This is a genomic window from Enterococcus sp. S22(2020) (genome assembly GCF_020295385.1).
In the GTDB taxonomy this organism is placed as follows: domain Bacteria; phylum Bacillota; class Bacilli; order Lactobacillales; family Enterococcaceae; genus Enterococcus_L; species Enterococcus_L dunnyi.
Genome location: NZ_JACFUD010000007.1, coordinates 1 through 169,192 on the forward strand (window position 1 = coordinate 1; position 169,192 = coordinate 169,192).

The following is a 169,192-nucleotide window of genomic DNA, read 5'->3' on the forward strand; positions in this document are numbered from 1 at the left end:
ATCTTGAGTAAACTGACTAACAGCCGCTTGTAATGCCTGAAATCCGGCCTGATAGCTTTGGCTTAACGCGCTGGCACTACTTCCTTGTGCTTTAGAAGAACCTAAGTACATATCAATACTCATCGCTGTCCTCCTTGTCTGCCAAAACTCTCTTTTTTTCATAAAATAGCTCATCTTGACGATCTTCTATTTTTCTCTGTTCTTTATGTAATTGCTCTTTTTGATCCTCTAAATGATACAAGATCCCTTGTTGCTTCTGCTTACTTTGCCACTGTAGCTCTTCTATTTCATCCCTATCTTCTCCAACAAAATGACTCAAACGATCCATCAGCTGATTTCCTTGAAAGAAAAGTTCTTGGTAATTCTCTTCGATCCTTTGTGTATCCCGTTGGACTTGGATCATTTCATCTAGCTCATGTTCGATTTTCCGTTCCTCTACTAATAAATCATCCCATCTTGACTGGTGTTCATTCATGCATTCACCTCAACCCACGCATCATTTTACGAATCGTTGCATCCGCTTCATCAAATTCCGCTGCCACGCTCTTTATATTATTGGTATCTGTTGCAATGGCTGCGCTGATCATCTGTACCATAGACTGTAACTCTTTTATCGCATTTTTGGCTGCCGTATTTCCTGAAATCGTTGATTGCTCATCTGTAACGACGGATTGCTGGCTGTTCAGGTCGTCCATCGCAGAAAAAATCTCTCTTGCGAGTTCTCCAGCAACTGCACTATTGCTACTAATTGGTTCCATCAAATCAACCTTCTTTCTTGAAAAAACTTTCATTATGACATTTATAGATTACCATAAAAATTGTTTGGCTTTTTTCAGAAATTTCGTGATAAACAACTATTTTTGATAATTATTTCATTCTTAAAAATACTTTAGTCGCACTTAGTGATATTCATATTTTTAGTGTGGTTTCTGATCACTTTGATTCTCTTAGTCATATTATTGACAATCTGTGTATAAAATAGAAATAAAAAAAGCTGAGTGCGTCCTTATCCAGAACGTTACTCAACTTTAAGATCATTAACTATTCTTCAAATCCTTCTTCTTCATCTAATTCTGGTAGTTCAATCATTTCAACCGCTTGTTGCCCAATAGTTGTTAGATAAGTAGCTAATTCATCTACATTTTCCAATGAGGAAACGACCGCTTCAATCACCATTGCTAAATTAAGTCCAGATACAACTCGTAATTGAGGATAGGTTCCCATCGCCATCATAGCAACATTGCAGGGTGTTCCACCTTTTAAATCTGCTATAACAATCATAGGAACATCTCCATTTTTTTGTAAAATCGCTTGTAGTTTAGCTTGAGTACCGCTTAAACCATCTTCTGCTTCCATTGAGACGATTTCAGCATTCGCTAGATCGCCAACAATCATTTGAGTAGAAGCAAATGTTTCCTTAGCCATATTTCCATGACTCATTAAAATTAATTTTGGTTTCATAACTTCCTCTTTTCATCACATTTATGCTAAAACTTCTGAAATACGGCCGCCATGCTCTGCTAATAATTCTTTAGCTTTAGAGTAATCCACCTTTGCTTTTGCCATAACGATCGCTGGTGCCACTTCAAAGTGAGCATTCTCTAAATATTCTTTCGCTTGTCCTTCGTCAATTTCAGCCGCTTCTTTGATAATACTAGCTGCACGCTGCATCAATTTTTCATTGGTCGGCTGTACATTCACCATCAAATTTTGATAAATGTTGCCGACTTTGATCATAATGCCTGTTGAAAACATGTTTAAAACCATCTTTTGGGCAGAGCCTGCCTTCATTCTAGTTGAGCCTGTAACAACTTCTGGACCTACGATCGGCGCAATCCCGATCTCTGCTATTTGATTCATCGGACTTACATCATTACACGTCACAGAAATAGTCAATGCGCCAACTTCTTGCCCGTATTCAATGGCAGAAATAGCATATGGAGTTCGGCCGCTAGCAGCTATTGCAATCACCACATCCTGTGCTGTTAACTGATGATTTCTCAAATCTTCAATCGCCAACTCTTTTGAATCCTCTGCCCCTTCTACCGCTTGAAACATTGCTTTTTCCCCGCCAGCTAGAAGACCAAAGGCACGCTCAGGCGAAACACTGTATGTTGGTGTCAATTCAATTGCATCCAAAGCCCCTAAACGGCCGGAAGTTCCTGCGCCGCAATAGATCAAACGACCACCCTTTTTGAATCGCTCTGCAGCTTTATCGATCGCTTCGGCGATTTTTGGTAAAACTTTTTGAACCGCTTCAGCAACCTTTTGATCTTCTTGATTGATCAAGGTGACCATTTCTAACGTCGAGACTTGGTCTATTTTTTTTGTTGCTTCATTTCTAGCTTCTGTCGTCAATTCTTCTAATTTCATCCTGCACACCCCTACTTTTCTTTCAGGCGGCTGACAAGTTTGCTCGTTTCGATCATATTTCGTTCAATTTCGGTGTCTAAATCATCTTGGATCGATCCTAGATACAGGACATCGCCTACTGCCATAGACGAAGCAATCGAAGAGATCGCCCCCACTCGAATCAGATGTTCGTTATTTGGAACGAGCAAGACTTCATCACTTAATGATTGAACGCTATCACCATCATTACTGGTAATAAAAATGACTATTGCGCCTCTTTTTTTTGCGATTTCACACGCAAGTAAGGCTTCTTTTGTCAATCCGCTATATGAGACAGCGATCAAAATATCCCGGTCAGTCGCATAGTTTAAAAACTCTAACATCATATGACTATCATAATTAAAAATTGCTTGCCGGCCTGCTCGATTAAACTTGTGATAAAGATTATACGTCGTCAAGGATGACGCACCGATTCCTACCAAATGGATTTTTTCCGCTTTTTTCACATGAGCAATAGCCCGTTGCAAGGCTTGTTTATCTACGGTATAAAATAAATCTTCGATCGTTGCATTTAATAACGACTCTACCTTCATACAAATCGTATCTACCGAGTCATCTGCTGCGATGATCGGATCGATATCTTTTTTACCATTACCGACTGCCTGTTTTGCCGCAATGGATAATTTCAACTCTTCCCAACTATCAAAACCAAGCTGTTTCGAAAAACGTGTCACAGAAGCTGGGGAGGTTTCACTATTGCTGGCAATTTCGTTAGCCGTTAGCGAGAGAAGACGGGTCGGATCCTTCAATATATAATCTGCTATTCTTTTATTTACTTTGGAAAAATCCTTATACTTTTGTCTGATTAAACGGATCGGGTCCATCTTCTCATCTCCATTTCTATTTTATAAATGTTACAACCGATTCATTCGGCTCAGACGGGATCATCTGTGCGGTGATCGTTACGCCTTGACTAATCAATCGATGAATCGTTTGTATCTCTTCTTCTGTCAATGCAACAGATTTTTTAATGGCTTTACTACCCTCTTTTTGTGATATATTGCCGATATTAAAGGTATTCAATGGTACGCCGCCATCGATCAAAGCCGCCATATCAGCAATATCTTTCGTAATCAAGAATACTTTCTCATCTTCATAATTTCCTGCTAAAATTTTTTCAATCGCTTTACGTTTTGATAAAATAGATAGCTTGACCCCCGCTGGTTTAGCCATTTTTAAAGCACCAATCTGTAATTGATCTTTGACCGCTAAATCATTCACGACCATGATTCTTTGCGCCCCTACAGTGTTGGTCCAAACTGTAGCTACTTGTCCATGAATTAAACGCTCGTCCACTCTTGCATGTACAATTGTCATACTAAATCTCTCCTATTATATACTATTTTTTTAAAATAAACTGCCGATCCAAGCTAACATTGGTTGTAAATTACCTAAAATCATACCGATAAAAATCAAGACAAAAATCAAACGTGTAGAATTCATTTTCTTTTTCCCCAATAACCAATAGGATAAAAGAACGATCCCCAATGGAATCAATGCTGGTAACACTTTATCCAGCATCTCTTGAACAGACAAAGTAACGTCCCCCATTTTATAAGTCAAATCCAGCTTATAGGTAATAACTGATGGAATCAGCCCACCGACGACCGTTAACCCTAAAATAGCAGCTCCTTGGGTAAATAGTTTCATTTTGTCAGCAAATTCTGTCGCTATTTTCTTTCCTTGATGGTACCCGATCCAAGTAAATTTATAACGTACCCATAGCACTACAGCTCCTGCAATCAGTGGAATCAGCAAACCTACGATCTGGCCTCCTTGCGCCATATAAGCTGCAATCGAAAAGACGATCGCCCGATAAATCGCAATGAAAATCGTGTCTCCTACACCCGCAAAAGGACCCATCAGACCTGTTTTAAGCCCAGTGATTGCTGTTTCATCTTTCATTCCTATTTCTTCTTCCAATGCCAGGTCTGCTCCTACGATCAAATGAGACATCGCGGGTGTCGTATTCATAAACCCTAAATGTGTTTTCAATGCTTTTTTCATCGCTTCTGGATCTTCACTATACAAACGCTTCAAGGCAGGCATCATCACCCATGAATAACCTAATCCTTGCATTTTTTCATAGTTCCAGCCCCATTGATAGCCAAAAAGGTTGCGGACATATACTTTGTTGATATCATTCTTTGTTAATTTGCTAGTCATCGATTTCAACCTCCTCATCGTCCTCATAAATGACTGTTCCGCTCGTTGTAGCAGCACCGCCTTTATTTTGATTCATCACATAAATTGCTGCTAACGCTAATCCAACCAATGCAACACCTAACACAGAGAAGAATTGTGCGCCATAAGCTAGTAAGACAAAACCAATAATGAAGTACGGCCAATAGGTTTTTATCGGCAAGTAGCGCATCAAAATAGCGATCCCCATCGCTGGTAAAATAGCTCCAGCAGCTTTCAATCCACTCATCACCCACACTGGAATCCAATTGTTGATAGCATTTACAACGTGTTCTCCAAAAGCTAGCCCAATAAAAACTGGAATCACGCGAGAAAGCGTCCATGGAAAAATACCTAATACGTTACAACGTTCTACTCCTTTATAATTGCCCTCTTCAGCATAACGGTCTGCTTTATGCTGGAAGAAAGTATTAGCCATTCTTCCTACAATATCTAGTTGTGTCAATAATAATCCGATCGGTACAGCAACACCAATTCCGTATTCAGCACCTTTACCGGAAATAATTGCGTAAGCTGTTCCCATAATCGCTCCTGATAGAAAATCAGGCACAGTTGCTCCACCATAAGTTGCAACTCCTAAAGTCATTAATTGCAATGTCGCTCCTATCATCAATCCTGTTTGAACATCCCCTAAAACTAACCCTGTAAATGTTGCAGCGAATAATGGTGTATATGGACCAATTTGAATGGAAATTTGATCAAGAACACCGACAACTGTGTACAAGCATAAAATTAAAATAATACCGATCGATACTGTCATTGCTTTTTGCCCCTTTCTTGAATACGCTTTCTTTTGACATCTGTAGAATAACACAAAAGAAATTACATTTCAATATTAATTTATTTTATATTTTTAATGAAACTAAATTTCTTTAATGATACACTATAAGAAAATGATTTGGCGGTGGTTTTATGAAGATTTTACTGATTTATTTTGTGACTGTTTTTCTGTCTAACACAGTTGGCGCTTTATCTGGCATGGGCGGTGGCGTGATCATCAAACCCGCTTTGGATTTTCTCGGATATCATTCTTTAAATACCATTGCTTTTTATTCAAGCGTAGCCGTTTTTACAATGTCGATTTCGTCTACTTACAAACAGTATCAAAATGGGATCCATATTCAATGGAACAAAGCTGTAGGCGTTTCTATGGGGTCGTTGATTGGTGGAATGATCGGTGATTTGTTGCTTAATCGAGCGTTGATAGCAACTTCGAATCAAGAACAAGTTCAAATGATCCAGTATAGTATCATGTTGATTACTTTAATTCTCGTACTGTTATATAACCAGTTCTCTGATTGGCACTTTCAATTCAAACGAAGCAGCGTCTTTGTGTTTGTGGGGCTTTTTTTGGGTATATTATCTACTTTTTTAGGTATTGGCGGTGGACCGATCAATGTAGCCTGCTTGATTTTCTTTTTCGGTATGGAAATTAAATCTGCTACGGTTTATTCCATCATCACGATTTTCTTCTCACAGCTAGCAAAATTAGGAACGATTGCTTTTTCAACAGGATTTGCAGGATTTGATTTGACGATGTTGTGGGCAATAATCCCAGCGGCTCTATTAGGAGGATATGTTGGTGGAGTATTCAGTAAAAAAATGTCTGAACAACGTGTTGCACAGTTGTATAGTTTCGTTATTTTTTTAGTCATTCTTCTGAATTCCTATAATTTGTGGATGATCGTAAAAGGATACTTATGATAATGGAAAAGACATTATTTCCTCAAAAAACAAAAATAGCCTCTACTTGCAGAATAAAAAATATGTTCTACAAGTGAGGCATTCGTTATTTTCTCTTCAATTCTTCTACTTGCGCTTTGAGTGCGTTGATTTTTTGTTGTCTCTTTCTATAAATGTAACTAATGAAAAGAAGCAGTAACAGAGCAATCACTAGAAGAAGGTACCACCAATCATTTGTTTTATTTTTATGGATATATGCTTGATCATTCAATTGTTTTGCTTCTTCAGCCTTGATCTCAAAGTCTTTCTCAAAATCCCAGGTTCTGCCTTTAGATTCTGCGTGGATAGTTAAACTATATTTACCAGGCTTAAAGGCTGTTTCTTCTAAACTTATCGGATAATCAAACTGTGAATTTGGCGCCATCTGTACATCGTTTTGACTTGTTTCATAAAGAACCGTTTTCGTATGTTTCTTTTTGATTTTTGCGCTTAAGTTCAAACGATTCAAATAAGCAGCTTCAGGGTTTTCTAACTGAGCAAATACAACATTGCGATCATTGACTTGTCCTAAGCGAATATCTGCTAATTGTAGATCAGAAGGAACTTCCTTTTCACCGTGTAAAACCAACGCAATAACATAACCGAATCGATTGTTGATCGTCACATCTGCGTTCGAGTCTTTTGGATGTTCATTATCTTCACTTGTAAAAACCAAACCGCCGGATAATATACCAGAAAACGCTTGTTTTGGCATCGTGATCGTATAATCTACATTTTGTGTCTCATGTGGAGCTAAGGTGATTTTTTTAGTTGTTGTCTGAACAAGCTGGCTTAAATCATAAGGTAGTTTCACAGACTTATTTTGTTCACTATTGATATATTCTACAACCCCATTTGTATTCGTTGTTGCCGTTTTGACTGCTGTATCGATCATCAAAGCTTCATTTGACCGATTCGTCACTGCAACTTTGACTGTATGCTGTTCCTCTGGTTTCAAACGTAGATCAAAGTATGTTTTCGTTGTATCCACTTGTGCAGAAGAAGGTACAGCTTTGACTTCATATTCTGCTTCTTGCGCCCAGCCCGACATTGTTCCTGTAAAACTGATGCAAATAAATCCCATTACCAGCATCACCATACTAAGTACTTTTTTCAACATATCGATTCCTCCATTTTTTGTTCCTATGTATAAATTTATCTTCCATAAAAAAAGATAGCCGGGCATAACGCTCAGAGTTACAGCCCAGCCGATCTTACCTGAATAAACGATGATTAACTATTTTCTGGTTGATCTAAAAGTGTCCAAGTCAGCGTTGTTTCATATTGTTTCGCTACTTTTGTTGTTTTACCTGGAACCTCCAAAGTTACCGCATCTTTAGCAAAACTTTCGATCGTCACACCATTTCCCTGTTCCGCAGCTGCTGCTAAAATCGTCGTTCCTGAACCATCTGTATTCAATACAACATCTGTTTTGACAGTTGCTGAGCTTGATGAATCTGCTGAAATCGTCGGTGTTTTTAATGTCACTTGGGCATTCGTCAATTCCTTTTCATCCGCTTTAAACTGCCCGTTTTGTGCAACTTGGACAGTCCAGCCAGCTTCTGTTCCGCGAATATCTTGGACCGTAGTTATTGTTTCTGCTTTGTTTTTATAGACTTCGTCTTTTGCTGAAATAGGGTTAGAACCAAAGTCAAAATCCGCAACATTGACTAAAGTCAATGCGCCTTCTGTCGGTGTTGTGAAGCCTACATCGCTTTTTGAGTCTTTATTGTCAGCTTCTTCGGCATTAGCAAGTACACTAGTACTTAACACCATCATAACTGCTACTATTCCTACTAAAATTTTGTTTGCTTTCATCTAAATTCGCTCCTCGTATGTTAAATTTCTATATGCAAACATTCCAATTGTTACCATTAGAATGGATATGCCTGTTTTTACTGCCGATCCTGTCGATTGCTTTTCTCCTGTAAGAGGTAAGTTCTGACATTTTTGTTCTTCTTTTTCTACTTCATAAAAACCCACTGTTGCTTTTCCATTTGCAGCATATACATCAGCTGTAGTTACTGTTTGACTAAGACAAATACCAATTAGAAGCAAATAGCCAAATCCTTTTTTTCTACTGTTCACATCCGTACTCCTATCATTCATTTGCAACAACATCGTACAGTTCCCAACGAATTTCTCCTGAATAGCGATCAGCTCGTGCTTCACCTGACTTCACCTTGACCTTCAAGCCCTGTTCAGAAGTTTTCCATCCTTGACTGACATTACAATCATCATGCGTTGTTGTCACCGCTGAATGGATAACTGTGGATGTATTTGACTGCAATGTCTGAGTTTGGCTACCATTCGTGTAAACTAATGCATCTGGTAAAACGGCTTGAGTATGCTCACCTGTCAACGGTTTATTTAATGTCGCACGTAACTGCCAATTAGAACCCAGCGTTCGTGTATCCTTTACGACGATATCCTGATCCATCGATTCAACCGCGTATTCTTTATTTTCTACAGACAACTCATGAGTCCCAAAGCTAAGCTGTTCTGGAACAGACGAAAAGGCAAGATGTCCCTGGTAACAGTAAATAACTGTTTGGTCTGTACTAGAAATAGTTCCTTCAGCATTTTCCGGCTGCTTGATCAGTGTATAACCCGAGATGATCTCTGCCTTTGTCTGGTAGTTCATTCCGATTCGACCTGTTATATTTTTTAGGGGTGCTATCTCCTGCCCGTCCTCATTTACATATTTTACTGTCACCGGTTTTCCTTCAATAAAATCTGTCTCGAGCAACGCTTCGTTACTCGTTTTTTCCTCTTCATTTAAAGCTACAGCCGCCGTATTCGGAATCAGAAGCTTATCGATAGTAGCATCTGCTAAAATTTCTTGAGCAACTTGTATACTGCCAACTAGATCAATGGTATATGTCTTCCCGTAAAAACCACTATCTTCTAAGCTCTCAGCATTGGCCGAAATCCTCAGTTCATTCGTCTCATTTTTAGTTATCGTAAATCGATCGGTCACCTCAGTCCCCAGCTCGTCTTTTATCACAATATCTTGGGCAGACACTGCCAATTCGGGTGCTAGCTGATCTGTGATTTCTACACTATGGATCGGTTTTTGTTGAGAATAGGCAGGAAGTTTTTGCGAAATACGGTACAATAGCGTTTTCTCAGAGCCAATATAATCAAAACGACTACCTGTTTTGATCGGCGCTTCCAGCTCCTCTCCGCCAACAATATCTCCCAAATCTGGAAAGTCATTGTAATCAAACGTAGCATCACTTTCCTCCGCACTGATCGACATATTTGTATGAATATCATGTCCTGAAATCACACTCCCAAGCACTTTCCCTTGTGTATCGTCAAGAAAGACAGAAGCTTTTGGAGCGAAAACAGTGCCCATAAATAAAGAAGCGTTGCTTCTAAATTGAATTTCCTGCTCTTCATCATTGAAATTATGAATAAGATGCGTTGCTACTTTATACGTTCTTTCTTTTAACTCTGATGGAATCGTATGACTGTCTGATTTGACTAATGGTATTTCTTTATCTGCATATTTTCCTTCAAAAAAGACACCCTGGTTTCCTTCAAATTTATATTCTTCATCCCCAGGCAAGCTTGGGTATGCAGCCGCATGAAAAAAGGTACTGCCGCTAAAATTGAAGGTTGGAAAATGTTTATAATTAAGAATCAAGTATGGAGTAGGCATCGTTTCTGGATCATAATTCGTATAGTTGATCGAAATATCCTGTGCACGTTCAAAATGATCGATTTGACCATCTACATCTACAATGATCACTGCTTGATTTGTTGCCCCTTTTTTCAAAGCTACGTTGATTTGAATCGCAAACTGGCCGCCCCAATCATTTGGATTGACGACTTTTTGCTCTGTATTGATTTCTGCTGTCTGAACAGCTGAATTGAATATGATTTTTTGGTTCGAGTCTGTCAGTCCTGCGTAATAGTCACTGATCGATTGGATATTTTCTGTTATTTGAGAAAAGTTGGATATATTATTATCTGCAAAGGAAGGAAAAGATTGCACCGAATCTTGATAAAGTCGTTCAGAAAAATTTTGCTTCAGATCAGGATAATAGTTTAATGCTTCCGTCAATTCATTTTCTGTTGGCGCATTCTCTATGTAATAATGTAATTGCTCTTTATTGGTATACCGAAAGCTGCTGTCATTGGCATACCAACGAATCATATCCTCACCGCTGATTTTCTCAGAAACAACTGATGGATCCAATTGATCTAACGCCCAGTCATTTTGTGCGCTCTGATAGTTTTCAAAAGCACTCTTAGCTAGACCTGATGAACCTGTTGAAGTGATATTTCTAGCTAAAAACTGCCCCACTATCTGCTTGTCCTGAAGTTGATCCGTATTGAAATACAATGTTCCGCCAGCAGTTAAATTCGTCTTAGTCGAGATACCTAAAGGATAGCCCGCAGGCGGTGTCGCTGCTGTAGCGAAAACATGATCTGCCCAACTCAAATGACCTAGTATAAGGAAGGCCAAAAAGAAAATATGTACTCTAATTTTCCTCATCATACACCTCTACTATCTCTAATAATGTGCATAAAAACACAAGTGTTTATTCACATATGAAATAATACATTTTTTTTCAGAAAGTGGCTGTATATTTTTGAAACAGTTTGTTTCAATTTCAAAAAACATACTAGAACCATGATGAAAAAACAGTTTTATCTGCCTGATCATGTGATTCTAGTATGTTTTTTGTATATCATAGGCTTAGAAATAATTCCCTGTAAAAAATTTGGTTGATCATATCGATCATTTTTCCCCATTGCTCAGGGTTTAGCTGTTCGTCAAAGTAAAAGTGCTCCGTTTTTGGATCAATGTTTTCATAAGAATCTGAAATGACCAAATCTGCTGCCAGTACGTCGCTGGTAAATATGATCCGCTCATGATTATAAACATCTAAAATAATCTTCTTGATTCCTTCAGCCAAAATCAAATTATTATTAAAAATCACACAGATCAATAAACTGCCAGCCTTTTTGTTTAGGTAGATCCCTGAATAAAGCGTCAAGGTCAGAATAGACAATACACCACTGAGCGCTTGCTTTTTGATCTTTGGATAAAACTCTTGACGCTGAATGATCGTGGTGATTTTCTGAAATGTCTCCACATTTTTCTCATCATAGTCGATCATAGAATGAAAGGAAAGATCATTTCGATAATAACCAGAAATATCAATCGTGATATGCTTGATATAAATAAGCAATATAAGCAAATAAAAATAAAATATCGTATAGCCTTCCTCTGAATAGTTTAAGTCAAATTCTATTCTTATTTCCTCTATCAACTTTGTAGTATGTTTAGCAATTTCAAGTGATGAGTGTTGGTAGGCTTCCACGATTTTCTTTCTTGTCTCAGGCGAATCTAAATTGTAGATCAAGCCTCTAGTTGCAAACAGCAATAATGCCCGTTCTTTTTGGTATTGTTCTGTTGAGACATGCTGTTTCAATATGGGCAATATCACCAGTTCTTTATTATCAAAGTAAGCAATATCTGCTAAAAAATCTTCCGAAAGAGCGACATAATTCTTTTGCCAAAGTGCTCTTCTAAGGGTGATCAGTTGGATAAATCGTAATTTTGCCTGCTGAGAATCTGATAAAGAATCTGCATGGTCAAAATAGTGTTCAAAGTCTTTGATCTCCAACCACGCTTCAGGATAATTTTTATTATCAAACGATGTAGATTTAAAAACAGACCAATAGGAATAAAAACAAAATAGTCGCACACCGATTTCATTTCCTATTAACGGACTGGATATCTCTTCAAACGAAATTTTTCCGCCAAAGGGAATCAGCATTTCCTTTAACACCCGCAATTGTTTATACACTGATGAGCTGCTCATATGCATATCCAGTGCCATTGCATCGATCGATGGATAATTTTTTTTCAGTAAGGTATCCAACAAGAAAAATATTCCGCTTTTTTGAACGTAAAATAGATGGATATAATCGATCAAATAACCGATACTAAACGTTTTTTCAGTCTGAATCTGATAGGTACCCGTATGACTATTTTGGATCAAATGAACATTATCCTCAAAGGCATCCTCTACCTCTGCTGCTAGATCATGTATATATCGGCTGAGGGTACTCTTGGTCAGATGATAGGTGTCCAGTAATTCATTGAAGCTTAGCCCATTCTTTGCGAAAACAATTGCCTTGAATAACTCGAACTTCATCCGCTCTTTTTTTCCCATGAAAGAATTTCGCATCGTGGTCTCCTTATGATCAGCTATTTTTTTCCGTTCAAATATTTCTCTATTATTATAGAATACTTTGCGTTACTCTTGTGTAAAAATGCTCAAGGAAAAACAGACAAAAAAGAACGACTCTCCTCGTCACGTACAAGTAACAGCCGCTCAACTCCAACTTATTCAATTATTCTTCAAATGGACGATCTTCGCTGATTTGTATCGGCTCAATTTTTTTTGCTTGCCCTGTTTGATCATCAATATCAATGATACATGCTGATAAAATACTGCGTCCTTCTTCAACAACTTCAAATCGTTTTGGTAATGCTGTTAAGAATTTTTCAATGACCGGTCCACGCTTCATGCCTAAAATGCCATCATAGGGACCTGTCATACCAACATCACTTAAAAAAGCGGTTCCTGCCGGCAGAATACGTGCATCATTCGTTTGTACATGTGTATGTGTGCCTATAACAGCACTGACTTTTCCATCTAAAAACCAGCTCATAGCTTGTTTTTCACTGGTTGTTTCTCCATGAAAATCAACAAAGATCAACGGTGTTCTTTTGCGTGCTGCTGCGACTAATTCTTCTGCTTTACGGAACGGATCATCGATATCTGCCATAAACACTCGAGCCTGCATATTGATCACTGCTAACTCAAGCTGATTGACCTTCACGAAAACCATCCCTTGTCCTGGGGTACCTTCTGGAAAATTGGCTGGACGGATCATCTTTTTTGCCTCATCGATAAACTCGAAAATATCCTTATTATCCCACGTATGATTGCCTAAAGTCACCACATCTACACCATCTTGTAAAAATTTTTTATAGATTTTCCCAGTGATCCCTCGACCAGATGCAGCATTTTCTCCGTTCGCAATCGTTACTTGCGGACGGTATTTTTTCTTTAGTTTAGGTAAATAAGTACTGATCGTCTCACGCCCCATTGAACCAACAACGTCGCCTATAAATAATATACGCAAAAAATTTCCTCTTCTCTTTTGATTTCTATGTCTCATTATAGAGGTTTTTAAATTGGAATAAAAGGACTTATTCACTATTTTCTATCTAAGCAGTATCACAGACAACTTTCTTTATAAAAATTAGAATTCTTCAATGGAAGCTAGACACTAAAACTAAATCTAAACAAACTTTTTGTTTTTCTATAAAAACTATTGATAAACTATTTATAATATTTTGGATATTTGATATTATTACTAAAGGGAAGATATTTGGTATACTTTGATATGTATATGAAGAAACGATCATCTTTTGGAGCAAGGGATCACTTTGATCAAAATTCTTAATGTTATGTCTTCTTCTATTACGATCATAAGTAATGCATTTCTTATTTTATACTTTAAAAAGAGGGAGAGTCCATGAGAAAAAACAGTAAAAACCCAAACAAGCTACAAGAAGTCCGCAGTACCTGTGATATCACACAAGAAGAACTTGCAGATCAAGTCAATGTTTCGATCCAAACGATTCAAAGTATTGAAAAGGGCAGATATAAACCTTCTGACTCTTTAGCGTTTAGTATCGCCAGTTTTCTAAATAGAGAAGTCAGTGATATTTTTATGCAATCTCAAGGATAATAAAGATGATTTTTTCAGTTTACTGAATTTTATCCGATTATGACCCTGTTTTGCCAACTTTTTCTCTCTTTTTAGCCCTCTTCTTACAAAAAACAGATGTATAACAAAAAGTACTATCTATATACTGTTTTATGAAGGGAGGAGAGAGAATGGCATTACAGGGATTATTCGACTCGATTCGTGCAGTTGTTCAAAGTGCGATGTATGGAGATTGGATGCATTTGGGATTAAGTATTGTTGATATCGTTCAAAATGCACTTGGTATTACATTTGAATTAGCCTATACCTTGCTACGAATGTTAGGATTGGCTTAAGCATTTCATGTAAGATACTAAAAATAGAGGCGAAGTTATCTACCGATGCTTCGTCTCTATTTTTGTATACTGTCCAATCTAAGAACAAGGTTATGGTTCTTGGATAATTTCCCAGGTCACTTCACCTGTATATTCTTCAGCTAATGTTCCTTTCGCCGGAACCTCCAATTTAAATCCTTGATTCTTGTTTTCAGCTTTATCTAAGATAAAATTGAATTCTTTTTTCGCTTTATCGTTAGTGTCTTGCTTATTATTCACCAGTTCACCACCGGTACCGTTCAAGGTGATATTGTTTGTACCGTTTTGATAAATCAGTCGTGCATCTTTCAACACTTTATTTCCAGCTGTCGTAAATTCTTTTGATAAGAACGCGTTCAACCGAATATTCCCTCTAGTCTTAGCTGCACTGGTCGCCCCGCTACTTGTGATTTGGCGATTATCTCTTAACGCTACTTCAAAATCATCTGTACTATCATAGGCAAGTACCTGTTCAAACGGCGAAACGAATCCTGTTTCAAAGGTCAATAAATCTGGAACAGTCAAAGTCAGCAGTCCTTCATATTTATAGTAGACCTCTTCACTGTCATAAGGAAATACAGCTGCTTCTTCTGTTCCTGTGACTTTTCCTTGATCAAAATTCAAGAAACGATAATCTGCACTTTCTGTATTCATTTTTGCCAGCTGCTCTTTCACTTCTTTTTGTTCTTTTAGATTGATCGTTGAACCATTACCGCCTGTAATCGTTATCGGCGTGACCGTTTCGATATCCGTCCCATCCTGATACGTAAAATGAACCACGATTTTACCTTCTTTGACGTAGGAAATCGTCAATTTGTTTTCCTGTGTCGGTGACAGGACGATCTCTTTTCCAGGCTCGCTGTATTCTTCATTTGATAAATAACCGTCCGGTGCTTTGATTTCTTTCAATGTATAATTCGTTACGACATAGTCTTTTAAAACGATTTGACCATTAGCGTTCGTCGTAACCGTATCTACAAGCTTGCCATTCTTATCGATAACTTCATAAGTCGCACCTGCGACCGGTTTGTTCGTGACAGAATCAACTGTATTGATCGTCATATCCTTCAAAATCAGATTTCCACCGCCGCCAGCACCAGAGTTATCGATATCGAATTTTCCTGACCAGTAGTTTGACATATAATTTTGTGTCGTAACACGATTATCATAGTTAGTAAATGGATGCGTAGCCCCACCACCAGAATAGCTTTTGGTTCCGCTCGTATTAAAACTCCATGTCGTTTTTACGATCAAGCCATTTTTGAGTTGGTCGTCGTTGATGTTTACATACCAATTAGAATAACTGCTACCGATAGAAACTGCCGATGTCGGTAGAGGATTTCCATCTCCATCCGTGACCTCTCTTAGACTTGGCAATTCCCTCATTTCGTTTGCTGGTACCATCGAGGCGATCGTGACTTGTGTTCCTTTTATCAAAGCAAAGCCATTATTTTTTTTGATCGTCAATGTCGCCTCTGAAATATTTGCATAGGTTTGACTCGTAGCAAATGTGAAGCTAGCCGGCAGTCGGTTATTGAAATACAGCCGTGATGTTTGATTGACAGGATCCGTATTTTCATTCATTTGGGTAAGTTTTACATTGTCACTAGCAACATTATAATAGTTATTTTTGGCGAAAGTAAAACTAACAATGATCGGTTTCGTCAATTTCTTATTTTTTATAACCAGTTGACCGTTTTCTATTTTTAGCTCTGGGTACTCTTCATTGTCAGAAGTGATCTCGTCGCCCAACAACAAGTTGCTATAGTCAGTAGTAGAAAATTGCTTCACCGTATTGACCGAGAATTTCCCATCTAAAATACTTACATCTAAGCTTTTAAAATTGGCTACTATCTCATTGTTGGACATTGTAGCTCCACCAGGATTGATCAATAGTTTCACTTGATTGACTGGTTGTTCTTTCAAGAGTTCTGTCGTTGAATTTGAATTATTTTTACTAAGCAAAAATGGTGCATTTGTAATAAGATAGCTTGGTACATACGCATAACCTACTGTAGGAAATTCTTTTTCATCTGAAGAAGCAAATTTAAGCTTTGGAGTGATCGTATTCGTTGCACGTGAATACAATTTATCCACTGTCAGTAAATCGACTTCCGTACTGTAAGTAATCGTCAATTTCTCTTTGACCGTTTTCAAAAATTTGATCTCAAAAGAATCTGGTTTAGTTACTAACTCATAATCAGTTCCTTCGACTAGCTCTTTTTGTATCAGACTTTTTCCAAAGGGAACAGAGGTGATCTTCAGATTATTTAGTGTTCCAGCTTTAACACCATTTCCAAAAGTATCTGTGATTTTAGTGACTTCTTGATACAGAGAATTGACGGTTGCAGTCCAATTGATCACACTTTTATCTGTATTGAAGGTTCCTGTTTTTACATTATTGTCTTGGCCTTTAAATGCTGTTCCTCCACTAGTTTGATAACCATTTCCTGAAAGAACAAAGCGACTATTGTACGGCTTCGTTACTGTTTCGTCCATCCCCACATAAATATCTAATCCAAATGTGTCTGTTGTATCTTCGCCTAAATACGTCAATGTGATTTGTCCAAAGACATCACTAGTGACTTCCCAGTTACTGATCCCCTTCTTAGTCCCTTCAACGATCGACCCATTCGCATTGAATGTTACCTTATACTCTTGAGCTAACTTGGTGTCGATTGCTACTAACGCTGGATCACCTTCATTCGTCAAGGTAAAGCTGTCCCCTTTTTTCAACGATTGATTGGTTCCATTGATATAGATCGGTGTCTTAACGATTCGTTCGTTGTCTTTGACATTGGCGTCATAGATGATCGTTCCTAAGCCTAAATAGCCTAATTCGACGACTCTAAAATTCAAATAGAATCTACTGAGCGAAAGATAACTTTCTGTTGTTGCCCCTTGATAGACCCAAAAGGAGATCGCTGTTGAAATAGAGCCTGTTTTCCCGTTTGAGATCGGGTTGAAGCCAGTATAATCAAACGTTACTTCGCCTTCAGATACTTCTAATGCTTCATGGAAGCGTTCGTTGAACTTCAACTGAGCAGAACCAGCTGTTTTAGGAACAACAGTAAAGTCTTCACCGATCTTTAGTTCCTTTTTTTCTCCGATTCGATCCCCATTGATCGTTGTTTCATACGTATAAAATTTATATGAATTAAGATCATGCGTCGCGTTGACATAACCATCTGTCCAGTAACTTGGGAGTAATTTTTGACCCCAGTCTACCTGAAGCATGTTTTGAGATAGATCAACGTGCATATAATTGACATTCATTTCAGGAAATTTACCGCCCCAATCAGGCATCAGGCTGACCTCGTTGTCTTCTTTATCGAATGTCTTACCATATACGTAGTTGCTGGTATCTTTCACATAGAGATGAAAGATATAGTTGGTTGGTGTTTGTGTTTCAAATGGCATCTCTTGTTTTGAATTTAGCGAGGTATCAAAATTGATCCGTGTCACTAAATCTAAATTATATTCAGCTGACTGTACGTCTTTGACCATAGTCAATGTCAGTTTTCTGGTCGTTGGATCGATCTTGTATACCGCCGTATCACTTAATTCACCTTCAATTACCGCTGAATAAGTAAATCCTTGCGGTAATGTGGTTTCAAATGTATCACCGACTTTATAATCCTTATTGGTGAACTTGAAATTCATCGTTACTTTCACTTCTGAATTATTTTTCAGGTAGTCTTCTTGTTTCATCACTCGGTTTTTTTCTGCTGGAACGATGATTTTGACACTTTGAAAAATATTGTCTGTGATTGCTCTTGTTGCTTTTATTTCTTGTGCTTGAAGCTTATTTTTTGCACTTAAGGAGGTCATTAAAATAAAGCTCATTATTAAACTAACCCCTAAAACCATCAAAGAGAGAATATACTTTTTGTTTTTCATGTTAAGTATTGAAATAATAGCTATTTCAATGGTTCACTCCTCTCATTTCGTTCGATAAATAACAACAACCCTTGTTTATTTTCATTTTACATATGCAAATTCAATCCGTTCATTTGAAAAATAGCTACTGTTTAAAAATAGTTTTTCTTGTTTTTTATCCCAGTGAATATTTTCCAATGTCACATGCACAACTTTATTTAAATCAGGCTGTGATTGAATTTTTTGAATCCCCTTTTGTGTATATTGTAATGTGAGCTCTTTATCTGTTTGTTTAGAAACTATATATAGATCTGATTTTTTTTCCAGCTCATCAAGTTCCTCTTTAGAAAAATCAGCCTTGTTTATTTTCATCAATAATTTCACTTGGTCACCCTCATACGTGTTGATACCAGCAGCCTTCCAAGTACCTGCGTATAGCAAAGACAAGCCTTTGTTTTGCTGATAATTTGGAATCGTCAGCTCCCAGGACCGACCTGTACTTCTCAACTTCAGTGTTTCATCAGTTGATGCCCAATGGCCCTCGATCTTTGCAGTAAACGGGTAACAGAGATAGCCTGCGAAACCTCCAGCAATCACTACAAGAATAAGCAAACAAAGCGTCACATAAAAAGCCAATGGATAGTGCTTATTTTCGTTTAGCTCTTCCTGATTTTCCAGAAGCGGCTCCATTTGTTGGTCGTTGTTTTCGTTTGTCATGTTCTTTTCCTTTTTTACGCTTTTTTTGTCGTGCCCGTTTTGCTGCTGCCTTACGTTTTTTCTTTTTCTTAGATAAGATGACCAAGACAATGATCAAAATGATCACTAATAAAACAAATGCTGCAGCACCGATGATCACATATAGTAAATAGTCTTTTTCTAAATCAACTGCTTGCTCATTTAACTCTCTTGCTTCTTTAGAACTGATCACAAATTCTTGATCAAATGTCCACTCTTGTCCTGTATCTTCTGATTTCGCTTTTACCTTAGCGGTATATGTGCCAGCCGCAAACGGCTGATTTTCCCAACTTATCGGGATATTATAATTGGTGTTCGGCGCAACGCGATAGCCTTTCACTTTTGTTTCATGAAGTGGCGTGCTGTCGCCTTTTTTACTGACAGAGGCTTCATAAGATACGTTGTCGATGATCGTCGCTGTTGGATTTTGTAAATTGATTTTGACTGTATTACGTCCAGCAACTTGAGAGGCAAATACTTTCTTGATCTTCAGCTCTGATTTGGGCAGATCATCTGATTCCCTTAACTGAATTGCGACTGAATAGGCAAAATTATTCGAGATATTAAACCCCTGTTTTGACTCGCCCGTTTCCTGTTCCTTCGTATCTGCGCTGGTGACACGAATCGCTCCAAGAATCAACCCTTCAAAAGGCTCCTCAGGAATTTCCAGCTTCACTTTTGTCACAGTCGTGCCCTTTGCCGGAATACTGACCGTCTGCTCTGATGCAGCAATACTGGATAGAGGAAATTTTAGGGAAGAATCTTTGTTTGTATCATCCTCTGTATAAACAAATGAACCCCCATCTCCAGTGTAAGCAGGATTGATCTCTATGTTGACTGTTGCATCTTTTTCCCCTTGGTTATACAGTTGAAAAGAAAGTTCTTGCTTTTCTCCTGGTTTGACTTTCAAATCATAGTAACCTGCATCTTTGGCGATCTGGTTGTCCGGTAAAATCGCTTTAACGGAAATCGGCACTTCTGCTCCATATGCTGGAGAAAACGACACTAGAAAAGTCAAGCTTAAAAAAAACATGACTTGAAAAAACAAGTACGCTGATTGGTTTTTTACTCTCATAATTTTATCCTTTCTAACAAAATCGAGGTCGGTAAAATACGATTGTTTCTAAATGATTTTTCCTACCGTTTCATTTCGCTTCAATTCATTTAGACCCGATGGTAACTATCCGACCCCAATCACACACTACATTTATGGTTCTACTGTTAATGTCCAGTTTAGTTTAGCGCTGTAAGACTTCGCTTGTACCCCATCGCTTTGCGGAACATTCAGTTTGACATCCGCATTTTTATCCGTTAGCGCTGGCGAATCTGTCTTGCCGTAATTTGACTCGTCATACTCTTTTTGGAAAACAACAGAACTGATCGTTCCATTTGTTGTGGTTTGGTCAGTTTTACCAGCTTTTGATGTCAATACCGCGATTGCTCCAGTTGTATCTGACCCTTTTACAGGAATTTGAACTGCAGAATCACTTGGAATCGTCAACCCTGTCACAACATCCGCTACACTTGTTTGGACATTATTTGTCAATGTTTGGTTATAAACATTGATTCTAGAAGCTTTCAAGGAATGGCCTCCAGTTTCTTTAAACAATGAATCTTGTTCTACTGTGACTGTCCATGCTGTTCCTTGAACCCCTGAAACGTCACCGACTTGAACAAAATGCGGGATGGAATATTTAGTAGTATCTCCTGATTTTTGGTAATGCTCATAAATCGCATCATAATTTTTTGTATCGACACTTGTTTCATTGTTTCCAAAATCAAAATCTGGTACGTGCATTAGTTGAACATTCTCTACCGTTACACGTTCATTATTCCCATCGACCATATCGATTTTTTCGTCAGTTCCCGGTTTGATCGTATTGATATCTCCTGATTGGGGAACAAATGATGCTTTCCCATCTGTTTTTACGGCGCCAGTTTCTGCAGAAGCTGATACTGAAAAGCCCAACACTCCCACCGCAATTAAACTTAGACTTAAAATTTTAGTTGTTTTCATTTTTTCTGCTCCTTTTCTTCTGATGATAAGTGATCTTTGTTGCTTTTTTATGGTTCTACTGTCAATGTCCAGGTCAAGTTTGTTGAATAAGCTTTAGCCTGTGACTGATCACTCGCTGGTACATTTAGTTTGATCCCTTCATAACGTTCAGCAGAAGGTGTTTTTGCTGGATCGTAATTTTCTTCTGTGTAGCTGTCAGCAAATACAGAAGATGTATAGGAATTCAACGTAAATCCTTCTGTTTTATTTTCTAAAACAACCAATTCACCCTGAGTGTCACCTACAACAGGAATCGTTGAGAATGAACCAAATTCGTCTGTTGTATCCATTGCTACTCCTGCAACTTTATCTGTCAGATCACTTGCTGCATAAGCAGTACTTGTTAGTGTATTTCCATAGATACGAATGCGGGTATTCGTTAATTTTTGAGGTGTACTATCTTTTGTTTTGAATATGTCATCTTGGTGTACACTTAGCTTCCATTTTGTATCGCTATTTCCAGATAAGTCCGCAACTTGTACTGAGTGGGGCATATAAAAAGCTTCAGCGCCCTGATTTCTAGTACGTTTTTCAGTCAATGCTTCATATTCTGTTGTTTTTAAATTCGTTTTATTTGAACCAAATGAAATATCTGGTAAATGAGTCACATAAACATTGCTTACTTCAGGCAGTGGCTTAGGCTTTGATGGATCTTCCGGATCCGGATCTGGATCCAGCGGACTTGGGTCTTTAGGCCCTTCCTCTGGTTTTGATGGATCAGGACGATCTCCTGCAGTAAATTCTGTTTCAGCTTTTGTTTTTGCTGTGCTTTCTTCTGCATAAACGCCTGTGGCTGAGCAGCTCAAAACGAGCCCGCTCAATAATAAGCTTGCGATTACTTTGTTTTTCATTCTTGTTCCTTCTTTCGTGTGTTTTTCATTTTTAAGTAGATAATACAACTTAAAAGACAAATCCCAATGACTAATAAATATAAACTTAGTTGTTCTCCAGTGTGTGGCAGTATTCCTTTGTCATCCGAATTGATGATTTTATCAATGATCGGTTTTTTAGGCTGTTCTCCTTGTGTAAAAGTAACGTCAGCTTGTGTCTTTCCAGAGGCTTGCGCAATCGTTCCAAAAAATGGAATAAATAAGAACAGCATACACATACTAGACCAAATCAATTTTTTCATCGTTGCCTCCCCTCCACATTTCCTGAGCACACCTTCCATATATGAAGTGAGCATGCTCTACTTTTAACGACTGTTTTGACTGACATTCTTTTTCCATTCGACTGCTGTTTACTTTGAGTAGGAATTCATCTTTTATGATCGGTCCCCAAACTACATGTATCACCCCCTCTCCATGGTTGAACCCTTTTTCTTTATGCGGATAGAGTCAACATATACCCTCTTGATCGAATCGTTTTGATCAAATCCTGTTCTCCTCGATTCGTCTGAGCAATTTTTGCTCGGACTTTACACACGATATTGGCTATCCTGCTCTGCGCCAAATCAAAATCAGCAATCATTTCTTTGCCTAACAAAGCTTCCGCAAGCATTTTATATGTACAAACTTCTCCTTTGTTTTCATAAAGAACCTCTAATAAACAATATTCCAGTCTAGTTAAAGGGACGTTATTTTTCCCAATAGATAAGCTCAGTCTTAAAGGGTCTAATATAAAGGACTTTCCTGAGTATGTTTCATCTTGCGTATTTTTATTTTGCTTCATTGCCTGTAAACTATTACCGATCGACAGATCGATTTCTTCAACTGTATAATCTTTTTCAAATATGCCGCAGACACCTAGCTGTAAATAGATGCTTTTCTCCCCTAATTGTTTTTCGGTAGTCGCTACCCAAATAGGTACACTCTCATGTGTTTTGATTTTAATGACCCATTCACAGATTTCACGGATGCCAAACTGTTGATTTTTACAGATCAGTAATGCATCGATCCCTTTCAAATCTTTTTCCTCTACTATCTCTTTTCCTTCAAGGAGGTGTGTAGAGGTTGGACCAGTAATAAATTCTCTACTGATTATTTTTTCAGTATCCAATATTCCTACCTTCATCATTTCTTCTCCTATTTATATTTTTCTAGTGAAATTAAAAATATATCTGTTCATCTCTATTCGATTTCAAATAAAAATGATATTTATTTATCTTTCACTTTACTAATATTCTTTCAAATCCAAGTAAAAAACAATGACAGCTCATTCGCTTTTTTCCTCTTTTTTCCGAACTTTCCGCGATTTTTTTGAACTTTTGAAAAAATAAAGAAAAAAAGTAGGAATTCATCTAGATGCTTTTTATTAAAAAGTGTATTATATTAATGGATTTCTTTTATAAAAGATACTTCTATCAGTTTAAAAAGATATTTCAAACGAATATTTCTTTTCTAATGTTCGAAATTCTTTCAATTACATATTTTTTTATTTTTCATAACATATTATTTTATTATTTATATCGAGGTGCTTTACTATTGAATACTTTTAAACGTGCAATTTTGCCTTCAGCATTATGCTTAAGTCTCTACCTTTTAAACAATAGTGCTACTGAAGTCATTGCAGTTGATTCAGCTATTGAAAATAGAGAACAAGCAACTGATAACTCTCCTAAAGCAGATAGCTTATTACAAACGATCACTCAGTCTGCTCCTTTGACACAAGAGCTTATTCCAGATCCGACTTTAAAAGAATTCATTCTAGCCACGTTGGGCAAGTCTACTGGAAGTACGTTGACACAGCAGGAATTAGCGACTCTGGTCTCTTTATACATTCCTGCAGATATCTCAGCTCAAATCAATAGCTTGTCAGGGTTAGAGTATGCAGTGAATTTAGCAGACTTCTTCTTAGGATCAAGTAACGTCGTAGATTTTAGTCCGTTAGAGCAGCTATCTTCGCTTAAGTTCGTTGATTTAAGTGGTAAAAACCTGACTTCTGCTAATTTTCCAGACCTAAAAAAAAGCAGCGGCATCATTCGCATATCTGCAAGTTCTGCTCAACTGACCAATGATGTTTTCCCTAAGTTGACACAGTTCGCACAATTGGAACGCCTTTATCTAGATTCAAATATGGGGATCACGACGATCGAACCGTTAAAAGTCTTACCTAAATTACGATCGATCTCTATTCAATTTTGCGGTGTGACAGATTTTACCGTCATCAAGGATTTTCCTGCATTAAATGATTTGGCAGCCTTTGGTCAAAATATCGGAAGAATGGATCCCGTTATGACTCTTACACGTTCAGAACTGGTTTATACACCTGAAGAGGAAACTATTTTTATTCCCTTTTCTTTGATGCCAAGCCGCCTAAAAAATTTTGATGGGTATTTACCGCCATTTTCACTTTCAACTTCCGCTAGTGAAATGATCCTTGAATTGAACGATATCCAACTACCTTCAAATCGCCTACAGGTTACAGAAAATGGCATTACTGTTTTAAATGTTCAAAAAGATGAGTACAACAATCTAGCGACCATGTACTATAATGCACGGATCAACAATCCCGTTGGAAGCTATGCTACACCAGCGAACTTTAATTTTTATTCGATTTCTTCTGGGACCTATCTACAGACCTTTTCGATCATTGACGATCCAATTCTTAGAGGCTTGGTCACGATCAATTTTCATGACCAAAAAGGGGCGGAACTTGCTGAGCCGGTCGTTTTATCTGGAAACGTCGGTGAAACCTTCACTGCACAGCCTAAGGAATTGACTGACTGGATTTTATTTTCGAGCCCAGAAACAACAGAAGGAACATTTACCCAAGCCGCTCAGGAAATGACCTTTGTTTATGAAAAAGCATCTGGTGCAGACGTCACAGTTTTATACACAGATGAAGATGAACAACCCATTGCACCTTCTGAAACCTTAAGTGGAAAAATAGGCGCTTCCTATCAGACGCAGCCTAAGCAAATAGACCATTATCAATTGATACAACAAATTGGACCTACTGAAGGAACATTCACTAAACAAGCTCAAACGATCCGATATATCTATAAAAAAAATGAGTTGCCAAATCTGCCAGACAGCAATAACGCCGATGTACCTACTGCTGCAGCACCGACACAAACTTCTATAGCTAATGAACTGATCGATTTGATTACTTCTCCTGTTGTTGTTTCAGGGAGCACTTCTCCTCACATAGAAAATACAAATGAACGGACCGTGGATTCTCAGAATCTCTCTTCCCTACCAGACACTTTAGCAAGTTTTAGAGAGCCAAAATCGGTACCTTCTAAAAAAAGTGAACGTAAAACGAACAAGTCTAGAGACGGTGTAGGTTCTGTAACCGTCAAATTTGTCGATGAGAATGGCAATGAAATAGCTAAACCAAACACTCTGACTGGAAAAATCGGAGAAACCTATAAAGTCACTGCAAAAAAAATACACCATTCAAAATAGAATGGCCGTTAGCTGCACTAACAGAATAATCGTTATAATACGCTAGGAGAAAACATATGGAGTACTTAGACTTTTTAGAGGACGAAGACCATGACAGGCTCAAGGTTCTTATGACATTACAGTCTTACAATGACCAATACCTGACACAGAAACGACTGATAGAATTAACAGGATTATCCAAATTTTTATTGGAAAAATATTTGAAAGAATTGAATCAAGATTGTCCAGAATTAGGGCTTTCTGATGAGCTTTACGATGAATTGACTTATCATCCTATCTCAAATGATACGATTCAAAAAACACAACATATCTATGCCCAACGTTCACTGAAATTCCGTTTTTTTATTGAAGTATTGATCGAAGAAAAAACATTAAACAAGTTTCAGGAAGAACAGCATATTGCCAAAACAACGCTTTATCAAATACGAACCAAAGTATTGAATTGTTTAAAGCAAGAAAAAATAGTGATCAAAAAAAATAAAATGATCGGACCAGAGATGCATGTCCGATCGATCATTTTCGATATTATTTCTTATTTTTATTTTGGCGAAAGATACCCTTTTTCCACCGAAAGCAGAAGTGACGCAAAGCAATTACTGAATCTTTTAATTTCTTATTTCAGCTTAGACTTAACTTTCTTTCAAAAACAAAAGCTATCATTATTCATTCACATCATACAGCTTAGAATCAAAAATAGACATATCATAAATGAAAACCTTTGTGCAGTTAGCGAGACGACTCAACAAATGTATCATCGTCAACTGAGGACGATCGAGCAAGCTTTAGCACCTGCAGCCGATCTTGCAGCCGAAGTTTTCAAGGAAAGTCATTACTTGTTGACCTTCTTATTTGTTTCAGAAATGCTTGAGCTCGATCTACAATTCAATAAAGAACTGTTTAGTCAGACACAAAGCGCAGCTCAAGAGCTGTTGACTAGCCTAACGTTACACTTTCCAGTTAGAGAGCTTCAAAAAAAGGAATTGTATGATTCGTTCTTAAAAAAATTACTTTGTTTGTCTATTTTTAGACAAAGCTATACGACTTTTGTTGATACAGCAGCTTATCGCTATTTTGCTGAAGTATATTCTTCCTTACATAGATTGATTTTGCGATTTATTCGTAAAGAGCATTTTCTTTCATCTCTAGAACTATCTAAAAATGATCAAGCAAAGCTTTATTACGACATAATGTTTACTGTGCTTTCTGTACTAGAACCTGTTCAGCTTGGAAAACCGATCAATATTTATATTGATTTTTCTCACGGCGCAGCTTACACAGAATATATTTGTCAGAGCCTACAACGCTTTCGCGATTTAAATATTGCTGTGCAAACAAGGTTTAATAATGATACGCAGATCGTTTTATCCGACTACCGCCTAAGAAAAGCAACTTGTCAGCAAATCGTCTGGAAACAGCCGCCGACACCATCTGACTGGGCTAAATTTGCTGATATCGTCATTGAATTGAGGGAGAAAGAAAATGAAAAAAATACGCTCTTTTAGGATCTACTTTCTAATTATCTTATTGATTTCTCTATTGGTCATTCAGCCGACAACTATCGTCTATTATGCCAAGGGCGCAGATCGTCAACTTTGGGAACTAGTAACTCCTGCTCATTCACAGGAGGGTGAGTTTAAAGATGAACCGCAGGAAGTCGTATTCGTTTACCGAAAAAAGAAGAATGGCGTTCCCTCACAACTTATCAACGTACCGCCAAAATTGCCAAATATCTCGCCTGGGCATAAACAAGAATCGCACTACGGCGATCTTTTGCGAAGTTTTTCGGGTATTTTCCTGTTTGGTTCTGCTCAATCTCGATAAAAATGAAATAATGACTATTCTATATATTTGACTTATTCGACAAGGTAACACAAAATCGTTCCATTTCTTTGTTCAAAAAAGACTGAGATAAACGTGTTTCTTTCCGAAGGAGCTGTTTTTTCTCACCGTTTATTCGCCTTTAAAAAGCGGGACAAAACTCTGGGAGTCAAATCCCAGACACCTGGAATCCGGATAAACGGTGAGAGCAGAAGCAATCCCACTACGTTGCACTCCGATCTCATCAAATGCTAAGGGCTAAAGCCCTAAGCTTTGAAGGTCAGAAATAAGCTAGAATTCACAAAAATTTGGAAAACAATTTTCGTGAATTCTAGCTTATTTCTCGGGATTAGACACTTCTGTCTCAACCTCTCTCTTTATCATGATCAAGGGGCTGGAATTACCGTTGGAATAAATGTTACTTCATACGTAACATCAATTGTTGCTTGATCCGCTATTCCTGTGTAATTAGCAGGTATATATTCTGGTTTTTCTTGGAAATACAAGAAGTTCGAGTAACTATCGATAGCAACGGCCCAGCCTAAATCCTCAATAGGCTTAGGAAAATTAAGTGTGTTCATCGTTTCCCCAGTTGGTTTAGTTATCAAAAATCTGATTTCTTTCGGCAAAGTATAACTTGCCCCTACTTTGACTGTCAGCTGGTCTTCAGATGCTGTTTCTCCTTGTGCATATGTTTTGCCATTATATGAGTTAGTATAATAGTAACCATCGATATCAGAAATATCCGGTCTTAAATAATCTGCATAGGGTGTGATTGAATTCAGCGTCAACGGCTGCTTCGTCCATTTATCGATATAATGTATATTGACCGTTACTTCATCCGTATAATACAGTTGGATGTCCTTTTCAGTTTCTCCAAAGGTTCCTTCTAAATCACCCACAGCATGATCGAATAAAAATCCCGAAATCTCTTTCGTTTCTATCTGAAATGTCTGTCCTATTTCACCACTTAAATGCTCTTTCGGCTGAATCTCCTGACCATTCATGTCTAAGTAGTGAACTGTGACTCGACCTTTTTGAGCTAATTCCTTTTGATATTCATAAACGACTGTTTGTTCTTGCTCCTTGATAGTTCCAACTGCATTCGGCGGCAATTTCATTTGATTCAGTACATACCCAGGTATCGCTAATTTGTATTGTTCTGTTGAAACATCATAGCTTTCTCCTATTTTCCCAAAAAGCACTTGCGGTGAATGGATCTCTTGACTATTCTCATCCACATACAACACAGTTATTTTAGATTCCCCAGCTGGCAGAACCACTTTTTCTGATGGATAATAGCCGACATATGTATATCCTTCAATAGCCTTAGGCTCAATCATTTTAGCTTCTCCCTCAAACAATTCCAGCTTCTCAGATGGAATGAGCGAGGCTTCTGCAGCCAAAGCTTTCATAGGAGATGGACCAAATGCCATCGGAATGATAACAATCAATAATAACTTTGAATATTTTCTATGTTTATATAAAATAAAAAAGCTAATCAAAATGAAGCCCGTCCCAAATAGCACTAGTTGAAATTGTCTGTTTTCCCCAGCTTTAGGCAAATTCGCTTGCTTTGTTGTTTTAGTCGTCGTTCCTTGATCATTCGTTTTATTTGATGTACCTGTAGCATTGGAACTGACATTAGTCGTATCGACATTCTTTTCATAAATCAGATTGTATTGTCCGTATTCATCGCTTACAGTTGGCTTTTCCTTGATAATCTTTGCCTGTTCCTGCGCATTAAGCGTCACAATGTCATAAAAATTGAGTTGTGCAGCCTCACTGTGTGAAGGTAACAAAAAAATTGCTGAAATTAGAATAAATAAACTAAGCATTGTCTTTTTCATGATCGATCTCCCTATTATAAATTTCACTTTTTTCATAATAAGATAATTCAAACATAAAAATATTATTTTTTTATCTTTTTTATAAATATTTAATGAATATCATTCGTTTTTTAATTTTCTGACTCTAATACAATTATATCCGTTCACATGACTTCATTGATAGGCAGCAGCTAAAGTCCAGAACGCCAATTCTTAATAGGTGCTAGCCAAAAGTCAGATTTTTCGTCAATTTTACAACGAGGATGGAACAGAAGTGTCCAACTCCAAGAAATAAGAGGGAATTCACGAAAATTATTTTTCAAATTTTTGTGAATTTCAGCTTATTTCCGAAGGAGTTACTTCTGCTTCCACCGTTTATTCGTTTTAAAAAGGACTGGGGTGTGACTCGTAGAGTCATGTCCCAGTCCCATTACTCCAGTCACTCGAACTTAAGCGACTTTTGTTTTATTCTCTTGTCTCAAACATTCAATTCAAGTGATTACTCTTCAATATATGCCCATTTGAAATCATATTTTGCTCCAGTTGAATGGTACACAACATCTTTGATTTTTTCAGAACGTAAGCGTGCTTCTGCTTTTTGATACAATGGGATAACGCCCTTATCATCCATGATCGTTTTTTCAGCGTTTAACAGATCTTGCCAACGTGCTTCTGGATTGTTTGCATTTGTTGTCGCAGCGCTATTCACTAATTTATCATATTCAGGATTTGAATAATGTCCTCTATTATAGGCATTTCCTGTAACAAATAAATCTAAGAAGCTGCTTGGATCTGCATAATCCGCTCCCCATGCACTCACTGCAATTTCAAAGTCTCCTTTGTTTGAGCGATCTAATCGTACAGAAAATGGTACAGGGCTGACAGACACTTTTAGGCCATCTAAGGTTTCAGATAATGAACCTTGTAGATATTCAGCCATTTTCTTCGCATTATCAGTATCATCGATCAATAAATCAACAGATAACGTAGAAATACCTAATTCATCTTTGGCTTTTTTCCATGATTCTTTTGCTTTGTCAACATCGTAGACAATATCATTTCCAGATTCTTTGGCAAAGTCTTCATCTGTTTTTGGATCAGCAGCTAAGCCTGCAGGTACTAAACCTTCTGGGACAGTTGAACCGTTTGCTAAAATTTGATCCACTAATGCTTTACGATCGATTGCATAAGATAAAGCTTTACGCAGATTTGCATTGCGATATGGTGAATTTTCTTCAATTTGGTTCGGTTCAAGATAGAATGTCGATGCGGCTTTTAAGGTAATGAAGTTTGGATCACTCTTCATTTGTTGCGCTAATTCACCTGACAATGGTACATCATCTGCTTGACCGTCTTGGAATAAGTTCAATGATGTCGGTGCTTCTTTTACGACATCGATCGTTACTTTGTCTAACTTGACTGTGTCTTTATCCCAGTATTTGTCATTTTTTGTATAAGACCAATTTGTATCTGTTCCAGGTCCGTCAAAATCAGTCAAAGTAAATGGTCCGTTATACACTGCTTTATCGCTATCAGTTGTATAATCTTTACCATATTTTTCAACGATATCCTGTCTTTGCGGTAAAAATGATGGGAATGCTAATAGATAGTCAAAAAATGGAGTAGCTTGTTCTAATGTGATTTCCAGTTCATAATCACCAACTGCTTTGATTCCAAGTTCTTCTTTTTTCATTTCGCCTTTGGAGATTTTTTCAGCATTTTTTACAGAGTTAAACATGTAAGCATATTCTGAACCCGTTGCTGGATCAACCGTTCTTTGCCAACCATATACATAGTCTTCAGCTTTTACAGGTTTGTCATCTGTCCATTTCGCATCTTCTCTTAATTTGATCTTATATGTTAGTCCATCTTCACTAACTTCTGCTTTTTCAGCAGCCCCAGCTGGTTGTGGCTTGCTGTCTTTATCTAAGCGGTAAATCCCTTCATACACATTATTCAATGCGACAAAACTTACTTCGTCCGTTGCTAATGAAGGATCTGCACTAGGCATTTCTTGTCTCTCAACTAAGCGAAATACCTTTTCTTCTCCGCTTGCACCACCATCGGCATTTTTTGAGCCTCCGCCGCAAGCAGCTAATGTAATACTTGATAAAGCAACTAAACCTAGAAAAGCGCTTTTCTTTAATTGCATAGTAAAAAACCCCCAGTTTTAATAAAATTCTATAAAGAATATAGCAAAGTAATAGGCTTATAGCAATTAAAACACTGCGGCTAGTTTAGTAAAAATATCCTGAATTTTTTCTCATTTATTTTACAAAAACAGGGTGAAAATATAGCCAAAAAGCCATTTTATGTACTTGAAAAAAATTAGGGGAAGACACAAAAAGAAACAGCCTGCTTATCACCGCTGGCTGTTTCTTTTCTTTTTTTATTTTGCGTAATCTACTGCACGCGTTTCACGGATGACCGTCACTTTGATATGACCCGGATAATCTAGATCATCTTCGATTTTCTTACGAATATCCCGCACTAAGCGCACAGCTTCTAAATCATTGATTTCATCTGGTTTGACCATTACTCGCACTTCACGACCAGCTTGTACAGCAAAACTAGACTCAACACCTTCAAACCCGTTAGAAATATTTTCTAAGTTTTCTAAGCGTCGGATATAGTTCTCCATAGATTCACTACGAGCTCCTGGTCTAGCAGCTGACAATGCATCTGCAGCCGCTACTAAAACAGAAATGACTGACGTTGCTTCCACATCGCCATGATGAGATGCAATCGCATTGATAACCGTCGCATTTTCTTTATACTTAGCAGCTAACTCTGCACCGATCTCTACGTGAGATCCTTCGATTTCGTGATCCAACGCTTTACCGATATCATGCAGCAAACCTGCACGTTTCGCTAATTGGACATCTTCGCCGATCTCTGCCGCCAATACACCAGTTAATTTAGCCACTTCGATCGAGTGGTTCAATACGTTTTGTCCGTAACTTGTACGGAAACGTAAACGACCTAAAATTTTGATCAAGTCCGGATGAAGTGTATGCGCCCCAACTTCAAAGGCAGCCTGCTCTCCGTATTCACGAATTCGTTCATCCATTTCTTTACGTGACTTTTCAACCATTTCTTCAATACGAGCTGGGTGAATTCGTCCATCTTGAATCAATTTCTCCAAGGTCATCCGAGCAATCTCTCTTCTGATTGGATCAAACCCTGACAGCACCACTGCTTCTGGTGTATCATCGATAATCAAATCAATTCCTGTCAACGTTTCTAAGGTACGAATATTACGGCCTTCACGACCAATGATCCTACCTTTCATCTCATCATTTGGTAAACTAACCACAGAAACTGTAGTTTCAGAAACCGAGTCAGCTGCACAACGTTGAATCGCTAATGAAAGCAAGTTTTTAGCTTTACGATCAGACTCTTCTTTCGCACGTTGTTCTGATTCCTTAACCATAACAGTTAATTCATGACTTAGCTCTTCTTCGGTAGATTTCATGATGATATCTTTTGCTTCATCTTTCGATAGTGAAGCAATACGTTCTATTTCTTGGTGTTGCTTTTCAACTAGTTCTTCTACATCTTTTTCTCGCTCATCAATTAATTGCTGTCTAGCACCAAGTTTCTCTTCTTTTTCTTCCAGTGAGTTTTCACGTTTTTCAAGAGAGTCATCTTTTCTATCTAAATTTTGCTCTCTTTGTAATAAACGATTTTCTTGAGATTTCAGTTCTAATTTGCTTTCTTTCAACTCACTTTCAATTTCTGACCGATACTTCTGGTTTTCTTCCTTAGCTTCTAATAAAGCTTCCTTTTTCAGAGTTTCCGCTTCTTTATTGGCACTTTCAATAATGCCTGCAGCAGAAGACTTTGCACCATCTATAGCCTTTTCATGACGCGATTTTGCAACGACTAACCCTAAACCCAGACCGACAATTAAACCGACGATAGCGAGGAGAATTTGTAAACCCATTGTTTCCACCTCCGTACTATCTTCAAATTTTCAATATTCATGTAGTTTTCTGATAAACTATAATCAATTATCAATATGCCTACTTGCATACGTGTAGTTATACACAACTTTATTCTAATGTTTGTGCACCAGTGTGTCAACTTAAAAAAGCCCTTTCCTAATCGAAAGAGCTTTGTTCCAATCAAGAAATTAGCTAAGAGAAAAAAACAAACTGTAAAAAAGCAATCACAGCTCTTTTACAGTTTGTTTATTTCTAGCTTCTATTCTTCATCAAGCGGTAATTCTTCTTGACCTTCTTCTACTTCAACAACGGCTGTACCGTCGCCGATACCATAAGCATCACGTACACGCTTAGAGACTTCTTCAACCATTTCTGGATGCTCAAGCATATAGATTTTCACATTCTCACGGCCTTGCCCGATACGTTCTTCTTTGTAGCTGTACCATGCGCCGCTCTTGTCTATGATATCTTTTTCAACAGCCATATCAAGAAGTTCACCTTCTTGAGAAATCCCTTGACCATACATGATATCAACTTCAGCCACCTTGAATGGTGGTGCAACTTTATTCTTGACTACTTTTATTTTCGTACGGTTACCAACGATATCTGTTCCTTGCTTCAATTGTTCCGCACGTCTTACTTCCAGACGAACAGTCGCATAGAATTTCAACGCACGGCCCCCAGGAGTTGTTTCAGGATTACCAAACATCACTCCGACTTTTTCACGGATTTGGTTGATGAAAATAGCAATCGTCTTCGTCTTGTTGATAGAGCCTGAAAGCTTACGCAATGCTTGTGACATCAAACGTGCCTGCAAACCAACGTGACTTGCACCCATTTCCCCGTCGATTTCCGCACGAGGAACAAGAGCCGCTACTGAGTCGATAACAACAATATCGATCGCGCCACTGGAAACTAAAGCATCCGCGATTTCCAATCCTTGCTCTCCAGTATCTGGTTGTGAAAGTAATAATTCATCGATATTTACACCTAATTTTTGTGCATATTGCGGATCTAAAGCATGTTCAGCATCGATAAAAGCAGCTGTGCCGCCTTGTTTTTGTACTGAAGCAATCGCATGCAGTGCTACAGTCGTCTTACCTGAGCTCTCTGGTCCGTAGACTTCAACGATCCGTCCGCGAGGATAGCCACCGACACCTAATGCAACGTCTAACGCTAATGAACCGCTGGGAATCGTAGAAACCTGCTGGTCTACTTTTTCCCCTAATTTCATTACTGAACCTTTACCAAAGTTCTTTTCGATTTTTTTTAGTGCGGCATCTAAGGCCACTTTACGATCATCTGCCAATCGATAATCCTCCTTATATATAAACGATTTAAGTTCCTTTTCAATAAATATATCATAACTGGTTTATTTAGAAAAAGCAAGAGAAAAACGAACAAACGTTCACCTTTTTTGTTTTTACTTATCAACAGCCCTACGAATCATATCCAAACCTTTCATTACAGCACTTCGACGGATGTACCGTCTGTCTCTGGTAAAATGCTGAAGCTCTGCAATCGTTGGTTTGCCCTTTTCCGCCAATCCAATCCAAACGGTTCCGGCTGGATGTCCTTCCAATTCGTCAGGTCCTGCGACTCCAGTAAATGAAACAGCAAAGTCAGCTCCACTTAATATTCGTGCTTGCTCAGCCATCGCAATGGCACAGAATTCACTCACTACCCCTTCCTTCTCTAATAACATCGGATCGATCCCTAAGAAAGCCTCTTTCGTCTGCACAGAATAGGTCACAAATCCCCCTTTAAAAACTTCGGAGACTCCCGGAACATCTCCTAGCGTACTTTGAAAAAGTCCAGCCGTTAAACTTTCAGCTGCGGAGACAGTTTTCCCAGCTTTTTTTAGCTGTTCGACTGTTACTTCTACCAAGCTATTCTCATCCCCATAACCGTAAAAGTAGTCCCCTACTTGCGATAAAATCTTAGCTTCAAGCTGATTCAGCAGCAGTTCTCCTTCTCCATGATCCGCCACTTTTGCTGTCAAACGTAAAGTCACTTCATTCGGCTTAGCATATGGAGCAATCGTCGGGTTACTTTGATGATCGATCAACTCTTTCAATTCTGTGACTAGCTGAGATTCACCGATACCGTAGAATCTAAGAACCCTTGATAATAACTCTTCCTTCTGCGGAAAAAGTTCTTCTAATAGAGGACGGGCGTTTTTCTTAAACATCGGCTTCAATTCATTCGGAGGTCCCGGTAAAAGTAAATATGTCGTATCATTTTCTGTCACTAGCGTTCCTACAGCTAAGCCAGCTGGATTTTGAATCGCTCTGCCGCCTTCGATCATTAAGGTTTGCCGTAGATTATTCTCTGTCATCTTATTTTTTGAAAAACTAAAATAGTCGTTCAACTGCCTCAATGCTTGCTCGTCTTGAATCAACGAGTGGTGGATGTGAGCTGCAACAGTATCCTTCGTCAAGTCATCATCGGTCGGTCCTAATCCACCGCATAAAACAATTAAATCACTCCGATCTTGTGCCTGCGTCAACAACTCATCTAATCGTACCGGATTATCACCTACGACAGTATGATAATAAACTTCGATCCCTAAATCTGCTAATTCTTCTGATAAAAATGTTGCATTCGTATTCACGACTTGTCCCAGTAGTAGCTCTGTACCAACTGCAATGATCTCTGCTTTCATTTTTTTCCCCTTCTCTGTTAAAATACGCAATTCATTCTGTTTTCATTTTAGCATAAGATTTTTTTTTATTGCCGTTAAATGTCTTTGTTTTTTATTTATAGCGATATGATTCCTGTCTTATATTTTAAAATATGATACAATTTGTTTATACATAAAAAGGAGGAATAATGAAACTATGAGTGCAATTATTGTTTTAGTAGGTATTTTGGGGATTATTATAGGAAGCGTTTTATCGATCAAAGCAGTCATTCAGCGAAAACAAAAGCAAAAACCATTGATTTTAACTGGTATTAGTCTACTTTTATTTATTGTAGGAATCATTCTAACACCATCTTCACCTACTCTGGAATTTGACGAAGCATCACTTAAAACAAATGACAAAGGAATCGCTACAGTCACAGGGAAAACAAATAAAAACAGCGAGCTTAGTGTAGATGGAGAAGAAATTGCTACCAAAGACGGTTCTTTCAGTTACAAAGTCAACTTAACGAGCGATGAAGCTCAAAAGATCACCTTTACAGCCACGCTTGGAGATAAAGAAACAGAAGAAGCTGTCACTGTCACGCCGTCAAAAGAGTTCGTTGCATTTTTGAATAAAGAAAAAGAGGCACAGGATACGATAGAGCAAGCCGAAGCGGCTCTCGTTTTAGCAGAGAAAAATCCAACGCAAAAAAACTATGATGAAGCAGCAACATTAGTCACTTCTCTAACACGAGAGGATCTCACAAAACGCTTAGCGATCGTTAAAGAAAACGTCCCTATTTATGCAGCTGTTGAGCTTGCCGAAACCAAACAAACCAAAGAACAGCTTGATTCTGCCACTGCCTTAGTAGATAAAGCTACATTAAATAAAGATTCTTTATTAAAACGTTTAGAGACTGTTCAACAAAAAATCACTGAAAAAGAGCGCGCTGAAAGCTTAATTGCGGCAGCACGAACTGCTGTTGAAAAAGCTGAGCAAGAACCGACCGATGCACATTATGAGCAGGCTATCGCTAGGATCAACGAGTTGCCTAGCGGGAATAAGGATCTAAGTAATCGAGCTAGCGGAGTTAAACGAACACTGGATGCACAAAAAGAAGAAGCAAAAAAAGTTGCTGAAGCGCAGAAAAAAGCAGAGGAGCAAGCCGCTGCTGAAGCACAACAAGCAGCTGCAGCAGCGCAAACACCAGAAGCACCTGCACCAGACACTCAAGGTGTTCAACAAATGGTTTTAGTTACACCAACTGGAGAAAAATACCATGCACGAAAATGCGGGAATGGCACATACACTCCTGATACATTAGAAAATGCCACAGCACGTGGTTTAACCCCTTGCTCTAAATGTTATTAAAAAGAGAGGTCGAAACAGAAGTGTTCAACTCTGAGAAAATAAGAAGGGATTACTTCTGTTTTCACCATTTATTCGTTTTTTAAAGGGACTGGGTCGTAACTCGCAGAGTTATGTCCCAGTCCCTTTAGTTCTTAATAAACGGCGATAAAAAGTCAGGTGCTTTGGAATTAAGCACTTTTGTCTCATCCTCGTTCGATCTATTTTATTGATGCACGCTAAATCGTTGTTCGGGATGTGCATTATTTTGAATTTCATCGACCATCGCAATCGCATAATCTGCATAAGAAATATAGCTCTTACCAGCGGCATCTGTTTCTAGTTCTTCACCTGCAGCGACATATTTTCCTGTTTTCGGTCCTTCTGCATCAAACTCAGCAGCTGGGCTGATATAAGTCCAATGAATATTTTTAGCTTCTTTTAACAAATCCAGTCCTTTGCCCATCGCTGTAGCTAATGGTTTAAATGCTTCTGGGAAGTCTGGTGTTTCGCTTAGACGCATCGTATGTGCTTGATCAACGTATAAGCTTCCAGCTCCGCCAACGACTAATAAACGAGTATTTAGACCGTTCAAAATGTCGATCAAGTGCTGTGTGGAGCCAGTAAATTCACTCACGTCACCCCAAAAGCCTAATGCACTGACTAATACATCAAACTCCTTGATGTCTGATGCTGTTAATTGATAAACATCTTTTTCGATCACAGGCGTTCCATCTGTGATTTTTTCTTTAGCACGAACAATTGCAGTTACTTCTATCCCTCTTTTTTTCGCTTCTGCTAAAATGGCTGAACCTGCTTTTCCGTTTGCTCCTAAAATTGCTACTTTCATGTTTGTTCTTCCTTTCTTTTAATGAAACTTTTTTTGTTACATTTAATAGTAAAAAGAGAAGAGACCCTTTTGTCTCTTACTGCTTTATTTGATGGATGACATCAGATAACGGAATCTCTTTTAATTCTTTTTCCATACGTTCTTGTACTTTACTGTATTGTTCTTCTAATGCTGCTTGAATATTCGCTCCTACCAGACAATTCGGGTTTGGATTTTGATGGATATTGAATACTTCATGTTCTAATTCCACCGCTTCATAAATGTCATAAAGAGAAATATCTTCCGGTTTCTTCAATAAATAGGTTTGTGTTGCGCCTCTGCTTGTGTGGATCAGCCCAGCTTTTTTCAGCTTGCTCATCAAGCGTCTGACAACTACCGGATTCGTATTTACGCTTGATGCGATCAGTTCAGAGTTCACTTGATCTGGTGGTCCAATTTCGATCAGGCTTAGAATATGGATCGCAACACTTAATTTTGTCGACATGGCCATGTCTATCACTCCAATTTAAAAGTAACTATTTATGTTACATTTAAATTTTACTGCGTTTATTATTGAAAGTCAATAATAAAATTCGATTTTTTATTTGGTATATGTCATCAGTGAATGAACAACAGCATCATAGCCTATTTGTTTCATATACGCCAGCATAGTTGGAAGTGGATCTTTTGGTGATAGTTGCTTCTTTTGCTGGATGATTTTCTCAATAAATAAATCACTAAGCAACTCTTGATACAATTTGTTTTGTTGACGGGCATATTGTTTGGCGTGATTGAAGTAGGTTTCTGCTTTTACTAATTGTTGTTGCTCGAGTAGTAATTGTCCCAGATTTAATGATAGATGGATCTTGATATTGTTTTCTTTGGGAAATCCTTCATACTTACCAAACTCAGTAATTGCTCGGTCATACAAGAAAATGGCTTCGTCTAGTTCAAAAAGCTGAATAAAATTGTTCAGTCGTCTAAAATCATAAAACAGCCAATTTTCTATTTCAAATAGCACCGGCCGCATATAGTTGGAAATATCTTCTTTTGTCAGGATTGCCGGTAGATCATTTTCGAGCAATGCGAACTGAGAGAGTAAAAACAATTCATAAAATTGGATGCTTTCTTCCTTGTATTCAGCGATTTGTTTCGCAACTTCGGTTAATTCTTCTTTCTGTCTATAATTTTCAGCTTGGATCAATTTTTTATAAAAATAGTCATATTTGCTAGGTAAAAATCCGCGATCAATATAGACAAACTCATCTAACGTCACGGTCAATCGCTCAAGCAATTGCAAGACCTTATCAAAGCTAGGGACATACAGCTGATTTTCAAACCTCGATAAATTTGAACGGCTCATGATCCCTTTACACAAAGCAGCCTGACTAAAACCGCGCGATTTTCTTATCATTTTGAGTGTTTTGCCATATTGAATCATCTTATTCTCCTTTTTGTGCGTATACGCAACAAAAAATCCGGTTCATTTTTTCTTATGATACCATACTTAAAAATCATACGGAGGTCTTTATGATCAAAAAAATGACGATTCAGGTGCGAACGATCCTTTTGGGAACACTATTCACTCGTATCACTTTTTTTATGAGCACCCCTTTTTTAGCAATCTATTTGTCTAATAGCTGTCAATTTTCAGCTGTTGAAATCGGCTATATCCTTAGCATTAGCCCCTTGATAAGTGTTTTGTGCAGCCCGATCGGAGGTTATTTATCGGATAAAGTCAAATTTCAGACACTCCTGATTTATACGGCGATTTTCTGGGGGACTATTTTTATTGGATTTTTCTTTGCTTCAACGGTTCCTCAATTTTTATTTCTCAATGCTTTAAATGGCTTTTGCTATGTTATTTTCGAACCAACAGCTAAGCGAACATTATCTCTTTTTTCCCTGCCTGAAGAGCGCTTATCTATCTACAATTTCAGATATGCTTCAATTAATATCGGTGCTTTTTTAGGTCCTTTATTGCATTCACTATTCACTGACGATTCTTCACTTTTTTCTTATTTGGTTCTTGGCGGAAGCTACATTGTTTATGGACTTCTTCTATTCATTACGATGCGAAAAGAACCGCCAGCTTTTAAACAGCAAATCAGCGATTGTAAAAGGACTCAAAAGAACGATCCCTTTTCTATTTATGCCTATATTTTCCTGTTGCTAGGAGTGACATTTTCTTATTTTGGCTATGCACAATTCAATTCGACTGTTCCTCAATTTTTCAATACGCGTTCTTTGTTTCCATCAGGAGCTTCTTTATATAGCGCTATGCTGATGATCAATGCCGCTTTGATCTTATTATTGCAAGTGCCGATCATTAGATGTACTAAACGTATTTCTTCTTTTGCTACAATAATCATTAGCAATATGATGTTTGCCTGCAGTCTTTTTTTACTCCCTAGGGCAACTGATCTTTTAGTATTTTTTATGGTAGCCTTATCCTATAGTTTAGGAGAATTATTTTTAGGTGTCAGATTTGATTATCTAGTTGATCAGCTTGCTCCAAAAGGAAAAAAGGGATTCTATTTTGGGTTAGCTGAAATACCGAAGCTTGGAAATACATTCGGTCCAATCATTGGCGCTTATTTGATACAATCTTTCTCTATGACTGAACCGCACAAGGTATTTTTTACTCTTGCATTGATTACTTTAGGTGGTAGTTTCTTTATTAAAATGAGTGCACGAAAGGCCAAATAAAGTGAAAACACTCTGTCCACTCTGCGTTTAAAGAGTTGAGACAGAACGCCCTCACTTATTTTCGATGATTTATTCAACCACGATTTGCTTGCTGCTGCCATCCATCTGTTCAAAGGTTACAGTAAAGGTATCTGTTGCTGCATCATAAATGATTCCTTCACTTTGACTTACGATTTTGCTGTAATTTTTAGGCAGTTTCAAGGTCATTGTTTTGGATGTTTGAGTCGGATCTGAGAATACATAGGTTTGTTGATTGCCAGACGTTTTTTTCAACAGTGAGACTGCTTTATCTGAAGTGATCCCGGCAATGCTGCTGCCTGTTTCTTTCCAGATATTGACACCCAAATAATTTTCCTGTGGTAATTCTACTGCTTGGACTTCTGCAGTATTTGCTAAAATATTTACTGGTTTTTCTGCTGCATAAGCTTTTAGACCTGCTTCGTCTATTCCCGGCAATGTCACGTAGGCATAGCTTTCATCTACGGGATTTTTCCCATGATCGATCACAAATTTACGATAATCCCCTGTGTACTGCTCGTTATTAGGAAATGCTTCATTGATTTGTGCATAACTACCTGTACGTGTTTCACTGATGACATTGACTGCTGTTTCTTTCGGGAAATAATAGCCTATGCTGGCGTTTTGATGGTCCGACTGTAGTAAGAGCCATTGTTTACTACTTACTTCGCTGGCTTGTTTGATTGCACTATTATTGGAAATTACTTTGTACGTGTAATTATCATTCAACAGACGATTATCTACGATCGTTTCAATAGATGCAGTCGTATCACCTTTGATTCCTGCACCTAACGCAACGATTTGTCCGTCAACGATAAACCAAGATTTTTTAGCTTGAAGGTTCATCGGTAGGAGGGTGCCATTATTTTTGGTACCAGTCTTGTTCAGTGCCATTCCGACTGTTGCTAGACCTTCAAAATCCACGCCGCCGACCCATTTTTCTTTCGATGTCACAGTTGTAAAAGCAGAGACTTCATCTGCCAGTGCTACTGTATCTACTGTTGTTCCCGGTAAACGATAAGGGTCGACTGTCGGCCAGTAGGCAGAATTAAATTGAACCTCATCATCGTTATATAAATACATCATCCCGTCAGCCGTATGCCAGCCGCGTCTATTTTCTTTATTTCCAGCTTCAAAAGAAGAGATTCGACTAGAGTATAATCCCAAGCCCATCATGTAGACGGGTGTTCTTTGAACAAAACGATCCATCGAAGCATACATTTTTGTTCCAATAAATGGTAATGTCTCTCCAATAATCCCAGAATTGTCCAACAATGTCATCGTCATTTGCAGGTCATTAAAATCTCTCGCATTTGTTAAATAATAATCTGGATTTTCCTTGATCCAGTATTTAGCCGCTTCCTGAAATTTCTTCTGATACTCTGTTGGGGCAAATTTAGAGACGATCAATAAATTGTAAATCGTAGTGGAGCCATAGCCGACTTTAGTTTTTGCTGGTGCTCTTGAGATTGAGCGGCCATTGACAGTTGGCAGCATCTCGCCTTTATAGATCAATGGAAGAAATGCTCTGTCGACGTTTTCAACAAACTCGTTTACGATTTCTGGTGCCATTTCAAAGCTGGATTCTTTTGTGATCGCTAAGATTTGTCCGACACCTTTTATCAAAACATTCCCATATGAGCCTGTATATGGAATATTACTATGCTGGATAAATGAGCCGTCCTTATAAAAGCCGTCCCCTTTTGTAACTAATTTAAAGACATCAATGATACTGCTGGAGGCTTGCGTGATCTTGCCTTCATTTTTTTGTAAGATCCCTAATCCTAAAACAGTTAGAGCCAGATCGGTCCGATTCGCTCCAGAAGTCACGAAGTTTGGAATAAAGGCCAGATCGACAAATGTTCCTTGTGTTTTAGTGTACAGCTGTTTGAACGGATCTGGTACATAACCGCTTATCGCAGCGGTATATTGCTGTAATTTTTCTTCTGGCACATTATCCCCTAAAATCATCAACGTACTGATAAACTTTTGCGGAATACCAACTTGCCAATCCCACCAATTGCCATGATATTTTTTCCCATCGTAGCCCTTTTTAGTGACCATAAAATCCAAGCCATCGATGATCGCGGCTTCAACTGTCTTATCTTGGTACATCGGACTGCCTTTTGTGCCATATGCCAGCGCTAGCTTTTGCAGTTTGATGAATTGTGTACTTAGATCTGCTGACGCTGTATTTCCTTGTTCCAACGGCCAAAGATACGTGCGGTCTGCTGATTTGTTCATCGTTTGATATAATTCAGCAGCCTCTTCAGACAATGTTTGAACGTACTTGACTAGCGTCGGATTGGTTTCATCATACTGGTCAGAGACAAGCTGATTTCTCCATTTTTCTTTCAGCTGCGCATATTCGGCAGAACGATCGACTACGGGAATACTACCTACTTTGCCGCTTCGCATAGATAGAACCGTCAATTTTGATAAATTCCCGAACATCCGAATCCCCGGATATCCTTCCCAGTCACCGTCAATAGCAGACCCATTTGGATAAACGACGTCATTATTCTCATAGAAGAGCTGATCATTTAAAAAAGCTTTTATACTTTTCCCTTCATAACGAAGCATCAGCTTATATTGTTGACCAGTACTCAGTTTAGGTCCGGGAATATTAGCGATCCATTTTCCGCCTGGTTGACCTAGCTGCCATTGTCCGTCACGATTATAGGCAAATGACTGCCATTTACTTGAATTCTGCGTATCTCCGCGAAATACGAGTCCGAAGTTCGCCTGCCCTTCATATAAAAAGGTATACTCAAGATCCCCAGACGTTTGCTTACCAGCACTCAAGTTTAGTGAAACGGACTCTAAGCTGGTGCCTTGCTTTGTATTTGAAATCATTAATCCACTACTGTTGTTACTTTTGTCCGCTTTACCTACCATATCCTGCCATGTTCCTAATTGATTAGGAAAATCTGATGTGTATGCCGGCGGTTCCGCCTGAATTACATTTGCTCCTTCCTCTGCCAAACCAATCTTAGAAAAACCATAGAGCCCACTAAAAATAGCAAATGAGCACCCAACTGCAAACAAAACTTTCTTACCTGTTTTCATTACTTTATACCCTCCTTAGCAAACATTACGTCTGCTTTATTATAACCAAACAACCCATTATTCCTTACAATAAAATAATTTATCGATAAAAAGCAAGCGTTTTCATTTTTTCCAGGAGAAAAAGAGTGAAGAACAAACTGTCTCTACACTCTAATACTCATTTTTATTTATGGCTGCTTTCCGATATAGGCTAAAATACCGCCATCCACGTATAAAATATGGCCATTTACAAAATCAGAAGCACTAGATGCTAGGAATACAGCTGGGCCAGCAAGGTCTTCCGGCGTACCCCAACGCGCTGCTGGAGTTCGGCCAACGATAAACTGATCAAAAGGATGACGTTCCCCATTTTCCTGTGTTTCTCTCAGTGGGGCCGTTTGCGGTGTTGCAATATAGCCTGGACCGATCCCGTTACACTGGATGTTGTATTGCCCGTATTCGGACGCAATATTTTTCGTCAGCATTTTCAATCCGCCCTTAGCCGCAGCATAGGCACTAACCGTTTCACGGCCAAGCTCACTCATCATTGAACAAATATTGATGATCTTACCCCCGCCTTTTTCGATCATATCAGGAATAACTGCTTTGGCCATAATAAACGGTGCATTCAAATCGACATCAACGACTTGTCTGAATTCTTCTGCAGACATATCGATCATCGGAATCCGTTTGATGATCCCGGCATTATTGACCAATATATCGATCGAACCAACTTCTTCTTTGATTTTCTGCACTGTTTTTTGAACAGCTGCTTCATCGGTCACATCACAAGCATACCCTTTCGCTTCGATCCCAGCTTCTTGATAAAGTTTCATCGCCTGATCCACAGACTCTTGCGATAAATTATTGAACACAATGGTTGCTCCGGCTGCAGCTAATGATTTAGCGATTTCAAAGCCGATGCCATGCACTGCACCTGTCACTAGAGCAACTTTTCCATTTAGTTGAAATTGTTCCATCGTGAATGTCATCTGATTGCCTCTTTTCTATTTTAATTGATCCATTGGAACCATGTCCATGTCTGTATAAGTAATATTCTCACCGCACATCGACCAAATAAATGTATAATCTCCTGTGCCGACGCCTGAATGGATCGACCAGCTTGGTGAAATGATCGCTTGTTCATTGTCTACGACTAAATGCTTGGTTTCATCTGGTTTGCCCATCATATGGAAGACGCGTGTATCTTCAGTTGCGTAGTCAAAATACAGATACGCTTCCATCCGGCGTTCATGGGTATGACAAGGCATCGTATTCCAAGAGCTGCCTGGTTCTAAGACCGTGTAGCCCATTTGTAGTTGACAGCTTTCACATACGTTTGGATGAATATATTGATAAATTCTGCGTTTATTCAACGACAGCGACTCACCTGTTTCCATCGGTTTGATTTGATCGATACTGATTTTTACATTTGGGTATTTATGATGCGCCGGAACACTATTTACGTAAAACTTCGCTGGATTTTTCGGATCATCTGATCGGAAAATAACTTCTTTCGTTTCTTTCCCAATATAATAACCATCTTGTTTTTTCATTGACTCTGTTTGTCCGTCGATCGTGATCGATCCAGGACCGCCGATATTGATCACACCTAACTCTCTACGTTCTAAGAAATAATCTACACCTAATTCTTTTGTCAAAACAATTTCCAAAGGCTCTTCTGTCGGTGTCACTCCGCCAAAGATCATGCGGTCATTGTGTGTATAAGTCAAGCTGATTTCTCCTGGCGCAAAGACCTTCTCTACTAAAAATTCTCTACGTAATTCTTCTGTTGAATAGTGACGGATATCCTCCGGACTATGTGTATATCTATTTTCCATTTGTTGCATGTCATGACTCCCTTTAACGATTTATTTTTCCTGAACCGGCAGCTAAAAACTGCTCGACTTCTGCTTGAGTAAATTGATTGCAGTCCCCATGAACCGTATGCTTTAAGGCAGCTGCCGCTGTGGCGAAATCAATGATCGCCTGTGGTTCCATCTTTTCCAGCAGGCCATGTAAGACACCGCCGGAAAAAGCATCGCCCCCGCCAACCCGATCGATGATCGGATCGAGTTCATGAAGCTCAGATTCATAATACTGACCATCTATCCATAAGGTCCCCGTCAGATCATTCACGCTTGCTGAATGTACTGTCCGTTTTGTAGAATAAAACACCTCGATGTTTGGAAATGCTTGTTTCATACATTGATAATAAAAGGCAGTACTGTTTTCATCCGCTGTTGGAGTTGCGGTGATTCCCAGTAAATGAACAGCATCTAAGATTCCAGCTGAACAATAATCGACATAAGGTAAAACCTGTCTCAGAAAATGCCCAGCCTGTGCTTGACTCCATAATTTCCCGCGATAGTTCACATCAAAACTGATTTTACACCCAGCTTTTCTTGCCTGCTTCACCAAATCCAACGTAAGTGTCTGCCATTTGGGAGACAATGCCGGAGTGATCCCTGAAAGATGGAAGAGATCTACCTCATGAAACAATTCAGACATGTCCCACTCAAGTGTGTCCATTTCAGCAAAGCTTGAACCAGCCCGATCATAAATGACCGCGGCTGCCCGCTCACCGATTCCCGTTTCCAGATAGTACGTACCAAGCCGATGACCGCCAGTCAATAAGAAATCTGTAGTTACTCGGTAACGTTGCAGGTGTTTGCGGACGGCCTCTCCTAAAACGTTGTCAGGTACTTTACTGGCAAATACGACCTCATGGCCCAAATTTGCCAAAGAGATCCCAACATTCGCTTCCGCTCCGCCATAGTGTGCCTGCAGCTGTTCACTTTGAGTCAAGCGGTGCCCTGATTGCGTCGAAAAACGCAGCATGATCTCTCCTAAGGTAACGACTTTTCCCATCTGATCATCCCTTAATTTCTTTTAATTTTGCAGCATATTGCTTCGCCATTGCTGTCACTTGGTCAAAATCACCTGAGCTTGCTGGTGCAAGCAAGTCGCCGCCCACACCAACTGTAACGGCTCCAGCTTTAAACCAATCAGCCATATTTGCCAAGCTCACACCGCCTGTCGGCATAAGACTGACTTGAGGCATCGGTGCTTTGAATGCAGAAATGATACTTGGACCATATGCACTTCCAGGAAATAATTTGACGATATCTGCGCCACTTTTCAATGCTTCCTGTACTTCTGTGATCGTCATGCATCCAGGTAAATAAGGAACTTGGTATAAATTACATAATTCTGCCGTTTCCCGATCGAAGCTTGGACTGACGATATACTCCGCTCCTGCCATGATCGCTAAACGGGCGGTAACTGCATCTAAGACGGTTCCTGCACCGATCACGATTTCAGAACGATTTTGATAATAGCTCGTTAATTCTTTGAGCGCTTCATCCGCCTGAGGAACTGTAAAAGTCAATTCAATACCGGTTAGACCACCTGCTACGATGGCATGACTTGCTTTGACGGCTTCTTCTTTTGTCGCTCCGCGGACCACTGCAACAACTCCTGTTTTTTCTAAACGTGATAGAATCTCTACGCGTTTCATTTTCTCACCTGTTTCAATCAATTTCTTAGCCTAAGATCCCTAGTGCGCTCAATGCGATCGATAAGATCAAAATGATCCAGATCACTCGAGTAGAATTTAATTTCTTTTGTCCTAACATCCAGTACGTCAAAAGTACTAGCAAAATCGGCACCAACGAAGGTAAAATCGCATCCAATGTATCTTGGATCACTAATTCTACGCCATCTTTTTTATAAACGAATGGAACGGTCGCTTTGATCACAGATGGGATCAAGGCACCAATCACCGTCACCCCTAAAACTGTTGCAGCATTGGTAAAAGCGGATAATTTATCTTTCAATGTTGTGACTAATTTGACCCCTTGTTTATAACCAAGCGGCAATAATGCCGCACGACCGAATAAAAGAGCAATGTTTGCGATGATCCAAATCACACAGCCGACCACCGAACCATTTTGAGCGAGTGTTCCTGCTACCGAACCAAAAATCGTTCCCCAAATAACATGGAATAATGAATCCCCCACGCCGGCAAGCGAGCCCATCAAGGCTGTTTTTAGCGCTACGATCGTTTCTTTGGCTTTATGTCCATCTTGTTCTTCGATCGCCACATCGATTCCCATGATCAAATTCCCAAAAATAGCATTCGTATTGAAAAATTGGTTGTGGGTGCGCATCATATCTTGTAATTGCGTTTCATCGTGTCCGTAGAATTTTTTCAATACAGGTAAGATCCCGTATAGGTACCCTGAGCTCATCATCCGCTCATAGTTCCAGTTTAATTGACTCGCTAAAATATAACGCCAGCTGATTGCATTCAATTCTTTTTTTGTCAGTTTTTGATTACTCATCGCCATCATATCCTCCTTCAAAATCACTCGTACCAGAAGCTACTGCTGTTCCTTTTTCACCATCGCGCTTAAAGACTAACATCGCAGCGACCATCCCTACGATAGATACACCTAACATTGGTACTTGCAGATATGCAGCTAAAAAGAAGCCTAGTAGTAAATAAGGAATATATTGCTTGGTTGGCAGATAACGCAGTAGGATACCGACACCGACGACTGGAAGAACACCTCCAGCTGTTTTCAAACCTGTCATCAACCATTCCGGCATATTTTCAGTGATCGTTGTCACAACTGCATCGCCGGCTAATAACATCAGTAAAATGGGAATCGCACGAGATAGTCCCCATAAAAATGAACCAGATAACACTAAACGCGGAATCCGTTTGACCTGCATATTGTCGATAGCTTTGTCCACTCGATGTAAAAGAAACACATTACAGAAACGAGCGACAACGTCTAATTGAAGCATCAATAGTGATACTGGCACCGCTAAACCTATACCATATTCAGCACCTTTACCGGAAATCACTGCAAAGGCTGTCCCTAACACGGCGCCTGTAAAATAATCCGGAACAGAAGCCCCGCCGAATGCGGCGATTCCTAAACGCATCAATTGAAGCGTTCCTCCGACCATCAAACCAGTTTTTAGATCGCCCATGATCATCCCGGAAATCATTCCGGCAATCGCCGGCTGTGTCAACGTATTTGAAATAAGTGAATCATTGATTGCAATAAAAGCATAAACGGTAATAAGAATAATTTGATACGCTGCTAAATGCATGAAAATTCCTCCTAATTTTAAAAGTGTAGCGAAACGATAAGTTCCTGAACAATTTAGGAAATCATCTTAAAGAAGCTTTTTGGCTCGCTCTATTTTTGTCTTTTCCCCGAAAAGCTAGCCTGTGCAGCTAGATAAATAAATGTTCAACATCAGTTCAATTCTTCCTTAAAATTTACCCTCGTAATTTCTTCATAAAATCGATCGATGGATCATTCGGCACGAGTTGAGCGGTTATATTTACTCCTTTTGAAGCAATAGTTTCAAAAATCGTTTCTTCTTCTGGTAAAACTTGAATGCTCTTCGTCACTTCACGTGCGCCTTCTTTATAACTCATGTTCCCAACATTGACAGTTTTGATCGGACCATCTGCTTCAATAAAGCGTAAAACATCTTTCGGATTTTTAAATAATAGGAATAGACGCTGCTTTCCATATTTCCCTGCACGAATATTTTCAGCTGCAGCTTTAACTGGAAGAACCGATAGACGCATCGATGTTGGTGCTGCCATTCTTAAAGAAGATTTTTGTAGTGGATCGGAAGCTGCTTCATCATTTGCGACAATGATACGTTGAGTGCTTAAGCTTGTTGACCAGATCCCTGCAACTTGACCATGGATCAATCGTTCATCGATACGTGTATTGACGATATTTTCCTTTCCAGCATATTGACTAAAGTTGCTCAATTCTTTTTCCTTACTATCTTCGGTGATTTCTTTTTCAGCCTGATTCATACCAGCTTTCACATCAACAATATTTTCTCTAGACAAACATACTAACTCTTTGATCGTTGCTTTTTGATTGACAGCTGCTTCGATCACGATTGAAAGAGTCATGCCAGCAATGATCTCAACACCTTCGACATTCAAATAATTTTTTACTGCAACATTACACGGTGTTCCCCCCAATAGGTCTGCAATGATCAACGTCGATCCGTTAAGGGCTTTCATTTTATCATTCAACTCTTTTTCAAATTGGAGATTATCCCCATCTGGTCTTAATGAAACGGTATGCACGTTCTCTTGCTTCCCGACGATCATTTCCAGACTGACTTTGACCCCTTCTGCCATGCCGCCATGACTGATCAATACAATATTTTCCACTCATTTCCCTCCTAAAATGCAGGTCGCCCTACTTAACATGTTATGTATCTTATAAACATACTATAACACATGGAAAGTCATCCGTAAACCTAATATCTTAATATATTGAATTTTATTTTTAAAGCAACTTATTGTTGTTTTTTATTAACATATGCATCTATGAAGCAATTGCTAAAAACGAATTAACATGTTATGCTTGATACATTAGACGATATAAACGGAGGTCAGCAAGCATGCTCCCAAAATATGAACAGATCAAGCAAGATCTTTTACATGAAATCAAAAATCATACATTTATCCCCGGTGATAAATTTTATTCTGAAGCGGATATCAAACGAATCTATTCTGTCAGCTCGATCACTGCGGTCAAAGCCCTGAATGAATTGACTAGTGCCGGCTATCTATACCGCATCCAAGGAAAAGGGACTTTCGTTTCAAAAGCTAAAGTCTCTCAGAATGTTAAATTTTCAGATATCGAACTACATTCTATAGATTCTGAAAAAGTCAACGTCATTTCAGTAGAAGAAGAAAATCAACCCGAAATCTTGAAAGAATTAGGTTTAGCAGCAAATGCTTCATACTATAAGATCAAGCGTGTACGCTATTTCGGTGATGATCCTTTTTTAGTACACATTACTCATTTACCTAAAAAATTAATGAAAGAACCGATCGCTAAAGATTTGAGTGCTTATGCCAGTGTCTATGAACGGGTGAGGAAGGACTTCGCTGTAGATCTATTTTCACTCGCTTCAGTCGAAACAAACGAAATCGTCTTTCCTGATGATGCGGAGCTGCTGAATTTATTGCATTTGAGTTTCCGTGAACCGGCTGTCAAACAGGTCAAACATTCTTACTTAGCAGATGGCAGTGTAGCCGAATATATCGTGAGTTACAAGCACTGGAAATATTTCAAAACAAAAATAGAAGTAGAGGCCGAATGATCTTCGGAACTCTACTTCTTTTTTAATCGGTCAATGCTTTTTCAGAAAACACCAACTCTTTGATTTCCCGACCTTCTGTTTCAAAGATCACAACTTCATTTTTCCCTTTTTTTAAGAAGGCTTTTGGACAATAAAGTGAACGAATCGGCCCGATAGACCAATAGCGACCTAAATTGACGCCATTCACCAGCACGACTCCTTTTCCATACTGACTGCAATCAATAAAGGTATCTGCTATATCAGCTAATTCAAACTCGACTTGATAAAATGAAGGCTGTGACGGATTTTTCTCAGCGTTATAATCGATCGCATGTAGCTGTTCTTCAGATAAAGCCAACGCATATTGCTTATATCCTTGATGAAAATGAATATCCTGCATGATACCGCCACGAATCCCTTTCGATTGTGTCGGTCCATTCAATTTGAAGCCATAATTCACTCGACCTAAGTTTTCTACTAAAACATCCAGCTCGATCGTCTCTTTATCAGAAGTGCCATTTACCACCAATTCTTCCCCGATATCTTCTTGATATTGTACCGCCTCAAGCTCTCCGTCTACATAAACTTGAACCCGATCACTTGCTTCGATGATCTTCAACTTGTTTTCGCGGTGGTAATTTTTCAGCTCCACGGAATAAAGAAGATACCCATAACCTTCTCCAGCTTCTTCCATACTTAGTGGATACACCGTTTCCTGTGGTTTCATGATTTGATCTTTTATCGAAAACAAAGATACACTATTCGTTACTGGATACTGTCCTAAGTCGATCATTTTTTTTGTGCGTGGTTCTGCTTGCCAAACATCTGGACAAACTTCTTTGATCGCTTTTTGAACATGATAATATTTTTCTGTAGGCTCTCCGGCCTCTGTCAGCAACGCATCATAATCATAGCTAGTGACTTGCGGCAGATCAAGCGTTCCACGGGCTGAACAGCCATTATAAAAACCAAAGTTGGTTCCGCCATGGAACATATATAAATTCAGTGATCCAACCTCAAGCATATCTTTGACTTCTTTGGCTAGATCCTGACCATCCCGCTTGATGATCGGCTCCCCCCAGCGGTTGAACCAGCCATCCCAATATTCCATACACATGATCGGCCATTTTTTTCCATGACGCGCCATAAACTTACGCATCACTTCTGCATTTTCTTTAGAATGGCTGCCAAAATTTCCAGCTACAAAAACATCCTCTTCAATCAATGTTCCCGCATCCAGCACCTCATCCCAGGCACCATCCGAAGTGAATAATGGAACATCTACACCAAACTTTTCCATCAGTTGTTTTGTTTGCCGCAAATACTCCTTTTCCATGCCGTAAGAGCCATATTCGTTTTCCACCTGCATCATGATCACTGGACCGCCATGAGTGATCTGCAACGGCACTAGTTTAGGAATCAATACACTAAAATAATTGTGGACTTTGTTCATAAAACGTGGATCTGTTGACCGTAAACGCAGTCCTTTTTCTTTTAACAGCCACGCAGGTAAACCGCCAAACTCCCATTCTGCACAGATATACGCTGAGGGACGCAAAATCACGAATAATCCGATTTTTTGCGCCAATGTTACAAAGCGCTCAATATTTTTCAGTCCTTCAAAATCATAGACCCCTTCTGTCGGCTCATGTAGATTCCAAGGGATATATGTCTCGACCGTATTGGCCCCTAAGGCTTTTAAATTATACAAACTATCTTCCCATTGCTCTGGTGTCATTCGAAAATAGTGGATCGCACCACTGATCAATTTGATCGGTTTTCCATCTAGTAAAAAATCTTCTTTTATTTCAAACGTCTGCATGTCCATTCCCCTTTACCAGTATCTTTGCCATTGCGGATTTGCTAATCGGATCAAGGCTTCCAAGTAAAAATAGTCTCCCCATAAATTGGGTTCGTCGATTCCTTTCCCTTCCGCATGTGCATATACACCATGTAATAACAGCCCTTCATTCTCAGGAAGATGTTTCGCTGAGTAATGTTCTCCTAACTGATAGACCATTCCTTTAGCGAGCATTTCAGCTTCTGGAAAAGCTGCCAATTTCTCTGCTTCCATAAGCCCGCAGGCTGCAATTGCCAGTGACGAGCTATCTTTATCAGATGGATGCTGATCGGTAAAATCAAAGTCCCAATAAGGAATTAAATCTTCTGGTAAATGGGCCAAAAATACATCAACGATTTGTGCATAGTTTTCTGGAAAAGGCACCGAATGAAGATAACTCTCATTCAAAGGAATCCCTAATACCGCCCAGCTCTGTCCACGCGCCCAAATCGAAGAATCGCTATGTCCCTGATGCGTCGCACCATGGCTTGGCTGTCCTGTTTCAGGATCAAAATAATACGTATGGAAGGTCGTTGCATCCGCTTTGATCACTGTTTTCATCAATGTCTGATAATGTTTTTCAGCCACCTCAGAATAATGTGTATCACCTGAAATTTCTGTCGCTTCAAATAAAAGAGGTAAGTTGATCAAAGAATCGATGATCAAGCGGTATTCTTTAGGATCACCATATTGTCCCCATGCCTGAATAAATTCACCCTGCTCTTGAAACCTTGCCAGCAGAACATCTGCCGCTTGCAACACTTCCTGTTTACACTGATCGTTTCCCGTGATCTTAAATCCTGCTCCGGCGGATAGACTATACAAAAAACCGATATCATGATGATCCAATACGAAATGATCATCCAAGCGCTTTTGAAAACTCTGGATATTTTCCATTGCCAACGCTAAAAATTTATCTTTCTTCGTCCATTCATATGCTAACCACAGCATGCCTGTCCAAAAGCCATTCGTCCAGTCGTCATTTGCTTTGATTCGATACTGACCATTTGTTGCACATGCTGATGGAAACTGTGTACCAAAGCGCTGCATGTTCTTTTCGATTTGCGAGACACACCAGTCGATTTGCTCGTTTAGCCACGTTTCTGTTACATTTCCCCCTAATTCGACCAGTCGTTTTTTATTTTCCTGAAGACTCATTATACAACTCTCCTTAACTTGTTAACATATTAACTAAAATCATTATAACGTAAAAGAAAATAAAATGCGACCTTTCTTCCTGAAATAATCGAAAAATAATGAGGTTGAGACAGAAGTGTCTAATCCCGAGAAATAAGAAAGAATTCACGAAAATTGTTTTCCAAATTTTTGTGAATTCTTTCTTATTTCCGACCTTCAAAGCTTAGGGCTTTAGCCCTTAGCATTTGATGAGATCGGAGTGCAACGTAGTGGGATTGCTTCTGCTCTCACCGTTTATCCGGATTCCAGGCGTCTAGGATTTGACTCACAGAGTTTTGTCCCAGACCCTAAACCTGAATAGGCAGCGAGAAAAAAGCAACTCCTTCTTATTTTTCTGAGCTGAACACTTTTATCCCTTATTTCTCCCGAAAACTTCGATTTGTGTCAACGCAGGAAATGGAGAAGCATCTTCTGCTTTTTTCAATTGTTTAAATATCAACTTGCTGGTTTCCTTCACTGGAAAATGAATCTCTTGAAATTCAACTGCATTCGTTGTTTTTACGATCCTCTCTTCACCATCAGAAAATGCTAGTGTGACTTCTTTCCAATAGCTATCGTGAGGGTAATCGGCCCGAAACAACAAACGAACCCAATCGATTTCTACCATTCGTCCAAAATCGATGGTCAGTGCAGCATCAGTCTGTTGATTGATGCCCCAAGAAGCAAACGGATATGAACCATGAGACAAGTTTCCAAATTTGCCATCGATCGCATTTTTAGCAAAAAATACGGCATCGTCTCTGGTTTCTACATTGGCATGTGCATGTGGATAAGCACCTGAAAATTCTTTTTGATCATGAGAATTGAACGTCAAATTTTGGTAGGCTTCTATCTCAAAGGCATGCGCTTGTCGTACCATGATATGATGACGTGTTGAACGAAAAGCAGTTTCTACAGATGCTTTCCTTGCAGATTCTTCTAGCGGAATGATATATTCCCACGTTTTTTGTGGTAAATAAAGGATCGAAGGTGCTAGTGTTTCATCTAATTGTGCTACAAAATAAGGATGATCACCGACCACTGTTACAGTGATTTTATCCCCAGCTTCATAAGAATAATTTTTGATAGCCAATACGGCAAGCTCTTTCCCTTCTGCAACGAATGGGTGCTCCTCCTTCTCATGATCGATACGACCAACGATCGTTTGATTCTGTTTATTTTTCAATTCAATTTTTATCATCTTTTTCTGTCCTTTCTTTCTCAGCAACGATCCCGCCAACTAAACAAATCAAACGATGATTGCCCACTGGCAGCTCTTTTAGTAAACATGGCAAACTAGTTCTCTGGAAAAACAATGAGGTATTGACTTCCGGCTGAATAATGGTCGCCTCATCATATCCTGAAATAGCGATCATCCGTGATGTCAACTCCCCTTCGGAAACACTGCACCACGTTGAACCAATCACCCCATTAGCATTACGTCCAGATAGAGGCACACTGAAGCCGCCTTCTCGAATTTCCAAAGGCATCGTTGTTTCTATGTCATGGACACGCAGATGCCATTGTCCGAATGGATAGATTTCTGTCTGAATGCGAACTTCTTCAAATGGCATCCACTTATAGGAAACGCAGTCTTCTGTCAGTTGGTACGCTGTAACCTTCCCTTTCGTTCGAAAATACAAACCATCACGCGAAAGAGCCAAGGTATTATCAAAGGCACCTTCCTCATAAGAAACGCCAGCTTTAGGTACACTAAAGCCGAATTTGGTTGAATAAACAAACTTACTATACTTTGCCTGTGCATGTGCCTGATTCTCGATCATCATCCCAGCAGGATAACCTAACAAATGATTTCCTGATGCCTCACGAACGAATAGCATATTGCCTTTTTCGATCACTCTTTTTTCTGTCCTCTGAATAGGCAGAGGAGCTGCCGACCAAAATGGATGCTCTTCTTTCACTGCCAATAACAAAAAGGTCTTGAGTGCCCAGTATGGAGAACCAGGTGCATTGTAGCCTTCTGCCATCACCAAATTTTCATAATGATAGCCGATCGACAATCGTCCATCAAAGGTAAATATGTCATGATTCATCCAGCGTTTTAAATGCGTAGACAACAGCGTTTTCACTTTTCCCCAAGCAATCGCCTCTACATCTGCGAAAACTAACGCAGAGAAAAAAGCACCTTGTGCGAAACGGTACGTCTGACTTCTGCCATAAGGTAATGCTTCTCCCTCTTCATCGAAATAATAAATAAAATCCTGTGCAAATAACATTGCTCGTTCAATAAAACGCTCTGACCACTTCGGATCTTCTGATTTCATAAACGTAGCATAAATCAAGCCATAATAATGAAAAGCAAATGCTACATAATAATCCCGCTGTGTTGCTTTTCCATCCACGTACCAGCCTTCACCAATGTACATAAAATCGATCAATTCCAGTTCTTGCTCTAACTGTTCTTTTTCTAGTGCTTCTCCACAATGATAAAGCGCAAGGCGGATCAATACCTTGAAAAAAGTCCAGTTGTTTTTCGGGATCTTACGTGTCAAAGCCTGTGACAGCCATTCCACCACAGATTGCTGATTTTGTTCAGGTAGTTGCTCCCAGAAATATTCTTTATGCAGTAATAACGTCAAAGCTAAGGCTGCTGCTTCAACGATGTATTGATCATAATCTTTTATGTCTCCCCAATAGTCTGCGTTCTTCGGATCGGTTCCTTTTATCAATTTAGCGACATAAGCGTCTCTTAGTTCATCATCCTGACAAGCAGTCCAGTACGGGGCGACTCCCCACAAAGGACGCACAAGCGCTTCCATTTCCGTTCGTTTTCGATCATAGACAGCACCACTGCTCCCTAAGTTCACTCCTGGCTGATCATTCTCTAGTATGATCGCTCTTAACGGCTGCATGATTTTTTCTAAAGCTTCCTGATAATCCTGCCGAGTCAAAAAAGGATTTTCACTCAAAATTCCCACGGTGGCTCCTCCTTCATCAATTTATTGAACAGGATAGCAAGCAAGTTCAGATTTTTCAAGCCTTATTTTCTTACTAGCAGACTCAAAAATGAGAAATTTATTTCACTAGTCTTTCACTTAACCTATTATGTTAAACCCTCAAGTTTACTAACCCTTTCAAACAGCTCTTTCATAAATTTAGTTACCCTCACATTCATGAGAAAAAAATGAGTTTTTCTAGCAAAAGCAGTATCCGATTTTCATAATTAAATTTTGGGATTTATTTTACCTTTAGAGTTTAAAATAACGTTTGTCTTCAAACGTTATAGACATTCACATGAAAGGAGTGAAAGACTTACAGCAATTTTCATGGTAAAATTTAGCTATCAAAAAACAAAGGAGCCTCCCATGGAAATCAAACTAGATGTGGCGATCACCCCAAAAAAGACAACGATAAAAATAAAGCCTACTCAAAGCACTATTACTATTTTACCTGTAACAAAAGCGAATATGAAACTCGCTCTATCAGAGCTTTATATGTTACTAAACGATCATACGATTATTTCGATCGGCCGATCCGAAGTTCCTGATACAATCGAAAAAACTGCATTTAATAAAATTATGCATTTCTCTGTCCCATGGGATGTTGAGCTAGATTACCTAGAACAATCACTCATCAATGAGGCAAAAAAATGTGGACATGACTTGATCCAAACTCAACAAACGGAAATTACGATTCCTAAGAATGCTCAAAAAACGACGACCGCATTCAAAGAAGAGCTCTTAGCTGTTTTAAAAACTTTTGGCTATTCTTTAAGCCTGGCTCCAGAAGCCAAAAATGACAAACCAAAACCTGCTAAGGCGCGTCATAAGTGGACGAAAGAAGTCAGCCAAATCGAATTTACTGTCGATACCCGAGAGAGCAAAGCGACCGTTTTCTGGCAAAAACGGAATGAAATGTTGCTAAAAGCTGGGGCTACACTGATGGCCACAGCCCCTTTAAACAAGGATGGTTCCCTAGGCTTTTCTGCAAAAATGGGGCAACGCATTCGTGAAGATCACGTTGATAAGATCAAAAATAATGTGACCACCGAAGATATCGTCTTAAAAAGCGTTAATGAAGTTGGCTTATTTCTTTATTTCGGCGGCACTAACAGCTGGCTGGAGTTGACTGATAGAGATGGAAAAACGATCAATGAATGGACTGTTATTGATTAAGTAAAAAAGCAGTAAAATAGAGGTAAAAAAAACTGAGCGCAAGAACGCTCAGCTTTTTGACCTCTATTTTTATGGTTCTTTTTCAACACGTACATCGTCGACTTGGAAGCCTCTTCTGCCAGTATCCTTTCCATAAAAACCAACCCGTAATTTGCTATCTGTCACTTTAACCGTGTAATTGATCTTTTCATATTTATTGGTAGCCGGAATCGTGATACTATTTTTTTGACTTGTTTCGACTTCCATCGTGCTCTTGGTCATCGCCTGAGACAATTTGACCATAGCCGTCACTGTATAGTAACCATTCTCCAAGCCGGTAATATCTTGATAAACACGACTTTCATATGCTGAGTTACTATAAAACCAAAGTTTTTTACCACTCAACGCATCATACGTATCCACACCAAAACTGTTTGGCGGTCCCTCTGTCTTCCAGTCCTGCAAATCTAACTCAAAAGAACTGTTTTTCAAATAATTTTTAGCTGGTAAAACGCCGCCCTTCGTTAATTCCACATCATCAACGACTAGCCCGCCGGCGCTTCGATCAGAAGATTGGTAGCGGAAAGCAATTCTCACTTGATGATTTTTCACTTCAATGACCTGCGTGATTTTTTCGTAATCTTGATTAACAGGAATTGATTTTATGACTGTCTCATCCGCTGTTACTTCCATTTGAGTAGTACCTACTGCTGTAGTTCTTTTCACCATTGCTTTAACAGTATATATCCCATTGTCTAAATCTTTTACATCTTGATAAACCGTGCGATCAAAGGTACCACTCTGATAGATCCATAGTTTTTGACCACTATATGCTTCATACGTATCAACACCATAATTTCCTGTACCCATTCCTTGCCAAGGGCTATCGTCTGCTTCAAAGCCGCCATCCTTTACATAATTTTTAGGAGGCAATGTGCCGCCTTTCAACAATTGGACGTTGTCGACAACTAAACCACCTGCCGCCTTTTCAGAAAGCTTGTAGCGGAAAGCAATTTTTAATTGACCATTTTTTACTTCAACCATTTGTGTTAATTCTTTATACTCTTGGCTTACACCAATCGGTTTCACGATTGTTTCTTCTCCAGAAGTTGTTGTTTCAAGTCTTGCTGTTCCTGCCGGTGTAGTTCTTTTAACCATCGCTTTGATCGTGTAGATGCCATCATCAAGACCTGTCAGATCTTGATAGACCGTTCGATCAAAGGCGTTATCACTGTATAGCCATAGTTTTTGACCACTATACGCTTCATACGTGTCAACACCGGAATTGCCACTTCCTGTTGCTTTCCACTTCGTTTCATCTGCTTCAAAATCACCATCTTCAAGATAATTTTCAGCAGGCTTTGTTCCACCTTGAACAAGTTCAACATTATCGATCACTAAGCCACTTTCACCGCTTAAAGATTTATAGCCGAAACTAATAGAAAGCTCACCATTTTTCACTTCAACTACTCGACTGATCTTTTTGTACTCATTACTAACTGCGATCGGTTCAACTACTGATTTTCCAGCTGTTGTCAGTACCATTCTTGCTGTTCCTGCTGGTGTAGTTCTTTTAGCCATTGCATTAATCGTATAAATTCCGTCTGCAAGACCTGTAACTTTTTGTGTTACGGTTCTTTCTAGCTTGTTGTTATTATATAACCAAAGTTTTCCTCTTCCAGCATATGGCTGATTGCCGTCTACACCATAATCTGTTGTATTATCACCGCTCCAATAATTCATTCCCTCTTCAAAATCACCATTTCTTAAGCCATTTTGAGCAGAGGTTTGAGCAGAAAAGTCGATGGTTTTCAATTTGAAAAGATAATCAAAACTATTTTTATTAGGATGGATCACTTTGATAAATACATCATGGACACCAGATGCAGCTTCATTGTATAGTTTACTGTCAGTCCATGAATTTTCTTTTCTGATCGCACCTTTACCGATGATTTTACCGTCTAATGCATCTAATCGAACCTCTACTTGAACATTTCCAGAAATATTCGGGTCATAGCTCTGTGTGTTGAAGTGGATCTCACCAAGATTTTGATCAAAGTCAACATTTTTGAATGATACCCAGTCTCCATTACTGATGCCGTCTAAGTAAAACTGACCGCTTCCAGCTTCTTTTTCATTGACGATTTTGTTTGATTCATCGAAGCTTTGAGCAGAAACAACTCCTGCCAAAATTTTTTGCTCTTCTCCGTGAATTCTCTTGTAGATATTATTTGTTGAAACCGACATTCCTTTTGCAGTTGGATGTAAACGATCATTTAAATAGTAGCCTGTGTCCGGCAATCCTTCAGAGATCGTATAGTTATCGATGATACTTACATCCAGATCCGCTTCTCTGGCTGCCCGAATAACATCCGGCAGCATATATTGAAAATTATTCTTTAAACCTGTTCCCATATACGATGGTAAACAAACATAGAGAACCGCATCTTGATTCAAGGCTTTATATTCTTTGATAAAAGAAACATACTCATCTTTAAACCGCGCGTGCATGCCTTGATTCCACCAATATTTATCCCAGCTGTCATTACTGCCGAGTTGAATCACTGCCACGTCAAATGCAGTTGCCCGACTATCTGTATACTCTTTTTTGTTTTTGTACGACATAACATCTCCGCTTGAAAGTGTCGCACCAGAATGTCCAAAATTAGACACCTCATACTGTTCTCCTAAACGGTTGTTTAGCTGCGCTGGATAGGCTTGTGCACGATTTAAGCCAGCACCTTCCGTTAAACTATCACCGATCGCTGAAATTTTTACCTTGCTGCTTTTACTATAAACATGGATGATTCCTTTGACTGGTTGATTTTCAGCCGTTCTTCCCGTTACTTCATACTTCCCTGCTGAGCTAAACAGCCCATTTGGAAGAGCGTCCCATGTAACAGCGATTTCGCCATAGTCTCTATCGTCATTACTAGAGAAAAACACTTCCTCAGGTAACGTGATCGGTATTCCTTCCACCGTAATTAAATTTGTCGTAGGAATATACTTACCTGAATCTGCATGTACGGCCGTTCCAGCAAAAAACACACTGACTAAACACAACAACACTCCCCAAATGACTCTCTTTACAGTCATTTTTACTTGTTTCTTCCCCATTTCTTCTTATCCCTCCTTGCTTTAGTTAAAAACTGACACATCGATCCTACTGCATTACTTTTTCGATACACACAGATACGAGCGATGAGTCCAGCTTTTTATTCAGTTTAACTTAGCAAAAACGAACAAAATGTTTTTTTACACAGACAATTTACCTGCAAACATGAATGCTTCACAAAAGAGGAAAATGTAACGCTTACGTTTTTTGAACGTCTCAAAACAAATGAAGAAAAAAGCAGACGATCACTCAAAGCTAAGTCAATATCATCTCATCTTCATTTTTTAGCTTACTTTTTTAGAGAAAGGAACGTACTAATTTTCTTTTACGGGAAGAAACAGGAAACTCCATTTGGTTGACCATTTGGACAAATGAACCATCCTTAGCTGTCACTGAGATTTTATCCGAGTTGATAATATACCCTCTATGACAACGAATAAAAGTTTTGGGAAGCTTCATTTCAAGCTCTGCCAGAGTTGTTTTTTGCAGCATTTTCATCTGTTTTTCAGTATACAAATAAATTTTATGCCCAGCCGCTTCAAATGCAATGATCTCTTCAAGAAAAAAGGTGCCTATACCGTATCCTAAATCAACTTCTAATGTCTCCTTGATCTTTATTGCATTGATTGTCGCTAAACGCTGCTCTACTGCTTTCAAGCTATCATTTATTTTAGTTTGAAGTTGATCGACACCACTTTTGATAATAAAATCGAACGCATTGACTTTATATTGAAACGTCAAAAAAGACATTTCTATATGTGATGTAATGTAAATTAGAAAACCTAACGGATCAATTTGCCTAATTTTTAACCCTAGGTCCAAGCCATTCATCTCACTAACTTTCGCAAAATTTAAATCGAGTAAATAGATATTGATTTCATCATCTATCTGGATTTTTTGAAATAGCTTTTCAGGAGAAGTACTTGTTGCACTAATATGCATATTCCATTTAGAAAATGAACAAAAATAATCAACGTAACGTGTGATTTGTTTCAATTGTCCCTCATGATCATCACAAATATAGACTCGTACCATTTCAATCTCTCCTATCTTGAATAACTGTCAATACTTGAGAAACACACGATCCCTCTTGTGAAAAATCAAAAGATAATCCTGCATCTTTTTCAACGATTTCCCGAACGATCTCTAATCCCAAGCCGCGCCCTTCTCCTTTAGAAGAAAAGCTTCGTTCCTTCATTTTGAGAACAAGATTTTCTCCGATGGTGTTGTTAGTCACATGAAAAACAACTGTTCCCTGTGTCATATTGATCAACGCGATCTGAACGTATGGCTCCTCACATTCAAACGCACCTTCTAGCGCATTATCGATCATGATGCCGAAGATTCTTGCTAAATCAAGCGTATTCACCTGATCAACTACAATCGTTTCTTTGATTTCAATACTGATTTTTATTTTTCTTTCATGCGCCCGCATCAACTTACTGATCAAAAGTCCAGCAATCTCAACATTTTTAATATTTTTCAGATTAGAAACTTGAATAAGACTTGGTGTTACGTTTTCAAATTCGCTCATCACTTTTTGATAATAGGATTTTAGTTCTTCAATTTTCATTGATTCATTGTAAATAAAACCACCAAACCCGAGCAAAATATTCGAATAATCATGCTGGATTTTCCGTAAGTCCATATTGAATGTTTCAACATAATCAATATAAAAATATAGATCTTTTCTAATAATCTCTTGTTCTAAAAGCTTCTTTTTTGATTTTTCTTCATTGATCAATAATCTAAGGAGAAATAACAATGGCAATAAAATAATAACGAGATAAACAATCGCTAAATAAGCGAATCCAAAAACATCCTCGTATATAAAGACTGCTTCCGGCATTATTTTTACCATTAAAGCTTTCATCGGGAAATGGTCATATAGAACAATTCGCAGTTGACCATCAATTAAACCGGAAATCATGATAAAGATTCCTATAGTAGCAGTAAATACTAAAAAATAAAGCGCCAACAGCAGTAGCACTTTTTTGATTAGAGGCTGCAGTTCCAGATCGACTTTTCTTCTGCTTAGGACAGTAGAAAAAAGTAGGGAACTTAGCAGTCCGATATCTAAAACAGCTACAAACTTTGAACCAAAATGTGCAATCACAACAAGGAACAGAAACTGTATCACGTATAGCCAAATGTGCAAAAACAATGTCAGAACGATTAAAAAAAACTGAACGTCCATATCTCTTTCTAGAACACTAAAATTATAAATAGAAAAAAATAGAAATAAGCATAAAAAAACGGCATATCCAATCACAATTTGACTGTTATAATACTGTTTTGTGAATAAAGAAAAAAGAAAAAAAAGGATCCCAACGGCTCCACTGATAAAAAATAAGGGCCTTGATGTCATTCTATCTTTCATAAATAGCTTCACTGGTATCAAGTAAATGAGCAACAATAAAATTATTTTTTCAATATAAAAAAGAAGTGATGTCCAACCAAATACATTTTCAATATGTGTATAAAACACGTACATATCCTCCAAAAACAAATTAATATGATTTTACCCTGATTCAATAAAGAAGACTTGCATTAATTATACACATAAAAGAAAATAAATGTACGGTTTTTTTTACTAAAAGATTTTTTATCTCTTTCCTTGACCGCGTGGTTACCACACGATATATAATGGAAACAACCGAGGAGGAGGCTAGCTATGAAGAAATTAACAACTGGAGAACTTGCCGAACTATTTACTATCTCGAAATATAAAATCAGACATTATATTGATGAGCAGTTACTGATACCTGAACGAAATCAAGAAAATGGCTATTATCTTTTTGACGAAGCCGATATTTACAAATTGTATCAAATCATCGTACTTAGAAATATTGGTTATTCACTATCTTCAATAAAACAAGTTTTCGCCGGTTCATCTATTTTGGATTCTCTCAAGAATGCTGAGTCACAGCTACAACAACAAATCGATGAGCTAACTGCTATCAAAAAAACCGTACAAGATATTATTCAAGCCCAGATCACTTATAAGTTAGATGAGCTTATCTTTCTGAAAAAAACAACACGTTACTTTAAGAAAGCGCCCGTTGAAATCCTGATTGGAAATGAAATCGACTTACTTAAAGCAACTAAGGCAGGCTTCACTTCATTGGATAATGTGTCTTATATTTCTTCCGGCCAATCCATGATTCCTAGTTTCGAAGGGACAAAAGCAGAACATGATTACTTATTTTCTAAGGGTACGTACGGATGTAAAAGTTTTATTGTCCATGATGAATCAACGCTTGAAAGAGAAATCGATCGCTTTTTAGCTGATCCACTTTTAAACATCACAGCTACCCCCTCTGAATTGCTGATTTACGAGAATGTCCTATGTGCCTTAGCTTATAATGATGTGACTGTTTATACTCTTGAGGTGAAATTATGAACATCGTGATAAAGAAAGCGAAAGACTATCCTTTAGAACGACTGATTGAAAAAGTCACTGAACTGATTTACCAAGGATTTGAAGCAAAATTTACTGCAACATTGTTCTCCAAAGAACAAGCAAAAAAAATTACCGCTCTCTTAAGTTACTTTCTTTGCACAACAAAAGAAAATAAGTTGCTGATCGCTGAATCAAATCAGGAAATATGCGGCTGTCTCTTTTTAACGGAACAAGAAGATACCTATTACTATTTAAAACACTTGATGAAGGGGAAATTTACTTTACTAGACCGTTTAAAAATTTCTTTACTACTTACACTTCTCTCCTATAAACCTAAAAAAGGAGAATTATATATCGATTTTATCTCTATTTTCCCCCGTTATAGAAATCAAAAAGTTGGTCACCTGCTACTCTCACATTGTCAAAAAATAGCTAAACATCAACAAAAGTATTTAAGTTTATACGTTGCAAAAAACAATACACCGGCCCTTGTGCTTTACCAAAACAAGGGGTTCTTTTCTATCAAAAAAAGAACTAGTATACTTAGTCAGCTCATTGTCAAAAATAAACAATGGTATTTTATGGAATGGAGGAATCATCATGAAAATCGTCACGACCGAAACAATTACTAATACAACTATCCTTGATGTAAAAGGAACAGTATTTAGCGAACAGGTTATCTCAGTCAATATTGTAAAAGATGCATTAAGCGGCATTAAAGGACTGTTCGGTGGAAAATCTTCAGCATATTCAAATGAATATGCTGAAGCTCGTAAGACTGCGCTAACAGAATTAATAAATAAAAGCTCATCATTGGATGCCAATGCAATTCTTTCTTTGAAGGTCAATTATGACCAATTTATCAACTCCGATATTTTATTGATCATTGTTACAGCTTACGGTACAGCTGTAACGATCGAGCCAATATACTAACCTTCTGATTTTTGTTGCAAAAGAAACAAAAAGCTCCTATACTAAAGAAAAAGTATAAAGGAGTTCGCATGGATAATAGACAACAATTGATGAGTGAACTGATGGATCTCTGTAATGAAATCATCTGGCTCAATAAGCCGGAATTAGAGTCTGCTTTAGCTGGCTATACCTTGAACGAAATCGAATTGATCGAACATATTGCTCTTATCCCTGAAGCAAATGTCACAAAACTTGCTGCGGCAAGCTACATGACTCGTGGTGCTATCAGTAAATTGACCAAAAAATTACTCGCTAAAAATATCATTCAACGCTATCAAAACGAAGATAATAAAAAAGAAATCTATTTTGAACTAACAAAAAAGGGGCAAGAGATCAATACGATTCATCAGCAATTGCATGAAGCATTTTTGATACGTGATCAGGATGTTTTCGCACATATGACGAAAGAAGAATTTGATACGATTTTCAGATTCATCGGTCGATATAGACATCACCTAAAAAATATCACTAAATAAGTGGTATTTTTTATTTTCGTTTTTGTTGACAAGGAAACAAAATGAGGTTAAAGTAATATTGTTTCCTAAGAAACAATATTGCTAAAGGAGAAATTTAATGAATCATTCTATCAATAAACATGCGTTGATTTTTGGCTTTACTACGGTCTTTTTGACTGGATTGGGTTTGACTATCGTTAGTCCAGTATTGCCATTTTTAGTTTCTGATTATACAAAAGATCCTAGCAAACAGGCAACGATCGTCACCTCACTAATGTCGATTTATGCTTTAGCCGTTTTTATCGCTGCACCTATTTTAGGCTCTTTAAGCGATCGCTACGGGCGTCGACCTGTACTGATCCTCAGTTTGTTAGGTTCAGCATTGGGTTACATTATTTTTGGCATTGGCGGAGCTCTTTGGGTCCTTTTCCTAGGCCGAATCATCGAAGGAGTGACTGGCGGAGAAATCTCTGCGATTTTTGCTTATTTTGCAGATATCACTCGTGAAAAGGAACGAACAAAATACTTTGGCTGGATCAGTGCGCTCGTCGGCGTCGGAACTACATTAGGTCCGATCATCGGCGGTACTCTGGCTACATTTGGTCATCGAGTTCCGATGTACGCTGGAGCTGTTATTACCTTATTAAACGCAGCTTACGGGTATTTTTTCATGCCGGAAAGTCTCGTACAAGCAAAACGTACACCTAAATTGAAGGTAAAACAGCTTCACCCATTTGGTCAATTGTCCAGTGCATTCTCTCTTCTGCCAGTCAAATGGTTATTGCTCACAGGCTTTCTTGTTTGGCTGCCAAACGGTTCACTACAAGCTATTTTTTCTCAATTTTCAATCGATACATTCACTTGGCAGCCTATTCTTATCGGACTAACTTTTTCGATCATCGGCATACTTGATATCTTTTCTCAGGCATTCATTATGCCGCGTCTATTGAACATCATGCCGGACAAATCTATTGCTTTAGTAGGAATGATCAGCGAACTCATTGGGTACTTTTTTATTCTCTTATCAGCGTTTACTACGTACTCTTGGTGCTTCATTTTAGGGATGATTTTCTTTGGTTTAGGTGATTCTGTTTTTGGCCCTTCTTTCAATGGAATGTTGTCAAAATCGGTCAGTGCAAGCGCGCAAGGTCAAATCCAAGGCAGCGCGCAAAGCATGCAGGCACTAGCTCGCGTGATTGGGCCATTGCTAGGCGGACAGTTGTATGCTGTATTCAGTCATGCAATGCCAGCCTTTATGGGTATTTTATTGATTGGAATCGCCGCTTTTGTTTTAAGAGCATCTGCAATCGAATGAAGCGCTTTCTGTGATATGAAAATAAATCCACTATAGAATTCCCATTATCTATCCGAATTTTTCGTTGATTTATCTCTTTTTTAATTGGATGATCGTTGTTGTTTTTCCTAAATCTGATTCATATTTTTTTTGAACGGAGTCCATGTATTTTAAGCGGGATGAGAAAATAATACGCTCCTTATTTGTAATTTCAATTTCCGATTTTCCACAAACACTGCTGATCACTTGGTCCATAGGCAATGTATGTGTTGGAACTTGCTGAAGCAAGTCAATAATAGCTGTTTCTTCCAAAATCGTTCTCCTTTCTCTTTGCATTAGAGATATTTAAATGTCAAAATGTCTCTAATGCTATTTTAAACAAAAATCTAAAAATATTTTAATCAGATTACTTAACGAGATATGTCCAATTTTGACTATATTTTTTAGAGAAAGATAGTTGTTTTAGCTATTTTAGCAAAAATGTTTCAACTGCTTTGATTCAAGGCAGTTGAAACATTCTCTCTTTTAAATTCATCTTTTTGATTGTATTCAATAGGACTCATTTTACTTGTTTTATCTTTTGGCTTAGCTGTTTATTCAATTGATGAATATCAAAATGATCATGGATAGATTTTACAGCATTTTTACTGATCTCAAGACGCTCCTTATAACTCATCTTCAAAATGTCTGCGATTTTTTCCGCTAATTGTTCTGGTGAATTTTCAGGGATCAGCCAACCGTTATAATCATCTTTGATCAGCTCTGGAATTCCACTATGATAAGTAGAAACGACTAATTTCCCAGTAGCTAATGCCTCCATCAATGAAACTGGAATGCCCTCCATATCTCCATTTTCAGCTTGTTTGCTTGGTAATAAAATGATATCTGCTTGTTCCATAAATGCTTTGACTGTGTCTTGATCTTGCCACCCCATTAGCTTTACGTGATCCACGATATCGAGTTCATTGATCAACTGCTTCAGCATTGTATGGAGTTCTCCATCGCCGATGATGTTCAATTGAATAGCGTGTCCGCTTTCTTTTAGTTGCTTGACAGCCAAGATTGCATCATCGATTCCCTTTTTTTCCGTTAAGCGTCCCACGATCAATAAGCGGATTGGCTGAGTAAAATCTGATAGTTCCACCTTAGCAAATTTTGTCCTATCGACACCCATATGGTGAACGTCGATTTTGTCTTTCGGAAATCCTAGTTCTAGCAGACGCTTTTTCCAATTCTCACTGATTGGTAAAAAGTGTTGATTTGCCTGATGTAAGGGTGCATAAATTTCTTCGCCAAATCGTTTAGTAAAACCTGTAATATCGTTTCCGTGAAAAAAGCTCAAAATGGGTGGGAAATCGATTTCAGGATTCGCTACCTTGATGATTTCAACCAGCAGTGCATTAGAACCATAATGACAAATAATTGCTTCCCAGTTCATGACATTTTTCGTTATATATGATTGAAAAAGTAACGGTCGGAAGCTATAAACAAATGTCCCGTACACTTTCTTATTCAATAGATCCGCAGTTTTTCTTACACCGATCCGCGCACTTTCTTTTGCAACTAAACGTAATTTTTTGATTTTGTTTGCCGGTACATCGATATAAGTCACCTTATCCATCAATTGATAGCGCTCAACATCTGGATGATACGGAGGGGTCACTTTTTTGGTAGATACTATTTCAACGTCATATCCCTCATCGATCAATCCAGTAATTTGATTCAATATAAATGTTTCAGACAATGCTGGAAACGAGGAAACCAAAAATAGAATCTTCATCTTTTTTCCTCCATTAAACTACTACCTTTTATTAATGTATCTTTCAAAACTTTCTCCAATTGCTTCGCCAACTCTTCTCGATCATACAGTGTTTCAGCCAAATATCTTGAACGCTTCCCCATCTGAAAAATTTCCTGATTTGATAGATCAGATAATTTTACTAATAGATCCGCTAGCTCTTGCGGCTTTTTAGGATCAACATAAAAACCATTTTGATTTTCTTCTACTAGCTGCTTCATCCAGCCTTTGCAATTGACAATAATAGGTCTGCCAGCAGCTAAGCTATCAAAAAATTTGTTTGGTGAAGCCATCTCCAAGACTGGATTATCTGCAACTGACATCATAGAGGCATTTGCACCGGAAAAATAGGCAGGCATTTCTTTTTTCGTTACCGTTCCAGTAAAAATTAGATTATTTAAGCCATATTTTCTGGCCCTTTCTTTTAATTCCTGCTCTTTTCCACCTTCACCAGTCAAAACGATTTTTATCTCTGAATAGTTATTTTCCTGCAAAATCCGTGCTGTCTCAACTAAATAATCTAACCCATTGATAACCCCCATAGAGCCCCCATGAATCAATACAAATTCGTTTGTAAGATTGTATTCTTCTCTAAAAGACGTCCCAGAAATAGTAGGTGAAAAAAGGGTCAAATCACAACTATTTGGAATGACGGAAATCTTTTCAGCTTTGATTCCGCTTGCTTTGATCCCTTCTTTCATCCCATCAGATAAGGCAATGAGTTGACCAGCTTCCTCATAGGTTTTTTTCTCTATTTTTTTTAATATCTTATAAAGAAGATCATTGTTCAAGTACCCAAGCTGACGAGGAGCTTCCGGCCATAGATCTCTGACTTCAAAGACAAACGGGGTTCTGCTTTTTTTTGATAATATAAGAGCAGGAATTGCGATCGTCAAAGGAGTCGAGGTCGCTAAAATAACATCGTACTCATCGTTCGTTACTTTCATAAGTGAGGAAAAAATCAAAAATGAAAGGAAGGAACCGATTCTCCTTAGCTTCCCGAAACGGTTGTCATAGCTATTTTTAATCGTCTTGACTTTGATTCCATCAATAATATGCGTTTGGCGACGTTTATGCGTGCCTTTCGTCACATGCTCAATTTTAGAATCCCCAGTCAAGACTGTTACCTCATGTCCCATTTCAGTTAAAAGACGAGAAAATTCATAGGATCGTGTCCCAGTTGCACTTTCTCTTGTCGCAAAGTATTGATGGATATATAAAATTTTCATGATTGCTACTCATCCTTTAAAAATTGCTGAATCGCTGCAATCACTCTGTCTTGTTCACAATCACTTAAACGACTTCCAGAAGGCAAACACAATCCTTTTGCAAATAATTGCTCAGAAACTGGTTTAGTCCTAGCCTCATTATAAAAAAAGTCGATCGCCAAATTTTTAAAAACAGGCTGTTCATGCATGGGGTTCCACGTCAATCGGCTTTCAATATTCTGAGCTTTAAGATGATCCATCAATGCTTTTGGTTCAACTTTTGATAATAAAACAACTGATAACCAACGATTCGAGCGAACATATTCAGGATCTTCCGGTATCATCTGAATATGTTTCATATCAGCAAAAGCTGTCTGATACTTTTCATATACTCTTCTTCTAGAAGTAATCTTATCTTCTAAACTCACTAACTGGGCTCTACCGACTCCAGCTAAAATGTTGCTCATACGGTAGTTATAGCCGATTTCTTCGTGGAGATAATAGGATTTATTGGATTTTGCTTGTGTAGATAAATAGTTGATTCGTTTTGCCATTACTTCATTATCTGTCACGACCATGCCGCCACCAGATGTTGTAATAATTTTATTTCCATTGAAGGAATAGACTCCTAGATCACCAATTGTTCCAGCATGGCCTAACTTCTCATGGACTGTCCCCATTGCTTCACAAGCATCTTCAATCACTAAGATATGATAGTTCTGACAGATGTCGATAATCTGCTCCATCTTTGCTAACTGTCCATAGATATGCGTGACCACAACTGCTTTAGGTCGGCGATTTTGAGCACTATATTTTTTTATCGTCTGTTCTAATTGTTCCGGATCCATATTCCACGTTTCTTGCTCAGAGTCTACTAAAACAGGGATTGCTTGCTGATATAAAATAGGATTCACAGATGCCGTAAATGTAAAATCAGAACACAAAACAATATCACCTGCTTGAACATTTGCAGCAATCAACGCAAGATGCAGTCCTGCTGTACCAGAAGTAACTGCAACGGCATAACGACTACTGACATAGTCAGCAACTTCCACTTCAAATCGATCAATATTTTCTCCAACTGGAGCAATAAAATTTTTTTCAAAGGCATCATTTATATACATTTGTTCTTTTCCAGTCATGTCAGGAGGCGATAATAAAATAGGTGTCTCTTTCATGTTTTATCCCCCTATCGTAAAAATCTTATCCTGTAATTCCCCTGCGTGCGCTTTCCATGAATAGCGCATATCCACGATCGTTTGGCTTTCTTCTAAAATTTTGTCGTAATCGAAGATATCATGTTTAGTTAGTACAACTACACAGTCATATTCTGAATAATCGATCATAGTATTCATCCTCACAGCTATTTGATTTCCCACTTTGTCTTTAAATGAAGTCACAAATGGATCTAGAACATCCAACTGACAATCTTTTTCATTCAAAATTTCATAGACATCTAATGCAGGTGATTCTCTTACATCATCAATATTACTTTTATATGCCATTCCTAAAAGGAGAATTTTAGAAGATTTTATTGACTTACCGATTGAATCCAATGCTTCTTGCACTTTTTCTACTACTTTATACGGCATGTTCATATTGATCATTTGAGAAAGTTCGATAAACTGGCTGAAAAATTTGTCTTGCTTTCCTTTCCAATGAAGATACATAGGGTCTAAGGGAATACAATGACCGCCTACACCAGGTCCTGGATAAAACGGCATATAACCAAACGGTTTCGTGCTAGCTGCATCGATCGATTCCCAAATATTAACACCCATTCGATCGCACATCAAAGCCATTTCATTCACAAAAGCAATATTGATGCTGCGGAATGTATTCTCAAGTAATTTACTCATTTCTGCAGTTTCAGGAGAAGATACTGGAACGATTTCATCTAAAACATCTTCATACAATTTTTGAGCGATTTCTGTGCTGGCTTCTGAAATTCCTCCGATGACTTTCGGTATTTGTTTTGTTTGGTACATTTCATTGCCTGGATCCACTCTTTCCGGTGAAAAACAGACAAAGTAATCTTGATCCACTTGGTACCCTGCTGCAGCAAATCGATCAGCAAGAAGCTCTCTCGTTGTTCCTGGATACGTCGTGCTCTCTAAAACCATCAACAATGGTTGACCGTAATTATCAAGTAGTTGGTCTATTGTCGTTTCAATGTAACTGATGTCAGGCTCTTGATTTTTGTTCAGAGGGGTCGGCACACAGATACTCACTGCATCTAACGTCTTGATTGCACTAAAATCTGTTGTTGCAGTGAAATTCCCTGAATCAATTGAATCGTTCACTACTGCATTAGAAATATCGATAATATGCGACTGTCCTTGATTTAGCGTTGCAACTTTTTGTTCATCAATATCGATCCCAACAACTGAATAGCCCTCTTGAGCAAATTCCATCGCTAAAGGAAGCCCCACATAGCCTAATCCAATGACTCCAATCTTCATTTCTTTGGTTTTTACTTTATCTAAAAATATATGTTTTGTTGCATGAATCACTTTATGCATAATGAATGTACTCCTTCTTATAGATGGTCATGTTTAGCAGCTTTTCTTTTATTTTTTCTGAATCTTCAATCAATAACTTTTGAATCATCCAATCTATCTCACTTCTTGAGTAGGGAACTTGCGATTGACCACAGTAAAACCGATCGTTTATTTCCTGCATCGCTTCTTGCTCTTCAAAAAGTTCTTCCTTAATTTTTTCACCATTCCTCAATCCAGTGAACGTAATCTCTATTTCTTGTAAACTCTTTCCTGATAATGTGATCATTTTATGTATGATATCAATAATTTTTTGAGGTTCTCCCATTTTTAAAATGAAGATTTCGTTTCCTTTAGCCAAAAATCCTGCTTCAATAACTAATTGACTCGCTTCAGGGATCGTCATAAAATAGCGTTCCATTTCTGGATGTGTAACTGTAATTGGCTTATTATTTTGAATTTGACCCCAAAAAAGTGGGATTGCACTACCACGGCTTCCTAAAACATTTCCAAAGCGTACAACGGAGAAAATTGTTTTTGAAGTTGTTTCATTTTCCAGTTGCACTAACCATTCAGCAATTTTTTTTGTTGCACCCATGACAGATGTTGGATGTACAGTTTTATCTGTAGAAATCATAATAAAACGTTCCACAGCATTTGCCGCTGCAGCCTCAACCATATTTTTAGTCCCTAACACATTATTTTTGATTGCTTCTTTGATATTCATTTCCATCATAGGGACATGTTTATGCGCTGCCGCATGATAAACGATATCAGGAGTATATGTCTTAAAAACTTCTTCTATTCTAGTTTGATCCTGAACATCAGCAATAACCGAGCATATATTGTTGATATTTTCTTCTTGTAATTCTTTAGCAATGACATATATACTATTTTCACCATGACCTAATAAAATAATTTTTTTGGGACCACATTTCGCTACCTGCTTGGCAATCTCCGAGCCAATCGAGCCTCCAGCACCACTAATCAAAACAACTTTTTCTTTAAATTGTTTCGACAATTTTTGATAATCCAATTCATTGACCTCACGGTTTAATAGATCAGAATATTCAATAGAACGTTCCACAATTGGATTAGCTCCATTTTGAACAATATCCGAAATTTCAGGCAATAATTGTGTTTTTATTTCTAATTCAGCACACTCGTTTAGCAATTCTTGCTTACGCTTTTGCTCTAACGTAGGGATTGCGACAATAATTCGGTCAACTTGATTTGTTCTACACACTTCTTGTATTTGGTCCAGTCCCCCTAGGATGAAGTTTTGTGTTAGTACATCTGAAACATCCTTAACTACGTCATCAAGCATTCCGACTAATTGAATGTTGTGCTCTTGATTGATTGAAAAATGAAAAGCAAGCAATTTCCCAGCTTCTCCAGCACCTAAAATCAACACTCTTTCTTTAGACATATTTTTTCACCCTTCCTTTTTCATCTTCTACACAAGTAAATTTATTTCATTCCTCTCTTCCTTTTTAGTAGCACTAGCATTACTTAAAATCGATCAATCACTATCTACTTATAACCATATCTCTTACGGTCTTTTTTGCTGAATTTTTTAAAGTTCAATACCATACCTAAAACAGAAGGGTTGATCAATTTAATACTTTCTAACGATTCTTCAATATCTGACTTTTTAGTCTGACCCTCTCTTACCACAAATAAAACATTTTTAAATATCGATAGAATAGTCTTTGTATCTGGAGATAATCTGACTGGAGGACTATCGATAATAATTAAGTCAAATCTCTCTAATGCCTGTCTGATTTCCTTGATCATAAGTGGTGAAGCCAAAACCTCAGAAGGATTCAATGATGACCGTCCACAAGGAATAAAAGACAGGAAATTGTTTATAAAAACTAGACAATCTAGATAAGAAACATGATCTTCATACATGTTGGAAACACCTGGTTTGCCCACCGATCCAAATTGCTTAGTGAGACGTGGTCTATGTAAATCCATGTCTATGAGCAGAACTCTTTTTTTTGATTCTGCAAATGCTAATGCAACATTCAATGCACAGTAACTTTTCCCTTCCCCCTGATTGGCTGAAGTCAAAACAAAAATTTTTTCATTTTTCGGTCCCATTTGATAATCGATATTTGTTTTAAGATCTCTAAAAGCATTCGCACTCAAATAGTCCATATTTTCAAACGTCTTTTTCAAACGGCTAGTTATCCTTTTTTCCACGTCGATTATTCCTTTCTTTTATCTATTTAGAATCAAAGGTGCCACCAAACTTGCCTCTTCCTGCCATTTTTATCTTGTGTATGTTCATCTTCTGGAATAATACCTATCGTTGGAAAACCAAAGCTGCTTAAATTTTCTGAATCTCGAACTACATTTTGGCTAAAGAGTTCAATCGTCACGACCAAAATACCTCCCCATATTCCCATAAAGAGTGCAATAAGATAGGCGCTTTTAGACTGAACTCTAGTTCCTTGCCCTGCTGGATTCAAGATGATCAATTGATTATCTGGGAATAAATCAGCTAAATAATCTTTGGTTGTTGTTGCAATCGTATTAGCTAATTCTTGTGATTTATATGGAGAATTTGCGGTCATCTTCAGATTGACAGTCAGTGAATTTGTATCACTCGATAAGAGTAGGTTTTTTCTCAATCTTCCAGCAGAATCTTCTATTTTCGTGTTTTTTCTCACTGCTTCTAAGACAGTAGTACTTTTCATCACGCTCATATAAGTGTTCATCAATTGGATATTTAAACGTATATTGGCATCATTTGTTGTCTCTTCACTATTTTTTTGTGGTAAGATCAATAATTCAGTAGAGGAGCGATAAGTTTTTTCTTCGAAAAATGTTTGCTTGATATAAACTAAAGAAACGAATACACCCGAAACTAACACAAGTACATACCACCTTTTCAATATCCGTGAAAAAAATTTTCTCAGATTGATTTCACTGTTCAATGACTTTGTCCTCCAATTCTCTATAAAACGATAGCAATTTTGTTTCTTCAACATGCCAATTATATTTTTCTCTAAACTGTTGTTGTGAATGCCGTCCATACTTTGTGCGAGTTTCTGGACTATTCGCTAATTGTTCAATTTTTTCTATAATTTCTTGAACATCTTGCGGATCACATGTCAAACCACATTGATTTTCGTTCACAAATTGCTGCCATAGTGGAAAATTAGAAATAATCATTGGTAAACCACTCGCCATGTATTCGAACATTTTTGTTGCTAACGATTCTTGGTAGTTTGGGACAGGATGTAATAAACACAAGCCAATATCACTTTCTCGGTAAACCGTCCATATTTCAGCATATTCTATATATGAATGAAGTGTCACTAACTGCGTCATATGTTGTTGAGCGATGTATTTCTCAATGTCTTTTTTTAACCCCTCATCTATTCCGCCCGCTAAAGTCAGGTGTACAGCTCTTGTTTCGCTTAACACTTTAACTGCTTGAAGCATTTCCCAGATTCCCCTGATTTCAGAAATTCGACCAATGTAGACTAGCTTCAATACATTCGAATGTGCAAACAAAACAGTAGGTAATTCTTTATCTTTCATTAAAGGATAATTATAGATATCTATAGACTTCCCTTCAGCAATAATGTCCGGGTAGTAGCTTTTATAGCTTTTTTCAGCAAAGATCACACCATTGACCTTTTTTAACAGCTGCCGTTCAACCACTTTTGCATACTTGGCCATGATTGGACGTAGCCATTTCGGCAGCCATTTTTTGGACTTTAAAGATTTCGGAAAATTTTCATGCATGTCATAAATCAAAATCGCTTGTTTTTTATTTCTTTTGATGAAAGGTGCTAACAATAACAGCTCCGGATCATGAAAATGATAAAAGACCGCATCACTTTTCAATACATTCTGATATAATTTACGCCATAGTCGGAAACGTCCACTTCTTCCAGCTAATTGATGCAAAAAGAGATGCAACCGATCAGCTGCATACTTTTGACTATCTTCTTGGGTACCCACTGCGTAAAAATCTACCTCATATTCTTTAGATAAACTTTGGGCTTCTTTAAAAAAAATCCTAGCGTCTTTCCATGGATGTATGGAACTATACATCATCACCTTTTTCATACAAACAACCATTTCCCTTCACTACTTTTTATCTAACGGGGAAAACTTTGTTTCCCATTTTAGTTGTTCAGTAGACTGGAATGGGTTATAAACGATCACGCCATAGTTCATATCATTTGGAATCGAATAATAGCCTTTTCCTTCGAGTGTTTTTTTTGCTGAGACTGCATCTCCAAAATTATTTTCATTCCCAGTAAAAGCGTATTCTTTCCCATCTTCTCCGACAATTACAAAATCACCTGTGCCGATGCTTTGGTCTTCATCCGTAATATTTTTAGCTCTCACATCTAGCTCTACCGTGCGCTTTCCTACATCCGTGTTCAATTCATTTTCAACGATTTTGGCAGAAATTATTGTCACCTCAAAGTTCTCTGTACTTTTAGTCTTCTTCAATTCTGAAACGATCGTTTTGCTTTCAGAAGACTCTGTAGTTTCTATTTTTGCATTTGAACAGCCTGTAACTATTCCTACTATCACGCTGCTTAATACGACTAATTTGATGATTCTCTTCATATTGTTTTCTTCCCCCAAAACCATTTTGATAGTACTACCTTTTATTCTTTTAATAATCAACGCCGTTAGTCAAAAAGACTACTCTTTTAACGAGAGATCCTCATTTAAGTTCAAATTCTGTAATAATTGATTTCTTTTAGTCTGTAATTCCTCTAATGCGATTTGCTGATACGCCAATCCGTCCCCTGTATCCAAGCCTGTCCCTTGAAGCTGTGTATTTTCAATGGTCATGAAGGCCGTTCGATATTCTAGTGCAATTGTTTGTAAATCCAACCAACTAAAATCAGATTTCATATTTTTTTCAAGCACATAGAGGATATCACGGTAGCGTACTATAACAGACGGCTGGATCAATTTACTTCCAATTCCCTGAACAACCAGACGCTGACGCTCCTGCCGACCATAGTCGCCTACAGGATCTTCTTTTCTCATTCGACAATAGATCAATGCTTCTTTCCCGTTGAGTGTTATTTTTCCTTTTTTGAATGTGACCGCTTTATCTGTAAATTCAAATTTATTCATCACCTCAATACCCTCTACGATATCTACCAAGTCTTCCAATCCTTGCATATTCAATGAAATATATCGATCAACAGGCAGCTGCAAAAATTTTTCTACTGTGTTGACCGTCATCTCAGTCCCCCCCTTCTCATAGGCCTGGTTTATCTTTTGGTTTATGTCCAATCCAACGATTTCTGTATATGTATCTCTAGGGATACTCATGATTTGAGTTTGCTTCTTTTTAGGATTTAAGGTGGCATACATTATAGTATCTGAGCGCCCTTGCTCCATACGTTCTTTGTATCCTGAGTCGATTCCTAATAATAAAACAGAGAATGGTGCTTTTTCTTGTAGATTAATATAATTCGGCCGATAATTACTTTTTCCTTCTGTTCGAACCGCCTCATAAGTTTTTTCAAAGCTGGATGAAATATCATGATAGAGGAACAGCAACGATCCGCCAGCAACGATCAGTACACCCAAAATTGAAAAGCAAACAATTTTTAGAATCTTTTTCAATGACTTATTCCTTTCTGGATTCAAAGCACGTGGCATCCGAGTCCTCTTTCTATCGCTAAACTAGAAAAAAACAAACTTACCTTGCCGGCACACCCATTACCGTCTGATTATTCGAGACATTTTTAACCACAACGCTGCCGCTTCCTACTAAAACATCCATTCCGATCGTTATCCCAGGGTTGACTACAGCCCCAGCTCCGATTAACGATCCACTGCCGACAGTTACATCTCCACATAATATTGCTCGGGGAGAAATGTTACAAAAAGCTGAGATAATGCAGTCATGTTCGATAACCGCTGCTGTATTTAAGATGCATCCTGAATGAATCACGGCAGCACTATTGATCACTACATTAGCTCCAATCAAGGTCCCTGGAAAAATAGCGGTCTGCTTAGAAACGATAGCCGAAGGGTCAATAAGTATCGCCCAGCGCAAGTTTTTATAACATTCCATGAGCTGTCTTCGGACAAAGATATCCCCAATAGCGCAAAAAAATTCTGTCTGATCTTTGTTATAAGTAAGCACCTGCTCAATGCTATTTTGCTCAATATCTCCAATTTTATTCTTTTCTGTATATTTTTCATCCAAAACCGCAATAAGTTCATAACAACCCATTCTTTGTGCGATTTCTCGGACAACTTTGGAATGACCTCCATCGCCGATAATGACAAGTGATTTCATCAATAGTCTCCCGTGAATTTTTTCATTGTACAGTTTGCCGTCTGATTGATGCCTTTTCTCTTTAGGACGTATAAAGTTGTTTTGAGCAAAATCTTCAAGTCAAAAGAGAAGCTTCTTTTATTGATATAATCAATGTCTAGCTGAAATTTCCTTTCCCATGGTAATTCATTGCGTCCATTAACCTGAGCCCAGCCAGTAATTCCAGGTTTCACATTGTGCCGTTTTTTTTGTTCCTCACTATATAACGATAAATATTCTGGCAATAGCGGACGCGGACCGACCAAGCTCATCTCACCTTTTATCACATTGATCAATTGAGGCAGTTCATCCAGACTTGTCTTCCGAATAAATTTACCTAACTTAGTCAACCGTTGCTCATCTGGAAGTAATGCTCCTGAGCTATCTTTCAAGTTGTTCATCGTTTTAAATTTATAAATCGTAAATACTTTTTCGTTAAGACCAACTCTTCGCTGTTTAAAAACGACGTTTTCATCTAATCTAATATAAATACATATACCCACCACAACCATGGGAAGCAAAAAAAGAACCAGTGCAGTAAATGCACATATAATATCCAACAGCCTCTTCAAAAATGTATACATCATCCTATCCCCTCAAAAGAATTCTCTTCAATTAATATAAACGATTATAAAAAGTCTCAATAATCATTTTCTATTAGATAGAAATTTGATTTTTGAATACCATTTAGTTATTAAAGAGACTGTAGCTTCTTATCCAAGCGTCTCATTGTTTCATGTGTTGGAATGTTTTCTATATTGATGATTTTTACACTTTTAAATTGTTCCTTGTGGTCAAGCTCTCTTAGTGGAATATTGGTCAACAACACATCTGCTTGACTAACATCTGATAGATCCTCTATGAAAAACAGTTCACAATTATATCTGATACCGAGCCAAGCATCTATTTCTTCAAGAACCATTTCTTTCATTATTTTTGGTGCATCTAGTTCAATGATGATTGTGTACTTTTTCTCGTAAAGGCTTATTCTGCCAACCAAAGCTGCAAGCCATTGATAACGAATAGATAAATACCCTTTTTCTTTGAATAGATCTAAATTGCTTCTTTCAATTAATCCATTAAGTGAGTAATCAATTCGCTTTTTCATTTCAGGATACTCTTCCGAATATGCATCTCCAACATACCCATTAAGATCTGCAGAAAACTTTTTAAAAATATCTACATATGTATGAAAAATAATACTGTAGTCCATAAATCTAGTGAGCTTCTCTTCTGGAATCTCAAAGATTTCTTGTGTAAATGCTTCTTTCAACAATAAACTGGCCTGATAGGCCCTAGTTTTCTTTTTTTTATGAAATTCTATTAGTTCAGGATAATTTAGAGAAAATATACGTGTAGAGAAAATCAAGTAATAGAATGGTATCTCATCATTCGATGTGTTCAATCCGCCATTTTGATCTTTCATAATTTTCGTAAACTTATTATATAAAGGACTATCCTCTATGTATTGCCACCATTCCTCTTTGATATTGACAAAATTTCCTCTCCTTGTCCGGATAATACTAACTGCCAAAAAGTACATGATCTGTCTATGTGTCACTGTGTTAAATTTGATATTCAAACGATCAGCGATATCTTGTACAATACTGTGAATGATTTCTTCATTCACGTTAGGAAAAGGCCAAGTTATTCCAATAAACAGTCGCCAATAGAACATATTCATAAGAGCTCGTATTTGACTCTCTTCTCCTTCAAGGGTTGCATCTTCTCGTTTGATAGAAATATCATATTTTGCCAAAACTGCTCGCAATTTTGTGATTTTTCGTCGAACTGTTGCTTCACTTAAAAAATGTTTCTGAGAATATTTTTTTACTGTTTCAAATTCGCCATGAAAAATACTCCGCATCAATCGAATAGTATAAGTATCTTCAAGCAGTGAAAGCTGAAATCCTTTAATACTAATATCAGCTGCTCGATTCAAACGCAGCCCTTTCCCTTTAGAGGCTGATAAAGTAATGCGTTCATCCCCATAAGCCTCGATATCTTCAGCCAATTTATTTGCTATTCTTAATATGGCATTCGAATTAGTCTTTAATGTTTTACTAATTTCTCCTGTAGAAAACCAACGATCTTGCGAGTGCAATAATCGAATCAATTCAAACTCCAACTGTACCGAAGAATCAAACAACCTATACCTTCTCACACTATCAAATAAGTCCATATACTTCTCCTTTTCTTACTTTTTATATTTCTTTATATGTGTTTCTAATATGAAATAGCAAAGACACTTTTTTTAAAGAAATAACTATTCTTCACTCTCCTTTCTAGCGAATTCACTTACAAAACTATTTTGGTACCGTTCACAATCGACTATTATGTCTAAAATTCTACAACACGCGTTCTTTTTCTCATGATCTATTTATAGTCATTTTTGACATTTTTTGAAAAAAAGATTTTTATCATTATTTGAATAAATCAATAAAAAAAGATATTGAAAATGAATGCTAACATCAAAAAGACAGAGGATTTCCTGCTCCCCTTCGGAAATATTCTCTATAAAAATGTAGGATACTCAACGCTAGAAGCAATTTTATTCGTCTCAACATTTAGTAAACAATAAAATTCATTCGTGATTTTTTTCATTTATTTCTATTTTTTTTACAACATAATAATAATTAAAATCCTTGAAAAAGAATGATTGATTTTTACAGAAGATACGCTTCATTCATAAAGTAATGAATGCTACTTCTCTATAATCCTAAAATGATTGTTATATGTAATATGTTCAATTTTCAAGAATAATCATAAGATTTTTAACTTTATGATCGTTATTCGCTTAAAAAAAATCAATTTCTATTTTTTCAAAAGAAAATTTGAAAAAGTAGAAATTGACACAGGAAAGAATAACTGGCACTAAGCATTCAATCCTATACATCTATTTTTCTGGATGATTTTATCATCCAAATTTATATCTTTAATCCCTTATTTATTTGTCACTTTTTTTTTATACTTAATAGCTCAAATATCGGATTAACACTTAAAATCGTTGTAAAACTAAGGTAAACAATCACTCCAATCACTACCTGTAATAATGTTGTAGTTAAAGTAGGTGTCATATCAGCCGTCACAATATAAATCGTAAGCCACATCAATAAGCCTCCTACTAAATAGATCGAAATTTTCTTCATGTCAAAAGAAAAATCAGATGTCCTGATCAAGTCAACAACTCGAATGACCGTCACTAGCAACTCTGCAATAAGTGTTGCTAAAACGGCGCCCCAGATTCCGACAACTGGGATAAGTATGACATTGATCATCACGCTGACAATCGCGGATCCGATGACAGATACATTGAATTTATGAATATGATTCATTGGAATCAAGTACTGACGTACGATCGATACACCCAAAGGCATAACAACAACTAATGGCGCCAAAACAGGAACAGTATAACGTATATACTGAAAGCTATCACCAAAAAACCAAGGAATCAATTTTTGATTTGTCGCAATGATCCCAAACATCAATGGAATCGAAAAATACAATTGTAGATGAAGAGTACGTTTCATTAAATGTACCATTTTTTCTTTACCATCATGTGTGTACAGGTTTGTCATATAAGGCAATAAAACCGTATCTAGCGTTCCTATCAACGCTACAAAAATGGTTGTTAACTGTAACGAATTAAAATACAGACCTACAGCAGCTGTTGAAGCTAGCATTCCTAATAATGTTTTATTCAAGGTCGTATATAGTGTAATAGCAATTTTCCCCAAGAAATAATGTAGCGCAGGGAAAAAATGTTTCATCGAATGTTTCAAGCTGACCTTTGTAAAGTCTACACGCTTAAAAATAAATAACCATAATACAACATTTGTTAATAAGACACTGCTGCTTTGAATAATGAAATATTTAACTAGATCATTTTGATCTTTAATAAGAATAACGATCGCTAAAAAGGAAACTATTTTGACTAAAAAACTCGCTGAAGTAATCGCTTTAAAATCTTCGATTCCTGAATAGAACCAGGTGATATCAAACAGCGTTGCCAACAATGAAATGCCTGATATCAAAAAGAACAGCTTGTTAGGCAGAAATGAGATGCACACCAAGTAGAGCATGATCATGATCAAGGCAATAAAAGCATTGAATAACTCTAACTCCCAAAACCTCTCCGAAAGCTTCTTTCGATCATCTCTCACAGATGCTATTTCTCTTATCCCGTAATTGGCAATGCCTAATCCAGCAACTAATACAAAATAATAAACGATAGAACCTATGTACTGATACAGACCTATTCCTTGCGCACCTAACGCATGCGAAACAATCGGGATCGTAATCATCGGTAATAACAAAGTCAACAGCTGATAGGATCCCTGATAGAAAAAATTTGATACTACTTTTTTATTCATGTTTCTTCTCTCAATCCTTTTTCATTTTATGGCCACTCAGGAAGCACCAATGCCTGTCCTAATTTTCTTTCGATTACATCATTGAACTTACGAAAACCGCTACCTGGTGTAAAGGTCAACTCACTCAAATACAGCTTTCCAGCATGATAGAAGAAGTCTACTCGCACCATAGGAAAATCTTCCGATAGAATTTTCCCGTATTCAATCATTTGGTCGAAATACGTTGGTAATTGAATGTTCTTTCCAATCTGATAAGCATCTGTAGGAAGGTCATATTTTGAATATACTTGCTCTATTTTACCAGCCATATCACACCACACCAGAATACTTTCTGGTTCAGATACTATTTCCGCCGCCTCTTCATCCGCCCATTGATTGACCTGAATCAGCTGAGGTTTTCCGTTCAAGAAAAAAAATTTCCAATCCTGCTCGATATTTTCCAAATATTCTTCAATAATGATTTGGGGAAGCATCTTTTTGTAATGCAACTCTGCTCCAATTTCACCAAACTCTTTTTGCATCCAATTATGTATATGGCTAAGACATTTTGTTTGATCAGCTGCCGCTTTATCTTTGACGATCAGATTCATACCTGAAGCATTTGATTTTTTTATAACAAATTGATTCGGCAGCTTTTCCCAATCAATCTCGTCAGCAGATCGATACACATCGATCAGCGGAACAGCTAGTTCACTTACGTTCTTTTGCTGTAAAAACTGCCTTAGGCCAAATTTATCTCCTGCCAGCCAAGCCAGTGGTTCTTCGGTATAGTAAAATTTTAACCACTGTAATTTTTCAGAGAACAATATGGGATTTTTCAAATCTAGTTTTCTGTCGAAAACCTTTTTATATAACTTCCTCACTGTATACTTTGGAAAGGATCTTCCTAATAATTCTCTATAAGACTCATAGGAACTGGCCAAAAAAAAACTACGATCTAATAGTACTTTCCACAAAACAATCTTCCTTTCTTTTTATCATTGTCTGATATATTTCCATCAATTTTTCAGCTTACTTTTATTTATCATCACTAGACCCAACGCCAGCATAAACCACAGAAACCGTTTTTCCAAAATCGTACTTAATGCAATCGTTGACCCCATAAAAGCAATCAAAACGAGTCCTGAACACAGTAATTCCAGCGTGATTTTATTCATGATATTCTTGATCAACTGGACACTATAAGAACCGATCACACCGCCAAATAAACCTAAAAAGCCAAAAATACCAACATTTGCTATGGTTTCCAATATAAAGTTATGCCCCGTAGTATAAGAAGCCTCACCTGTATTGAAATAACCTAGCATCAATGAATTCAACACATAAGGTGAATTTCCTGCACCTACTCCCATAAAGCGACTATCCTTACAGATTTGCCAAAGCAATAAATACATATTCTCTCTGGCAGACGTCGAGTTTTGTTTATCTGAAAATGAAGAGTAAGCAATGTCCCAAATATGAGTACCAATCCCCAAAGAATAAGCTCCTAACAAAATAGGCGGTAAAAATAAACAGATCGCAATAAACCCATTCTTCTTATAAATATAGCCATAAGTTGCAACAACACTGATCCCGATACTCAACATACCTATTCTTGAATACGTACTAACGATAATGTACAACGTCAATAACGTTACAACAGCATACAATATATCTCTTTTCAGCGGTTCAAATCTCCGTTGAATCACGACCACTACCAATGGATAAAGGCCCGCTAAAAACAAAGCAAAGTCATTTGGATTAAATAAGAACCCTGTTGGCTGATACTTGATCGTAGTCGTCACATACAAATTAGCGCCAGAAAGTTTAAGGTGATTTCCAGATAAAATTTCATATATTCCTACAGCAAGATTAATCAAGTAAACAATAAAAATAAGATCCATCACCTTATCGAATCGCTGTTTTGTTTTGATTTCTTTAAAACTCATAAAAAAAATAAAAAATATTTCCAACACAAAATAGGTATAACGAAAACCCAGATTTACTTTTGGTGCCCAAACTAAGGTGATCAAACTAACGCCAAAATAAATCATCAGACTGATCAATGGCACCTTGTATTGTTTGAACTGCTCGAAATCAAATGAATTACTTATAATTGCAAGAACACCATACACTGGTAATAGGAAACGGAATAAATAAAGATTTTCATATGACGGGACAGAAAGATACGCACCAAAGAAAATAGCTACGATCGTTAACCAGAAAACATAATCAAGCAACTGCTCAACAGTCGCCTCCCGAATCACTAAATAACCAAAAATCAGTGGTATGAGCAAATAAACTGGCGCAAAAAAAGAACCAAAAATCCCCAATGCAATAACTAATAATCTAGTCACTAAAAAATTAGCTGGTCGTTTTTTGAGCATATCAGCCCTCCTTAAGATTACTAAGACTTAGTTCTCAGCAGATAAACTTGTTTCCTTAAACGCACACTCATCATTCGACATTTAATAAAGCGGTACTTATCTTTCCAATCATCAAAGTAACTCATCTTTGCTACAGTCAAAAATTCTTGAATCTCATCTAATGAAAACAGATACACAAGATATTGTTTATTGGTATATTCTAACTTACACATATTTTTATATAGCTTACTTAAATGTAAAGAATAGGCAAACTTTGTAGGCAGATTCTCAGAGAAAGCAAATTGTTTGAACATCGAGCAGATTCTCATATCGTCTACCAACCGTATTTGGTCCATTTTTGACGTAGCTGAATTGGTACGAGCAAAAATATAATGATAGTAGACTTCTGGACTGATCGTTATACTGCTGACCTTTTTGAATACGTCAATATTAAAGAGCGAGTCTTGGCCTGTACGTTGATTTGAAAAAATGAGCTGATGCTGGTCAAGAAACGCTTTTCGATATACTTTATTCCATGGAACAAAAATATTTGTTTCCTTTATCAGATTGGGCAAGTCAGCGACCACTTCCTGATGTGTTTTAAGCATCCGTTGCTTATTACTTCGAGTCGTTGATAAATGCTGCCCTCGTTCATCTAATGTATGGAAACCAAAAATCACCATTTCAGCATTAGTTTCCTCCGCAAGCTTATAATTTTCCTCCAGCAGTTTAGGTTCAATAAAATCATCTGGATCCAAAAATAGAATATAGTTGCCCCGCGCCGCAAATAGTCCCTTATTTCTAGCCATCCCCACACCTTGATTTTTCTGAGAGATGACTTGAATAAAATCGTACTTCTCAGCGTTTTTCTTCAAAATTGCTAATCCATCATCTGTCGAGCCATCTTCTACAAAAATTGCTTCAAAATAGCGAAATGTTTGCTTTACCAAAGAATCAATAAATCTTTGGATATAGGCTTCCACATTGTAACAAGGCACAACCACTGACATCTCTATCAAAAATACTACGTCCTTTCTTATCGGTTAATCTCTTTCAAAAATATCTCTTGAGTAAACCTTTTCTGATACATCTTTTAATTCTGCTGCAAAGCGATTAGCGACGATCACATCGCTTTGTTCCTTAAATTGTTCAAGGTCATTAAGAACTGTATGTCCTTCAAAATCCTTTGTTTCCAATGTCGGTTCGTAAATCACGACCTTGATTCCGTGAGCACTGACCTGCTTAATGATCTCTTGTACAGAAGAATAACGAAAATTATCGGAATTCGACTTCATTGTTAGGCGATATATTCCAACTTTTTTAGGCTTTCGTTCGATTACTTTACTACTTATAAACGCTTTTCTTGTTTTATTCGACTGGATGATCGAAACAATCAATTCACTTGGTACATCATTGAAATTGGCTTTCAATTGCTTTGTATCTTTCGGTAAACAATAGCCGCCATAACCGAAAGATGGATTATTATAATGATCGCCGATCCGTGGATCTAAACTGACCCCTCGAATGATTTGCTCCGTATTTAAATTTCGCTGCTCAGCAAATGTATCTAGCTCATTGAAATAAGAGATTCGCATCGCCAAATATGTATTAGCAAAGAGCTTGATAGCTTCAGCTTCAGTAGAATCTGTCAGTACAATTTCGGCATTTTTTTCAATAGTATTCGTAAGAAAAAGAGTGCCTATTTCTTTCCCTTTTGCTGTTCTATCCCCAATCACGATCCTTGATGGGAACAAGTTATCATGTAATGCAAAGCCTTCTCTCAAAAATTCCGGTGAAAAGATGATATCTGGAAAAGCAAACTTTTTCTTTAAGCTTTCAGTGTATCCGATCGGAATCGTTGATTTAATCAAAAAAGTAACATTGCTATTGATCGTTAAGGTTTCTTCTATCACAGCTTCAATAGAAGCTGTATCGAAAAAATCTTGCTCCTCATCATAATCTGTCGGCGTAGAAATAATGACATACCCAGCCTGTTCGACTGCTTGTGTCAAATCTGCTGTAAAAACAATCTGATGATTTTGATTTCCTAAAAATGCTTCTATCTCTTTATCTATGATCGGCGATTGATTTCTTTTTAACAAAGCTATTTTTTCAGGATTTATGTCATATGCGTACACAGTTTGAGTCTGGGATAATAACAATGCATTGGCCAGCCCCACATATCCTAAACCGATAACAGCTATCTTTTTGTTATTCACTATATTCGTTTCCCCTTATTTCAACTATTTCATTTTTACTATAACTAGAATACTCTTTTTTATACTAAGCTTTTCTTATCCGCAAGATAATCAATTAACCACATTTAAAAACAAAAAAAAAGATTATATACTTTCTTTTTTTGATTCCTGATAAATGAAGACAAAAAAAGTCCGAAACAAAAACTAAAAAAACAGTTTTGTCTCGGACTCTACTTTTTAAGAAACGGTGCCCAAAAGTCAGCTTATTCAGCAACTTCATGAAAACGAATCCTACGCTTTTCGCATTGCTTATTTTCCACTCCATTTACTCACACCTAAGTGACTTCTGTACCAGCCTCTTTAACATTTTTAGCTAAAAGAACCGTTTTAACTTCTCAATCCCCGACCTTTATCGATCAAGTACCAACAAACCGAATACAGCACCACGATAAAGAGAATCAAAATCGCCAACGATACGGCAACTGGTACATCTTCTGTTCCCAAGAAACCGAAACGGAAGCCTGAAATCATGTAAACGATCGGATTGATTTTTGACACTGCTTGCCAAAATGGCGGCAGCATTGAAATTGCGTAAAAAACTCCGCCAAGATACGTCAATGGCTGCAAAACAAATGTCGGCACGATCGAAACATCATCAAATGATTGTGCGAAAATCCCATTTAATAAACCTGCCAAAGAAAATAAAGTTGCGGTCATCAGAAGTGTCACGATCACCATAAACCATGAATACACATGCAGCGGAACAAAAAATAACGAAATCATCGTAACCAGTGTTCCTACAAGAATACTTCTACCTAGTCCACCAAAAACAAACCCCCAGATGATCACATGCGTCGGTACTGGCGCTACTAATAATTCTTCAATATTTTTCTGGAATTTTTGCGAAAAGAAAGATGAAGATACATTTGAATAAGAGCTTGTGATCGCTGACATCATGATCAATCCAGGTACGATAAATTCCATATAAGAAAAACCGCCCATATCACCGATTCGTCCACCGATCATTTTCCCAAAAATAATAAAATACAAAGATGTCGTAATGACAGGTGGTACTAATGTTTGAACCCAGATCCGCATATAGCGATTCGTTTCTTTCACTGCTAAGCTTTTTAAAGCTGTAAAATAAAGATTAGACATTTTTTTCCTCCACATGATGTTCTTCTTCGGTGATTTTTAAAAATAGTTCTTCTAATCGATTCGATTTGTTTCGCATTGAAAGAACTTTGATTCCTTGATCACTCAATTGTTTGAATACTTCGTTGATCCCTTGATCACGTTCTACTTCCACCTCAAGCGTCTGTTCGTCCACAAGAGCACTCTTATAGCCGACAATTTCCGGTTTCTTATCAGACGGAGCTAAGTCAAAGATAAATGTTTCAAACTGTAATTTAGCCAATAGAGCTTTCATACTTGTGTTTTCGATCAATTCTCCGGACTGAATGATACCAATATTTCGACAAAGCATTTCAGCTTCTTCCAAATAATGCGTAGTCAAAATGATCGTTGTACCGCTCTCATTCAACTCTCTTAAAAAATCCCACATTTCACGGCGCAGTTCAATATCCACTCCGGCCGTTGGCTCATCTAAAATCAATAAACGCGGCTCATGCATCAGCGCACGAGCAATCATCAATCGACGCTTCATCCCGCCAGATAACATCCGAGCACGAACATTCCGTTTCTCCCATAAGTCAGACTGCTTTAGGTATTTTTCACTGCGTTCCAACGCTTCTTTACGCGATACTCCGTAGTAGCCCGCTTGATTGACCACGATTTGCTGTACTGTTTCAAACGGGTTAAAGTTAAATTCTTGTGGCACTAAACCAATTTGCTGCTTTGCACGAACTAAATCCGTATCAAGATCATAATCAAACACTTTCACTTTTCCTGATGTTTTGTTCACTAAGGAAGTGATGATACCGATCGTTGTTGATTTTCCAGCACCATTTGGCCCTAATAACGCATAAAAATCTCCTTCTTCTACCGCTAGGTCAATCCCACGCAGTGCTTCAACTCCTGTTGCATACACTTTTTTCAAGTCTTTTATCTCTAATGCGTAACTCATTTAGTAAAAATCTCCTTCTGTCATATACTTCTTGATTTATCTGATTTTTCACTGCTGATCGTTAGTAGAAAGTAATTCTGTCATAGAAAGCATAAACTCTTTGACAAATTCTTCTTTTAATGTGTAGTGATGCCACTGGCTTTGCTTACTAACAGAAACAATTCCAGCTTTCTCTAATACTTTCATATGATGGGAGAGCGTCGGCTGCGTGAAATCAAAATGCTCCAATACATCACATGCACACATCGTACCATTTGAAAGAAGATCGATGATTTTCAATCGTTTCGGATCAGCCATGGCTTTGAGTGCAGATGACGTTTTGTCATAGTTCATTTTCAGTCACTCCCTTACATAGATGGTTGTCTATGTTAAATATAAATTAATGTTCTTTTATTGTCAAGAAAGACTACTATAAGATAGCTGATTCGTACTAAAATCATGCTGCTTAAAGAAATAATCTACACAGAAAATGATTTCTGTTTTTTGCTTCTTTCTTTGATTCCTTGTATAATAAAACTGTTTTTCTAAATCATAATGAAGCAATAGAGCGGAGAATATAGATGACAACAGATTTTTGGTCGGAATTACCGAAACCTTTTTTTATTTTAGCACCCATGGAAGATGTGACGGATGTCGTTTTTCGTCATGTCGTTCAAAAAGCCGGCGCACCTGACGTCTTTTTTACTGAATTCACCAATTCAGACAGCTACTGTCATCCTGACGGCAAAGAAAGTGTGCAAGGACGCTTAGTTTTCACAGAAGATGAACAGCCGATGGTTGCACATATTTGGGGTGATAATCCAGCATTCTTTCGTGAAATGAGTATCGGTTTAGCTGAGATGGGCTTTAAAGGTATCGACATCAATATGGGCTGTCCTGTACCAAATGTCGCTGGACGCGGCAAAGGCAGCGGGTTGATTTTGCGCCCGGAAGTAGCCGCTGAATTGATCGAAGCAGCTAAAGCCGGCAATTTACCTGTGAGTGTCAAAACACGCATCGGCTATAAAAAAATCGACGAGATGGAGGATTGGATCACTCATTTACTGAAACAAGATATCGCAAACCTTTCTATCCATTTACGGACACGGGAAGAAATGAGTAAAGTCGATGCTCATTGGGAAATCATCCCGCAAATCATGGCAATTCGCGATCGTATCGCGCCGCAAACATTGATCACGATCAACGGGGATATCCCCGATCGTCAAAAAGGATTGGAACTTGCTGAACAATATGGTGTAGATGGTATTATGATCGGCCGCGGAATTTTCAAAAATCCTTACGCTTTTGAAAAAGAACCAAAGAAACATTCCACGCAAGAACTGCTGGGCTTATTGCAGCTGCAGCTTGATCTACAAGATCACTACGCCGAGCTAGCACCACGCTCGATCGTTGGATTGCACCGTTTCTTTAAAATCTATGTCAAAGGCTTTCCAGGCGCAAGCGACTTACGAGTTCAATTGATGAATACAAAATCAACCGATGAAGTGAGACAGATCTTAGCTTCATTTACTAAACAAGATACACCTGAAACTTAAGTACACCCATTTTTTGAACGTAAGACATCACTCTTTATAACGAATAAACGGCAGGAACAGAAGAAACCCTTTTGTTCCTGTCTCTTTTTTGTATACAACTACACTAAAAAAACAGTTATAATAAAGTCAGAAAAAAGAAAAGAGCATACTATGGAATTATTTAAAAACAACCAACAGCTGATCGATTATTTAAAGACAACAGATTCGATGCACAACATTACAGAACGAACGCTTGAAAAAGGGCATTCGATCGTAACAGAATTTGACAAATCCGACCATTTATTCTTTTTGGTAGACGGCATTCTTTCAGTAGAAGTCATAACTGAAGCAAACAGTTTTATTTCTTCGTTTATTTTTAGCAATGACTTTTTTGGTTTAGACACTTTTTCAAGCTATCAAACGAAGGGGCATGCGATCAGCGTTCTCAGCGCAAAAGCAACGGTGATCAAAATCAAAAAAGACTATTTACTTGCGACGCTTAATGTACATCCTGCCTACTACGAGCTTCTTCTGACAAATTTTGCTGATATTTTTCAAAGACATTATCGTTTTTTCGATTTGCTTTCTTTGTCGCCAAAAGACAGAGTTCAAACATTATTGAGCTATCTTGCCGATTTTGTTGGAGAATTGAACGACTTGGAACAACTCGAAATTCCGGCTGTTTTCACACAAGAGATTCTAGCTAAATTTTGTCGGACTTCTCAGTCACGTATTTCAGTTTGTCTTAAAGAACTGCATCGTGAAGGATTCTTGATTAGAAAGAAAAGCCCGTTTATACTAGCACAATAAAAAAATGTTAGACAAAACTGACGGACAGATTTGTCTAACATTTGCTTATTTATTGTCAATAAACGCGAGGATCTTCTCTTTAAACACTTTACTATTTTCGTTTTTAGAAGCACTTGCAAATACATCAACATCCTCAGGCTGATGAGACCACACACCTGAATCTGCAGTTAAAAATATACCCATTTTTTTATCGCCAAGATGTTCCTCGATCACAGCGCGGGAATTTCCAGGCGGCTCGCTTGATTGAACAGTCCCAAAAATCACTACTTTGTCCCACTGACTAAAATCTGAGTCCATTTCTTCTATCGGTTGTATTTCCATATAGATCTTTTGGGATTCTACTTCTTTTTTTACTTCGTTCACTATGTCATTTTTGAAGGCACGATCTTGAGTATACACAATGACCTTTGTCGCAGCTGTAGTATTTTTTAACTCTTTATTTATGATCTCTTCTTGCTTCGTTCCTTGAATTCTACTCAGCCGATAGTAGCCTAGAAATCCTCCTCCACCAATGATTGCTAGTACAATAATCAGCAAAACGATTCGAACGCTTTTTTTCTTCAACATATCAATTCCTCCTATACTGAAACTTTTTTATCAGTATAGAGAAAATTTGTTGTATCATTTATATCACAGGTATAAATGACATGGATTTTACTTCCATTATTGAAAATCTAGCACGACATTCCCTCTTTTACGCCCCGATTCTACAAGCTTATAAGCGTCAACGATTTGCTCCATAGAATAAATCTTGTCGATTACTGGCTTTAATTGTTTTTTCTGAGCCAATGATAGCAGCAAGTCTAAATTTGGGGCGTTTTCTTTCACAAATCCTTTTGCGATTGTATAAAAAGTGCCATTAGTATTTAAATGATTCTTCCACTGCTTCTTGTCAGTTTTACCAACCGCATCAAAGATATGATCAAAACAACCTAGTTCCTCTTTCCAATCTGCAGACGTATAATCTCTTACTATATCCGCACCTAAAGAACGAACTAAATCCATGTTTCTAGCACTACATACCGCTGTGACATGAAAGCCGTAAATTTTAGCTAATTGAACAGTAGACGAGCCCACTGCGCCAGATGCTCCATAGATCAGCAGCCTTTTTCCATTTCCTTTTTGCATTTTATTTAAATAATGAAGTCCAGCATTCCCGCCAAAAGGGAGAGTGACCGCATCCTTAAATGCTTGCTCTTCTGGTATTTTAGCAATAGCTACTGTTTGATCCAAAGCGATATATTCAGCGTGTCCGCCAAATTTCATACCTGTTGATGCAACTACTCGATCACCAACTTTGAATGTCGTAACTTTTCCCCCGACTGCTTCCACAATGCCAGCTAAATCCGTTCCTAGTATAGGATTTCGAGGCTTGCTTAGACCAAACACCAACTTTACAAAAGGATTGGATGCTCTTCGAACAACACTATCACCACTTGCGACGGTACTCGCCATTATTCGAATGAGCAGTTCATTTTCCTTAATAGATGGTTTCTTGACTTCCTCGATCCTTAGCCCATCAAAGGAATCATATCGTGTACACAAGATAGCTTTCACTTCATTATTCCTCCGTTCCCAAATAAAATAGTTCTTCTACTGCTACGCCAAAATAACGAGCCAACTTCAATGATAATTCAATACTTGGTAAAAATTTTTCTTTTTCTATCGCATTGATCGATTGTCTAGAAACACCGACTCGATCTGCCAGTTCTTGTTGTGTCAGCTTTTCTACTTCTGTTCGATAATACTTCAGCTTGATGATTACTTTCTCTTTTTTCATAGATCAGCCCTCATAATAGTATGCTTTTGTGATATTGTTCGTAGCGATCAGTACAAAAAAGCCCATATGAAACAGCAGGATGATTTGAGTAAAAGCCAGCTCTAACGCAAAGGCAGCCATAACTGCTACAAAGAAAATCGATAGTGCATACGCAAAATTCTGTAGGATATTTTTATTGATCATTTTCTCCCATTCACCGAAAAAGTGTTTCTCTTTTGGTGAAAAAAACGAAATAACAATATCAAGAACGATCGAACTAATAACTAATGTTCCCAACATAATTAAAAATGTATACCCGATCACCTTTAGTTCAGAACCAAAATGATCGCTAGCAACAGATGCATGATAAACCAATCCGACAAACCAGCTTAATACAAAGATTTTGATGACCTCTATGATTATATAAACTTTTTTCGACATATTCTTCTCTCCTTTTTTGTCAAGTGTTATTTACAAAATCATCATATCATAAGAAGAAGCAATGTCAAGTGTTATTGTCTTTTTTGATTTACCTTTCTCTAAACTAACATTTTATTCATTTGACTTTTTATTATTATGAAATGAAAAAATAAAAAATCTCTTTGGCATCCTAAAAACGAGAATAGCATAAAATTAAATAACAAAATTAAAGAAATATATCGAAGTTATATCAATTAAAATCTCTTTTATGCCTTAATAATATTTCATGTAAAAAAAGATGTTTATTAATAAAAAAGCTTATGATATAATGATCCACAAGATATAATCGATTGTATTCTTAAAAATGAGACCTCTATATAACAACAAAAGAACCTGTAAATTATATAACAAAAATTCGTTTACATTAAGAATTTAGTTATTAACAAAATAGATCAATATGATCCGTATTTTATTAGCGATAAAAAAGGACTATGATCTGGTCTCTGTTTCATTTACAAAAACGTTGGTCAACATGGTATAAAAGGAGTTTTACGTACAAAAAGGAGAATTAAGGAGTAAATATAATGAAGAAGAAAAGAAGATTAAATATATTTATTTTGCTAGGAGAATTATGCTTTGCAGCATTGATCATATTGATAATCTACAATGTTATTAAGTTGAAAACACTGGCTAATGGTGCCGAAGGAATGAGGTCGATTAGTCACACGCTATCATACGGAGTACCTAGCTTGATGATACCTGGTTCTATTTTATTGATATTTGGATCACTTTTTCCACTTTTTACTAACGCAAGAAAAAATTCTTCGTTAGTAAAAAATGGCAGCTTAACATTTGGAAAGCTTGTCGCAACACGCCCAACCGGCACTTCTATCAATAGTCAGCCGGAGCTCGTCATAACACTCACATTTGAGACATCTTCCGGACAAATGATCACAGCTGAATGCTTGAAGGTCATTCCAATAACTATGATGGCAAATTTCCAGCCCGGTGCTTTACTGCCGGTTCGATATGATATAAACAAACCAGAGAACATCGCGCTGGATTTCACTCAAGATCAAGCTTCTTTACAACAGGCACTCAACAACTACTTGATGGATAATGGTTTATTAACAAAAAAAATGATAGAAACAGCTAAACATGGGCATCAAGGGCAAGCGGTGATTTTATCTAAAATGCCTACAGGAAAAATTGTAAAAGGAAATCCAGAACTCACATTAACTTTACATGTAACAAAAGACGACGGCGAGCAATATGAAGCAGAAATCACAAAAGTTATGTTAGCAGAGAGAGCTGAAGCTCTAAACGTTGGCAAAATTGTCGACGTGATATATTTACCGCAAGAACCTCAAGCAATTGTTATCACCTCTCAAATAGATTTCCCTACCAGCAAGCCTAGCTCTTAAGGATTATTTTTCAATTCAAGAATCTTGCTACTTATATAGATTTGAGTTAGAGCACGCTAAAGAAATCTTGCAGCTGAACATTTAGTTCATTTAAATTATCCATTATTATTCTATACATTATTTTGACAAAAAACGGTATCGATCCTTCCATCATCGATACCGTTTTTAGCTTTGTATAGCTTATACTTTGCCCTACTAGGCCAAGCATCACTTGATGCCTTTTACATTTGAAATCTCAGTCAAAAAAAACTTTCTAAAGTTCTATATTTTTCCTTTTTTCAATTTTACCAAGCGTTTTGGTTCCTTCCACCTGTTTTTTTAGCACCTCTATCAATTGTTCTACAGTAACCTCATTATTAAAGCCAGACTTTATATCTTCATTAAATTCTTCTTCGATCATTGCTGCTTCCTTTACGACTGCCATGCCTTCTGAGGTGATGCAAATATTGACTATCCTGCTATCCTGTTTACTATTCTTTTTTTCTACTAAATTTTTTAAGACCAACCGATCGATCAATCTACTTGGATTCTCTGATCCACAAATGAGTAATTCACCAATTTCAGAGATAGATAGGCCATTTTTTAAAGATAATATTTTTAGTATTTCGTATTGACTGGGCGTGATATTTATCGCTTTTAATCTACGGGCGTAGTTTAGCTCACCTTCTCTATCAACGGCTTTAATGAGATACCGCAATTCTTCGATATAGTACAAAAAAATCACTCCATTTGTTTTTGCATTATATTATACACTACTTTTACCATTTTTTTTCTAGGCAGCAATCTTGGTAAAAAGGTGCTTGTAAAATAATTGTTGAACCCATCGATTTTTGATATCTTCCCTTTGTTCAACGCATCGATCGTTACTTGTACGACATGCTCCGGTGTGCGTAAGTTGCCGTATGACACGCCGCCGCCAGATGAAAAGAAGTTGGTGTCTGTCGCCCCAGGACTTATGGCAAAAATCTTTACATTTGTTTTAGAGCATTCGATCGCCAAGGCTTCAGTGAACGATAAGACAAAAGCTTTACTTGCAGCATATACTGCCATATTCGGTATAGGATGATACCCGGAAGTCGATGCGACATTGATGATGGTTCCTGTATTCCTTTTTAACATAGGCTCTAGAAAGAGTTTTGTTAGATCAAATAACGAAAGGACATTCAAATTTATTTGATTATGTTGATTCTCATAACTCAACTCGTTTACAGCACCACTTAACCCATATCCTGCACAATTTATCAACGTCTCAACAAATACATCCGGTTTTTGAACCAAATGATAAATCTCCTGTGGACTTTTTTGTTCAGATAAATCGAAAGAAAATGTATGTACCTTTACCTTAAACTGTTTTTCTAATTGTTGCTTCAAATCAGATAATTTTTCTTCTGACCTAGCGATCAAAATCAAATTCTTTTTCTCTTTTGCGTAATACTCCGCAAAAGCCTTTCCTATCCCTGAAGATGCACCTGTAACCAACGTGTATTTATCCATAATTTCTCTCCTTATTTCCCATGTTTAGACATATATGTCTAAACACATAATAGCATATCTTGAAAAAGAATCAAGTAGTTAAGAGGAAATAATCCTAAAACTACAATAAATGAATGAAAAAAAGGATCGGAACATAACTCTAAGAGTTACGATCCAATCCCTTTTAGAACGAATAAACGGCAGGCTCAGAAGTCTTAATCAATGAAAATCTCCTTTATACCTACTATTCTTTATACTTCATCTATCTTTTTATTACTCATCAATCGATTGATATGAACAGTTAAATAAGCTATCTCTTCTTTCGTGACCTTATCTGTGTTCAATATTTCTACATAATCTTTGACATTGAAAGCAACTGTCAACGCTTTTGGATATAGCTGTGCTATCTGCTCAAATAATCCAGAATCATCCTCTGTGATCATTTTCCCTTCAAAATAACGTTCAACAAAAAATTTCAAATGAGTAATGAAACGTTGATAATGAACATCTTCTCGATCAAAATCAATTTTCAACTCATACTTGACAATATCTGATATTCCACCGACCAGCTTTGCGTACTCCATCCCTTTACTTGTTGAAGAATCTACAGTTTGTGCATTGATGATATGAAAAGCGATATTCGCCGCTTCCTCTTGCGGTAGTATTTGACCTAATTCTTTTTTTAGTAGCTTTAGGGCATATTCTCCTATCGAAAATTCTGTCGGATAGTAGTTTTTGATTTCCCAATATACACGATTGAGGATATTCAATCCTTTTTTATGTCTTTCGATCGAAAAATTTAAGTGGTCGCTTAAGGTGAAGAAAATACTTGTATTTAATTTTGTACCTAGGAGTTCTTCTGCTCTCTTGATGATTTGTTGTGTAATATCAAAATAAACAGCTGGAATTGAATCGAATAAGCGTAAATATTCTTGGATTTGCTGGTTATCGACAGGTATGAATACTCGGTTTACATCCTCATCATCGACCGTTTGCCCGATTTTCCGACTATAGCCGATGCCTTTGCCAAAAAAAACATACTCCTGCTGTTCACTGTCCACCGCTAAGATCGTATTGGGATTTAGTATTTTTTTGATGATCATCCGACACTCTCCTAATCTAAGATACTGCCATTGCTTTCAATTACTTTTTTATACCAGAAAAACGAATCTTTCTTTATCCTTTCCAACGTTCCTTCTCCTAAGTCATCCTGATCAACATAGATATACCCATAACGCTTACTCATTTGAGAGGTTGAAACACTAATCAAATCGATCGGTGCCCAGCTAGTATAGCCAAACAGATCCACCCCAGCTTCCACTGCTTCAAGAATCTCTTTGATATGTTGTCTTAAGTAACTGATACGGTAGCTATCATGTATTTTCCCATCAGAAGTAACTTCATCTTTAGCTCCCATTCCATTTTCAACAATGATCAACGGTACATTATAACGATCCTGCAACTCAAGAAGCGATATTTTCAACCCGACTGGATCGATCTGCCATCCCCATTCCGTCGAAGGAAGATATGGATTTTTTACTCCCATGATCGTGTTTCCTGATGTTTGCTCCAAAGATGGATCAGATGATTCAGTTCGTGACATATAGTAGCTAAAAGCTAAGTAATCTGCAGTGTGTTCACTTAATAGTTTATCATCTTCCGCTGCTTTTGTAATGATGATTCCTTTGTTTTCCAGTTGCTTCTTGTACAATGTTGGATATTCACCAAAAATTTGAATATCTGCATGAGCATAATTGTTTAAGTTACTCTCTAAAGAAAGCAAGACATCTTCTGGTTTACACGTATTAGGATACGTCGTCAATTTCGTCAACATACATCCCATTTGGCTTCCAGGAATCAACTCGTGACATAATTTAGTGGCAATAGCTGCTGCAACATATTGGTGATGAAGCGCTTGATAGACTGCCTCTTCTAAAGAATATCCGATACACTTGTCTTCAACGATCCCAGCCGTTGTAAATGGGTGTCGTCCCACACTATCGATCTCGTTAAAAGTCAACCAATAGGTCACATATTCACCAAACGCTTTAAAACAAACTTCCGCATAATGAACAAAAAAATCGATCAACTTACGATCTACCCAACCGTTGTACTTTTCCGATAAAGCTAAGGGCATTTCGTAATGAGATAATGTAACGATCGGTTCAATTCCATGTTTCTTCAATTCCTTGAAAACATTCTTATAAAAGTCAATTCCAGCAACATTAGGCTCAGTTTCCTCCCCTGTAGGGAATAAACGAGTCCAGGCAATAGAGATTCTCAATGCTTTGAAGCCCATCTCTGCAAAAAGCTGAATATCTTCTTTATACCGATGATAAAAGTCGATACCTCTACGTTTAGGATACCACTCAACTTCTAAATCCTTTCGCGCTTGTTGGATCATATCACTCGTTACAGTATTGTGTGCTTTATAGTCTTTTACGTCAATAGTAGGTTTAAACGTTGCTACATCTGCTACAGACATCCCCTTTTGATCTACATTCCAAGCACCTTCCACTTGATTTGCGGCGATCGCACCGCCCCATAAAAAATCTTTACGCAATGGCATTTTCTTCTTTCCCTTCAATAACGAATATTTTTTCTTCTTTAGTCACTTGTTCCTCAGAAACTAGATTGAACTTGACATTCTTAGGCTCTGTAATCACGATAATGGTTGTTGGATCAAATCCTGCCTCTTTGATTTTTAAAAGATCAAATTTGATCAACACATCCCCTTGCGTAACCCTCTGACCTTCTGAAACAAAGCTTTCAAAATACTTTCCTCCCAGGTTCACTGTATCTATACCAATATGAAATAATATCTCAATACCCTCGTCTGTCTGCATACCTAGTGCATGTTTCGTGTTATAAATCATTTTGATCGTTCCATTAGCTGGTGCATATAATTCACCTTTCGTAGGTATGATCGCAACACCATCTCCTAACATTTTACTAGCAAAGACGTCATCCTTCACTTCTGATAGAGGGATCATTTGCCCTTCAACCGGCGCATTAAAGTCTATTTCATTTGTTTCATTTTCTTGTGCTCCAGCTGTAGCTGGTTCCTTCCATAAAACAAAAACTGCAGCAAATGAAGCTACGAAAGATACGACTAAACCAATCACTGCGTACATCAGATTGTTAGGCAGAGTTTCAGAAATGAACATTGATAAACTGGCAATCCCAGGCCCAACGGCAACATATGCTTCCACACTTAGAAGGCCTAATGTCGCTCCACCGATCAAACTACCAAACATCACACCGTACAATACTCTTTTATGCAAAATAGTCACACCATACAAAGCCGGTTCAGTGATTCCAAAAAGAGCAGAAATACCAGCAGAAACAGCGGTTGCTTTCAAACCTTTATCTTTCGAACGAATCGTTACCGCAAAACATGCTCCGGCTTCTGCGATATTATGGGCTAATGAGGCCGCATTATAAATCAGTTCTTTTCCTGTCTCACCTAAAGAGGTGATAACATATGGAATCATTGCTTTATGCATCCCTGTTACTACCATGAAAGGTAAGAAAGCTGCCAGCAAAGCTACTGCGATCCAGCCAAACCGAGCAAAAACTGTCATGATCACACTTGCAAACCCTTGACCGAACGTAAATCCAATAGGACCGAGCACCAATAATGTCAATGGCACGACAATCAATAATGACATCATCGGAACAAAGAAACTTCTAATCACCTTAGGGCTGATCTTGGTAAAGAATTTTTCCAAAAACGAATAACTGATCACGCAAAGAATTGCAGGAAAAACTTGATACGCATAATTGATGTTTTGAATTGGCAAACCAGCCAAAGTCGTTCCTTCAGTAATCAATGCAGTCAATCCGGGGATCAACAAACCACCTACAGCTGAGACAGCGACTAAACTATTTACCTTCAGCTTGTTCGCTGTTGTGATCGCTACCAATAAAGGCAGGAAGTATAAGGGTGCATCTCCTACAAATGTCAAAATCTGATAAGTCGATGTTGTTTTATCTAACACCCCAATTAGATTTAGTAGCATCAATAGTGATTTTAAAATACCTCCGCCAGCGATCGCTGGAATCAAGGGTTGAAAAATACTAATAACGAAGTCTAAAATGACATCTTGCCATTTTTGTTTTTTCTTAGACCCTTTTTCTGTATCTACCTGAACTCCTGAAAGGAGTTTTTCGACCTCGCGATAAACTTCCACCACTGCACCACCAATAATGACTTGTGTTTGAGCTGTTTGCGTAATTCCTAGCACACCAGAGATTTTTTTGATCGCTTCTGCGTCCACTTTACTATCATCAACTAACGTAAATCTCAATCTTGTAGAGCAATGTTCTAAATGTGAAACATTGTTCGCTCCCCCAACATTTTCCAAAATTTCTTTTGCTACATTTTTTTCATCCATTTTTTTCGCCTCCATTTTTTAACAAAAAAAACCGAACCGAATCAACCCAAAAAAGAGCTGATTCAATTCGGTTATGCCTACTATTACGTAGTAACACGCCTTGTATTAAGTTGGTTCGATTATATCTCACTTTAAAGAAAGCGTCAACATTTTTTTAGAAATTCATTTTGCTAAACAAGAAAACTTATGTTAGTGGTGACTTTTTTCATAGCAGCAGTTAAGTCGAAGCCTACGACCAGCTGCCATGATAGCAGCCAGATTCTTTAGTTTTTTATTTCTTGGATAATAGTTAAAGGATGTATCTGTAGATGTTATTTTCTGGTGATATTCGAAAATAGCTTTTATTTCACGTACGAAAAGGTATCAGTGATGAAAAAAATGATATCGTTGTAGCTCTTAGCAACTTGATTAGTTAGTTTTAGCATTATAATTCAAGACTTTACTCCCTAACACCAATCAGATAACAAATTGCCTTTTACTTTTTGATTATTCGTATTCAATATAGATTTTGCTCAAACGATTATTTTCCAAAAATGAAATAATTGTTTTAACTACCTCTTCCAAATCATCTTTCATTGAAGTCTGATGGATTTTGTTAATATCAAAACATTTTAATTGATTAATGATGAGAGAGTTATCCTTTATCAACCACGGTGAGTCATCATACCAGCCCTCATGATTAAAGTATTCTTTCACAACCCCCTCCTGTTTTACATCACAATCTAATAAGTTATCTAAAATAGTCTCAAAATAACCATTTTACAAATAGCTTTGCATTTTTTCTAGCCATTCTTTAATTAGTTAGTTTTCAATGTTAATTGCTTTTTTTATGATGTCAACATCGCTACAAAATTGAACGAGTTCATCTGATTTCAAATCATCAGTAACTTTCTCTAAATTTTTATTAGAAATTAGTTCAGCTAATTTATTTCTTAAAAAATCAAAATTTTGTTCTTTATCAATCAATAATGTACAAAATGCTACATATAGCGAAGTTTCTTCCGTTATATCATAATTTTCATTTAATTCATAATCATTTAGAAATGCATAGAAAGTATCTTTTAGAGAATATTTAGCATTCATATGTAAACTTTCATAAATATCAGCAGAATCTTCTTTTATTTCTTCATACTTCAATTCCATAAATTTTCGCTCCTTCTATTTAGTAAATACGTTTAATTCAATGTTAGGGAATTTCTTACGGAATTCTAAAATTATATTAGAACAACTTTGACAAGCTGGTAGCTCTGTATATAAATCAATTGAACCAGAAGCATTTAAGTCTTTAATTTTAGAGGCAATGTCCTATAGAATTTTAGCTTCTGTATCATGAAACCTATCAAATTTAGTTCCATCTATACTTTCTCCTTCAAGTTTTAATGTAGAAAAATTTCCAACATCGGCACCTTTATCAAGTTTCGAATTAATTTTACTATGAGCTACAAACTCTTCTGGCAATCCTTTTATATTTACATCAGCAGCTGCCATATTACCTTTTTTTCAACGGATTATTAGGCATTTTATTTCTAACATCATTAATTCTATTTTGGAAACTCTCAACTTTTTGTGTTTTAGTACGCCCACTAGTTTTCTCCGAAACAACAACCTTGTTCATCCCTTTCAAAGGTTTAAGTCCTTTATACGTTCCATACCCTGCCAATGCTAAATCTGCTACGCCAGACAAGCCACGTAAGATTCGATTGCCTGTAGACAATTCCTTTCCGGTAAACAAATCTTTTCTACGCCAAGCATCACTGACATTTTTCGCTCCAGAGGTCAAACCCAAAGCCACCATCAGCTATCTATTTCAAAGTATTAGTCATTGAATCATAAAACGATTGAGCTTAGTCTATTTTTTCTCTCTGAAAATAATTTTGTTACACTAAAAAAGAGAGTAGTAAAATATTCCACTCTCTTTTAGAATACGACGGTAATAAGAAAAAAATAGCTTCACTTTTTACTCATCAACATTGTTCATTATCCATTGAATTGCAAGTTCTTCTTCTAAGATTACAGGTTCTTCCACAGTCCCAATATTAATTGATTCAACCATTGCTAAATCTAAATTAATAATATTTTTAAAAGTAGCTCCTTTAAAAATTGTTTCTTCAATATTTGTTAATTCAAAATCTATATTTTCTAAAAAAGAATTCGTAAAGTCGGCTTCCCTTAAGTCCGCTGATATAAAAGTACTATTTTTTATGATAGCCTCAGAAAAATCACTTTCGGTTAGCTCAGCTTTGGCAAAATTTGTTTCACTAATAGTTGCCTTAACAAACGAAGTATAGTCAGCTTTACTTTTCACATATGAGCCTTGATTAATATGAGTAAAGGAAAAAACAGATGAATATAAACTGGCTCTATAAAAATCTACTCCTTCTAATTTCATCCCCTCAAAAGAACAAGCCGTCAGAAAGCTTTCTGATAAATCAACATCTTTAAACTCTATCTCTTTAAAAGTAACTTCATCCAAAATAAGTTTTTCACCTTTTTTTCCTAATGTTTGAATATAACTTTCGTGGGACCTTATTTTTTCATCAATATCAATTTTCACTAGTCCGTCCTCCTTGTACTATGGATAAAATATAATTTTATCAATTAAACCTTTGCTTTTTAACTCATTGATTAACATAGCCCTATGTTCAGAAGTTAAATTAGTTGTGTTGATGATTACATCATGCCCTCTTTTTACTTCTTTATTGATATTCTTCATTGTGCTTAACTTTTCTATCAACGAGTCCATTGAATCATAAAATAATCGATTAACTTTAGTCTATTTTTTTCTCTCTAAATATTCTTATTACACTAAAAAAAGAGAGTAGTAACATAATCCACTCTCTTTTAGAATATAACGGCAATAAGAAAATAAAATATTTTTTTCATGCAGAAATCAACTGTTCGAATAGTTAGTTTTTCTTAGTCACTGATATCCCTATCAATAATTCTATACTCACCTGTCAAATCTTTACCATGCTAATATTATTCAGACATCAAGGTATCTCTTTCATTTTTTCCGTTATTAGAAATCTGATGGTTCTGCGTATTCAATACAATCTTCGGACAAACCATTAGGGTATTGATCCTTTGGATAATCTTGTTCTATGATCTTGTTAAAATTACGAACAGTTTCAGATAAAGCTTCTTCAACAGTTTTCCCAAAGCCTACTGCCGCTTCAAAATCTCCATCAAATTTTCTTTTTACATGTAAATCGGTAATTCCACTAAAAATCCCTTCTTGATCTTCATAAATTCTTATTTTCATCTTTCCGTAAGGTAATATTGCATGCATCCAAATGACAAACTCTGCAGATACTCTTTCTATTTTTTGCACATCTTTTAACTCTAAGTCTTTCCACATAAAATAAACTCCTTCTCAATTTTTACTGTTTTCCAAAAGATACAATAGTTCCTCCGGAGCAATAAAAACATATTTCCCATTTTTATAATACCCCTTAACTCCTGGTGTTGGATCATTGACCATTTTAGTTCTTGGTAAATTGATCTGCTTTTTCAATATATTGTTCAATGGAAGTTGCTCCAACTTCTGCTCCATGAGTTTTGAAATGATACTCTAAAGAATCTTCTACACTATCAAAAGTTCCCTTATGCCATTTGTTCAACGCATCATCACATATATTATGTACTAATATACTCAAATTAGAAACAAAATAAGTATGAGCATTTTCTACTTCAAAATTATATACCTTAGTAGGTTTATTTAAGTTTATAATTTGAATATCAGTAATTGACAACGAATTTCCAACACTATCAATCAAATCATCATTACAGGTTAATTCTTTAGCCTTTATCCAACCTTTGCTTGGCAAATAAAATGGATGTTCTTCCGTTGTTTCAATCATTTCGCTGCCAATTGTGATTCTAACAAGTTTGTTAGTTTCACTAACGAATAATTGAACGACTTTTTCATAGGACTGGACATTGGAATTTTCATGTCTTGCCAAAACTTTTTCATCTATTTGAATAAATTCAATTGGTTTATGCCCATGTTCTGTTAAGATAAGTGTTCCTGAAACAAAACACTTAGGCCCACTTACTCTATCCGAAACAACAACCTTATTCGTCCCTTTCAAAGGTTTAAGTCCTTTATACGTTCCATATCCTGCCAATGCTAAATCTGCTATCCCAGACAAGCCACGTAAGATTCGATCGCCTGTAGACAATTCCTTCCCTGTAAACAAATCTTTTCCACGCCAAGCATCACTGTTTTTATTTCATATACGAAAATGCAGTATCAGTGACGAAAAACTGATACCGCTATAGCTATTATTCGCTTAATTAGTTAGCTTTAGTATTATCTTCAAAGCTTTATTATCTGATTGTTATCAGATAATAAAGTGCCGTTTTGTTTAGAGCAAATTAATGCTTTTATTAAAAGACTTGAGACTATGTTTTTGCTAATTAACAAACATTGGAGAAATATGTCCATCAACTTCTAATAGATCTTTTCGAAAGAAATCAAACAAAATATATTCATCTTCATCACTTAAAAATAGTTCATCCGCCAAAATATAATATTCTTCTTTATCTAAATAAACTTTTAAAAATTTGTAATTACCAATCTTTGTTAATCTATCTTCTGCAAAAAACAATTTATATGTTTCATCATTTTCTTCTTTTTTCTGATCACCGATTAATAAAATTTTACACTCGTACTTTGATCCAATTTCCATAAACAAGAAATTGTTATCATCACTATAACCTATTGAGTTATCAAAACATTCTTCCTTTTTTTCAGTCACAACATTTCTTAAATAAACATCTCTGTCCATTATCCGTTCATCTATAGCGGTTACTTCAAACATAATCTATTCACTTCTCTTTCTAAATAAAATTAAATTGGATATACAGAAACAATAAATCCATTCTTTCCATAGGCAATTAGATATTTTTTCCCATTCACTAAGTAAGTAGCATTCATCCCCCTTGAAGATTCTACAATGCTCACAGGTTTATTTTTTAGCATATCATAGATAAACTCTGGAATATTCTTAATACCTCGTTTAGAAAAATCAGCTGCATGACGAATTTCAACATGGTTTAATCCAGCTTTACTATTTCCATATTCTAACCACAATAAATCTTTTTCAATATTCTTTGTTACCATAACCACATCATCCGGATTGTACTTTACACCACTTTTTGAAAGTTCGTCTAATAAATCAGGCTTTAATAGTTTATTAGTAGTACTGCTTTTCTCCGAAACAACAACCTTGTTCGTCCCTTTCAAAGGTTTAAGTCCTTTATACGTTCCATACCCTGCCAATGCTAAATCTGCTATCCCAGACAAGCCCCGTAAGATTCGATCGCCTGTAGACAATTCTTTCCCGGTAAACAAATCTTTTCCACGCCAAGCATCACTGACATTTTTCGCCCCAGAGGTCAAACCCAAAGCCACCATCAACTGCCACGGCAGCATGCCTCCAATGACAAGCACTGCACCATTGATCACTACAGTAACAGCCAGATCCTTCACTTTTTCATTTCTTGAATAATAGTCAAACGACGTATCTGCAAATGCCATTTTCTGATAATCTTCGAAGCTGACATCACCGATTTCTTGTTTCATTTTATCATATTCTACACGAAGATAATCAGTAAGTGGAGAACTGCTTCCTAAAAGATCTTCTAACGTTACTTTCATTTTGGGCATTGCTACACCCGCACTATTTACTCCATTAGAAAAGGATCCTCTTGCCATCGTTTCATAGCCCATGATGTTCATGTTGCTTAGCTTTTCTATCAGTGAGTCCATTGAATCATAAAATGGCTGATCGATGTCCGCTGGAAGTGTGTCTTGTATCTTAAAAGTTTTTTGTGCCAATTTGGCGATCCGCTCATCTAGATCATCCATCAACACATTGTCCATGGATTCAATATCGATCGCATTATCTACGTCATATCGATCACAGGCATCCTTAGCGTCATTCGTGATCGTTCCAAGCTCTTGAACCAAAGTGATGATATCAACGTCCTTTAGCTCACTTACGCCATTGACTATTGAACTCCATTCTCCAGTTTTAAACTTTACATCTTTCATACCTACCCTCTTTTCCTATACTTAATAGCTCATGTCTATTTTCCTTTTGATTTTATATCACTACTGACGGATCGATCTAACTCCACAAAGGTTTCTCCTGCATAAGTCACATACTCCTGCAATCGTGAATAATGAGAAATCAATTCCTCCATACGTACAGTCACGATGCTAAAAAGCCCGACCTGACCTTGTGCTAAGCCTTCCACATAATACTCACTTCCTATGATATTTTGTAATGCATTATAGGATGACTCTAGTTCATCGATCACTGTTTGAAGCTGACCTGTGATCCCTGATAATTCACCAGGATCGACCGTGATTTTATCTGTCAAACCAACTCACCCGCTCTTTCCTTTTGTCTTCTGGCACCTCATACGAAATCTGCAGCTGATCAACGAGCCATTTATTGACCCAAAATTGACTGATTCGTTTTAATCCTTCACTGTCTAATCGATATAAAACACCTTGCGACAGCAATAGAGCATACTCACTTTTCATCAATTCTCGCTCTCGTTTATGAACACTTCCAAGTACAAGTGCTGCCTCTATTCCTTGTTTCTGCAACTCTTCTAAAGTCAAACGCGCCCGTCTTGAGCGAAATTCTTTTTCCTCTTCTGTACCTTCTCTACGCAAAATACTGTACTCCACAAGGACTTGTCCCAAAAATGTTTCCGGTTCTTCGATCGTCAACTGATAGCCTGCTTCTTCCCTTTTTAACACGATCGCCTGCTCGCCAGTCGCTACGTAATAGGTTTTATCTAAACAGATATACATTTCCGATTGAACATATCGTTCGATCAAAGAAGCGACTAAAAAGCCTTTTTTGGTAAGCTTTCCCGCTGCCAGCAACCCTTTTTCTTCTAACCTTTCGATCCCTTTTGGAATAGCCATTATCTGATTCATTCGATGTGCTGTTAATTGCGGCACACCGAATAATTCCACCTGTCCTACCATATCCGTCAATACCAACAATTCCTCTTCAGAAAAAATCGCCATACGCTCCTCCTAAATCCCTCGTATCTCGCCCATTTCAGACGAATCAAACGAATCAATATCTTTTTGTAATTCCGTGACTGCTTTTTTATAACTTTTGACACACTTCGCCAAGTCTTCATGATATTGACTAACAATGCCTAAATACATCAGGTAACTGTTTTTGGATTCTCCTGTCCAAGTCTGATCATATCCATTGCTGCTGGATACAAGTTTTTTAGCCACATTTAAAGAAGCACTCATCGCACTTTCTGCTTCTGCTGCGCTGCTGATAACTTCTGAAAGTCCACCTGATTTTATATCAACATTTCCCATACTATTCTCTCCTTTCTCTCTAGTTATCTTGGAATGATTTCATGGTTCTTAAGAGCTTCTTGCTGTCGATTGATTTTTTCTAATGCTTGTCTAGCAACTTCTTTGTAATAATCCTCCTCACGCTGCTTCTCTGCAGTATAAAGATCGCCATAATGCTGCGCTTTGTTTCCCGCTGTCGTAACTCCATCTGAAATACTATCGTTGCGGCTTTTTATTTTTTTACTTAATGACTGCAGTTTCTCCACCAATTCACTTGCTTTATCTAGTGTATCTTGATTAGGAATTCCATTGCTGGTAGAAACACCACTAAACTTACCTTCAGCAGATGTGATCGCTGTTTCCAATTGTTCTAAGTAAGAAGAATGTTCGGTCAACGCAGTGGATAGCTCAGTTTTTAAGGTAGTATACTTTTGCTTCTTTTCTAAATATTCGCTAGTTAAAAACATGTCTTTACTCCTTTACATAAAGTTTAGTTCTATACAAAAGTTTACCAAACATGGAGATTCATAACAATAACACTTGTGTAATAATAAAATTCCTTATGAATATTTTTAAAAACATTGTGTTGAAATTGGTAAAAATGAAAAAGACACTTTCCGATTTTGGAAAGTGTCTGGAATAAAATCAAGACGAGAAATTATTTTTTAGTAGCATTTTTGGTTAGTCTAATAATTTTTGATATATCCTCAATATCCAAAGCATCGGCAATTCGTTCTATGTGCTCTAAATAAACTCTTTTTCTCTTACCATTTGCAAGATTACTTAAATTTGATGGTTCTATTCCCGATAAACGTGCAAGTTCTCGTAGAGACATATTTCTCTCTGCTAATAAATCATTTATCAACACTTCAACCTTTTGTTCAGGCTTTTCCTCAAGCATTTAATTACCTCCAATTCATCAAAAAACGTTGTCTATATAGACATGATATAGTAGAATATAAATATATTGTTGTTTATATAGACATGGTTTTGGTTTTTCAGAATAAAAGGAGGAGAAAATATGACTGCTAACATGACAAAAGAAGTCATTACTACAAAAAATGACCAACCGATTAAAGAAATATCGTATCAGGATATGCATCATTTGAATGATACGATCGATCAGATTAACTCATGGAAAGAAACACTGTCTTTGCTAAATGATTTTTTTGAAAATAAAGGGGTTCCCTTAAATAAGAAAAGAATTATTAGAGAGTTTCATGCTAATTCTTATGTTTTTGCTGCATTTTATGAAGATTTTTTGGTTCGTATAGCTGCCTTGGAAAAGCAGGTTGAGGTGTTGAAAGCTAAAAGTAAAGTTAGGGCGTAGGTTTAGTTATTGAAATAACAGAGAAAAACGATGGTGACTAATATCTTCTGATATAGTCGCTATCATTTTCCTTTTCTCAAGCTCATTGAACAACTAAAAAAGACGTTTCGCAAACTGAAGTTACGAAACGTCTGAAATGTTGCTATATAAAGATATTTTTGAGAATTGTGAAGCTTTACGGGCTTTTTTATTATATATCGTCCCAAATAAACGTCCCGCTTCTACTTAATATTTTTAATTTGATTTCGGATTTTTTTATAATACTCTTTAGTTTCATTTTTTTGCTCGATTCTGCGTCTTTTTATCTTATTTAAATACGTATACATTAATAACATCAACGCTACTAATGTTATCAGTAAAAACATTGCTAATACCATAGACTCTGAATACCCAGATCCCTTACTATAGCTTCCTTCTTCAAAATATTTTAGTACTGTCATCATCAATCCAACAACAGCTATATATAATGGTAATATGTTTTGAATTAACTCCCTATTTTTTTTGGCTCTTTTCCCTTTACTATCTACCCCAAAATTTTTATCCAACACACTAAATTCATACACAAAAGGCTTACTTAGTTCTTTTTTCATTTTTATAAGTTTTTCAATCATTTCATTTTTTTCAGTTAACGACAAGTAGTCTATTTGATATAATTTCAACATAACATCTTCAATGATTTCAACTTTACTGTTCATTCTCTTTAATGTAACTTCATTTTTTCTAGAAATAGAACTCATAATACTATCTAAAAAATCCAAAGTCAACTCTGTCTTACTTGTAATAACTTTTTCCAAAAAGTCTACAACTTCTTTATTTGCGTTCCTTGCATCTTTATCCGCTTTGGAAATGCTATAAATTTTTTCCCCAATTTTTATCAACCCGGTTAACAATAAGCCTCCAATTAATAGTAATTGTCCATTCATTACTAAAAAAAGATGCCACACCACTCCAAAAACCATTCATTTAAACATATCCTCCCAAAGAAATTCTCATTATATATTATATCAATTAATTACACTTAAACCAATTCTTTATAAAAATTATTTAGCCCATTCCTCGTTCAACCTAGTTTCAAATTTCTCATACATAGACAATTTAATTACATTAGGGTTACTTACATAAGTTTCAGTACTAGTATCAGAGTAGGTTAAACCCCTGAAATTCCACTCATAGAGGTCCTACCTTCTCTAGCTAACGTAGAATAGGTACGGTATAATTTGTGAGAATTCAATTTTACTAAATCAGGGTTTCTTCTACGAATTGAATTCAAACCGATAATTCAAATAATCTATATGTACTGGTACATTCATTGCTCCTTTACCATTAACATAAGTAAATAGAAATTATTCCTTAGTTTGTTTAATATCAATTTGTTTCAATAGTTAAGCAACGTATATTTACATTTAATCACCAATATTATCCTATATGGATAATATTCTTTAGATTATATTTCTAAATAAAATAGTGTATGATTTCTTATAACATATTATAGTATATGAGAATTAAATATGAATCTAGAAAATAGAGAGAATAAATTTAAAAGAATTACTAAAAATAGACTTACAAAAATTCAAGACAGTATGTTACTTATCGAAAGCTTAAGTTATTCACGTTTTTATACATATACTGATAAGGGGATTAATGAAGTTCTTAACGATTATGAAGAAAAAGGTTTAGAAATTATGAATTCTTTTTTACTAAACACTTTAATTTCAACAAGTTCTTTAAACTCTAATTTCAAATTTTCACCTCCTACTGATTAAACACGATAAAAAAAGTATAAAATTTCATGAATTATTGAATCTAGACTTTAATTGTTAATTCATTAAACAATCTAAGAAATAGAAGTAACTATGTATGTGATAAAAACGATGTTGAAGAGCTTTTTTTAGTATATAAATAAGTAGGTATATCATGTCGACAAAGATATTAACCTTATTATCTCGTTAAAAATATATTTACATATTAATACTCTATTTAAATCTTCTGATAAAGTTCTGGAAAGGTTCTTCTTAACAAATAGGTCCCAACTAACGTCCCAAAACACAAGAAAAGACACCTTCCAAATAAATGGAAAGTGTCTTGAAATGTTGCAATTGTATTCGTAAGCGAATAAATTCGCAACGACTCCAACAATTAACGTTTTGAGAATTGTGAAGCTTTACGGGCTTTCTTAAGACCTGGTTTTTTAGCACTGAATTATAATAAATATAAAAATCCTTATAAAACATGGTGTTCAACAACACTGTAGTGAGAAAGAATTCAATTTTTTTACATTTGTTTTAGTTCAATGGTGTGAATTTTGGAAATAAAAAACAATTGCGAGCCGAAATATTATAATAAACTATTCATTAGTCTGCTAAAAATTAACCTCCGTATAGGGTTTAATAAAAATTTTAATAATATTTTTTGTTTAAGAATTCTACAATCTCATCTTTCTGCTGAATCAGGGACTTTCTTTCCTTATCAAGTTCACTTTCAAAAATAACTACTTCTTTGTTAGGATCGTTGTTATTCATTGATTTTATATAGTATCCTTTTTCCGCGTTATACAATTCATCTACATGTGCTAGTAAATTTCTTTTATCAACTAACCTATACCAATTTTCAAAGAAGTCATTATATTTATTCCTGTTATTAGCATGAATTTTTTCTCTTTTATATCTCCCTATAAGTTGTTTGTATGTTATATTTTCATCGTCAACACAATTTAGCTTAGTTCGCAGTTTATATTCTATCTCGGCATTCTCACACATATATCTGCCTCTTATTGCATTTAGTTCGTCCCACCTACATAGAATCACATCAATAGCTTTTTTGAAGTTCTCTCTTTCATTCCCATTACCTATAGAAAAAAAAGTGAAATTCGAAAAAACATCTATCATTTTATCTTTTAAAACACCTATTACATCATCTTTTATAACTGAATATTCATTGTTTGAATACAAAATCACAAACTGCTTATAACCATTTTTTTCACGAATTTTTTCTAAATAAGTCAATCCAGTTTCTGAATCATTTAAATTGTAATCAGAAATAAAAAAATCATATCTCTTTGTAGATGATAATTCTTTATATGCAGAGTTAAAATCTTCAAGCTCAATAATATCTGCTACATACCCTTTTTCTTCAAGTAAATCAATAACTGTTGATTTCCTACTTTTATGAGAGAATCCTGACAGTTCATCATCCAACCATAGTACTTTTACATTCTTTCTCATACTCCATCTCCAAAACTTATTGTAAACTTCACTAAATTATCGTCTAGATTAGTCGCAGAAATTTCCCAACCAAAATCTTTGCAAATTTCATGACACATATACATACCTATACCTGAACCACCTTTTTTTGAAGAAACACCTAATTTAAATACATTTTCTACAGGATTAATGTCAATTGGTCCTGTGTCGGTCACAAAGTTAAACCCAGAATTATCTTCTTCAAAATAGATACTAATTGTTGTTGGATTTCTCTCTAAGGCATTTAGAATAAGATTATCAATTAGCACTCCAAAATCATATATATTAATTTTTTTAGTTACTTTTTCATGTCCAAAATCTAGATTTAAACTTACGCTACTGTTTATAGCGTAGTCTAGATAACTTTTTAGATAAGACTTAATTTCAATATTTTCCCATTTGCTAAATGTTTCAAAATTGATACGTAGAATCTGTTTTTTTATTGACGATAATTTATCCGAAGATTTTCTAATACTAAATAAAGCTTCTCCAAACTTTTCTTTTTCATCATCATTCATTAGACTAAACATGTAATCTGTAGCACCATTCAATTCATTAGCAACTTTTCCTAATTCATGAAACAACATCTTTTGTCTCTCTGGGTTTTCTTTTTCCAATATTCTTTCAGTTACTTCTACTCGTTCTTGTAATTTTTGAGCCTTTTGCTCTATTTTCTTCTTGTCTTTCTTTACTTGTGTTATCTCTTTCTTTGTTTCAGAAATAACCTCTTTTAGATTTTTTTGAATTTCTTTTTTCTCTTCGGGCTTTACATCATCATAGTTGAGTAATTCAAATCGCTTCCCTAAAGGTTGAGCATTTTTCGGTATTGCATATTTCTCTTGTTCAAGAATTTCAAATTTCTTAAACCTTTTCAATAATTTGTTTATAGCATTAGCTTCATCATCCCGTATATCATCAATTTCACTTTCGCCAAATTTTACTAGCTGCATATAAGATTCAAGTGGGCGCTGTATTAACTCCATATATACTTTTTCTAAAGATACAGTATACTCATTACTTACAAACCCTCTATCCCTAGAACTGACCTCTTTAAAATGATTCTGCTTATCGATTATATTGATCCACCCCAAGAGCTCACGATGTGCCAAAAAACGATTATAACCTTGCCCCTTCCTCAAGTTTAAACCAAAAGAGTCAAAATCAGGTTCACCATAAGGAAATATTCTAAAGTTATTTTTATATAAAAATATTGATCCGTATTGTATAGCTCGTTGCCCCATAAGTCTTTTAAAATTATTTTTTGCAATAGAATTCAAATAATATATTTTAAAAAAAACATCGTTTAAAATACTATAGTTTTTCATCGTTATGGAATATATCACCTTTGTTTTATCAATTAAAGCCAATTTAATAATTCCACTCTTGATAGTGCATTCCATATAGATTGTTTTAGTATCTAAAACATTTGCGACATTATTACTAACATACCTATCAATTTCAGCAATTCCAGAATTAGAAGAAATGTACTTCACATTAATTTTTATTTTTTCATCATCAACAAAAGGATTAATTAATCTCTGCAGAGATGAAATCACTTTTTCAACCCTATCAGATGTCCATTCATCCCTCAGTTCTTCAATTCTTAATGTAGTACCTGTCAAATTAATTATATCTACATTCGTATCAACGGACTCATTAGACAAGTATCTAACATTCAATTCTTCAAATTTTTGCAACGAATTCTTTTCAAAGTCTCCCCAATTAATAGAAAGCTGACTATCTTGTCCTTCTTTTTTACTACGTAGAACCATCGAAGCTCCTAAACGATCACATGAAAAGCGCCCTATCCCTTTAGAGCCAGCATATGTTTCTTCAATTTGATCCTTTTTTTCAGAATATGCTACAAATAACCATTTATCTGTAATATCGTCATAATCCATCCCTTTACCGTCATCTCTAATCTCAATAAAGTTTTCAAATGAATTAATAATAATCTCTACATTTTTTGATTTTGCATCATAACTATTCTTTACTAACTCAAAAATAGCAACAAGCTCATTGGTTATTAAATCTCGCCCAATTATGTCTTTCAGCCCCGTGCTTACTTTAAAATGCAACATTTCTTCCATGCAAATACCTCCATAAAACACTATTATAGAAACTTCAAAATTGATTTTCCTACTTGTTCGGCAAATAATGGTGGTACTGCATTAGCTACCTGCGTATACCTTGGCACATCTTTTTTTCTTCTAGCACCACCTGTAGTATATCTTCCTTTGAAATAAAAATTATCAGGAAAACTTTGTATCCTAGCATGTTCTCTAACTGTCATTATTCTAGGTTCACTATAATGAATAAAATCATCTGGTATCGAGGTAATAGTCGAACAAATGCATTTTCTCTTTAAAGGAGTAACTCCTCTTTTTTTTAAGCCTTGGACTAATCCGCTTGACGGAGTAATCCTAAAGCTTTTATCACTAACTGTCATCAGATCATTAAACAACTTCTCTGTTTCTTCTCTATGTTTTGCAAATCTATGACTATCTGGTATGCTTCCTCTTTTTAAGTCTTTTCTCATAAGTTTTTGATAGTTACTTATTTTTCTAGAATACTTTCCATTCTTAAACCCCTTAGTATCCATACTATCTAACTCACCATTTTTTCTTTCAAGATCACCAATTGCCTGATTTATTGTAACTGGTATTTTTATACTCCTCTCATGCAAAAAAAGTGTTTTTTCTTGTTGTAAACTGAGAAAAAATTCTTGAGGATTTCCTTTTTTAGATGCAAATAAAATAAATCGCTTTCTCTTCTGTGGAACACCGTAATCTGACATATTAATTACTGTAGAATCAACACTATAACCAAGTTTTTTAAGCTCATTTATTAATTTAACCGAGAAAGGAACACCTTTGTTATTTTTCTCTTTAAACGCTACTGTAAAACCATGAACATTTTCGAAAAATAGTGCTTTAGGTTGAACTATTCTAACAAACTCTATATAGGAATTAACTAAACTATTCCTAAGATCCTCACTATCTCTCTTACCTGCCATAGAAAAGCCTTGACATGGCGGACCACCAACAATTAAATCGACAGTCCCCTTGAGATTCATTAGCTCTTTTTTATGTTGCTGTATTAACTTATTAATATCCCAATTTTTTAACTCTAGCCAGTCAGGCCATGAAAAATGATTTCTATTGTCTATTAAATTATATTTAAGGGTTGCAAATGCATCTTCGTTTTTTTCGACAGCAAATAACCCATGTAGACCAGCATTATGTAACCCTAAAGATAACCCTCCGCAACCGGCAAAAAGGTCAATGTAATTCATAGTACACCTTCCTTAATTGAATAAAACATCATCATTTTAACACTACATCCTTACAAACTAAATGTCAATTAAAATATATTTCATGTATATTTTTATTAGTCAATTTTTTAACATTTAGTTATCAAAACAATAAACACAAACTCTTGAATTAATTCCATCAAAATTATTTTATTTTTAACAAAGACTGAATTATAGCTATAAACTCCATCCTATTAGGATGTATGTCGACTTCTTTAATCAAATCCACCAATTCAGGAGAAGTTTCTTCAACTACTCTCTTTTCTTGTTCAAACTCATCAAAAAATTCTGAATAAGAAACATCTAATCCTTTTAAAATAGCTGTAAAGGTAACTAAAGATATTTTAACAGCTCCCTTTTCAATCTGCCCAACGGTACTCCTGCTTATAGCAGATCGTTCAGCTAGATTTTCTTGTGTGATTCCTTTTTTCTTACGAAGATAGACAATGTGATTAATAATTCTGTCAGCTTCATTTTTTGCAAACTTTTTTACATCTTCTTCGTTCATTATTAATCCTCCATCCCAATTTCTATTTAAAGTCTAAATGATAGATAAGTTCTACTCCATTCATCAAAAACTACATTTTTTAATTTTGTTTGAAATAATGAGAATTTGTTGTATAATATTTGATGAGCAATAAATAAATTAAGAAAAAGGAGTTTTTTAGATGAAAAAGATTTTAGTTACCTCAGTAGTTAGTAGCTCAGTACTTTTTGGCATACTTTTAGCTTCAAACGAATCTTATGCGGCTAGTTGGACAGCTAACACACCAGAGATGTTAAAAATTCAGGATGGACAAACTAGCTACACAATGGTTTTGGGAGATACTTTGTGGGCAATATCTCAACGGACTAATCTGACTGTTCAAGCTTTAGCAGCTATCAACGGAATTAATTTAACTTTAGGAGAACAATATTTATTACCAGTAGGTCGCACAATTTATTTTGATGGGAATACGGTTATTGTAAAAGAAGCAAATGGAAATGTTGTAAGTGAAACTATAGTAACTGACAAACAAAAGGTGAATCCAGATCAGAATGTAGGTGAGTCGGTTAACCCTATAGTTACAACACCACCAGTTATTACACCAGAAGTACCAATTAATCCGGTAGAACCAGTGGAGCCGACTAATCCAACAACTCCAGTCAAACCTGTAGACCCTACAGAACCAACAACCCCAGTTGAGCCAACGGATCCCACTAATCCAGTAGAACCTACAGAGCCAACAGACCCAGAAGTACCAGAAGGTCCATATGTAGGCGCACAAATTCCGGGTGTAGAAAATGGACTTGTAGGAACATATACTGATGACATGGCTCTAATGGATGCGATGGATGCTTACAAGCTAGCAAACGATTTACATGGCTCAGATTGGGATTATGTGATTTTGAATAATGGATATGGATTTTATGCAGTTTGGGCAAACCAGTGAGTAATACTATGATTAAATGAAGAAACATACACGAGGAGGTAATAACATGGTTGACTATAAGGATTGTTTTACAAAAAACGAGTGGAACGAACTAATGGCTGCAAAAGAAGTTGCTAATAATTCTCCTGTTGAACTTCGTGTCTCTTCTCCACTCTTTGGAAAAGAAACAACATACTCACTCTTCTTAAATGATATTTCCTTAATAGGCCAAGGATTCACATTATCAGATGCCAATTGGCCTTATGCAAAACAAATACTTCAACAGCACTTTAATCTAAAGGAATAAACATATGAAAGATTTAATGACTAAAAAAAAATTGTTTTTACTGACTACTCCGGTTCTATTCATTTTGTTCTTTTTATTCTACAAAACTATTTTAGGGTTTTTAGCCATGCTTTTCGCATTTTTTATAGTGATACTGCTAGCAGTATTCTTTATTTACATGGCAAAAAGATCCATTTACCATAACTTTTTTAGTCTCAAAGCAAAAGAACGAGAACAATTACAGAAAGATGAAATGCAAGTTCGAAAAAAAATAAAACAAGCTACTCAACAGCAACGAGAAATGGAAAAACAAAAACGGAGTGACCGCATATTTAACAAGAGGAATACGTGGGAATAGACATCTGCTTAGATGTCTATTTTTGTTCAGTAACTTTTAAAGATGATTAATATTTTCTGTATTTAAAAATCCTTTATTCTAGCTGTGTTCCCTATAATTATGCGATAAAATGGTTTTTAAAGAGGTGATGGCAATAGATTATTCACAACTATTTTCTGACATTGAATGGCTAAATCTAAAAGATACCAAACTACTAGTTGGGGAAAGACCTGTTAAAATCTTCATTAATACAGAACCATACCACTATACACTAGAAATTTACCTGTCAGAAATATGCATTTTTGATAAAAAGGTGGATGATATGGTTCATTTGGATGTCCTTAAAAGATTTCTAATATGTCTTTTTAATGTGGAAGAAATGATTGTATAAATTGTTATTTATTTAGTTATAAGAGAATTGACTATTTTCGTGAATAAAATAGTTAGTTCTCTTTTTCGTTGCTATCATGCTATTTTTTAGTGAGAATCAGTTAAACATTATAGCTGATTGATTTTTTTTAGTGAGAATTGATTAAACATATCAAGTGTGAAATCATTGCATTTTGCTAAAATTGTGAGAATTCTTTGGACATTTTAGCATTTATAAAATTAAGTTGTGAGAATCACCTGAACATATTAGACATAAAACATGAGTTTGAATGAGTAGAAATTGAGCCTGTCACAAAAAAATTAGTTTATCATCATGATAAACTCTCAGCAATTTCTTCAAAAATGAACAAAAAAGCAGCTTAAATAGTGTCTTTTTCTGTAAAACAGCTATTTATTTAAAAAGTTTATCATGATGATAAACTCTTACTTCTTTTCAACTAATATGTATAGAGTATTCTCACAAAGTTATGTCACCCAATTTTTTGTTCAGGGAATCCATATTCGTTATTTTATATTAAGAATTCAATTACCTTATTTTTTGAATACAAATATATATACTATGATAAAATTAAGATTAGAGAGTAATAGAAAGGAATAGTCGATAATGTCATATGCACTAAAAATATATGTTAAAGATGAGATAGTTATGTCTCATAAAATTACGTGGAATGATGATAACGATCTGGCGGTAATCCAAAAAAGCTTAAATGTAGATTCTGCGGATGTTCAATCATTAACTGACTCAATCGATGCTTGGATTGATGATTTTGGAGCATTAAAAAAAGGAAATTATATCATTGGTTTAAATATTAATGGTAATGACTACCAATTAGCTGGAAAAATCTTATTGTTAGGGTTAGATAGCGACACCGGGAAAACACGTGGTTTATCGAAAAAAGAAATAGAGTGGATCAATCATAATATCCAAATTTGGCAAAAACCAATTGGCTTTATTAACTAAGTGAGTTTTACAACAATGGTAACAGAAGTTATAATATATTAAACAAATTGAATAATAAGGAGATTAAAATATATGGCTGTTATCAAAAATAATCCAGAACGTGCGGAACACTATGCATCACAGCTAAAAACACATGGTACCGTCTCATTTGATCCTGCAGTAACTATTAGTTTTTCAGAAAGCGGAGCAGTATCTGGGCTAACACAGGCTTTGGCACTTTCTACCGAAGTAGTCACTCTATTTTCTCAGGTTGCTACTAAAGAAGGAGATAATATTACTAAGTTATCTAATTATTGGATAGCAAAAGATGCTGAAATCGCTGGGGGAGCAAACTAATGACGGAAGAAACTCTCTCTCTAGAAGAATTACAAAAAAAAGAACGTCAATTAGCGGAATACCTTGAAGATTTGGATAGAGAAGAAAGGAAAATGTCCGAAAATCTGGAAATTTATAAACAAATCCAACAACAAGAACAACGTTTATTAGAAGAAGTTGCTTTTCTGAGTCAAGGAACAGTAGCCGAAGCCTCTGCCCTTCGATCTTATGATGAGCAGCAACTAATTGAACGCCAAAGAAGACAAACATTCTCAGATATTGAAGAAGCATTTCAACAACAAAAACGTTCATTAAGAGATACTTTAAGCGATACAGAATATCAACGAATGAACATAGAAAATCAGGAGGATACAACTAGTGACGAAGATTGACTATTCTGAATTAACCAGTGTACAACAAACTGTTCAACGAGCTAGATTAGCTATTTTAGATCACTTTAATCCATTCAACACTACTATAAATGAGTTTTCCGGTGAATCTGAGCTTACGGGAGATTCATGGGATTCTGCTAAAAACTATTTAACTCAACTTCCGCCCATCGTAACAGGAGTATTCAACACGTTGGCAGAGGTTGGTGAAACATTAGACCTCTATCTTTCTAGTTTTCAAGCAGAGGTTGGTAGCCCTAAAAACAGATTGGATTCGGAAGAACTTATTGACTTAAACAATCGTTTAAATAGTATAAAAAGTGAAAAGGCCTCTATCTTAGCTGAAATTCAACGAGGCGCAAATATGGTAAAATATGGACCACAAACAACCATGTTTGGTACTTCTTTCTCCAGTCTTGGAACTACCGCATTAGATAACTCTATTGAAGATTTAAACAAAGATATTGAAATACTTGAAAAATATGTATCTTTTGAAGCAGCACATGCTAATGATTTCTCTACTGTTCAAGATGCACTCACTCAATTAAAAACAGGTTTGCCAGAATTAAATCGGTCGGTTTCTTTTGAAGCAGGCACAGGAAACTTTTCTACTATTTCCCTAAAAGATAAAGAATGGTATAAAAATATTGGTAAATATAATGAAACACAACCAACAGAACGCCTAGAAATGGTGAAAACTTATAAAGCAATGTATAGAGAAAATGGAACACTGCTGGGTTATGAAGTTGTTTACGAAATTTATAGAAATGGCGAAAGAAATGAAGAATTGACAACTAAAATGACTGATATGATGAGAGAAGCTCAGTTAGGTGAGTTGGGTAATTTTATCTTAGAAACGACAGGAATTAATGATTTCTATAGATATTTTAATGGTGTTGACCCTATTACCGGAGAAAAGCTAACAAATAATCAGCGCTCCCTTTCTGGCTTATTAGGATTGCTAGGAGCCGTATCTACTGCAGAAGGAATCAAGATGCTAACAAATTTACAAAAAGGTTATGCAATGATGCAAGGTGTAGATATTGCAGATGATATTGCTAGGGCAAGTACCGTCTCTGATGATATTTTGGTCGATTCATATAAGAACTTAAGAACTAATAAAGACACACCTGGTCAAGCCCACCACTTAAATCAAGATGCTGCATTTAGAGATTATATTCCTAAAAATGATGGATTAGCAGTAAAATTAGAAGGGAATATTTTTACAGACATTGGAAGTCCACATTATAACGCTCATGAAAGCTTAGAAGGTTTTTGGAATAATTATAGAAAAAATGGCGAGTTACTTGGATTAAAACCTTCGTTATCTGATTATAATGCTGCATTAAAGCAATCTCTTCTAAATGCCGGGTTATCCGAAGCACAAGCAGATGCTGCTGTATTAAAAGCCGCTGCCCAACAAGCAAATGCAGGGTTATTTTCTGATGATTTTATCCCTCGAATCCCTGGTAGAATAAATCTGCCAAAACCAAAACCTTAATGGAGAATACCAATGAATTTAAAAAAAGAAATTATCCTTTCCTTATGTACCATTGATTTTTTATCACATACTAAAGACTTGAATATTCCTTTTGAATACCCAAAAGATTTGAAAGATGCAGCAAAAAGCATAAACAATCTACAATGGGAAAATCTTTGTTTAGAAGAGATTGGTAATGTTACTGCATTTCTCTCAAAAAATAATAAAGAACTATATAAAAAGACTTGGAATGAACTAGCAATAGAAATAAAGAAACAAGTCATTCCAACTATTGAGAAAAAGTTAACTACCTTAATTGAAGAACAAAAAATTTTGAAAGAAATGATAAACCAAATTTTATTTGATATAATAAATATTGCGTTGTACAAAAGTTATGATGATATTTACACATCTGAATTTTATGATTTATTATTAAATATTTACCAAAGTGGCTATATTCCCTGTGGTTGGAATGGACAATATCCCAAAGGAACTATAAAAGTAATTTGAATGGAGTGAATGTTTTGGAAGAAAATAATGATTTTTTCAATCAGAGTGAAGTAATGTCAGACGAACTACTTAAAGTGGTTAAAATAAATTTGAATGATGAGCAAGAAAAACAGATATTAAGCACATATCTATTTGGTATGCTAAATGGTCTTGGTAGAGAATGCGGAGCTAAACCCACAGACATCCAAGCTAATCTAATTAAGCTCTTAACAAACAAACTTGATTATTCCATTGAAAGTGCAACTCAACTAAGTCAATTTATTATTAACTCAACCGATAGAGAATTTCATCCCACCATGTTTTCAATTATCCATCGTGGGTTAGAAAGCTATTATATGTACAAAGAAAAAGATTATACTAAATTGGCGAATGATTTTAACGAGATTTTAGATACCATAAAAAAAGGAAGTTAACCTTAATAAGAGTAACGTTATTAGTGAGCGACAGCATTTATTGGCTGTCGTTTTTTTGTAAATTTTACCTATACTCTGCGCTGACACTATACAATGCTTGCGATATAATGTTTTTGTTGTAAACAATACATGTAAAATAAAGATGTGAAGGTTTAGGTGAAAATTATGAAGGTTGGCTATATTCGAGTCTCAACAACCAAGCAAAATTTAGATCGACAGTTAAAACAGATGTCAGACGAAAAAGTGGACAAGCTATTTGAAGAAAAAGTAAGTGGTAAAAACACTAACCGAGCAGAATTTCAAAAAATGTTAAACTTTGTTAGACAAGATGATGCAGTTGTCGTTACGTCGTTAGACCGTTTAGGTAGAAATTATGATGATATTAAATCAACAGTCTCAGAATTGCACTCTAAAAATGTAGCATTAAAAATTCTAGATGCCCCCTTCCTGAATTTTAATACAGGTAATAGATTGCTTGATAAAGCAATGTTTGACATGTTTCTATCATTATTAAGCTACATCGCACAAAATGAACGTGAAAAGATTAAAGACAGACAACGAGAAGGAATTGCTTTAGCGAAAGAAAGAGGTATTTATAAAGGGCGGTTACCAGAATATGGCCCCAATGTTAATGATCCACAAAAAAGGATTATCTATGAAACTGTATGTCTGTTACTAAAACAACAAGTTGCCATAACTACAATCGCCAAAACTGTAGGTCTTTCTCGACCGACCATCTATAAAATTAAAAAGATTGCTTCCCAAGTCAATTAAATATGCTGGGAAGCAATCTTTATTTTAATTATCTCTAAAATCTCATGTCTATCACGTTCCGATAGTAGAGAGAAACCTTGAATCAGGGCAGCTAACTGACTCGAAGATTCTTCTATATCTAGCTTTGCTGGTAAAATAGACACATGCTTTTCTTTTTTATCATCAACAAGAGATTCATCTACTAACTCTTCTATCGTTAAATCTAACAGCCCAGTTAACTTAGGCAAATGAACTTCCGCAGGTTTAAACAAAGAATTCTCCCAAGACGAGATGGTACTCACAGGGCAACTTAACTCTTCAGATAGCTGCTTTTGTGTGAGTTGCTTAACTTTCCTAGCTTTAAAAATATTTTTAGCATAGTTCTTTTTTTGCATAGTTACCTCCAATAATTAGTTAGAGCAGATTCATAATTACGATAGATTTGAAATATAGAAAAACACAAGTACAGATAAATCATAACAACAGTAGCTAGGTATGACTAAGATCGATTACATAAATACAGGTATGTAGTAAGAACTTCTTGCCTATCATATTATTATCTTTATTTATTATATCAGGGGATAGAGAAATTGGAAACATAGGAAAAAACATAAGTTCCATATGGATGAACAAAATAAATACATAGTTAAAAACACTGCTAAATAGGCTTTTAAACCATTGATTTCCAACCATCTATATAATGACGGAAAATCGCTTTCTGGATATGATATAGTATTTCTCGTAGACATAAGCGCGCGTGAATTTGCTACAAAACAAATAAAGGAGGTTATCGTATGCACGATAACAAAATAAACGATAACAGAATTAATGAGTTTTTAAGCACATTCCGGAAAAATATTTCATATGGTTACACACCAATTACACAATTTTTGCCAGAACCTATTGAAGTAACCAAAATTGAAACAAGAGATGTCCTAAACTTTGGAAAAATGGTTACAAAGATGAGTTCCAAACCAAAATCTCACTTCTGCTCTTTGCAGAAAGGAGAGCTATTCACTAGAGACCTATTGGATATGGTTGAGGGAAAGTATCATAATGTATTTTTTAGTCCATCCATTTATCGAGTTTACAGACGAAAAAAAGAATATGCTCTTTATCTAACAGCTTTATTTGTAGATATTGATCACTGCTCTGTACGCGAAGCACTGGAACGAATTAAGAGCTTACCCGAGGAGCTACAGGCTCCCACATTCATAATACGCTCCGGAGCTGGTGTTCATGTATATTATGTTTTAGGCTTTAAACCCAAAGCATCAAAATATGTCAAATTATGGGAACACACAATGGAAGCACTAAGGCACATATTAGATGGTGATCCAAAAGTCATTGAATCTGCTCGACTAATGAGACTTCCATACACTTGGAACACTAAAGCAAATGCAATGTGTGAATTTGTTAGTTTTCATCCTGAGCGATCATTCGATCTAATAAAAGTAGCAGATTGTTTAGGAGTATTTAAAAAATATAAGACGAAATCCAGCTATTCCAAAAACAAGCAGAAAAAAAAGGCAAAGAAAAAGATACAATACCAAACAAATAGTTATAGCCAAGATTTCAAGAACGAAATCATAGAGCTTACAAAATTACGGGCTACCCATGGACTGGATATTGGAAATAGAAATAACACTCTCTTTCTATTAAAACAGTTAAGAGCAACAGATAAGACTTTAGACTATGTAAATAACGAAATATTTTCAGAACCTCTTTCGGATACAGAAATTACTTATATTAAAGAATATGGCTCAAATACTAGTCAACCTCTCTCATTTCCCAATAGAGCAAAATCTGTGACAAAGTTACAAGTAACCGCAGAAGAGCAAAAATTATTCAGGTATTTAGTGGATGAAGATGTTTACGAGACGAGAAAAGCAATAGCCTTTATAAAAGATAGACCACTTTATTCATTGATGGGGTACTTATTGAAATTATTGCAACGTAAATATGCCAAAAAAAAGAATGTATCATTAAAGACTTTAGCAAAAGAGCTGAAAATTAGTACAAAGACTGTATCTAAATTTAGAAGTAGCAGAAATCAACGAGAGGATTATCTTCAGGTAACTAGGCGTTTAAATGAAGTAAAACAAGAAGTTGAAAGAGTAACTACTAACTATCTTTCAACTTTAAATAAAGATAAAAATAAGCAACCAGTTGTTGAAGAGCTTCAGGAGTTTCAGGAGTTACTAGAAAAGTTGGAAGTATTAATAGAACAAAGTAAAGAGTTTCAGAAAAAACGATTAACAATGACAGAATATAAGAAGCTATTGCGGCTAATAAACAAATTGGAGGAACTTAGAAATGGATGTTTGTAGCGTTTATAGTGGCATTGGTGGCTTGGATTTAGGATTCCAAGCCGCTGGCTTCCACATTAATCAGGCAATTGATATGGATGAATATTGTATTCAGGCTTACAAAGCTAATATCTCAGATAATATCATTTGCGGATTAGTGAAAGAGCATATCGAAGAGTTTCTCCCCCATGATCTCCTCATTGGTGGACCATCATGTCAACCATACAGCACTTTAGGGCTTATGAGAGGATTAGATGATGAACGAGCCAAAGCTTTTTATGACGTGTTAGAGATCACAAGAAAGCACCATACGAAGGTTCTGGTATTAGAGAATGTTGCAAACCTTTTGCGGCATCAAAATGGAGAAACATTCAGATATATGGAAGACTGCCTAGATTATTTTGGATACTATATATACCACCAGATTTTAGATACTAAAAATTTTGGTATTCCAGCAAATCGCCGACGTGTATTTATTGTTTGCTTTAGAAAAGAGTATTTTAAAGATGAGCCTTTTAAGTTTCCCAGCGGTTTTCCTTTGAAAACAACTTTACAAGAGTTGTTGGACGAGATTGTTGATACAAAATACTTCTTAAGTAAAAAGACAGCACAAAATGTTTTGGACATACCAAGTGGAAATGGCACTCGGTTAATTAATCCACCAGTTGCAAAAACTTTAACAACAAAAATCAGTACAAATAATAAAGTAACGCAAAATACTTACGTTACAGATACAAAAAATGCAACAGATTCAGAAAAGAGTACCTTGAGGCGGTTAACACCTAATGAATGCCGGAAACTACAAGGGTTCCCAGATTCTTGGAGACAAGTCACATCAGACTTTCAGGCATACAAACAATTTGGCAACGCCGTAACCGTTCCTGTTGCAGAGGCATTAGCGATATCTATAAAAAAATATATAAATGATAATTTAAAGGAGAGATAGATTATGCAACCAACACAAGCATTAGAAGTACGCCTACCTATAGATCAATTAAACGAGATGGGAGACTATCTCCTTGAACGGATGAAACCAATGATAACAGAAATAGTTACAACGGCAATCACACGCCCCATTCCAATGAATAAAAAACAATTATGTGAACATTTCAAAAAAAGTAACAATACTATTGATGGTTGGATTCGAGAAGGTTTGCCCTATTTAGTGATAAATAATTCAATCTTATACGACCCTATTGATGTTTGGATATGGATAGATAAACACAAAAAGAATATGGAAAATATAGCTTAAGAGCACTATAATCAAATCATAGTATTTGATTCGGCTCGCAAAAACAGGAGGAAAATACTATGACAATATCAAAAACCAAGAGCGATACTTATAGACTACGACTTTATTACCCGAAAGAACTACAAATCCGTTTAGGTTTACCCAAGCTTTATGAAAAAACATTTAAAACTCGGGAAAAGGCAAAATTAGCTGAAATTGATTTCTATGTAAATTTAAAAGAATTATATGAAACTAAAGAAAAAAATATTTTTGAACTTGGTGGAGAAATACTATTTAAAGATTTTTACGAAGAAGTTTGGCTAAATACTTATATATCTGGCCTAACTTCGAAAAAGAAAACTCCCCCGACAAAAGCAACAATTTCTGGTACTAAGGATTTATTTCGACTCCATATCCTACCTATGTTTGGTAAGTATACTCTAAACTATTTAAACCAAAATAAAATGTTAGTTATACAGCCAATGACAAAAAAAGCTGCTGAATATGCAAATGTTAAAGCCTTAATATGCTATGTTAATTCAATTTTCGATTGGGCTGAAGAACTTGAGTATATTGATCGGAATAGATTAGAGAAATCATTAAAACGTATTAAAGCTATAAAAAAGACTCAATTAGAAGATTCTAAAATAGAGGAAGACCTATATTTAACATTTAACGAATTAAGGGATTGGTTAACAGCTGCTAATACGGATTATCAGAAAGGATTATTATCACTACAAGATTATGTACTCTTCCAAACTACATTCTTCTTGTCAGACAGAAAATCTGAAAGTTACGCTTTAAAATGGGGAAATGTAGACTTTTCTACCTCTCAAATCTTATTGAACAGAACATTAGATAAATTTGCAAATGAAAAAATCACTAAAGGAAATAAAAAAACAGCTTTTGTTATTCCAGAGGAATTAAAGTCATTGTTGTTTCAATGGAAAGAACAGCAAAAAATTGAATTAGCACAATTAGGTATTGTTCAAACAGATAAACAACCAATTTTTACGTATGTTAATCGTAAAGGAGAATTTAATAAATCAGTGCATATAGATTACTTAAATTACAAAATGAACTCAATTGAACGACGGCATAAAAACCTCGTTCATGCCACTCCACGAATTCTAAGACATACAGGAGCAACTCTTGCCAAACAATCCGGTGCTACAATAGAACAAATTTGTGAAGCTTTAACTCATAGCGACCCTAGAACTACACAAATTTATATCAACACTCATAATGTTGTTTCAATGGCTGCAGGTGAAATCGCATATCGAACAATGAATGGTGGGTAAATGGTGGGAGAAATGGTGGGAATACAAAAAAAGACGTTTCACAAACAATGTTGCGAAACGCCTGAATCGTTGATATATAAGGTATATTAACGTTTTGAAAATTGTGAAGCTTTACGGGCTTTTTTAAGACCTGGTTTTTTACGTTCTACCATACGGGCATCACGAGTAAGAAGTCCAGCGCGTTTTAAAGCTCCGCGGAAGTCAGGATCTACTTCTAACAATGCACGAGCGATGCCGTGACGGATCGCACCTGATTGACCAGAGTAGCCTCCACCGTTTACGTTTACGATAACATCATAAGCGCCTTTAGTTTCAGTTACGCCAAATGGTTGGTTGATAACTTCACGCAAGTCAGCGTGTGGAATATATTCTTCAACGTCTTTTTTGTTTACAGTAATTTTACCAGTACCTGGTACTAAACGTACGCGGGCAACAGATTTTTTACGACGGCCAGTGCCGCTATATTGTACTTGTGCCAATGAATTTCCCTCCTTAAATTAGGTTAGTGATATCTAATACTTCTGGTTGTTGTGCAGCATGTGGATGCTCAGCGCCACCGTACACATTTAATTTAGTCAATTGTTTGCGGCCTAAAGTGTTTTTAGGTAGCATGCCTTTGATTGAGTTTTCGATCAAACGACGAGAATTTTTATCACGCAATTCACCAGCAGTAACAGATTTCAATCCACCTGGGTATTGGCTATGACGGTAGTAAATTTTGTCAGTTGCTTTGTTTCCAGTTAATTTCACTTGATCCGCATTGATTACAATTACGAAATCTCCAGTATCCACATGAGGTGTGAATGTTGGTTTATTTTTTCCACGTAGGATAGAAGCAACCACAGCTGAAAGGCGTCCCAAAGGAACATCAGTTGCGTCTACTACGTACCATTTACGTTCTACTTCGCCAGTTTTGGCCATATATGTTGTACGCACGTTTTTTTCCTCCAATTTTCTATTCGATGTTTGACATACACTTGAGTTTCCGGGGCTCATTGTGGGGCAAACAATACCATTTAACATAATACCCTCTATCACCAGTAAAGTCAATGGATTTCTGCGTTTTCTCGCTATTTTTCTTCTATTTTTTTCCGTCTAAAAATAATTATTTCCTGATTTGAAATAGAATACTCAAAAATAAGCGTATTATCTATTACGCACTTCTCTAGCTATTTTATGCATATTTTTCCTTTTTAAAACAATTTTATGTATATTTATTTATAAAAAGTATTGATTTTTGTATTTTTGGGTGCTATGATGAGAACAATCAAAAAAAGATAACAAAAATGAAGGAGTGTTCCAGAATGAAAGAAAAAGTTGTTTTAGCTTATTCCGGAGGTTTAGATACCTCTGTTGCTGTTAAATGGTTGGTCGATGAAGGCTATGATGTGATCGCTTATTGTTTAGATGTTGGCGAGAAGAAAGATTTAGACTTCATCAAGAAAAAAGCATTGGAAGTTGGTGCTTCTGCTTCTTATACAATCGATGCTAAAGAAGAATTCGCGCAAGATTTTGCATTGATCGCATTGCAGGGACATACCTTTTATGAACAATCTTATCCATTGGTTTCTGCTCTTTCACGCCCTTTGATCGCTAAAAAATTAGTCGAGCTTGCTCACGAGACTGGTGCGACAACGATCGCTCACGGCTGTACAGGAAAAGGGAATGATCAAGTCCGTTTTGAAGTGGCGATCAATGCTCTTGCACCTGAGCTGAAAGTTATTGCACCTGTTCGTGAATGGAAGTGGTCACGGGAAGAAGAGATCAACTATGCTAAAGAAAAAGGTGTGCCGGTTCCTGCTGATTTAGACAATCCTTACTCTGTCGATCAAAACTTATGGGGACGTGCCAATGAATGCGGTATCCTAGAAGATCCTTGGGCAACTCCGCCAGAAGGTGCTTACGAACTGACTGTCAGCTTGGAAGATGCTCCGAATACGCCCGATATTATCGAGCTGACTTTTGTTGAAGGTGTGCCGACAGCGATCAATGACAAGGAAATGCTATTATCTGATTTGATTTTAGAATTGAATGAACTAGCAGGAAAACACGGTATCGGTCGGATCGACCACGTTGAAAACCGTTTAGTTGGGATCAAATCCCGTGAGGTTTATGAATGTCCTGCTGCGATCACATTGATGGCTGCTCATAAAGAGCTGGAAGATTTAACGTTCGTCCGTGAAGTCGCTCATTTTAAGCCGATCATTGAAAATCAGCTATCACAAATCATCTACAATGGTTTATGGTTCAACCCGCTGACAGATGCCTTGATCGCTTTCTTGAAGTCTACACAAAAATACGTCAACGGCGTAGTTCGTGTGAAGCTTTTCAAAGGCCACGCAATCGTTGAAGGACGTAAGTCAGCGAACAGCTTATACAACGAAAACTTGGCGACCTATACTTCTGCTGACACCTTCGACCAAGATGCTGCTGTTGGTTTCATCAAGCTTTGGGGGCTTCCAACAAAAGTCAACGCTGAAGTCCAAGCATCTTTGCATAAAAACAACGATTAGCATTTTTGCTTTTCATATGTTAGATCAAATAGTGAGGTACCATTTGCGGGCAACGCAAATAAATGTATCCTGATCTATCCAGACTAACGACATATCTCAAGAGAATTTCCTTTTGATCTGCGGATTAAAATAAGGAAATCGATACGTCTACAGTCATTTATTTAAACTATTTTATAGACGTTTTAATAATGCATATTCATACATAAATGAGGTGAGTACGATGAAGAAATTATGGGGCGGTCGTTTTGAAGGTAAAAGTGAGGCCTGGATCGATGCATTTGGTGCTTCGATCACTTTCGATCAACAATTAGCGCAACAAGATATTACTGGCAGTTTGGCCCATGTCAAAATGTTGGCGAAAACGGGGATTTTAACCCAAGATGAAACAGAACAAATCACGAATGGTTTAAAGACTCTTCAAGTTAAACTAGCTGCAGGCGAGCTGGAATTCAGTATAGAAAATGAAGATATCCATCTTAATATCGAAACGCATTTACATGATGAAATCGGTCCTGTAGCGGGAAAACTCCACACTGGACGTAGCCGAAATGATCAAGTAGCAACAGATATGCACCTGTATCTGAAAGAAACGGTTCAAGAGGTTATTGAAAAAATTCAGCTTTTCCGCCAAGTATTAGTTCAAAAAGCTGAGGAAAACATTGAGACGATCATGCCGGGATATACTCATTTGCAGCATGCTCAGCCTATTTCATTCGGGCATCATATGATGGCTTATTACGGCATGCTGACACGCGATCAGGAGCGTTTTTCTGAAAGTCTAAAACGAATCGACATTTCACCTTTAGGCTGTGCTGCTTTAGCTGGCACGACTTTTCCGATCGACCGAGCGTATTCAGCTGAGTTATTAGGGTTCTCTTCTATTTACGATAATAGTCTGGATGGCGTTAGTGATCGAGATTTCATCTTAGAATTTCTTAGTAACAGTTCGATCATGATGATGCATCTTTCTCGTTTTTGCGAGGAAATCATTTTGTGGTGCAGTCATGAATTTCAGTTCATTGAACTGACAGATACCTTCTCTACAGGAAGTTCGATCATGCCGCAGAAAAAGAATCCGGACATGGCGGAATTGATACGCGGAAAGTCAGGTCGCGTATATGGCAATTTATTCAGCCTTTTAACGGTTTTAAAAGGGTTGCCTTTAGCTTATAACAAGGATCTTCAAGAAGACAAAGAAGGCATGTTTGACACAGCACAGACGATTCTAACTAGCTTAGAGATCATGGCTGGCATGGTCGAAACAATGTCTTTGAATAAAGAAACCATGGAAAAATCGACTGAAAAAGATTTTTCGAACGCCACTGAGCTTGCTGATTACCTTGCTAATAAAGGCTTACCTTTCCGCCAAGCGCATGAAATCGTTGGGAAATTAGTGCTCGATTGTACGAAAAAAGGGATCTACTTACAGGATATTCCTTTAGAAGAATATCAAGCAGTAACACCACTTATTGAAGCGGATATCTATCAAACGTTAGCTTCAAAAACAGCCATTGAGCGCCGTCATTCCTATGGTGGTACTGGCTTCGACCAAGTAAGAGCGGCTGTCGAACGCGGAAAAGAAGCATTAAAAAAAGAAGACAAAAAAAACACTACAAAATAGCCTTTTATTTTGTAGTGTTTTTGATCATCTAATTAACGAGTTTTTGTACGTGAATCTGCATCGATACCAGGTGCTTTACCTAATTTTGCTTGCAACATCCAAATATTTTTTTCGATATCTGTTTTGTTTGCAATAAAGATATCTTGTGTAGAATCGTCGCCTTCATCGCCAGAAACATCAATTCCTTTTTGATATAGATCCGCTAAGTAACGATAGCCTTCTACTAATTTTTCCATACGTTCAGGAATCGTACGTTCATACGTACCAATTTCATCTTCAATTCCAGTATGGTCAGCAAATTCTTGTAATGTTGAATATGGAGCGCCGTCTAATGTGATCAAACGTTCAGAAATAACGTCTAACTGGTCATTGATTTCGTCCATAAGCTCATCCATTTTTGGGTGTAGCGTCAAGAATTCTGGTCCGCGCATATACCAATGTGTTTGGTGGATCACTACTGAAAACTGGCTTAAATCTGCAACTAGTTGGTTCAAGACTTCTTTTGTTTGTTCAAATTTCATTATACATCATCCTCCTAAATATTTTATCTACATATATCATTGTAGTACGAAACGGAAAAAAAGTACACTAAAATCTTTCATTTTTATATTATTTATCATTTGATAATAATTATAATCTAATGCTTAATCATTATTTACGATCGGTTGAGAGTCTAACGAATCAATAATTTCTTTGGCGACCTCATTCATGGCTACTTCCAACTCTTCATTCATCGCATCTACACTTTCAGCTCCAGCAATAAATGCCAGAAAAAGATTAAAGACTGCATCTTTTTGATCTTCTGGGACAAACCATTTCCCTTTTTCTTTTTCTAGCCGAATCTTAAGTTCGACAGGATCTGTTTTGATCTTGATCGTTTGAACACGCTCTTCTAGAATTGAAAAAGTTGCGTCTAACGTTTTTTGATCATTATTAGCAAGCTCAGGGCTCTCCATTGTTTTCTTGACTAATTCTCGTGTCATTTCCTGCATGGCACTGACTAAATCTAAACCTGTAACGTAATAAGAAATTGTCGCACCTTTTTTATTTTCATCGATTTGGACAACTTTGTATGATGTCTTCTCTCTCGCTTGTTGTAATAGTTCTTTTGTTAACTGGCTCGATTGTTCTTCTTTCACTTTTGCACCAGCAGAAGATAGACCGTTAGCAAAATTTTCTTCAAATTTCTTACTATTTTCATCCAATTCTTTGCTAGCTTGTTCACCATCTCGAAATTCTTTTTTAAATTTATTACCTTCTTTTTGATAAATCAGACGATCGATCAGTAGCTCACCAGCATCTTCCGCCAAAATCCCCTTCGTCCCGCAACTTGTCAGAAGAAATCCAACGACTATCAACGGGACAAACCATAATTTCTTCATCCTCTTTCCTCCATTCTCTCATGTATTAGTAAAATAAGTCCATTGTTATCGATCAAAAAAGTCCGTCTAAATCAGCTCTTAATTTTCCCAACTGATGATAACTTGCCGACAATTGCTGCTGCGTAGCCAAGTATATCGGATATAGTTGCTGATAGATCTGATTCCTAGACGGTGTTGGAATCACCGTTTCATAAATCTGCACATGTTTACAAGCCTGTTCTAGATCATCGATTTTCCCTATGCTCTGCCAACCAAGTAAAACAGCGCCCAAAGCTGATGCTTCGATACTTTCCGTCAATGATAATTCATAGCCTAAAACATCTGCCATGATTTCTTTAAACACCTCAGAATCTGCAAATCCGCCAGTTGCACGTATTTCCTGTACAGAACCGCCCAATTCTTCCAGCTCCGTCAGGATTCTTCTAAAGTTTAAGCAAATCCCTTCTATCACTGCCCGCATCATCACTTTATCATCATGATTTCGCTTTAAGCCAACAAAACTTCCTGCAGCTTCAGCATCCCATAATGGTGCCCGCTCTCCTAGTAAATAAGGATGAAACAGTAGCCCTTTCGCACCCGCCGGTACTTCTTTCACCTGTTCTATCACTGCATCATAGGAATTCTTCCCAACAGTTCGTGCGTCCGACTGTACTTCTTTAAGTAGATTTTCACAGGCCCAATCAAAAATACCTGCGCCATTACTTGTTGCACCGCCAATGACCCAATGTGTTTCGTCCAGCACACAACAGAAGGTTTCCGCTTGCGGATGTACATAAGGCTGATCAACGATATAGCGCAAAGCGCCACTAGTTCCCACAGTTAATGTTGCTGTACCTTTTGCTATCGCGCCAAGACCTAAATTAGATAAGGGACCATCGGCTCCTCCCAAAACAAAAATCGTTTGCTCAGTCACCCCTATTTGTTCAGCTAACTCTTTATTTAATCCTGTCATTTGATATGTAGGTGAAGCTAATAGTGGTAATTGCTCTTGAGCAATCTGCATTTCTTCCAGTGCTTGCTGATCCCAGTCAAGAGTATGAATATTAAAAAAACCAGTTCCTGAAGCTGTGCTAAAATCAGTGATATATCGATTGAAAAAGCGATAAAAAACATACTCTTTCATACCAATAAATTTTTTTGCGCGGTCAAAAATTTCTGCATGCTGCTCCTTCAACCAACGTATTTTGTGAAAAGGTGTCATCGGATGCATCGGCATCCCTGTATTCTGATAAATCGTTTGTCCCAATAACGTATTTTTGAATGCTTCAGCATATTTTTCTGCGCGATTATCCGCCCAGGTAATCACTCTTGTCAGTGGCTGCCCGTTTTCATCTACGGCAATCAGCCCATGCATCGCTGTTGAAAATGAGATCACAGAAATTTCTAAGGGCTGAACGGCTGACACTACTTGCCCAATGCACGAGACAACCGCTTGAAAAATTTGCTCGACATCCTGCTCTGCCATCCCCTCTGTTTCCTGGATCAGCGGATAGCGAACATACGCTGATGTTCGAACAGTTCCATCTCCGTTAAAGCCAACTGCTTTTGTTTGTGTCGTTCCGATATCTACACCGATCGCTACTTTCTCCATTTCCTCGCTCCTTTTCTCTTACTCCAATTATTCCTAATAAAAAAATATTTGTCTAGTTAAAAAAGGAATTATTTGCGTATTTTTATTTAGAGGAGGGATTTTATGTGGTTGTTTCAGTTTATTATTGGCAGTGTCGTCGGTTCATTTATTTGTTTAGTCGCTGAACGGTTGCCACTCGGAAAGTCTATTGTGGTTCCTGCATCACAGTGTCCGGATTGCCAGACTAAGTTACGATTTTTTGAGTTGATTCCAATTGTCTCCATTATTTTATTAAAATTCCGTTGTCGTTACTGTCACCATAAATTGCCAGTCAGTTATTTGTTTAGTGAGTTTATTGTTGGTTTTCTATTTCTATTGACCGATTTTGGTAACAGTTATTCCATGTATATTTTCTTCTTTTCACTTATCGCTTTTATTTTGACTTTAACGGATATTTTTTATTTGATTGTGGAGCCTAAGCTTTTTTACCCCTTCTTATTGCTACTATGTGGTTTTCACTATTTTTTAGAATTGCCCTTTCATGTAATTACCGGCGTCTTCCTATTCATTATTCTGACTAGCTTCAATTATGTATTCACAGAGGCTATTGGAGGTGGAGATATCCTTTTGATCACCTCTTGGGGAGTGTTGCTCGGCAATAAATCATTGATTTTACTATTATTTATTGCCAGTGGCTGTGCATTATCCGTTTCATTATTTTGCCGTCTTATTTTAAATCAAAAAATAGAACAGCTTCCATTTGTTCCATTTTTAACATTCGGCTTATTTCTGATACTCTATATATAACTAAAGAGATAAAAGCAATAATGCCCTTATCTCCTTTTTCGTTCATTTTAGTCCTTCCAGTTTTTCCGAATAAAGCCTGCACGCCCAGATCCCTCACGATACAGATTATAATGAACACTGTGTTTCTTATAATAATCCTGATGGTAATCTTCTGCGGGATAGAAAGTTTGAGCCGGTTCTATCTTGGTTACGATCGGTTGTGTAAAACGACCGCTGGCTTGTAGTTCTGCTTTGGATTGTTCTGCTGTTTCTTTTTGTGCCTCATTTGAATAAAAGATCACTGGACGGTAGGAATCTCCTCGGTCTGCAAATTGTCCTAGTGCATCTGTCGGATCCGTCTGCTGCCAATAAATTTCTACCAAACCCTTGTACGGCATGATCGTCGGATCATACGTGATTTCTACCGCTTCCGTATGCCCAGTAGTACCCGTTGTGACCTGTGCATAGGTTGGATTTTCCACATGTCCGCCAGTATAGCCTGACACAACAGAAATAATTCCCGGCTGACTATCGAATGGTTTGACCATACACCAAAAACAGCCGCCAGCAAAAATAGCTTTTTCATAATGTTGTTCCATTGTCGCACCACCTCTTTTTTTCTATCATAAGCTGAACAGGCAAATAATCCTATTGATTTGCTTAAAGTCCATTGACATGGGATGGTTCCCACATGATAGATTAAAGAAAAAACAAAGGATGTGTCAAAACATGAAAATCATCGTAGAAGACAATTATGAAAAAATGAGCCGTGTTGCAGCAAATGTTTTATTAGGTAAAATGTATCAAAACAAACGAGTAAATCTAGCCATCACAGCTGGATCGACACCTGTAAAAATGTACGAATACTTAGTAGACGATGTTAAAAATAAGACGTACTTTGATAATGTTCACTACTATAATTTCGATGAAATTCCTTTTAAGAAAAAAGCAGGCTACGGCGTTACGATGTCAAATTTAAACAAACTATTTTTTGAACCAGCAGAAATCGATTCCGATCATATCCACCCGCTTGACGAAAAAAATTACAAAACCCAAGATTCAAGAATTGCACAAGATGGCGGCTTAGATTTGATTTTGCTTGGGATCGGAGCAGATGGCCATTACTGCGGAAACCTACCGGGAACAACAACCTTTGAAAACTTAACTTCTGTTGTAGACGAAAATGCGACTGAAAATATGAAAGATATCTTACTCAGTGAAGTTGGCGGAGATGAAGCCGAACGCCCTGATTTTTATGTAACAATGGGACCGAAAAGTGTTATGCAAGCAAAAGAAATCGTGCTATTTGCTACAGGAAAGAAAAAAGCGAAGATCATCAAACAAGCTTTCTTTGGCCCTGTAACAAATGACGTTCCAGCTTCACTGCTTCAAGTTCATCCGAACTTAACAATTATTTTAGATAAAGAAGCAGCGGCAGAACTTGATTAATAAAAAAGCTAGAATCATAATCGATTCTAGCTTTTTTTTATTTTTATTTGTTTAATTCGTTCAACGCATCTTCAGCAGCCATTTGTGCTTCAATATCAGAGATACTGTAGACATTTTCGCTAGCTACGCCGACTTCTTTTGGTTCCATGTTACGGTAACGAGCCATACCAGTACCAGCTGGGATGATCTTACCGATAATAACATTTTCTTTCAATCCAAGTAATGGATCTTTCTTACCGCGGATCGCAGCATCTGTCAACACACGTGTTGTTTCTTGGAATGACGCAGCAGATAAGAAACTGTTTGTTTCTAATGATGCTTTTGTGATTCCTAGTAACACTGGACGGCTTGTTGCAGGAACTCCGCCAGCTACTAATGTGTCGTAGTTGCGATCTTTAAATTCTGCGATATCAAGTAATGTACCTGGTAAGATTTCAGTATCACCTGGATCCATGACACGAACTTTACGCAGCATTTGACGAACCATTACCTCGATATGTTTATCGCCGATTTCTACCCCTTGCATACGGTACACACGTTGTACTTCACGCAATAAGTAGTTTTCAACAGATAATACATCGCGGACTTGCAGCAATTGTTTCGGATCGATCGAACCTTCTGTCAATGGCTCACCACGATGGATCGTATCGCCTTCAGCAACTTTCATACGAGCAGTATAAGGAACAGTATACGTACGTGTATCTGTTTTCCCTTTGATCGTTACTTCTTTTTGACGCGTTGCAGGATCTTCAGAGATATCGATGACTTCACCAGTAACTTCTGTGATGACTGCTTGCCCTTTCGGATTACGCGCTTCAAAGATTTCTTGGACACGGGGAAGACCTTGAGTGATATCATCACCAGCAACCCCGCCGGTATGGAACGTACGCATTGTCAACTGTGTACCAGGTTCTCCGATTGATTGGGCTGCAATTGTACCAACAGCTTCACCAACTTCAACACCTGAACCAGTTGCTAAGTTACGGCCATAACAGTGTTTACATACACCGTGTTTTGTATTACATGTAAATACGGAACGAATCGTTACTGTTTCGATACCTGCATCTACGATTTCTTTTGCAAGATCTTCTGAGATCAATTGGTCTTCACCAATGATGACTTTACCTGTTTCAGGATGGATCACTGATTTACGAGTGTAACGTCCAAGTAGACGTTCTTCAAGTGTTTCAATGATTTCATTTCCTTCACGGATCGCTTGGATCACTAAGCCACGGTCTGTTCCACAATCGTCTTCACGAATGATCACATCTTGCGCTACGTCAACCAGACGACGAGTCAAGTAACCTGAATCGGCTGTCTTCAAGGCTGTATCGGTCATCCCTTTACGAGCTCCGTGAGTAGAGATAAACATTTCCAAGACAGAAAGTCCTTCACGGAAGTTAGAGATGATCGGCAATTCCATGATACGTCCGTTCGGAGCGGCCATCAATCCACGCATACCAGCAAGCTGAGTAAAGTTGGAGATGTTACCACGGGCTCCAGAATCTGACATCATGAAGATTGGATTTTTCGCATCCATACTTTCGATCAGTTTTTGTTGGATCTCATCTTTCGCAGCATTCCACACGCCGATAACACGTTCATAACGTTCGTCATCTGTGATCAGACCACGACGGAATTGTTTCGTGATATTTTCGACTTGTTTATGCGCATTTTCAATGATTTCTTGTTTTTCATGTAAGACCATGATATCTGCGATACCAACTGTCATACCCGCATGAGTTGAGTGTTTGTATCCTAAGTCTTTCATTCTATCAAGCATCTTAGAAGTTTCAGTGATATGGAACCTCTTGAAGACTTCTGCAATGATATTTCCTAGATTTTTCTTCTTGAACGGCAACACTAATTCTTGCTCTTTAATATAAGCTGGAATATCTGTACCCGCTTCTACAAAATATTTATCCGGTGTTTGAACCGTTAAGTTGTAGTCTGTTGGCTCATTCAAGTAAGGGAACTCGACAGGCATGATTTCATTAAAGATAATCTTACCGACAGTTGTGATCAAGATACGTTCTTTTTGCCAATCCGTAAATGGTTTGTCGCCAAGTAATGTTGTTTGAACACCGATACGTGAGTGTAAATGAACATAACCATTACGCCATGCTAACACAGCTTCATTCATGTCACGGAAGATCATACCTTCCCCTTCACGATCGTCTTCTTCCATTGTTAGGTAATAGTTACCTAAGACCATATCTTGAGATGGTGTAACAACTGGTTTACCATCTTTCGGGTTCAAGATGTTTTGTGCTGCTAACATCAACATACGTGCTTCAGCTTGCGCTTCTTCATTCAACGGTACGTGAACGGCCATTTGGTCTCCATCGAAATCGGCATTGTAAGCTTCACATACTAATGGGTGAAGACGAATCGCACGACCTTCAACTAAAACCGGTTCAAAGGCTTGGATACCAAGTCTGTGAAGCGTAGGTGCCCGGTTAAGTAAGACTGGGTGTTCTTGGATGACTTCTTCCAAAATATCCCATACTTCATCTTCACCGCGCTCGATTTTACGTTTTGCATTCTTGATGTTTGTTGCGATTTCACGTTGAACCAATTCGCGCATTACGAATGGTTTGAACAATTCGATCGCCATTTCTTTTGGCAGACCACATTGGTACATCTTAAGGTTAGGACCTACGACGATAACTGAACGACCAGAATAGTCAACACGTTTACCAAGTAAGTTTTGACGGAAACGACCTTGTTTCCCTTTCAACATATGAGAAAGAGATTTCAATGGACGGTTACCTGGTCCTGTTACAGGACGGCCGCGACGACCATTATCGATCAATGCGTCAACTGCTTCTTGCAGCATACGTTTTTCATTTTGCACGATGATACTTGGTGCATTCAAGTCTAATAGACGTTTCAAACGGTTGTTACGGTTGATCACACGACGGTACAAGTCATTCAAGTCAGAAGTCGCAAAACGACCACCTTCTAATTGAACCATCGGACGTAAATCAGGCGGGATAACAGGAATAACATCCATGACCATCCAGCTTGGCAAGTTTCCAGAAGCACGGAAGGCTTCTAAAATATCCAAACGACGGATCGCACGTGTTCTTTTTTGACCTTGAGCAGATTTCAACTCTTCTTTTAATTGAGTTACTTCACCATCTAAGTCAACATTATCCAATAATTGTTTGACAGCTTCTGCACCCATTGCTGCAGTAAAACCTTGACCATATTGGTCACGTTTGTCGCGGTATTCACGCTCTGTCAATAATTGTTTTTTCTCTAAAGAAGTATCGCCAGCATCGATTACTACGTACGATGCAAAATAGATGATTTCTTCTAAGGCACGCGGGCTCATGTCTAAAACAAGACCCATACGAGATGGAATACCTTTGAAATACCAGATATGTGAAACTGGTGCTGCCAACTCGATATGTCCCATACGTTCACGACGAACTTTAGAACGAGTCACTTCTACACCACAACGATCACATACGATACCTTTATAACGAATACGTTTATATTTTCCACAAGCACATTCCCAGTCTTTCGTTGGACCGAAAATACGTTCACAGAACAATCCTTCACGTTCAGGTTTTAGCGTACGGTAGTTAATCGTTTCAGGTTTCTTTACTTCACCGTAAGACCAGCTTCTGATCTTTTCTGGAGAAGCTAAACCTATTTGCATACTTTCGAATTTATTTACATCGATCAAAAGGAATTCCCTCCATTTCTTGATAGGAAAAGTTAGGTGCGGAAGAAAAATACAACACGAGCTGCTTTTTCTTCCACCGATTGAGTGATGCTCTCTTTCTACAAAAGAAAACATCCATCAACACTAACTTGACAATTTTACTATGACTTCAAACAATTAGTTTTTAGTATCTTCAGCTGTTTCAATTTCTTGTTCAAGAACTGCATCGGCAGCTTCTTTTGCTTCAGCTGCTTCTTTTTCTAATTGTTTCGCTGATTGTTGTTCGGCAAATTTTGTTAGGGCATCAACTGTGATCAAGTCATCATCATCGTCATCCATATCACGCAATTCGATTTCTTGTTCTTCAATGTCCAATACGCGCATATCTAATCCAAGTGATTGTAACTCTTTCACCAATACGCGGAATGATTCCGGTACACCTGGTTTTGGAATTGGTTCACCTTTGACGATCGCTTCGTATGTTTTCACACGACCAACCACGTCATCAGATTTGTACGTTAAGATTTCTTGTAATGTGTAAGCTGCACCATATGCTTCCAGTGCCCATACTTCCATTTCCCCAAAACGTTGTCCACCAAATTGAGCTTTACCTCCAAGTGGTTGTTGAGTAACAAGTGAGTATGGCCCAATAGAACGAGCATGTAATTTATCATCGACCATGTGGGCAAGTTTGATCATATACATAACACCAACAGAGATACGATTATCGAATGGTTCACCTGTACGTCCATCGTAAAGAACTGTTTTTGCGTCACTAGCCATGCCAGCTTCACGAACTGTGTCCCAAACGTCATCATCGTTTGCGCCATCGAAGACTGGTGTTGCAATATGGATCCCTAATTGACGGGCAGCCATTCCTAAGTGCAACTCTAGTACTTGTCCGATGTTCATACGTGATGGTACCCCTAATGGGTTCAACATGATATCGATCGGTGTGCCATCTGGTAAGAACGGCATATCTTCTTCCGGCATGATACGGGATACAACCCCTTTATTACCATGACGTCCGGCCATTTTATCCCCTTCGTTGATCTTACGTTTTTGAACGATATACACACGAACTAGCATGTTTACACCTGGAGATAATTCGTCCCCAGCTTCGCGAGTAAAGATTTTCACATCGTGAACGATCCCGCCGCCGCCATGAGGCACACGTAGAGATGTATCACGAACTTCACGAGCTTTTTCACCAAAGATAGCGTGTAATAAACGTTCCTCAGCAGATAACTCAGTTACCCCTTTAGGCGTTACTTTACCTACTAATAGATCGCCATCTTTAACCTCAGCACCGATACGGATGATCCCCATTTCGTCAAGGTCTTTCAACGCATCCTCACCAACGTTTGGAATTTCACGAGTGATTTCTTCAGGTCCTAATTTTGTATCACGAGCTTCTGATTCATATTCTTCGATATGAATAGATGTATACACATCATCTTTCACCAAACGACGGCTCATGATGATCGCATCCTCGTAGTTGTACCCTTCCCACGTCATGAATCCAACAAGTACGTTTTGTCCTAAAGCCATTTCTCCTTCTTCCATAGAAGGTCCATCTGCTAATGTATCGCCTTTTTCAACTTTTTCGCCTAAAAGAACGATTGGACGTTGATTGTAGCTTGTACCTGAATTTGAACGACGGAATTTTGTCACCATATATTTGTCTAATGCGCCATTGTCACGGCGAACGCGTACTTCTGATGCATCCACATATTCAACGACACCATCATGTTTACATAAAAGAGCAGCACCTGAGTCATGTGCAGATTTGTATTCCATACCAGTTCCCACAAGTGGTGAACGAGGTTGGATCAACGGTACCGCTTGACGTTGCATGTTGGCACCCATCAAGGCACGGTTGGAGTCATCGTTTTCCAAGAAAGGAATACATGCTGTCGCTACTGCTACTACTTGTTTAGGTGAAACGTCCATGTAATCGACTTTATCGATCGTTACTTCAAGGTTTTCACTTTGTAGACGAGCCATTACTAATTCTTCAGCAAAAGTTCCATCTTCATTTAAACGTGAGTTTGCTTGCGCTACGATATAGTGGTCTTCCGTGTCAGCTGTTAAATAATCGACTTGGTCTGTTACTTTTCCAGTTGCACGGTCCACACGACGATACGGCGTTTCAATAAAACCAAATTTATTGACTTTGGCATAACTTGACAAGCTATTGATCAAACCGATATTCGGACCTTCAGGTGTTTCGATCGGACACATACGGCCATAGTGGGAATAGTGAACGTCTCGCACTTCATAGCCGGCACGGTCACGAGTCAAACCACCAGGTCCTAAGGCAGATAGACGACGTTTGTGTGTCAACTCACCTAGAGGATTTGTTTGGTCCATGAATTGTGATAGCTGAGAAGAACCAAAGAATTCTTTGATACTTGCTACGACTGGACGAATATTGATCAATTGTTGCGGTGTCAATGTTTCAGTGTCTTGGATAGACATTCTTTCACGAACTACACGTTCCATACGTGCTAAACCGATACGGAATTGGTTTTGTAATAATTCACCGACTGAACGAATACGACGGTTTCCTAAGTGATCGATATCATCCACGTTACCGATATCTTCTTGTAAGTTGAAGAAATAGCTCATTGAAGCAACGATATCTGCCGGACGAACTGTTTTCACACTTGTATCAGGATAGCCATTACCGATTACGTTAACGATACGTTCAGGATCTTTTGGAGAAAGAACTTTGATGACTTGAACCGTCATCGGTTCAGTTACCACACCGTCTTCGCTAGGGTAATAAGTCACACTATTTAGTCCGTTATCGATATGCTCACCTAATGTTTCCATTACTTGGTGAGTCAACACTGTTCCTTTTTCAACAAGGATTTCACCTGTTTCAGGATCGATCAGTGTTTCTCCTAAAGTTAGGTTCAATAGACGTGTTTTCAAATCTAATTTTTTGTTGACTTTGTAACGACCAACATTTGCTAAGTCATAACGTTTTGGATCAAAGAAACGAGCATTCAGTAAGTTACGAGAACTATCTGCCGTTTTTGGTTCGCCTGGGCGAAGACGCTCATAAATATCTTTTAATCCTTCTTCTGTACGAGAATCGCTAGCGTTTTTGTGTAGATCTTTTTCGATCGTATTGCGTAAGCTTAAACTTTCGCCGAAAATTTCAAAAATCGTATCATCAGAACCGAAACCTAAAGCACGGACTAAGACAGTTAAAGGAATTTTACGGGTACGGTCGATACGCACATAAGAAATATCTTTTGCATCTGTTTCCATTTCCAACCATGCGCCGCGGTTAGGGATAACAGTTGAGCCAAAGCCTTCTTTACCATTTTTGTCTACTTTGCCATGGAAATACACACCTGGTGAACGCACTAACTGAGAAACGATAACACGTTCTGCTCCATTGATGATGAATGTTCCCATTTCGGTCATTAGAGGGAAATCACCGAAGAAAACTTCTTGTGATTTGATTTCTCCAGATTCACGATTGGTCAATCTTAGAGTGACATGTAAAGGTGCAGAATAGTTTGCGTCATGTGAACGCGCTTCTTCTACGGTGTACTTAGGTTCTTTTAATTCATAATCTACGAATTCCAAAGATAGGTTTCCTTGGAAATCATCAATTGGTAAAATGTCTTCAAACATCTCTCTTAAGCCTTCATCTAAAAACCATTGGTAAGAGTCTGTTTGAATCTCAATCAAGTTGGGTAATTCCAACACTTCACTGATCCGGGCGAAACTTCTACGTTCGCGGTGTTTTCCGTATTTTACTACGTGTCCAGCCAAGCTCTTCACTCCTCTAATTAAAAGTCTATCAAAACACTAACTGAAACATTTCATTTTCATTACAAATATTAAATATACGTAACAATGAGCATTTTTTGCGGTTTTTAGGCAAAAAAAAACCAAAAATAGAATGTGCTCTTGAAAATTTTCTCGTGCGTTTTCTACTTTTGTTTCCCTATTAAAAACCGGAACGGACAATATTTCGCTCCTGCTTCAGCATTTTTCAGATAGTTTTTGCATCTATACATTCTACTTCTTTCTATAGTAAAAGTCAAGAGGTTCAAGTATCTTTTATTATAGAAAAAAAAGCACTCGATTTTACAATCAAGTGCCTCTCATTTTATGATCATTCTTATTGAACGGTGATGTCACCAGTTACTTCTGCGCCTTCTTTATCAAGAGTAGCAGATGTTTTGTATTCTTCTTTTTCAAACGTTACGTTTCCGTCAACTTTTGCACCGTTTAAAACAAAACCATTCGCTTTAACTAAGATGTTTCCTTTAACAGTTCCGTTAACGATATTGAAGTTTTCTGATTCAACAATTAGTTCTGGTACAGTGATTGTATATTCATCCGTCACTTTACGATCTGAATCTTGTGCATATAAAGCTAATTTTCTGTAGATATCCGCAGAAGAATCGCCTTTATCATGGAATTCACCTGAGACAGTCACATCTTTATCAAACATTACATCTGCAGTTGCAGCGATGATCCAGTTTCCATCTTCACCTAATGCTTTTTCGAGTACTTCTGGTTTGTCACTAACAGAGGCAGAACTTACAGCATCCATGCTTGAGCTTGTTGAAGTTGCTTCTGTTTTGCTGTCAGATGAGCTCGCTTTTGTGTCTTTACTATCGCTGCTGCATGCGCCTAATACTAATACAGTTGCTGCTAATGTACCTAAAGTAATTAATTTTTTTGAAATCATAACTATTCTCCTAGTCTTTTTTTAATTTTATCTACAAACTGAATTTTAGCATGGAAAGAAGAAAATAAAAAATATTTGCTTTTTACTTTAAAAAAAATAAATTGTCTGAAAATTTTAAATAATCTGTTGACATTCTTCCAGTTTTTGAATTATACTAAGTACAATTCAATTTGCGGAGGAGATTACTATGACTTACTTAATCAACCCACAACTGAATAAAGCTTACTTTAGCTATTTTAGATAGGTTTGTATTCATGAAATCATGGGTGCAAACAGCAAAAACTGTTTTTGTATCTATGATGGCTAGAGCACTTTGCACTGAACAAACAGCCACGTAGACAATCCTAAGTGGCGAACGAAAGTATTGAACTGACGACTTTTATCAATCCATTTAGGCATATTGTCTGAATGGATTTTTTGTTTTAACAATCATACTGGAGGAATTGAGATGAAAAAGAAATTACTAGGATTGAGTATTGTATCAGCAGTGGCTTTACTAACACTTGGCGCTTGCGGAAATGACAAAAAAGCTGATTCAGGTTCAGACAGCGATATGAAAAAAATCGGGGTCTTACAGCCTGTCGAGCACGGCTCATTGGATGCTGCTTTTGAAGGATTCAAAGAAGGCTTAGCTGAAAACGGCTTTAAAGAAGGTGAAAACCTAACGATCGAATACACCAACGCTCAAAATGATCAGGCTCAATTAAAAAGCATGAGTGAAAAGTTAGTCAAAGAAAAACCAGATTTATTGCTAGGAATCGCAACACCTGCCGCACAATCACTATTAAATGAAACCACTGATATTCCCATCGTAGTAACTGCTGTGACTGATTTAGCTGGTGCCAAATTGGTGAAATCAGATGAAAAGCCAGGTGGAAACGTGACAGGAACAACAGATATCGTTCCCATTGATAAGCAAATTGCTTTACTGCTAAACATCGTTCCTGATGCGAAAACAGTTGGAATCATGTACAACGCTGGTGAAGCGAATTCTAAAATCCAAGCTGATATGGCTGAAAAAGCGCTAAAAGATAAAGGCGTCAAAACAAAAATTTTAACAGCAAACTCAACAAATGATGTCCAACAAGTAACAACTAGCTTAGCAAAAGACGTTGATGCTATCTACATCCCAACGGATAATACTTTCGCTTCTGCCGCTGCTGTGATCGGAGAAGTAGCCAAAGAACATAAAATCCCTGTCATCGCTGGTTCGATCGAACAAGTAGAACAAGGCGGACTTGCAACAGTCGGAATCGACTATAAAGCTTTAGGAAAACAAACTGGTGTCATGGCAGCTAAAATCCTTAAAGGAGAAGCACAGCCTGCAGATATGCCTGTTGAAAAAGCTAAAGACTTAGAACTTTTTGTAAATGAAGACATGGCAAAAGCGCTAGATATCGATCCAGACACGATCAAAGCACCTTAATTTACAGACGATGAATAAAAATAGTAGTGATGCAGAAACAACTGTTTTTGCATCACTAAGCTACATAAAACTACTGAAAGAAGCTGATTTTGTTGATAGACATACTACTCTCCTCAACTTCGCAAGGCCTTCTATGGTCATTACTGGCGATTGGGGTATTCCTGACTTACCGTATTTTAGATATTGCTGATTTAACTACCGAAGGAAGTTTTCCTTTAGGCGGTGCTGTAGCAGCAGTGATCTTAGCTAAAGATCCCGCTTCCTGGCCTGCTCCTTTTCAATCCTTATTTAGTCTTCATTCGATGATGGCACCCATTACCGCTTTGATTATCGCATTTATCGCTGGTATGTTAGCTGGGCTGGTTTCAGGTTTACTTCATACAAAATTAAAAATTCCGGCTTTATTAGCAGGAATCATTACCATGACCGGTTTATACAGTATCAATTCCCGTATTATGGGCGCACCAAATATTTCTTTGATCGGAACAGATTCGATTTTTTCTCATGCACAATCACTAGGACTTTCAAAAGTAAACAGCACGATTTTAGTCGGAGCAATTATTGTGATCCTCGTTATTATTTTACTTGTTTTATTCTTTAGAACAGAAATTGGATTAGCGACTCGTGCAACGGGAGATAATCTTGATATGAGTGAAGCAAACGGCATCAATACAGACAACATGAAAATCATTGGCTACATGCTTTCAAACGGCTGTATCGCCTTAGCAGGTGCTTTGTTAGTTCAAAACAATAACTTCGCTGATTTAAACTCTGGGATCGGAACGATCGTCATTGGATTGGCTTCGATCATTATTGCCGAGGTTCTGTTTAAAAATAAATCGCTCGGCTTACGCTTGATCACAATAGTAATCGGTGCGATTCTATACCGTTTCATTCTTGCTTGTGTATTAGAATTACGTGTCGATCCAGCAGACTTAAAACTATTTTCTGCAATTATTTTAGTGATCTGCTTATCATCACCATTGATCCAAAAAAAATTAGGGTTCTCTAAAATAGGTAAACGCAAAGGAGGCGCTAATTAATGCAGCCAGTATTAACGATCAAAAATCTCCATCAATACTTTGAACGTGGAACAGTGAATGAAAATCACGTGTTAAAAGGAATCGATTTAACGATCAATCAAGGAGAGTTCATTACCATCATCGGGGGAAACGGTGCTGGTAAATCAACACTTTTAAACAGTATCGCAGGGACTTTGCCCATTGAAGAAGGACAACTAACGCTACAAGGAAAAGACATCACTAAACAACGTGTTGTTGCTCGCTCAAAACAAATCAGCCGTGTTTTTCAAGACCCTAAAATGGGGACTGCAGTTCGTTTGACTGTGGAAGAAAATATGGCCCTTGCAATGAAACGAGGAAAAAAACGCGGACTTAGCAATGGTGTTCGTAAAAATGATCGTGAATTTTTCAAAGAACAATTAGCTAGTCTAAATTTAGGACTGGAAAATCGATTAGCTGCAGAAATTGGTTTATTATCTGGAGGTCAACGTCAAGCGATCACGCTATTGATGGCTACTCTGATTCGACCAGAACTGATTTTATTAGATGAACACACAGCAGCATTAGATCCAAAGACATCGATCACCGTTATGGAATTGACTGAAAAACTGATTCAAGAGCACCAATTGACTGCCTTCATGGTCACTCATGATATGGAAGATGCTATTCGCTACGGCAATCGATTGATCATGCTGCATCAAGGGCAAGTGGTTGTTGATGTACCAGCTGAACAGAAAAAAGATTTGACTGTGAATGAATTGATGGATATGTTTCACAAAAACAGTGGACAAGAGTTGAAAGACGATCAGTTACTTCTAGTTTAAAAAATAGCTCAAAATATCATTTATCAAATTAAAAGTCACCGAGTCATAGCTCGTTCGCTATAGCTCAGTGACTTTTTAGGTATTCATTATCCACCCATCAAGAAATCAAGAACATTCCATCCATCAGATGTTTGACCACGGTACAATTCGGTAAATCCGCATTGTGTACAGCTGATCGTAATGAATTTTTTATTTTGTACATCAAAAATTTTGGCAAAATTTCCTCCAGTTGCCTGAAATTGATCAGATACATAATGCATGTTCCCACACTTCTCACAAACATATTGTTGCTTTTCCATTTTTTCCACTCCATCTCTTTGATTTCCAGTGTCACTTAGCAGAAATGACAAGTAGTTCTGCTCTACTTCTTAAGTATAGCAAGCTTTCCACAAGAAATCATACATCTTAAGAAGGATTTTCTTCTCGTCTTACAGGCGGATTGTGGTTGACCCGCTTCTTCTACATCAGCTACAATAAAATCATCATAAAGGAGCGAAAAATATGTCAACTAAAAGTCAGGTATTAACCTTATTAATGAAACAAGCCCCCGCCTTTATTTCTGGTGAAGAAATGGCTCAGGAACTCTCCTTATCTCGAACAGCGATTTGGAAAGCCATCAATGAACTAAAAAAAGAAGGTCATCAAATTTCAAGCAGCCGCAATAAAGGCTATCGGTATGACTCTTCAGACATATTATCTGCCGAAGGGATCAAACTTGCTCTAGCGCCAACAACACCAGATCTTTCCATCACTATTCTTGATTCCTCCGAGTCAACGATGAAAGACGCTAAACTAGCAGCCATCAACGGTGAACCTGATAACACTTTAATCGTTGCAGATATTCAAGAAGCACCAAAGGGTCGGTTTGGAAGACCTTTCTTTTCTAAAGCAGGCTGCGGTATTTATATGAGCATGCTTTTACGTCCAAATCAACGATTTGAAGAGATGGCACAATATACAGTTATCATGGCTGTAGCTGCTGCTCGTGCAATGGACGAGTTAGCTCATCTAACAACTGAGATCAAATGGGTCAATGACATTTACTTGAACGGAAAAAAAATTGGCGGCATTCTGTCTGAAGCCATGAGTGATGTAGAGTCTGGACAAATCTCAAATGTCATTATTGGCATGGGCATCAATTTTTCGCTCAAACAAAATGAATTTCCAGAAGAGTTGCAGGAAAAAGCGACTTCGATATTTTCTGATCGCACACCAACGATCACACGAAATGAGCTGATCGCAGCTATTTGGAATCAGTTTTATCGAATCTTAGCTCAATTACCAGCAGAAGATTTTTTAGACGAATATCGTCAAAAATCATTTGTGTTAGGTAAAACAGTTTCTTTCTCCCAAGCAGGAACAGATTATGACGGAACTGCTATAGCCATAAATGAGCGTGGAGAATTGATCGTTCAGCTTTCAGATGGCTCTGAGAAAGTTCTTTCATCTGGTGAGATCAGCTTAAAATCAATCAAGTGACTCTTTCTCCTAAACATAAATATTAAGAATACCTTAAGAAAAAACATTTATTCTTTACATTCATTTCCTAAACATTTCATTTATGTTACATTTGTATTGCGAATTAATACGTATGTTACGAAAAAGGAGAATATTTATGAAAAAAGTCGTTTTTTGTTTTACAGTCCTATTGGCTCTGTTACCAATCACCAGCTTTGCCGAAGATCCAATAAGTTCTTCCGATGTCAGTGCCGTTGAAAATTCATCGATCGCTAAGGAGGCCCAAAGCTCTGATAACGAAGGAACACAAACACTCGAAAGCAGCCTATCACAAACTGAGGATTCCAGTACTGTCGAGACATCAAGCACTGCAGAAAATGCTTATGGCGATCATATGGACTCAACATTAGTTGTTTTTCAGGGCGATACTGTAAGCGCTGAGATGCTCCAAGCAGATGGTTCTGCTCATGGTGCTGCGCTTAGAGATTTAAAGCTTTTAGAAGAGCCTTCAACAAAAACACTTGGTAGAAATGTTGTGAAAGTTAGCTTCATATTTTATCTTTTAGATAGTGATGAAAAACAAACGGTCACTCTAGACATGAGTTATACGGTAGTGCCAGCATCACCAACCTATGATGTCCAATTTGTCTCTTATGATTCAGCTAAAAAAGAAGTCAAAGGGAAAGTTACAGCTATCAACGGAGGAACGAACGCTGGAATTTCTATTTATGGCTATAGCGCTTCTAGTCATTTAGGACAATCTATTACAACAATCAAGGAATTATATCCATCAACAACGCCTAATAATACTGTAACTACTGATAATGACGGCTATTTTACTTTGCCATACGAAGATGGTTTTTGCTTCGCGGCCTTTTCTCCTCAATCGGGTGATTATTCTCCAGTCTACACATTAGATGATAAAGCCTTCGCAGGAGCTACGGTTACTGAATCATCTACATCTGACAGTAGTAGTACTGTGCAATCTTCTTCACCAAAAAAAGAAGAGAAAAAAGGCTTGTTCCCGAATACCGGTGAAAAGAAAACCATCTATTATTCAATTGCAGGGATCGCCATTCTTTTATTAATCGTCTTGTTCTTATTCATTAACAGCAAAAAAGGAAAAAAAGAATAGCTATTTATATTTACTATCCTAAAAAATGAGTCCAGAACAAAACTAAAAAACAGTTTTGTTCTGGACTCTAAAATTTAATAAACGGTGAGAGCAGAAGCAACTCCCTCTTGTTTCTCGGAGCCTGACACTTCTGTTCCATCCTCATTTTTCTTTTCTATTTTATAACTTTTCAACTATGATCGTCACTAGCAACCCTAATAAATAGCAACCGTTAAATGCGATCAAGTTTTTTATCGAGTACCCAAAACTTTTGGGATGCGGCAGCTCTGCTTTAAATAATTTAAGATTTTTCCAGACTTGTAATAGCGAAACAAAGGTTAGTAAAATCGGCCATTGATAAATACCAAAAACCATTCCTATCAAAATCACAGTATAACAAGCTAGCATTAGTCCTTGGAAAAGAATCACTCCATGTTCACGTCCAATATAATAGACCAATGTATACCGATGATTTTCAATATCTGTATCCAAATCTCTCAAATTATTTGCCAGCATGATATTAGCAATTGTAAACACCATTGGCAATGAAGCCCAAATGATCGCTAAAACAGACCAAAGACTGCCTATCAAGGCAAACGTTCCTTTTACCCAATCTAACTGTAAATAAAATGGCGGATCATTCAAAACATTCAAATAGATCGTCATAGCAAAAATCCCTAATCCCATCGTAAAACCGCTAAATACTTCTCCTAAAGGCATCCGTGATAACGGAATCGGACCAAAGGTATAAAAAATACCGATAAAACAACAAACTCCGCCCATTACTAAAAACAACCAACCAGTTTGGATGGTCAAAAAGATACCAACCGCAGCAGCAAAAGTAATCATAGTGAAAATCATGTTTCTCACTAAACTGGGAGCGATCCCTGAGCTGCCAATGATATTTTCTTCGTACTTATACTTCTGAGACTTTGCTTTTTTAAAATCCATAAAATTATTGATTGCAGTTGTTGCCATGTCGAATACGACCATTCCTACAAAAAACAATAATGTATAGCCTAACTGAAACTCATTAAAATACGCTATGGAAAATAATACCCCAACCGCAAATGGAAACAGACTTGCTAACTTCGTCTGGATTTCCACTACTTGCAAAAATACTTTCAACGACATATTCGTTCTCCTTATTTCAGATCCTTACGATCTCCCATCGTATATCCCGAATCTTTTCCTAATTCAAAAACTTTTTCAATATCCTTACTTACGTAAACCTTGTCTTCTTTAGTAACAAATATCACATCAACGTCTTTCAAACTTTCGGCATATTCCAATCCTTTTTTGACTCCCATTGAAAAGACAGCTGTTGATAAGCCATCTCCATCGATCGATTTCTTCGTGATGACAGTCACACCAGCAATATCATTATCAAAAGGATAACCTGTTTTTGGATCGAACAAATGGTGATAGGTTTCACCATCAACTTTCAAATAGCGTTCATAGATCCCAGAGGTCACGAGGGTTTTATTACTTTCTTGAACAGTTCCAACGACTGTATTTCTTGCTTTATTCGGATCTTGAATTCCAACGTTCCAATCCACGTCTTTTCCACGAGGACTGTGTCCAAGAACAAATACATTTCCACCTAAATCGACGATCGCAGTAGTGACGCCATTGTCTTTCAACACCTTAACAACTTCATCCGTGATATAACCTTTCGCAATAGCTCCAAGATCCAGCTGCATACCTTTTTCTTCAAGATAAACCGTTTGATCCTCATCATTTAGTTTTACTTTGTGATAGTCCACTAATTTCAACGCCTGATCGATTTCCTCTTGAGATGGTTTGCGCGCATCATCAAAGCCGATATGCCATAATTGAGTGATTGGTCCGATCGCCATGTCAAAGCCGCCAGAAGAGTCCTCACTATATTCATACGCACGTTTGATCAAAGGGTAGACGTCATCGGATACTTTTACTGGTTTTATCCCCGCTTGTTCATTGATTGCATCGATTTCTGAACCTTTTTCATTGACTGTGATTTTATCACCCAACTCTTTCACTCTGGCAAAAGCTTTATCTAATACATCTTTTTTACCATCATCATAGATACGGACTTGTACATACGTACCAAGTAACGATTGCTGATCTGAGTATGGCTCTTTATTTATTTTAGCGGTCTCTTCTTTTGAGCCACAACCGGCTAAAACAATTAGAAATAGTCCAGTTAATATAGTCATTAGTACTTTTTTATTTTTCATCGTATCCCTCTTTCTAAATAGAAAAATTTTCTCATCTATAGTAGCGCTTTTTCTGAGTAATGGAAAGGATTTTCTTTTGATTTATGTATTTTGATGAATTGATTTTACTGCTTGTGATCATTGAAACTTGTATGTTGGTATTTTTACTTGTGTCAGTGTTTGGTTCTTCGCCTTCTTTACTCTGGTGAGTATTATTGAGATATCTTGTGTTTTTTGCTTATTGCTAGTCTATTCTTTTCTTTGACGAGATTTACTAGTAGGGTACTTCGCTTTCTCCGTTTGCCAAGTACTGCTCATCGTTTACTCTGATGATTTTTTGGGAGTTATCTTGCTTTGGTCACTTGTTGCTGGTTTATCCTTCTCTTGCCTTATCGTGGTTCACTAGTAGGGTTACTTCGCTCTCTTCGCTCGCCAAGTACTGCTCATCATCTATCCTGTTGAGTTTTTTAGGGTTATCTCGCGTTGTTCACTTATTGTTGCTTTATCCTTTTCTTGCCTTGGCGTGATTCACTAGTAGGGTCACTTCGCTCTCTTTGCTCGCCAAGTACTGCTCATCGTCTACTCTGATGAGTTTTTTGGGGTTATCTCGCGTTGTTCACTTATTGCTGGTTTATCCTTCTCTTACCTTGTCGTGATTCACTAGTAGGGTCACTTCGCTCTCTTCGCTCGCCAAGTACTGCTCATCATCTACTCTGGCAGAGCCAATCGTAGTGATTCGCAGCAAAAATGCAGAATTCAGATGATGATCTGAATTCTGCACATGTTTAGTTCGTCAATTGTAATTCTGTGAAAGAATTATTTTTTCATTACGATGTTGTCTACAACGATTTCATCAGTGTTGCCTTTTTCAGCAGCATTGATCAATTGTTGAGCATACATTACGAATGAGTGTGTGCTGTGAGTTGCGCCTGTTACGACTTCTACATCCGCAGCTGATCCACCATCTTCGCCCATTGCTTTAACAAATTCTTCGTTCAATGCAGGGATGTATGTTTCTGGATCTGTACCAGATTTGTCTTTCATGTTTTTGTTGTAGTCAGCATCGTCTTTTTTAGATTTGCCTTCGTCGTTTACGTTATCGTAGTTAGATTCTGTGACTTTACCATCTTTAACAACGATTGAGAATGTTGTGTGGTAGCCGTTTGAATTATTTTTTTCTTTCAAAGAGTACGTACCATCTTTAAGATCCGCACCATTATCGATTTCAATTGTTTCAGTGTTTCCTGCTTGTGCAGCTTGGATCAATTGTTGTGCATAGTTTTGGAATGATTCACTAGAGTGAGTCGCACCAGTTACTACTTCTACGCCGCTTGCGCTTTGTGATTTAACTAGTGATTCGTTTAATTCAGGAATGAACTCAGCAGGGCCAACGCCTGTTTTGTCTTTCATATTTGTTTCGTAATCTTTATCTTCTGTTTTTGATTTGCCGTCAGCGTTGATGTTGTCGTATTTAGACTCTGTGATTTTGCCGTCTTTGACAGTCATTTCAAATGTTGCACGGTAACCATTTTTTTCGTTCTTTTCTTCTAATTTGTATGTGCCGTCTTGTAAATCAGCACCAGCTTCTTTTTCTGCTACTGTTGAAGAATCTGCAGTTTTTGATGTCGCAGTGCTTGAATCAGATGATTTCGCTGTATCTTTCTTATCATCAGATCCGCATGCCGCTAATAAAAGAGATGAAAGTGCAATAGCTGTGAATCCCTTAACAATTTTGCTCATTTTCATTTTAGTTCACCTTTTCCTTTTCTTTAACATTCCACAAACTTAGTTTGTGATATAATTTACATTCTATATAAAATTACGATTATGTCAATTAAAGTTATAAAAGAAAGAAAATTTTTTACTTATTTTTCACGGCATTTTAATAAAGAAAAATTTATTTCCTATATTTATGAATTGTTATTAGACAAATCCACAAACACGCTATATAATGAAATCGATTGTGTAATTATTATCATTTTCATTTCATTTTTTTAAGGAGCGGATTATCAATGACAAAGCAAAAAATTGTCGTTGTGGGAGCTGGGTATGCTGGCGTTTCAGCAACTAAATTTTTAGCAAAAAAATTAAAAAAAGACTCTGACGTTGAGATTACTCTAATTGATCGTCATTCTTACCACACCATGATGACTGAGCTGCACGAAGTAGCAGGCGGACGTGTTGAACCTGAAGCGATTCAATACGATCTACAACGTTTATTTTCACGTAAGAAGAATGTAAAACTTGTCACAGACACTGTAACTGGTATCGACAAAGACAAAAAAGTCGTTCAAACAAAATTAGGTTCTTATGAGTTTGATCAATTGATCATCGGTATGGGTGGCGAGCCAAATGACTTTGGTACTCCAGGTGTTAAAGAACATGGATTTACTCTATGGTCTTTTGAAAACTCTCTGAAAATTCGCGAACATATTTTGGAAACTGTTGAAAAAGCAGCAATTGAACCAGATCCAGAAATTCGTAAAGCGATGCTGACATTCGTTGTCTGCGGATCAGGCTTTACTGGGATCGAAATGATCGGTGAACTAATCGACTGGAAAGATCGTCTTGCAAAAGAATTCAAATTAGATCCTAGCGAGTTTACGCTAATGGTCGTTGAAGCAATGCCGACAATCTTGAACATGTTATCTCGTAACGATGCTGCAAAAGCTGAACGTTATCTAGAAAAGAAAAATGTACAACTTCTTCTTAACGCACCAATCGTTGAAGTTGCAGCTGACCATATCAAATTAAAAGATGGTTCAACTGTTCCAACTCATACATTGATTTGGACTGCAGGTGTTAAAGCAACTTCAGATGCAGCTGACTTTGGTTTAGAAGCTGCACGTGGAAATCGCTTGGTTGCGAATGAATTCATGCAAGCAAAAGGCTACGAAGATAAAAACATTTATATCGTAGGTGACTTGGTTTATTACGAAGAAACTCCAAATACGCCTACACCTCAAATCGTACAAGCAGCTGAACAAACAGGTCATACTGCTGCTGCAAACATCGTTGCAGATATCAAAGGCGGCGAAAAACACGCATTTAAAGGTAATTATCAAGGATTCATGGTTTCTGTCGGCTCTAAATGGGGCGTTGCTAACTTATTTGATAAGATCCACCTTAGCGGTTTCTTAGCAATTATCATGAAACACATCGTTAACTTGAAATACTTCTTTGATATTCGTTCTGGTTACTACATGTTCCAATATATCATGCATGAGTTCTTCCATATCAAAGACGACCGTAACGTAACTCGTGGACATTCTTCACGTTATGGCAACGTGTTGTGGAGCGTACCGTTACGTGTATTCTATGGTATGGTTTGGCTAGTAGAATCAATGAAGAAAATTGTCGGAACTGGTGATTACTTGAAACCAAGCACTTGGTTTGGCGACGGATCTTGGTTCACAGATAAAGTTGTGTTCCCATTCCCTTGGCTACAAGAACAAGTAACAACAGGTGCTTCTGCCGCAGCTGAAACAACGACTGCCGCAAGTGGTGCTGGTGCCGATGCTGCAGCTGATACAGCGACTCAAGCAGCACACTTTGGTTTAAGCTATGCTTACGGCGAACAACCAATGCAAGTCTTCGATCATATGCCAAAATGGTTTGAAAGCGTGATGAAATTCATGATGCCTAACCAAGAAGTTGCATTGTTCATGCAAAAATTCATGACGATCGTCGAAGTATTGATTGCCTTAGCATTGATTGCAGGTCTATTTACTTGGTTAAGTAGTGCAGCAACAATTGGTTTAACTATTGCATTCTGTTTATCAGGTATGTTCTACTGGGTAAATGTTTGGTTTATCTTTGTGGCATTCGCTTTGATGAACGGTTCAGGTCGTGCACTTGGATTAGACCGTTGGGTGATCCCTTGGTTGCAACGTACCCTTGGTAAATGGTGGTATGGTACACCTAAATCCAGATACGGCAGTAAATAAATAATCACCCATTTTTTATAGCAAACGCATAAGAGAGTTCTAGGTTTACTCCTAGAACTTTCTTTTATCCTTATGATAGAATAAAGACAACTAAAAACTATGAAGGAGAGGAAAGAGTTGAATATAAAAGAATTTATTCAAAAAAGTTATATACGTCCTTGGGATATTGCCATTATTATACTTCTGACACTCGGTTCTTTCTTGCCCCTTGTTGTTTTTAGTATTCAAAATACTGCTCAAGAAGATGCGACTAAACAAGCCATTCTAAAGGTAGACGGCGAAGTAATCAAAGTTTTTGATTTAAAAGAAGACGGTCCTACTTATACATATAAATATGAAGCAGCTGATGGCGATTATAATTTGATAGAAGTCAGCGGAGATAGAATTCGGATGTTAGAAACAAATTGCGGAGATCAAATCTGTGTCCAGCGCGGCTGGATATCTAAAGCAGGTGAAACACCGATCGCTTGTCTGCCGCATAATTTATTTATCACCGTTGAGGCTTCTGATGGGAGTGAAGATGGCAGCTTGATTTATTAAGTACTGCCGCTAATTATGAACAAATTACAAAAAAACATATACATTTCCATGCTCGTCGCTCAAGGTGTGATCATTGGACTTATTGAAAACATGATCCCTTATCCTTTTGCTTTTGCACCTGGAGCGAAACTTGGCTTAGCTAACTTGATTACGATCATTGCTATTTTTACCATGAGAAAAAGAGACAGTTTCTTTTTAGTCTGTATGCGATTGATTTTGACCACACTACTAGGCGGGACGATATCTACGTTCTTCTATAGTGCTAGTGGCGCCTTACTTAGTTATTTAGGCATGCTTCTTATCATGCAGCTGGGTCCAAAACGTGTGAGTATCATTGGCATCAGTGCTGCAGGCGGTTTTTTGCATAATGTTGGGCAGCTATTGACCACTTGCTTTTTCGCGCAATCATGGGCACCGATGCTTTATCTGCCATTCCTTTCATTTATCGGTCTATTATCTGGTATTGCTATCGGAATTGCAGCTAATTATCTACTCCGTCATGTTCAAACACTGCGACAGTTTCAATTAAACTATGAATCAACAACAAAACATAAATGGAGTCAATACTTCCAGTAACCATTTGATTTAAGTGAGTACAACCAAAGGAGTCATCTTATGAATATTCATCCAATGTGGAAAAACTATCCTGAACTAGCAAAAGAATTGAACAGCACATTAAAACTAATGGACAGCAATGTCAATTTAAAAAATAAAGACGTCGAAAAAGCAGTTATGTCGATGATCCACTCTGGTGGTAAATTATTACGTCCTGCTTATCAATTACTTTTCTCACAGTTTGGAGAACAAAGAGACGCGAAAAAAGCTGTTGCTTTAGCAGCAGCCATCGAATTACTGCACACTGCAACATTGATTCACGATGATATTGTAGATGAAGCTGATATTAGAAGAAGCTTACCCACGATCCGCTCTCAATTTGGCAACAGTACAGCTGTTTATGCAGGCGATTATTTATTCGTTAGTTGTTTTAAGCTTTTGGCTGACTATTCTTCTTCTTTAAAAAGCATCCAGCTAAACTCTAAAAGTATGGAAAAAATTTTGAGTGGCGAACTAGGGCAAATGGATAATCGCTACAATGTCGATATGACGATCGATCAGTATTTAGAAAACATTTCTGGAAAAACTGCTGAACTTTTTTCACTAAGTTGTTTTGTTGGTGCTTATGAAAGTGGCAGTTCTGAACGTTTTGCAAAAAACTGTGGGAAAATAGGAGAAAATATCGGCCTTGCATTTCAAATTATCGACGATGTACTTGACTATACACAAAGTACAGAGCAAATTGGAAAACCCGTTCTTGAAGATGTTCGTCAAGGTGTCTACTCCTTACCGCTACTATACGCATTAGAAGAAGGTCGAGAAACACTGCTGCCTTATCTGGAAAAAGGAGAAAACCTGACAGACAATGAGACAGATAAAATTTATGAACTTGTTCATTCTTTTAGTGGAGTCTCAAAAGCACAAAAACTTGCCGAAAAATATACACAGCAAGCGTTGAAGGGTATTACTAAATTGCCTGAAACTACTACAGATGCAAAAAAACAGTTGCTAGAGATCACACAAGCTATTCTTGTGAGACAAAATTAAAAAAACAGATCAGTCAAAAATAGACTGATCTGTTTTTTTAGCTTTTCCACCACCGTATGATGGCATCTACACCTTTGTTTGTTGGGCAATCGATTATTTGCTTCCGTCCATTTTTTAAAATAAATACTACTCGATAGTACTTCCCATATCTCCTATAATTCTTTGTCCCATTTCGTTTGCACGTTATAATATCAGTTCTATCAATAACAATATCTGGTAACAAGAGCATAAAATACTCTCCATAACGTCCTTGTAGATGCCATCGAATTTCTTTATCCGACGCTTCCTTTTGTAAAAGCTTTTGTAGATCCTGCTGTTTTTCCAGTGAGGATTCTTGAAGATATTTTTGGATTTGTTTCCTTGTTTTGAAGAACGGTCCAATAAGAAAAATACTCCAAATAGCACCAGGTAAAAAGAAAGCAAATAAACAACCGATAAATAGATCGATTATAGATATGTTCGATAAGCTGATCTTTCCAAAAATAAACAGCACAAATATTCCAAGAACTAACGCTCCCAACAAAAACAGTCCTAGAGCAATCATTTTTTGACCCATTTTCTTAATGTAACTAGTTAAAAATATCATATTACTCCTCTTTAAAATAAAATGAGGCAAAACTAAAAATCAATTTTGCCTCATCAACTTATCGCATCGTTACAAACTCTTCTGAGCCCGTTGGATGGATCGCCACTGTATTATCGAAATCTTTCTTAGTTGCACCCATTTTGATCGCTACCGCGAATCCTTGCAGCATTTCGTCCACACCAAGACCAATGCCATGTAATCCAACGATTTTTTCTTCCTTACCAGCACAAACTAATTTCATATCGCACTTTTGGCGATATTCATCTAGCGCAAAGTACATTGGGGTAAACGTTGATTTGTAAATCTTGATATTTTCTTTACCATATTTCTCAACAGCTTCTGTTTCAGTCAACCCAACTGTTGCAATCGGCGGATGTGTGAAAACAACAGTCGGAATCGTTTCATAGTCTAAATACTCATTTTCTTTTCCATTAAAAAGGCGCTCAGACAAACGGCGTCCTGCCGCAATCGCAACCGGTGTTAGATCGATCTTGCCGATGACATCACCAACTGCATAGATACCTTTCTGTGTCGTATTTTGGTATTTATCGACTTTTACATAGCCTTTTTCTGTTAGTTCAACTTGTGTATTCTCAAGACCTAATTTATCTGTATTTGGCTGACGGCCCGTACCAAAAACGACACTATCTGCAGTGATCTTTGTGCCATTTTCAAAGGTGATCACTAACTCATCTGTAGCTAATTTTTCAATCGACTGCGGAGTTGAGTTAGGATAAATATGCATACCATCTTGTTGATAATGTTCAACTACTTTTTCAGAAAGCATCTCATCAAAACTACGTAAAGGATGTTCTTTTCTAAAAGCCCAATGCGTTTCAGCACCTAATCCGTGGATCGTACCTGCAAGTTCTGCAGCAATATATCCTGCTCCGACAAACACTACCCGTTTTGGTAATTCCTCTAAAGCAAAGAACCCATTTGAATCGATCGCATACTCTTCTCCAGGGATTCCTAGTTTTTTTGGACGTCCGCCTGTAGCAATCAAAATATGAGGAGCCGTGTATGTATCTTCTCCTGCTTTGATTGTGTGTTCATCCACGAAAGTTGCATATTCAGCTAAAACTTTGACATGATTGCTATCTAACCCACGATAATAAGCACCGTGCAGAAAATCGATATATGACTCACGATTTTGAACTAATCTTTTAAAATCCAACGCTTTAACGTCGACATCAAAACCGTAACCAGCAGCATCCCGCTTCATCATTTCCATCATTGAGCTTGCCTGCCACATGACTTTTTTGGGCACACAGCCAACATTCACACAGGTTCCGCCAATCTCTCCTGCTTCGATCAATAATACCTTTGCACCGTGCATTCCGGCACGATTCGCAGAAGCGATACCGCCGCTGCCGCCGCCGATCACGATGTAATCATATTGTTTTACCATTCTTTCAAAATCCTCCTTCATCAGACACTTTAACGAAAGAGTGTGGGACAAAACGAAAAACTGTTTTGCTACACACTCTTAATGGTTGATATTTATTTTTTCTTACGGATCATATCCCCAACTGCTACAGGTTGTTCAACCGGCATCGTTAAAATCATCATTGGGTTTGGTGCGCGATCAATCGACTCACCATCTTCATTATACATAACTTCTACTGTTTGATGGAAGTGATTGAACCCAGGTCCATAAAATTCGACCTCATCGCCAACACTAAAATGATTTCTTTGGCGGATCGTTGCTACTTTTGTTGCTTCATCATACGCCATGACTTCCCCAATAAACTTATATTGTGGAATTTTACGGCGTTCACCAAATAATTGTTCCTCATCTGTTGGTACATGGTAATAAAAACCTGTAGACAGCTCACGCTGCGCAACTTTCCATAACTCGTCGATCCATTCTTGTTTACATTCATAATTTTCAGGATCTTCCATGTATGTATCCACAGCTTTTTTATACACATTTGCTACCGTCGAAACATAATGGATCGATTTCATTCTTCCTTCGATCTTAAAGCTATCGACGCCATTTTGAATCAGTTCGGGAATATGCTGAATCATTGCCATATCGACCGCACTCATCGAAAATTCTTCTTCCACTTCACCTTTATCTGTCAAGCTTGTACGTGTTCCGCCAAAAGGCATATCATACAACTCGTATTTCCAGCGGCATGATTGAGAACAGCCGCCGCGGTTCGCATCACGCATCGACATATGGTTGGATAATGTACATCTGCCGGAATAAGAAATACACATAGCTCCATGGATAAACGCTTCGATTTCAACATCTGTATTTTTACGGATCTCCGCAACTTCTTCCATTGACACTTCACGGGCTAAAACGACGCGCTCAAGCCCTTCATTTTTCCAGAACTCTAATGTCTCATAGTTCGTTGCTGAAGCTTGTGTCGATAAATGGATCGGTAAACCAGGTGCTTCTGTTGCACAAATTTCAATCAAAGCTGGGTCTGAAACGATTACCGCTGAAATACCGACATCGCGTATCTCACGGAAAAAGTCACCAGCACCTTCTTGATTGCCTTCATGTGTCACCATATTTGCTGCGACGTACACTTTCGCATTGTGCTCTTTTGCAAAAGCTACGCCTTCAATCATATCTTCTTTTGTAAAATTGCCGGCACGGCTACGTAACCCGTAGGCATTTCCGCCGATATACACGGCATCTGCACCATAATGAATGGCTGTTTTTAGTTTTTCTAGCGTCCCAGCAGGTGCTAATACCTCGGGACGCTTCAATGTTCGTTCGTTTGTCATGTCTCTTTTCTCCTTATTTTATCTCATCTGGATCTAAATCAAAGAATCCGATATCTAAACCGCGGTTTTCAGGATGCAATGCTTCGATCTGTTCGATCGCTTTTTGGGCTTCTATACTGGACCAGCTGCCCTGTTCGATTTTTTCTTTTGCATCTGCAAAAATCTTAGCTGTTTTTACAAAATTTTCGCCTGGAGCATAAATACCATCCAGTTTCCATTTCGTATAATCGTTCTCATATAACTTATCTAATTCTCCGGCTAAATTAACATCATTATCCGCGAAGATATGTGTGCCATGGCTATCCTCATAAATAGAATAGTGTGTTTCTTCCTTTTTAGGCTCAGATATAAATAGACCCCGATCCTTACTCACAGATTCATCATTCTTGGTGAAATTATAGTAGTTCTGCAGTAACGGACGTTTCGATTGATGAATACACGTTGCACCGTACACAAGCACTTCGGCAGGTACCATCAAATTATCCTTCATGGCTTTCATCTCTTCAAACGGAACCTCTCTAGCCAATACCGCACCGATCGATCCACGCTTTGCCCAAAAATTGATTTGACGCGAGCTTGTAACCAATGTTTCGCCATCATAAATATAGGGAATATTCACTTTATCACGCTGTAAAACAAAAACAACTCCTGGATCACCAACTGTTAATTGATCCACTTGAATCTCTTTTAGAAAAGCTAAATACTCTGGCACCTTTTTCATCTTTTCTGGATGCATGATCCCATTAAGGGCAACAGTTACCTTTTTCCCCATACGATGAGCCATTTCAGTGATCGATCGCTGATCATCACGAGAAAACGACGTTGGCAAACGTAACCCAAATGTCTCTTCTCCTATATATAACGTATCCACGCCTACTGCCAATAACGCCTCCGCCTGTTCAACAGACTCAGCTGTTGCAATAAGTTCAATCATTTTGAATCCTCCTTATAAAAGCTGAATGAACCTGATCAGCATCGACTGAAAAATAGAATCATTTTTTACGATGCTCTTTATCGTGAACAAATGTTTTCTTTTTTCCGAGATGCTGGTTCATGAAGCTAGATAATGTTAAAGCTGAATGAGCTCGTTCAGCCCTGATTGAAAAATAGGAAAAATTGAAGGCGGTGCTTTTTGCCGCAATCCATTTTTATCTTTTTTCTGAAGGGCTAGCCCGTAAAGCTAGATAATGTTAAAGCTGAATGAACCTGATTAGCATCGACTGAAAAATAGAATCATTTTTTACGATGCTCTTTATCGTAGACAAATGTTTTCTTTTTTCCGAGATGCTGGTTCATGAAATTAAGCAAGTTAAAAGTCGAACGATCTTCTCTCTAGCTCTACCTAAACAAATTACACTCCAGCTTCAAGTTCCCTTTATCTATTGTTCTATATTCTTCTAACAACTGTTTCATAGTAGCACAGGTTCACAAACTTTCCAATAGTCTCTCTTCATTTTAACGTTGATTTTTCACAAAATAGTTTCTTACGATCCTTTATTACTTAAAAAGAAAAAATACCGAGACGTGTCATGAACAACGTCTCGATATCTTAATAGTCATTTATAGTCATTTTTTATACTTCCTGTAAAACCTGCTCTATTTTTGGCGTTTTTACATTCAACGTTATTTTTCCTTTGCTTGCGCCAATCGTTACTTTATCACCTAAATGGATCTGACCTGAAAGCAATGCTTCACTCAAACGATCTTCCACTTCTTTTTGTAATGCTCTGCGAATTGGACGCGCACCATATTCTGGGTCAAAACCAACCTTACCGATCACTTCGATTGCAGCAGGAGTAATTTTCACATTCACCTCTTGCTCTTTCAAGCGCTGAATAATCGATTTGCTCATAATCTTCACAATCTCATGAATTTCTTCCTGATCCAATGAACGGAAAACAACTGTTTCATCCACACGGTTCAAAAACTCTGGACGGAATGCTTTTTTCAATTCTTCCATGATTCGTTTTTGCATGGCATCGTAGTCTTTCGATAAGTCTTTCACATTGAACCCAACATTTTTTTCTTCACGGATAGCCGTTGCTCCAATATTTGAAGTCATAATTAAAATAGTATTTCTAAAATCGACTTTTCGACCTTTAGAATCAGTTAAGTGCCCATCGTCTAATACTTGTAACAAGATATTGAATACATCTGGGTGAGCTTTCTCTACTTCATCAAGTAAAATCACTGAATAAGGTTTTTGACGAATTTTTTCCGTCAATTGTCCGCCTTCTTCATAACCAACATAACCTGGAGGGGAGCCAATCAAACGACTTGTACTATATTTTTCCATAAATTCGGACATATCTACACGCACAAGCGCATCCTCACTGCCAAACATTGTTTCAGCCAAGGCTTTTGCTAATTCTGTTTTACCAACTCCAGTAGGTCCCAGGAACATAAATGAACCAATTGGACGATTTGGATCTTTCAAGCCACTGCGGGCTCTACGAATTGCACGCGATACAGCTTGAACAGCTTCATCCTGACCAACAACTCTGTGGTGTAAGATACTTTCTAATTCGAGCAAGCGTTCGCTTTCTTTTTTCTCTAGTTGCTGTAATGGCACACCTGTCCATTGTGACACGACATTTGCCACATCTTGTTCAGTGACTTGATTTGCATAACCAGACGCTTCTTTTTGTTCTAATAATAAAATATTTTCAAGCTTTCTAGCCATTTTTTTCTCTTTTTGGCGTAGTCTTGCTGCACTTTCGAACGATTGTGACTGAATTGCTTCTTCTTTTTCCTTGATTAGATTCGCTAAATCTAAGCGCAACTCATTAATTTCAGAAGGCTCATCTGCTAAGTCTAGACGAACTTTAGCAGCTGATTCATCCATCAAATCAATCGCTTTATCTGGTAATTGACGAGAATTGATATAACGAACAGATAACTGAACTGCTGCATGTAAGGCATCATCTGTAATCTCAACACCATGATGTTCTTCATAGCGAGAACGTAGGCCTTTTAGAATCTCTTCTGCTTCTTCTGATGTTGGTTCATCCACTTGAACTCGCGCAAAACGACGTTCCAAAGCAGAATCTTTTTCAATATACTTTTGGTACTCATCTAATGTAGTCGCACCAATTGTTTGTAATTCTCCACGAGCAAGCGCTGGTTTTAAGATATTTGAAGCATCGATCGCACCCTCTGCACCACCTGCACCAATCAATGTATGCAGCTCATCAATAAAGAGGATCACTTCTCCATCTTGATAGATCTCGTCAATCACTTTCTTCAAACGATCTTCGAATTCACCACGATATTTTGTTCCCGCAACAAGAGCACCCATATCCAGCATCATCAAACGTTTTTCCTGCATATCGTCCGGCACTTCACCATTAACGATTTTTTGTGCTAAGCCTTCAGCAATTGCCGTTTTACCTACACCAGGTTCACCAACTAAAACTGGATTATTTTTGGTACGACGACTTAATATTTGGATCAGCCGTCTGACCTCTTGAGAACGTCCGACAACTGGGTCTAAATCATTCTCACGTGCTAGTTTAGTCAAGTCACGAGCTAACGAATCCAATGTTGGAGTTCCTTTAGGTGCTGCTTTTTGTGCTTGATTATTACGTCTGCGCCCAACATTTCCACTCATTTGGGGATCTGTAATCCCAATTTTTTTCATTAACAGCTGACGCATTTTAGATAAACTTAATCCCAAGTTCAATAAAATACGTGAAGCAAGGATATCCTCATCGCGTAATAAGCCTAACAAAATATGTTCAGTGCCTATATTAGGAGCTCCTAAACGTTTTGCTTCATCGCCGGCATAGGCAAAAACTTGTTTTGCACGAGGGGAATAAGGCAAATAGGTTCCTTTCGGATATGCTTTAACTGTTCCGTACCCAGTTAATTGTTCAATTTCTTCACGTATATCTGTTTTATTAGCATTCAGCTGGCGTAAAGATTTTCCAGCAATTCCATTTGGTTCCAGTACTAATGCTAAAAGCAAATGTTCAGAACCTACAGATTGATGCCTAAAATACTTCGCTTCTTCTTGTGCGATGGCTAAGACTGCCTTGGCACTTTCTGTAAATAATTCGTCCATACTATCATTCCTCCTCGTAACTCAAACGTTCTAAAAATGAATGCATCAATTGAGCACGTAAATAATCTTCATCTGGTCCTGCCTTATCTAAGACTTGTTTTCCAAGCACCGACAGCATTAAGTTTCCTTCTCGTTTTGTAACAACTTTTTCTTCATAGAGCTTCTGTATAAAAATCAGTGCGTCTTTTTCCGAAAGTTCATTCCCTGTAAATTGAGCAATTTGTTTCAGCAACTGGTCACTATCAGATATTTGTACTTTAGCTATTCTGATATAACCGCCACCACCACGCTTACTTTCAACTGAATAGCCACGTTGAATCGTGAAACGAGTATTGATCACATAATTAATCTGGGAAGGAACACAATTGAATAAATGAGCCATTTCGGCCCTGCGAATTTCAATTTTACTGCTTTCTTCAAGAATTTTCTTTAAATATGCTTCAATCAAATCTGAAGTATTTTGATTACTCATAGTCCTCATCCTTTTCCCTTGACTAATACTGACCTTAATTATACCCAATTTCAACTGTTTAATAAAGGAGAATGCCTAATTAACTAAGAAAAGGTAAATATATTTAGGAAATTACAAACTAAATATATAACAAAAAAGAACAGAGCATACTCTGTTCTTTTAATCGGGAAGACAGGATTCGAACCTGCGACCCCTTGGTCCCAAACCAAGTGCTCTACCAAGCTGAGCTACTTCCCGCAATTATAATAATAAAAAAAGACTAAACGATTAAAAGGAACTGTGTTACTTACCTTCTAACTCGCAGTCAAACCTTTAACTATGCACCCAAAGGGAGTCGAACCCCTAACCTTTTGATTCGTAGTCAAACACTCTA

At 37.2% G+C, this 169,192-nt stretch carries 164 protein-coding genes, 1 tRNA gene and 2 pseudogenes; 49 read left to right on the top strand and 118 right to left on the bottom strand.

Annotated features, from left to right (window positions below; translation table 11 throughout):
- Nucleotides 1-112 precede the first annotated feature (112 nt).
- From H3T55_RS14020 to H3T55_RS14055, 8 genes are all read right to left on the bottom strand, one after another.
- Entirely contained in the window at nucleotides 113-475 is a 363-nt protein-coding gene (locus H3T55_RS14020; protein WP_225535351.1) for a DUF3958 family protein, read from the bottom strand.
- A gap of 4 nt (nucleotides 476-479) precedes the next feature.
- On the bottom strand, nucleotides 480-758 hold the full coding sequence (locus tag H3T55_RS14025; RefSeq protein WP_225535350.1) for a TIGR04197 family type VII secretion effector: 279 nt from the start codon (nucleotides 756-758) through the stop codon (nucleotides 480-482).
- Between the two features lie 283 nt (nucleotides 759-1,041).
- On the bottom strand, nucleotides 1,042-1,461 hold the full coding sequence (locus H3T55_RS14030) for a PTS sugar transporter subunit IIA (protein ID WP_225535349.1): 420 nt from the start codon (nucleotides 1,459-1,461) through the stop codon (nucleotides 1,042-1,044).
- Nucleotides 1,462-1,482: 21 nt separating this feature from the next.
- On the bottom strand, nucleotides 1,483-2,373 hold the full coding sequence (gene murQ, locus H3T55_RS14035; RefSeq protein ID WP_225535348.1) for an N-acetylmuramic acid 6-phosphate etherase: 891 nt from the start codon (nucleotides 2,371-2,373) through the stop codon (nucleotides 1,483-1,485).
- An 11-nt stretch (nucleotides 2,374-2,384) separates the two neighbouring features.
- Nucleotides 2,385-3,236: a MurR/RpiR family transcriptional regulator gene (locus tag H3T55_RS14040; protein WP_225535347.1), complete on the bottom strand. Its 852-nt coding sequence runs from the start codon at nucleotides 3,234-3,236 to the stop codon at nucleotides 2,385-2,387.
- 16 nt (nucleotides 3,237-3,252) lie between these two features.
- Complete coding sequence (locus H3T55_RS14045; RefSeq protein ID WP_225535346.1) at nucleotides 3,253-3,729, bottom strand: PTS system mannose/fructose/N-acetylgalactosamine-transporter subunit IIB; 477 nt, start codon at nucleotides 3,727-3,729, stop codon at nucleotides 3,253-3,255.
- A 30-nt stretch (nucleotides 3,730-3,759) separates the two neighbouring features.
- Nucleotides 3,760-4,578 carry a PTS system mannose/fructose/sorbose family transporter subunit IID gene (locus H3T55_RS14050; RefSeq protein WP_412523585.1) on the bottom strand — a complete coding sequence of 273 codons (819 nt, stop codon included), beginning with the start codon at nucleotides 4,576-4,578 and terminating at the stop codon, nucleotides 3,760-3,762.
- Nucleotides 4,571-5,374, bottom strand: a complete 804-nt coding sequence (locus tag H3T55_RS14055; protein ID WP_087640563.1) for a PTS mannose/fructose/sorbose/N-acetylgalactosamine transporter subunit IIC — start codon at nucleotides 5,372-5,374, stop codon at nucleotides 4,571-4,573. The genes H3T55_RS14050 and H3T55_RS14055 overlap by 8 nt, the downstream gene beginning before the upstream one ends.
- Nucleotides 5,375-5,526: 152 nt before the next feature.
- Between H3T55_RS14055 and H3T55_RS14060 the strand changes: the two genes are divergently transcribed.
- Entirely contained in the window at nucleotides 5,527-6,318 is a 792-nt protein-coding gene (locus tag H3T55_RS14060) for a sulfite exporter TauE/SafE family protein (RefSeq protein ID WP_225535345.1), read from the top strand.
- An 85-nt stretch (nucleotides 6,319-6,403) separates the two neighbouring features.
- Here the strand turns inward: H3T55_RS14060 and H3T55_RS14065 are convergent, their stop codons facing one another.
- From H3T55_RS14065 to H3T55_RS14090, 6 genes are all read right to left on the bottom strand, one after another.
- Nucleotides 6,404-7,456 carry a DUF916 and DUF3324 domain-containing protein gene (locus tag H3T55_RS14065; protein ID WP_225535344.1) on the bottom strand — a complete coding sequence of 351 codons (1,053 nt, stop codon included), beginning with the start codon at nucleotides 7,454-7,456 and terminating at the stop codon, nucleotides 6,404-6,406.
- Between the two features lie 113 nt (nucleotides 7,457-7,569).
- Nucleotides 7,570-8,154, bottom strand: a complete 585-nt coding sequence (locus H3T55_RS14070; protein ID WP_225535343.1) for a WxL domain-containing protein — start codon at nucleotides 8,152-8,154, stop codon at nucleotides 7,570-7,572.
- A complete protein-coding gene (locus H3T55_RS14075; protein WP_225535342.1) occupies nucleotides 8,155-8,424 on the bottom strand; it encodes a hypothetical protein in 270 nt (89 codons plus the stop codon).
- A 13-nt stretch (nucleotides 8,425-8,437) separates the two neighbouring features.
- The gene (locus tag H3T55_RS14080) at nucleotides 8,438-10,843 is read right to left on the bottom strand and encodes a MucBP domain-containing protein (protein WP_225535341.1); all 2,406 of its coding nucleotides are present in this window, start codon (nucleotides 10,841-10,843) and stop codon (nucleotides 8,438-8,440) included.
- Between the two features lie 196 nt (nucleotides 10,844-11,039).
- Nucleotides 11,040-12,548 (bottom strand): helix-turn-helix domain-containing protein, encoded by a 1,509-nt coding sequence (locus H3T55_RS14085; RefSeq protein ID WP_225535340.1) that lies wholly within the window; start codon nucleotides 12,546-12,548, stop codon nucleotides 11,040-11,042.
- A 166-nt stretch (nucleotides 12,549-12,714) separates the two neighbouring features.
- Nucleotides 12,715-13,512, bottom strand: a complete 798-nt coding sequence (locus tag H3T55_RS14090) for a TIGR00282 family metallophosphoesterase (protein ID WP_225535339.1) — start codon at nucleotides 13,510-13,512, stop codon at nucleotides 12,715-12,717.
- Between the two features lie 396 nt (nucleotides 13,513-13,908).
- Here H3T55_RS14090 and H3T55_RS14095 point away from each other — a divergent pair, with 396 nt between their 5' ends.
- Nucleotides 13,909-14,124 carry a helix-turn-helix transcriptional regulator gene (locus tag H3T55_RS14095; RefSeq protein ID WP_087640555.1) on the top strand — a complete coding sequence of 72 codons (216 nt, stop codon included), beginning with the start codon at nucleotides 13,909-13,911 and terminating at the stop codon, nucleotides 14,122-14,124.
- Between the two features lie 149 nt (nucleotides 14,125-14,273).
- Complete coding sequence (locus H3T55_RS14100) at nucleotides 14,274-14,438, top strand: beta-class phenol-soluble modulin (RefSeq protein ID WP_176372814.1); 165 nt, start codon at nucleotides 14,274-14,276, stop codon at nucleotides 14,436-14,438.
- A 90-nt stretch (nucleotides 14,439-14,528) separates the two neighbouring features.
- Here the strand turns inward: H3T55_RS14100 and H3T55_RS14105 are convergent, their stop codons facing one another.
- From H3T55_RS14105 to H3T55_RS14135, 7 genes are all read right to left on the bottom strand, one after another.
- On the bottom strand, nucleotides 14,529-18,302 hold the full coding sequence (locus tag H3T55_RS14105; protein WP_225535338.1) for a SpaA isopeptide-forming pilin-related protein: 3,774 nt from the start codon (nucleotides 18,300-18,302) through the stop codon (nucleotides 14,529-14,531).
- A 135-nt stretch (nucleotides 18,303-18,437) separates the two neighbouring features.
- Complete coding sequence (locus H3T55_RS14110; protein WP_225535336.1) at nucleotides 18,438-19,052, bottom strand: hypothetical protein; 615 nt, start codon at nucleotides 19,050-19,052, stop codon at nucleotides 18,438-18,440.
- A complete protein-coding gene (locus tag H3T55_RS14115; protein WP_225550211.1) occupies nucleotides 18,982-20,103 on the bottom strand; it encodes a DUF916 and DUF3324 domain-containing protein in 1,122 nt (373 codons plus the stop codon). The genes H3T55_RS14110 and H3T55_RS14115 overlap by 71 nt, the downstream gene beginning before the upstream one ends.
- Nucleotides 20,104-20,277: 174 nt before the next feature.
- Nucleotides 20,278-21,087, bottom strand: a complete 810-nt coding sequence (locus tag H3T55_RS14120) for a WxL domain-containing protein (RefSeq protein ID WP_225535332.1) — start codon at nucleotides 21,085-21,087, stop codon at nucleotides 20,278-20,280.
- Between the two features lie 47 nt (nucleotides 21,088-21,134).
- Nucleotides 21,135-21,977 carry a WxL domain-containing protein gene (locus tag H3T55_RS14125; RefSeq protein ID WP_225535330.1) on the bottom strand — a complete coding sequence of 281 codons (843 nt, stop codon included), beginning with the start codon at nucleotides 21,975-21,977 and terminating at the stop codon, nucleotides 21,135-21,137.
- Nucleotides 21,974-22,258 (bottom strand): LPXTG cell wall anchor domain-containing protein, encoded by a 285-nt coding sequence (locus H3T55_RS14130; protein ID WP_176372813.1) that lies wholly within the window; start codon nucleotides 22,256-22,258, stop codon nucleotides 21,974-21,976. Before H3T55_RS14130 ends, H3T55_RS14125 begins: the two co-directional genes overlap by 4 nt.
- A gap of 191 nt (nucleotides 22,259-22,449) precedes the next feature.
- Complete coding sequence (locus H3T55_RS14135) at nucleotides 22,450-23,139, bottom strand: DNA-binding response regulator (protein ID WP_225535328.1); 690 nt, start codon at nucleotides 23,137-23,139, stop codon at nucleotides 22,450-22,452.
- A 410-nt stretch (nucleotides 23,140-23,549) separates the two neighbouring features.
- On the opposite strand from H3T55_RS14135, the gene H3T55_RS14140 reads away from it, so the two are divergent.
- The 3 genes from H3T55_RS14140 to H3T55_RS14150 are packed head-to-tail and all read left to right on the top strand — an operon-like array spanning nucleotide 23,550 to nucleotide 27,296.
- Nucleotides 23,550-25,475: a MucBP domain-containing protein gene (locus H3T55_RS14140; protein WP_225535327.1), complete on the top strand. Its 1,926-nt coding sequence runs from the start codon at nucleotides 23,550-23,552 to the stop codon at nucleotides 25,473-25,475.
- A 56-nt stretch (nucleotides 25,476-25,531) separates the two neighbouring features.
- The gene (locus tag H3T55_RS14145) at nucleotides 25,532-26,977 is read left to right on the top strand and encodes a helix-turn-helix domain-containing protein (protein ID WP_225535325.1); all 1,446 of its coding nucleotides are present in this window, start codon (nucleotides 25,532-25,534) and stop codon (nucleotides 26,975-26,977) included.
- Complete coding sequence (locus tag H3T55_RS14150) at nucleotides 26,955-27,296, top strand: hypothetical protein (protein ID WP_225535323.1); 342 nt, start codon at nucleotides 26,955-26,957, stop codon at nucleotides 27,294-27,296. Before H3T55_RS14145 ends, H3T55_RS14150 begins: the two co-directional genes overlap by 23 nt.
- A 383-nt stretch (nucleotides 27,297-27,679) precedes the next feature.
- On the opposite strand, the gene H3T55_RS14155 is transcribed toward H3T55_RS14150, so the two are convergent.
- Nucleotides 27,680-29,143: a MucBP domain-containing protein gene (locus H3T55_RS14155; RefSeq protein ID WP_225535322.1), complete on the bottom strand. Its 1,464-nt coding sequence runs from the start codon at nucleotides 29,141-29,143 to the stop codon at nucleotides 27,680-27,682.
- A gap of 242 nt (nucleotides 29,144-29,385) precedes the next feature.
- Between H3T55_RS14155 and H3T55_RS16735 the strand changes: the two are divergent.
- Nucleotides 29,386-29,505 (top strand): annotated as a pseudogene (locus tag H3T55_RS16735) (DUF3788 domain-containing protein); the annotation flags it as partial.
- Nucleotides 29,506-29,621: 116 nt separating this feature from the next.
- Here the strand turns inward: H3T55_RS16735 and H3T55_RS14160 are convergent.
- From H3T55_RS14160 to H3T55_RS14175, 4 genes are all read right to left on the bottom strand, one after another.
- Nucleotides 29,622-31,274: a peptide ABC transporter substrate-binding protein gene (locus H3T55_RS14160; RefSeq protein ID WP_225535320.1), complete on the bottom strand. Its 1,653-nt coding sequence runs from the start codon at nucleotides 31,272-31,274 to the stop codon at nucleotides 29,622-29,624.
- Between the two features lie 237 nt (nucleotides 31,275-31,511).
- On the bottom strand, nucleotides 31,512-33,068 hold the full coding sequence (rny, locus tag H3T55_RS14165; RefSeq protein WP_087640541.1) for a ribonuclease Y: 1,557 nt from the start codon (nucleotides 33,066-33,068) through the stop codon (nucleotides 31,512-31,514).
- A 260-nt stretch (nucleotides 33,069-33,328) separates the two neighbouring features.
- The gene (gene recA / locus H3T55_RS14170; RefSeq protein WP_225535318.1) at nucleotides 33,329-34,378 is read right to left on the bottom strand and encodes a recombinase RecA; all 1,050 of its coding nucleotides are present in this window, start codon (nucleotides 34,376-34,378) and stop codon (nucleotides 33,329-33,331) included.
- A 114-nt stretch (nucleotides 34,379-34,492) separates the two neighbouring features.
- Nucleotides 34,493-35,734: a competence/damage-inducible protein A gene (locus H3T55_RS14175; RefSeq protein ID WP_225535316.1), complete on the bottom strand. Its 1,242-nt coding sequence runs from the start codon at nucleotides 35,732-35,734 to the stop codon at nucleotides 34,493-34,495.
- 175 nt (nucleotides 35,735-35,909) lie between these two features.
- Here H3T55_RS14175 and H3T55_RS14180 point away from each other — a divergent pair, with 175 nt between their 5' ends.
- Nucleotides 35,910-37,067 carry a hypothetical protein gene (locus tag H3T55_RS14180; protein WP_225535315.1) on the top strand — a complete coding sequence of 386 codons (1,158 nt, stop codon included), beginning with the start codon at nucleotides 35,910-35,912 and terminating at the stop codon, nucleotides 37,065-37,067.
- Between the two features lie 202 nt (nucleotides 37,068-37,269).
- On the opposite strand, the gene H3T55_RS14185 is transcribed toward H3T55_RS14180, so the two are convergent.
- The 3 genes from H3T55_RS14185 to H3T55_RS14195 all read right to left on the bottom strand — a co-directional run bounded on the left by H3T55_RS14185 (nucleotide 37,270) and on the right by H3T55_RS14195 (nucleotide 39,313).
- Complete coding sequence (locus H3T55_RS14185) at nucleotides 37,270-37,893, bottom strand: NAD(P)-dependent oxidoreductase (protein WP_225535313.1); 624 nt, start codon at nucleotides 37,891-37,893, stop codon at nucleotides 37,270-37,272.
- 76 nt (nucleotides 37,894-37,969) lie between these two features.
- Entirely contained in the window at nucleotides 37,970-38,383 is a 414-nt protein-coding gene (locus H3T55_RS14190) for an Rrf2 family transcriptional regulator (RefSeq protein WP_225535311.1), read from the bottom strand.
- A gap of 90 nt (nucleotides 38,384-38,473) precedes the next feature.
- Complete coding sequence (locus H3T55_RS14195; RefSeq protein WP_225535309.1) at nucleotides 38,474-39,313, bottom strand: helix-turn-helix domain-containing protein; 840 nt, start codon at nucleotides 39,311-39,313, stop codon at nucleotides 38,474-38,476.
- Between the two features lie 89 nt (nucleotides 39,314-39,402).
- Here H3T55_RS14195 and H3T55_RS14200 point away from each other — a divergent pair, with 89 nt between their 5' ends.
- Nucleotides 39,403-40,581 (top strand): MFS transporter, encoded by a 1,179-nt coding sequence (locus tag H3T55_RS14200; RefSeq protein ID WP_225535307.1) that lies wholly within the window; start codon nucleotides 39,403-39,405, stop codon nucleotides 40,579-40,581.
- 69 nt (nucleotides 40,582-40,650) lie between these two features.
- Here H3T55_RS14200 and H3T55_RS14205 read toward each other — a convergent pair whose 3' ends face one another.
- The 8 genes from H3T55_RS14205 to H3T55_RS14240 form a co-directional block, all read right to left on the bottom strand.
- A complete protein-coding gene (locus tag H3T55_RS14205) occupies nucleotides 40,651-43,668 on the bottom strand; it encodes a polysaccharide lyase 8 family protein (protein ID WP_225535305.1) in 3,018 nt (1,005 codons plus the stop codon).
- A 167-nt stretch (nucleotides 43,669-43,835) separates the two neighbouring features.
- Complete coding sequence (locus H3T55_RS14210) at nucleotides 43,836-44,639, bottom strand: gluconate 5-dehydrogenase (protein ID WP_225535303.1); 804 nt, start codon at nucleotides 44,637-44,639, stop codon at nucleotides 43,836-43,838.
- A 15-nt stretch (nucleotides 44,640-44,654) separates the two neighbouring features.
- Nucleotides 44,655-45,497 carry a 5-dehydro-4-deoxy-D-glucuronate isomerase gene (gene kduI, locus H3T55_RS14215; protein ID WP_225535301.1) on the bottom strand — a complete coding sequence of 281 codons (843 nt, stop codon included), beginning with the start codon at nucleotides 45,495-45,497 and terminating at the stop codon, nucleotides 44,655-44,657.
- 13 nt (nucleotides 45,498-45,510) lie between these two features.
- A complete protein-coding gene (locus tag H3T55_RS14220; RefSeq protein ID WP_225535299.1) occupies nucleotides 45,511-46,518 on the bottom strand; it encodes a sugar kinase in 1,008 nt (335 codons plus the stop codon).
- Between the two features lie 4 nt (nucleotides 46,519-46,522).
- Nucleotides 46,523-47,167: a bifunctional 4-hydroxy-2-oxoglutarate aldolase/2-dehydro-3-deoxy-phosphogluconate aldolase gene (locus H3T55_RS14225; RefSeq protein ID WP_225535298.1), complete on the bottom strand. Its 645-nt coding sequence runs from the start codon at nucleotides 47,165-47,167 to the stop codon at nucleotides 46,523-46,525.
- Nucleotides 47,168-47,192: 25 nt separating this feature from the next.
- Nucleotides 47,193-48,002 carry a PTS system mannose/fructose/sorbose family transporter subunit IID gene (locus H3T55_RS14230; RefSeq protein ID WP_225535296.1) on the bottom strand — a complete coding sequence of 270 codons (810 nt, stop codon included), beginning with the start codon at nucleotides 48,000-48,002 and terminating at the stop codon, nucleotides 47,193-47,195.
- The gene (locus H3T55_RS14235; RefSeq protein ID WP_087640526.1) at nucleotides 47,986-48,774 is read right to left on the bottom strand and encodes a PTS mannose/fructose/sorbose/N-acetylgalactosamine transporter subunit IIC; all 789 of its coding nucleotides are present in this window, start codon (nucleotides 48,772-48,774) and stop codon (nucleotides 47,986-47,988) included. Before H3T55_RS14235 ends, H3T55_RS14230 begins: the two co-directional genes overlap by 17 nt.
- A gap of 172 nt (nucleotides 48,775-48,946) precedes the next feature.
- On the bottom strand, nucleotides 48,947-49,840 hold the full coding sequence (locus H3T55_RS14240; RefSeq protein WP_412523586.1) for a PTS mannose/fructose/sorbose transporter subunit IIAB: 894 nt from the start codon (nucleotides 49,838-49,840) through the stop codon (nucleotides 48,947-48,949).
- Nucleotides 49,841-50,106: 266 nt separating this feature from the next.
- Between H3T55_RS14240 and H3T55_RS14245 the strand changes: the two genes are divergently transcribed.
- Nucleotides 50,107-50,814: a GntR family transcriptional regulator gene (locus tag H3T55_RS14245; protein ID WP_225535293.1), complete on the top strand. Its 708-nt coding sequence runs from the start codon at nucleotides 50,107-50,109 to the stop codon at nucleotides 50,812-50,814.
- Between the two features lie 22 nt (nucleotides 50,815-50,836).
- Here the strand turns inward: H3T55_RS14245 and H3T55_RS14250 are convergent, their stop codons facing one another.
- From H3T55_RS14250 to H3T55_RS14265, 4 genes are all read right to left on the bottom strand, one after another.
- On the bottom strand, nucleotides 50,837-52,615 hold the full coding sequence (locus tag H3T55_RS14250) for a glycoside hydrolase family 35 protein (protein ID WP_225535291.1): 1,779 nt from the start codon (nucleotides 52,613-52,615) through the stop codon (nucleotides 50,837-50,839).
- Nucleotides 52,616-52,627: 12 nt separating this feature from the next.
- Nucleotides 52,628-53,791: a glycoside hydrolase family 88 protein gene (locus H3T55_RS14255; protein ID WP_225535289.1), complete on the bottom strand. Its 1,164-nt coding sequence runs from the start codon at nucleotides 53,789-53,791 to the stop codon at nucleotides 52,628-52,630.
- 388 nt (nucleotides 53,792-54,179) lie between these two features.
- Nucleotides 54,180-55,010: a hypothetical protein gene (locus H3T55_RS14260; RefSeq protein WP_225535288.1), complete on the bottom strand. Its 831-nt coding sequence runs from the start codon at nucleotides 55,008-55,010 to the stop codon at nucleotides 54,180-54,182.
- Nucleotides 54,997-56,748 carry a DUF2264 domain-containing protein gene (locus H3T55_RS14265; protein ID WP_225535286.1) on the bottom strand — a complete coding sequence of 584 codons (1,752 nt, stop codon included), beginning with the start codon at nucleotides 56,746-56,748 and terminating at the stop codon, nucleotides 54,997-54,999. The genes H3T55_RS14260 and H3T55_RS14265 overlap by 14 nt, the downstream gene beginning before the upstream one ends.
- Before the next feature lie 387 nt (nucleotides 56,749-57,135).
- Between H3T55_RS14265 and H3T55_RS14270 the strand changes: the two genes are divergently transcribed.
- Entirely contained in the window at nucleotides 57,136-57,945 is an 810-nt protein-coding gene (locus H3T55_RS14270; RefSeq protein ID WP_225535284.1) for a hypothetical protein, read from the top strand.
- A gap of 69 nt (nucleotides 57,946-58,014) precedes the next feature.
- On the opposite strand, the gene H3T55_RS14275 is transcribed toward H3T55_RS14270, so the two are convergent.
- From H3T55_RS14275 to H3T55_RS16740, 3 genes are all read right to left on the bottom strand, one after another.
- The gene (locus H3T55_RS14275) at nucleotides 58,015-61,041 is read right to left on the bottom strand and encodes a GDSL-type esterase/lipase family protein (protein WP_225535282.1); all 3,027 of its coding nucleotides are present in this window, start codon (nucleotides 61,039-61,041) and stop codon (nucleotides 58,015-58,017) included.
- Between the two features lie 295 nt (nucleotides 61,042-61,336).
- Complete coding sequence (locus tag H3T55_RS14280) at nucleotides 61,337-62,074, bottom strand: LytR/AlgR family response regulator transcription factor (protein ID WP_225535280.1); 738 nt, start codon at nucleotides 62,072-62,074, stop codon at nucleotides 61,337-61,339.
- Nucleotide 62,075: 1 nt separating this feature from the next.
- Entirely contained in the window at nucleotides 62,076-63,179 is a 1,104-nt protein-coding gene (locus H3T55_RS16740; RefSeq protein ID WP_225550213.1) for a sensor histidine kinase, read from the bottom strand.
- A gap of 534 nt (nucleotides 63,180-63,713) precedes the next feature.
- Here H3T55_RS16740 and H3T55_RS14290 point away from each other — a divergent pair.
- The 5 genes from H3T55_RS14290 (at nucleotide 63,714) to H3T55_RS14310 (ending at nucleotide 67,184) form a co-directional block, all read left to right on the top strand.
- Nucleotides 63,714-64,442: a MerR family transcriptional regulator gene (locus H3T55_RS14290; RefSeq protein WP_225535277.1), complete on the top strand. Its 729-nt coding sequence runs from the start codon at nucleotides 63,714-63,716 to the stop codon at nucleotides 64,440-64,442.
- The gene (locus H3T55_RS14295; protein WP_225535275.1) at nucleotides 64,439-65,074 is read left to right on the top strand and encodes a GNAT family N-acetyltransferase; all 636 of its coding nucleotides are present in this window, start codon (nucleotides 64,439-64,441) and stop codon (nucleotides 65,072-65,074) included. The genes H3T55_RS14290 and H3T55_RS14295 overlap by 4 nt, the downstream gene beginning before the upstream one ends.
- Nucleotides 65,043-65,375 carry a YbjQ family protein gene (locus H3T55_RS14300; protein ID WP_225535273.1) on the top strand — a complete coding sequence of 111 codons (333 nt, stop codon included), beginning with the start codon at nucleotides 65,043-65,045 and terminating at the stop codon, nucleotides 65,373-65,375. The genes H3T55_RS14295 and H3T55_RS14300 overlap by 32 nt, the downstream gene beginning before the upstream one ends.
- Nucleotides 65,376-65,443: 68 nt before the next feature.
- Nucleotides 65,444-65,890: a MarR family transcriptional regulator gene (locus tag H3T55_RS14305; RefSeq protein ID WP_087640518.1), complete on the top strand. Its 447-nt coding sequence runs from the start codon at nucleotides 65,444-65,446 to the stop codon at nucleotides 65,888-65,890.
- Nucleotides 65,891-65,987: 97 nt separating this feature from the next.
- The gene (locus tag H3T55_RS14310) at nucleotides 65,988-67,184 is read left to right on the top strand and encodes an MFS transporter (protein WP_225535271.1); all 1,197 of its coding nucleotides are present in this window, start codon (nucleotides 65,988-65,990) and stop codon (nucleotides 67,182-67,184) included.
- Nucleotides 67,185-67,253: 69 nt separating this feature from the next.
- Here the strand turns inward: H3T55_RS14310 and H3T55_RS14315 are convergent, their stop codons facing one another.
- From H3T55_RS14315 to H3T55_RS14420, 22 genes are all read right to left on the bottom strand, one after another.
- On the bottom strand, nucleotides 67,254-67,475 hold the full coding sequence (locus H3T55_RS14315; RefSeq protein ID WP_225535270.1) for a hypothetical protein: 222 nt from the start codon (nucleotides 67,473-67,475) through the stop codon (nucleotides 67,254-67,256).
- A 247-nt stretch (nucleotides 67,476-67,722) separates the two neighbouring features.
- Nucleotides 67,723-68,943: a glycosyltransferase gene (locus H3T55_RS14320; RefSeq protein ID WP_225535268.1), complete on the bottom strand. Its 1,221-nt coding sequence runs from the start codon at nucleotides 68,941-68,943 to the stop codon at nucleotides 67,723-67,725.
- Complete coding sequence (locus H3T55_RS14325) at nucleotides 68,940-70,190, bottom strand: glycosyltransferase family 4 protein (RefSeq protein ID WP_225535266.1); 1,251 nt, start codon at nucleotides 70,188-70,190, stop codon at nucleotides 68,940-68,942. Before H3T55_RS14325 ends, H3T55_RS14320 begins: the two co-directional genes overlap by 4 nt.
- Before the next feature lie 5 nt (nucleotides 70,191-70,195).
- Entirely contained in the window at nucleotides 70,196-71,347 is a 1,152-nt protein-coding gene (locus tag H3T55_RS14330) for an aminotransferase class I/II-fold pyridoxal phosphate-dependent enzyme (protein WP_225535264.1), read from the bottom strand.
- A gap of 3 nt (nucleotides 71,348-71,350) precedes the next feature.
- Nucleotides 71,351-72,691, bottom strand: coding sequence for a nucleotide sugar dehydrogenase (locus tag H3T55_RS14335; protein ID WP_225535263.1), 1,341 nt, complete (start codon nucleotides 72,689-72,691; stop codon nucleotides 71,351-71,353).
- Nucleotides 72,684-74,096 (bottom strand): polysaccharide biosynthesis protein, encoded by a 1,413-nt coding sequence (locus H3T55_RS14340; RefSeq protein WP_225535261.1) that lies wholly within the window; start codon nucleotides 74,094-74,096, stop codon nucleotides 72,684-72,686. Before H3T55_RS14340 ends, H3T55_RS14335 begins: the two co-directional genes overlap by 8 nt.
- A 104-nt stretch (nucleotides 74,097-74,200) precedes the next feature.
- A complete protein-coding gene (locus H3T55_RS14345) occupies nucleotides 74,201-74,875 on the bottom strand; it encodes a CpsD/CapB family tyrosine-protein kinase (RefSeq protein ID WP_225535259.1) in 675 nt (224 codons plus the stop codon).
- A gap of 32 nt (nucleotides 74,876-74,907) precedes the next feature.
- Nucleotides 74,908-75,666 (bottom strand): YveK family protein, encoded by a 759-nt coding sequence (locus H3T55_RS14350; protein ID WP_225535258.1) that lies wholly within the window; start codon nucleotides 75,664-75,666, stop codon nucleotides 74,908-74,910.
- Nucleotides 75,602-76,756, bottom strand: a complete 1,155-nt coding sequence (locus H3T55_RS14355; protein ID WP_225535257.1) for a glycosyltransferase family 4 protein — start codon at nucleotides 76,754-76,756, stop codon at nucleotides 75,602-75,604. Before H3T55_RS14355 ends, H3T55_RS14350 begins: the two co-directional genes overlap by 65 nt.
- A gap of 21 nt (nucleotides 76,757-76,777) precedes the next feature.
- On the bottom strand, nucleotides 76,778-77,269 hold the full coding sequence (locus tag H3T55_RS14360) for a DUF4352 domain-containing protein (protein ID WP_225535256.1): 492 nt from the start codon (nucleotides 77,267-77,269) through the stop codon (nucleotides 76,778-76,780).
- A gap of 78 nt (nucleotides 77,270-77,347) precedes the next feature.
- A complete protein-coding gene (locus tag H3T55_RS14365) occupies nucleotides 77,348-78,325 on the bottom strand; it encodes an LCP family protein (RefSeq protein ID WP_225535254.1) in 978 nt (325 codons plus the stop codon).
- Between the two features lie 40 nt (nucleotides 78,326-78,365).
- Nucleotides 78,366-78,971, bottom strand: a complete 606-nt coding sequence (locus tag H3T55_RS14370; protein WP_225535252.1) for a NeuD/PglB/VioB family sugar acetyltransferase — start codon at nucleotides 78,969-78,971, stop codon at nucleotides 78,366-78,368.
- Nucleotides 78,971-79,573, bottom strand: coding sequence for a sugar transferase (locus H3T55_RS14375; protein ID WP_318652980.1), 603 nt, complete (start codon nucleotides 79,571-79,573; stop codon nucleotides 78,971-78,973). Before H3T55_RS14375 ends, H3T55_RS14370 begins: the two co-directional genes overlap by 1 nt.
- Before the next feature lie 110 nt (nucleotides 79,574-79,683).
- Nucleotides 79,684-81,171, bottom strand: a complete 1,488-nt coding sequence (locus H3T55_RS14380) for a helix-turn-helix domain-containing protein (protein ID WP_225535249.1) — start codon at nucleotides 81,169-81,171, stop codon at nucleotides 79,684-79,686.
- A gap of 772 nt (nucleotides 81,172-81,943) precedes the next feature.
- Nucleotides 81,944-83,362, bottom strand: a complete 1,419-nt coding sequence (locus tag H3T55_RS14385) for an oligosaccharide flippase family protein (RefSeq protein WP_225535247.1) — start codon at nucleotides 83,360-83,362, stop codon at nucleotides 81,944-81,946.
- A gap of 26 nt (nucleotides 83,363-83,388) precedes the next feature.
- Nucleotides 83,389-84,183, bottom strand: coding sequence for an ATP-grasp fold amidoligase family protein (locus tag H3T55_RS14390; RefSeq protein ID WP_225535246.1), 795 nt, complete (start codon nucleotides 84,181-84,183; stop codon nucleotides 83,389-83,391).
- A 177-nt stretch (nucleotides 84,184-84,360) separates the two neighbouring features.
- Nucleotides 84,361-85,728: an O-antigen ligase family protein gene (locus tag H3T55_RS14395; RefSeq protein WP_225535244.1), complete on the bottom strand. Its 1,368-nt coding sequence runs from the start codon at nucleotides 85,726-85,728 to the stop codon at nucleotides 84,361-84,363.
- A 20-nt stretch (nucleotides 85,729-85,748) separates the two neighbouring features.
- On the bottom strand, nucleotides 85,749-86,717 hold the full coding sequence (locus tag H3T55_RS14400; RefSeq protein WP_225535356.1) for a glycosyltransferase family 2 protein: 969 nt from the start codon (nucleotides 86,715-86,717) through the stop codon (nucleotides 85,749-85,751).
- A gap of 33 nt (nucleotides 86,718-86,750) precedes the next feature.
- Nucleotides 86,751-87,926 carry a nucleotide sugar dehydrogenase gene (locus H3T55_RS14405; protein WP_225535243.1) on the bottom strand — a complete coding sequence of 392 codons (1,176 nt, stop codon included), beginning with the start codon at nucleotides 87,924-87,926 and terminating at the stop codon, nucleotides 86,751-86,753.
- Between the two features lie 366 nt (nucleotides 87,927-88,292).
- Nucleotides 88,293-89,063 (bottom strand): ABC transporter permease, encoded by a 771-nt coding sequence (locus H3T55_RS14410; RefSeq protein ID WP_087640515.1) that lies wholly within the window; start codon nucleotides 89,061-89,063, stop codon nucleotides 88,293-88,295.
- The gene (locus tag H3T55_RS14415) at nucleotides 89,056-89,991 is read right to left on the bottom strand and encodes an ABC transporter ATP-binding protein (protein WP_225535241.1); all 936 of its coding nucleotides are present in this window, start codon (nucleotides 89,989-89,991) and stop codon (nucleotides 89,056-89,058) included. The genes H3T55_RS14410 and H3T55_RS14415 overlap by 8 nt, the downstream gene beginning before the upstream one ends.
- 48 nt (nucleotides 89,992-90,039) lie before the next feature.
- Complete coding sequence (locus H3T55_RS14420; protein ID WP_225535240.1) at nucleotides 90,040-90,324, bottom strand: ArsR/SmtB family transcription factor; 285 nt, start codon at nucleotides 90,322-90,324, stop codon at nucleotides 90,040-90,042.
- 227 nt (nucleotides 90,325-90,551) lie between these two features.
- On the opposite strand from H3T55_RS14420, the gene H3T55_RS14425 reads away from it, so the two are divergent.
- Both H3T55_RS14425 and H3T55_RS14430 read left to right on the top strand, forming a co-directional pair.
- Nucleotides 90,552-91,526, top strand: coding sequence for a tRNA dihydrouridine synthase (locus H3T55_RS14425; RefSeq protein ID WP_225535238.1), 975 nt, complete (start codon nucleotides 90,552-90,554; stop codon nucleotides 91,524-91,526).
- A 150-nt stretch (nucleotides 91,527-91,676) separates the two neighbouring features.
- Nucleotides 91,677-92,315 carry a Crp/Fnr family transcriptional regulator gene (locus tag H3T55_RS14430; protein ID WP_225535237.1) on the top strand — a complete coding sequence of 213 codons (639 nt, stop codon included), beginning with the start codon at nucleotides 91,677-91,679 and terminating at the stop codon, nucleotides 92,313-92,315.
- 45 nt (nucleotides 92,316-92,360) lie between these two features.
- Here H3T55_RS14430 and H3T55_RS14435 read toward each other — a convergent pair whose 3' ends face one another.
- The 4 genes from H3T55_RS14435 to H3T55_RS14450 form a co-directional block, all read right to left on the bottom strand.
- Entirely contained in the window at nucleotides 92,361-92,882 is a 522-nt protein-coding gene (locus tag H3T55_RS14435; protein WP_225535234.1) for a hypothetical protein, read from the bottom strand.
- Nucleotides 92,883-92,978: 96 nt separating this feature from the next.
- Entirely contained in the window at nucleotides 92,979-93,872 is an 894-nt protein-coding gene (locus tag H3T55_RS14440) for an NAD(P)-dependent alcohol dehydrogenase (RefSeq protein WP_225535232.1), read from the bottom strand.
- A gap of 4 nt (nucleotides 93,873-93,876) precedes the next feature.
- Nucleotides 93,877-94,095 (bottom strand): helix-turn-helix transcriptional regulator, encoded by a 219-nt coding sequence (locus tag H3T55_RS14445; protein WP_087640508.1) that lies wholly within the window; start codon nucleotides 94,093-94,095, stop codon nucleotides 93,877-93,879.
- Between the two features lie 3 nt (nucleotides 94,096-94,098).
- Nucleotides 94,099-94,515 (bottom strand): hypothetical protein, encoded by a 417-nt coding sequence (locus tag H3T55_RS14450; protein WP_225535231.1) that lies wholly within the window; start codon nucleotides 94,513-94,515, stop codon nucleotides 94,099-94,101.
- 563 nt (nucleotides 94,516-95,078) lie between these two features.
- Between H3T55_RS14450 and H3T55_RS14455 the strand changes: the two genes are divergently transcribed.
- Complete coding sequence (locus tag H3T55_RS14455) at nucleotides 95,079-95,918, top strand: hypothetical protein (RefSeq protein WP_225535229.1); 840 nt, start codon at nucleotides 95,079-95,081, stop codon at nucleotides 95,916-95,918.
- Nucleotides 95,919-96,171: 253 nt separating this feature from the next.
- Here H3T55_RS14455 and H3T55_RS14460 read toward each other — a convergent pair whose 3' ends face one another.
- From H3T55_RS14460 to H3T55_RS14560, 22 genes and pseudogenes are all read right to left on the bottom strand, one after another.
- A complete protein-coding gene (locus tag H3T55_RS14460) occupies nucleotides 96,172-96,633 on the bottom strand; it encodes a MarR family winged helix-turn-helix transcriptional regulator (RefSeq protein ID WP_225535222.1) in 462 nt (153 codons plus the stop codon).
- Nucleotides 96,634-96,638: 5 nt separating this feature from the next.
- Nucleotides 96,639-97,412 (bottom strand): SDR family NAD(P)-dependent oxidoreductase, encoded by a 774-nt coding sequence (locus H3T55_RS14465; protein ID WP_225535220.1) that lies wholly within the window; start codon nucleotides 97,410-97,412, stop codon nucleotides 96,639-96,641.
- A 230-nt stretch (nucleotides 97,413-97,642) separates the two neighbouring features.
- Nucleotides 97,643-98,494 (bottom strand): PRD domain-containing protein, encoded by an 852-nt coding sequence (locus tag H3T55_RS14470; RefSeq protein WP_087640498.1) that lies wholly within the window; start codon nucleotides 98,492-98,494, stop codon nucleotides 97,643-97,645.
- Between the two features lie 11 nt (nucleotides 98,495-98,505).
- Complete coding sequence (locus H3T55_RS14475; protein WP_225535218.1) at nucleotides 98,506-99,960, bottom strand: glycoside hydrolase family 1 protein; 1,455 nt, start codon at nucleotides 99,958-99,960, stop codon at nucleotides 98,506-98,508.
- Nucleotides 99,947-101,788 carry a beta-glucoside-specific PTS transporter subunit IIABC gene (locus tag H3T55_RS14480; protein WP_225535216.1) on the bottom strand — a complete coding sequence of 614 codons (1,842 nt, stop codon included), beginning with the start codon at nucleotides 101,786-101,788 and terminating at the stop codon, nucleotides 99,947-99,949. Before H3T55_RS14480 ends, H3T55_RS14475 begins: the two co-directional genes overlap by 14 nt.
- Nucleotides 101,789-102,274: 486 nt before the next feature.
- On the bottom strand, nucleotides 102,275-102,484 hold the full coding sequence (locus H3T55_RS14485; RefSeq protein ID WP_225535215.1) for a hypothetical protein: 210 nt from the start codon (nucleotides 102,482-102,484) through the stop codon (nucleotides 102,275-102,277).
- Nucleotides 102,485-102,589: 105 nt separating this feature from the next.
- Nucleotides 102,590-102,931 (bottom strand): hypothetical protein, encoded by a 342-nt coding sequence (locus H3T55_RS14490; protein ID WP_225535213.1) that lies wholly within the window; start codon nucleotides 102,929-102,931, stop codon nucleotides 102,590-102,592.
- Nucleotides 102,932-102,946: 15 nt separating this feature from the next.
- Nucleotides 102,947-103,090 carry a deaminase domain-containing protein gene (locus tag H3T55_RS16780; protein ID WP_225550221.1) on the bottom strand — a complete coding sequence of 48 codons (144 nt, stop codon included), beginning with the start codon at nucleotides 103,088-103,090 and terminating at the stop codon, nucleotides 102,947-102,949.
- A 3-nt stretch (nucleotides 103,091-103,093) separates the two neighbouring features.
- Nucleotides 103,094-103,276, bottom strand: a complete 183-nt coding sequence (locus tag H3T55_RS14500) for a hypothetical protein (protein WP_225535211.1) — start codon at nucleotides 103,274-103,276, stop codon at nucleotides 103,094-103,096.
- 1 nt (nucleotide 103,277) lies between these two features.
- Nucleotides 103,278-103,583 (bottom strand): pre-toxin TG domain-containing protein, encoded by a 306-nt coding sequence (locus tag H3T55_RS14505; RefSeq protein WP_225535209.1) that lies wholly within the window; start codon nucleotides 103,581-103,583, stop codon nucleotides 103,278-103,280.
- A 162-nt stretch (nucleotides 103,584-103,745) separates the two neighbouring features.
- Nucleotides 103,746-104,342 carry a pentapeptide repeat-containing protein gene (locus H3T55_RS14510; RefSeq protein ID WP_087640488.1) on the bottom strand — a complete coding sequence of 199 codons (597 nt, stop codon included), beginning with the start codon at nucleotides 104,340-104,342 and terminating at the stop codon, nucleotides 103,746-103,748.
- Between the two features lie 465 nt (nucleotides 104,343-104,807).
- A complete protein-coding gene (locus H3T55_RS14515) occupies nucleotides 104,808-105,146 on the bottom strand; it encodes a hypothetical protein (RefSeq protein ID WP_225535207.1) in 339 nt (112 codons plus the stop codon).
- A gap of 15 nt (nucleotides 105,147-105,161) precedes the next feature.
- Nucleotides 105,162-105,314, bottom strand: a complete 153-nt coding sequence (locus H3T55_RS14520) for a hypothetical protein (RefSeq protein WP_225535205.1) — start codon at nucleotides 105,312-105,314, stop codon at nucleotides 105,162-105,164.
- Nucleotides 105,271-105,915 (bottom strand): polymorphic toxin-type HINT domain-containing protein, encoded by a 645-nt coding sequence (locus H3T55_RS14525; RefSeq protein ID WP_318654258.1) that lies wholly within the window; start codon nucleotides 105,913-105,915, stop codon nucleotides 105,271-105,273. The genes H3T55_RS14520 and H3T55_RS14525 overlap by 44 nt, the downstream gene beginning before the upstream one ends.
- Nucleotides 105,910-105,993, bottom strand: a pseudogene (locus tag H3T55_RS16675) (pre-toxin TG domain-containing protein); the annotation flags it as partial. The pseudogene H3T55_RS16675 and the gene H3T55_RS14525, both read right to left, overlap by 6 nt.
- A gap of 210 nt (nucleotides 105,994-106,203) precedes the next feature.
- A complete protein-coding gene (locus H3T55_RS14530; RefSeq protein WP_225535197.1) occupies nucleotides 106,204-106,611 on the bottom strand; it encodes a hypothetical protein in 408 nt (135 codons plus the stop codon).
- 29 nt (nucleotides 106,612-106,640) lie between these two features.
- Nucleotides 106,641-107,846 carry a pre-toxin TG domain-containing protein gene (locus H3T55_RS14535; RefSeq protein WP_225535195.1) on the bottom strand — a complete coding sequence of 402 codons (1,206 nt, stop codon included), beginning with the start codon at nucleotides 107,844-107,846 and terminating at the stop codon, nucleotides 106,641-106,643.
- A 35-nt stretch (nucleotides 107,847-107,881) separates the two neighbouring features.
- Nucleotides 107,882-108,178, bottom strand: a complete 297-nt coding sequence (locus H3T55_RS14540; protein ID WP_225535194.1) for a hypothetical protein — start codon at nucleotides 108,176-108,178, stop codon at nucleotides 107,882-107,884.
- Nucleotides 108,168-108,842: a DUF5081 family protein gene (locus H3T55_RS14545; protein ID WP_225535193.1), complete on the bottom strand. Its 675-nt coding sequence runs from the start codon at nucleotides 108,840-108,842 to the stop codon at nucleotides 108,168-108,170. The genes H3T55_RS14540 and H3T55_RS14545 overlap by 11 nt, the downstream gene beginning before the upstream one ends.
- Nucleotides 108,843-108,851: 9 nt before the next feature.
- Nucleotides 108,852-109,154, bottom strand: coding sequence for a hypothetical protein (locus tag H3T55_RS14550; RefSeq protein ID WP_087640484.1), 303 nt, complete (start codon nucleotides 109,152-109,154; stop codon nucleotides 108,852-108,854).
- 23 nt (nucleotides 109,155-109,177) lie between these two features.
- The gene (locus H3T55_RS14555) at nucleotides 109,178-109,600 is read right to left on the bottom strand and encodes a hypothetical protein (protein WP_225535191.1); all 423 of its coding nucleotides are present in this window, start codon (nucleotides 109,598-109,600) and stop codon (nucleotides 109,178-109,180) included.
- 191 nt (nucleotides 109,601-109,791) lie between these two features.
- Nucleotides 109,792-110,034 (bottom strand): helix-turn-helix domain-containing protein, encoded by a 243-nt coding sequence (locus H3T55_RS14560; RefSeq protein WP_225535190.1) that lies wholly within the window; start codon nucleotides 110,032-110,034, stop codon nucleotides 109,792-109,794.
- 120 nt (nucleotides 110,035-110,154) lie between these two features.
- On the opposite strand from H3T55_RS14560, the gene H3T55_RS14565 reads away from it, so the two are divergent.
- On the top strand, nucleotides 110,155-110,463 hold the full coding sequence (locus tag H3T55_RS14565; protein WP_225535189.1) for a hypothetical protein: 309 nt from the start codon (nucleotides 110,155-110,157) through the stop codon (nucleotides 110,461-110,463).
- Between the two features lie 221 nt (nucleotides 110,464-110,684).
- Here H3T55_RS14565 and H3T55_RS14570 read toward each other — a convergent pair whose 3' ends face one another.
- Nucleotides 110,685-111,386 carry a hypothetical protein gene (locus tag H3T55_RS14570; protein WP_225550215.1) on the bottom strand — a complete coding sequence of 234 codons (702 nt, stop codon included), beginning with the start codon at nucleotides 111,384-111,386 and terminating at the stop codon, nucleotides 110,685-110,687.
- A gap of 585 nt (nucleotides 111,387-111,971) precedes the next feature.
- Between H3T55_RS14570 and H3T55_RS14575 the strand changes: the two genes are divergently transcribed.
- A complete protein-coding gene (locus tag H3T55_RS14575; protein ID WP_225535186.1) occupies nucleotides 111,972-112,226 on the top strand; it encodes a hypothetical protein in 255 nt (84 codons plus the stop codon).
- Nucleotides 112,227-112,859: 633 nt separating this feature from the next.
- On the opposite strand, the gene H3T55_RS14580 is transcribed toward H3T55_RS14575, so the two are convergent.
- The 4 genes from H3T55_RS14580 to H3T55_RS14595 all read right to left on the bottom strand — a co-directional run bounded on the left by H3T55_RS14580 (nucleotide 112,860) and on the right by H3T55_RS14595 (nucleotide 117,523).
- Entirely contained in the window at nucleotides 112,860-113,684 is an 825-nt protein-coding gene (locus H3T55_RS14580; protein ID WP_225535185.1) for a hypothetical protein, read from the bottom strand.
- Nucleotides 113,681-115,792 carry a sensor histidine kinase gene (locus tag H3T55_RS14585; protein WP_225535184.1) on the bottom strand — a complete coding sequence of 704 codons (2,112 nt, stop codon included), beginning with the start codon at nucleotides 115,790-115,792 and terminating at the stop codon, nucleotides 113,681-113,683. The genes H3T55_RS14580 and H3T55_RS14585 overlap by 4 nt, the downstream gene beginning before the upstream one ends.
- A gap of 23 nt (nucleotides 115,793-115,815) precedes the next feature.
- Nucleotides 115,816-116,997: a DNA cytosine methyltransferase gene (locus H3T55_RS14590; RefSeq protein ID WP_225535182.1), complete on the bottom strand. Its 1,182-nt coding sequence runs from the start codon at nucleotides 116,995-116,997 to the stop codon at nucleotides 115,816-115,818.
- A 163-nt stretch (nucleotides 116,998-117,160) separates the two neighbouring features.
- The gene (locus H3T55_RS14595; protein WP_225535180.1) at nucleotides 117,161-117,523 is read right to left on the bottom strand and encodes a helix-turn-helix domain-containing protein; all 363 of its coding nucleotides are present in this window, start codon (nucleotides 117,521-117,523) and stop codon (nucleotides 117,161-117,163) included.
- Between the two features lie 322 nt (nucleotides 117,524-117,845).
- Between H3T55_RS14595 and H3T55_RS14600 the strand changes: the two genes are divergently transcribed.
- The 11 genes from H3T55_RS14600 to H3T55_RS14650 all read left to right on the top strand — a co-directional run bounded on the left by H3T55_RS14600 (nucleotide 117,846) and on the right by H3T55_RS14650 (nucleotide 124,282).
- Entirely contained in the window at nucleotides 117,846-118,448 is a 603-nt protein-coding gene (locus H3T55_RS14600) for a hypothetical protein (protein WP_412523584.1), read from the top strand.
- Between the two features lie 46 nt (nucleotides 118,449-118,494).
- A complete protein-coding gene (locus tag H3T55_RS14605) occupies nucleotides 118,495-118,734 on the top strand; it encodes a hypothetical protein (protein ID WP_225535179.1) in 240 nt (79 codons plus the stop codon).
- A gap of 4 nt (nucleotides 118,735-118,738) precedes the next feature.
- On the top strand, nucleotides 118,739-119,071 hold the full coding sequence (locus tag H3T55_RS14610; protein WP_225535178.1) for a hypothetical protein: 333 nt from the start codon (nucleotides 118,739-118,741) through the stop codon (nucleotides 119,069-119,071).
- A gap of 109 nt (nucleotides 119,072-119,180) precedes the next feature.
- Nucleotides 119,181-119,441, top strand: a complete 261-nt coding sequence (locus tag H3T55_RS14615; RefSeq protein WP_225550219.1) for a hypothetical protein — start codon at nucleotides 119,181-119,183, stop codon at nucleotides 119,439-119,441.
- Between the two features lie 603 nt (nucleotides 119,442-120,044).
- Nucleotides 120,045-120,401: a DUF3846 domain-containing protein gene (locus H3T55_RS14620; RefSeq protein WP_225535177.1), complete on the top strand. Its 357-nt coding sequence runs from the start codon at nucleotides 120,045-120,047 to the stop codon at nucleotides 120,399-120,401.
- Between the two features lie 72 nt (nucleotides 120,402-120,473).
- Nucleotides 120,474-120,737, top strand: a complete 264-nt coding sequence (locus H3T55_RS14625; RefSeq protein ID WP_202059929.1) for a DUF3130 family protein — start codon at nucleotides 120,474-120,476, stop codon at nucleotides 120,735-120,737.
- Complete coding sequence (locus H3T55_RS14630) at nucleotides 120,737-121,108, top strand: hypothetical protein (RefSeq protein ID WP_225535175.1); 372 nt, start codon at nucleotides 120,737-120,739, stop codon at nucleotides 121,106-121,108. Before H3T55_RS14625 ends, H3T55_RS14630 begins: the two co-directional genes overlap by 1 nt.
- Nucleotides 121,095-122,606: a T7SS effector LXG polymorphic toxin gene (locus H3T55_RS16745; RefSeq protein ID WP_225535173.1), complete on the top strand. Its 1,512-nt coding sequence runs from the start codon at nucleotides 121,095-121,097 to the stop codon at nucleotides 122,604-122,606. The genes H3T55_RS14630 and H3T55_RS16745 overlap by 14 nt, the downstream gene beginning before the upstream one ends.
- Nucleotides 122,607-122,618: 12 nt before the next feature.
- Nucleotides 122,619-123,095, top strand: coding sequence for a hypothetical protein (locus tag H3T55_RS14640; RefSeq protein WP_225535172.1), 477 nt, complete (start codon nucleotides 122,619-122,621; stop codon nucleotides 123,093-123,095).
- A gap of 14 nt (nucleotides 123,096-123,109) precedes the next feature.
- Nucleotides 123,110-123,508, top strand: a complete 399-nt coding sequence (imm48, locus tag H3T55_RS14645; protein ID WP_225535170.1) for an Imm48 family immunity protein — start codon at nucleotides 123,110-123,112, stop codon at nucleotides 123,506-123,508.
- A 162-nt stretch (nucleotides 123,509-123,670) separates the two neighbouring features.
- Nucleotides 123,671-124,282 (top strand): recombinase family protein, encoded by a 612-nt coding sequence (locus H3T55_RS14650; protein WP_225535353.1) that lies wholly within the window; start codon nucleotides 123,671-123,673, stop codon nucleotides 124,280-124,282.
- On the opposite strand, the gene H3T55_RS14655 is transcribed toward H3T55_RS14650, so the two are convergent.
- Entirely contained in the window at nucleotides 124,279-124,656 is a 378-nt protein-coding gene (locus H3T55_RS14655; RefSeq protein WP_225535167.1) for a helix-turn-helix domain-containing protein, read from the bottom strand. The two genes, H3T55_RS14650 and H3T55_RS14655, sit on opposite strands and share 4 nt — an antisense overlap.
- Nucleotides 124,657-125,055: 399 nt before the next feature.
- On the opposite strand from H3T55_RS14655, the gene H3T55_RS14660 reads away from it, so the two are divergent.
- Genes H3T55_RS14660 through H3T55_RS14675 form a run of 4 tightly spaced genes read left to right on the top strand, consistent with a single transcriptional unit; the run spans nucleotide 125,056 to nucleotide 129,102 of the window.
- A complete protein-coding gene (locus H3T55_RS14660) occupies nucleotides 125,056-126,591 on the top strand; it encodes a hypothetical protein (protein WP_225535166.1) in 1,536 nt (511 codons plus the stop codon).
- A complete protein-coding gene (locus tag H3T55_RS14665) occupies nucleotides 126,578-127,516 on the top strand; it encodes a DNA cytosine methyltransferase (protein WP_225535164.1) in 939 nt (312 codons plus the stop codon). The genes H3T55_RS14660 and H3T55_RS14665 overlap by 14 nt, the downstream gene beginning before the upstream one ends.
- Before the next feature lie 3 nt (nucleotides 127,517-127,519).
- The gene (locus H3T55_RS14670) at nucleotides 127,520-127,822 is read left to right on the top strand and encodes a hypothetical protein (protein ID WP_225535163.1); all 303 of its coding nucleotides are present in this window, start codon (nucleotides 127,520-127,522) and stop codon (nucleotides 127,820-127,822) included.
- Between the two features lie 59 nt (nucleotides 127,823-127,881).
- On the top strand, nucleotides 127,882-129,102 hold the full coding sequence (locus H3T55_RS14675; RefSeq protein ID WP_225535161.1) for a tyrosine-type recombinase/integrase: 1,221 nt from the start codon (nucleotides 127,882-127,884) through the stop codon (nucleotides 129,100-129,102).
- An 86-nt stretch (nucleotides 129,103-129,188) separates the two neighbouring features.
- Here the strand turns inward: H3T55_RS14675 and rpsI are convergent, their stop codons facing one another.
- Both rpsI and rplM read right to left on the bottom strand, forming a co-directional pair.
- The gene (gene rpsI / locus H3T55_RS14680) at nucleotides 129,189-129,581 is read right to left on the bottom strand and encodes a 30S ribosomal protein S9 (RefSeq protein WP_069662643.1); all 393 of its coding nucleotides are present in this window, start codon (nucleotides 129,579-129,581) and stop codon (nucleotides 129,189-129,191) included.
- Between the two features lie 13 nt (nucleotides 129,582-129,594).
- Nucleotides 129,595-130,023 carry a 50S ribosomal protein L13 gene (gene rplM / locus H3T55_RS14685; protein WP_303393937.1) on the bottom strand — a complete coding sequence of 143 codons (429 nt, stop codon included), beginning with the start codon at nucleotides 130,021-130,023 and terminating at the stop codon, nucleotides 129,595-129,597.
- A 383-nt stretch (nucleotides 130,024-130,406) separates the two neighbouring features.
- Between rplM and H3T55_RS14690 the strand changes: the two genes are divergently transcribed.
- On the top strand, nucleotides 130,407-131,615 hold the full coding sequence (locus tag H3T55_RS14690) for an argininosuccinate synthase (RefSeq protein WP_225535159.1): 1,209 nt from the start codon (nucleotides 130,407-130,409) through the stop codon (nucleotides 131,613-131,615).
- A gap of 220 nt (nucleotides 131,616-131,835) precedes the next feature.
- Nucleotides 131,836-133,236 (top strand): argininosuccinate lyase, encoded by a 1,401-nt coding sequence (argH, locus tag H3T55_RS14695; RefSeq protein ID WP_225535157.1) that lies wholly within the window; start codon nucleotides 131,836-131,838, stop codon nucleotides 133,234-133,236.
- 32 nt (nucleotides 133,237-133,268) lie between these two features.
- Here argH and H3T55_RS14700 read toward each other — a convergent pair whose 3' ends face one another.
- From H3T55_RS14700 to H3T55_RS14710, 3 genes are all read right to left on the bottom strand, one after another.
- Complete coding sequence (locus H3T55_RS14700) at nucleotides 133,269-133,757, bottom strand: Dps family protein (RefSeq protein ID WP_087640474.1); 489 nt, start codon at nucleotides 133,755-133,757, stop codon at nucleotides 133,269-133,271.
- A gap of 123 nt (nucleotides 133,758-133,880) precedes the next feature.
- Nucleotides 133,881-134,618, bottom strand: a complete 738-nt coding sequence (locus H3T55_RS14705; RefSeq protein ID WP_225535156.1) for a DUF5105 domain-containing protein — start codon at nucleotides 134,616-134,618, stop codon at nucleotides 133,881-133,883.
- A gap of 52 nt (nucleotides 134,619-134,670) precedes the next feature.
- Complete coding sequence (locus tag H3T55_RS14710; protein WP_225535154.1) at nucleotides 134,671-136,209, bottom strand: gluconokinase; 1,539 nt, start codon at nucleotides 136,207-136,209, stop codon at nucleotides 134,671-134,673.
- A gap of 102 nt (nucleotides 136,210-136,311) precedes the next feature.
- Between H3T55_RS14710 and H3T55_RS14715 the strand changes: the two genes are divergently transcribed.
- Complete coding sequence (locus H3T55_RS14715; protein ID WP_225535152.1) at nucleotides 136,312-136,995, top strand: prepilin peptidase; 684 nt, start codon at nucleotides 136,312-136,314, stop codon at nucleotides 136,993-136,995.
- A gap of 47 nt (nucleotides 136,996-137,042) precedes the next feature.
- Here the strand turns inward: H3T55_RS14715 and msrA are convergent, their stop codons facing one another.
- A complete protein-coding gene (gene msrA / locus H3T55_RS14720) occupies nucleotides 137,043-137,573 on the bottom strand; it encodes a peptide-methionine (S)-S-oxide reductase MsrA (protein ID WP_225535151.1) in 531 nt (176 codons plus the stop codon).
- 130 nt (nucleotides 137,574-137,703) lie between these two features.
- Between msrA and H3T55_RS14725 the strand changes: the two genes are divergently transcribed.
- On the top strand, nucleotides 137,704-138,423 hold the full coding sequence (locus H3T55_RS14725) for a glucosamine-6-phosphate deaminase (RefSeq protein WP_225535150.1): 720 nt from the start codon (nucleotides 137,704-137,706) through the stop codon (nucleotides 138,421-138,423).
- Between the two features lie 43 nt (nucleotides 138,424-138,466).
- Here H3T55_RS14725 and rpoC read toward each other — a convergent pair whose 3' ends face one another.
- The 3 genes from rpoC to H3T55_RS14740 all read right to left on the bottom strand — a co-directional run bounded on the left by rpoC (nucleotide 138,467) and on the right by H3T55_RS14740 (nucleotide 146,822).
- Complete coding sequence (rpoC, locus tag H3T55_RS14730; protein WP_263864739.1) at nucleotides 138,467-142,120, bottom strand: DNA-directed RNA polymerase subunit beta'; 3,654 nt, start codon at nucleotides 142,118-142,120, stop codon at nucleotides 138,467-138,469.
- A gap of 156 nt (nucleotides 142,121-142,276) precedes the next feature.
- A complete protein-coding gene (gene rpoB / locus H3T55_RS14735) occupies nucleotides 142,277-145,894 on the bottom strand; it encodes a DNA-directed RNA polymerase subunit beta (protein ID WP_162288355.1) in 3,618 nt (1,205 codons plus the stop codon).
- A gap of 352 nt (nucleotides 145,895-146,246) precedes the next feature.
- The gene (locus tag H3T55_RS14740) at nucleotides 146,247-146,822 is read right to left on the bottom strand and encodes a polymer-forming cytoskeletal protein (RefSeq protein WP_225535149.1); all 576 of its coding nucleotides are present in this window, start codon (nucleotides 146,820-146,822) and stop codon (nucleotides 146,247-146,249) included.
- Nucleotides 146,823-147,270: 448 nt separating this feature from the next.
- Between H3T55_RS14740 and H3T55_RS14745 the strand changes: the two genes are divergently transcribed.
- From H3T55_RS14745 to H3T55_RS14755, 3 genes are all read left to right on the top strand, one after another.
- Nucleotides 147,271-148,248: an ABC transporter substrate-binding protein gene (locus H3T55_RS14745; RefSeq protein WP_225535148.1), complete on the top strand. Its 978-nt coding sequence runs from the start codon at nucleotides 147,271-147,273 to the stop codon at nucleotides 148,246-148,248.
- A 92-nt stretch (nucleotides 148,249-148,340) separates the two neighbouring features.
- Nucleotides 148,341-149,291: an ABC transporter permease gene (locus H3T55_RS14750; protein ID WP_087641518.1), complete on the top strand. Its 951-nt coding sequence runs from the start codon at nucleotides 148,341-148,343 to the stop codon at nucleotides 149,289-149,291.
- Nucleotides 149,291-150,094: an ABC transporter ATP-binding protein gene (locus H3T55_RS14755; RefSeq protein WP_225535147.1), complete on the top strand. Its 804-nt coding sequence runs from the start codon at nucleotides 149,291-149,293 to the stop codon at nucleotides 150,092-150,094. Before H3T55_RS14750 ends, H3T55_RS14755 begins: the two co-directional genes overlap by 1 nt.
- Nucleotides 150,095-150,180: 86 nt before the next feature.
- On the opposite strand, the gene H3T55_RS14760 is transcribed toward H3T55_RS14755, so the two are convergent.
- A complete protein-coding gene (locus H3T55_RS14760; RefSeq protein WP_087640463.1) occupies nucleotides 150,181-150,393 on the bottom strand; it encodes a zinc ribbon domain-containing protein in 213 nt (70 codons plus the stop codon).
- A gap of 202 nt (nucleotides 150,394-150,595) precedes the next feature.
- Between H3T55_RS14760 and birA the strand changes: the two genes are divergently transcribed.
- Both birA and H3T55_RS14770 read left to right on the top strand, forming a co-directional pair.
- The gene (birA, locus tag H3T55_RS14765; protein ID WP_225535146.1) at nucleotides 150,596-151,573 is read left to right on the top strand and encodes a bifunctional biotin--[acetyl-CoA-carboxylase] ligase/biotin operon repressor BirA; all 978 of its coding nucleotides are present in this window, start codon (nucleotides 150,596-150,598) and stop codon (nucleotides 151,571-151,573) included.
- Nucleotides 151,574-151,709: 136 nt separating this feature from the next.
- On the top strand, nucleotides 151,710-152,687 hold the full coding sequence (locus H3T55_RS14770; RefSeq protein WP_225535145.1) for an LPXTG cell wall anchor domain-containing protein: 978 nt from the start codon (nucleotides 151,710-151,712) through the stop codon (nucleotides 152,685-152,687).
- Between the two features lie 159 nt (nucleotides 152,688-152,846).
- On the opposite strand, the gene menA is transcribed toward H3T55_RS14770, so the two are convergent.
- The 3 genes from menA to pplA form a co-directional block, all read right to left on the bottom strand.
- A complete protein-coding gene (menA, locus tag H3T55_RS14775) occupies nucleotides 152,847-153,800 on the bottom strand; it encodes a 1,4-dihydroxy-2-naphthoate polyprenyltransferase (RefSeq protein ID WP_225535144.1) in 954 nt (317 codons plus the stop codon).
- A gap of 11 nt (nucleotides 153,801-153,811) precedes the next feature.
- Entirely contained in the window at nucleotides 153,812-154,885 is a 1,074-nt protein-coding gene (locus H3T55_RS14780) for an FAD:protein FMN transferase (protein WP_225535143.1), read from the bottom strand.
- Between the two features lie 795 nt (nucleotides 154,886-155,680).
- Nucleotides 155,681-156,610 carry an extracellular electron transfer flavoprotein PplA gene (gene pplA, locus H3T55_RS14785; protein WP_087640458.1) on the bottom strand — a complete coding sequence of 310 codons (930 nt, stop codon included), beginning with the start codon at nucleotides 156,608-156,610 and terminating at the stop codon, nucleotides 155,681-155,683.
- Nucleotides 156,611-156,876: 266 nt separating this feature from the next.
- On the opposite strand from pplA, the gene H3T55_RS14790 reads away from it, so the two are divergent.
- The 4 genes from H3T55_RS14790 (at nucleotide 156,877) to H3T55_RS14805 (ending at nucleotide 160,953) form a co-directional block, all read left to right on the top strand.
- On the top strand, nucleotides 156,877-158,811 hold the full coding sequence (locus H3T55_RS14790) for an NAD(P)/FAD-dependent oxidoreductase (protein WP_225535142.1): 1,935 nt from the start codon (nucleotides 156,877-156,879) through the stop codon (nucleotides 158,809-158,811).
- A 117-nt stretch (nucleotides 158,812-158,928) separates the two neighbouring features.
- Nucleotides 158,929-159,351, top strand: a complete 423-nt coding sequence (locus tag H3T55_RS14795) for a NusG domain II-containing protein (RefSeq protein WP_087640456.1) — start codon at nucleotides 158,929-158,931, stop codon at nucleotides 159,349-159,351.
- 15 nt (nucleotides 159,352-159,366) lie between these two features.
- Complete coding sequence (locus H3T55_RS14800; protein ID WP_087640455.1) at nucleotides 159,367-159,927, top strand: Gx transporter family protein; 561 nt, start codon at nucleotides 159,367-159,369, stop codon at nucleotides 159,925-159,927.
- 39 nt (nucleotides 159,928-159,966) lie between these two features.
- The gene (locus tag H3T55_RS14805; protein WP_225535141.1) at nucleotides 159,967-160,953 is read left to right on the top strand and encodes a polyprenyl synthetase family protein; all 987 of its coding nucleotides are present in this window, start codon (nucleotides 159,967-159,969) and stop codon (nucleotides 160,951-160,953) included.
- A 37-nt stretch (nucleotides 160,954-160,990) separates the two neighbouring features.
- Here H3T55_RS14805 and H3T55_RS14810 read toward each other — a convergent pair whose 3' ends face one another.
- From H3T55_RS14810 to H3T55_RS14840, 7 genes are all read right to left on the bottom strand, one after another.
- Nucleotides 160,991-161,539, bottom strand: coding sequence for a hypothetical protein (locus tag H3T55_RS14810; RefSeq protein WP_225535140.1), 549 nt, complete (start codon nucleotides 161,537-161,539; stop codon nucleotides 160,991-160,993).
- Nucleotides 161,540-161,597: 58 nt separating this feature from the next.
- Nucleotides 161,598-162,950 (bottom strand): glutathione-disulfide reductase, encoded by a 1,353-nt coding sequence (gene gor / locus H3T55_RS14815; protein WP_225535139.1) that lies wholly within the window; start codon nucleotides 162,948-162,950, stop codon nucleotides 161,598-161,600.
- 92 nt (nucleotides 162,951-163,042) lie between these two features.
- A complete protein-coding gene (locus tag H3T55_RS14820; protein WP_225535138.1) occupies nucleotides 163,043-164,284 on the bottom strand; it encodes a peptidase U32 family protein in 1,242 nt (413 codons plus the stop codon).
- 13 nt (nucleotides 164,285-164,297) lie between these two features.
- Nucleotides 164,298-165,218: a peptidase U32 family protein gene (locus H3T55_RS14825; protein ID WP_087640450.1), complete on the bottom strand. Its 921-nt coding sequence runs from the start codon at nucleotides 165,216-165,218 to the stop codon at nucleotides 164,298-164,300.
- Nucleotides 165,219-165,857: 639 nt separating this feature from the next.
- Nucleotides 165,858-168,347 carry an ATP-dependent Clp protease ATP-binding subunit gene (locus H3T55_RS14830; protein WP_087640449.1) on the bottom strand — a complete coding sequence of 830 codons (2,490 nt, stop codon included), beginning with the start codon at nucleotides 168,345-168,347 and terminating at the stop codon, nucleotides 165,858-165,860.
- Nucleotides 168,348-168,351: 4 nt separating this feature from the next.
- Nucleotides 168,352-168,819, bottom strand: coding sequence for a CtsR family transcriptional regulator (locus H3T55_RS14835; RefSeq protein ID WP_087640448.1), 468 nt, complete (start codon nucleotides 168,817-168,819; stop codon nucleotides 168,352-168,354).
- A 163-nt stretch (nucleotides 168,820-168,982) separates the two neighbouring features.
- A tRNA-Pro gene (locus H3T55_RS14840) sits at nucleotides 168,983-169,056 on the bottom strand.
- Nucleotides 169,057-169,192 lie beyond the last annotated feature (136 nt).

What these genes read in the sequence shown, in the direction of transcription:
- H3T55_RS14130 (WP_176372813.1), bottom strand. Translation starts at nt 22,258, where the DNA reads ATGAAAAAATTGATTTGGTCTAGTATGTGTATGCTGTTCTTATTTATT.
- H3T55_RS14175 (WP_225535316.1), bottom strand. Translation starts at nt 35,734, where the DNA reads ATGAAAGCAGAGATCATTGCAGTTGGTACAGAGCTACTACTGGGACAA.
- pplA (WP_087640458.1), bottom strand. Translation starts at nt 156,610, where the DNA reads ATGAAAATGAGCAAAATTGTTAAGGGATTCACAGCTATTGCACTTTCA.
- H3T55_RS14310 (WP_225535271.1), top strand. Translation starts at nt 65,988, where the DNA reads ATGAATCATTCTATCAATAAACATGCGTTGATTTTTGGCTTTACTACG.
- H3T55_RS14530 (WP_225535197.1), bottom strand. Translation starts at nt 106,611, where the DNA reads ATGTTTGAAGTAACCGCTATAGATGAACGGATAATGGACAGAGATGTT.
- H3T55_RS14355 (WP_225535257.1), bottom strand. Translation starts at nt 76,756, where the DNA reads ATGAAAAAGGTGATGATGTATAGTTCCATACATCCATGGAAAGACGCT.
- H3T55_RS14675 (WP_225535161.1), top strand. Translation starts at nt 127,882, where the DNA reads ATGACAATATCAAAAACCAAGAGCGATACTTATAGACTACGACTTTAT.
- H3T55_RS14125 (WP_225535330.1), bottom strand. Translation starts at nt 21,977, where the DNA reads ATGAAAAACAAAGTAATCGCAAGCTTATTATTGAGCGGGCTCGTTTTG.
- H3T55_RS14445 (WP_087640508.1), bottom strand. Translation starts at nt 94,095, where the DNA reads ATGAAAAAAGAGAAAGTAATCATCAAGCTGAAGTATTATCGAACAGAA.
- H3T55_RS14065 (WP_225535344.1), bottom strand. Translation starts at nt 7,456, where the DNA reads ATGTTGAAAAAAGTACTTAGTATGGTGATGCTGGTAATGGGATTTATT.
- H3T55_RS14670 (WP_225535163.1), top strand. Translation starts at nt 127,520, where the DNA reads ATGCAACCAACACAAGCATTAGAAGTACGCCTACCTATAGATCAATTA.
- H3T55_RS14430 (WP_225535237.1), top strand. Translation starts at nt 91,677, where the DNA reads ATGGAATTATTTAAAAACAACCAACAGCTGATCGATTATTTAAAGACA.
- H3T55_RS14555 (WP_225535191.1), bottom strand. Translation starts at nt 109,600, where the DNA reads ATGTTTTTAACTAGCGAATATTTAGAAAAGAAGCAAAAGTATACTACC.
- H3T55_RS14255 (WP_225535289.1), bottom strand. Translation starts at nt 53,791, where the DNA reads ATGAGTCTTCAGGAAAATAAAAAACGACTGGTCGAATTAGGGGGAAAT.
- H3T55_RS14595 (WP_225535180.1), bottom strand. Translation starts at nt 117,523, where the DNA reads ATGAACGAAGAAGATGTAAAAAAGTTTGCAAAAAATGAAGCTGACAGA.
- H3T55_RS14370 (WP_225535252.1), bottom strand. Translation starts at nt 78,971, where the DNA reads ATGAAATCACTTGTCATTATCGGCGATGGAGGTCATTCCAAAGTTGTC.
- H3T55_RS14700 (WP_087640474.1), bottom strand. Translation starts at nt 133,757, where the DNA reads ATGAAATTTGAACAAACAAAAGAAGTCTTGAACCAACTAGTTGCAGAT.
- msrA (WP_225535151.1), bottom strand. Translation starts at nt 137,573, where the DNA reads ATGGAACAACATTATGAAAAAGCTATTTTTGCTGGCGGCTGTTTTTGG.
- H3T55_RS14420 (WP_225535240.1), bottom strand. Translation starts at nt 90,324, where the DNA reads ATGAACTATGACAAAACGTCATCTGCACTCAAAGCCATGGCTGATCCG.
- H3T55_RS14615 (WP_225550219.1), top strand. Translation starts at nt 119,181, where the DNA reads ATGGTTTTTAAAGAGGTGATGGCAATAGATTATTCACAACTATTTTCT.
- H3T55_RS14425 (WP_225535238.1), top strand. Translation starts at nt 90,552, where the DNA reads ATGACAACAGATTTTTGGTCGGAATTACCGAAACCTTTTTTTATTTTA.
- H3T55_RS14030 (WP_225535349.1), bottom strand. Translation starts at nt 1,461, where the DNA reads ATGAAACCAAAATTAATTTTAATGAGTCATGGAAATATGGCTAAGGAA.
- H3T55_RS14240 (WP_412523586.1), bottom strand. Translation starts at nt 49,840, where the DNA reads ATGGCAGAAGGGGTCAAAGTCAGTCTGGAAATGATCGTCGGGAAGCAA.
- H3T55_RS14060 (WP_225535345.1), top strand. Translation starts at nt 5,527, where the DNA reads ATGAAGATTTTACTGATTTATTTTGTGACTGTTTTTCTGTCTAACACA.
- H3T55_RS14135 (WP_225535328.1), bottom strand. Translation starts at nt 23,139, where the DNA reads ATGAAGGTAGGAATATTGGATACTGAAAAAATAATCAGTAGAGAATTT.
- H3T55_RS14020 (WP_225535351.1), bottom strand. Translation starts at nt 475, where the DNA reads ATGAATGAACACCAGTCAAGATGGGATGATTTATTAGTAGAGGAACGG.
- H3T55_RS14040 (WP_225535347.1), bottom strand. Translation starts at nt 3,236, where the DNA reads ATGGACCCGATCCGTTTAATCAGACAAAAGTATAAGGATTTTTCCAAA.
- H3T55_RS14490 (WP_225535213.1), bottom strand. Translation starts at nt 102,931, where the DNA reads ATGGAATTGAAGTATGAAGAAATAAAAGAAGATTCTGCTGATATTTAT.
- H3T55_RS14330 (WP_225535264.1), bottom strand. Translation starts at nt 71,347, where the DNA reads ATGAAAGAGACACCTATTTTATTATCGCCTCCTGACATGACTGGAAAA.
- H3T55_RS14565 (WP_225535189.1), top strand. Translation starts at nt 110,155, where the DNA reads ATGACTGCTAACATGACAAAAGAAGTCATTACTACAAAAAATGACCAA.
- H3T55_RS14385 (WP_225535247.1), bottom strand. Translation starts at nt 83,362, where the DNA reads ATGAATAAAAAAGTAGTATCAAATTTTTTCTATCAGGGATCCTATCAG.
- H3T55_RS14320 (WP_225535268.1), bottom strand. Translation starts at nt 68,943, where the DNA reads ATGAAGATTCTATTTTTGGTTTCCTCGTTTCCAGCATTGTCTGAAACA.
- H3T55_RS14280 (WP_225535280.1), bottom strand. Translation starts at nt 62,074, where the DNA reads ATGGTACGAGTCTATATTTGTGATGATCATGAGGGACAATTGAAACAA.
- H3T55_RS14580 (WP_225535185.1), bottom strand. Translation starts at nt 113,684, where the DNA reads ATGAGAAAGAATGTAAAAGTACTATGGTTGGATGATGAACTGTCAGGA.
- H3T55_RS14825 (WP_087640450.1), bottom strand. Translation starts at nt 165,218, where the DNA reads ATGATTGAACTTATTGCAACAGCTGAGTCTGTTGAACAGGCGGAGGCG.
- H3T55_RS14655 (WP_225535167.1), bottom strand. Translation starts at nt 124,656, where the DNA reads ATGCAAAAAAAGAACTATGCTAAAAATATTTTTAAAGCTAGGAAAGTT.
- H3T55_RS14180 (WP_225535315.1), top strand. Translation starts at nt 35,910, where the DNA reads ATGAGTGCAATTATTGTTTTAGTAGGTATTTTGGGGATTATTATAGGA.
- H3T55_RS14160 (WP_225535320.1), bottom strand. Translation starts at nt 31,274, where the DNA reads ATGCAATTAAAGAAAAGCGCTTTTCTAGGTTTAGTTGCTTTATCAAGT.
- H3T55_RS14155 (WP_225535322.1), bottom strand. Translation starts at nt 29,143, where the DNA reads ATGAAAAAGACAATGCTTAGTTTATTTATTCTAATTTCAGCAATTTTT.
- H3T55_RS14115 (WP_225550211.1), bottom strand. Translation starts at nt 20,103, where the DNA reads ATGTTTTTTTTAAGCTTGACTTTTCTAGTGTCGTTTTCTCCAGCATAT.
- H3T55_RS14715 (WP_225535152.1), top strand. Translation starts at nt 136,312, where the DNA reads ATGTGGTTGTTTCAGTTTATTATTGGCAGTGTCGTCGGTTCATTTATT.
- H3T55_RS14260 (WP_225535288.1), bottom strand. Translation starts at nt 55,010, where the DNA reads ATGATAAAAATTGAATTGAAAAATAAACAGAATCAAACGATCGTTGGT.
- H3T55_RS14220 (WP_225535299.1), bottom strand. Translation starts at nt 46,518, where the DNA reads ATGGGAAAAGTCGTTACCTTAGGAGAGATCATGCTGCGTTTTTCGACG.
- H3T55_RS14585 (WP_225535184.1), bottom strand. Translation starts at nt 115,792, where the DNA reads ATGGAAGAAATGTTGCATTTTAAAGTAAGCACGGGGCTGAAAGACATA.
- H3T55_RS14045 (WP_225535346.1), bottom strand. Translation starts at nt 3,729, where the DNA reads ATGACAATTGTACATGCAAGAGTGGACGAGCGTTTAATTCATGGACAA.
- H3T55_RS14415 (WP_225535241.1), bottom strand. Translation starts at nt 89,991, where the DNA reads ATGAGTTACGCATTAGAGATAAAAGACTTGAAAAAAGTGTATGCAACA.
- H3T55_RS14665 (WP_225535164.1), top strand. Translation starts at nt 126,578, where the DNA reads ATGGATGTTTGTAGCGTTTATAGTGGCATTGGTGGCTTGGATTTAGGA.
- H3T55_RS14145 (WP_225535325.1), top strand. Translation starts at nt 25,532, where the DNA reads ATGGAGTACTTAGACTTTTTAGAGGACGAAGACCATGACAGGCTCAAG.
- H3T55_RS14455 (WP_225535229.1), top strand. Translation starts at nt 95,079, where the DNA reads ATGAAGAAGAAAAGAAGATTAAATATATTTATTTTGCTAGGAGAATTA.
- H3T55_RS14200 (WP_225535307.1), top strand. Translation starts at nt 39,403, where the DNA reads ATGATCAAAAAAATGACGATTCAGGTGCGAACGATCCTTTTGGGAACA.
- H3T55_RS14395 (WP_225535244.1), bottom strand. Translation starts at nt 85,728, where the DNA reads ATGCTCAAAAAACGACCAGCTAATTTTTTAGTGACTAGATTATTAGTT.
- H3T55_RS14305 (WP_087640518.1), top strand. Translation starts at nt 65,444, where the DNA reads ATGGATAATAGACAACAATTGATGAGTGAACTGATGGATCTCTGTAAT.
- H3T55_RS14025 (WP_225535350.1), bottom strand. Translation starts at nt 758, where the DNA reads ATGGAACCAATTAGTAGCAATAGTGCAGTTGCTGGAGAACTCGCAAGA.
- H3T55_RS14830 (WP_087640449.1), bottom strand. Translation starts at nt 168,347, where the DNA reads ATGGACGAATTATTTACAGAAAGTGCCAAGGCAGTCTTAGCCATCGCA.
- H3T55_RS14835 (WP_087640448.1), bottom strand. Translation starts at nt 168,819, where the DNA reads ATGAGTAATCAAAATACTTCAGATTTGATTGAAGCATATTTAAAGAAA.
- H3T55_RS14810 (WP_225535140.1), bottom strand. Translation starts at nt 161,539, where the DNA reads ATGATATTTTTAACTAGTTACATTAAGAAAATGGGTCAAAAAATGATT.
- H3T55_RS14120 (WP_225535332.1), bottom strand. Translation starts at nt 21,087, where the DNA reads ATGAAAACAACTAAAATTTTAAGTCTAAGTTTAATTGCGGTGGGAGTG.
- H3T55_RS14505 (WP_225535209.1), bottom strand. Translation starts at nt 103,583, where the DNA reads ATGGTGGCTTTGGGTTTGACCTCTGGAGCGAAAAATGTCAGTGATGCT.
- H3T55_RS14245 (WP_225535293.1), top strand. Translation starts at nt 50,107, where the DNA reads ATGCTCCCAAAATATGAACAGATCAAGCAAGATCTTTTACATGAAATC.
- H3T55_RS14110 (WP_225535336.1), bottom strand. Translation starts at nt 19,052, where the DNA reads ATGACAAACGAAAACAACGACCAACAAATGGAGCCGCTTCTGGAAAAT.
- H3T55_RS14230 (WP_225535296.1), bottom strand. Translation starts at nt 48,002, where the DNA reads ATGATGGCGATGAGTAATCAAAAACTGACAAAAAAAGAATTGAATGCA.
- H3T55_RS14515 (WP_225535207.1), bottom strand. Translation starts at nt 105,146, where the DNA reads ATGTGGAAAGACTTAGAGTTAAAAGATGTGCAAAAAATAGAAAGAGTA.
- H3T55_RS14745 (WP_225535148.1), top strand. Translation starts at nt 147,271, where the DNA reads ATGAAAAAGAAATTACTAGGATTGAGTATTGTATCAGCAGTGGCTTTA.
- H3T55_RS14620 (WP_225535177.1), top strand. Translation starts at nt 120,045, where the DNA reads ATGTCATATGCACTAAAAATATATGTTAAAGATGAGATAGTTATGTCT.
- H3T55_RS14755 (WP_225535147.1), top strand. Translation starts at nt 149,291, where the DNA reads ATGCAGCCAGTATTAACGATCAAAAATCTCCATCAATACTTTGAACGT.
- H3T55_RS14725 (WP_225535150.1), top strand. Translation starts at nt 137,704, where the DNA reads ATGAAAATCATCGTAGAAGACAATTATGAAAAAATGAGCCGTGTTGCA.
- H3T55_RS14375 (WP_318652980.1), bottom strand. Translation starts at nt 79,573, where the DNA reads ATGTATACATTTTTGAAGAGGCTGTTGGATATTATATGTGCATTTACT.
- H3T55_RS14560 (WP_225535190.1), bottom strand. Translation starts at nt 110,034, where the DNA reads ATGCTTGAGGAAAAGCCTGAACAAAAGGTTGAAGTGTTGATAAATGAT.
- rplM (WP_303393937.1), bottom strand. Translation starts at nt 130,023, where the DNA reads ATGGCCAAAACTGGCGAAGTAGAACGTAAATGGTACGTAGTAGACGCA.
- H3T55_RS14380 (WP_225535249.1), bottom strand. Translation starts at nt 81,171, where the DNA reads ATGGACTTATTTGATAGTGTGAGAAGGTATAGGTTGTTTGATTCTTCG.
- H3T55_RS14295 (WP_225535275.1), top strand. Translation starts at nt 64,439, where the DNA reads ATGAACATCGTGATAAAGAAAGCGAAAGACTATCCTTTAGAACGACTG.
- H3T55_RS14235 (WP_087640526.1), bottom strand. Translation starts at nt 48,774, where the DNA reads ATGCATTTAGCAGCGTATCAAATTATTCTTATTACCGTTTATGCTTTT.
- H3T55_RS14640 (WP_225535172.1), top strand. Translation starts at nt 122,619, where the DNA reads ATGAATTTAAAAAAAGAAATTATCCTTTCCTTATGTACCATTGATTTT.
- H3T55_RS14480 (WP_225535216.1), bottom strand. Translation starts at nt 101,788, where the DNA reads ATGGATGAAAAAAATGTAGCAAAAGAAATTTTGGAAAATGTTGGGGGA.
- H3T55_RS14400 (WP_225535356.1), bottom strand. Translation starts at nt 86,717, where the DNA reads ATGTCAGTGGTTGTGCCTTGTTACAATGTGGAAGCCTATATCCAAAGA.
- H3T55_RS14625 (WP_202059929.1), top strand. Translation starts at nt 120,474, where the DNA reads ATGGCTGTTATCAAAAATAATCCAGAACGTGCGGAACACTATGCATCA.
- H3T55_RS14100 (WP_176372814.1), top strand. Translation starts at nt 14,274, where the DNA reads ATGGCATTACAGGGATTATTCGACTCGATTCGTGCAGTTGTTCAAAGT.
- H3T55_RS14610 (WP_225535178.1), top strand. Translation starts at nt 118,739, where the DNA reads ATGAAAGATTTAATGACTAAAAAAAAATTGTTTTTACTGACTACTCCG.
- argH (WP_225535157.1), top strand. Translation starts at nt 131,836, where the DNA reads ATGAAGAAATTATGGGGCGGTCGTTTTGAAGGTAAAAGTGAGGCCTGG.
- H3T55_RS14770 (WP_225535145.1), top strand. Translation starts at nt 151,710, where the DNA reads ATGAAAAAAGTCGTTTTTTGTTTTACAGTCCTATTGGCTCTGTTACCA.
- gor (WP_225535139.1), bottom strand. Translation starts at nt 162,950, where the DNA reads ATGGTAAAACAATATGATTACATCGTGATCGGCGGCGGCAGCGGCGGT.
- H3T55_RS14570 (WP_225550215.1), bottom strand. Translation starts at nt 111,386, where the DNA reads ATGAATGGACAATTACTATTAATTGGAGGCTTATTGTTAACCGGGTTG.
- H3T55_RS14790 (WP_225535142.1), top strand. Translation starts at nt 156,877, where the DNA reads ATGACAAAGCAAAAAATTGTCGTTGTGGGAGCTGGGTATGCTGGCGTT.
- H3T55_RS14710 (WP_225535154.1), bottom strand. Translation starts at nt 136,209, where the DNA reads ATGGAGAAAGTAGCGATCGGTGTAGATATCGGAACGACACAAACAAAA.
- H3T55_RS14225 (WP_225535298.1), bottom strand. Translation starts at nt 47,167, where the DNA reads ATGAAACGCGTAGAGATTCTATCACGTTTAGAAAAAACAGGAGTTGTT.
- H3T55_RS14070 (WP_225535343.1), bottom strand. Translation starts at nt 8,154, where the DNA reads ATGAAAGCAAACAAAATTTTAGTAGGAATAGTAGCAGTTATGATGGTG.
- H3T55_RS14350 (WP_225535258.1), bottom strand. Translation starts at nt 75,666, where the DNA reads ATGTTGAAGAAACAAAATTGCTATCGTTTTATAGAGAATTGGAGGACA.
- H3T55_RS14250 (WP_225535291.1), bottom strand. Translation starts at nt 52,615, where the DNA reads ATGCAGACGTTTGAAATAAAAGAAGATTTTTTACTAGATGGAAAACCG.
- H3T55_RS14630 (WP_225535175.1), top strand. Translation starts at nt 120,737, where the DNA reads ATGACGGAAGAAACTCTCTCTCTAGAAGAATTACAAAAAAAAGAACGT.
- H3T55_RS14190 (WP_225535311.1), bottom strand. Translation starts at nt 38,383, where the DNA reads ATGGCCATGTCGACAAAATTAAGTGTTGCGATCCATATTCTAAGCCTG.
- H3T55_RS14800 (WP_087640455.1), top strand. Translation starts at nt 159,367, where the DNA reads ATGAACAAATTACAAAAAAACATATACATTTCCATGCTCGTCGCTCAA.
- H3T55_RS14590 (WP_225535182.1), bottom strand. Translation starts at nt 116,997, where the DNA reads ATGAATTACATTGACCTTTTTGCCGGTTGCGGAGGGTTATCTTTAGGG.
- H3T55_RS14690 (WP_225535159.1), top strand. Translation starts at nt 130,407, where the DNA reads ATGAAAGAAAAAGTTGTTTTAGCTTATTCCGGAGGTTTAGATACCTCT.
- H3T55_RS14335 (WP_225535263.1), bottom strand. Translation starts at nt 72,691, where the DNA reads ATGCATAAAGTGATTCATGCAACAAAACATATATTTTTAGATAAAGTA.
- H3T55_RS14550 (WP_087640484.1), bottom strand. Translation starts at nt 109,154, where the DNA reads ATGGGAAATGTTGATATAAAATCAGGTGGACTTTCAGAAGTTATCAGC.
- H3T55_RS14805 (WP_225535141.1), top strand. Translation starts at nt 159,967, where the DNA reads ATGAATATTCATCCAATGTGGAAAAACTATCCTGAACTAGCAAAAGAA.
- H3T55_RS14210 (WP_225535303.1), bottom strand. Translation starts at nt 44,639, where the DNA reads ATGACATTCACGATGGAACAATTTCAACTAAATGGAAAAGTTGCTCTA.
- H3T55_RS14470 (WP_087640498.1), bottom strand. Translation starts at nt 98,494, where the DNA reads ATGATCATCAAAAAAATACTAAATCCCAATACGATCTTAGCGGTGGAC.
- H3T55_RS14660 (WP_225535166.1), top strand. Translation starts at nt 125,056, where the DNA reads ATGCACGATAACAAAATAAACGATAACAGAATTAATGAGTTTTTAAGC.
- H3T55_RS14740 (WP_225535149.1), bottom strand. Translation starts at nt 146,822, where the DNA reads ATGATTTCAAAAAAATTAATTACTTTAGGTACATTAGCAGCAACTGTA.
- H3T55_RS14270 (WP_225535284.1), top strand. Translation starts at nt 57,136, where the DNA reads ATGGAAATCAAACTAGATGTGGCGATCACCCCAAAAAAGACAACGATA.
- H3T55_RS14365 (WP_225535254.1), bottom strand. Translation starts at nt 78,325, where the DNA reads ATGCCACGTGCTTTGAATCCAGAAAGGAATAAGTCATTGAAAAAGATT.
- H3T55_RS14450 (WP_225535231.1), bottom strand. Translation starts at nt 94,515, where the DNA reads ATGTCGAAAAAAGTTTATATAATCATAGAGGTCATCAAAATCTTTGTA.
- H3T55_RS14050 (WP_412523585.1), bottom strand. Translation starts at nt 4,578, where the DNA reads ATGACTAGCAAATTAACAAAGAATGATATCAACAAAGTATATGTCCGC.
- H3T55_RS14545 (WP_225535193.1), bottom strand. Translation starts at nt 108,842, where the DNA reads ATGGCGATTTTTTCTGAAGAGGAATTGTTGGTATTGACGGATATGGTA.
- H3T55_RS14085 (WP_225535340.1), bottom strand. Translation starts at nt 12,548, where the DNA reads ATGCGAAATTCTTTCATGGGAAAAAAAGAGCGGATGAAGTTCGAGTTA.
- H3T55_RS14205 (WP_225535305.1), bottom strand. Translation starts at nt 43,668, where the DNA reads ATGAAAACAGGTAAGAAAGTTTTGTTTGCAGTTGGGTGCTCATTTGCT.
- H3T55_RS14360 (WP_225535256.1), bottom strand. Translation starts at nt 77,269, where the DNA reads ATGAAGAGAATCATCAAATTAGTCGTATTAAGCAGCGTGATAGTAGGA.
- H3T55_RS14575 (WP_225535186.1), top strand. Translation starts at nt 111,972, where the DNA reads ATGAATCTAGAAAATAGAGAGAATAAATTTAAAAGAATTACTAAAAAT.
- H3T55_RS14780 (WP_225535143.1), bottom strand. Translation starts at nt 154,885, where the DNA reads ATGAAAAATAAAAAAGTACTAATGACTATATTAACTGGACTATTTCTA.
- H3T55_RS14760 (WP_087640463.1), bottom strand. Translation starts at nt 150,393, where the DNA reads ATGGAAAAGCAACAATATGTTTGTGAGAAGTGTGGGAACATGCATTAT.
- H3T55_RS14195 (WP_225535309.1), bottom strand. Translation starts at nt 39,313, where the DNA reads ATGATTCAATATGGCAAAACACTCAAAATGATAAGAAAATCGCGCGGT.
- H3T55_RS14465 (WP_225535220.1), bottom strand. Translation starts at nt 97,412, where the DNA reads ATGGATAAATACACGTTGGTTACAGGTGCATCTTCAGGGATAGGAAAG.
- H3T55_RS14150 (WP_225535323.1), top strand. Translation starts at nt 26,955, where the DNA reads ATGAAAAAAATACGCTCTTTTAGGATCTACTTTCTAATTATCTTATTG.
- H3T55_RS14705 (WP_225535156.1), bottom strand. Translation starts at nt 134,618, where the DNA reads ATGAAGAAATTATGGTTTGTCCCGTTGATAGTCGTTGGATTTCTTCTG.
- kduI (WP_225535301.1), bottom strand. Translation starts at nt 45,497, where the DNA reads ATGCAACAAATGGAAAATAGATATACACATAGTCCGGAGGATATCCGT.
- murQ (WP_225535348.1), bottom strand. Translation starts at nt 2,373, where the DNA reads ATGAAATTAGAAGAATTGACGACAGAAGCTAGAAATGAAGCAACAAAA.
- H3T55_RS14080 (WP_225535341.1), bottom strand. Translation starts at nt 10,843, where the DNA reads ATGAGGAAAATTAGAGTACATATTTTCTTTTTGGCCTTCCTTATACTA.
- H3T55_RS14475 (WP_225535218.1), bottom strand. Translation starts at nt 99,960, where the DNA reads ATGCCATTGCGTAAAGATTTTTTATGGGGCGGTGCGATCGCCGCAAAT.
- H3T55_RS14095 (WP_087640555.1), top strand. Translation starts at nt 13,909, where the DNA reads ATGAGAAAAAACAGTAAAAACCCAAACAAGCTACAAGAAGTCCGCAGT.
- H3T55_RS14105 (WP_225535338.1), bottom strand. Translation starts at nt 18,302, where the DNA reads ATGAGCTTTATTTTAATGACCTCCTTAAGTGCAAAAAATAAGCTTCAA.
- H3T55_RS14185 (WP_225535313.1), bottom strand. Translation starts at nt 37,893, where the DNA reads ATGAAAGTAGCAATTTTAGGAGCAAACGGAAAAGCAGGTTCAGCCATT.
- rny (WP_087640541.1), bottom strand. Translation starts at nt 33,068, where the DNA reads ATGGGTTTACAAATTCTCCTCGCTATCGTCGGTTTAATTGTCGGTCTG.
- menA (WP_225535144.1), bottom strand. Translation starts at nt 153,800, where the DNA reads ATGTCGTTGAAAGTATTTTTGCAAGTAGTGGAAATCCAGACGAAGTTA.
- H3T55_RS14275 (WP_225535282.1), bottom strand. Translation starts at nt 61,041, where the DNA reads ATGGGGAAGAAACAAGTAAAAATGACTGTAAAGAGAGTCATTTGGGGA.
- H3T55_RS14325 (WP_225535266.1), bottom strand. Translation starts at nt 70,190, where the DNA reads ATGAAAATTTTATATATCCATCAATACTTTGCGACAAGAGAAAGTGCA.
- H3T55_RS14410 (WP_087640515.1), bottom strand. Translation starts at nt 89,063, where the DNA reads ATGTCTAATCTTTATTTTACAGCTTTAAAAAGCTTAGCAGTGAAAGAA.
- H3T55_RS14300 (WP_225535273.1), top strand. Translation starts at nt 65,043, where the DNA reads ATGAAAATCGTCACGACCGAAACAATTACTAATACAACTATCCTTGAT.
- birA (WP_225535146.1), top strand. Translation starts at nt 150,596, where the DNA reads ATGTCAACTAAAAGTCAGGTATTAACCTTATTAATGAAACAAGCCCCC.
- H3T55_RS14055 (WP_087640563.1), bottom strand. Translation starts at nt 5,374, where the DNA reads ATGACAGTATCGATCGGTATTATTTTAATTTTATGCTTGTACACAGTT.
- H3T55_RS14340 (WP_225535261.1), bottom strand. Translation starts at nt 74,096, where the DNA reads ATGTCTAAAGAAAGAGTGTTGATTTTAGGTGCTGGAGAAGCTGGGAAA.
- H3T55_RS14820 (WP_225535138.1), bottom strand. Translation starts at nt 164,284, where the DNA reads ATGACAAACGAACGAACATTGAAGCGTCCCGAGGTATTAGCACCTGCT.
- H3T55_RS14500 (WP_225535211.1), bottom strand. Translation starts at nt 103,276, where the DNA reads ATGGCAGCTGCTGATGTAAATATAAAAGGATTGCCAGAAGAGTTTGTA.
- H3T55_RS14605 (WP_225535179.1), top strand. Translation starts at nt 118,495, where the DNA reads ATGGTTGACTATAAGGATTGTTTTACAAAAAACGAGTGGAACGAACTA.
- H3T55_RS14290 (WP_225535277.1), top strand. Translation starts at nt 63,714, where the DNA reads ATGAAGAAATTAACAACTGGAGAACTTGCCGAACTATTTACTATCTCG.
- H3T55_RS14535 (WP_225535195.1), bottom strand. Translation starts at nt 107,846, where the DNA reads ATGAAAGATGTAAAGTTTAAAACTGGAGAATGGAGTTCAATAGTCAAT.
- H3T55_RS14435 (WP_225535234.1), bottom strand. Translation starts at nt 92,882, where the DNA reads ATGTTGAAGAAAAAAAGCGTTCGAATCGTTTTGCTGATTATTGTACTA.